This window comes from Myxococcus sp. SDU36, assembly GCF_030168875.1.
GTDB classification, from domain to species: Bacteria; Myxococcota; Myxococcia; order Myxococcales; family Myxococcaceae; genus Myxococcus; species Myxococcus vastator.
This window is the reverse complement of sequence record NZ_CP077414.1, coordinates 8,223,222-8,451,999: the sequence shown is the minus strand read 5'-3', so window position 1 is coordinate 8,451,999 and position 228,778 is coordinate 8,223,222. Positions and strand designations below refer to the sequence as shown.

Here is a 228,778-nt window from a genome sequence, read left to right as displayed (position 1 = left end):
TGGGCTTCTTCCGCGCCGCGCTGGACCAGAAAATCATCGCCGTGCCGGGCGAGTTCTTCGACGTGAACCCCGGCAAGCGCCGCGCGCGGCCCTCGCGCTTCCGCGGCTACGTGCGCCTGTCCTTCGGCCCCTCCATGGAGACGCTGGAGAAGGCCCTGTCGCGGCTGGAGGCCATGGTGCTCCACTACTCGCGCGCGCCGGGCCAGCCGCCGCCGGCGCCCTGACGACGTGAAGCGGCCCGGCCCCTCCACGCGAGGGTGCCGGGCCAGGACGCCTCACGCCGTGCTCAGCGGGGCGCGCCGCGCGTTCCGCGCTCGGGGACGACCCACAGGTAGAGCGTCCGCCCCTCGCTCTCCACCGTCTTGGCTGGCGACCAGTCCCCCATGTCGAAGCTGTGCGACACGATGCGCGTGCCTGGCTTCAGCTCCGAGAGCAGCTTGGACTTGAGCCGCTCGTTGACGGAGGGCAGCAGGTAGAGCGTCACCACCGACGCGTCACCGATGTCCGCGTCGAAGAGGTCTCCCTGGCGGAACTCCACCTTGTTCTTCACGCCCGCCTTGCTCGCGTTCTGGTTGGCCTCGGCGATGCGCTCCGGGTTGATGTCCACGCCCACGGCGTGCTTCGCCCCGTGCTTCCGCACCGCGGAGATGACGATGCGGCCGTCTCCGCTGCCCAAATCATAGACGGTGTCCCCGGGCTTCACGCTGGCCAGGGACAGCATCCCGTCCACGGTCCCTTCCGGCGTGGGGACGAAGGGGACCTCGGGTGCCTGCACCGCGCTGCCCGCCGAGCCACCGACCTGCACCGTCACCGTCTGCTGCGTCGTTGAAACACCCGCGGCGTTCGCGGCCATGCCCACCGTGAAGGTGAGAACCCCCATCATTCGCTTCATGTCGCCTCCTTCGTTCGCTGCAGCTTGGAAGAGCCCCCTCGGGTGCGCGCCGTCTCCACGGCGAGGAGCACACCGCCCGTTCCCAGCACGGCGAGGCCCGCGAGCGCGCCCATGCCGGTGAAGGCCAGACTGGAATAGAGGACATAGGCGCAGATACCGATGAAGAGCAGCGGCGTGAGCGGATACAGCGGCACGCGGAACGGCCGTGGCGCGCCCGGCTCACGCACGCGCAGCACCAGCAGCGACACGCCCGTCAGCAAAAAGAAGAACCAGAAGACAGGCGCGGTGTACTCCACCATCGTCTCGAAGCCCCGGCGTGTCAGCGTCCCCAGCCCCACCAGCACCAGGGAGATGGCCCCCTGCACCAGCAGCGCACGGGACGGGCCATTGGACTTCGCGTGCCACTGCCCCAGGCCGTTGAACAGCACGCTGTCCCGCCCGAAGGCATAGTGGGTCCGCGCGCCGGTGAGCACCGTGGCGTTGGCGGACGTCAGCGCGGAGATGGCGATGAGGACACTCAGCACCAGCGCGCCCCCGCTGCCCACCGCGCGCTGCATCAGGTCCGCTGCCACCGCCTCCGAACGCGCCATGCCCTCCAGCCCCAGGCCGCGCAGGTACGCCACGTTGACCAGCAGGTACAGCGCCGTCACCAGCCCGATGCTCGCCAGCAACGACCAGGCGATGGTGCGCCGCGGGCCCCGCACCTCCGAGGACAGGTAGGCCACCTCGTTCCAGCCGCCATACGTCAGCAGCACGAACACCATGGCCAGGCCCCAGGCCGTGCCCGACGACGCGGCCGGCGCGGGCGCGGCCTCCGCGGCGCCCAGGGCGGGGGTGAACAGCAGCCCCACGATGATGACGGCGCCCACGCCCAGGACCTCCAGGGCCGTGAGCAGGTTCTGCGTGCGGGTCCCCTGCCGGAGCCCGGCGATGTTCACCGCCGTCAGCCCCACCACCAGCGCGGCCGCGTAGACAGGCGACGAATACGGCCCCAGGGGGAAGAGCTGCGTGGCGTAGTCCCCGAAGACGAAGGCCAGCAACGCGATGGAGCCGGTGGGGATGACAGTCAGCCGCGCCCACGCGAAGAGGAAGGCGGGCCCCTTGCCCAGCGCGCGGAACAGGTAGTGGTACTCCCCGCCCGGGTGCGGCCAGGCGCTGGCCAGCTCCGCGTAACACAGCGCGCCCACCAGCGACGCGACGCCGCCCAGCAACCACGCGAGCAGCATGGCCCCGCCGCTGGCGGACTGCGCGGCCACCAGCGAGGGCGCCTTGAAGATGCCTGCCCCCAGGACGATGCCCACCGTCAAGGCCATCACATCCGGCACGCGCAGCGACGGCGACGGCGTGGCCTCACCACGCTCCACGACTTCCAATCCTGCTTGCGGCTCTTGCATGGTGATGTGCTCCACGCGCCTCGGCAGCCCCTCCGCCGTCCGGCGCAACTTGAGGCCGGGGCCCGGCCGTGGGGAGGATGAGCCTAGAGAGCGCCCCCTCTCCGTCCATGAGACGGAGGGCTCCTCCGCACTGACGTGGACAGGGCTCCACATCCAGACGGGCGAGCGGGCACCTCCTCGTCCCCGACGCGGTGGCTCTATGCTGGGCGTCAATGAGACTCCCGTCGTCCCGGCTGGCCCTGCTGTGTCTGCTCTACTTCGTGCAGGGCCTGCCCTTCGGCTTCCAGGCCACCGCCCTGCCGGTGTACCTGCGCTCGCAGGGCGTATCGCTGACCACCATTGGACTGCTCGGCGCGCTGTGGCTGCCCTGGGCCCTCAAGGCGCTCTGGGCGCCCCTGGTGGACCGGTATGGCTCGGCGCGCATCGGCCGGCGCAAGTCGTGGATTCTGCCCATGCAGGCGGGGCTCGCGGCCAGCTGCGCCGCGGCGGCCGTCGCGGCTTCGCGGGACGCGCTGCCCGTCCTGCTGGCGCTCATCTTCCTGATGAACCTGTTCGCCGCCACGCAGGACATCGCGGTGGATGGCTTCGCCGTGGACACCCTGCGCCCCAGTGAGCTGGGCCTGGGCAACACCGCGCAGGTGGTGGGCTACAAGCTGGGGATGCTGACGGGCGGCGGGCTGCTGGTGTGGGCCAGCGCGCGCATCGGCTGGTCCGGCCTCTTCGTCGCCATGGCGCTGCTGTGTCTGGCCGTCTTCACGGTGATGCTCTTCGCCCGGGAGGCCCCACCCGAGCCCCACGCCACGCCCGGCGCCCGGCGGGAGCCGGACTTTCGCGAGCTGTTCCAGCGGCTCAAGCAGGCGCTCCTGCTACCGGGCGCGGGCTGGCTGCTGCTCTTCATCGCCACGTACAAGCTGGGCGAGAGCATGTCCGACGTGCTCTTCAAGCCGTTCCTCGTCGACGCGGGCTTCCCCCCCGCGCGGATTGGCCTGTGGGTGGGCACGTGGGGCACGGGCGCGTCCATCGCCGGCTCACTGGCCGGAGGCCTGCTGGCCTCGCGCATGCCGCTGCTGGGCGCCGTGGGGCTCACCGCGTCCCTGCGGGTGGTGCCCCTGGTGGGACGGTGGCTGCTTGCCTCGGGCGTCGTCACCGACGCGGGCGTCATCGGCGTCACCCTGGCCGAGGAGTTCTTCGGCGGCGCCCTCACCACGGTGATGTTCGCCTTCATGATGTCCCGCGTGGACCGCCGCATCGGCGCCACGCACTACACGCTGCTCGCCAGTCTGGAGGTCTGGGGCAAGGCGCCCGCGGGCCCACTCGCGGGCTGGCTCGCGGACGCGAGGCACGGGCTCGGCCTGGGCTACGCGCCCGTCTTCCTGTTGGGTATCGTCCTGTCCGCGGCCTTCCTGGTGCTGCTGGTGCCCATGCGGCGTCAGCAGCCCGCTCCGAGCACCGCGCTCAACACCGCTTGAGTCGAGGCCACGCGGCGGACGAAGCCTGGAGCGCCGTCAGCCCTCCACGGGAGGCGTGTCGGGGAGCTCCGCCGAGCGCCACATGTACCAGCTGGCCACCGAGCGCCAGGGCCTCCAGCGCTCGCCAAAGGCGAACAGCGCCTTGGGCTTGGGCATCTCCGGCAGGCCATAGGCCTTCATGAAGCCCTTGCGCACGCCGTAGTCGTCCACGGGCAGCACGTCCGGCCGCTCGAGCTGGAACATGAGCAGCATCTCCACCGTCCACTGGCCAATGCCGCGCACCTGGGTGAAGTGCTCGATGAGCTCGGCGTCGTCCATGCGCCGCACCTTGGCCAGCGGCGGCACGGTGCCGTCCAGCGTCTTGCGCGCCAGGTCCTGGAGCGCGGCCAGCTTGTTGGCGGACAGGCCCGCTTCGCGCAGCGACGTGTCCGGAACCGCCAGCAGCGCCTGGGGCGTGAACTTCCGTCCCGAGCCCACGCGCTCACACACGCGGCCGAAGATGGTCGCGGCCGCCTTGCCGTGGAGCTGCTGGTAGACGATGGACTCCGCCAGGGCCCCGAACGGGCTGTGCAGCGGACGCACCTGGAGGCGGAAGGGGCCGACCTGCTTCATCAACGCGCCCAGCGTCGGGTCCGCGCGCGACAGGGCACGGCGAACCGAGGGCGTGTAGTAGCTGGGGTATCGAATGACGTCGGGAGGAGGACGTGGCATGGGCGGCGACCATGATGCCGCCGCCCAGCCCCCTTCACGCAACCCGATTCTCGCGGCAAGACGCCGCGGCTCAAATCGGCGCGGCGTGCTCCGTCTCGGACGGGACCTGGGTGCGAGGCTCGCCTTCCATCAACTCCTCGAACTCCTGTTGCATCTGGACGCCCAGGTCCACGAGCTGCTCCTTGGACAGGAGCTTGCGGACCTTCTTGAAGAGCTCGCCCTCCTCCTCTTCGACGTGGTGCTCAATCTGCTCCTGGAGCACCTGCATCTTCGCGTCGAACTCCTCGTCCGACGGCTCCAGGTCCAGCAGGTCGGCGATGAGGCGCTTGGCGGACAGGTGCTCCTCGGCGGCCTCGCGCAGCAGGTCCTCCGTGTCCTGGGCCTTGGCCGCGGGATAGAAGTACTGCTCCTCGATGGAGGCGTGCGCGCTCAAGCGGTCGGAGATCATCTCGAAGAGCTCCTGGCGCTTCACCTCCGCCCCCTCCGAGAGCTTCTCGTACTTCTTGAACAGCTTCTTCACCTCGTCGTGCTGCTGCGTCAACATCTCGATAGCGTCCATGTTCGCCCTCTCCCGTGTGGATGATGTGTCGTGTTGAGGTGTGAAGACGTGTGGCTCAGGTCGGCAGCTTCTTCGTCGGCAGGTCCTTCACGGCGGGGCCGTTGAGCACCTTGCCGGTGGGACTGAAACGCCCCCCGTGACAGGGACAGTCCCAGGAGCGCTCCGCGCCGTTCCAGTGCACGTGGCAGCCCAGGTGCGTACACACCGGGGACACCGCGTGCGGGGTGCCGTCCTCCGCGCGGTACACCGCGACCTTCTGTCCCGCCACCTCCAGGACCTTGCCCTCGCCGGGCGCCACGTCCGCCAGCCGGTGCCCGTCAGGCCGTGACAGGCGGTCCGCGACGAAGTGGAAGGCGACCTCCGCGTTCTCCTGGATGAAGTCCTTCGCGCCCGCGTGCGGCTTCACCCGCGTCGCCGAGTAGAGCGCGGCGAAGGGGTTCTGCTTGTCGAGGATGGCGTCGGAGAGAATCATCCCCGCCAGCGTGCCGAACGTCATGCCCGTGCCGGAGAAGCCGGTGGCCACGTACACGTGGCGGCTGGCCGTGTTGCGGCCGATGTACGCCAGCCCATCCGCGGGCTCGATGACCTGGCCAGACCAGCGGTGGGTGATGTCCGTCACCGGGAAGCGCCGCAGCGTGTACGCCTCCAGCGCGGCGTAGCGCCGGGGGGTGTCCTCGTCGGTGCCGACCTTGTGGTCCTCGCCGCCCACGATGACGTAGGCGCGCCCGTTCACCTGCTGCGTGCGGATGTAGTGATAGGGCTCCTGGCTGTCTTGGTACTGGCCCGGCTCCAGCGGTCCGTTGAGCGGCCCCGCCACCGCGTAGGTGCGGTAGGGGTAGAGCTTGGTGTGCATGGCCACGCGATTGAGCGGCGTGGTGGTGGCCTCCACCACGGCCGCGGCGGTGACGGTGCCCCGGTCGGTGACGACGCGACAGGGCGCGCCGCCATGGACCTCCGTCACCCGCGTGTTCTCGAAGAGGTGGCTGCCGTCGCCGGGAATCCGGTCCGCCAGTGCCAGCAGGTACTTGCGAGGATGGAAGAGCGCCTGGTCCTCCACCCGCAGGGCCCCCTTCACGGGATACGGCAGCGGCACGTCCTGGGTGAAGGTGGCCAGCAAGCCGGCCTCGCGCGCGGCGGTGACCTCGTGGTGCAGGTCGGCCAGCTCGCGCTCCGTCTCCGCGTAGCGGTACATGGGCACGCGCTGGAAGTCACAGTCGATGCCGAGCTCGTCGACCAGCGCGGCGATCTGCTCGATGGCCGCGCGGCTGGAGGACGCCGCGAGCTGGGCCCCCTTCTCACCGAAGTCGCGCCGCAACGTGGTGTAGGGCGTGTCGAGCACCTCGGTGAGGTGCGCGGTCGTCTGGCCCGTCTGCCCCGACAGGATGCGGTGCATGTCCAACACCGCCACGCGCTTGCCAGCGCGCTTCAGGAGCCACGCCGTGGTCAGCCCCGCCATTCCCGCACCAATGATGGCCACGTCCACCGTCACGTCACCCGGCAGCGCCGGGAAGTCGCGCGGGGGGGCCGTCACCGTCCAAAGCGACCTGTGCGCCCGCTGCTCGTCATCCATGGCCCAAGGCTAGGAACGGGGCCCCGGAGCGATAAGCCATGGGAGCGGGCCACGCGGCTGCCTGCCTACCCAGCTTCGAAGCGCGGCAGATGTACACGGGCGAACATTGTCAGCCCGCTCGTGTTCGCAAATCACGGTGCGGGCAAGCCTGTCCTGGGGTGGCTCGCCGCCGCGCGCTACAAGACCTGGCTCCAGGAGCCAAGGAGCTTCGACGATGCCCGTGGAAAGATTGGCTGGGAGCGCCAGCCTCGTCGACGTCCTGGACCGGGTGCTGGACCGGGGGCTGCGCTGGGACGCGAACGTCCGCGGGCAGGCGCTCCGGGACTGGCCACCCGCGTCCACACACCCCATCGTGGTGAAGTTCGTGGAGGTGCGAACGCCCACCCCTCCTTCCCGCGGAGGCTGACGCAGTGGCCCCTCCCGCCGCACTGCCCAACCCAACGCCCGGGCCAGACGTCGAAGCACGGCTCGCCCTGGCCGAGCGCCTGCTCGCCTGCGACGAGCCACGGCTGTGCGCGCGGCACGTGGTGGACTGGCTCACCCGCGAGCGGCCGTCGGACGTCGCCGCCTGCTTCGCGCGCGACAGCAGCACGGGAGGGTGGGTGTGCCTCGCGGCCCGGAACCTCTCCGACGCTCAGTGCGCCGCGCTGGCGTTCCAGCCCGGTGAGGCCGCCCATCCCCTGGCGGAGACGCTGGCGCAGGGGACGCCTCGCTTCTTCGCCGCTCCCCGGGCCCCGCTGCCGTCCGTGGGGTGCATCGCGGTCCCCCTGGGCCGGCCCGGAGCGCCCGCGGTGGGCTTGCTGCTGCTGTCCGCGGACGGCCCCATGCTGACGCCGGACGCAGAGTGGGTGAGCGCGCACGTCGGCCCCCGGCTGGCCGCCATGCTGCCCACGGAGCGCCGCGAGGTGGCGGGCGGCGAGCTGCTCCGTCGCATCATCGACACCGTGGCGGACCCCGTGCTGCTGACGGACCTGGAGGGGCGGCCCCACATCGCCAACGCCCGCGCGGAGGTGCTGCTGGTGGCGGGGCCGGAGGCGAGCGAAGGCCGCCGCCGGGCGACCGAGCTCAACCGGCAGGTGTTCTCCTCCGCGCTGGCCAGCTTCGCCAGCGGAGACACCGCGACCGTGCGCCGCCGGGAAGTGCCCCTGGTGGACCCGGTGGAGGGAATCGACCTGCTCTTCGAGGTCGTCAGCACGCCCGTCCTCGAGCCGGATGGCCGCGAGGCCCTGGTGAGCGTGCTGCGCAACGTGACGGACCTGGGCCGCGCCACCCAGGCGCTGGGTGAGAGCTACCGGCGCCTGCGCGCCACGGAGCAGGAGGCCCGCAGCGAGCGTCACCGGCTGGACCGCGTGCTGGACTCCGTGCCGGACCCCCTCATCCTGTCTGACCCGGCGGGCGGCATGGTGATGATGAACGGCCCGGCGGAGAAGCTCTTCGCCACGCACCCCGACAGTGGAGAGGCCGCGCTGCGCCGGCTGCACTCCAACAACGCGGGCTTCGCGTCGTTCCTCGCCAACCTGATGGACGCGGAGGGCCGGCCCCGCTGGCGTGGGCAGCTCGGGCTGGTGGACCCCGCCACGGGCGCCACGCTCCCCATGGAGGCGGTGGCCAGCAAGGTCCTGGGCGACTCCGGCGAGCTGACGGGCATCGTCACGCTCTTCCACGACCGCAGCGAGGCGATGGAGAAGGCGCGGCTGCTGGAGCGGGTGAAGGAGGGCTCCGTCCACCTGGAGGCGCGCGTGCAGGCCGCCACCGCGGAGCTGGCCGAACAGAACGAGATGCTGCGCCGGCAGGCCATCCAGGTGGAGCAGGCCAGCGCGGCCAAGTCCCAGTTCCTGGCCAACATGTCCCACGAGTTCCGCACGCCGCTCAACGCCATCCTCGGCTACACGAACATGCTGCTGCAGGGCGTGTCCGGCGAGCTGAACCCGGCGCAGAAACGGAACCTCACGCGCATCGACTCCAACGGCAGGCACCTGCTGGAGGTCATCAACGAGATTCTGGACATCACCCGCATCGAGGCGGGCCGCATGCCCTTGAACCTGTCGGACTTCGGCATCCCGGAGCTGTTCCAGGAGGTGATGGCGGAGCTGGACCCCATCATCGCGCGCAGCAAGCTGGCGGTGAGCGCCCACCTCGGCCCGCGCGTGCCGGCGGTGTACAGTGACAGGCAGAAGGTGAAACAAATCGTCCTCAACCTCCTGTCGAATGCGTTGAAGTTCACGCATGAAGGTTCGGTGCGGATGCAGGCGGAGTACGTGGCTGCTACGTCCACGCTCACCATCTCCGTGACGGACACCGGCATCGGCATCGACTCCGCGAACCAGGAAAAAATCTTCGAGGACTTCCAGCAGGTGGACAGCTCTCCGACCCGCGCCTATGGAGGCACGGGGCTGGGGCTCTCCATCTGCCGGCGCCTGGCCGCCATGCTGGGGGGACGCGTCACCCTCCAGAGCACCCAGGGCGAGGGTTCGACATTCACCCTGCACTTCCCCCGACGCGCGAGGCGCGCATGACGAACCCATCTGAGACCCCGAAGCCCCTCGTGCTCGTCGTAGACGACTATCAAGATGCCCGGGAGATGTACGCCGAGTACCTGGAGTTCTCGGGCTTCCGCGTCGCCGAGGCCAAGAATGGCCAGGAGGCGCTGGACAAGGCCTTCGAGCTGCGGCCCGACATCATCCTCATGGACCTGTCGCTGCCCGTCATGGACGGCTGGGAGGCGACGCGGCGGCTGAAGGGCGACGACCGCACGCGCACCATCCCCGTGGTGGCGCTCACGGGCCATGCGATGACGGGGCAGTCCGACGAAGCCAAGGGCGCGGGCTGCGACTCCTTCGTCACCAAGCCCTGCCTGCCCGACGCGCTGGTGGATGAAGTCCGCCGCGTGCTCGCCACCCACGGAGGCGCAACGGCGAGGTGAAGCGCACCATGCCCCGGACGACACGGCCCCGGAAGGGGGCGGCTCGCAGCGACAGGCGCACGTCCCAGGCCGCACCGCCTTCGCCTCCCACGGCGGAGACGGTGGCGCCCGACGGGCCCCGGTATCTCTACGGCATCCTCCGGGCCTCCTCGTCCCCGGACGTCGGGCGCATCGGCGTGGGCGCCGTTCCATCGCAGGTGTACGCGGTGAGCGAGGCCGGCCTCGCCGCCATGGTGTCCGTGGCCCCTGGCCGAGTGGTGGACCCGACGCGGGCGCACCTGCTCGGGCACCAGCGCGTCACCGAAGCCCTGCTCCATGAGCACACCGTGCTCCCCGTGGCCTTCGGCACCGTCATGGCGTCCGAGGCCCAGGTCCGAGCGGTGCTGCGCACGGCCCATGACGCGCTGTCCGGCGTGCTGGACGCGCTGGAGGGCACGGTGGAACTGGGCCTGAAGGTGCTCTGGCACCGCGAGCACCTCGCCCAGCGCCTGGTGCTGGAAGACGCCCGGCTTCACCGGCGCGACGCTGAGCCGGAGGACGAGCACGAGCGCCGCCTGGAGGCCGCCGTGGAGGACCGCGCCGGGCGTGACATGCGGGCGCTGCTGGACGGCCTGCGCCCCCGCGCCGCCGCCACGCGCGCGCATCCCCCCGTGGGTGAGCGGATGCTGCTCAACGCGGCCTTCCTCGTGGAGCGGGCGCGGCTGGAGTCCTTCGAGGCGAAGGTCCGCTCCCTGGCCGCGCGCTCGGACACGTACACGTTCCGCTTCACCGGCCCCTGGGCGCCGTACAGCTTCGTGGACGTGCACCTGGGCCTGCGTGAAGTGGACGCGGTGGGGACCTGAGCCCAGGTCCCCACCGCGTCACTTTCCGGAAGCGGAGGACACGGGCGCCGTTACCCGCGCCGCCTCTTCCGCCAACGCCTCCATCCCGGAGTGGAGCCGGGCCCAGCCCGAGGTGTGCTCGGTCCGGGCGTAGAAGCCACCCTCGCCCTTCGCCACCATGACGTGGCCCACGGGCTGGCCCGCGCGCAGGTAGTCCACGCGGAAGGACTCCCGCGGCTCGCCCCCGGGGAGCGGCTCGTCGCGGCCGAGCAAATCCACCGGCATCATCCGCCACACGCGGTCATGCCAGTTGCGCGCGAAGTCGTCCGGCTGCTCCGGCGCCTCCTCTGGCGCCAGGACGACCGGGCCGGGCGCCTTGCCCGTGGCCCGGAAGGCGCGGGTGGCACCGCCGGCGCTGACTCGCACGGCGTCGAAGTCCCCCAGGTCGAAGGTGTGCAGCCGGCGGTCCACCAGGCGGCTGCTCGCGTTCTCCAGGTCCGGCAGCATCGCCGGGCCCAGCAGGTACACGCGGCCATCCTCCTCGCTGCGCAGGTACGGCGTCCCCCAGCCGCCCGGAGGCGACGCCAGGGCGAACACCCGCGCCTTGCCGCCCACCGTCAGCGTCAGCTTGCGTGGGGACGTGGCCAGGCCGACCTCCTCCAGCTTCTTCGCGTCAAGCTCCCCCAGCGCCCGCATGGCGCGCATGGGCGCGAAGCGGGAGAAGAGCTTGTCCGCCACCTCGTTGGCGCGCAGCTCGCGCGGCGGGGGCGGCGCCTCACGCGTGGCCACGGGCGGCTGTCCCGCCGCGGCGTTGGAGCCCGCGTCCGTGCCCACCGCCGCGGTGACCACGCCCGCGTCCGTCGCCTGCGGAGCCACGCCCGCGTCGGTGGCGCCCGCCTTCGCGTCGCCGGAGGCCGCCCTGGAGGCCTTGTCGCCCAGGCGCACCCAGAGCCGGTCGCGCTCACTGGCATCGCGAAACACGTCCACGAAGCGAGAGTCGTCCTCGTAGCGGATGCTGTCCAGCGCGCGCACCGGGACATCCACCACCGTGACTTCACCCGGGCCCGCGGAGGGCTCGCGCTGCCAGACGACGAACGCCGCGACCAGCGCGGCCGCCGCCAGGGCCCCTTGCAGGGCCAGGTCCCGAACCTTCATCGCTCACCTCCCGCCACCGCGGGGCGCGGCGCGCGGCGTCCCCGCCGGCGCGTCATCACGAAGCCCACCACCAGCACCAGGGCCGGCCCCAGGAACACCGTCGCGTAGAACCAGAGGACGTCCTGCTCCCGCGTGTGCTGGATGGGCGTGTCTTCCTCCGAGGACACGGCGCCGGAGATGGACTCCTCCCCGGTGAGCCACCGCAGCGTGTCCACCGCGAGGTACGCATTGCCCATGTTGCCCAGCAACAAATCACCCACCGCGTCCGCGTCCGCCATCACCACGGCGCGCATCGCCTCCTGGCCGGCCGGCGCGGGCCTCTCCACCGCGATGACCAGGGGCCAGGGCCGCCGCTGCTCGCCCGCGTCCAGCGTGAAATTGCCATTGGCGTCCGCGAAGGTGGCGCCGTGCGCGCGCACCGACACGTCCTGCGCCAGACCGCCCGGCAACGGCTGGAGCTGCTCCAGGGCGCCCGCGCTCACGAAGACGGCCGGCGCCTGTCCCGCCAATGACGACAGCGACGTGACGGACGGGTGCGAGGAGAACGTCGCCGTGCCCAGGTTGCCGCGGTCGCTCTGCTGCCGCGACGTGCGGAAGTACACCTGGTCATTGGCCAGCGGCGTCTTGAGGTACTTCAGGCCCAGGGGCTCCAGCAGCGGCTGGAAGTCCGGTCCCTCCGGCTCCAGCGCCAGCCACAGCCGGCCGCCGCGCGCGGAGTACTCGCGCAGGGCATTCAGCTCCTCGGGGAGGAACGCCTGCGTCGGGCCCGCCACCACCACCACGGAGGCATCACGCGGCACCTCCGTGCCCAGGCCCTCGGAGACACCGAGCGACCGCACGTCCACGTTCTGCGCGCGCAGCAGCTCCTTCAGCTTCTCCACGGACGGGCGCATCGTCTCACCCGGCACCGCTCGCGACTCGGCGCGCTCACCGTGGCCGGACGTGAAGTAGACGACCCGGCGAGGCCGGGCCACCGTCAGCAGGCGGCGCTGGACCTCCTGGTCCAACCGCTGGAGCTGGCCGCGCGCCCGCTCGATCTCCAGGCCCACCGTGAGCGGCTCCTTCCGGTCGCCTCGCGCCAGGACGACGGTGCCGTTGTTGTGGACCCCCAGCGACTTCGCCCGGGCCGGCTCCACCGCCTGGTCCAGCCGCTCCACGTTGAGCAGGCCCGGACTCTCCACCGCCAGGTCGCGGAAGTACTGCCCCACCGCTTCGCCCACCTCGTTCGCGGGTGGGAAGAAGAGCGTCACCTGGAGCGGCTCGTTGAGCCCGCGAACCACCTTGCGGGTGCCGTCGCCGGGCTTCGCGGTGCGGAAGTAGGACAGGTCCCACGTCACGTCGGCCTGGGTGACGACGAACATGGACGCGAAGGCGAAGACGAGCACGAAGGCCAGCCCCAGCCCGGAGTACAGCGCGCCGCGGACCCGGCCCGTCTCCAGCACCGGCGCGCGCGTCATCGCCGCGGCGGCGACCTCCACCATCGCCAGCGGCAGCAGGCAGCACGCGAGCAACGCCGGGAAGAGCGCCGCCAGCGACACCGCCACCCGAGGCGCCTTCTGGGACAAGGGGCCGCCGAAGAGGCCGGTGCCCACGTCCGACTGGACGAAGTAGAGCGCCAGGGCCAGAAGGGCCACGCTGTACAGGCCCGACACCCACGCCTCGACGGCGCGCCGGTCCGCGCTGGCCGACCGCATGCGCGCGACGCGCCAGCCCAGCGCGCCCACCGCCACCGCGACGCCCAGGCCCGACAGGAGGGTGCGGCCCGTGCCGATGCCGAAGAGCCGCTCACCGAGGAAGACCGCCAGCAGGCCCGAGACGAAGGCCAGCGTCACGGGGAGCCCCCCGCGCGAAGGACGTGTGCTCATCGCCACCTCCGTGCCTCGATCACCCGCGTGGCCGCGAACAGCGCCACGTAGGTGACCACGAGGTAGTAGACGACGTCACGGATGTGGATGAGCCCCGCCTGGAACGGCGGGAAGTGCTGATTCCACAGTGACATCGCGCTGAAGACATCCGCCAGCGGCTGCTCGGTGATTCGCGCCAGCAGCCAGCACAGGATGAGGGCCACCAGCATCACCGCGGACGTAATCGCCGCGAGCAACTGGTTGCGCGCCAACGCCGAGCCGAACGTCCCCACCGCCAGCGATGCGCTGCCCAGCAGCAGCAGGCCGAGGTACCCCGCCGCCACGTGCCCGAAGGACACCTTGCCGTTCACCATCACCAGCAGCGGCATGTAGACGGTGCACAGGAGGTACAACGCGAGGAAGGCCAATCCCGCGAGGAACTTGCCCAGGACGATGTCACGGTCGCGCAGCGGTGACGAGTACAGCAGCGGCAGCGTGCCCGTCTGGCGCTCCTCGGCCAGCAGGCGCATGGAGATGAACACCGAGGCGACGACGGTGAAGCCGCTCGAATAATAGAAGAACTGGGACAGCACCTCGGCGGAGCGCTTGCTGGCGCCGCCCAGGGCATACGCGTTGAAGAACAAGCCGTTCAACGCGAGGATGACGGCGATGATGACGTAGCCGCTGAGCGTGCGCAGGTACGCGGACAGCTCGCGGCGGGCGATGAGCAGCGCTTTCACGCGCGCACCTCCTGGCCATGGGTCAGCCGCAGGAAGATGGATTCAAGCTGACCGGCGCCCTGGTCCAGCCGCAACAAGTCCAGGCCCGCGCCCACCACCGCCTGCGCCACCTGGGGCCGCTGGTCGGGCGAGGCCCGCACCGTCAGCGCCACCAGGCCGTCCGACGCGCGGTCCACCTCCACCGCGCCAAAGCGCTGGAGCACCTCCACCGCGCGCGCCTTGTCGCCGCGCACCTCCAGCTCGATGGTGCCCCGGCCGCCCATCTGCGCCCCCAGCTCCTCCTCCGTGCCCTGCGCCACCAACATCCCCTTGTGGATGATGAGCAGCCGGTCACACGTCTGGGAGATTTCCGGGAGGATGTGGCTGGAGACGAGCACCGTGTGCGCGCCCTTCAAGCCGCGGATGACGTCGCGCATCTCGACAATCTGCCGGGGGTCGAGCCCGCTGGTGGGCTCGTCGAGGATGAGCAGCGCGGGCTTGTGCACCAGCGCCTGCGCCACGCCCACGCGCTGGCGGTAGCCGTGGCTGAGCGTGGAGATGAGCTCGCCGTGGACGTCTCGCAGGCCCGTCTTCTCCTCGGCCTCGCCCACGCGGCTGGCGGTGTCCCGGGACGTGACGCCGCGAAGCTGCGCGACGTAGGTCAGGTACTCACCCACGGTCATCTCTTCGTACAGCGGAGGCACGTCTGGCAGGTAGCCGATGCGCTGGCGGACCTCGTGGGCATTGCTCACCACGTCATGGCCGTCGATGACGACGCGCCCCGAGGTCGGCAGCAGCACGCACCCCAGGACCTTCAGCGTCGTGGATTTTCCAGCACCATTGAGGCCCAGGAAGCCAATGACTTCTCCCTGGCTGATGGTGAAGGCCAGGTCCCGGATCGCCGCGTGCTCACCGTAGTATTTGGTCAGCCCTTCGACCTGAATCATCAGGAGTCCTCTCCCCTTCGAATGCGTCGTTCCTTCTGTCGCAGCGGAGGGGATTGTCAAGCGCCGGACTCGCTAGGAGTGGCGGTATTCAGGGCCCTCCGTCGTGCGCCCCAGCGTGAAGCGCAGCGCGCCTTCCAGGTCGGGGAGGAGGAAGGCGAACCCCAGCCGCTGGGCCGCCTGGGGCACGATTCGCGCGCCCTCCAGCAGCGCCTCCTGCCCCATCTGTCCGAAGAGGGTCCGCACGACGGGCGCGGGGACCGGGAAGACGGCCGGACGCCGCAGCACCTTGCCCAGCGTCCGGGCGAAGTCCGCCTGCCGCACCGCCCCGGGCGCCACGGCGTTGAGCGCGCCGCGCGCGGCGTCGGTGAAGATGGAGAAGTGGATGAGCCCGAGCACATCCTCCAGCGACACCCAGCTCATCCACTGCTGCCCGGAGCCGATGGGCCCGCCGCCTCCCGCGAGGAACGCCGGCAGCATCTTCGCCAGGGCGCCCTCGCTTGCGTCCAGCACGGGGCCGATGCGCAGGTGCACCACGCGGATGCCCGCGGCCTCGGCTGGCGCGGCGGCGGCCTCCCATTCCCGTGACACCTGGGAGAGGAAGCCCTTCCCGTCCGTGCTGCTCTCCTCGGTGAGGACCTCGTCGCCGCGGTCTCCGTAGATGCTGCTGCCGCCCGCGGAGACGAGCACCTTCGGCTTGCGCTTCATGCGCGCCAGGGCCTCGGCCAGGGTGTGGGTGCCCTGGGTGCGGCTCTTGAGGATGGCGTCCTTGTACTCGGGAGTCCACCGCTGGCCGGCCACGTTGACGCCCGCGAGGTGCACCACGGCGTCCACGCCTTCGAGCGCGTCGGTGTCCACCTCGCCCTTGTCGGGCGCCCAGGCGACCTCGTTCCGCGCCGGGTCCGCCTTGCCGCGCACCAGGCGCTTCACCGTGTGGCCGCCGGTGGTGAGGAAGGGCACCAGCGACGAGCCCACCAACCCCGAGGCGCCGGTGACGGCGATGGTGAGCGGCCCCTGCCCCGCGAAGGCGGCGTGACGCTTGAGGTCCTCGAGCGTGACGCGGTGGCGGTACGCGAACATCCGCTCCAGGGTGCGCCGGGCGAAGCCTCCGCCGAAGAGGCTGCCCAGCGGGCCCACGGGGAGGACGTACTCCACTTCGTCCTCCAGGATGGAGGTGCCCGTGGTGGGCTCGGACCACATCCGGTGGGTGTGGACCCACTTCGAGAAGGGGCCGGACACCTGCGTGTCCTGGAACATGGCGCCTTCGGTGTAGGCGGTGTGCTCGGCCACCAGGCGTTGGGGGATGGGGCCCACGCGCATCTGGACGACGACGCGGGCGCCGGTGCGGATGCCATCGCCGGTGCGCTCCAGGACCTCCAGGCGCTCCCAGGGAGGTGACAGGCGCTCGAACGCCCCTTCCCGGGCATGCCAGGCGAAGAGCTCAACGGCGGGGACTGGCATCCGACTGCGAGCATCGAAGACGTGCGACTTGCCCATGTTCCCTCCTGGGGCGACAGTGCGGCGGCGCATGATTGCTCCAGAGTCCCTTGAACGCGCGGTGGAATTGCTGCGGCACGGGGGTGTCGTCGCCCTGCCGACGGAAACCGTCTACGGTCTGTCCGCCAACGCGGAGGACGAACTGGCCGTGCGCCGCGTCTTCGCCATCAAGGGCCGCCCCGCGACGCACCCGCTCATCGTCCACATCCCGGGCGTCGAGCACCTGGGAGCGTGGGCACGTGTGGTCCCGGAGGCCGCGCGGAGGCTTGCGGAGGCCTTCTGGCCGGGGCCGTTGACGCTGGTCCTTCCGCGCACGGCGAGGGCCACGGATGCCGTCACGGGTGGGCAGGACACGGTGGCCCTGCGCGTGCCGAATCACCCCGTGGCGCTCGCGGTGCTGAAGAAGCTGGATGGAGGGCTGGCAGCGCCGAGCGCGAACCGGTTCGGGAAGGTGAGCCCCACCACGGCAGAGCATGTGCGAGAGGACCTGGGCGGAGACGTGGACCTCGTCCTGGATGGGGGCCCGTGTACGGTGGGGGTGGAGTCGACCATCGTGGACCTGAGCGGGGATGAGCCCGCGATTCTGCGGCCCGGCGGTCTGGCGGCGGAGGACGTGGAGCGAGTGCTGGGGCGCAAGGTGCCGGTGAGGACTTCGTCCAAGGTTCGTGTGTCGGGCTCGCTGGAGTCACATTACGCGCCGCGTGCCGGCGTGGTGCTGGCGGAGCCCGGGCAGGTGGTGGCGCGCGTCCAGGAACTCCGAGGACAGGGATTGCGCGTGGGTGTGCTGGGGCCGGCGAGCCTTGCGTTGCCGCCCGATGTGCCGCGCTTCGATGTACCGGATGAGCCCGCTGGGGCCGCGCGCGTGCTGTACGCCCGGCTGCGCGAGGCGGATGCGCAGGGGCATGATGTGCTGGTGGCGTGCCTCCCGGCGGAGAGCGGGCTGGGCATCGCGGTCCGGGACCGGCTGTCGCGCGCCGCCGCGCCACGGGGGTAGCGATTACCCCAAGCAGACTGGGTCTGCCTTTGAAAGTAGCGCTTGGGGTAGCCTCCGACTGACGCCTGCATGACGTGAGTCCGGAAAGGCCCATACTCTTGCGCACGATCGCTTCACCTCTGCGGTTGATGGTGTTGAGTTGTTTGCTCGTCGCCTGCGCAGCCTCTCCGCCCACATCTGAGCCGCCGCGTGGCATCGCGGAAATGGAATCTGGGCAGTTTTGCGATGCCACGGAAGCCGCACCATGTGTCTCCCTGGCCTGTGACGAGGGCTGGTGCGCCTTCTTTCTCTGCGAAGACGTGGCGCCGCGGGTCGAGCCTGCGCTCATGCCCGTTGCTCGGCCACCGCTGCGCAGAGGCTGGGGCGTGCGCCTGGGCATACGCAATGGAGCTCAGCCGGTCATCACCTTCCCATGGCACCCGCACGTCCAGGTCCGGCCGGTCTATCAACTCCCGGCTGGCCGGTACGTCAGGCACCACATCTTTCCTCAAGCTCCCGACCTCGCGCTCTACTTCCAACGAGCCGGCATCAAGATTCATGACTTCACGTTGGTGATTCCCGAGCATGTCCACCGGTACATTCACGGTGGCGGTCCACGCGGAGGACGATGGAATGACGCATGGGCACAGTTCATCAAGGCCCATCCCCATCCTCCGCGCCCCGAGGTCATCTACCGCCACGCCGGCGACCTGATCTTCCGCTTTGAACTGACCGGGAAGGTCATGCCCTACTACAAACGCTGAGACTGGCCACCTGAGGAGGCAGGGCTCTTGAAGTTCTATGTGGTCGAAGAAGATAGGAACGCTGGGTTCACCGGAAACCTACGAGCCCTCCCCCCCTGGGGGTTTCCCGGCGTTACCCCATGCGATGCATGTGGAGCCGCGGGCGGCTGGGCTGGCCTCCAGTACCCGTGTGTTGACTTGTCGGACCTTCAGGAGCGCAAGGCACTCGAAAACCCAGGCCGACAGGTCAACTTCGAGGAGTTCTCCCGATTGAGGGAACTGGTCCGTCCATTCGCGCCCGACTGGGCCCGACTGGAACCAGGCGCCGACTTTGGCCCGCCCACGGGTACGGGCAGCGGCACCTTTGGCGACCTTTTCATGCAGAACCCATGGTCGCTCTACATCCGCCGTGAAGCCCTGGAGCGGCTTCAGGACGCGGGCATTCAAGGCCTCTCAGGCTGCCCGCTGAACGTGCGGTTCCTTGGAAAGAACCCACCCGCGTTGCTCGCCATGCAGTTGGAGCTTCATGGCCGACTGCACATCGATCGCGTGCCTCCAGGAGACCGCCCTGCCTGCCCGACATGCGGGATGCTTCGACACGAGCTACCCCATCCGCTGATTCTCGACGTTCAATCGATGCCCGTTCCTCTAGATCTTTTCCGAATCTACGACTTGCCCACATTCATCGTGGCGACCGAACGGATGGTGGACTCCGTGAAGCAGTTCTCCTTGCGCGGCATTCGCTTCAGCGAACTCGCGACCCGCCAAGGATCGTCCGTCTCCGTCACCTAGCCGATGTCCTACTGCGTGTGCAGACGAACCCCAACTCGTGCATCGACGAACTGTTATCACACGAGTGGAAGCGTCGGAGAGCTACCGCCCCACCCAAGTCACGCCTCCAGCCCATCTCCTGAACATCTCGCTCGGCGCGGTGCGCGTCGAACACGGTCCTCGTCCGCCATCAACGGCTCTCGTCACTTGCCGGACGGTACTCGAACAACTGGGGCGTTACTAATGAATCTTTGAGCGCGCTAACCTAGATAAACAAAATCCGCCGACTTTGAGTGCGCGCCCACGCAAGGGCGACATCTACTTCCGCGTCCTTGACTGCTACCTTATACTTCCGCATCGCTCCTGTCCCAACGGTTGTCAGAGGCTGCAAGAGAGGACAAGTCAACCATGGAGCATGATACCCTCAAAACCTCATGATCAAGCAACTTTACATTATCCCTGAACTAGCAACGCAGCGTGGTCTCGTCGGAGGGTCGCTTGATCGGCTCGGCAAGGTCGTGATTCTCGCGGGCCCCAATGGCTCAGGCAAATCCAGATACCTGCAACTCATCCAGTCCATAGTGCAATACAACCAGAGAGGTGCGGCCACAAACATTTCTCGCAGCCAAAACAATGCATCACACCTTGCCTTTAGATTAGAAAATACGAAGGACGAAGAACGTCAACTCTCCATCCAACAAGAGCTCTCGGAACTCGAATCGAAAATCAAAGAATCAAAACAAACTCTCGAGCTACACCAAAAAACCATCTTCTCTCCGCCATACACATACGCCCCACCATCCACTGTTGTGCTGGACTATCCTGCCGCGAATTCTGTCGCAACCGACGCTCGAAACATGAGCCCGGCCCAACTCAAGACAAGTGCCGGATCAACAATCACCCCGGGCCTCACATTTGCCTTCGCTGGAATGCACGCCTATTGCACTCACGTGGCCCAGTCAATGTATCACGCAAGGCACCCGATGATGGCCGGGAGCAATGCGGTGATTCAACAACAACAAGACGCCGACACTTTCAACCGAATCGTCCAATCCCTCCTAGGAGGCAAACTGGACTTTACCTTGGATGAGACAGAGGTTCTTCCGACATTCAGAGAACGCCCACTCGTCATTCGTGAACTCTCAACCGGCGAACGCATCCTCCTCGCGTGGGCAATCAGTCTCCATCGGCAACAGCGAGCCCTATCCAACGCAATAGTCTTCATTGACGAGCCTGAAAGTCACCTCCACCACGACGCGTGCATCCGAGCACTATCGAAGCTCCGAGATGAGGTTTTGGGACCTGACGGCCAGATTTGGCTCGCCACCCATTCAGTCCCACTCCTAGCTTGGGGCGGCCTTGATGCGGTTCATTTCGTGAAAGATGGTTCGATTAGATTCGCGGGGAACACGGTGACATCTGTCGTCGAGTCGCTCCTTGGGGGAAAAGACGGGAAAGACCGGCTCTCGACCTTCCTTGCCGACGCAGACGAAATCGCATTCATGGAGTTCGCAGTGCAGTGCATACTGCCTGCGGGAGTGGCCGACGCAAAGACGGGAGACAAGCAGCAGGTTCAATTCACGGAAGTCCTCAACCAACGCTTGGCAAGCAATCAGCACGTCCGGATCTTGGACTACTCGGCCGGAAAGGGGCGTTTCGCAAGCGCACTCCGCGAAAGGTTCGCGAACACGACGGGAAACGAAGCACTCCGAGAGCGTCTCAACTACTTTGCCTATAACGATCCGCGCTTTATCGAACCGGACGAGAAAGACGCATGCAAGGCACGAGTCGCGGCACTTGAACAACCAGGCCCCATCGAAGAATACTACTGGGAAAGCATGGCTCAACTGCAGGCTACGCATCGACATGAAATCGATATCATCGTCCTGTGTAACGTTCTGCACGAGATCGAGCCGGACGACTGGATCCGAACCTTCCGAGACATCGATGAACTTCTGGCTCCAGATGGCGTCTTGGTTGTAATGGAAGACTTGCTTCCTCCCGTGGGTGAACTTCCAAACAAACGAGGGTACCTACTGCTGGATGAGTTTGGCCTAGGCCTCCTGTTTGATGCGCCCAAGAGCGTCAAGGTGCTGCAGAAGCGAGAGAACCGACTGCTTGCGGCGGCGATCCCAAAGGCACTTCTCTCCCGCGTGACGCCCGAGACTCGTAGTTCAGCCCTGGAACACCTCATGAGCTTTTCGAGAGAACGGGTGGAACAAATCCGAGCAGAGGTTTCAAATTCCCCTTCACATCGGCTTGGCCGCGAGCACGCACACTACGCAATGCTCTACACGAACGCGAGCATTGCGCTGACGTCGCTGAGATAGCGTAACTATCGATCCACCAAAACGAGCGAATCATACGGATTGATCCTGTACCACACGAATCAACGAGTCTACAGGCTGGCTGAATCATTTCCGTCTGCATCTACTTCATCCCGACAGGGTTGAGACCATCGTGTTGACGCGCACCCTGGTTGAGAGAGCGAGGCCCGAGTTCGAGCCGGCTGCGTGATGGGGCCACAACGCCCCCCATAGTCGGCGCGAAACTGAAGCGCCGCGCCCACCGATGTAGCAGGCGGTCAGGAGGACGGTGTCAGGCGACAGGAACTTTTGACCCCCTTACGTCACTAAAACTGCCCCCTCCCCGGGCCCAGTTGGACTGCGCCGTGATGCTACGTCGTTTCCCTGCGTGCGTCCGCCGGAGCGCGCCCTCGCTGCTTCGTGTCCCTTCGGCAAGCGTGCGTGAGCGTGCCGGCGGGGGCCAGTAGAATGGGGGCAGGCGCGGAGCGCGGCTGCGCCTGCGTTGAGGGTCACCCGGACGCGCGGATTTCTGGGCATGGGCGGCCCGGCGTTCGCGACAGGGGCCGGGTGAGTCAGTTCCCGGACGGCGGCGCATCCGCCGCGGACAGTGCCTGCTGGTAGTTCCAGGGCATCCACTCGTCCGGGGCTTGCGCCAGCGCCTCCGAGTGGCGAAGCAGCGCCACCAGGTAGTTGAAGGGGTTGCCCTCGCACAACTCCACGGTGTGGATGAGACTCATGAAGACGTCTCCCACGTGAGCGCCATTCAGCGTCTGGTAGAAGAGGGCATTCTTGCGGTGAAGAATGACTTTCTTCAGGGCCCGCTCGCATACGTTGTTGTCCAGTGGCGCACCCTCCTCGCGCAGGAAGAGGGTCAGTTCCTCCCAGTGCTTGCGCAGGTAGGCAATGGCCTGGCCCAACCCGGAGTTGGGCTCCACCTTGCGCTGGGTGACTTGCTCCTCCAGCCACGCCTTGAGGCCGTCCAGGACGGGAAGGCTTTCTTGCTGGTGCAGCGCCAGTCGCTGCGCGGGCGTGAAGCCCTCCTTCCGGGCAACGGCATCCACCCGGTACACCTCCCGGAAGGCCTCCAGGACGTGCGTGCATTCAGCCGGGAAGTCGGCGGCCACGTCGACAAAGCCCCGCCGCGCATGCGTCAGGCAGTTGGCCCACAGCGTGGCGAACTCCCCGGGCACATTCGCCGTCTGCGCGTCGCTCATCTGAATGGGCGCCGAGAGTTCAGCGGCGCGCTGCCGCAGGACGTCGGCGAGATTCTCTCCGGCGTGCTGGCGTCCGGTGAAGAAGAGGGCAATGGGGTGCTGCTGGCCCACGGCGAGCAGGCCCGAGGTGTGCACGCCGGTGCGCTTCAGCGGGGCACCCGCGGCGGCCGCCTGCACCTGCTCGCGCGTCAGCGCCAGCACCTTCATGACGGTGTCGTCATTGTGGAGCACCGGAGCCTGGGCCGCCTGGTTGAGAAGCGCGTCGAAGGCGGGCTGCAGCTTGCTGGCGGCGGCCTCGACGAGCTCCCATTGGGTGGTGGCCGGCAGAGGAATGCCCAGGCCCGCCTGGAGCTTCTCAATCCGGTGGAAGGGCAGCCCCGTGCCGTACTTGAGAAGCCCCGTCATGGCCACGGCCGTCTCGTCGTACTTCTCCTCGCCCACGCCCTCGGGCGCCTGGGCGGTGTACACCTCCCCGCACAGGTTGCAGCGCAGCCGCGCGCACTCCCACACGGTGGCCACCAGCGGGGCCACGCCCTTCACCCGCACCCGCATGGCCGGCTCCTTCAGCGGGTACACCTTGCCCTTCAAGCAGCCCTGGCACACCTCCCCACCGTGCAGCGAGGCGTGCGCCACCTTCTCCCGGCTGGCGCCCGTGTAGGCCGCCGCCGCGGTGCGTCCGTGCCCCGGGGCGGGGGCCTTCTTTTCCTCCTGGTGCTGGACGCGCCCAGCCGGCTGTCCCGCCTTGCGCAGCACCGCGTCCGTCTTCTCGGTGGGCGCGCCGAAGAGAAGCCTGCGCAGCCGCTCGAGACTCGTCCCCTTCGCCTGCAACTCCGCCGTGACGAAGGCCAGCGTGTCCATGGCGGCCTTCAGCTTCACGTAGTCGTCCTGGCTGAGTGCCCCGCGCGTCCGCTCGACAATGACTGCCAACTCCGCCGGATTCACCTCCAGCCGCTGGCGCTGCTTCTTGCCCATGCCCGCTACAACCGGTTTGTGGCGCGCAAGCCTGCCTGGGGCGTGGGAGTCCGGGCTCGCTCCCATGGAGGGCGACGCGGCCTACGTGCCCACCTGGCGCCACTCAGGGGCGGCCTGCGTGGCCGAAGCGTCGCCCGCGCACAGCAGCACCTGCAACTCGTGGGCGCGCAGCGGGCCGCCGCCTCACTCGCCGTGGGCCACCAGCGAAACCGCCCCTGGGAGAGGCGCTTGTGACACAGCCAGAAGCCCTGCCCGTCGTAGACGAGCAACTTCACCGCCGTCCGCTGCCGGTTACGGAAGACGAATACCGTTCCGCTGAAAGGGTTTTCCGCGAGGGCCGCACGGCACTGTTGCGCCAGCCCATCAACGCCCCGGCGGAAGTCCACCGGCTCAATGGCCACCAGCACTCTCATTTGAGGAGTGATTTGAATCATGGGCCCCGCAGCGCGGCCACCAGGGCCAGCACGTCGAAGCCCTGGCACGAGGCGGGCACGGTGAGCGTCAGTCGGCTGCCCTCCCGAGCCACGTACTCAATGACGAGGTTGGCGGCGGGGCCGGCCCCAGCAGTTGCGCGGCGCTCACCTCAAGGAAGCCGTCCGGCCCGCTCGCCGCGCCGGCCTGACGCTTCGGCGGGTGCGCCGCCGACGTCCGGGCCTTCAGCCCGGCGTGGCCCACCCCCAACGCGCGCGCGACATGGGACACCCCGTAGCGCTGCGCCGCCGAAACCGCCTCCCTCCACAGCGCCTCTGGCATCCGTCCCTGCTGGCTACGCGTCAGCCGCCACTGCTGCACCCGCCCGCGCAACGCCTCCAACTCTTCCGCTGCTATACTGCCTCTCGCCACCGTGTCTCTCCCGGTCCGCTCCAATGGGCCGTGGACGGTACCGGGGGGCACCAGGGCCCTTCACGCACGTCTGCCGGAAGGACACGAAGTAGTTGAGCTTGTCCTTGAGGGCCCCTTCGCTCTCGGCCTTGGCCAGCGCCGCCAGCAGCGCCGTCGCGCTGGTGAAGAGGACCGAGTGCCCGGCCTCCACTGCCGCCCGTCCCAGTCCAATCGCCAGGTGCGTCTTGCCCACGCCCGGCGGGCCGAAGAGCAGCACGTTCTCGGCCTGCGCGATGAAGCGTCCAGTGGCCAGCTCCCGCACCAGCTTGCTGTCCACCGAGGGCTGTGCCTTGAAGTCGAAGTCCTCCAGCGTCTTCACCGCGGGGAAGTGGGCGATGGTGATTCCCATGCTCACGCGCTTCTTCTGCTTGGCGCCTATCTCCTCGCGCAGCAGCGCGTCGAGGAAGTCCAGGTAGGTGGGCTCGGTGCGGGCCGCCTCCGACAGCAGCGCGTCGAGCCGCTCGGCCAGGTGGCCCAGGCGCAGCCGGCCCAGGTGCTCCCGTACGCGCGCGTGGACCAGGTCGTGGCTCATGCGGCACCTCGCTTCGAGTCCTGCTCCACGACGGCGGCGTAGTCCTCCAGCGAGCGCCCGAGGCCTGTCAGCGACGAGTCCTTCTCGGAGCGTTCCTCGTCACGCGGACGCCACAGCCCCTCCCAATGCGCCGGGTCGACGACGCGCGCGTGCGGCTGCCGATGGCGAGCGTGCGTGGCCACCAGCGCACCGGCGTGGAAGATGCGCACCTCGTCGTCCCCACCTGCACCTCGACATTCTCACGCACCAGCCGGTGCGGCACGCTGTAGCGCACTGTGTCCACGTCCACGAGCGCGTCGTTGGCCACCTTGCGCTTGAGCCGCTGGTGACGGCGCGGCAGCACTCGCAGGGGCAGCGGGCGCAGGGCGGCCTTCTCCTCGCGCTCGAAGCGCTCCAGGGGCGGCTCGTGCGTGGTGCCGTGCACGCGCTCATCCGCCTCGCCCATCCACTGCGCCAGGTGGGCCTCCATCGCACCGAAGGCCTCGAAGTCCCGGCCCGCCAGCGCGTTGCGCTTGACGTACTTGACGCCCGACTCCGTCTTGCCCTTGGTACGAGCGCGGTAGGGCCCGCACGCCTTGGGCGTCACGTCCCAGTCCCGGCAGAACTGCACCCAGGCCGGGTGGAAGCGCACGGTGCCCGCCTGCCGGTTGTTCTCTTCCACCAGGGGCCGGGCGTTGTCCGAGAGCACCTCCAGCGGCACGCCCCCGAAGTGCACGAAGGCCGCGGCCACGCCCTCGCGCCAGTCGTCCCCACGCTGGTTGAGGAAGGCTCGCACGAACAAGCGCCTGGAGAAAGAGAGCACCGCCACCAGCAGGAAGACCTTCACCACCTGCCCGCCCAGCCGCACCTTCTTCTCGCCGAAGTCCACCTGCATCTGCTGCCCTGGCTTCGTCTCGAACCGCACCGTCGCCGTCTGAGCTGCGTGCACCTGGCGCCGCCTCTTCTCCACCGCGCGTTGCACGGTGCGCACGCTGGCCTCCACTCCCTCCTGCGCCAGCAGCGCCTTGACGACAACGGCGTTACCTTCAGCAGCCGAATCCCAGAGTTCCACCGCGCGCTGCTGCTCGCTCTCGGTGAGCCGCCGGGCCTTCGGTCGGACCTGCGTGTCGGCCGCACTCCCCGCACGCAGGTAGCGCCGCACCGTGTTGCGCGCCACGCCCACCTCTCGCGCGATGCGCTTGGCGCCCCAGCCCGCCTCCGCCAGCACGCGCACCTGCCGCACCACTTCCTGCTCGACCATCGACTCCTCCGCTGTCGAGCGGAGGGCTACTACTGCTGTCCCTTCCATTGCTGCCTACCTCCCTGGTTTGCAGGCCCGGAGAGGGGGTCAGTTTTAGTGGCACGAGGGGGTCAATTTTGCTGTCGCTCTACAGACGGTGAGGATGGTGCGCCGGGGGTGCCAACAACACCCTCATGCGCGAGCCCCGGAAACCACTGCGAGAAGAGCACCAGGACATCTGAGGAAGTCGTCCGTCCCGATGGCGACGTCAAAGAACTGGCCGCCATCAGTGGACAAGGGATGGCCAAAGCATTGCTCGGCAATTCGACTCTGGAGCCCGGCGGGATGACACCATCGGGAAGAAGGCCGCTGATGCGATTGAATGACTGACGTGGAGCAAGTCGTCGTGACCCGCACTGAATCAGCGCTGGTTCCGGGGCACATCCGAAGCACGGAGGGAGCGTAGTGTCAGTCATGCCTCGCTTCCGTCAGGACTCGTCATCCAGTGCAGCAAGATTCGCACGCAGGATGTCCTGGTAGTGCGGCACCACCTCCACGACGAGCACGTCGTTCAGTAACTGGCGAGCGCCGTCGACGTCTCCGGCGTCCCGGCAGCGATCCACTTCAGCCAAGGTGCGAGACAGACGCCTCGAACCATTGCTGATGCGTCGCGACACCTCCGCCAACAACTCCTCAGCGGTGGCCTCAGACTGTAGCGCTCGCTCAACATCACTGAGGGCGATCCCCACTTGAGGAGCCGTCCTGCGCAGTATCGAGCGAGTCGACTCCACGAGCGCAAATGGCGCCCCGTGGGCAACACGGCGGGCGAGGTCTCGAACATCGTTCCAGTTCAAGCCGTCCATGTCATTCCCTATCGTTGGCAGCAGAGTTGGTAAGGCTACTCACGCTGCCCTTCGCAATCTCTCCCCACCATGCCTTCGGACACAATGATCAAGCCAGCAGCAATGCCCTCAGTCGCTCAACCATCGGCTTTTGCTCATCCATGGTCGACACCGCCTCATACAGCGCCTCGAGCCAATCGTCCCCTTCTCCAAGAGCATAGGACAAGGCGGAAAATGCTCGGGCCTTCGAGAACTTCACCATGGCCGCGGCGTCCACCCTCCCCACATCTTCACTCCGGGAGAAATACTCCTCATCGTACTGAGCGACCATCTCATCCAGTTCCTTTCTCAGGGCGTCCGTTCCTGAACAGCCACTCCGAATGAGTTCCAGGACCTTGCTGGCAACAGGCTCCACCACTCCGGCATTTATCAGCCCCGCAGCACAGGCCGCCGCCAAGGTCGCCCGTTGGCGCGTCAATGACGCACGCAGGAACTCGTCCGCAAACCCTTGAGCGACAGAATCAATCCGATAACTCTCCCTCACCTTCTCGTTCCTTTCTGAGGCGTGGCCGTGCGAACTCCCGAGAGAGCCTTCTTCGACTGCCGACGCTACGCTGGCAAGACGTCACCCTGATTAGAGCCAACAGCACCACGTCCCCGGCAGCTCAGTGCCGAGTCCGAGGCCCCTCCTCCTCCCCAGGAGAAGCCAACCGCTGGGACAGCAGCCCCAGCAACTCCTGAGTCGACAGCCGTCCCGCCGCGTCCTTCCCTTCCAGCACCCCCGCCACCAGCGCGCGCTTGTGCTCGTGCAGCGACAGCATCTGCTCCTCGATGGTCCCCCGCGTCACCAATCGGTACACCGTCACCGGCCGCTCCTGCCCAATCCGGTGCGCGCGGTCGGACGCCTGGTCCTCCACGGCGGGGTTCCACCACGGGTCCAAATGAATCACCGTGGTCGCCGCCGTGAGATTCAGCCCGAAGCCACCGGCCTTGAGCGAAATCAGGAACAGCGGCACGTCTCCCTCCTGGAACGCGCGCACCCGCTCGGCCCGAGCCCCCGCGGGCGTCTGCCCATCCAGGTACTCGTAATCAATCCCCTCCGCGTCCAGCACCTCGCGCACCAGCGCCAGGTGGGAGGTGAACTGGCTGAACACGAGCGCGCGATGCCCCTCCGCGCGGAGCTCCCGCACCAGCTCCATGAACCGCTCCAGCTTGGCCGACTCCAGCTTCGACCCCGCGTCATACAGCCGCGGATGTGACGCCAGGAGCCGCAGCCGCGTGAGCGCCGCCAGAATCTCGATGCGCCGCTCCTGCTCCTTCATCTTCGGCTTGCGCGTCTCCAAATCCGAGAGCGCCGCCAGCCGCGCGTCCTCGTAGAGCGCCCACTCCTCCGACGAGAGGACAATGGGCACCCGGATGTCCGTCCGAGGCGGGAGCTGCGCCTCCACCTGCGCCTTCGTCCGGCGCAGCAGGAAGGGCTGGAGCACCCGAGCCAGCGCGGGCGCGGCCGTCGGGTCCACGCCCCGCTCAATCGGCGCGGCGAAGCGCGAGCGAAACGCCTCCCAGCTCCCGAGCAGTCCCGAGAAGACGACGGCGAAGAGGCTCCACAGCTCGCCCAGGTGGTTCTCCAGCGGCGTGCCCGACAGCGCGAACTTGAAGTCCCCCTGGAGCGCCCGCGCCGCGCGGAAGCGGTGCGTCGTCGCGTTCTTCAACGTCTGCGCTTCGTCGAAGATGATGGTGGAGAAGCGCAGCTTCGACAGCCGCTCGATGTCCCGCGTGAGCAGGCCATAGCTCAGCACCAGCACGTCCTTGGGCCCCAGCCGCTCCAACGTCCGCCCACGGTCCGTCGCCTCCGAGAACAACGTCAGCCGCAGCGACGGCGCGAAGCGCTTCGCCTCGTCCACCCAGTTGAAGGCCACCGACGTCGGCGCCAACACCAGCGCGGGCCCCAGCTTGCTCCGCTCCAGGAGCACCGTCAGCGCCTGCACCGTCTTCCCCAGCCCCATGTCGTCCGCGAGCACCCCACCCGCGCCCCACGACGCCAGCCGCGTCAGCCAGCGGAAGCCCTCCAACTGGTAGTCCCGCAGCGCCGTCTTCAAGCCCGTGGGCACCCGGGGCTTCAGCTCCTTCGCCGCGAAGATGCGCTCCACCAGCGACTGCCACGTCTTGTCCGCCTCCACCTCGGCGCCCGCGTCCTGGAGCGCCGTGAGCGTCTCCACCGCGGAAGGCCCCACCTCCAGGCCATGGCGCGTGGCATGCGCATGGTCCGCCAGCCGCTCCAGGTGCTCCCGCAGCGCCCCTTCAATCTCCACGTAGGACGTCGAGTCCACCTGGACGAAGCGTTCCTTCCGCCGCGCCGCATCGAGCAGCCGCGCCAACTCCACCCGCTCGCCCTCCACCGCGAGCCCGCCTAGCACGCCAAACCAGTCCCGCTTCCGCTCCAGGATGACCTTCAGCGCCGGAGGCGCGGCGGCGTGGAACAGCCGCACCGGCGCCCCCACCCACTCCAGCTCCGGCTTCGGCTCCAACTCCACGCAGGCCGAGAGCACCGCGAGGCCGCCCTGCGCGCTGGTGAAGCGGAAGGTGAAGGGCAGCTCCTCGGGCTCCGCCGTTTCGAGCGGCAACCGGGCCTGGAGCAGCTCCGCCGCGTCGCGCTCCTGAACGAAGTCACGCACCGCGTGCGCGGCCCCCGTCCCCCGCCGGACGTGGACGTCGCGCGTGCCCTCGCCCGGAATGAACGCGGGGCTGTCCGGCAACGGGCGCGTGCGCAGCTCCACGCGGACCGCCCCGCTCGCGTGCGCCTCCATGCGCACCACGGGCGCGTAGCGCAGCGGCACCGACTCCCCCAGGACGCTCCGCGGCAGCGCCACCGGCACGCGCAGGGACAGCTTCGACAACTGGTCCAGCAGCGCGACGTGGCTCTCCGGCGGAAACGCGTTGCCGTGGCGGTTCAGCGCCGTCATCAGCGCGCGGACCTCGGGCCCCGCGTCCAACACCGTGAGCACCCGCTGGCTGTCATCCCAGACGTAGAGCCCCTCCTCCGGCTGCGCCCTGCGCACCCGCTCCAGCATCGCCGTGGGCAGCATCGCGCCATCCACGCCCGCGCTCACGATGACCACGCCGTCCCGGTCCTCGGCGACGAGCCCGACCTTCGCGCGCTCGATGCGCACCAGCAGGTCCGGATTCTCATCCAGGTGGATGCGGGGGTGCCCCACCAGCTCGAAGAGCAGCGCGCGAGACGCGGGTGCCTCCGACTCCGGCAGCAACGCCGCCAGGCGCGCGTCCGCCGCCGACAGTTGCGAGCCATGGTCCTGCAGCAGCTTGCGCCGGCTCACCTTCGCGCCCGTGCTGCGCTGGCCCTTCTTGTTGCGCTTGTGTACGTAGGCCGCGAGCTCCACGCCGTACCCGTTGATGACGTCCAGCCGCCAGGAGACCTCGCCACCTCCGGGCCCACCGGGACTGTCGTCGACGGCCCGCTCCAGCGCCCGCAGCGCGCGCTCCCAGCCGGGACGGACCAGCTCCTCCAGCTCCTCGCCAAAGGTCTCCGTCCACGGCTGCCGCAGCCACAGCAACGCCGTGTCGATGGCCGCCAGCAGGTGGACGCAGAACGTCGCGCCACAGGAGCAGTCCCCCGTCACCTCGGTGGGCGCGAAAATCAACCGGGCCTCGGGGAGGATGAAGCCCGCCTGCGCCCCCACCGGCAGCTCGGAGATGCGCGTCTCGCGGAGCCGGAAGCCCGGGAGCGGCGCGTCGAACTGCATCAGGTCCGGCACCAGCGCGTGCATCGGCCGGGGTGCGACGGACGCCGGAACGCGCGCGCGCAGCGCCAGCAGCAGGCCATGGACGCGGTGCGTGCGGGGCTCGGCGGGCGGCGCGAGTCGCTCCTCGAGCGACGCCCGTGACGCCTCCGCGCCCAGCCGCTCCGCCTCCACGAAGCGCCAGGCGAGCGTGGGCAGCAGCTCCTTCATCCGGGGGGCCGGCATCGCCTCCGTCATCCAGCGCGCCAGCGAGTCCGTGCTCAGCAACTCCACGAGCCTGCGGCGGGCGAGCACGGGACGCGCCTGGGGCAGCCAGGCGGCCTCCACCAGCGGCATCAACACCGCCAGGCTCAGCCGCGACAAGTGCTCGAGCCCCTGCTCCCGCAGCCACGCCAGCGCATCACGACTCGTATCGAACAAGGGAGTCACGGGCTTCTCGAGCGGCGCGGACATGCACCCGCTTCTTCGCAAAGCACGCACGAAACGCAAGCGGCCCCGTGACGCGGGGACTTCGAGCCCGGCCCAGACTTCGCCGGACGCGTCAAGACGCAGGTCGACGTGTCCCTCCCCCGTTCATCCTCGAAGCGGCCGGGTGACGTACTTGAATGACCTCGCCTGCTTCGATATCCCACCAAGGCTGCCAAGGAGCGTCCCCGCGTGAAGCAAAGCGTGTTTGGTCTGGTCGTCGCCCTGTCACTGACCGCGTGCAAGGAGGAGCCCCGTGGGAAGATGGAGCCCATTCCCCGCCCGCCGGGGATGAAGGACGCTCCGCCTCCCGCGGAGGCCGCTCCCGTCGTCGACGCGGAGCCGCCCGTGGACCCCTCCAAGGTGGTCCTCCGGTGGAAGATTGCCCAGGGCGCGCCCACTTCGTACCGGCTCGACATCGAGCGCACCGGCGGCGCGTCCGCCAGCACCGAGGAAGACGCGCCCCCCAAGAGCGCCAAGGGCAAGGGCAAGGGCAAGGAGAAGCCCGCGCCGGTCGCCGCGGCCCTGCCCGGCCCCGTCACCTACTTCATGGAGCGGACCGACTCGGGTGACTACCGCCTCCGCGTCGTCCCCGTGGGCGGCAACGCCGACGCGGACACGGCCACGCTGAGCGAGCGAGGCTTCGTGCTCGACGGCCTGCAGGGCGCCACCCGCAACATCGCCACCCTGGTGCTGGAGCTGCCCAGAGATGCAGTCGGCACCGGTGACGCGTGGTCGCTCGGCACCGAGCTCATCCGCACGGAGGCGTTGGGGCCCCAGTTCCAGGCCGGCCAGCCCGAGCGGATCAACCGCGTGAAGCTCGCCAGCCTGACGCCCGCCGACGGGGGCGAGCAGGTGGCCACGCTGGAGTACGACATCTCCGAGAACCTGGCCGGCAAGGTCCTCGCGAAGGACGCGCCCCCCACCTCGCCCGCGCGCGCCGCGGAGGAGGACGCGGAGGCGGACGACTCGGAGCGCCCCCGGCCCCGGGCCACGCCCGAGTCCAGCGCCAGCGCCGAGGTGCGCATCACCGGCCGCGGCGAGTTCCTGGTGAAGGCCGGGCGGTGGCGCTCCTGGGAAGGCACCGTCACCTCGGTGACGAAGGGCGGCTTCCCCACCGCCGCGCTCCAGGTGCCCACCGGCGCCCTGAAGCTGCGCCTCACCGCGGTGGAGTCGGCGCCGACGCCGACGGCCCAGCCACAGCAGTAGGCGGCCCGTCCGACTCGCGCACCATGCGCACCACGGCGTCCACCCAGGCCGGGTGGGCGTTGAGGGAGGGGACCAGCGTCAGCGACTCCCCTCCCGCCTCCAGGAACTGCTCCCGCGCGCGGAGGCCAATCTCCTCCAGCGTCTCCAGGCAGTCCGCCACGAAGGCCGGGCACATCACCGCCAGGCGCTTCACGCCCTGCTTCGCCAGCTCCGGCAACACCACGTCCGTGTACGGCTTCACCCACGGCGTGCGGCCCAGCCGCGACTGGAAGGACACGCTCCACCCGCCCGCCGGCAGTCCCAGCCGCTGGGCCAGCCCCCGCGCCGTCGCGTAGCTCTGCGCGCGGTAACAGTGGCGGTTGGCGTCCGTCATGGCGTCGCAGCACGACGCGGTGGACAGGCAGTGCGTCCCCGTGGGGTCGCTCTTGCGCATGTGCCGCTCCGGCAGGCCGTGGAAGCTGAAGAGGACGTAGTCGGCGCGCGCCTCGTCAATCACCGGCCGCGCCACGGCGGTGAAGGCGTCCAGGAAGCCCGGGTGCTCGAAGAAGGCCGGCACCGCGCGCACGAAGGGCACGTCCCAGGACTGGGCCAGCACCTCGTAGGTGCGCGCCAGCGAGGACGCGGTGGAGGACGCGGCCTCCTGCGGGTACAGCGGCAGCACGGTGAACTCCGACACGCCGCGCGCCTTGAGCGCCGCGATGCCGTCGGGGATGGAGGGCGAGCCATACCGCATGGCCAGCACCACCTCGTACTCCCCCGCCAGCCGCTCGGCCACCTGGGCCGCCAGCGCCTGGCTGTACACGAGCAGCGGCGAGCCCTCCTTCATCCAGATTTTGCGGTACGCCTCCGCGCTCTTCGCCGGACGCACCGGGAGGATGATGAGGTTGAGCAGCGCCCAGCGGCCCAGCGGGTGGATGTCGATGACGCGCGCGTCACTGAGGAACTCGCGCAGGTAGCGGCGCACCGGCCCCGAATGAGGCGCATCCGGCGTCCCCAGGTTGACGAGCAGCAGCCCTCGCTTCGAGGTGGGCGTTGGCATCAGTGCAGGGAGTTGGGGAGGGTGAGCGCGAACTCGGCGATGCGCGCTTCGAAGTGCGTGCCGTCCGGCCGCACCATGTCATAGGTGCCGCGCATGGTGCCGAAGGGCGTGCGCAGCATGGCCCAGCTCGTGTACTCGAACCGCTCTCCGGGCCCCAGGTGGGGCTGGCGGCCCACCACGCCCTCGCCCTTCACCTCTTCCACCTTGCCCGTGGCATCGGTGATGACCCAATGCCGCGCCTTGAGCTGTGCCGGCGCGTCGCCCTCGTTGGCGATCTCCACCGTGTACATGAAGGCGAACTGCCCGGACTCTGGAGCGCTGCGCTCCGGCCAGTAGGCGGGCTTCACGGTGATGCGGATGCCGTCAGTGGTGGCGCTGGAGGACATGCCCCCAGATTTGGCGGTAACGGCGGCCACTTGCAAGGAAAACGCCGGGTTGGCGGCCCGGCGCCCCGCCTACGTCTTGGCGCTCTCGCGGTCCTGTCCGGGCTCCGGCTGCTTCGGCCACACCAGCGAGGCGATGATGGCCGCCACCAGCACGCCGGCAATCACGCCCAGGGAGATGCCGATGGGGACGTGGATGTCGAAGAAGGTGATGAGCATCTTCACGCCCACGAAGCCCAGGATGGCGCTCAGGCCCACCTTCAGGAAGTGGAACTTGTCCATCAGGCTGGAGACGACGAAGAACAGCGAGCGCAGGCCCAGAATCGCGCACACGTTGGACGTGTAGATGATGAAGGCGTCCTGGCTGATGCCCAGCACCGCGGGGATGGAGTCCAGCGCGAAGAGCAGGTCCGTGGCCTCCACCACCAGCAGCACGATGAACAGCGGCGTGAACTTGCGCCGGCCATCCTCCGTCACCCGGAAGCGGCTGCCGTCACCCAGCCGCGCCACCGGCAGCACCCGGCGCGCGAACTTCACGATGCCCTTCTGCTCCGGGTCAATCTCCTCGTCCTTGGACACCAGCATCTTCACCGCGGTGAAGACGAGGAACGCGCCGAACAGGTAGATGAGCCAGTGGAACTGCTTCACCAGCGCCGTGCCGGCGATGATGAGGGCAGCGCGCATGACGAACGCGCCCAGGATGCCCCAGAAGAGCACCCGGTGCTGGTGCTCGGGCGCCACCCGGAAGTAGCTGAACACCATCAGGAAGACGAAGAGGTTGTCGACGGAGAGCGCGTACTCCACCACGTACGCCGTCAACCACTGGAGCCCCACGGTGGGCCCCTGGTAGTGCCAGATGCCCGCGCAGAAAATCAGGCTGAGGGTAATCCACACCAGCGTCCAGAGGCCCGCCTCCTTCGGCGTCACCGCATGGTCCTTGCGGTGGAACAGCCCGAGGTCCATCGCGAGCATCGCGAGGACGAAGACGTTGAAACCCACCCAGAGCGCGACTTGCGTGTTCACGTAGCAATCCTGTTGCAGGGGACGGCGGGGCGCACCCTACCGGCGGGATGCCCGGGCGTCGACCCCCCGCGTGAACCCGCTGGACCTCCTGCTTTCGTCCAGCGGGCCCCCTGCGGCCCCTCGGAGGGCTATTCCGTGGCCGGGCGGCGCAGCACCGCCAGGGAGCGGCCCGCCACCTGCACGGTGCCCCCCGCCGGCGTGTGCGTGCGCGGCGACTCCCCCGCCAACGCGGTGTCCACCACCAGCTCCCAGTCCGCGCCCCATTCGACGGCGGGCAGCATGAAGGTGATGGGCTCATGGTGGGCGTTCATCAGCACCAGGACGGTGTCCCCCACAATCCGGTTTCCTTCGTCGTCCGGCGCGGCGATGGCGTCACCACCCAGCAGGAATCCCAGGGAGCGCACGTAGGGCTTCTCCCAGTCGTCCTTGCGCATCTCCTTGCCGTCGGGCCGGAACCACGCCAGGTCCTTCAGCTCGCTGTCCCACATATGGGCGCCGCGGAAGAAGCGCCGCTTGTGCAGCACCGGCTGTTCGCGCCGCAGCTTCGTCAGGGCGCAGGTGAAGTCCAGCAGCGCGCGCTGCGTGTCGTTCAGCTCCCAGTCCACCCACGACAGCGCGTTGTCCTGGCAGTAGGCGTTGTTGTTGCCCTTCTGCGTGCGGCCCATCTCGTCGCCGGCCACCAGCATGGGCACGCCCTGGGACAGGAAGAGCGTGGCCAGGAAGTTGCGCTTCTGCTGTTCGCGCAGGGCGTTGATTTTCGCGTCCGCCGTCTCGCCCTCCACCCCACAGTTCCAGGAGTGGTTGTCGTTGGCGCCGTCGCGGTTCTCCTCGCCGTTCGCCTCGTTGTGCTTGTCGTTGTACGTGACGAGGTCGTGCAGCGTGAAGCCGTCGTGCGCGGTGACGAAGTTCACGCTCGCGGTGGGCTTGCGGCCGGACAGTGAGAAGAGGTCCGAGCTGCCAGTGAGGCGATAGCCAATCTCCGCCGCCTGCCGGTCATCGCCCTTCCAGTAGCGGCGGATGGTGTCGCGGTACTTGCCGTTCCACTCGCTCCACAGCACCGGGAAGTTGCCCACCTGGTAGCCGAAGTCGCCCACGTCCCAGGGCTCGGAGATGAGCTTCACCCGGCTGAGCACCGGGTCCTGGTGGATGATTTGGAAGAAGGCCGCGCGGGTGTCGTAGCCGTGCCTGTCTCTCCCCAGCGTGGTGGCCAGGTCGAAGCGGAACCCGTCCACGTGCAGCTCCTCCACCCAGTAGCGCAGGGAGTCGGTGATGAGCTTCAGCGCGTACGGGTGCGTGGCGTTCCACGAATTTCCGCACCCGGTGAAGTCCAGGTAGTAGCGCGGGTCCTTCTCCGTGAGCCGGTAGTACGCCGCGTTGTCCACGCCCTTGAAGGACAGCGTGGGGCCCAGGTGGTTGCCTTCGCAGGTGTGGTTGTAGACGACGTCGAGCAGCACCTCGATGCCAGCGCGGTGCAGCTGCTTCACCATGCGCTTGAACTCGTCCACCTGCCCGCCCAGCGACCCCGAGCCGCTGTAGCGCGCGTCCGGCGCGAAGTACCCCAGCGTGTTGTAGCCCCAGTAATTGACCTTCTCGCGCTGGATGAGGAAGGGCTCGTCGACGATGTGCTGGATGGGCAGGAGCTCCACCGCGGTGACGCCCACCCTCTTCAGGTGTTCGATGCTGGCCGGGTGCGCCAGCCCCGCGTAGGTGCCCCGCTGCGCCTCCGGGACGCGAGGGTGCAGCCTGGTGAAGCCCTTCACGTGGACTTCGTAGATGAGCGTGTCGTGCCACGGCACGCGGGGCGGAGCGTCTCCCTCCCAGTCGAAGGTGTCCGCGCCCAGCACCACGCCCTTGGGCACGCCGGCCGCGTCATCGCGCGTGTCGAGCGCGAGGTCGTCCTCCTTGGCGCCCGGCGTGTAGGCGTAGATGGGGGCCTGGTAGTCCACCTGGCCGTGGATGGCCCGGGCATACGGGTCCACCAGCAGCTTGTGGGGGTTGAAGCGCAGCCCCTTCTTCGGCTCGTAGGGCCCGTGCACGCGCAGCCCGTAGAGGGCTCCGGCGCCCACCCCAGGCACGTAGCCGTGCCACACCTGGTGGGTGTTCTCCAGCAGGGGAAAGCGGCGCGTCTCCTTCGCGGGGTCCTCCGGGTCGAAGAGGCAGACCTCGACCTTCTTGGCGTGCTCGCTGAATACGGCGAAGTTGACCCCGTGCCCGTCGAACGTGGCGCCCAGGGGATACGGCTTCCCTGGAAGCACCTCGGCCCTCCTCATCCGGCGCTCCTCTCCAGCAGAATCACCGGAAACGCCGCCAGGAGCGGCCCCAGGGGCAGCACCGCGCCACCCGGTCCACGCTCGGGCCGCACCTGACGTCCGGTGAACACATCGCGGAACATCATGCCCGCATATGCCTCCGGAAGGTCCAGGAACGTGCTGCCGTAGGCGCCCGCCAGCCCTTCGGGGGCCTGCAGGGCGGACAGGGTGTAACGCGGCGCGCAGGCCACCACCACGGCGTCGCCGTGCTCACGGGCGAAGGCCACCGCCGCCTTCGCCCGGGCCCCGGTCAGCTCCAGCGCCCGGTAGCCGCTCTCCCGGAAGAGGGCCGCCTGCCGCTGACGCAGCCGCAGGGCCTCCGTCAGGACGTAGAGCTTCACCTGGCCGTCCTCGAGGTTCGCCGCCAGCCGCCCGCTCAGCGCGGCCCGGTCCTGCTCCGCCTCGGCGTCCAGCGCCTCCAGCAGCCGCGCGCGCAGCGCGAAGTCCACCGGCCGCCGGTTGTCCGGGTCCACCAGCGACAAGTCCCACAGCTCACAGCCCTGGTAGGTGTCCACCACGCCGGGCGAGGCCAGCTTCAGCAGCAGCTGCCCCAGCGCGTTGTGCTGGCCCGCGCGCTCGATGGAGCGCTTGAAGTCCCGCGCGTCCGCCAGGAAGGCGCCCGTCACCTTTGAATCGAAGCAGGCGTCCACGTAGCGCGCCACCGCGTCGTCATAGGCGCCGTCGGGGTTGGTCCACGAGGTGCGGACCTTGGCCTCCTTGATGGCCTTGCCCATGTACTCGCGCACCCGGCGCTGGAAGTCCGCCAGCGCCTCCGCGGAGAGGGCGTCGCCCATGGGCCACGCCCCCACCACCGTCTGGAAGAAGAGGTACATGTCATTGGCCGTGGGCGCCGGGCCGGACGGCAGCTGGGACACCGCCTTCTCCGTCTGGCGGGCCCACTTCCTCACCCGCTTGCGCCACTCCTCCGGCACCTCGGTCAGCACGTTGATGCGCGCGCGCACGTCCTCGCTGCGCTTGGTGTCATGGGTGCTGGAGGTGAGCTGGCTGGCCGGCCACCGCTCCGCGCGCTCCTGGTTGCGCAGGTGGAAGGTGTTGGCGTGGACGCCGAAGCGCTCCGGCTCGCCGCCCACCTCGTTGAGGCTCACCAGCCGGTTGTAGATGTAGAAGACGGTGTCCTCCAGGCCCTTGGCCATGACGGGCCCCGTCACCTGCTGCAGCTTCATGGCGAAGCGCAGCATGTCCGCCCGCTCGCGCGCGTCGGTGTGCTCCGGGTAGCGGCGCAGGAGGACGTCGCGCAGGAAGTCGAAGATGGACGCGTTGGTGGTGGCGTTGCGCACCTTGGCGCGCTGGATGGTCCACTCGATGTACTGCACGTCCCGCCCGTCCAGCTCCGGGCGCCAGCCGTCCACGTAGGTGCGGTACACGGGGAACAGGGCGATGAACTCCACCAGCGCCCGCCGCAGCGAGTTGAGCGTGAAGTCGCGCGTGCGCCGGTTCATCTCCGAGATGCGGTTGAGCTCGTGCGCCAGCACGTTGATTTCGCTGGCCATGGACACGCGCATGATGAGCAGCTTCTTCTGGTAGACGAGCTCGGCGAAGTCCGCCTGCCCTCCCACGAAGCGCGCGTACGTCTCCGTCAGCGCCTTCTCCGCGTCCGGATGGACGAACAGGCCGCTCACCGCGTTGGCGAAGCGGTAGCCCGTGGTGCCGTGCACGGCCCAGGACTCAGGCATGCGCTCACGGCCGCCCTGAATCTTCTCCACCACCACGTACAGCGCCTTGCGCAGCGGGCTGTCCGGCTGCTCCGTCACCTCCGCGCGCCACCGCTCGCGCAAGCTGGACTCCACCGCCGACCAGCGCGTGTCCTCCTCCGCATGCGTCTGGAGGAACAGCGCATGGGCCCGCTCCACGAAGTACGCCTCCTGCAGGTCCAGGAAGTAGGCGGTCGGGTCGAAGAGGCCGTCCGGGTGGTCGATGCGCAGCCCCGTGACGAGCCCCTCGCGCAGCCAACGGAAGATGAGCGCGTGCGCCTCCTGGAAGACGTCCGGGTCCTCCTCGCGCAGCGCGGCCAGGCCGTTGATGTCGAAGAAGCGCCGGTAGTTGATTTCCTCGCCCGCCACCCGCCAGTGCGCCAGCCGGTAGCTGCACGCCGTCAGCACCGAGTCCAGCAAGTCATACGAGCGCGGGTTGCCCGGCTCGCCATTGAAGACGCGGACGTTGTCCTCGATGTAGGCCAGCACCTCCGGGAACTCCGCCGTCACCGCGGCCAACCGGCGCTTGATGACCTCCTTCTCCCGGTGGCGCTCCACCACCTTCGGCCGCTCCACCTCCGTGCGCGAGGGCAGGTAGTCGATGGCGGTGAGGATGGACAGGAACTCCAGCATGCCGGGGTGCTCCCCCCCCAGCCGCGACTCCAGCCGCTCCAGGCCATGGCGCAGGATGCGAGCGTACTGACGCGGCGCCACCGGCAGCAGGTGCTCGTAGTAATGGAGGAAGAAGGCGCCCTCGCGGAAGGACAGCTTCAGCTCCCCGCGCTCCAGGACGATGCCGTACTGGTCCCCCAGAATCGGCAGCAGCACCCTGTCACGCAGCTCCTCCTTCACCGGCGCCCAGTCGATGTCGAAGAACTTCGCGTAGACGGAGGACGGGCCGTTCTCCAGCACGTCGAACCACAGGCGGTTGTCCCGCTCGATGCCCATGTGGTTGGGCACCACGTCCAGCACCTGCCCCATGCCCTGCGCATGCAGCGCCGCGCAGAGCGCCGCGTGCGCTTCGGCCGTTCCGACCTCGGGGTTCAATTGTTGGTGGTCCACGCAGTCATAGCCGTGCGTGCTTCCGGGCGTGGCCTTCAGGTAGGGGGAGGCATAGAGGTCGCTCACCCCCAGGCGGGCCAGGTACGGCACCACCTGCCGCGCGTCCTCGAAGGTGAAGCCCTGGTGGAACTGCACGCGGTACGTGGACAGGGGCGTGTGCGGGCGCGACGCCAGGTCCGTCTGGACGCGTGCGTAGAGCCCTTCGGCCAGGGCCTCCGCTGTCATCGTGGCACCACCCGCCCCATTCGAGGCGGACCCCTCTTCTTCCAAGGCGTCGAGCAACATGGGGCCCAGAGGTAGGCCGTCCGCGCTCCGACCGCCAGCAAACAGAAACACGTCCGCCCTCTATCCAACGCTCCGCGCCGACACGCCAACCCTCAGGTAATGCAAAGGGCCCGCCGCTTGTCGCGGCGAGCCCCGAGTACGGCCACCGGGAGACCCCGGCCAATGCTCAGCTCAGCTGCTTGTTCACCAGCGCCGTCATCTCGAACATGGTGACGCTCTTCTTGCCACCAAAGATGGGCTTGAGCTTGTCGTCGGCGTTGATCTGCCGCTTGTTCTTCGCGTCCTGCAGGCCCTGCTTCTTGATGTAGGCCCAGAGCTTCTTGACAACCTCGGTGCGCGGCAGCGGCTTCGCGCCGACGATCTCAGCGAGCGCGGCAGACGGCGTCATCTCCTTCATGAACGACGCGTTCGGCGTGCGCTTCTTCGCGGCGGGAGCCTTCTTCGCGGCGGGAGCCTTCTTCGCAGCAGCTTTCTTGGCGGCCATTCGTCTTGAGTCTCCTCCCCTCCGAAGGGGACGTTGTACGGCTTTGCTTATGTGAAGCGACAGCCGATGCGGCGTAGAAGTAGCACGCCCAAGCCCGAAAAACAGCCCTCTCCTGCGTTTTTCCCTCTGAGCGCCCCTCGGGGAACGCGGCTGGAGCCCGACAATCAGCCTCCGGAGCGCGCTCTGCCCTCGGGAAACCCCTTGTCGGCGTGGATCAGCACCCAAACGGCCGCCGGATTCTCCTTGCGGTCGTGGTGTGTTTTTTTGGATGAAACCCCTTCATGAGAGCCCTCATCACTGGTGCAGGCGGCTTCCTGGGGACGTGGCTGGCCAGGGCCCTGGCCGCGCGCGGAGACAGCGTCACATGCCTGTTGCGCCCGGGAGGTGACGCCTCGGGGCTCGCGGGAGTGACGTACACGCGGGTGGACGGCGACGTGACGGTGCCCTCCACGCTGGCGGCCGCGGTGGCGGGGCAGGACGTCGTCTTCCACCTGGCGGGCGCTCGCCGCGGCGCGACACGAGACGACTTCATGCGCGTCAACGCGGAGGGCACCCGCCACCTGTGCGAGGCCATGGTGGCCGCGGGCCACCGCCCCCGGCTGGTGCTCACGGGCTCGCTGGCCGCCTGCGGTCCGTCCACGCCCACCCGGCCGCACGTGGAGGAAGACGCCTTCCACCCCCACGAATGGTACGGGGAGAGCAAGGCAGAGGCCGAGCGCATCGCCTTCTCCTATGGAGACCGGCTGCCCGTCACGGTGTCCCGGCCGCCGCGCATCCTGGGGCCCGGGGACAGGGAGAACCTCCCCTTCTTCAAGATGGCCCAGCGCGGCATCCGGCTGGAGCTGTCCGGCGGCCCCCGCCCGCTGACCATGGTGGACGTGGAGGACGTGGTGGACGTCCTCTTGCTGCAGGCCACCCACCCCGCAGCCCTTGGTGAAGCCTTCTTCTGCGCGGGCCCCGGCGAGCCCCTGTCACTGGAAAAGGTGCAGGACCTGGGTGCGCAAGCCCTGGGACTCACGCCCCGCACGGTGCGCGTGCCCCCCGCGGTGCTCCAGGCCCTGGCCACGGCGGCGGACGGGGTGTCTCAGTTGACGGGCCGCAAGCTGGCTTTGAGCCGGAAGCTGGCGAAGCAGCTCCTGGCGCCTGCCTGGACGTGCTCCGGGGCCAAGGCCGAGCGGCTGCTGGGCTTTCACCCCCGGCGTGACCTGGCGGACTCCATCCGTCGCAGCGTGCGGTGGTACCAGGAGCAGGGCTGGCTATAGCCCTTCTTCCCCGAGCCGCCGGGAGGCGCGCCAAACTCCCGGCATCGTTGACCTCCACCCCCTCGAAGTGTCAGGAAGCCCGCAGCCCCATGCCCTCGAAAGCCGCCTTCTTCGATGTCGACGGGACGCTCGTGAAGACGAACGTCGTCCACGTCTACGCGTACTACGCGATGAACCGCGGCTCCGTCCTGGGCATCGCGGGGCGGACCCTGAGCACCGCCCTCAGCGTGCCGCTCTTCGGTGTCATGGACGCGGTGGACCGCAAGACGTTCAACGAGTTCTTCTACCGCTACTATGCGGGCCTGAGCGAAGACCGCCTGGTCACCATCGCCGAGGACATGTTCGAGGACGTGCTGCAGCCCGCCCTCTTCGAGCAGACGCAGGACCTCATCGACCAGGCCCGCCGCAGCGGCTGCAAGATTGTGCTCGTCACCGGCGCGCTGGACTTCACCATGCGCCCGCTGGCGCGCCACCTGGGCGCCGACGACCTGATCGCCAACAAGATGCAGTTCGTGGGCGGCAAGGCGACGGGCAAGGTGATTCCGCCCATCATCGAAGGCGCGAACAAGGCGAACGCCATCCGCGCCTACTGCACCAAGGAAGGCCTGTCGCTGGACAAGTGCCACGGCTACTCCGACAGCGCCTCTGACTACGCGATGCTCGCGGTGGTGGGCCGTCCCACCGCGGTGAACCCGGACCTGCGGCTGCGCTCCATCGCGCGCGCCTACAACTGGCCCATCCTCGACCTCAAGTAAGAGCCCCACGCCATGCGCCCGTTCAAGACGCTCCAGAAGCTGTACGACGAGGAAAGCCAGGTCGTCATCACCGAGAAGGGCAGCCCCCCGCGCGTGCTGTTCCACGGTGAGAACTTCCTGCAGGAGGATTTGCCGGTCGGCACGCGCGTCATCTTCCCGCGCCCGCCCCTGGCCGGCGTGCCCAACGTCAAGGCCGCCATCCGCTACGCCATCAACCACCCGGAGGGCATGGAGCCGCTGCACGCGCTGCTCAAGCCGGGCATGCGCCTGACGTGCGTCATCGACGACATCAGCGTGCCGCTGCCGCCCATGGTGACGCCGGACGTGCGGCAGACCATCCTGGAAATCGTCCTGGAGCTGGCCGCCGACAGCGGCGTGGACGACGTGCACCTCATCATCGCCAACGCCCTGCACCGCCGGATGACGGAAGGCGAGATGAAGCGCATGGTGGGCGAGAAGATTTTCGACGCCTACTACCCGGACCGCTACTACAACCACGACGCCGAGGACCCGGACGGGATGGTCGCGCTGGAGCGCACGTCCCACGGTGAAGAGGTGTCGGTGAACCGCCGCGTGGCGGAGAGCGACCTCATCGTCTACGTGAATGTGAACTTCGTGCCCATGAACGGCGGGCACAAGTCCATGGGCACCGGCGTGTCCAACTACGCGTCGCTGCGCCACCACCACAACCCGAAGACCATCCGCGCCTCCGATAGCTACATGGAGCCGAAGACGAGCGCGCTCTACAAGAGCAACGAGCGCATCGGGCGCAACATCGACAAGCACCTGAAGGTCTTCCACATCGAGACGGCGCTGAACAACCGCATGTTCGGCGGCCCCACCGACTTCCTGGCGAAGAAGGAAGAGGACTACACGGAGGCGGACCGGCTGAAGTTCCAGGCCATGCGCTTCGCGCTGTCCAAGGTGCCGCGCGCCGCCGCGCGCAAGGTGCTCAACTCCATCCCCGCGCCCTACGACGTCACGGGCGTCTATGCCGGCGCGACGGAGCCCACGCACCAGAAGACGCTGGAGACGAGCTACAAGCAGTACGTGGTGCCGGTGGAGGGACAGAGCGACATCGTCATCTTCCCCATCCCGTTCATCTCCCCGTACAGCGTCAACTCCATCCTCAACCCGCTGCTGGTGCAGGTGATGGGGCTGGGCTACTTCTACAACCTGAACCGCGGCGTGCCGCTGGTGAAGAAGGGCGGCGTGCTCATCCTCCTGCACCCGGCCTACGACGAGTTCGACCCGGAGCACCACCCCAGCTACATCGAGTTCTTCCACCGGCTGCTGCCGGAGACGCGCGACTCCATGAAGCTGGAGCACAAGTACGAGCGCGAGTTCGCGGAGAACCCCAGCTACGTGCACCTGTACCGCAAGGGCAACGCCTACCACGGCGTGCACCCCTTCTACATGTGGTACTGGGGCGAGAACGGCCGCCAGCACGTGGGCAAGGTCATCGTCGCGGGCGCGGAGAACAACCACGTCCCCGCCTTGATGGGCTGGGAGCGCACCGACACGCTCACCGAGGCCATTGAAGAGGCCCGCGGGTTCATGGGCCGCTCGGCCTCCATCAGCCTGCTGCGCATCGCGCCCACGGTGATGGTGGACGTGAAGTGAGGACGCCCATGGCCGCCCTTCCCGAGCTGAACGTCACCCAGACCTTCACCGGCAAGCGCCTGCTCTTCGCGGGCGCCACCGGCTTCGTGGGCAAGGTGACGCTGTCCATGCTGCTGACCCGCTACGGGCAGGACCTGGACAAGGTGTACGTGCTGGTCCGCAAGGGCAGCGCCGCGTCCGCCGAGCGCCGCTTCTTCGACAAGGTGGCCACCAGCGAGCCCTTCCAGCCGCTGCGCGACACCCTGGGGGATGAAGGCGCGCTGGCCTTCATCCGCCAGAAGGTGGAGGTGCTGGACGGCGACATCACCGACCCGTGGATGGGCCTGGAAGAGCCCCAGGTGGAGGCGCTCACCGGCAAGGTGCACGCGTTCATCAACTGCGCGGGGCTGGTGTCCTTCAACCCGTCGCTGGAGGTGGGCCTCAACGTCAACACCCACGGCCTGAAGTTCGCCGCGGCGCTGGCGCTGCGCTGGTCCGTCCCGTTGATTCACATGTCCACGGCCTTCGTGGCCGGCAACCGCAGCGGGCTCGTCTTTGAAGACGAGGAGGTTCGCGGCTACTTCCCCAAGCGGGAGGAGATGGACGGCCGCGACTTCAGCCTGGAGCAGGAGCTGCAGGACGCGGCGCGCATCGTCGCGCGGCTGCGCGAGCAGGCCGATGACCGGGCCCTGACGTCCACCTTCCGCAAGAAGGCGCTGGACCGGCTGGAAGAAGAAGGCCGCGACCCCAACGACGAGAAGACGCTGCGGCTGGCGGTGGGCCGTGAGCGCAAGCTGTGGCTCAGCGGCGAGCTGGTGCGCGCCGGCATGGAGCGCGCCGCCCACTGGGGCTGGCCCAACACGTACACGTACACCAAGTCCCTGGGCGAGCAGGTGCTCGCGGCCACGCCGGGCCTGCGCTACTCCATCGTCCGGCCCTCCATCGTGGAGAGCGCGCGGCACTTCCCCTTCCCCGGCTGGAACGAGGGCTTCACCACCTCCGCGCCCCTGGCCTTCGCGGGCATCAAGGGCCCCGGCGGCATCCCCGCGGGCGAAAACACCATCCTGGACATCATCCCGGTGGACCAGGTGGCGGGCGCCACCATCGGCATCACCGCGCATGCGATGGACGTGGAGGAGCGGCGCATCTACCAGCTCGCCTCCGGCGACGAGAACCCCTTCTACGCCGGCCGCTCCGTGGAGCTGGTGGGCCTTTACCGGCGGCGCTACTACCGCAACCGCGAGTCCGGCAACGCGCTGCTGAACAAGCTGCGCTCGCGCGTCGAGCCGCAGCCGGTCAGCAAGAGGGAGTTCGAGCTGTTCAGCGCGCCCATGCTGCTGCGCGGCGCGCGCTTCCTGAAGAAGACCATCGACGAGGTGCGTCCCGCCTGGGGCGCTCCCGCCGTCCAGGCCATGCTGGACAAGGCGAAGGTGTCGCTGGACGAGGTGGACGGCAACGCCCAGGGCATCATCGCCCTGACGGAGCTGTTCCTCCCCTTCCTCTACGAGAACCGCTACGTCTTCCGCTGCGACAACACGCGCTCCGTCTACGCGCGCATGGCGCACGCGGACCGGCTCAAGGTGCCCTGGGACCCGGAGCACATCGACTGGCGCGAGTACTTCCTGGGGACCCACCTCCCCGGCCTGGAGAAGTGGGTGTTCCCGGGCATGGAGTCGGAGCGCGAGAAGCGCACCGTCATCCCCGCGCACCGCGACCTGCTGGAGCTGATGGAAGCCACGGTGCACGCGTACCGGCACCGCGTGGCCTTCCGCATGGTGGCGGGTGAGAAGGAGGAGCGCTTCACCTACGGCGAGGTGCACCGCTACGCCGCGCGCGTGGGCAGCTTCCTGCTGGCCGCGGGCATCAAGCACGGCGACCGCGTGCTGCTGGTGTCGGAGAACCGGCCCGAGTGGGGCATCAGCTACTTCGGCATCCTGCGCGCGGGCGCCACCGTCGTTCCGGTGGACCCGGGCTTGAGCGAGGCGGAGCTGGTCAACATCGCCCGCCGGGCGGACGCGCGCGCGTGCCTCGTCTCCGAGGACGCGGCCCGGGACTTCCCCGGCCTCTTCACCGCGCTGGGTGACGGCGTCACCGTGGCCAGCCTCGCGGAGGCGATGACGGGCGACCCGGCGCACCCGGACCGCATCGGGCCGGTGCGCAAGTCCGCCGCGGCGGACGACCTGGCCAGCATCATCTTCACCTCCGGCACCACGGGCACGCCCAAGGGCGTCATGCTCACCCACCGCAACTTCGCCGCGCTGGTGGCGAAGCTGGCGGGGACCTTCGACATCGGCGTGGGCGACGGTGTGCTGTCCGTGCTGCCGCTGCACCACACCTTCGAGTTCGCCTCCGGCTTCCTCACCCCGTTCTGGCGCGGGGCGGAAATCACGTACATCGACGAGCTGACGTCGGACCGGCTGGGTGAAGTGTTCGAGACGGGCCGCATCACCGCCATGGTGGGCGTGCCGGCGCTGTGGCAGCTCCTGCACCGCAAGATTACGCAGGAGTTCGCCAGCCGCCCGCCGTTCATCGAACAGGCGCTCAAGGCGCTGATGGCCACCCACGGCGAGCTGCGCAACCGCAACAACATCAACCTGGGCAAGCTGCTGTTCTGGCCGGTGCACCGCAAGTTCGGCGGGCGCATCAAGGTCATCGTGTCGGGCGGCTCGGCGCTGCCGGACGACGTGCACAAGGCCTTCCACGAGCTGGGCTTCAACATCACGGAGGGCTACGGCCTGACGGAGGCCGCGCCGGTGCTGGCGGTGACGAAGCCCGGCAACAAGCGCCAGCCTGGAACGGTGGGCCGCGCGCTGCCCGGCATCGAGCTGCGCATCCTCAACCCGGACAGCGACGGGCTGGGTGAGGTGCTGGCCAAGGGCCCCAACGTCATGCCCGGCTACTTCGGCGACCGCGAGGCCACCGAGGCGGTGCTCAAGGACGGCTGGCTGCACACGGGCGACCTGGGACGTCTGGACGCGGAGGGCCACCTGTACCTGGCGGGCCGCGCGAAGGACGTCATCATCGACCACAACGGGAAGAACATCTACCCGGACGAGCTGGAGGAGCTGTACCAGGACCACGCGCACATCCAGGAGCTGTCCATCGTCGGCCTGCCCGACGACGCGGGCGGCGAGAAGGTGGCGTGCCTGTGCGTGCCTGACTACGCGAACCGCCCGCGCGAGGAGGTGCGCCGCGAGCTGGAGGAGCACTTCCGCAAGGTGAGCGCGGGCATGCCCTTCTACCGGCGCGTGAAGGTGCTGCGCCTGTGGGACGGCGAGCTGCCCCGCACCGCCAAGCGCAGCGTGAAGCGCAAGCAGGTGGTGGAGGAGCTCAAGCGCCAGGAGCGCATGGCGGCCAGCGCCAGCAAGGCGCGCGAGAAGGCGGCCAACCCCGCCACGGGCGGCGTCGCGGACTGGCTCTTCCCGCTCATCGCGGAGGTCAGCCACCGGCCGGTGTCCGACGTGCGTCCGGACGCGCTGCTCAGCGGGGACCTCGGCTTCGACTCGTTGATGCTCACCGAGCTGTCCTCCGCGCTGGAGGCGGCCGGCGTGCCGCTGCCCGCCGTGGAGGACCTGACGCAGGTGCAGACGGTGGAGGACCTGCGCAAGGTGGTGGCATCCTCCGGCAAGCGCCCCTCGGCGGAGACGCGGGCGAAGGAAATCTCCAAGGAGAACGCGCGCGCGGAAGAGGTGGAGATTCCGGTGCCTGACGTGGTGGCGGACGTGGGCCGGCAGCTGATGTCCTTCGGGCAGAAGGTGCTCTACGGCGGCGTGTTCGACGTGAAGGTGACGGGCAAGCCCTTCATCCCGCGCAACCGCAACTTCCTCGTCATCGCCAACCACTCCAGCCACCTGGACGCGGGCCTGGTCCGCACGGCGCTGGGTGACCAGGGCGAGCGGCTGGTGTCCCTGGCGGCGCGCGACTACTTCTTCAACACGCCGCTCAAGCGCGCCTGGTTCGAGAACTTCACCAACCTGGTGCCCATTGAACGGCAGGGCTCGCTGCGTGAGTCGCTGCGCATGGCGGGCGAGGCGCTGCGACAGGGCTTCAACGTCCTCATCTTCCCGGAGGGCACGCGCTCCACCACCGGGGAGTTGATGGAGTTCAAGTCCACGCTGGGCTACCTGGCGCTCACCTTCAACATGGACGTGCTGCCGCTGTACATCGGCGGCGCCTTCGACGCGCTGCCCAAGGGCAGCGTGCTGCCCAAGACGAAGACGCCCCTGCGGGTGAACATCGGTCCGGTGCTGGGCCACGCGGACCTGCGCGCGCGGGTGCAGGGCATGGCGCGCTCGGAGGGCTACCGCTACGTCACGCGCATCGCCGAGGACTCGATGCGGGCGCTGCGCGACGGCCGGGTGCTGAGCCTGGAGCGCGTGGACCCGCCTCAGGCCGGGGCCACGCCTCGCGCGACCACGTCCACGGAAGGGAAGGACTCGTGAAGCTGCTGGTGACGGGAGGCACGGGTTTTCTGGGCACGCACCTGGTGCCCAGGCTGGTGGCGGCGGGCCACGAGGTGCGGCTCATCGGCCGCTCGCGGCCTTCGGGCGCGCCCTACGCGGGCACGGAGTACGTCCCCGGTGACTTGAAGGACCGGGACGTGGTGCGCCGCGCGCTGGAGGGCGTGGACGCCGTCTACCACCTGGCGGGGCTCGTCTCCTTCCAGCCGAAGGACGCGCGGAAGATGTTCGAGCTGCACGTGGACAGCACCCGCGAGCTGCTGCGGGACGTGCGCGAGGCCGGCGTGAAGCGCGTGGTGCTGGCCTCCACCTCCGGCACCATCGCGGTGTCGAAGGAGGCGCAGGTCCACGACGAGCGCGCCGACTATCCGATTCCGGTGGTGGGCCAGTGGCCCTACTACCTGTCGAAAATCTACGAGGAGAAGCTGGCGCTCGCGTACTGCCGCAAGCACGACATTCCCCTGGTGGTGCTCAACCCCAGCCTGCTGATGGGGCCCGGGGATGACCGGCTGTCCTCCACGTGGACGGTGGTGAAGTTCCTCAACCGCGAGCTGCCAGCCATGCCGGGCGGCGGCATCTCCTTCGTGGACGCGCGCGACGCGGCGGACGCCTTCGTCCAGGCGCTCACCCGGGGCGAGGTGTACGGCCGTCACCTCATGGGCGTGAATCTGTCCATGAAGGACTTCTTCCAGCGGCTGGAGCGCCTGTCCGGCGTGCCCGCGCCGAAGCTGAAGCTGCCCTCCAAGGTCAACGTGCTCGGCGGGAAGCTGCTGGAGCGCTGGGCCAAGGTGCGCGGCACCACGCCGACGCTGGACCCGCAGGAAATCGACATCGGCGAGCACTGGTTCTGGCTGGACGCGTCCAAGGCGGAGGCCGAGCTCGGCTTCCGCGCGCGCGACATCCAGGAGACGCTCTCCGAGACGGTGCAGCACATCTACGGGAAGATGCCGCCCCAGAGCCTGCCAGGCACCAAGGGCCGGCTGGCGGAGCTGCGCGAGAACACCTGAGCGGGACGCTGGCGGGAGCCTCCGGACTCCCGCCCTTCACCGCTAACGCCGCGGCACGCCCACCGTGCGCTGGGCGTTGTCCACCAGGCGCGCGGCCCAGGGCTCCGAGCGGTGGCTCCACACCCAGGCCGCGCCGAGGAAGACGCAGCCCAGGAGCACGAGCACCAACCGCGAGAGGAAGGACGGCCCCGCTTCGCTTGCGCTGGTGGCCACGGCCTAGCCCACCACGCGGTTGCGGCCCGACTTCTTCGCCTTGTACAGGTTGGCGTCCGCCACCTTGATGAAGTGCGTGGGCTCCAGCATGTCCGACGTCTGCTCGGCCACGCCAATGGAGATGGTGACGGGGATTTCCTTCTCGTCGTAGACGAAGGACTTCTCCGCGATGAGCCGGCGAATCTTCTCCGCGAACAGGCGCGCCTTGTCCAGACCGTCCTCGGGGAGGACGACGGCGAACTCCTCGCCGCCATAGCGGGCGAAGCACTGCTCGCGGCGCACCAGGCGCTTGATGGACTGGGCCAGCTCCCGCAGCACGTAGTCCCCGGCGAGGTGGCCGTGGACGTCGTTGATCTGCTTGAAGTGGTCGATGTCGAACATCATCAGCGTGAGGGTGCGCTGATAACGCGAGGACCGGCCCATCTCCTTCTCGAGGTACTCCAGGAAGTATCTCTTGTTGTTGATGCCGGTGAGGCCGTCCGCGATGGTCAGCGTGTAGATGGTCTCGTGGTACTGGGTCTCGATGTTGTCGCCATCGAGGAACTTGAAGATGGAGCCTCCGACCTTGACCAGGTCCCCGCTGCGCAGCGGCGAGGCCTGAAGCACTTCCTGGTCATTGAGGAAGGTGCCGTTGGTGGAGCCCAGGTCTTCAACGAGCATCTTCCCCCCACGCCCCAGAATCCGGGCGTGGCGGCGGGACACGTTGTCCAGGTCCACTACGATGTGGTTGTGCTGATCCCGCCCGATGGTGAGCTCGGCATCCTCGATGAGGTACTTCTTGCCGAGCTCCGGGCCGTGAATCTGCACGAGACAACACTCCGTGCTGCGGTCGGCATGCACGTTGAGCGTTGAGATCTTGGTGACGCGGGTTTCGTCGCCGGCCATCGGAAACGAGGCTAGCACGATAGCCTCGGCAGACGCCATGCAACGCAGCCGGGGCCGGTTCTTCGGCCCTTGGCGGCGTTTCTCCCACATGCGGCCCGGGACGGCGGCCGGGCGCGGTGAGGCCCGACGACCCGAGGCGTCGGGACGTCCAGGGCCGGTCAGGACACCTGAACAGGCGGTTCGGCACTCAACGATGGCGTGCAGGCAGGCACACGTGCCCTTGCCAGCCTTCCGGGGACGGCTAACGTCCGGAGCACCTATGTCCAAAGTCCTGGCGATGATTCTGGCTGGAGGCGCTGGCACGCGCCTGGAGCCCCTGACGCGCGAGCGCGCGAAGCCCGCTGTCCCCTTCGGCGGCCGCTACCGCATCATCGATTTCGTCCTCTCGAACTTCGCCAACTCCGGCGTGTACCGGATGAAGGTGCTGACGCAGTACAAGAGCGACTCGCTCAACAACCACCTGTCCCGCGCCTGGCGGATGACGGCGTTCCTGGGCCACTACGTGGAGCCCGTGCCCGCGCAGATGCGCACCGGGCTGGACTGGTACAAGGGCAGCGCGGACGCCATCTACCAGAACCTCAACATCATCACCGACGAGGAGCCGGACTACATCTTCGTCTTCGGCGCGGACCACGTGTACCGGATGGACACGCGGCAGATGCTGGACTTCCACTGCGCGAAGAAGGCCGCGTGCACGGTGGCGGCGATTCCCGTCCCGATTGAGCAGGGCCGCGAGTTCGGCATCATCGACGTGGGGCCGGACGGGCGGATGCTGCAGTTCCTGGAGAAGCCCAAGGACCCGCCGCCCATGCCGGGCAACCCGAAGATGTGCCTGGCCTCCATGGGCAACTACCTCTTCTCCACCGACGTGCTGGTGCAGGAGGTGGTGCGGGACGCGGCGAACGAGACGAGCGCGCACGATTTCGGCAAGTCCATCATCAGCGAGCTGTACAAGCGCGCGCCGGTGTACGTGTACGACTTCGCCCAGAACGAGGTCCCCGGCCAGGAGGCCAAGGAGCGCGGCTACTGGCGGGACGTGGGGAACATCGACGTCTACTACCAGTCCAACATGGACCTGGTGGACGTGGACCCGACGTTCAACCTCTACAACGACCGCTGGCCCATCCACACCCAGCCCAACAACTACCCGCCGGCGAAGTTCGTCTTCGCGGACGAGCAGAACCGCCGCGTGGGCCACGCCATGGACACGCTGGTGGCGGAGGGCTGCATCATCTCCGGCGGCAGCGTGCGGCGCTCGGTGCTGTCGCCGAAGGTGCGCGTCAACTCGTACTCGGAGGTGGAGGACTCCCTCCTGTTCGAGAACGTCACCATTGGCCGGCGCTGCCGCATCCGCCGGGCCATCATCGACAAGAACGTGGAGATTCCGCCGGGGATGACCATCGGGTTCGACCCGGTGGAGGACCGGCGGCGCTTCCACGTCACGCCCGGGGGCGTCGTGGTGATTCCCAAGGGCATGAAGGTGACCTGAGGCGACCATGGGCGCGGACGGACTCCTCCTGAGGCCCGCGAAGGAGTCCGACCGCCGCACGCTGTGGCGCATCCACACCCTGGCCGTGGAAGCCCTGTGCCCGCGCGCGTACGCGCCGCACGAGGTGCTCACCTGGGTGCGGCTCTTGACACCGGAGGGCTACCTGCGGCCGGAGCGGCCGCGCACGGTGCTGGTGGCGGAGCGCGGCCGGCGCGCGGTGGGCTTCGGCCAGGTGGACGCGGCGCTGGGTGAGTTGGAGGCGCTCTACGTGGTGCCGGACGAGGCGGGCCGCGGTGTGGGCCCTGCCCTGCTGTCCGCCCTGGAGTCCGCTGTCTGGCGGGGCAGCGCGGCGCTGCTGGGGCTGGATGCCAGCCTGAACGCCGAACACTTCTACCAGCGGCACGGCTATGCCTCCGTCCACTCCGCCCGTCGTCCGCTCACGGTCGACGTCGAGTTGGCGTGCGTGCGGATGCAGAAGCAGCGGCCGGCCACGGCCCTGGGGCGGTGGCCGGCCTGGCGCCGCGGCTAGGTGAAGGCCGCCTTCACCTCGGGCTTGTTGAGCACCACCAGGGCCCAGATGCCCACGGGGATGCCCAGACAGGCGCAGGGTCCGCAGCAGGGGATGACGGAGATGATGGCGGCGGCCATCGCCAGCCCGTAGCTCTGCAGGTTCTTCATCTTCAGCGCGCCGAAGAAGACAATGCTGTTGAGCACCAGCGTGGGCAGCGCGAGCAGCAGCTTGCCGCTCGTGGTCGTCATCCCCGCGAGCAGCTGCCGGGCGCCCTCTGGCAGGTTGGGGTCCTCGAGCATCTGCTCAACGGCGGGGTCCGCTCCACCAAAGGCCTGGAGCACGTTGACGAGCCCCAGCAGCACGGTGATGGCGGACAGGACCATCAGCAGGATGGCCGGCAGCGACACGGCCTCCTTCGCGCCCGCGCCGCCGGGCGAGTTCATCGTTCCGTAGGTGTTCTCCATGGTCCCCAGTTCCCCTCGATGCCGCGTGAAATGCCGTGCGGGCAGTGGGCCCGCCGCGCGGCCATTCCACTCGGAGACGGGGGAGCACGCCAAGTGAAATGACGTGCCCCCCGTCCCTCCCCGCTCAGGCCTTGAAGGTGAGCAGGGGGAAGAGCCGGGCCACCTCCCGGACGATGCCGGCCTCCACCTGGGCCTCCACCACCGGGCGGATGGGCTTGTACGCCACGGGCGCCTCCTCGACGCGGCGCTCCGCGCGAAGGGCGATGCAGTCCACGCCCGTCAGTCCCAGGGCGGCCTCGCTCTGGTCCGCGCCGCGCCGCGACAGGGAGAAGCGGGAGCGCGCGCGCCCCGCCCCATGCGACGCGGACTCCAGCGCCCGCGCATCCCCACACCCCACCATGAGGAAGGACGTGGCGCCCATGGAGCCGGGGATGATGACGGGCTGCTCCGCCCCCGCCGGGCATGCGCCCTTGCGAGCCAGCCAGCCGCCCTCGTAGGGCAGCGTCAGGTTGTGAGGCACGTCGTAGACGAGCGGCGCCTCCACGTCCCCGAAGAGCTCCCGGAGCGTCTGGCGCAGCAACTCCGCCAGCAGCAGGCGGTTGAGGAAGGCGTAGTTGGCCGCCGTCGCCTCCGCCTCCAGGTATTCAGCGACGAGCCGCGTGTCGCTCAAGGGGAGGATGCCGCTGGCCGGGAGCGGCGTGCCCGCGGGCCACGCCTGGCGAGCGCGGTCCTGCCAGGCCACGCCCACGTGCTTGCCCACGTCCCGGCTGCCGGAGTGAATCATGAACGCGAGCTGCCCCTCGCGCACGCCCCAGTCCCACGCTCGCGCCCGGTCCTCCACGGCCTCCACGCGCTGCACCTCCACGAAGTGGTTGCCGCCACCAATGGTGGCCAGCCCCGCGTCGCGCACCCGCCCTTCGCGCGTGAAGGACTCGGGAGCCCAGCGCGGATGGCCCTTCAGCCCGCCGCCCAGGTGGATGCGCGACACCTCCGCGTCGAGCTGCGCCAGGTCGGCCCGGCCCGCGCACCCCAGCGGCTGCTCCAGCGTCTCCAGGAGCCACCCCTGTACGCCGTCGTGCAGCAGCGCCTCGGAGGCCCGCGAGCCCATGGTGACGTCGCGCGTGCCGAAGAAGTAGTGGCCCTTCATCCGCTCGACGAAGGCCGACCGCTTCGCCAGGAAGTCCTCCACGGAGAGGTCAGCGACGTGCAATCGCATGCCGCAGTTGATGTCGGTACCAATGGCGCCGGGCACGACCAGCCCGCGCGTATGGAGCACCGAGCCAATGGCCACCCCGGAGTCTCCCGGGTGGAAGTCGGGTGTGGCGCGTACCCCCAGCACCTCGCCACCACCGGGGTGTCTCAGGGCCGCGAGCTGGGCGAGTTGTTGGAAGGCCTTGCCCTCCACGGGCAGGTCCGGTGGGAGGAGGACTTCGGCGGGCGGCGCGTGGGCGTCACCCAAGAGGCGGACGGAATAGAGGCGGCCGTCATAGGCCACCTCGAGCCCCTCGCGGGCAAGCGCCCGGAGAAGCCGGTTCAGTTTCGGCTGCATGACCCAACTCAGGAATGCCCCGGGGTCCGAGTGTGGACCTGCCAGGGGGACGTGACGGAGAGATGAGGGACCCGGGGTCAGCAGCCGCGGTCGCCAGACGGCGCGAAGCCGTCTTCACCGTCCACACACGGGCACCCTGCCCGCTCCTGACGAAATGAAATCAAACGGCCGCGGACAGGCCTCCATCCACGTTGATGGCCGCGCCGGTGATGTAGCCACCGCGAGGCGATAGCAAGAAGGCCACGGTGTCCGCGAACTCCTCCGCCTTCCCCACTCGGCCCAGCGGAATGCCGGCGTGACGCGCCATCTCCTGCTGGAACGACTCCACGGGCTTGCCTGCCTCCTTGGCACGGCGCGCCCACTGGCCACTCTCGATGATGCCCACCAGCACCGCGTTCACCCGGATGGCGTGAGGGCCCAGCTCCTTGGACAGCGCCTTCGTCAACGCGAGCCCCGCCGCGCGAGACACCGACGACGGCGTGGAGTTGGCGCCCGGCGTCTTCGCCGCGATGGCCAGCACGTTGACGATGGCGCCGCTCCCCGACTCCTTCAGGAAGGGCAGCGCCTGCCGCGAGGCGCGAATCGCAGCGAAGACCTTGAGCTGGAGGTCCGCCTCCCACTCCGCGTCACTCACCGAGGCGAAGGGCCGGCCCGCCGCGGTGCCCGCGTTGTTCACCAGCCCGTCGATGCGCCCGAAGCGCGCGTGGGCGGCATCCACGAAGTGCTCCACTTCCCACGCGCGCGACACGTCGGCCTGGACGGTGAGCACGTCTCCACCCTCGGCGCGCAGGGCCGCGGCGGTGGCCTCCAGCCGCTCCGCCCCGCGGGCACAGAGCGCCACCTTCGCGCCCTCCCGAACGAGCCGCCGGGCCACCGCGGCCCCCAGCCCCTCCGAGCCCCCCGTCACCAGCACCACCTTGCCACCCAGCTCCAGGTCCACGTGCCACCTCCTCACGGCCAGCGCCGGCCCCGCGAGGCGACTGCACCTCGCAGGGGCCAGGACGCGGGACGTCACGTCCTCAAGCAGGCTGCTTCATCAGGTGCCGCTTCTGGTCGAAGGCCGCCAGCGTCTGGGTGATCTCCTCGTTCACCGCCCGCAGCATGTCCTGCTTCTCCCGGAACGGGAGGAAGGCGCTCTTGAAGCCGGAGACGAGGATGGTGGCCAGGTCCTCCAGCGACAGGCCCAGCTCGGAGTGCGCCGTCCACAGCTCCTTGGTCACCGTGGTGTCGGTGATGAGGCGGTTGTCCGTGTTGATGGTCACCCGCAGGCCGTAGTCGAAGTAGAACTTCAGCGGGTGCGCCGCCAGGCTCGTCACGGCGCCCGTCTGCACGTTGGAGGTGGGGCACACCTCCATCGGGATGCGGTGGTCGTTGACGTAGTTGAGCAGGTCCCCGTCCTCGCGCAGCCGCGTGCCGTGGCCGATGCGGTGCGCGCCCAGGTTGTGGATGGCCTGGGAGATGGACTCGGGGCCGTAGGCCTCGCCCGCGTGCGCGGTGCAGTTGACGTTGTTCTTGAGGATGAGCTGGAAGGCGTCCCGGTGGTCCTTCGCCGGGAAGCTCGCCTCCGCGCCGGCCAGGTCGAAGCCGATGACGCCGCGGTTCTTGTAGGCCACCGCCAGCTCCGCCAGCCGCATGGACGTCTGCGGGTTGATGTGGCGGATGCCGCAGACGATGACGCCGCACTTGATGCCCGTCTCCTTCTTCGCCGCGCGCAGGCCCTCCAGCACCGAGTCGATGACGGTGGTCATCTTCAGGCCCTTCTGCAGGTGCAGCGCGGGTGAGTAGCGGACCTCCAGCCAGCGCACGTTCTCCGCGGCGGCGTCCACGGCCAGCTCGTAGGCGGCGCGGTAGAGGGCGTCGGCCGTCTGGAGCACGGAGAGCGTCACGTCGAAGGCGACGAGGTACTCCTCCAGGCTCTCGCACACCTCGCCCATGTGGATGGCCTTGGCCAACCCGTCCTCGGTGTCGGCGAGCAGCTTGATTTTCTGCTGCTCGGCCAGCTCCAGGATGGTCTTCAGGCGCATGGACCCATCCAGGTGGCAGTGGAGGTCCGTCTTGGGCAGCGCGCGCAGCAGCTCTTCCGTCACCGCCAGGGTGGGCGGCGGCACGAAGTCCGTCCGCCGGGCGGACGAGGGAATGCCGGTGGCGCTGGGAATCTCGTCATCACGAATGGTAGGCATGGTCCAAGTTCCTTCCTTGCGCCATCCTCCAAACCATGTCGTCTCGCGCCTGTCCATGCACGCCCTTGCTGCCCGCCCTGGCGCTGACACTGGTGGCCGTCATGGGGTGCCGGGAGCCCGCGACGAGCGACTTCCGCTATTCCACGGACGCCTCGTCCCGCGCCGGCCTGGTGGCGCTGAAGGACGGCGTCCTCACCGCCAATGAGGCGGGCGCCGTTGTCCGCCTGGAGCGGAGCGGCCGGGTCGCCTGGCGGGCCGCCCTGGACAGGGAGGTGGCCACACGCCCCGCGCTGCTGAGAGACAGCGTCATCGCCGGGACCGCGGGCGGAGACCTGGTCCGGCTGACCCTCGCGGATGGCGCGGTGCAGTGGCGCCTCACCGGAGAGCCCCCCGTCCTTACCGCACCCGTGGCGGATGCGGAGGGAAAATTCGTCTTCCTCGTCGCGCCGGATGGCGCCGTCCGCTCCCTCTTCACGGACACGGGAAAGACGGACTGGGAGCGCCCCCCACCCGGAAAGCCCGAGCCAACGGCCGCGCCCCGTGGCTTTCCCGTGCCGGTGCTCCAGGACGGCGTGCTGGTGGTGGCGCTCGGTGACGCCGGGCTGATGGCCCTGGCCACCCAGGATGGGGCGAAGCGCTGGCAGCGGGACGTCCGGGACGTGCTGGGGATGACGTTGTGGCGGGACACGCTCTACGTGAGCACCCGCCAGGGCCACGTCCTGGCGCTGCGGCTCGGGGACGGTTCCTCCCTGTGGGAGCAGGCCCCCTCGAAGGCCCTGAGCAGTCCCCCCTCGATTGCGCTCGGAACGGTGTGGGTCGGCACGGCTGGGGAAGCCTCCGCGCTCGTCGGCCTGTCCCCTTCGGACGGCAAGGAGGTGACGCGCATCACGCTGCCCGACCCGCTCGTCTCGGAGGTGACGCCGGTGCGGGAGGACCTGCTGCTGGTGCCCACCAGCGGGCGTCAGGGACGGCTCATCGCGTTGAACACGGCGACCTGGGCACAGGCCTTCTCGGTCCGCGCGGATACGCCGCTGCGAACCCGCCCCGTGGTGCTGGGCGACCAGGTCATCGTCCTGGGCCTGGACGGGCGCGTGCTGTCGTGGCGGCTGCGCAAGACCGAGCCTTGAGTTGCGCCGCGGCCCTCACCACGTCCGCAGCGTCGACAGTGAGCGCTCCACGCAGGCGGACAGCGCGCCGTAGTCACGCTCGGGCGCGGAGAAGGAGACGAGCACGAAGCCGTCCTTGCTGGGCACGAAGTACACCAGCGTGCGCGCCCCGCCCGTCTGTGAGAATTCGTAGCGCGCCACGGGCCCCGCCGGGAGCGTGCCCTCCGTGTCCTGGAGCAGCTTCCCGGGCACCTTCAACCCCGCCGCCCCCAGCACTGCCTCCGGTCCCGCATCCAGGACTGCGGGACCGGGTCGTACCGGCTCGATATGCGGCGCCTATTGCGGTTGCAGACGCTCGGCCATGAAGTCGACGAACGCCCTCAGTTTGGGCGTGAGCTGACGACTGGCCGGCCAGAGAACATTGAACTGATCGGTTTCGGCCACCCACTCGTCCAGGATGGACACGAGACGGCCGTCAGCGATTTCGCTACGGATCGCAAAGGGAGGCAGACAGGCAATTCCCATTCCCTCTATCGCCAACGCGATGAGCGGATCGACTGCCGTCGCGCTCATCCGTTCGGGCAGGACGATCTTCCCCTGCCTTTCCGCACGAGCAAACGGCCATGGTCGTATCTTGCCGGTGCTTGGCGAACGCTGGTGAAGACACTGATGAAGCGCCAGATCGTCAGGGGTGTCTGGCACGCCGCATCTTGCCAGGTAGGCGGGTGAGGCGACAATTTTCAGTCGAAACCGTCCGACATTGCGGCTCATCAACCGGCTGTCCGATGGTTGCCCGGTGCGCACGACCGCATCGAACCCTTCCTCCACAACGTCCACCAGCCGGTCTGTGAAATCCAGGTCGAGTTGTACCTCAGGCCAGGCGCGCATGAAATCAGCCATCACGGGTGTCAGTAGCATGCCGACCAGCGGCAGGCTCACGCGCAGCCGACCTCTTGGCGTTCGATTGGACCGAGCAAGCTCGGCTTCCGCTGCCTCGACCTCCTCAAAGATGCGGCGGCAGCGTTCGAGGAACATCCGCCCTTCTTCTGTCAGGGTCATATTGCGCGTGTTGCGATGAAACAGGCGCACATCCAGCCGTTGTTCAAGCCGCACCACCGCCTTGCCAACCGCAGAGGCGGAAAGACCGAGCTTGCGGCCGGCCGCAACGAAGCTGCCCGTTTCAGCCGATTGCACAAAGGCATCAAGGGCCGCGAGTTTATTCATCTCCACCAGATAGCGGAATCTTTCTCCGCAGTCATCGGAATAGCTGCATGTTTTTCCGATAAAATCCGTCAGCTATCTCTGGGTCTCCGTAACCAAGGAGACGCACATGATCCCCGCCTTCACTATCCAGCCCGCCCCAACGACCTTCATCGTCAACGTGATTCATGTTCACCCTGGCAAGCAGGAGGAAGCGTTCCAGTTGATCCAGGATGTCGTCCACTATGTCGCCGAGCGGAAGCCGGGCTTTCTGTGGAGCAACCTCGCCAAGAGTACCGATGGGCTGACCGTCGTGAATATCGAGGCGATCTCCGATCCCGGAGATGTCGAGATCTTCTTTTCCGATCCCATATTCCTGGAGAAATTCGGCAGGCTCGACACCGTCGCGTCCAGCGAGTTTCACACCTACACCGTGGGCGATCTGGTGCTGCCGAGGACCTCGGCGTGACGGCCCAAGTCGATCGGCTGCCGGTGGCGGGACTATGCGCGCTGGCGGTTGCCGGCTTCGTCACGATCCTGACAGAGGCCCTGCCGGCCGGCCTGCTCCCGCAGATCGGAGATTCGCTGGGTGTGAGCGAGGCCATGGCCGGACAGTGGATCAGTATCTATGCGCTGGGGTCGCTGCTCGCCGCGATCCCTTTGACGGCAGCGACGCGAAGCTGGCGCAGACGACCGCTCCTGCTCGGCGCCATCATCGGTTTCGCCATCGCCAATCTGATTACGGCCCTGACGGCGAGCTTCATCACCGCACTGGTGGCGCGTTTCATCGGCGGTGTATCGGCAGGCCTGTTATGGGCGTTGCTAGCCGGTTATGCGGTTCGCATGGCGCCGTCCCGTCTCGCGGGTCGGGCCATGGCCATCGCGATGGCGGGGACGCCCTTGGCGCTCTCCATTGGCATCCCGGCCGGCACGTTTCTGGGCATCCTTGCCGGTTGGCGACTGACCTTCGGGTTGCTCAGCGTCATCGCGCTGCTGCTGGTCGGCTGGATCATCGCGAAGGTGCCGGATTTCGCCGGCGAGCCTGAAACGCAACGTCCGTCATTGGCCCAGGTCTTTGCGGTGCCAGGCGTGCGGCCGGTGTTGGCGGTGACGCTCTGCTTCGTGCTGGCCCACAACCTCCTCTACACCTACATCGCGCCGTTGCTGACCAGCCACGGCATGGCCGACCAGATTGACGGTGTCCTGCTGGTCTTTGGTGGGGCCGGACTTGTCAGTGTCGGTCTGACGGGTGCCCTGATCGACAAATGGCTGCGACCGTTGACCTTCGCCGGCATCAATCTGTTCCTCGCAGCGGCGTTCATACTCGCGTGGACGACCGGCGCGCCGTTGGCAATCTATGGGGCCGCGCTTATCTGGGGGCTGTCATTTGGCGGGGCGGCGACGCTCTTTCAGACCGCGTCGGCGCGCGCGGCTGGCCCAGCGTCCGATGTGGCCCAGGCGATGATCGTCACGGCATGGAATATCGCGATTGCCAGCGGGGCCATCATGGGCGGCGCCATTCTCGGCACTGCTGGAACAGGCGGATTACCGTGGGTAGGTATCGCCCTGCTTACCGGCGCCGCTGGATCAGCACTCTGCATGAAGCGCAGCCCCAGCGAGTTGCAGCTGGCAAACCCGAGATAGCGGCAGCTATCGGTGATGCTCTGCGGCAAAGCTGACTGATTGGAGGCAGCAGAAGGGCGGTTTCAGCCGGTCATCGCAACGCTTTGAGCGAATACCTCGGCGGGCACCGCCCGCCATGTGATGGGGTAGCCAAGTGGTCGACGGCATCAGCCTCCAAGCTGACAAGTCTCCAACCCGGCTTGTCCACTCGGGTGACCCCTTCTCAGCCCGGTATCAGGAAACGGGCGATGATGCGTTTGAGGCCCACGTCTCCGCCGAACTCCACCGTCACCTTCGCGTTGGGGCCGTTGCCGTCCGCGGACACCACGCGGCCCACGCCGAACTGCTCGTGGCGCACGCGCATGCCGCGCACGTCCCCGCTCACGCCGTCCATGTCCGACGCCTGGGAGTACGAGCGGTCGATGCGTGGGCCGTCGTCCTCGTCCCAGGTCCGCTTGCGCGGCGTCGAGGGCACCATGGGCTTGGGTGCTTCGGGGACCTGCTGCGCGCTGATGCCGAACAGCGCCGGAGGCACGTCCCGCAGGAAGCGGCTGGGCGCGTTGTAGCGGAGCTCACCGAACAGCGAGCGGCACTGCGCCAGGCTCACGAAGAGCCGCTTTCGCGCACGCGTGAAGCCCACGTAGCAGAGGCGCCGCTCCTCGGCCATCTCCTCCGAGGGCTCCCCCTCCGCCGAGGCGACCTCGTTCAGGAACGTGGACTCCGACTTCACCGCGCGCGAGTGCGGGAAGACGTTCTCCTCCATGCCCGTGAGGAAGACGGCGTCGAACTCCAGGCCCTTGGCCGCGTGCAACGTCATCAGCGCCACCCGGCCGTCGCCCACCTCCGCGTCCGCCTCGCCCACCAGCGAAATCTGCTCCAGGAAGGCCTGCAGCGCCGGCACGTCCGCCGTCAGCGGGGCCGCGTCCACCTCGGGAGGGACTTCGCTGGGAGGATTCGCCGCGGCCGCCACCGCCGCGGCGGCCCGATTCAAATCGAACTCCTGCGCCGCGCCCAGGAACTCGCGGAGGTTCTCCGCGCGCGTCTGCGACTCGTCGCTGCCCTCGGCCTGAAGCGTCTCCACCAGCTTCGTCTCGCGCAGCATCTGGTCCACCGCGCCCGCCGCCTCCTCGTTCGTCTGGGCGAAGGCCGTCAGTGACTCCAGCAGGTTGCGGAAGCCCTTGAGCCGCTTCACCGCGGCGCTATTGAGCGCGGGAATCAGCTCCGGCTGAGACAAGGCCTCGTAGAGGCTCACGCCGCGCGTGTTGGCGAAGTCCGTCACCCGCTCCACCGTGGTGTCGCCAATGCCACGCGCAGGAATGTTGATGATGCGCAGCAGGTCCGCGTCCGAGCGCGGGTTCACCATCAGCCGCAGGTACGCGGAGGCATCCCGCACTTCCGCCCGGTCATAGAAGCTGCGCCCGCTCACCAGGGTGTACGGGACACGCGCCAGACGCAGCGCCTCTTCCAGCACGCGGCTCTGCGCGTTGGCGCGGTAGAACACCGCCATGCTGGAGAGCTTGATGAAGCCCTCCCGCTGGAGCGCCAGAATCTGCCGCGCCACCTCCTGCCCCTCGGCCCGCTCGTCGCGGTTGAGCATCAGGTTGAGCGTCTGGCCCCGCTGGCGCTCGGACCAGAGCTTCTTCTCCATGCGCCGCGTGTTCTTCCGGATGACCTCGTGCGCCGCGTCCAGGATGTTCTGGTCGGAGCGGTAGTTCTGCTCCAGCTTCACCACCCTCGCGCCGGGGTACTGGCGCGGGAAGCCCAGGATGTTGTCCACGTCCGCGCCACGCCACCGGTAGATGGACTGGTCATCGTCACCCACCACCACCAGGTTGGCGGAAGGGGGCGGTGCCAGTTGCTTCAGCAGCGCGTACTGCACCGGGTTGGTGTCCTGGAACTCATCCACCAGCACGTGGTGGAAGCGGCGCCGGTAGTTCTCCAGCACGTCCGGCCGGGTGCGGAACAGCGTCACCAGCAGCAGCAGCAGGTCTCCGAAGTCCACCGCGTTGGCCGCGCGCAGCCGGTCCTGGTAGGCCGCGTACACCTTGCGCACCAGTTGGCCCCGCTCGTCGCCGGGCGCGACCTGCATGTGCTCCGGCAGCCGGGCCGCGTTCTTCTCCTGGTCGATGCGGTGGAGGATTTCGCGCGGCTGCAAGGACTCGATGCCCGCCTCGCGCATGGCCCGCTTCACCACGTTGAGCTGGTCCGAATCGTCGTAGATGACGAAGGAGCGCGTGAGCCCCACGTGCTCCGCCTCGCGGCGGAGAATCTGCGCCGCCGCCGAGTGGAAGGTGCTCACCACCAGCTCGTTCGCCTGGGCCCCCAGCAGTTGCACCAGGCGCTCGCGCATCTCTCGCGCCGCCTTGTTGGTGAAGGTGACGGCCAGGATGCGCCACGGGTAGACGGCGTGGACCTTCACCAGGTACGCCACGCGCCGGGTGATGACGCGCGTCTTGCCGCTGCCCGCGCCTGACAGGACGAGCAGGGGGCCGTCACCATGCAACACGGCCTCGCGCTGAGGCGCATTGAGGTCTTCGAGGAGGGCGGATTCGTGTGGGTTCGCGGGAGACATTCGGGAGGCAGCCCATGCTTCTAACGTCTTTCCTCCACCAATGGGCACCCTTCCGCGGTCCCCGCCCGGCCGCCCGGCCCCCCAAGCATGCGGCGGGCTTATATAATGGTGCGCCTCCATGTCCGACTCCACGTCCGGCGCCCCTTCGAGGCCTTCCCAGGCCGACCTGGACCGTTACGCCGAGCAGTTCTCTCAGAGCCTCACCCTGCGCCTCTTCGGCGCGCAGCTCAGCTTCCCGGAGGGCCGGAAGGTGGTCGTCACCCTCCCCGAACTGCGCCCCGAACACCGGGGCGGCGCCGGCAGCGCCAGCGCCGTCAACGGAGGCATCCTCGCCGCCCTCTTCGACTACGCCGTGGGCTGCACCGGCGCCCTGGTGGACCCGGGCCGGCGCTGCGCCACCGTGCAGCTCTCCATGAGCTTCGAGCGCGCCGTCACCGGCGACAGCCTGCGCGTGGAGTCCGAAATCGACAGCCAGACGGTGTCCCTCGTCTTCGCCACCGCCCGGGTGTACGACGGTGAAGGCCGGGTGTGCGGCCGCTGCCAGGGCGTGGTGAAGCTCTCCAACCTCCGCTGGCCGGCGGGAGACAGCCCCGCCGTCAACTGACCCTTGCCCACCCCGCCCCACATCTTCCCAGCCTCCGTCGATATGTCCGCGCCGGACACACGTTCTGGGGGCACTGGGGAGCAGGCGTGCTCTCCGGACGCCTCTGAGCGACGGGAAGACGGCATGAGTGCAGCCGTGCAGGGCCTGCGGATGACGACGCTGCGATTGTCACAGGAAGCCGACGAGCCGGCCGAGGCGACGGCGCCCGGGAAGGACGAAGCCCTCCTCGCGCGGCGCGCCCTGACGGGGGACCGGGCGGCCTGGGACGCGCTGGTTGCACGCCATCACCGGCGGGTCGTGGTATCGCTGCTCGCACGTGGCGTCCGGGTGGACCGGGCGCAAGAGCTGGCCCAGGAGACCTGGGCACGGCTCATCCAGCAACAGCAGCGCGGGCTGCTGACGGAGCTGCGCCTGCCCAACCTCGCCCTCACCCAGGCTGCCTTCCTGGCCGCGGACGACGCACGACGGACCCGTCGCGAGTCCATTGCCGGGGCGGTGGATGAGCTGCCGGAGCGTCACCACCCGGTGGACCCTTCGGTGTCCGCGGAGCGGCGCCTGCTGTCCGAGGAGCAGCTCTCCCGTGCCCATGCCGCGCTGGCGCAGGTGTCCCCCAGCGCACGAAACGTCTTCCTCCTGGCCTGTGACGGCCAGGAACTCCCCCATGCTGAAGTCGCCTCGCGCGTTGGCCTGTCGGTCCAGCGCGTGCGGCAAATCCTGTGCGAGGTCCGCAAGAAGCTGCGCACCGCGCTCGAGGAGGAAACCCATGCTTAAGCCCCACCTCACCCGCGACGCCGCGGAGCAGTACATCCTGGGGGCGCTGGCACCGGAGAAGGCCGCGAGCCTCGAGGCGCACACGCTGGAATGTGAGCCGTGCGCCCGCCTGCTCCAGGAAGAAGCCCTGCTGTCGGAGCAGCTCCACGAAGTCGCCAGCACCCACGCGCCCGCCGTCCACGTCATCCGCCCGGCCCGATGGGAGACTCGACGTCTCACGGCGGGCCTCGCGGGTGCCGCACTGGCCGCGGCGGCGGCATGGGCCTTCGTCGTGCTGCCCGGCGGACGGCCACCGCCCGCCGCGCCCAGCACATTGGCCCTTCACGTCGAGCCGCCCTCGACGGGATTGGAGACGGAGGTCGCCGAGCCGCAGGCCATCGTCGTGGCGTGCCCGGACCTGGCCACACAGGCATCCTGCACCCAGGCGGCCGAGGAGCGTGGGCTGCTCGTCCAATATCCCTGGGGCACGGGTGAAGTCCCGCGCTACGAGGCCCGCACCGGCCTCCCCGAGGGTGCGCTGAGCGCGCGCCGCCCTGTATCGCTGTGAGGGTTCCCGTCATGGACTTCCGGAAGAAACTCGCCGCCCTGCTGCTCGCGCTGGCCTCCACCGGGGCGGGTGCGCAGCCGTCGGACGGTGCCCAGAAGCTGCCAGTCGGCTGGTATGTGACGGAGAGCGCCCCCAAGCGCTACGAGGCCGGCGTGGACAGCCGCGCCACGTGCGAAGGCAACCGCAGCGCCTACCTCCGCTCGCTGTCGCCGGACGAGAATGGCTACGGCACCTTCATGCAGGCCTTCGGCGCGCACGACTTCCGGGGCAAGCGGCTGCGCTTCTCCGGCGCGCTGCGCATCAAGGACGTGGAGGGCTGGGCGGGCCTGTGGATGCGCGTGGAAGGGCCCGACCCGAAGCAGCCCCTGGCCTTCGACAACATGCAGTCGCGCGCGCTGGTGGGCACCGCGGGCTGCAAGCGCTACGACGTGGTGCTGGACGTCCCGAAGGAAGCCACCACCATCATGGCCGGCCTCATCATCAGCGGCACGGGCCAGGCCTGGCTGGACGGCGTTCGTTTCGAGGTCGTCGACGCGTCCGTGCCGGTGACGGACCTGCTGGGCTCGCGGCCGGTGGTGGCCGCGGCCGGTCCCTCGGGCCTGGAGGACGACACGCCCGCGCCGGTGACGAAGAACGACCCGCTGCCCCTGGGCCGCGTGGGCGACGTCTGGTTCAACCATGGCCGCGTCGCCGCGGACAAGCCGTACACCCGGCGCAAGGACGGCGTCTGGGTGAGCATCCTCGGCGAAGAGGTCTATGAGCACGGCATCGCGGTGACGGGCACCCTGGGGCAGCGCGCGCTCGACCTGAAGCTGAAGGCCGGTGGACGGAGCACCCTCGTCGAGGGGACGTGGGGTGAGGAGCCCGTCAACATCCAGCTCACGCCAGAGAGGCTCACCATGCGCTGGGGCCGCAACACGCGCGAGCTGGCGAGGCACCTGGACCCTCAGGTGGACACCACGTGCAACCGCTACCAGCGCACCGAAGGCCCCCGGGTACTGGACCAACTGGACGTCTGCGGCGCGGCGCTGGGCACCCGTCCGCCCAGCGCGCAGCTCGTGATGTCCCTTCTGGCGAATGGCTTCAGCCCCACGCTGCCGGCGGCGAGCCTCCCCATTCCGCAGCCCCCCGTGCGCAGCCGCCAGGCGCTCGACACGGAGCGGACCGCGGTCCCCATGTCGCCCTGAGCGCGGGGAGCCCATGCGCATGGGCCCCGGCGTGAGACGGCGGACGTCCCGTCAGAAGGCGAAGTCGCGCTCCAGGGTTTCGCTCCCCGCCTGCACGGACAGGTGAGCAGAGCGCGCGCCGGTGGACGACGCGGACGTCAAATCAAAGGCAATGCCCTCCGGCCCATGGGCCGGCTTGAGCGAGGGACGCCCAGGACTCAGGAACACCGCCGCCGTCACCGTCCGTCCAGACAGGGGCTGCACCAGCAGGCGCACGCGCTGACGCTCACGCACCAGCACCACGCGAAAGTCGCGGCGCTCATCCAGCACCTCGCGCTGCTCCGGCAGGCGGGCGGCGTGAGCGCGGTGGGAGACAGGCGCGCGCGAGGTGCGCGCGGAGCGGGCCACCGTCCCGTCCTCGTCCAGGTCCAGCGCCTCTTCGATGGCCGCCTCGCCTTCGTCCAGCGCCAACACGGCCTGGGCACACTCACCACAGCGCGCCGTGTGCGCATCCAGCCGGGTCCGCTCGTCCTCGGACAGCAGCCCCATGTCGAGGCGCCAGAGGTCGTCCGCGGTGAGGTGCCGGCGGGGGGGCATGTCCACAGGGGCGGCATCCGCCATGTCCGCGCGGCACGCGTCGCATTCCTGAAGGTGGGCCGTCAGCGTCTGGGGATTGGCCGTCCAGGTGGCGACCAGGTCGTCGCAGCCGGCGCGCGCGGAGAACCACCAGGCGGCGTCCTGCTCGGCGAGCTCGAGGAGGTCGCGCTCCTGCCGGCGCTGCGGATTGAGTGGGATGAACCAACGCGCTCGGGGACGGAGTGCTGAGTCCAGGCCCTGGAGCGCGGCGAGAAAGCGGTCTCGAAGCTGCGCGGACTCGCCGTCGAGGGCTCCGTGAAAGCCCTCCCAGACGGCCAGGGCGTGTGCGGCGGAGGCGGCCCTGTCCCGGGCGGAAAGTCCCTCCAGCGCGGAGGCCCGCCACATGTCCGCCTCTTCACCGCCGTCGAGCGCCACCTCGACGGCTTCTTCCGCGGCCCTCAGCAGCACCGGCTGCAGCGACTGCGGTTTCTGCGACTTCAACCAGGCTTCCACCTGAGGTCGACCCAGGCCCCGCAGGGCGGCGTCCACACCTTCGGTCTCCAACCGGGAGCGCCGGCGCAGCAGGTCACCCGCCGCCTCGAGCACTTCACCGGGAGAAGCCGTGCCCGACAGGAGCTGCGCGCGGCGGGCGGAATAGCGGGACAGCGTATCTCCAACAATCATGGGTTCATTCCTCCTGGGTACCCCGGGTGTGGCGGGGAAGGAGGCGGCTCACGCTTCCTCCCCATGCGACTCGCGATGAAGGTCCAGCAGGTAGAGCTTGAGGTAGGCCTGGGCCCGGCTGACGCGCTTGTAGCTGTTCACCACGGTGATGCTCAGGCGCCGGGCACATTCTTCGTGATCCTCGACGTCTTCGTGGTGGTAGAGGTCCCAAGCCGAGGCTTCCTTCGGGTGCTCCTGCTGGAGGCGGGCAAATGCCGCCCAGTACAGCTCCTGGGCTTCGGCGCGCTCTTCACGCCGCTTCCCGAGCTCGACGGCGCGAGCCACCTCGGAGGGTGGCTCTTCCATGGCGTCATCGGGGTCCGACGGAGGCGCCGCGAGTTCCTCGCGGTGCTTCCGGTAGAAGTCGATGGCCACGTGCTTGACGATGCGCAGGAAGAACGTCTTGGGAGACGCGCTCCGGCCGGGCATCTGCTCCGACACGCCGCGGAACTGGTCCAGACCCCGGTCGATGAACTTCCCGACCGCGTCCTGGAAGAGCTCGTCCGCGTCCGCTGGGGAACCACGACCGTAGCTCGCCTGAATCTTGCTGATGACGTACCGCGAGGGCCGGGCCCACCGCTGCACCAACGCTCCAAGCGGGCCGCCAACAGGCTCGCCAGTCGCGCGGCGGCGGGCCACCTCCGCGAACAATTCATCATCCGTGAGCTGCTCGTACACCGGAAGGACCTGGGGGCTGCGCCGGGGAAGACGCCCCGGGATGTTGGGTTACGGGGATGTGGCGCGGCAAGGTACCACGTTGGCATCCGCAGGCAGCCTCCGAGACAAGCAGGGAGCGCCAACCCGGCGGAATCACCGGACAATTGGCACCCGCGAGGTCGGACGAAAGCCGCGTGGCGTTCCTGACGGGATTTATAGAGCGGCCGTTCGGAAATCGGACCCGGAAAATCCCCCTGTCAGGAACAGCGAGTGCCCGCGTCTTCGCCCCCATCGCTTTCGAGCGCCCAGCCGAAGCGGCCCTACAAGCCGTGGTTCGAATCCACACAGATGCCCAACAGGCATGTGACGACGGATGGTCCGTCACTGATCTTGGAATCAGCCAACTGGCTTCTTCACTCGGGCGCTCAACCTTTCCCTTCTTGAGGATTCGCGTCATGTCCCGCCGCACCATCGTCATCGGAGACCTTCACGGCTGCTACGACGAAGCCGTGGAGCTGCTCGGCAAGGTGGGCGCGACCTCCAGCGACCGGATCATCTTCGCGGGGGACCTGGTGGACCGCGGCCCGAAGCGCCGCGAGTGCGTGGAGCTGGCCATGCGGCACGAGGCCATCCTCGGCAACCACGAGGAGAAGCACCTCCAGCAGCGCCACCGGGCGGACGAGCGGCTGCTCCCCGACCACCTCGAGACACGCCGGGTGCTCGAACCCGGGCACTACGACTGGATGGCCCGGCTGCCTCACTACCTGCGGCTGCCGGAGCACAACGCCATCGTGGTGCATGCCGGAATGCTCCCGGACCTGCCCGTCGAGAAACAGGACCCGTACCACCTGCTCCATGCCCAGTGCATCCGGCCTCCGGCGGCCAAGAGCTACTGGCCGTCCAAGGCGCCTGAAGGCTGGAACTTCTGGACGCACCACTGGAAGGGCCCGGAGCGGGTCATCTTCGGCCACACCGTCTTCGACGCGCCGCTCGTCACCGAGCACGCGGTGGGTATCGACACCGGGTGCGTCTACGGACGCTCCCTGACGGCGGTGGTGCTCCCAACCTGGGAGTTTGTCTCGGTGCCGACCCGGAGTACGTACCGGGGCGGCAAGGCCGTGGCCCGGATTGCGGTCCACGGCGACGTGTCCGTCTTCTCATAATCAATTTCGCGCCCGGCCGACGGGGTCCAACACGCCATACAGCTACGCGGGTTCGAATCCCGCCGGAGCCCTTCGGGGCTCCGTGGCTCAGCGGTCGAGCACTGGGACCTTTAATCCAGAAACCGGCCTCGTCACTCGGGCGCACCCTTTCCTCCCCCATCCTCACTTCGTACGGGCCGCCTTCGCTGACGCGCAAGGCACCCGTGCGTCCACGCGCGGTGCACTCCGCTCGCCTCGTCGCGAGGGGTCCGCCCCGCGCCTGACCCGCGGCACGCCCCAAGGGGACACCATGACGACCCAGACGCAGAACCCGAACGCGCTGCTTCCCGAGTCGCAGCGCGGTCCCGCCGAGCGGCTCCTGGACCTGGTGCTCGGAGGCTCCGCCCACCTGTGGCACAACCGGCCTGGCCTGGATGTGAATGGCACCTGGTACGCGGCGGCGCATGCCACGCCGTTCCAGCGTGAAAAGGGGCGTCCGGTGAAGCCGGGCCTCTTCGTTCCCGCCGCGGTGAAGCTCTACCGGCAGCTCCTGGACATCTACCGGCTCAACGCGGAGCTGATGGCCCACTTCGCGTCGTACGCGCTGACCCAGACGGACTGGCGCGACCTCAAGGTCGCGACGTGCGCGCTCATGCTGGTGCAGGAGCACGCGGGTCAGCCCGTGCGCGACGAACAGGGCGGCGTGGCCTTCCACGACGACGACTGGCGCGCCATTGGCGAGGCGATGGTGCTCCACTACGAGCGCAAGTCGACGCGCATGCTCACGCCCAAGGCGGTGCTGCGCGTGGCGGAGCTGCTGGAGCACCCGGAGATTGCCCGACTCAACCGCGAGGCGGGCTTTGGTGACCCGGCGTCCCGGAAGGCGCCGCTGGGCCGCTGGAAGCGCGTGGCGTCGAAGTGGCTGGCGGCGCGTGAGGCCAACATGCCCATGCTCCAGGGGCTGGTGAAGGCGGGCTACAAGGAGACGCTGAAGAAGCTGGCGCGCAAGGCGGGTTACAAGCCGCGCGCGCAGGGCTTCTTCGAGGTGCTCGGCTGGAAGCAGAAGCAGTCCGCGCAGGGCCACCGCGAGGTGGGCCTGAACGGGCTGACGCTGGTCAAGCGCGAGCGCTTCGACGGCCTGTCGGAGGCGGAGATCTGCGAGTGGATCGACCTGGAGCGCCTCTCCTACAAGGAAGTCGTAGGACGGCTGCCGAAGGACGTGGGCCTCACGCCGGCCATCATGGCGGCACTGCTGCCCTCGCTGTCGGACAGGGACTTGCGGCTGATGACGCCCACGCTCGAGGAGCTGGGTCTGCTGACGGACCCGGCCATCCGCGCGCGGTGGGAGCAGGCGGTGCACACGGCCACCGACCAGCGGGCGCTGAACATCGCGAAGAACGTCCGCAGCGAGGTGCTGCGGCGCAAGTTGGAGGAGGCCAGCGACAACGCGGCACGGCAGGCGGTGGCGGAGGCGACGGCGGAGACCGACGTGCGGGTGATGTTCCTCATCGACAAGTCGGGCTCCATGGAGGGAGCCATCGAGAGCTCGAAGGAGGCGCTGTCGCGCATCCTCGCGGGCTTCCCGATGGACAAGCTGCACATCGCCGCGTTCGACACCCTGGGCACGGTGCTGCGTCCGAAGGCCGCCAATCGCATCGCCGTCCAGCACATGCTGGCGGGGCTGCGGGCATCGGGTGGAACGGCGCACGCATCCGCGCTGTACGCGCTGCACCGTGACGGCGTTCGCGTGCCGGAGGACGCGAAGCTGGTGGTCATCGTGGTGGGAGACGAGGCCGGAGAGGCAGGCGACCAGTTCGCCCGGGCATTCCGTGACCTCCGCATCCCGGTGTCGGCGATGGCCCTGATGGTGTCGGTGGCACATGCGCGGGGCTCGACGGTCCGAACCTGCGCCACGCAGCTGCGAGTGCCCTTCAGCGAGGTGAACGTGGACCAGTTCGAGGACCCGTACCAGGTCACCCGGGTGCTCAAGGCGCTGCTGGATGCGCCCACAGTGCCTGGAACCGCCCAGTCCGCCTGGGTGGAACGGGTGATGCGCACGCCGCTGCTGAAGGTGGCGTGAGGTCAACGCGGTGAGGAAGGAGGAGGCGTCGTGGACTACCGGAAGTTCCTCGGGAAGGTGGAGTCGGTGGTGCTGCCGTATCTTGGCGGCGGCACCGTGGACTCCGCCTCGCGACGCCTCCGTGTCACCACCCCGGTCACCCCAGGGTGGTGGCGCTTCGAGGTGAAGGGACGAGACGCCACGCCGCGTGAGCTCTCCGAGCCCGAGTGCCTGGAGGCGCTGCCGCGCGTGCGGGGCCATGCCTGGGGACGCCGGCTGGTGCGCGAGTGCGCCGTGGCGGAGCCCCTTGAGTTGATGCCGGAGGAGGAGCCGCCGCGCCTGGCGCCCGTGAGCGCGCGCCGCTGGTTTGATGGCTCCCTGCTCTTCGAAGGCGTGGACTTTGAAAGCGAAGCCGAGGGCGCGGCACGCCTCGCCCTGGAGCAGCACCAACCCCTCGCCCACATTCGGGGCGTGAGCGCCCCCCTGCGGGCCGCGTTTGGCTACACCCTGCTGGAGCGTGTCTCGCGCGACATGGGCATCCGCTTCGCACCCGCCGAGGTCCGGGGCCGGATACTCGCGGTGGCGGAGGGCGGCCGCGCTCCGGCGGAAGAATGCCTGCGCCGCCTGCACGACGAACGTGAGGCCCAGGCGGCACGGACACGGCAGGAGCGGGAGGACGCCGAGCGAAGAGCCCGGTCCGCGGAGCTGCTTGCGGAAGCCCAGCGGCGCATCGCCCGTCTGGAGACGCGGGGCGTCCGCGGGCATGGGCGGGAGGATGGCATGCAGCGCGCCCAGCAGGCGCTGTTGAACGCGGGCGCGCGTCCACTGGACCTGCGGCGGCTGGCGGGCCAGCGGCTGGAGGTGACGTATGCCTTCATGGGGGAGCGCTTCGTCTCCATCGTCGCGGCGGACTCGCTCCAGGTCCTGGACGCGGGCATCTGCCTTGACGGTGCGGACGGGGAGGTCACGTTGGAGAGCCTGCCGTCCGTCATCCGCGAGGCCATTGAAATGGATGTCCTGGTGGTGACCCGGCATGCCTGAGGAGACGGCCATGTCCACCCGAGAGGTCTGCCTGCTCATCGGCCACGGCGGCGAAGTGCTGTGGTGCGACGCGTCCGACAGCCCGAATCAACTGCCCGACTCACGCGCCCGCTGGGAAGCCATCTGGCGGCTTCGTGACGTCCTCGAAGAGGTGGCGCACAGCCACCCCGACGGTCCGCTCGGCTTCTCCGCCGAGGATGAGAGCACCATGGCCGCGCTCACCTCCGCGCTCGGCAAGCCCCTGCGCTTCTCCGTCGTGGCCCCCGAGGGCATGGTGGCGCGGCTGCGCGACAGGGACGTCCTGGTCGCGTCCGAGCCCTGGTGGGCGGAGGCGCTGCGCAGCGCCTCCGGCATCCGCCATGCCCCCAGCGGACTCGCGTGAGGCTTCAGACGGTGCGCGTCCAGAGGTCGCGGATGTCCGGCGGGAGCTGGCCCATGACGTCCTCGGACTCCCCTTCGGTAATCTGGTGGCGGACGGCATCCATCACCGCGCGCACCACCGGCTCCACCGCGTCTGGCTGAAGGCTCAGGTCCTCCCCGACTCGACGCAGCAGGTGCTCGCGGTGGAACTTGGGCGGCAGCTCCTCCTCGTGCTTCTCACAGCGGTGCAGCAGCAGGGTCAGCTTGCGAGGAAGCTGGTCCTCCAGGTCGCTTGCCTCCTCACTGAGGATGCGCTGCTCCAGGGCGCAGAGGACGGACACCGCGGCCTTTTCGGCCACGGCGGGCGACATGCCGCCGCGCTCGCACAGGTGCTTGATGAAGGCCGAGTACGTCTGGCTCGTGCGTGACTCGTGCCGCAACCTCCTGCGGACCTCGATGGGCGTATCCCGGCGGCTGGTCTGACGCTCGCTGCCCTGCGGAGCGCCCTTTCCCTGCTCACGGTCATCGGGCATGGGCTGTCCTTCCTTCATGAAATGGCGTGTGCGCCTCACGGTGCCCACGCCATCCAGCAGGAGCATGACCCAGCGGCACGAAGGCCGTGCCGCCGCCTCCCCGCTCGCTACGCGGCCTTGCTGCGCACGTACGCCTCGAAGAGCGCACCGAAGAAGAACCGTCCGAAGCGGGCGAGCGCGGCCAGCCGCTGCACCGTGCCCTGGGCATGGAGCACCCGCAAGGTGGAGAGCTGCACGGCGAAGTCCTTGGCGTTGAGCCGCAGGTAGCCCCGGGCGATGCAGGGCCCCGAGGCGTCCTCGCCACGGTAGATGGACACCAGGAGCCGCGTGGTGTCCACCCACAGGTCCGGCCCCTCGTCGTCGTGGACGTCCTTGTAGCCGTCAACGAAGAAGCGCTCGCCGGACTCGGAGACCAGCGGGAGCTGATAGCGCATCCGCCGTCCGCCAGGACGAGCGCCATCGTGGGTCATCAGGTGCAGCACGCCCTGCTCCACCGTCATCGGCCGGGAGGACAGCACGGGCGCCACCACGCAGCCCGACAACTGCATGGGATGCAGCGGATGCGCGAGTGTCTCCTCCAGGTCCCGTGAGTCCACCGTGACGATGAAGCGGAAGGGTGACGTCTCCCTGCGCGCGGGGTCCCCGGCTCGCAGGAAGTCCTCGTCGGCGCCCGCGGAGACGTAGCCGTACATCGTCTCGGTGAACTGCACGGCCAGGGGCTGCGCGGGTCGAGGTCCCGGGGCCTCCGGCACCGGCGCGTAGTCCACGCTCCAACCGTGCCGCCGGGCCATCAGCGCCACGGTGCGCTCGGCCACGGCGGAGATGGTGAGCAGCGGGTTGATGCCCAGCGGCCTCGGAATCACGGAGCCGTCGCTGACGTAGAGCCCCTCGTGGACCTCCGTGCCCTCGGCTCCCGCGAAGACGCGGCCCTCGTGGTCCACCACGCCTTCTTCCGCGCGCTCGCCCATGGCGCACCCGCCCAGCGGATGGGTGCACAGCAGCTCGTGGCCGGTGAGCTTGTTCCAGAGCGGGTTGCGCACGAAGGTTCCGCCCAGCGCCTCCGTGGCGCGGCGCAGGCGTTCGTCCACCCGCGTGAAGACGGCCTGCCGCCCTGCTTCCGGCCAGTGGACGCGGACCCGGTCGCCCGAAAGCCGCAGCTCGCCCGCGCCGTCATCATGGGACATCACGAGGAACGTCTGCGTGTTGCGCATGGCCCCGTGGTACGGCCCGCGCACGGCGCTGTCCGCGATGCGCGCCAGTTCCCCGACGCGGTCGATGACGCCCCGGTCCGTGTCCTGCCCGGCGATGGCTGACGCCGCGGCGAGCAGCGCCGTCACGGGACGCGCGAGCGCGGCGGGAATCGCGCCGTTCTCGATGATCATCCCGTCTTCCTGCCGCAGCGTGGCCCGGTCGTCGATGATGCCGCTGATGGTGGGGCCCACGGGCTCGCGCCCCGCGGAGGGCGCCTCGCCCAGGCCCACGCCGTGGACAGGAATGTCCGTGTTGTAGCCAAAGGCCATCACGTCCCCGTTGTTGCTGAAACGCTGGCCCAGACGTCCAGAGAGGGGCAGCCCCAGCGCCCTCGAGCGCAGCAGGAGCTCCGCGGTGCCCAGGGTCCCCGCCGCGAGGATGACGCGGTCGGCGGTCAACCACAGATCTGGCGCATCGAAGCGCTCGCGGCCGGCGTTCATCGGCCGGTAGTACACGCGCCACCGGGCGCCATCGCGCGCCAGGTAGCGCACGCCCACCTCGGTGAAGAGCTTCGCCCCATGGCGGTGCGCGTCCGGCAGGTAGTTCATCAGCACGGAGTTTTTCGCGCCGAAGTTGCAGCCCGTCATGCAGTCACCGCACAACGTGCAAGCGCCCTGACGCACCCCCGCGGCGTTGACGCCCTCCTCGAAGGTGACGGCCAGGGGCGGCCGGCGAAAGGTGCCGCCCAGCTTCTCCGCCGATTTCGCCAGCGCCGACAGCGTGGCCAGCGGCGGCGCGGACTCCGGATAGGGCAACGGCCGCAGCATGTGCTCGGCCCAGGCGAAGCCGTCCTCCAGCAAGCCGTCCACGTCGGCGCGGAACGCGTCCGGCCAACGCGCGTCCAGGAACACCCGCGGGTCCGGCCGCATGGCCACGTTGGCATTGATGAGCGACGTCCCACCCAGGCCGCAACCCGTGACGACGGAGACGTCCCCGCCCCGGTGGAGTTCGAACAAGGCCGTCGGACTGCCCACGTCGGCGGCGGCCTCGGGGTCGAAGTGAACCTGGAACTCGGACATGAACTCGGCGTCCGTGCGCGGGTAGTCACCGGGCAGGAGCTCCCGGCCTCGCTCCAGGACACAGACCTGCTGGCCCGCGCGCGCCAACCGGCTCGCGGTGATGGCCCCTCCGTATCCCGAGCCCACCACCACCACGGCGTAATGCGACGCCAGCTCACTCCAAGGTGACGACAACCTCCGCATTGGCGCTCCCAATGACATCTCCCGCCCTGGCCCAGCCCCTCTTCGCGGCCTGGGGTGCTACCGCCATTCCTTGAGGCCCCAAGCGCTGGAGCCACCTGCGGACATAGAGGCGGTTGGGACGGCGGTCAAACTCAGAGGCCGGGTACCTACTCCAGCTCGGCGGCCTCTCCGTCCGCGCGACGGAGCGCGTTGACCAGCCGGTGCGCATGCCGTGTGGTCTCCGGCTCGCGGTACTTCGGGCTCACCTTGAGCACCCACTCCACCGCCGTGGGGAGGTCCATCCGGTGACCCGGGGACACGTAGACGGGCTGCACGCCCTTGCGCGTGCGCACCGCCATGCCCACGACCTCGCCTTTGTGCATGAGGGGCGCGGTGGAGCCTCTCGCCTCGCCCAGCGGCCCGAAAGTCCCCACCAGCAGGGACTTGGCGCAGCCGATGGAGGGCACACCGAACAGCAGCCCTCCGTGACACGCAATCCCCATGCGCCGGGGGTGGGCGGTGCCGTGTCCATCGAAGATGACCACATCGGGGCGCGCCGTGAGCCGCTCCCACGCAGCGGCGATGATGGGCAGTTCGCGGAAGGACAGCAGGCCCGGCACGTAGGGAAAGTGCAACGTCACCGCTGCCCCAGCCTGTGCCACCGGCGCCAGTGTCTCCACGTCCAGGACGACGAGCCCACCAAAGCCCGTGTCGTTCCCCTTCTCCGTGGAGATGTCCGCGCCCGCGATGCGCTCCACCTTCAGCCCAGGGGGCGGCCGGAGCACCAACTGCTCACGCAGCCGGCGCTGCAGCTCCACCGCCTCCGAAGGCGTGACGTCCCACCTGCCCACCTCGGGCTGAAGCTCCATGCACGCGCAACCTCCGCTGCCAATCTGAAGCGTCTGACTTCAAGGGCAACCCATGACGTCCTCTCAGCGTGGACTGGTGAACGGGCGGTGCCGCCCCTGGAGTTCGCGACGCTCCACGCGCGAGAAGGAACCGCTGAGCCTGCCCTGACGACCGGCGAGCCCACCGGATGGCGTTGGCTGGGCGCGTGCGTGCTCAACTCCCCGCGCATGCCACGAACCACCCTCGCCCGCTTCCGCCGGACAGGCCTTCCCCTCCTGGCGCTCTGTGCAGGCCTGGCTACCAGCGCGAGCGCGGAGGGCCCGGTGGGCAACGACTCCGCACCGCCGCGGCCTCCTTCCACATCGAAGGGAAACGGACAGCGCTCCGCATCCGCGCTGGACGCACTGGAGCAGCGCATCCTCGGCAAGGGGTGCGAACCGAAGTTGCTCGGCGATGCGAAGCGCCGCTTCGTCGAGTCACAGCTCCTCTGCGATGGCCACCTGTCCTTCATCCTGGTTCAGGCTGCGCTGGACGGCCAGCCCCTGCCGGAAACGCGGCGACGACTCCAGGCGCTCCTCGCGGACGCGCTGGGACGGGCCCGGGGCCCCTTCATGCGCGGTGGGACGGACGTCGTCCTGGGCCATGCGCTGCCGCGGAGCATCCTCTACCGGGGCTATGTGCTGCTGATGCTCGCGGGCATCGAACGCGCGGGCCTGCAGGACGCTGCGACCACGGCGCTCTTCGATGCCCTGGCTGCCCAGGTCGTGGCGGCGCTCGAACACCAACTGCTGCTGCCCAGCTTCAGCACCTCCATCTGGCCGTGTGACAGTGCGCCGGCCGCCGCGGCCCTGCTGCTCCATGGCCGGCTGCGAGACCATGCGCCCTCCGAGGCCGCGGCAGAGCGGCTCATCGCGCGACTGGTGGAACTGTCCGCCCTGCCCTCGGGCTTTCCCACCCAGGTCGACGCGAAGGGACGCGTCGTGGAGCGTACGCAACGGGCCACCACGCTCGCGTGGACAGGAGCCTTCCTCGCCATGGCCGCGCACCCCGCCGCGGATTCCTTCACCACCCCCCTGGTGCGCGACTACTGCGCCCGGCCCGCGGGCGCGCTTCTGCCGCTGGCCGCCTGCCGGGAGTGGCCTCGCGGCGTGAAGAGGCAGGAGGATTCCGCCAGCGGTCCGCTCGTCTTTGGCGGCTACTCCATGGGCGCGAGCGCGCTGGCCATCGCCGCGACGCGACTCTCCGGCACGCATCGCGCGTGGCATTCTCACCTGGTGAACGCGGCACGAGAGATGGGCATCAACGACCTCCTGTCACGACCTGGGAAACGTCCGCTGGAAGCCGCCTTGTACGGATGGGGAACCACCATTCGTCCGTGGTAGGTCATAGCCAGACATCGCGCCTTGGAGCGCCATGGCGTGTTCAATCACGGACCGCAGTCTCATCCCTCCGGGTTGATTCAAGAATAAGCCGTTTTTGATGTACAACCGTTTTACCCATCACAACCAATTCCTCAGGGTAAAACATGAATCGACACACACTGAAGCTGTTCGTCTCCGTGGGCATGATGTTGCTGATGGGGGCGTGCGCATCGCGGCAGGTGCCATGCAAGGACCGCACGGCCAGCAGGCCCATGCTGGGCCAGAAGCAGACCGGCAAGTTCATCACCGTCCGAAAGAAGATTCCGGGTGAATACATTGTCGTCCTGAAGTCACCCGCCCAAAGCCTGGAACAGGTCGAGGTCCAGCAGGCCACGACGAGCCTCACCACGGCTTACGGCGGCACCGCATTCGCGATGTATGAGAATGCGTTGCGTGGTTTCGCGGCCAAGATGACTGAAGCCCAGGCGCGGGCCATGGCGAACGACCCCGCAGTGGACTACGTGCAAGAGAATGGCGTGGTCAAAATCGCCGAGAGCCAGCAGGGCCCCACGTGGGGCATCGACCGGATGGACCAACGCAAGCTCCCGCTGGACAAGGTCTACACCTTCACCGCGACGGGCCAGGGCGTGCACATCTACATCCTGGACACCGGTGTGCGCTTCTCGCACCGGGAGTTCGGTGGCCGGGCCTCCATCGGCTACGACGCCATTGGCGACAGCATGCGGGGCAATGACTGCAACGGCCACGGGACCCACGTCGCGGGCACCGCGGCGGGCGCATCCTACGGCCTGGCCCGCAACGCGACTGTCCATTCCGTCCGAGTGCTGGGCTGTGACGGCTCCGGCGCCACCTCTGGCGTCATCGAGGGCATCGACTGGGTGACCCGGAATCACGTCTCGCCCGCCGTCGCGAACATGAGCCTGGGCAGTGATGTGGACCCGGCGCTCGACGACGCGGTCCGCCGCTCCATCGCCGCGGGAATCACCTATGTCGTCGCCGCGGGCAACGAAGACAGCGACGCCTGCAAGCACTCGCCCGCCCGCGCGCCGGAGGCCATCACCGTGGCCGCCACCGACAGCAAGGACAAGCGCGCCACCTTCTCCAACTGGGGTGACTGCGTGGACGTCTTCGCGCCGGGGAACAAAATCCAGTCCTCCTGGCACTACGGCGACCGGGAGAGCCGGGAGCTGAGCGGCACCTCCATGGCCACTCCGCACGTGACGGGGCTGGCCGCGCTGTTCCTCGAGGTGAACCCCACGGCGACGCCCGAGGCGGTGGCCAACGCGGTGTTCACCAACGCCACCGAGAACACGGTGTCCAACCCGGGCTGGTGCTCGCCCAACCTGATGGCGTACTCGGGCTTCATCACCGCGCTCCCGGGGCTGCCCATCGTGCAGCTCAAGGACTTCCTGCCCAAGCCCGCCGTCGTCAGCAGCAGCGAGCCGCGGTAGGTGTCCGCTCCGGCAGCCCGGCTTCCTGGACGGGGGGAGCCGGGCCCGGGCTGGCAACGCCGCTGGCCGGTATCGTCAGGAGCACGCCCCCATCGCCGTCCCGGCGTGAGCCCCACCGGGCGCACCCTCGCGCTCCGCCGGGCGCGTGAGGAGGCGCATACGACGATGGCCACGCTCAACATCACCTACGACGGCATGTCCGCGGACGTCCCGGTAGAGATGGACGGCCCCGTGCCGGACACCGACATCCGCCGCATCGCGACGGAGTTGGTTCGTTCGGGCGGAGTCCCCGGCCTCCACCTGAGCCAGCTTCGCGACGACGCGTTCGCCCACTTCGTCGTCGACCGGTTCCGCGGCGCCCGGGGCGAGGAGCGCATCTACCTGCGTCCCAAGGTCCCCTTCGGGGCCCGGTGAGGCTCCGCCATGCGCATCCTCTTCTGTGGTGTAGGAGCCATCGGCTCCACCGCGGCGGTGCTGTGCCGCAACCTGGAGGCCACCCTCGTCTTCATCGACTTCGACCGGGTCGAATCCAAGAACCTCCTCGCCCAGGCCTATGTGAAGCCCTCCGTCGGAAAGAACAAGGCCGAGGCGCTCAAGCTCCAGCTCCTCAACCTGCACGGGGTGAAGGCGGAGTCCCACGGCGTGCGGCTCACCCAGGACAATGTCGCGGCCCTGTGCGGTGGGGCGGACCTCCTGGTGGACTGCATGGACAACCGCGCCAGCCGGCAGGTGCTCAGTGACTACGCGCGACAGGCGGGAAAGCCGCTGGTCCACGGTGCCGTGAGCGCGGACAGCACCTTCGGCCTGGTGCGCTGGGATGAGCGCTTTGTCCCGGATGCGGAAGACACGCCGGGGCAGGCCACCTGCGAAGGAGGCGCACACCTTCCCTTGCTGGGGTTGCTCTCCGCGACACTGGCCCGCGCCATTCAGGACTTCGTGAAGCACGGCACCCGCCGTGATTCGCTGGTGAACCTGAGTTCGGTCCTGGCCCAGTGACACACCTGCACGCGCCCGCGCAGCGCCTCCACCTCTCCCGCTGCTGCGATACTTCGTCGCGCCACCGTGTCGTTCCCGGTCCACTCCAATGGGCCGAAGACGGTACCGGGGGCGCCAGGGCCCTTCACGCACGTCTGCCGCAAGGACACGTACAGGCAGGGAGCCCTTCAGCAAGTTCCCATGAACCTCCCGAGCGCCCCAAGGCGGCCTGCCGAGCCCGTGGCCGGCCGCCACCCCAGGGCGCCCACGTTGGCTCGTGACGTGCCCAGAGCGCGAGATGGGACGCCTGGCGCGGCCCGCGGACAAAGGGCGCCCGGGCGCGCCGTCCGCGAAGCAGGAGCGCGAGGGTACAGCAACTTGCCGCGCCCCTTCTTCCCGCGCGTCTGGGCAGGCTTCTTGAGCTGCTTCGCTGTCACCTCGAAGGCGGCGTCGATCATGCGCGGTTTCGCGTCCTGGAGCGCCTGGTAGCGCTCGTACTCGTACTCGCGCTCGACCTTCGCCTTCGCGACTTCAGCCGAGCTTGTCGCCCCAGTCGCGCATCGTCATCGGCTTCCGCTCGAGCGCCTGCAGCTCGGCGAACTCGATGTAGAGGTTCACGATGCGATGGAGGACCTGCAGCTCGGGCTCGGTCAGGTAGTTCTTCGCGATCGCGGCGTCGGCCTTGCGGACCACGCCTCCCGGCCGCGTCATTTGCAGGCCCATAAGCCCTTGACCAGGTACTCCGACAGACGAGCGTTGGCCCACTTGCGGAATTGAGTGCCGCGATGACTGCGGACGCGGAAGCCGACGGCGAGGATCACCTCGAGGTTATAGTGCTCGATCTCGCGCGCGACGGTGCGTTGCCCCTCGGTTCGAACTATTCAATGGCGTCGAATAGTTGCCTCCGGCGCCAGCTCCCCCTCGGCGAAAATCTCCTTCAGGTGGTGGTTCACAGTCCCGACGCCGATGTCGAAGAGCTGAGCCATGAGCGCCTGCGTGAGCCAGACCGACTCGTCCTCCAAGCGGCACTCGATGCGCGCGCCCGTCCTCGGCTTGGTAGAGGAGCAACTCGCCCTTGGGCGTGCCCTCATCGCGCAGCGCAGATGAACTGAGCGACGGCGCCGCCGCAGTGGGCGTGTCCTCCGCGGCGTGTCGTCCATGGGCTGCGCGAGCGCCAGGCAGGGCAGGAGGAGCGACAGCAGGACGGAGCGCTTCGCGTGGGAGTGCATGCGCGCGGGGCACCTCGTCATCGCACGGCGCGCGCGCGAATGCCATGCCATCACCTCCGTGCCGGACTTCATGCTGAACGGACCACGCGGCCACCCCAGGGGCCCCCTCGCGGCGGGGGGCCGGAGTCACTCCCGTAGCTCGCTGTTCGGAAATATCGGGGGTTTTGACGCCACAAAAGTCCCGACATTTCCGAACAGCTGTCCACCGGGCTGCGCGCCCGACCCACAGGAATGAAACGCGGTAGCCTGCTCGTGGCGTAGGCACAGAGGTCGGCGCGTCATGGCTGTAGGTGAGCCCGTCGAACAGTTGGACCCGGAGCCTGGTGAGCACCCCGAATCGTCGCCATCGCGCACCCAGCGGTGCGCCAAGAGCACGCACTGGGCCACAGCCTCCGGCTGCTCGCTTCATCCGCACGCCGCTATCAGTCGACTTCGTCACGGGCGGCTCCCAGCGTCGTGCTTCTTCACGAGGTACGTGACGACCGCAGCGCAGACTGTCGTGACCGGCTCGGCTTCCTCGGCCGACGGCTCTCGGCCCTCCTGAAGGTGTCTGCCGACCTCGAAGGCGTAGCCCCACACTGGGCTTGCCCCGATTTCGTCGCTCTCCCGCACTTTGGGTGGCGCATGGAACAGGGCGGGTTCACGAGAGGTGCTGTTCAGGTGCGAGGACTCCGAGGGAGCGAGCCTGTCCGTCGTCAAAGACTGGAGAGAGAGTCCGGCTCGAAACCCGAGCCCCCGGGGCGATTGCCTCCAATGGCGCCCTGCTGCGTCTGCCTGCTCTTCCGAGGGAGAGCACACAAAGTGCGGGAGAGCCACGGAATCGGGGCAGGCTCACCTCACCGAGTTCATGAGGCAGTTCCTCACGATGACCGGCGAGAAGGTCGCGAAGTCGGCGATCTACAGCGTCCTCAAGAAGCGTTATCTGGCCGCGCCCCGAGTGATGGCGTGGGTCGCGGGCGTCGATGAGAGGGACACGACCAGGGGCCGCCACCCACCACTGGCACATGAAGCGCAGCCGTGAGGCTCAAATAATTGAGACTTGTCAGGAACGAAAGTCACCCGCCGTAGAGTCCCGCTGAAAGGAGCGGCGACCATGACGACATTGACGATGCGGACGAACCCGATGAAGCGCAACAATCTCTGGCCCCAGCTCGACGCCGCCTCCTGCTCCCTCGAAAGCTTCGACTCGAAGTACCTCGCGGAATGTGACCGGATTGGTGGCCATCCGCCCGTACCCTGCTGAAGCTCGCGCTCCGTCACCGGCGTGCCAAGCAACGCAGAGGCCGGGCTCCCATCAGGGACCCGGCCTTTTGTCGTTCCGGCCCCGCCGGGCTCGACTCCCAGCGTCCCGAATCACAGCCAACTTCATTATCTGGGTGTAGCTCAGTCTGGCCAGAGCGCACGGTTCGGATCCGTGAGGCCGCAGGTTCAAATCCTGCCACCCAGACACCACGCCTCCGTAGCTCATCGGTAGAGCACCCGCCTCTTAAGCGGGTGGCGAGGGTTCGAATCCCTCCGGAGGTATCGCATTCCCCGGTAGCTCAACTGGCAGAGCACGCGGCTGTTAACCGCGGGGTCGAGGGTTCGAATCCCTCCTGGGGAGCAGTTCATCATAGGCCGCGCTTTGGGAGCAGCTTGAACTCCAAATCCAGGCATGCAGGGTTCGATTCCCTGGCGGCTTGCTCGTTCACCTACGCCGGAGTAGCCCAATTGGCAGAGGCACCAGGTCCAGAGCCTGGAGGTTGCGGGTTCGACTCCCGCTTCCGGCACAACCCACGAGGCTCCGTGTCATGGAGACGCTGGTCCTGAGTCAGTCGTTCGAACCTGTCGCGCGTGTTCCCTGGCAACGCGCGGTGATGCTCATCTTCCAGGGCAAGGTCGAGGTGGTCGAGGAGTACGAGGACCGCGTCGTGCGCTCGGTGACGGTGGAGATTCGCATGCCCTCCGTCATCCGCTTCATCCGCGGCCTGCGCCGACGCCCCAAGGGCGTGAAGTTCAGCCGGGAGAACGTCTACCTGCGGGACAACTGCCGCTGCCAGTACTGCGGCATCAAGGTGTCGCGGCCCGAAGCCACGTATGACCACGTCCTGCCGCGCGCACAAGGCGGCAAGACGAGCTGGGAGAACATCGTCATTGCGTGCGTGCCCTGCAATCAGAAGAAGGGCAACCGGACGCCGGAGCAGGCCCGCATGGCCCTGCGCACCACGCCCGCGAAGCCGAAGAAGCTGCCCGCGGCGATGCACCTGACGTTCATGTTCGAGAAGGGCATGCCCATGTCCTGGTCGAAGTTCCTCAGGGACGTCGCCTACTGGCACGTGGAGCTGGAGGAGTAAGGCCGTGGGGGAAAGGGGAGCCACCCGAGGTGGCTTCCGCCTCCTGGGTGTTTCCGCCCCCGCGGTGGAGGCACTCAGGAGGTCCGGGAGTCCGCCAGAGGCGGCTCCCACCCCGACAGCCGCCCGCGCGCCAGCAGGCGGGAAGTCGCTGCTGGCGGTTTTCCTGCAAGGCGCTCGCAGCCGGCACCCGCCCGTGGCCTGCATTTGACCGGGATTGCGCGCTCACCCTCGCGGTTCAAGGGGGTTAGAGTGCGCTCCCGGCGAGGGGGCGCAGACAAGGCATGGCGACGAGGAAAAGCGAGGACCAGGAGCGGCTCATCGACCGCGACCTCACCGCGCTGGCGCGGGAGGGAAAGCTACCGGCCGCACACGGCGTGGACGCCGCGGTGACAGAGGTGCTGGGCCTGCTCACGCGGGGCGGCAAGCATCCCCTGCTGGCCGGCGAGCCCGGCGTGGGCAAGAGCGCCCTGGTGCAGGAGGTGGCCCGGCGCATCGCCGAAGGCCGCGTGGACGCCGAGCTGGCGAACGCACGGGTGGTGGAGGTGTCCGTCGCCAACATCCTGGCGCGCAGCACCCAGCGCCAGGCGGCGGAGAGCTTCGAGGAGCTGCTGGCCTACCTCTCCCGGCACCCCTGCCCCATCGTCTACATCCGGGACCTGCCCGCGGCCCTCGGCGGCCCGCTGGCGCCCGTCGCCGTGCGCGGATTGCGCACCGGCAGCCTGCGCTTCATCTTCGAGACAGAGCCCAAGCGCGTGCAGGAGCTGCTTCGCTCCGACGAGGCGCTGGCCGAGCGGCTCCACCTGCTGCTCCTGCATGAGCCTCCAACGGAGAAGGCCCGCTGGGTGCTGGGCCGCGTGGCGGAGGAGCTGGAGCGCGAGCTGCGGCTGCCCATCGACCCGGCGGCGTGCGACCTGGCGCTGCGCCTGTCGTCCAAGTTCCTGCTCGCGCAGCGCATGCCGCGCAAGGCCATTGAGCTGCTGAAAGAGACGGCGGCGGAGGCGGCGAGCGCGGCCAAGGACCATGTGGGTCCCGAGGACGTGCTCACCCGCTTCTGCGCGGCCACGCGGCTGCCTCGCTTCGTCGTCGACGACGCGATGCCTTTGGACCTAGAGGAGACGGAGCGCTTCTTCGGCGAGCGGCTGCTCGGACAGACGGACGCGGTGGGCGCGGTGCTGCGCTCGGTGGCGCTGCTCAAGGCCGGCCTCAACGACCCGCGCCGTCCCCTGGGCGTGTTCCTCTTCGCGGGCCCCACGGGCGTGGGAAAGACGCAGCTCGCCAAGCTGCTGGCGGAGTACCTGTTCGGCTCCGCGGACAGGCTGGTGCGCCTCAACATGGCGGACTACCCCAACGACGGTGACGAGAGCGTCCCCTTCGGCGCCACCTGGGCCCCGGCACTGGAGACGCGGCGGGGAGAGCTGAGCGCGCTGCTGGACGGCAAGGTGTTCACCGTGCTGCTCCTCGACGAGTTCGAGAAGGCGGCGCGCAGCGTCCACGACCGCTTCCTCCAGCTCTTCGACGAGGGCACCTTCGTCAACGGGGCCGGCGAGACGGTGTCGTGCAACAACACGCTCATCGTCGCCACATCCAATGTGGGCGCGGAGGTGTACCGCGAGTCCGGCATGGGCTTCACGGGCACGCGCCGCACGGAGGAGATGGTCCCCGAGGTGGACCGGCGCATCGGAGAGGCCTTCCGTCCGGAGTTCCTCAACCGCTTCGACGCCATCTGCCACTTCCGTCCCCTGTCCAAGGTGGACATCCGGAAGATCGCGCAGCGCGAGGTCGGCCGCGTGCTGGAGCGCGAGGGCATCCGCGCGCGCGCCCTGGACGTGGAGGTGACGCCCGCCGTGGTGGACCTGCTCGTGGAGCGGGGTTACTCGCCCCAGTTCGGCGCGCGCTACCTGCAGCGTGAAATCGAGAAGACGCTCACCGCCGCGCTGGCCGTGGAGATTGCGCGCAGGCCGCTACCTCCAGGCACTCCCGTCCGCGTCGAGGCCCGCCTGGGCGGCCGCGTCACCGCCGTGGCGGAGCCCGCCGCGCCGCCGCCCTCCCCCACCGCGCAGTTGCTGCTGCCGTCCGCTCGCGCGGCACCGGTGAAGCGGCGGCTGGACCGCAAGTCGCTCCTGTTCGAGATGGACCGCCTGGTAGGCAAGGCGCGCACCCTGGCGGACTCCGCCGGCCGGCCGCAGCTGGAGCAGCGCCGCGCGGAGCTGCTGGCGGAGACGCAGGCGCCCAACCTCTGGGACGACCCCACGCGTGCCGCCGAGGTCATCCGCGCCTTCCGCACCGTGGAGGCGCAGCTCAACGAACTGGAGCGGCTGGAAGCCGCGGGCCTGTTCGCGCGGCGGCTGGTGCGGGAGGCGAAGAACGAGGTGCAGCTCGGCTCCGCGGCGCGACAGGTGGAGGACGTGGCGCGCGAGGTCCAGATGGCGGAGGCCCTGCACGCCTCCGGGGCCACCACCCAGGACACCGAGGCGCTGGTGGACATCTGCGCCAGTGACTCGGCGGAGGCCCAGGCGACCTGGGTGCAGGAGCTGGCCTCCATGTACCTGGGCTGGGCCCAGCGGCGCGGCTACGAAGCGGTCGCGATCGCCGAGGCGGAGGAGCCCTCGCGCGTCGTCGTGCGCATCGCCGGACCGGGCGCCTATGGCTTCCTCGCGGGCGAGGCGGGCATGCACCGGCGGCTGGAGGACGAGAAGCGCCAGCGGGCCTACGTGCGCGTCCACCGCGGCGGCTCGCTCTCCGAGGAGGAGCTGGCGTACCTGGAGGTCCAGGGCCGGCCCATGAAGAGCCACGAGGGCGCCTACCTCCAGCGCGTCCGCACCGAGGTGACGGTGAAGGACGAGTCCTCCGGACGCGTGCTCACGCTCACGGGCGCCACGGAGCTTGACGAGCTGAAGGACATCGCCGCGCGTGTCGTCTACGGCCAGGGCAGCAACACGGACGAGGCACGGCGCTACTACCTGGGACGGGGCGCCCGGGTGGAGGACCCGCGCACCGGCGCCGGCACTCCCCGCGTGAAGGACGTCCTGCGCGGCGAACTGGACGTCTTCATCGCCGCGTGGATTACACGGCCACCCACCGAGCCCCAAGCGCCCGGCGGCTGAGCGAGGCCCCAAGGCCTCAGCGGGACATGTCCACGACTCGGAGCGTCGAATGGCCCTCCGAGGCCGTGGCCATCGACTGGCCCAGCTTGCGGGCGCTCTCAGGGAAAGGGCCCCGCGCCAGCTCCCGACCCGACGGGCTCAACACCTTTGCGACGGCCTGGCCGAACCCCTTCTTCAGCCCCATGGCCTGGTGCGGCTCGCCCTTGCCGTCCGCCACCATGAAGAGCGACGACTCCAGCTCGGGAGGCGGCGCCTCGCCGTGCTGGCGGAAGATGTTCCGCATGTGCTCGATGGACTCGCGGTGGCTCTTCTTGATTTCGCCCCGCGCCATGCCCTTGAAGAGGCCGGGGACGTCCCGCAGGTCCACGTGAATCAGGACGATGGGCCGCTCCTCGCGCAGGTCATAGATGAACGAGTAGGCGTGCTGACGCAGCTCGTCCCGAGAGCCCCGGTTGGCGTACAGCACCAGGGTGGGCCGCCCCTTGCCGATGGGGACCTCACGGCCGAATACGTCCTTCAGCTCGGCGGCCTGAGCGGGAATCGCTCCCAGCAAGGCCAACAGACATGCGAGCGCGGCGACTTTCTTCATGCAGCGACTTCCTTTTCCAAGGGCGTACCGTGGCTCGGACGAACACGGGGCACCGCTATTCGAATCCCTTTTTGCCCAGGGCCCGTCCGGTTGCCTGATGTCAGCTCCGTCTGGTATCGGATTCATCATGCCGCGCGAGGCTGACTCGCTGTGGAGGGGGAAACCATGTCCAGCCCGCACGGGGTGTTCCGAAGGTTCGTCACGCTGCTCCTCCTGTCGCTGGCGGCGCCCGCCTTCGCCGCGACGCCCTTCACCGAGGGGATGGTCACCATCACCCTGGACGACGGCTGGGCCACGCAGTTCTCGCTGGCCCGCCCCGAGCTCAACGCGCGGAACATCCCCGCCACCTACGCTCTCGTCACCCTGGCCATCCACGAAGGCTGGGGTGGCTACATGTCGCTGGCGCAAGCCCAGACGCTCGTCTCCGAGGGCAATGACATCGCCAGCCACACGCTGACCCACCCGGACCTGACGTCACTGTCCCCGACCCAGCTCGTGGCCGAGCTGCAGGACTCACGGGCCTGGCTGGAGAGCGCGCTGGGTCTGCCCGCCGTCCCCAACCTCGTGGTGCCGTATGGACTGCAGAACGGCCCGGTGCTCGACGTCATCCGCCAGCACTACGCCAGCAGCCGCACGGTGAACGCGGGCCGAAACTTCCTCGACACCGTCGTCTACGAGCTGCGCGCCAACGACGTGGCCCGCACCGTCCCGGTCAGCACCGTCCAGGGCTGGGTGGACCAGGCCATCGCGGAGAAGAGCTGGCTCATCCTCGTCTTCCACGAGTTCGTCAACGGCACGCCGACCCGTGACACCGAGTACATGACGTCCCACTTCGCGGACATCCTCGACTACGTGCAGACGCACGGCGTGCGCACCGTGACGCTGACCGAAGGACTGGCCCTGACGGAGGGGCGCACCGAACCCGACCTGACGGCGGGCCTGTTCGTCTACACCGACGCGCTGCAGAACGGCTTCGCCAACTGGAGCTGGGCGGCCCACTCGCTCGACGAGACGGGGGTGGTCCATGCGGGCTCGGCCGCCATCCGCTTCGAGCCGGACACATGGAATGGCCTGCTCTTCCACCACCATGGGCTGGACCTGGCGCAGTACCAGTCCATCCGCTTCTGGGTCCACGGCGGCAGCGCGGGAGGCCAGGTGGTGCGGCTGGTGCTCCACGATGGCACGCAGATGCTTGGCACCACCCGCCTGGACACCGCGCTGGGGGCACCCATCGCTCCCGGGGTCTGGCAGCAGGTGACGATTCCCCTCTCCAGCATCGGGGCCACCACGGGCACGCTGCGGGACATCTACTTCCAGGACGACTCCGGCACGGACCAGCCGGTGCTGTACCTGGATGACGTGGTGCTCGTGCCGCAGTGACGTCCTCGCTCTCCCGGCAGGCGTATCGTCACCGCGCCGTCGGCGCCGCGCCCGGTGACAGACGGCCCAGCAGGTGGGGCTGCCCGTCCTCCGCCATCACCCGGTAGGCGACGATGCCCTCTGGCTGCGGCGCCGTCTGAAAGATGACCCGGGAGGGCAGCAGGAGCGGACGGCGGAACTCCGAGGACAGCGTGAGCGCGGGGGCCTCGGCGGCCTCACCCATCTCCGCCACGCAGCGGCCCACGGTCCACATCCCATGGACGATGGCGCGGGGAAAGCCGAAGGGGCGCGCGGTGAAGCCATACAGATGGATGGGGTTGTAGTCGCCCGAGGCCCGGGCGTAGCGGCGGCCCGCGTTCTCCGGGACGGACCAACGGGCTGGACGGCTGTCGGCGAAGACTTGCGCCTCGTCCGAGGAGGGAGGACGCCCCGCCTCCCGGGGCCGCTCCCCCATTCCAGGCAGGCGGCGGAGCATGGTGGTGACGGCGCTCCATACCTGCGCGCCGTCCGACTCCACCACGGTGTGCAAATCCAGCTCGCGCCCCTGCCGCGCCTCACGCTGGCCTTCGACCCAGGCATGCACGGAGAGCCGGGCCCCCGCGTGCAGGCGGCGCTGCTGCTGGATGTGATTGCGCACGTGCACCATGCCCAGCAGCCGGTAGGGGAACGCCGGGTGGTTGAGCAGCGTGAGGTGCAGCGACGTCGCGAGCACCTGAGGAAACGGCAGCGGCAAGGAGTCATCCTCGGGAAACCCACACACCTCCCGGTAGCGGGACAGTTGACTGGCGTCCGGGGTGAAGCCTTTCACCCGCACCTCCAGGCGGGGCACCTCTCCGGGCCGCGAGGGCCGGCGTGCCACGGCGGCGCGCAGCAACTCCTTGGCGAGCAGCGGAGGCTGGGAGAGTTCGAGCGAGGTCGAAGCGTGGGACACGTTGGGACTCCAGGATGACGCAGCCGGACGTACCGCATGGCAGCACGCGCGGCCCCCGGCGTGAAGCAGAGAGTCCAGGAAAGGACAGTTTGGACTGTAAAGCCCCCCTTTCTCGGGGACACAGGGCGTGGGAGAACGCTGCCTCCGTGTCCTGCTTTGATGAAATCACCGCGCGTGCGCTCGCCGCTGGACAGCTTCATGCTTCGGAATCCAATCCATTGCGGAGACATGCGGAAGGCTGCCGCAAGTGCGCCCAACTGCTGGCGCGGGTGACGCCGCCTGGCGCGGCATCGCAGCGCACCGCCGTGGCGCAGGAAATCTCGACGGACACGTCCACCCTGACGGCGGGCAGCGCTGACGACGACACGCTCCCCACCGAGCCCATCCGGGTGGGGAACCGGCCCACGGCCCGTGCGCCATCGCCGTCATCGCCATCGGGCCCCAAGCCCTCCGAACGCCCCTCCCGCCCCGCGGCCCGTCAGACCGGGCACGCCCCCCACCTGGACAGGCCGCCCGAGGCGGCGCTGCCGACCGCCGTGGCCAGCCCTCCGGAGCCGGCCGCCCCCCACCGTCCCGCCGCGCCGGTGCCGATTCCGGCCCCCACGGGGCTCTCCGCGCCGGCCGCCCCGCCTCCGCCGGCCGTCCTCTCCATTCCGCCACCCGCGCCGCCTCAGGACCTGAGCGCGCGCATCCTGCCCAACGCACACGCCGCGCCTGCACCCAGCGCGAGCCCCAAGAACTTCGCGGGTGCCCATGTGCTCCCACATGGCGGCCGGCTGCTGTCCGCCCCGGACGCGGCGACGGGACGCGGCTCCCGGGTCACCCTGTCCATGCCCCTGGCGCCCTCGCCGGCCCGGCCGCCCCTGGCGAGCCCCGGAGGTGGAAAGTCGGGTCGCCCACCCGCGCGCAAGGACGGCGAGGACACCGAGCCCCGGGACTCAGCCCAGGTCCGCGTGGGCCGCTACCACATCCTGGACACCCTGGGCGCGGGAGGCATGGGCGCTGTCTACAGCGCCTATGACCCGGAGCTGCACCGGCGCGTGGCCATCAAGCTGCTGCATCCGGATGCCAACCCGGCGGCGCGCTCGGACGGCTCGTCCCGGCTGCTCCGCGAAGCCCAGGCGATGGCGCGGCTGTCCCACCCGAACGTGGTCTCCGTCTACGACGCGGGCACGTTCGCGGGCCGCGTCTTCATCGCCATGGAGCGGGTGGACGGCCTGTCCCTGCGCCACTGGCTCCGCGCCGAGCACCGCACCTGGCGCGAGGTGCTCGACATCTTCCGCCAGGCGGGCCGAGGGCTCGCCGCCGCACACGCCGCCGGACTGGTCCACCGGGACTTCAAGCCCGCCAACGTCCTGGTGAGCAAGGACGGCCGGGCCCAGGTGACGGACTTCGGGCTGGCCCGCACCACCGCGGACCTCGAAGCGGCCGAGGCGGGCCGGGGCACCTCGCCCGCGCTGCCGCGCCTGGCTCCGGAAGACCTGCTCCAGACGGCGCTCACCGAGGCCGGGCTCGTCATGGGCACGCCCGCGTACATGCCGCCCGAGCAGCACGAGGATGGGCGCATCGACGCGCGCGGTGACCAGTTCAGCTTCTGCGCGTCCCTCTACGAAGCCCTCTACGGACAGCTCCCCTTCAACGGCAAGCGCCCGGACGAGTACCTGGAGGAAGCCAGCGCGGGCCGCGTGCGCCCGCCGCCTCGGGGAAGCCGCGTCCCCGCGTGGGTGCTGCGCGCCGTCACGCGGGGCCTGTCCCCGGCCCCCGAAGCGCGCTTCCCGTCCATGGGCGTGCTGCTGGATGCACTGGGCGCGGATCCGCTGGCGGCCTGGCGCCGCCGGGGCGCGGTGGCCGCCGCGTCCCTGCTGCTCAACAGCGTGGTCGCCGTCACCTGGCTGCTGGTGGGCTCGCAGCGCGGCGGCCCGTGTCCGGATGCCGAGGCCCGGCTCACCGGCGTCTGGGACACGGCGCGCCGGGCGGAAATCCAGCAGGCCTTCGCCGCCACGGGCAAGGTCCACGCCTCCGCCGCATTCGAGCGCGTGGCGACGACCCTGGATGGCTTCGCGCACGACTGGACGCGCATGCACCGCGAGGCCTGCGAGGCCACCCGGGTGCGGGGCCACCAGTCGGACCACGCGCTCGCGCTGCGCATGGCGTGCCTGGACCGGCGCCACTCGGCCCTGGTGGCCTTGACGGGCGTGCTCGCGCAGACGGATGCGGTGGCGCTGAACGCCGCACCGGACGCGGCCCAGCGCCTGCCTCCCATCGCCGCCTGCGCGGACGTGGACGCGCTCCGGCGGGGCCTGTCGGAGCCCGCGGGGCAGCGGCAGCAGGTGGAGGCCCTGCGCGCCCGGGTGGACCGGGCCACGGCCCTGGTGGACGCCGGCCGCTCCCCCCAGGCGCAGGAAGAGGCGAAGGCGGTGCTGACCGAGGCGCGGCAGCTCGGCTACGGCCCGGTGCTCGCGGAGGCGCTGGAGCTGGAGGGAAGGCTCGGGCTGGTCGCGGGGGACGAAGCTCGCGCCGCCGCGGCCCTGCGTGAATCCCTCTTCACCGCGCAGGCGCACCGCCATGACCACCTGGCGGCGCGCGCGTCGGCGCGACTGGTGACCGCCGTCTCCTCCGACGCCACCTTGGAGTCCTGGACGGTGGAGCAGGCGCGCTCGTCCATCCAGCGCGCGGGTGGGGCCTCTGATTTGGAGGCCCTGTTCCAGACGAGCCTGGGCCGCAACGCCTTCCTCCGAGGCCAGTACGCCCAGGCAGCGGAGTCCTTTGGCCGCTCCGCGACGCTGCGCGAGCAGGAGCTGGGCCCCGAGCACCTGCTCACGTTGGAGTCGCTCCGCAACCAGGCCGCGGCCCTGTCCCGCACGCTCGAAACGGAGCGCGCCATGGGGCTGCTTCACCGCGTGCTGGAGACGACGGAGCGCGTGCTCGGCCCGGACCACCCCCAGACGGCCATGGCGGCCAACGCCATGGGCTACCACCTGGTCATCGTCCGCCGCTTCGAGGAAGCCGTCCCCTACCTCCAGCGCGCCATCCACCTGGAGGAGGAGTCGCTGGGGCGCGACAGCGCCACGCTGAGCTATCCGCTCAACAACCTCGCCGAGGCCCTGGAGGCGCTGGGCCGCAACGCGGAGGCCCGCCCCCTGCGCGAGCGCGCGCTCGCGGTGGACCTGAAGGCCTACGGCCCCGAGCACCCGGAGACCGCCACTGACCTGGCCCTGCTCGGCGCGCTCGCCCTGCGCGAGGGCAAGCCACGCGACGCGGTCGACTACGCCCGCCGGAGCATCGCGGCCTACGGGGCCTTCCAGAACGACCACCCGGACACGGCCGCCCCGCTCACCACGCTGGGCCGGGCCCTGCACGCCCTGGGCAAGAGCCACGAGGCCCGCGCCATGCTGGAGCGCGCCCTGGCGCTTCGCACCGCCCATCCCGGCCCGGCCGAGGACCTCGCGAGCACCCGCTTCGCCCTGGCCCAGGCGCTGGTGAAGCAGGACGGGCCCCGCGCCCGGGGGCTGGCCAATCAGGCCCTGCACTTCTACACGGCCGAGGAGCCCACCTACGCCACGGAGGCCCGCCTCGTCCGCGACTGGCTCCAGGACCTCCGGCGCCGCAAGCGCTGAGCCACAGCCAGGGGCCATATCCACCGAAATCGCACCTCCGCGCACACCTTTCCCAGCGGAGGTACGGCGTCCCCCTCCGCATCTGCTGAAGTCACCCCGAGGGCCCGCCAGACAGGCGGACGCGGCTCACGCGTTGTTCTCGGGGGCCTCCGTCACTTTCCGCCGTTAGACTGCACCCAATGCTTCACGTCATTCCCCTGGGCGGCCTGGGCGAAATCGGCCTCAACTCCATGGTCATCGCCTGCCGTGGGGAGATGCTGCTCATCGACGCCGGGCTGATGTTCCCCTCTTCGGGGATGCCCGGCGTGGACATCATCATCCCGGACTTCAGCCACCTGAAGCAGAACGCCGCGCAGCTCAAGGGCGTGCTGCTCACCCACGGCCATGAAGACCACCTGGGCGCCCTGCCCTACCTGCTCAACGAGGTGCCTGTCCCCGTCTACGGCACGCGCTTCACGCTGGCCATGGCGCGCCACCGGCTGGAGGAGCTGGGCATCGAGGCGGACCTGCGCGAAATCGAGCCGCGCGAGCCCTTCCCCGTGGGCACGGCCTTCCGCGTGGAGGCCAGCCGCGTCACGCACACCGTGCCGGACGCGGTGGGCTACATCCTGCGCACGCCCGAAGGCACCCTCGTCCACACTGGCGACTTCAAGCTGGACCCGGACCCCATCGACGGGCTGCGCACGGACCTGGAGCGCTGGGGCGAGGCCGGCGAGGAAGGCGTGTTGTGCCTCCTCTCCGACTCCACCAACGCCGAGGTGACGGAGGAGACGGGCAGCGAGCGCGTGGTGGAGCAGACCTTCGAGCGCCTCTTCCAGGGCGCCACCGGACGCATCATCGTCGCGCTGTTCTCCTCCAACCTGCACCGCGTCCGGCACCTGCTGGCGCTGGCGGAGCGGCTGGGGCGCAAGGTGGCCCTGCAGGGCCGCAGCATGATTCGCAACGTGGAGATGGCGCGGGAGCTGGGCTACCTGGATGTGCCCGACTCGCTCTTCGTCCACCTGGACACGGTGCCGGCGCTGCCCGCGCAGCGGGTGCTGGTGTTGACCACCGGCGCCCAGGGCGAGCCGCGGGCCGGGCTGTCCCAGCTCGCGGCGGGGGAGGGCCCCCTGCGGCTGAGCCCAGGCGACCTGGTGGTGCTCAGCTCGCGGGCCATCCCTGGCAACGAGCGCTCCGTGGGCGCGCTCATCGACGCGCTCCAGTGGCGCGGGGCCAAGGTCGCCTACGCCCAGGTGGAGCCGGGCATCCACGTCTCCGGCCACGCCAGCCAGCCCCAGCAGCGGCGCGTGCTGGACCTGGTGCGTCCGGCCCACTTCATCCCCGTCCACGGCGAGGGCCGCCACCTGCACAAGCACCTGCTCACCGCGCGCGAGGCCGGCCTGGAGCCCGCACAGTGCCTGCTGGCGCAGGACGGCGACGTCGTCACCTTCGAGGAGGGCCGGGGGCGCTTCACCGGCAGCGTCCCAGCCGGCCGCATCCTCAAGGACCGGTTCGGCCCCGGCCGGGTGAACCCCGACACGCTCCAGGAGCGCATCCGGCTGTCGGAGACGGGACTGGTGGCCGCGGTGGTGGTCATCCAACGCGACTCCCTGAAGCTGGTGGCGGGGCCCCAGTTGTCCGGACAGGGGCTGTCCGCGGACGAACAGGTCCAGCTCCCCCGGGTGGCCCAGGAAGCGCGGGCGCTCTTCGAGGAACTGTCCCCCGCACTCAGGGGTGATGACGCCCTGGTGAGAGAGGAGCTCACCCGGGCCGTCCGCCGGGCCTTCAAGGCCTACACGTCCAAGCGCCCCCTGGTGGTGCCCTTGGTCGTCCGGGTGTAGGTATGGTAAGGGCCGCTGCCCATGCCATCCTTCGACGTCGTCTCGAAAATCGACCTCGCTGAGCTCGACAACGCGGTCAACCAGACCAAGAAGGAGCTCAGCACACGGTACGACTTCCAGGGCGCCCATGCCGACGTGGTGCTGGCCCCGGACCATACCGCCATCACCGTGAAGGCCAACAGCGAAGACCGCGTCCAGGCCGCCAAGGAAGTCCTCCTGATGAAGCTGGCCAAGCGGAACATCAGCCTGTTCGCGCTGGAGTACGGCGACATCGAGAAGACGGGCCTTCACAACGTGAAGCAGGCCATCAAGCTCCAGCAGGGCATCCCGGTGGAGAAGTCCAAGGAGCTGGTGAAGCTGCTGAAGGAGTCCAAGATGAAGGTCCAGGGCTCCATCCAGGCCGACCAGCTCCGCGTCACGGGCAAGAACCGGGACGACCTCCAGGCCGCCATGGCCCTGTTCCGCAAGGAGCAGGACCGGCTGAAGCTGGACATGCAGTTCACCAACTTCCGCGATTGAAGAGGCCCATGCGCGCGACCGCCCTGTCCTTCTGCCTTCTGCTCTGCGCCCCGGGCGTGGCGTCCGCCCAGGCGGACCGTCCTTCCAAGCCGGTTCCCTCCCTCACCAAGCCCCCGCGCATCCAGGGTGGGCTCAAGACCTTCGCGTCGCCGCTGGTGCTCAAGCCCGTCGCCGTGGAGGGCGCCACCGCCTCCTTCACCGCCAAGGTGGGCGCGCGCAAGGACACGCTGTACGTCGGCGTGGAGGCCACCGACGACCAGCTCCAGGCGGGTGATTTGCTCACGCTGTCCCTCTACTTCCCGGGCACCGGCCCCACCGCCACCGGCCACACGTGGCGCTTCGCCTTCGACGGCAAGCGCGCGTCCGGGGCGGAGAGCGGCACGCCGCAGTTCGCGCAGGACCTGGTGACGGCCGCCGTGCAGCGCCAGGGCAACACGCTGCTGCTGATGGCGTCGGTGCCGGTGCGCGCCTTCCCTCGCCTCCCCGCCGTGGACCCGCTGGTGATGGACCTGTGCCTCACCTACGAGGACCGGGACAGCGCGGACGGCAAGGTCACCTCCATCTCCAACTGCCAGAGCGGTACCATGGAGGGTGACGCGCTGCGCCTGTCGGAGGAGCCTCGCAAGGGCCTCAAGCTGAAGCCGCCGGAGAACGTCACCGCGCTCGAGCCCCGGGAGGACGGGTGGCTGGGCTGGGACTACATGAGCTACCCGGCCTGGGCTCAGGCGGACGACGCGCTGACCCCTGCCTCGCTGCGCGGCCTGGTGGCACCGGACGCCGTCGCTCCCTCGTCCGTGGACCTGAACGTGCCGGACACGCTCACCCTGGAAGACGGCGAACGCGTCGTCACGGTGGTGAGCGGGAAGAATCCGTATGCCGTCGCCGGTCAATGTGACGCCGATGACGAGCTGCGGCTGGGCCTCTACCTGGTGACCGGGAAGACAGCGCGGCGGGTGCTCGAGTGGCCGGCCGCTACCTGCGCGCTGGGGCGCGCGTCGTCGGTGGAGCTGGATGAAGAGGGCGTGCTGTCCATCCGTTACTCGAACGGCACGTCCATGAACTTCGCCTGGAGTGGGACCCACTTCTCGCGAACCGAACTCGGAAAGCGGTAGACGCAGTGGAAACCACCAAGAGCCTGTACATGATGACGCTCGGCTGCCCGAAGAACCGGGTGGACTCCGAGGTGATGCTGGGCACGCTGCGCCACCGCGGCTACACGCTGGTGCAGGAGGCGTCCGACGCCCAGGTCATCGTCGTCAACACGTGCGCCTTCATCGGCCCCGCCAAGCAGGAGTCGGTGGACTCCATCCTGGAGATGGCCGAGCTGAAGAAGTCCGGCGCCTGCAAGACGCTGGTGGTGACGGGCTGCCTGTCCCAGCGCTACGGCGAGGAGCTGTCGAAGGAGATGCCGGAGGTCGACCACTTCCTGGGCACCAGCGCCTACGCCCAGATTGGGGACCTGCTGGCCGCCGAGGCCTCGCCGCGTCAGGTGATTCCGGATCCGGACTACATCCACGACGCCAATACGCCGCGCATCAACTCGATGCCGAAGTACACGGCGTACCTCAAGATTTCGGAAGGGTGCGACAACGCCTGCGCCTTCTGCATCATCCCCACGCTGCGCGGCGGGCAGCGCTCCCGGCCCATCGACGACATCGTCGCCGAGGCGAAGCAGTTGGCGGACAGCGGCGTGCAGGAGCTGAACCTCGTCGCGCAGGACTTGACGGCGTATGGGCATGACCTGCCGGGCCGCCCGAAGCTGCATGATTTGCTCAAGGCGCTGGTGCAGGTGGACGTGAAGTGGATTCGCCTCCACTACGCCTACCCGCGCATCTTCCCGGACGAGCTCATCGAGGTGATGGCCGCGGAGCCGAAGATTGCCCGCTACCTGGACATGCCCGTGCAGCACGTCAGCGACAAGCTGCTCTTGTCCATGAAGCGCGGGCGCAACTCGGAGTTCCTCAAGGGACTGCTGACGAAGCTGCGTGAGCGCGTGCCCGGACTGGTGATGCGCACCTCGCTCATCGTCGGCCTGCCGGGTGAGACGGAAGAGGACTTCGAGATGCTGAAGGAGTTCGTGAAGACGCAGCGCTTCGAGCGCCTGGGCGTCTTCCAGTACTCCGACGAAGAGGGCACCGCCGCCTACGACTTGCCGGACAAGGTGCCGCAGAAGCTCATCGAGCGCCGCTGGCGCGAGGTCATGGCCATCCAGAAGCGCATCAACCGCGAGCAGAACAAGAAGCTCGTGGGCAAGCGCCTGGAGGTGCTGGTGGAAGGCCCCGCGCCGGAGACGGAGCACCTGCTGGTGGGCCGCCACCAGGGCCAGGCGCCGGACATCGACGGCATGGTCTACATCAACGACGGCCTGGCGTACCCGGGGGAGCTCGTCACCGTGGAGGTGACGGAGGCGCACGACTACGACCTGGTCGCCCGCGTGGTGGAGCGCCCGGACCCGAAGCAGCGCGAGCACACCGCGCGCGACGCGCACCCGGCCCCGCTGCCGGTCTCGGTGCTGCAGCGTCCGGCCCCTCGCGCGGAGTAGGCGCGAAGGTCCCGGACGCCGCGGGAGCCCTCAGCGCGAGGGCTCCTCCAGCACCAGGGTGCGTCCCGGGCTGACGGCGCGCAGGCGCTCGCGCAGCTTCTCCCGGTCCGCCTTCGCCGCCTTCGGCGTCGCCGCCAGCTTCTCGTGGAGCTCGCGCGCCGTGGTGTCATACCAGTCCTCGCGCACGGGCCCCCCCTCGGCCAGGTGCCGCGTCACCCCCGCGAGCAGCCGGCAGCAGTCCTCCCAGCCCGCGTCCTGCTGCGGCCCGCCCTGCTCCCGGGTGAAGGTGATGGCGTCGTCCAGCGTCCTCCCATCCTGCAGGTAGACGTTGATGAGCGCCCGGGCCGCGCGGTTGCCCGCGTCCCGCATGCTGAGCCACAGGAACCACGCCTTGCCTTCCGGCGCGGGCGACTCCACGGCGTAGATTTCGGTGATGGGCGCGGGCGCGCCATCCGGACCGAGGCCCACGAGCCCCGCCTCGGGCGACACGAGCAGCACGAACGCGTCCACGGGCAGCTTCAGCGTCTCCGCCAGCGCCGTTCCCGGCGTCTCCTTCACCAGGCGGCGGGCCAGGTCCGCCGCCACCTCGTAGCGCTGCCGGCCCCGCTCCTCGTGCACCACCAGGTGCCAGTCACGCAGCACGGCCTGGAGGTTGGTGTGGGCCCACTGCTGGCGGAACTCGAAGGTGTCCACGCCCTTGCGCCGGCAGATGTCGTCCAGCGTGGAGCGGAGCGCGGCCAGCAGCTCCTCGTCCTTCAACATGTCGACGTAGCGCGTGTGGCCCACCCGCTTCGCGACACGTTCAATGACGGCCAGCAAGCCGAAGCGGATGGCGCCACTCGCGTCCTGCACGGACAACCGGCCCCGCTCCACTTCCTTGGCGAGGGCGTCATACATCCGCGAGACGCCCTCCTTTTCCAGGTAGCGGCGGGCCAGCTCGATGGAGCGGCGCTGTTCGGTGTACTGACGGTCGAACTCGGTGGGAGACGGGCGCATGTGCGCCAGAGGAGAGCGCAGCACCCCCGCCCCTGTCCAGGCACCGCTAACGGGGGTCTTCCGGCTCCAGCTCCCGCTCCTCAGGCGGGGGCTCACGCGAGGGGGCGCCGCGCGCCGGCATGGCCACGCCCTCGCCCAGCGGCGTGGGCTGGCACTCACACACGGTGCGGCGAGAGGCCGTCTCCGTGACGAAGGCACAGGCCGTGGGGCACTCGGGCTGCCGGCCCTCCTCGAACAGGCCCAGCGTGAAGCCGCGCGCGGCGGACAGCGCCGCATGGCAGGCAGGCAGCGTCTGCGCCAGGGTGCGCCAGGGCACGCGGTGCTGCGTCGTCAGGCCCCTGCTGGTGGCGGGGAAGCTCAGCCCCACGCCGCAGCCGCTCAGCAGCTTCTGCCCATCCGGCCCCTGCGGCTCCAGGTGAAGCCGCCCGCCTTCCGGCAGGTCCCGGTACACGGCGCCGCTGATGGAGACGCTGCCATCCGGCTCACCCCGCACGTGCAGGCCGTAACAAGCCTCCTCACGGAAGGTGCCATCGGGCGCGGCGCAAGAGCTGGTGGCGGAGCCTTCTGACGGACGGACCCGGGGACGCCGCAGCACCAGCGCCCCGCCCTTCGCGTCGAGCGTCGCGGTGAAGCGGCCCCAGACATCCGGCCCCAGGCGGCCCAGGCTGCTCGGCGAATCCCAGCGCCCGGCGGCCTCCACCACCAGCGAGCGGACGCCCAGGCCCTCGGCCACCTCCACGGCATCCATCGCGAAGGTTCGTGGCGGCAGGTTGGCGGCCGTCTCGAGCGGCTGAAGGCCCTGTGCCTCGGCGAGCCTCACGGACACCCGAGAGAAGGGCTCGCGCGAGCCCAGGACGAAGGGGCCCGTGAGCTCCGCTTCACCCTGCGTCATCCGCGCGGCCAGCAGGGGCCAGTCGCCCAGCGGCTCGCGACTGAGGTCCACCACGTGCACCTCGCGCGAGACCGCCGTGGCCGCCGCTTCCGCGACGTAGTCCGCGCGCGGGCGAGAGGTGGTGAACGTCACCTCCCGCCGCAGCGGGTCCACGGTGAGCGCGTAGAACTCCAGGACGTCCGCGCCCAGCGTCACGGCGCAGACCTTCTCGCCGGACAACCCCGCGGTGCGCACGGGGGAGCGCACCGGACCCACGGAGAAGACGGGCAACGGCACCACGGGCCAGGAGCGGAAACCTCCCGCGGGCTCGGGCGCGCGGATGGTGCCTTCGGGGGCGGGAAGCGCGCCGTCGAAGCAGCCTCGCGACACGAGCGAGAGTGGCCGCGCCACATCCAGCACCACCGGCACCGGCCGCGTCCCCAGTTGGCCCGCCACGGTGAGCCGCAGCGCGGGCGAGGCCAGCAGCGGCAGCGTCTGCCCATGGAAGCCTTGCGGACGTTCGACGCTGGCGGCCGGTTCCCGGTGGCACCCGGTCCCGGCCAGCCCCATCCACCCCATCAACAGGAACGCGCGACGCACGCTCCGCAGGTTACTGCTTCTTCGTCTTCGTGAAGTCATCCACGCGGGTGTCGTCCGGCACGTCCAGCTTGAAGCTGTCCGCGTCGATGCCCACGTTCGTCTTCAGGTTGAGGAAGGAGATGGCGTTCTCGCTGCCGTCCGGGTCCACCACCGTGCTCTTCAGCACCTGGGCCGTGGACGGGTCCACCTCCAGGCGCACCTGGCGGAAGCGCAGCTCGTTCTTCAGCGGATCCAACACCAGCAGCGTGCCCTTGCAGTCCTTGCAGGCGCCCTGGGTGATGTTGAACTCGTCCGCGAGCTTTCCCTGGCCGAAGAGGAACGTCACCGACGCGGAGAGCTGGCTGGTGTCCACGTTGGCCACGGTGAGGCTCTGCGCCGCCGGGTCGTACGCGTACACCTTGCTGCCCGCCAGCACGAAGGTGCGCGGCGAGGGCTTCTGGTACTCCCAGCGCATCAGGCCGGGCTTCTTGTACGTGACGGTGCCCTCGGACGTCTGCGTGCGCCGGAAGGTCTTGTACTTGTAGTCCTGGCGGAAGCCCGCGCGAAAGTCACCGGTCTTCTCGTAGAAGGCCTGCATCCGGTCCACCAGGGACTTCACTTCCGGCGTCATGGGCTTCGCGGCGGAAGGGGCCGCGGGCGCGCTGGCCGCGGGCGCGGCCTGGACCGTCGGAGCGGGCTTCGCCGGGGCGGCCGCGGGGGTCGCAGGGGCGGACAGGAGCGTAGCGAGCAGCGCTTCGAAGAACATGGCGAGCCTCCAATTTATCTAAACAATCCCGACGGGGCCTTGGCCCCGGCATTCACGGGGCCTTCTTGAACAGGCGCTTCCTCTGTTTGATGGCCAGCACGTAGAAGCGCTCGCGCAGGGCCTGGGCATCCTCGGGAGACAGGTCTCCCGACTGGCCCAGGTGCTCGTCCCGCCAGGCAATCGCCCGGCTGATGCAGGCGGACGCCGCGGCGGAGATGTTCAGGCTCTGGCTGAAGCCCTTCATGGGGACCCAGAACGTGCCGTCCACGCCGGCCAGCACGTCCTCGCTCACACCGCGCCGCTCGTTGCCAAACACCAGCGCCATCTTCCCGTCGAAGCGCAGGGTGTAGAGGCTGGTGGCCCCCTCCTGGATGGCGGAGGCGTACAGCGAGAAGCCGCGGGACTTCAGGTGGTCGCGACACTCGGCGAACGTCTTGTACAGCTTCACGTCCAGCCACTTGTCGCAGCCCTGGGCCACCCTCGAGTTGGGAACGAAGGGCGCTTCCGGGTTGATGACGATGTGGACTTCCTGCACGCCCATGGACTCGCAGGTGCGCAGCACCGCGGCCATGTTGAAGCTGTCCTCCAGCCGGTCCAGGACCACCGTGAAGTTGCGCGTCCGGTGACTGACGACGCGATCAATCTTCTCCTTGCGCACGTCGAGCAGGAACTGCTCCGGCTCGAACTGCTCCCGCTCGTAGCGCTCGTAGCGCTCACCACCACCCGACATGGACTCAGCTCCTCCCGCGGCCCGACTTGCGCGCCGGAGCACGCTTCGTGGCCGCGGATGCCTTCTTCGCGACGGCCTTGCCCGACAAGCCGCGCTTGCTCGCGGATGCCTTCTTCGCGGCGGACTTCTTCACCGCCGCGGTGCCCGACTTGCGAGTGGGGGCCTTCTTGAGAGCGACCTTCTTCACGGTCGCAGTACCCGACTTGCGGGCCGACGCCTTCTTCGTTGCGGCCTTCTTCGCCGAAGCAGCGCCCGGCTTGCGTGCCTGGGCCTTTTTCGTCGCGGCCTTCTTCGCAGCGGCAGACGTCTTCGCGGCAGCAGCTCCCGCCTTGCGAGCCGGAGCCTTCTTCGCCGCGGCTGACCTCGTCGCCGAAGCAGGGCCCCCCTTGCGAGCCGGAGCCTTCTTCGCCGCGCCCTTCGTGGTCGCAGCCCCCGCCTTGGAAGCCGGCGCCTTCTTCTCGGCCCCCTTCGCCTTGGCCTTCCCCGCCCGAGCCGCCTTGGCGGGAAGCTCCACGTGGAGCTTCTCGGTCCGCCCGGTGAACAGCACCTCCGCCACGGAGTCCATCAGCGGCTGCATGCCCTCGCCGGTGGCGCAGGACACGGGATACACACGGATGCCGCGCGCACGCAGCGCCTCCGTGAAGCCCTCCAGCCGGGCCTGCGCGTCGGGCAGGTCCAACTTGTTGGCAGCCACCACCTGCGGCTTGGACGCCAGCTCCGGGCTGTACCTGGCCAGCTCCGTGTTGAGCACGTCGAAGTCATGCAGTGGCGCGCGGCCCTCGCCCTCCGCCCCCATGTCGATGAGGTGGATCAGCACCTTGCACCGCTCCACGTGGCGAAGGAACTGGTGGCCCAGCCCCACGCCCTCGCTGGCGCCTTCGATGATGCCGGGGATGTCCGCCATCACGAAGGACAGGCCGTCCTTGTACTGGACCATGCCCAGGTTGGGGACCAGCGTGGTGAAGGGGTAGTCGGCGACCTTGGGCCGCGCCCGGCTCACGCGGGAGATGAACGTGCTCTTGCCCGCGTTGGGGAAGCCCAGCAGCCCCACGTCCGCCAGCAGCTTCAGCTCCAGCCGGAGCGTCAGCTCCTCGCCCTTCGTCCCATCCTGGGCGAAGCGCGGCGCCTGCCGGGTGGAGGTGGCGAAGTTCATGTTGCCCAGGCCGCCGCGCCCGCCCTTCGCCGCCACCCAGCGATGGCCCGCCTCGCTCAGGTCGACCAGCAGCTCCTCGGTGTGGGCGTCCTTCACCAGCGTGCCCACGGGCACCTTGAGCACCATGTCCTCGGCGGCGCGACCGTTACAGTCGCTGCCCATGCCGTGCTCGCCATTCTTGGCGCGGTGGTGCTGCTGGTAGCGGTAGTCCAGCAGCGTCGTGAGCTGAGGGTCCGCCACGAAGATGACGGAGCCGCCATTGCCGCCGTCCCCGCCATTGGGGCCACCGCGATCGATGTACTTCTCCCGCCGGAACGAGACAGCGCCGTTGCCGCCATCCCCCGCCTTCACGAAGATGCGGACCTCGTCGACGAACTTCATCTGGGACTCCTGGATAAACGAAGAGCGGGCCGCCCTCGCATCCCGCTGCCGGAAGGGCGCGTGGACTGGAGAAGCGACCCGCTCGTGGGTGCCGCACGGTTGCCGGCCTCAAGGGCCGGCCAGCCGTCAGGCGCTCGCCTGCTCAGCGGCGGCCGGGTAGACCGAAACCTTCTTCCGGTCGCGGCCCAGGCGCTCGTACTTCACCACGCCGTCCACCACCGAATAGAGGGTGAAGTCGCGGCCGAGCTTCACGTTGGCGCCCGCGTGGATGACCGTGCCCAGCTGGCGAACGAGGATGCTGCCCGCCGACACCGTCTCACCGCCGTACACCTTCACGCCACGATACTGCGGGTTGGAATCGCGGCCGTTGCGCGAAGAACCCTGTCCTTTTTTATGAGCCATGACACCTTGCTCCTGAAGTTTGAGGTGAAACCGCCCGGACTAACCGGCGATGGAGGTGACCTTCACCTCGGTGTACGGCTGACGGTGACCGCGGCGGCGGGTCCAGCCCTCCTTCTCCTTCCGGAAGTGGAGGACGCGGCGGTGCTTGTCCTGAGCCAGGACCTTGCCCACGACCTTCGCGCCAGCGACGGTCGGCTGGCCCACCTTCGGGCTGTCCGAACCACCGACCAGCAGGATCTCCGTGAAGGTCACCTCGGCGCCGACGTCGCCCGCGATCTTCTCGATCCGGACCACATCGCCCTCGGCGACGCGATACTGCTTCCCGCCCGTGCGAATCACTGCGTACATCGTCAAACCCCTGTCATCTGTCGGGTTGGGTCAACCCGTGGAATCGACCGCGCATTTCGGACGGGTGGACCATCCAATTGCGCCAAAGGCGGCGGGATTTACGGGAGATACCCTGGGGAGTCAAGGTGGTTGAAGGATCAGAGCGCCACTCCCTGGCCGTTTACTCGACCCCCAGGCCGATGCTAACTCGGAAACCGGGCTTCCGGCCGCCCTTTCGCGAGCCGGCCCGACAACCTCGTCCTGAGGGGGAACTACCATGAAGAAGCTTCTGATCGGCCTCGTGGCCACCAGCTCTCTTGTTTTCGGCACCGGCTGCGGCGGTGACGGCGATCTGTGCGAAGACACGGCGGACGCCTATAACTCCCTCGCCGACAAGGTCGAGGATTGTCCGGAAATCGCGCAGTTCATCGGGATGCTTGAGCTGGGCGATGAGGAGATCAGGGAGTGCAAGGAGTCGCTCGACAGCTGCTCCGACTCCGACAAGGACAAGATTCGCAGCCTGGTCGACTGCCTCAATGACATGCCGCGGTGCCGCAGCTCCAACGAGGAGGCCTGGGTGGCCGAGCTCCAGGCGTGCGGCGAGGAGTCCGGGGAAGTCAGCGAGGCCTGCGGCGGCTAGCCGACGCGGCGTGAGCCCGTCTCACGCCATCGCGTAGTCCAGGGCCCGGCTCCTCGTTCAAGGAGACCGGGCTCTGTCATGTCCGACTGGCGCCGTCGCCCGCCCGCCCAGCACCCGGCGGAGCCTCCGGTAGCGTTGGAGCATGTCCACCTCCAGCGGCGCGAGCTTCAGCCCGCGTTCGTACTGCTCCAGCGCCTGGGGGAGCTGGCCGTCGCGCTCCAGCGCGCCACCGGACTGGAAGTGGATCCGCGCCGTGCCCATGGCCTGGGGCCTGCGCGCCAGGAACTCGCGCCGCAGGGACGCCAGTTGCTCGGCCGTGAGCCCCGCCTCCAGGCACTTCGCCACCCCACGATGATTGCCGCGCCAGGCATCGTAGAGGGCACGCTGCACCGTGGCCCCCAACGCCTCGGCCGCCTCGCGCACGCGCACGCGCAACGCATCCACCTGCGCGCGTTGGGCAGGCGTCAGCGAGTGCTGCTCCAGGGACTCCAGCGAGCGCCAGGCCTCGCGGGTCCGCAGGCGCACCATGCCCATGTCCGAGTCCGGCTCCAGCGCCAGCACCGCATACGCGTCTCCCGCCGAGCGCTGGCGCCAGGCCTCCAGCAGGCGCGCCAGCACCGGGTCTTCCGTGGGCGGGACTCGCGGGACAGCACGGACCGGCTCGCCCTGGAGGAGCGCATCCACCGCGGCCTTGAGCACGGCGGTGGCCTCCACGAACTGGACGCCGAAGCCGGTGGGCATCCCCCAGACGCGCGCTTGTGAGGGCGGAACGAGCCGCACCACTTCACACAGGACCGACAGGGGCCCGGACGCCAGCTCCAGCACCACGGGCAGCCGCGAACATAGCGGCGGCAGGACGCGCCCACCGTGGAGGAACAAGCCCCCCCGGGACAGGCCGCTTCCTCTGAGCCGCACCGGACCTTCCCCCGGGCGCAGGACGACCTGCACCGGCACTTCCACGGTAGAGCCCCGTGCGGCTGGGGCCAGACGCCTCGGGGACGTGCTCGCGTGCGAGGAAGGCACCTGCCCCGCACTCGCGTCCGCGGGAAGCCGCTCCCGCGCCTGGCCCTCGGTGGACATCCCTGTCGCCGCGGACGCACGCTCAGGCACCGCCAGTCCTCCGGGATTCGTCTTCCGCGCCGACGCGCGCACGTGCTCGGCGAGCGACACCTGCAACGCGTTCCGGAACGCCGCGATGGAGGGGTATCGGTCCTCGGGCTTCTTGGCCAGGGTGCGCAGGATGACGTGCTCCAACGCGGCGGACACGGCCGGGTACACGGAGCTGGGCGGCGGCGGCGGCCGCAGCTGATGGGCCACCAACTGCGCGGCCAAACCCTCGTCGTTGAAGGGGAGCCGGCCCGTGAGGAGCTGGTAGGCGATGACGCCCAGCGCGTACAGGTCCGCGCGGCCATCCACGCCGCGCCCCAGGGACTGCTCGGGGGCCATGTACTCGGGCGTCCCCACGATGATGCCCGCGTGCGTCTGGGGCATGTGCGCGTCCGTCAGCTTGGCGATGCCGAAGTCCAGCACCTTCACGAAGGGCGCGTCGCGCTTGCGCCGGACCAGGAAGATGTTGTCCGGCTTCAGGTCGCGGTGGACGATGCCTCGCGCGTGCGCGGCCTGGAGCGCGTCGCACACCTGCGACAGCACCGAGACGACCGCGCCAGCGGCCAGGGGCGTCCCCACCCACGCGGACAACGGCGACCCATCCAGGAACTCCATGATGAGGTAGGGGCGCGGCGGCGCGGCATCCATGTCGAAGATGCTGACGATGTTCTCGTGGCCGATGAGGTTCACCGCCCGCGCCTCCGCATGGAAGCGTTGGACCAGCTCCGGGTACATCGTCAGGTGCGCGTGCAGCACCTTCACCGCGACCCGGCTGCCAATGGAGACGTGCTCGCCCAGATAGACAGACCCCATGCCGCCCCGGCCCAGGCGCCGCACCAGCCGGAAGCTGCCGCACCGGGTGCCCACCAAGGGGTCCTGCGCCTCCACCCCGGGGGAACACCTGGGCCGCGCCGCTCCACCGGCCCCCACGTCCGCGCGCACCAGCGTCGAACACGAGGCCTCCGCCCCATGACGCCGACCACACACTCCACACCCACCACCGCTGCTCACCTCGGGCATCCGCCTCCCCCCAACCTGCCCACCCAACATGGAATCCGGGAGCACTGACTTCCACTGCGAATGAGGGCGGATGTCCGCTGGTGCCGCACCCCCGAAGCCCCAGTCGGAGAACAGGGTCCTTTGGCGGACGCTGTGCGTGCCGACAATCCACCACGGTGGGTAGAGTGCGGCGCCATGTCGCCAACCCAGCGCCGCATCCCCGTCGTCGACCTGTCCCATTACCGCACGGGCACACCTCAGGAGCGCGCCCGCTTCGTGCAGGTGTTCGGCGACGGCATCAAGGAGTTCGGCTTCGTCACGGTGGAAGGCCACGGCATCGACGACGGCCTCATCCGCCGCACGTACACGGACGTGGAGCGCTTCTTCGCCCTGCCCGAGGCCACCAAGGCCCGGTACGCCCAGGCGGGGCACGGCGGCCAGCGCGGATACATCGGCTATGGCCAGGAGCACGCGAAGAACCGCCAGGTGGGGGACCTGAAGGAGTTCTGGCACGTGGGCCGCGAGCTGCCGTCTGAGCACAAGTACCACGCGCTCTACGGCCCCAACGTGTGGCCCACCGAGGTGTCCACCCTCCGCGAGCACACGCTGTCGCTCTTCAACGCGTTGGATGGCACGGCGGGCGTCATGCTCCAGGCGCTGGCCGAGTACTTCGGCGTGGCGCCCGGCACCTTCAGCGGCATGGCCACGGACGGCAACTCCGTGCTGCGGCTCATCCACTACCCGCCGCTGAAGGAGCGCTTCATCCCCGGGGGCGTGCGCGCCGCCGAGCACGAGGACATCAACCTCATCACCCTGCTCTGCGAGGGCACCGCGTCCGGCCTGGAGCTGCTCACCCGCGACGGGGAATGGCTGCCAGTGGACACGCTTCGTGGGCAGATTGTCGTCGACTCGGGCGACATGCTCAGCCGCGTGACGAACGAAATCATCCCCGCCACCACGCACCGGGTGGTGAACCCGCGCAGCAAGGACGAGGACACGGTGCGCTACTCGATGCCCTTCTTCGTCCACCCCTACGCGGACTGCGTGCTCCAGGCCCTGCCCTGCACCCAGACGTCGGACACCCCGGCGCGGCATGCGCCCATCACCGCGGATGCCTTCCTCAAGCAGCGGCTGCGCGAGAATGGCCTGCTGAAGTAACGCGCCTTGGACACGACCACCGACCTCGTCGAACTGTTCGCCCTCCAGCCCCGCGTCTCGCTGGAGGACTACGCCTCTCCGGCAGCCTTCGCCGCGCGACACCGGGCGCTGGCGGCGAAGGTGGACGCCCTGCGCGCCCGGGATGCATCAGGCCAGCCGCGCTCCCCCGCCCTCGTGGTGTGGCCGGAGTCGGTGGGGGCACCGCTGCTCTTCCTGGACCACGTGCCCCGCGTGCGCCGAAGCACCTCTCTCCAGGGTGCACTGAAGCGCGTGGTCCGCGCCGAGGCCTGGGGCGTATGGAAGGCCTGGGGCGACTTCCGGCCGCCGTCGCTGACGGAGTGTCTCTACGCCGCGCGGGCGCCCCTCGTGCACCGGGCACTGTGGGACACCTTCTCCGGCATCGCGCGGGACTTCGGTCTGTGGGTGGTGGCCGGTAGCGCGCTGCTGCCCGCCGGTCGCCGGGGAGAAGGCTCGCCGCACTTCGAGCCCTTCAGCGCGCGCACCTACAACACCAGCTACACCTTCTCCCCCGAGGGCAACCGCGTCGCGACTGCGCGCAAGGCCAACCTGGTGCCTTCCTGGGAGAACGGGCTGCACCTCAGCCCTGGCCGCCCGGAGGACCTGCCCGTGCTCCAGACGCCCTTCGGCAAGCTTGCGACCCTCATCGGCTATGACGGCTTCGCCCAGCCGCATACCCGCGACGAGCCCTGGTTCGTCCCCTGCGCGCAGTATCTCGACGCCATGCGAGTGGACATCCTCGCCCATCCCGACATTCATACCGGGCCGGGGGCGCCCCCTCCCCAAGGCGAGGTCCGACCTGACGCCGAGCGCTGGCAACAGGAAGGCCTGCCCGCGCAGCTCCGCACCCTCCAGAACGTGCGCTACGTGGTGAGCGCGCAGCAGGTGGGCAGCCTGTTCGGCGACACCTTCACGGCCACCTCGCACATCCTGGAGCGCACGGCCTCCGGCGACGTGCGAGTGCTCGCCCAGGCCCAGACGACGCAGGAGGAGGACGTGGTGCACGCCACCGTCCCCATCCCGGAGCAAGGCACGCCTTAGTCGCCGAGCTTCTTCTTCAGCAGCTCGTTGACGAGGGCGGGGTTTCCCTTGCCCTTCATGGCCCGCATCACCTGGCCCACGAAGAAGCCGAACACCTGCTTCTTGCCGGCGCGGTACTTCTCAATCTCCCCCGCGTTCTTCGCGAGGATGTCGTCCACCACCGCCTCGATGGCGTCGGTGTCGCTCACCTGGGCCAGGCCCTTCTCCGCGATGATGTCCGCGGGCGCCTTGCCCGTGCGGAACATCTCCCCGAGCACGTCCTTGCCCGCGTTGGCGGACACCGTGCCCTGGTCCACGGCGCCCAGCAGCTCCCCCAGCTGCGCCGGCGTGAAGCGCAGCGCGGACAGCGGCGCGCCCTCTTCCTTCAAGAGGCGCATCAGCTCGCCCAGGAACCAGTTGGAGAGCTTCTTGTAGTCCTTGTAGTGCCCGGCGCAGGCCTCGAAGTAATCGGCCAGCGGGCGCTCGGCGGTGAGGATGCGGGCGTCATACGCGGGCAGTCCGTACTGGCTGGTGAAGCGCTGGAGCTTCGCGCGAGGCAGCTCCGGCAGCGCCTGGGCCGCGGCGTCGATGGCCTCCGCGCTCACGCGCAGCGGCGGCAGGTCCGGCTCCGGGAAGTACCGGTAGTCGTGCGCCTCCTCCTTGCTGCGCATGGAGCGGGTGACGCCCTTGCTCACGTCCCACAGGCGCGTCTCCTGCATCACCTTGCCGCCCGACTCGATGACGTCCACCTGCCGGGCAATCTCGTACTCGATGGCCTGCTTGAGGAAGCGGAACGAGTTGAGGTTCTTCAGCTCGCAGCGCTGGCCGAACGTGGTGGAGCCCTTGGGCATCACCGACACGTTGGCGTCGCAGCGGAAGCTGCCCTCCTCCAGGTTGCCGTCATTGACGCCCAGGTAGACGAGCACGTCCCGCATCGCCTTGAGGTACTCCACCGCCTCGTCCGCGTCGCGCAGGTCCGGCTCGCTGACGATTTCGAGCAGCGGCACGCCCGCGCGGTTGAGGTCCACCAGGCTCTGCCCCCCGCCCGCGTCATGCACGCTCTTGCCCGCGTCCTCCTCCATGTGGATGCGGAGGATGCGGATGGCCTTCTCGCCCCGCGGCGTGTCGATGACGAGCCGCCCGTGCTCGCAGATGGGCTGGTCGAACTGCGTAATCTGGTAGCCCTTGGGCAGGTCCGGATAGAAGTAGTTCTTCCGGCTCCACACGCTCGTCGGGCGGATGGTGCACTCCAGCGCCAGGCCCGTGCGCACGGCGAACTCCGCGACGCGCTGGTTGAGCACCGGCAGCACGCCGGGCATGCCCAGGCACACCGGACAGGTGTTGCGGTTGGGCTCGGCGCCGAACACGGTGGAGCAGCCACAGAAAATCTTGGACTGCGTGAGGAGCTGCGCGTGGACCTCGAGGCCGATGACGGGCTGGAAATCGCTCACGGGCATGGCGGTGTCACCAGGGCGGACGCTCAGCGCTCCCCTACAGGGGCGCGGAGCGGCGGAAGAAGTCGTGCTCGCGCTCGTAGGCGCGGGCGATGCGCAGCAGGCCAGCCTCGTCGAAGGGCCGTCCCAGAACCTGCAGGCCCACGGGCAGGCCCGCCTTCGTGAAGCCGCAGGGCACCGACAGGCCGGGCAGGCCCGCCAGGTTGCAAGGCAGCGTGTAGATGTCCATGAGGTACATGGACAGCGGGTCCTCCACCTTCTCACCCAGCTTGAAGGCCGGTACTGGCGAGGTGGGCGACAGCAGCGCGTCCACCTGCTGGAACGCCCGCGTGAAGTCCTCGCGGATGAGCGTGCGGACCTTCTGCGCGCGCAGGTAGTGCGCGTCGTAGTAGCCAGAGGACAGCGCGAAGGTGCCCAGCATGATGCGGCGCTTCACCTCCGCGCCGAAGCCCTGCTCCCGCGTCAGCGCGTACACGTCCCGCAGGCTGCGTGCGTCCTTCGCCCGCAGGCCGAAGCGCACGCCGTCGTAGCGAGCCAGGTTGCTGGACGCCTCCGCGGGCGCGATGAGGTAGTACGTCGCCAGCGCGTACTTCGTGTGGGGCAGCGACACGTCCACCAGCGTCGCGCCCAGGCGCTCGTACTCGCGCAGGGCCTCGCGCACCGCGGCCTCCACCTCCGGGTCCATGCCCTCGGTGAAATACTCGCGCGGCACGCCCAGCTTCAGGCCCCGCACGCCGGCTTCCAGGTCCACCGAATAGTCCGGCACGGACGCGTCCGCGGACGTGGCGTCCCGTGCGTCCGGCCGCGCAATCACCTGGAGCAGCGCCGCCGCGTCCGCCACCGTGCGCGTCATGGGGCCCGGCTGGTCCAGCGACGAGGCGAAGGCGATGACGCCAAAGCGCGACACCCGGCCGTAGGTGGGCTTCAGCCCCACGGTGTTGGTGAGCGCCGCGGGCTGGCGGATGGAGCCCCCCGTGTCCGTCCCCAGCGCGCCGAACACCTCGCGCGCGGCCACCGCCGCCGCCGAGCCACCGGACGAGCCCCCCGGCGTGCGCGACACGTCCCACGGGTTGTGGCTGGGGAAGAAGGCGCTGGACTCGTTGGACGAACCCATCGCGAACTCGTCCATGTTCAGCTTGCCCACCAGCGGCAGGCCCGCCTCCTTCAGCAGGCGCACCACCGTGGCGTCATAGGGCGGAACGAAGCCCTCCAGGATGCGCGAGCCGGCGGTGGTCTCCACGCCCTCGGTGAGGAAGATGTCCTTGAGCCCTAGCGGCACGCCGTCCAGGGCGCTGGCGGGGCCGCCCGCCTTGCGGCGCGCGTCACTGGCGCGAGCGGCGGCCAGGGCGCCTGCTTCGTCCACGCGCAGGAAGGCGCGCACCTTCGGGTCCACCTGCTGGATGCGCGCCAGGCTCGCGCGGGTGGCCTCCTCGGAGGAGACCGCTCCCGAGGCCAGCTTCGCGGCCAGCTCCAGCATCGTGAGGTCCGTGAGCTGCATGGCGTGGAGTCTCCGGGACTACTCGATGATTTTCGGCACGGCGAAGGACGTGTCGGACTTCGCCGGCGCGTTGGCCAGGGACTTCTCTGGCGGCAGGGACGGCCGCGTCACGTCCTCACGCAGCCGTGAGGACGTGAGCGTGGCATGACACGTGGGCGCCACGGCCTCCACGTCGAGCGCCTGGAGCTGCTCCACCGCGTCCAGCACCGCGGACAACTGGGTGGTGAAGCGCTGCTCCTCTTCCGGAGTCAGCGACAGCCGCGCCAGTGTGGCCACATGGCGCACCTGCTCGAGCGTGAGCGCCACGGCGTCCTACTTCTTCTTGAAGAGGTTGAGGATGGCGCCCATCACCTTGCCGCTGCCCTCGTGGCCGTGCTGCTCCACCAGTTGGTCCAGCTCACCGGCGTCCAGGAAGATGCCGTGGCAGTTGAAGCAGGTCTCGATTTCGACCTTGCCCTGCTTCAGCGTCTGCAGGTCCAGGCCACACTTGGGGCACTTCATCCAGTGGAGCTTCTTGAGCTCCTCGCGCTGCTGCGCCGCGTTCGAAGCGGCCTGCTCCAGGGCCAGCTTGCGCTTCTTCTCAATCTCCTCCCGGGCGAAGTACTCCTCCTCGGTGGATGACGGCTTGTCGGTACGGGCGTCGGCCATGTGATGTTCCTCCACGAAGTCCCGCCGCCGCGCGGCATGCGCGCCCGGGCGGCGATGTTGGGCGGCACCATACCCCCTCTGGGGAGGGGTGCAGCCGAAATGTAGGTCCCCCGTCCGGAGCTGGAAAATTGACCGCTCCCCCGCTCTCCCTACACTCGCCACGGGCATTGCTACAGCCCGCTACGCGGCTGAGACGCGCAGAGGGAAGACGGACATGACGGCGAAGAAGGGTCGGGCGGAGAAGGCGGTCTTGTCCCGGCAGGAAATCGCGACGCGCCGCAGGGCGCTGGCGGACAAGCGGATCAAGGCCGGCAAGGGCGGCGACGTCGCCACCCGAGCCATCATCGGTGTGTTCCTGCTGGCGGCGTCGTTGATTGCCTTGCTGGCGGTGGCCACTTTCGACGCGAAGGACCGGGTGGGACCGGGCTTCAACAACGCGGTGGGCCCCATGGGGCACCTCATCGCGGAGTCGCTGCGCGGCCTGCTGGGCGTGTGCGCCTACCTCATCCCGGCGGGCGGCATCTACACGGCCATGGTGCTCTTCGTGGGCAACCGGGACCGGAAGCGGGGACCGCAAATCATCAGCCTGGCGCTGCTGACGGTCAGCGTGTCCGTGCTGACGCAGCTGATGTTCGCTGGAAACAAGGGCTGGGCTCACCCGCCGGGTGGCGCGCTGGGCGCCGGCCTGGGCGGCATCATGTCCAGCCTGTTCTCCACGGTGGGCACCGTCATCCTGGTGACCGCCATCAGCGCGGCCGCCCTCATCGTGGGCACCCAGTACACCTTCCTCAAGGTGTGCTCGCTGGCCTGGGCCGGGCTGTGCGTGCTGGGCCGCCGCGTCCAGGCATCCGCCAGCGTGTTCTGGGAAGCGCAGAAGGTGGCCTACCAGGAGCGCCAGGAGCGCGCCGCCGAGGAGAAGCTGGAGGAGGCCGCCTTCCTCGCGCAGCTCGAGGCCGACGAGGAAGAGCTCGCCGACGCCGAGCGCCTGGCGGAAGAGGCCGAGGCCGCCGAGGCCGAGGCCATGGCGGAAGAGGCCTTCCGGCTGTCGAAGCAGCAGGAGAAGGAGCAGGCCGCCGCCGCGAAGCTGGCGCTCAAGGAGTCCCGCGACCGCGAGAAGCTGGAGAAGAAGCTGCTTCCGGCCCGCGAGGCCGATTCGCTGCCGCCCGCCCCCGCGCCCGTGCTGGCCCTTCCGGAGAAGGCGCCGGCGAAGGCGGAGAAGCGCCCGGCCCTCGGGGCCGACCCGGCCTGGGCCGCGTCCTTCCTGCCGCCCTCGCCCAACCTCATTCCCGCCGACGGCGCCGACGCCACCGAAGCGCCGCGCGCCCGCCGCAAGCCGAACATCGTCACCGGCCCGGCGCCGGTGCCCATGGCCGACGTGGAAGCCGAGCCCGCAGCGCCCGCTGCCGCCGTGGCGCCGGTGGCCCACGCGCCCGCCCCCGCCGCGCCGGCCGACATCGTCCCGGCGCCGCCGTCCGCGCTGGCGCGCACGCCGCTCATCGTGGAGCCCAAGGCCCCGCCCAAGCCCACCGTCAAGAAGAGCCAGGACCAGTTCGAGTTCGTCGGGGACCGCAAGAGCTTCTCGCTGCCGCCGCTCGACGTGCTCGAGTGCGACAAGACGGAGCGCTCCGCGCTGGACAAGGACGTGTACCTGTCCACGGCGGAGAAGCTGCGCGCGAAGCTGGCGGACTTCGGCATCGTCGGCGAGGTGGTGGAGATTCGCCCCGGCCCCGTCGTCACCATGTACGAGTTCCTCCCGGGCCCCGGCATCAAGGTGAGCAAGATTGCCGCGCTCGCGGACGACCTCGCCATGGCCATGGAGGCCATGCGCGTGCGCATCGTCGCGCCCATCCCCGGCAAGGGCGTGGTGGGCATCGAGGTGCCGAACAGGGACCGCGAAACCGTCTACCTCAAGGAGATTGCCGAGCAGGACGCCTTCAACAAGGGCGCCAGCAAGCTGACCATGTGCGTGGGCAAGGACATCGAGGGCATGCCGTACGTCCTCGACTTGGCCAAGGCGCCCCACCTGCTCATCGCCGGCACCACCGGCTCCGGCAAGTCGGTGGCGGTGAACTCCATGATCATGAGCATCCTCCTCAAGGCCACGCCCGAGGAGGTCCGCTTCATCATGGTGGACCCGAAGATGCTGGAGCTCTCCGTCTACGAGGGCATCCCCCACCTGCTGCTGCCGGTGGTGACGGACCCGAAGAAGGCGGCGCTCGCGCTGCGCTGGGCCGTGGAGGAGATGGAGCGCCGCTACCAGCTGCTGTCCGAGGCGGGCGTGCGCAACATCGCCGGCTTCAACAAGCTGGTGGAGAGCACCGCGGTGGAGGTGAAGCCGGCCACCGAGTCCGCGCCGAAGAAGAGGGCGAAGCCGAAGAACGTGCTCGTGCTCGACGGCGAGAGCCCCAAGTCCTCCATGCCCGCGGGCGGCGAGAGCCTGGGCGTCGCCGCGCCCCGGGATGACGATGACGACGTGTTCGAGGCGCAAGCGTCCGAGGAAGAGGCCGAGGCCCCGGAGCTGGAGGCCGAGCCCGAGGACACCGAGGCGCTGGAGGCGAGCGAGTCCACCGAGCCGGAGAAGAAGCAGCTCAAGAAGCTGCCCTACATCGTGGTCATCATCGACGAGCTCGCCGACCTGATGATGGTGGCCAGCCGCGAGGTGGAGACGTACGTCGCCCGCCTGGCGCAGATGGCCCGCGCCTCCGGCATCCACCTGATGGTCGCCACGCAGCGCCCGTCCACGGACGTCGTCACCGGTATCATCAAGGCCAACTTCCCCACGCGCGTCAGCTTCATGCTGCGCTCGAAGCCGGACTCGATGACGATTCTGGGCACGGTGGGCGCCGAGTCCCTGCTGGGCATGGGCGACATGCTCATCATGCCGCCCACCAGCGCGCACCTGCAGCGCGTGCACGGCGCCTTCGTTTCGGAGAACGAAATCAAGAAGGCGGTGGACCACCTCAAGGCCCAGGGCAAGCCCGTCTACGACGACTCCATCCTCAAGCCGCGCGACGAGGACGTGGAAGGTGGCGGCGAGGAGGACGAGCTGTCCGACGAGCTGTACGACCAGGCGCTCGCCACGGTCAGCGAGATGCGCGCCGTCTCCATCTCCATGCTCCAGCGCAAGATGCGCATCGGCTACAACCGCGCGGCCCGCATGATTGAGCGGATGGAGCGCGACGGCGTGGTGGGCGCGGCGGATGGCGCCAAGCCCCGCGAGGTGCTCATCCGGGGCCTGGGCGACATGCCCGGCGCCGGGGCCATGTAAGGCCCACGTGGCCGCCGGCTCCCGGATGGGATGGGAGGCGGTGGCCCCGACGGTTCCACTTCACAAAGGGCGTCCTGGCTCGGCCCGGACGCCCTCGCTGTTTTCCACCGGGACGTGCCCATGATTGTCGCCATCTCCCGCTTCCGGCCGGCCTCCGAGGAAGCGGACCGCCTGGTCGCCCGCTTCCAGGCGCGGACGCGGGCGGTGGACGGCTACCCCGGCTTCCTGGGGCTGGAGGTGCTGCGCTCCTTCGAGCGGCCGCCGGAGCTGATGCTGGTGACGCGCTGGCGGGACAAGGCCTCCATGCGGGCCTATTTCCAGTCCGAGGACTTCCAGCGGGCCCGGGAGGCGAGCGCCCAGCAGGAGGACGCCACCTTCACCCTGTACGAGGTGGTGGGCACATGAAACGCGATGCCGGTTCCCAAGCGGCCCGGCGTCGTCTATGGGCGGAACCCCATGGCTGAACGCATTGCCCTTTTCGCCACCGCCGCCCGCGGCACCGAAGACCTCCTGGCCGACGAGCTGAAGGAGCTTGGCGCCCGCCGCATCCGCCAGGACCGCGGCGGCGTCCGCTTCATGGCCACGCTCGACGAGGCGCTCATGGTGGCGCTCTGGTCCCGCATCGCCATGCGCGTGCTCTACCCGCTGGGCGCCTTCGAGGCCCGGGGCGCGGAAGGCCTGTACGAAGCCGCCGCCAGCATCCCCTGGGAGGAGCACCTCACCCCCGACCATACGTTCGCGGTGGATGCCACGCTGAAGGACAGCGAGCACAGCCACTCCGGCTTCGTGGCCCTCAAGGTGAAGGACGCCATCGTCGACCGGATGCGCGACAAGAAAGGCGCCCGGCCGGACGTGAATACGCGCGACCCGGACATCCGCGTGGTGGCGCACCTCGCCCGCGAAACGCTGTCCCTGTCCCTGGATTTGTGCGGCGAGCCGCTGCACCGCCGGGGCTACCGCGTGCGCCCCACGCCCGCCCCGCTGAAGGAGACGCTGGCCGCGGCGGTGCTGCGCGCGGCGAACTACACCGGGACGGAGGGCCTGGTGGACCCGATGTGCGGCTCCGGCACGTTGATTATCGAGGCAGGCCTCATCGCCCGCCGACGCGCGCCCGGGCTCAACCGGGACTTCGCGGTGGAGCGCTGGCCGGAGCTGGGCGCCCGCGCCCGCGAGCTGCTCGCGGACATGCGCGCGGATGCCCGCCGCAACGAGCGGAAGGTGGAAGTGCCGCTGCTCGGCTTCGACAAGGACCCGGAGGCGCTGGAGGCCGCCAGTCGCAACGTGCGCGCCGCTCGCCTGACGGAGGAAATCCAATTGGCCGAAGGTGACGCGACCCGGCTTCCGCCGCTGCCGGAGACAGGCGGATTGCTCGTCACCAACCCGCCCTACGGCGACCGGCTCGGCACGGGCGGCCAGAAGGGCATGAAGAGCTTCTACTTCAAGCTGGGGGAGTCGCTGCGCGTGCCGGGCTGGCGCGTCTGGGTCATCTGCGGCAACCCCGGCTTCGAGAGCGCCTTCCACGCGCGCCCCTCCGCGAAGCGGGACCTCTGGAACGGCCCCATCGCCTGCTCACTGCTGGGCTACCGTCCGCCAGACGGTGGCAGCGCGCGGGGGGACGCCGGGGATGGCTCAGAAGCGCCGCTCGGTGCGCCGCGCCAGCCGGAGGATGTTGCCCCGGTGCGTCCACAGCATGAGGGCGAAGAGGAGGGCTGAGAGGCCCGCGTACTCAACGGCCCGCGCGGTGAGTGCCGACGTGCCCACCGCCGTGGCCCCCGCCGCCAGCGAGCCCAGTGAGCTCACGCGCGACACGGCGAAGACGGTGACGTACACCAGCGCGGCCGCCAGCGCCGCCTGGGGCACCAGCAACAGCAACACACCCAATGCCGTGGCCACGCCCTTGCCGCCCTGGAGCTTCAGCCACACCGGGTAGATGTGGCCCAGCACCGCGGCCAGCCCCACCGCCACGTGGACGGTGGGCGCATCCGGCAGCAGGCGCACCGCGAGGACCACGGGCAGCGCGCCCTTGACTGCGTCCAGCAGCAACACCACCGCGCCCAGCTTCTTGCCCGCCACGCGCGTGACGTTGGTGGCGCCGATGTTCCCACTGCCCCCCTTGCGCACGTCCACGCCGCGCAGCCACCGCGTCAGCAACACACCGAAGGGAATGGAGCCGGCGAAGTAGCCCAGCAGGACGAGCGCGGAGGTCACGAAGCGGAAGGCTACAGCAGCAGGTGGGGGAAGCGCGTCTTCACCACCACGTAGGCGTAATTGACCAGGATGATGATGGGCGCCAGGACGCCCAGGACGCTCCACTCACGGGGGGAGAGCTCCACCTGGGGGATGGGCATCGCGAACACCAGGTGCAGCACCATGACCACCGCCGCCAGGGCGAACAGGATGGCCGCCACCGTCCCCAGGGGGTTGGCCTCCCAGGCGCCGGCGAAGTTGAGGTGCGACACCCGGTCGGCCACGCGCGTCAGACCGCAGCCGAGGCAGGGCCACCCTGTCTGCTCCCTGAGCACACAGCCCCAGAAGGGGATGATGCGGGCCACTGGGATGTAGCGCGCCACGAGCAGCCCCGCCACGCCGGCGAGGCCCATGGCGTCCACGGTGTTGAAACGGCGGTTGCGGGGAGGGATGACGACCTTCAAGCGCACCTCGTCAGCGTGTGCGAGTGGATGGACTTTAGTACGGGGGTCGCCTTGCCGGAGCAAAGACTTTTGGCTAAGCGGACGGGGTATGAACACGCTCCGCACGTCCCTGATGCTGCTGGTTGCCGTTCCCCTGGTTGCCCTCGCGGGTGACAAGTCCTCCGCCAAGGCGGGCAAGGCCGCCGAGGCCGACTGCCACCACCCGCCCGCCCCGCAGGCGAAGACGGCTCCCAAGGCCGAAGCCGCGAACAATGGCTGGAAGCTCACCCGCGGCGAGCCGCTCAAGGGTGCCAAGGCGGTGAAGCTCGCGGACGTGCTGGCCAGGCCCCAGGCCCACGACGGCAAGACGGTGCTGCTCGAGGGCCAGGTGCGCAAGGCGTGTGAGCGCAAGGGCTGCTGGATGGAGCTGGCGGCGACCGGCCAGGACAAGGGCCCCGGCGTGCGCGTGACGTTCAAGGACTACGGCTTCTTCGTCCCCCTGGACTCCGCGGGCTCGCAGGCGCGCGTGGAAGGCGTGCTAAAGGTGGCCGAGCTGACCGACAGCCGCGCCCAGCACTACGAGTCGGAGGGCGCCATCGTCCCCCGCGGCGCCGATGGCAAGCCGCGCGAGGTGCAGTTGGTGGCCACGGGCGTCGAGCTGCGCCGCTGAGACGACATGGCACGAAGCTTCAGCATGCGCGGCGTGCAGAGCGCGGCGGACCGCGCCGTGCAGCACGCCCGCGCATGGATGTTGGAGACGGAGCCGGGCTCGCGCGTGCATGACGTGCAGTTGGACCCGCGCTTCCAGCACCGGGGGGTGGACCTGCTCTGGGAGCTCCCCTCGGGAGAGGTGCGCGGCATCGAGGTGAAGGGCGACCGCAACGCCACCCGCCGCCGCTACTTCTTCGAGCTGGTGTCCAACCTGGAGAAGGACACCCCGGGCTGCTTCCTCTACAGCGGCGCGGACCTGCTGGTGTACGTCTTCCTCTCGCAGGGAGAGCTGCACGTCGTGCCCATGAAGGCGGCGCGCGAGTGGTTCCTCCCCCGAGCGAAGGAGTACCCGCTCAAGCACGCCTTCACGCAGACGGGCGCCATTCGCTACACCACCGTGGGCGCCGTGGTCCCCGTGCGGGACGTGGCGGAAGGTGTCCCCGGCGTGCTTCGCGTTCCGCTGAAGCGCAGGGGCGGCGCGAAGGACGCGCCGGAAGAGGTGCCGCCCGCCTCCGAATCTCCTCAGAGGCAGGAGACAACCGGTTAGGACAGAGGGGCGCAGGCGCGGCTCCCTGGCACCCGCTGTCCTCGGTGGAGCCGCTGACGGGCGCCTGCGCCCACGCGTCGTGACAGGAGGCCACGCAGGCCCGCTGTCACGCGCGTGCCTCAGCGGCCGTGACGGTGGCGGCGGTGGCCGGGGTGAATCTTGTCGTGGGCCGCCTCCAGGCGCTCGGAGATACCCATCAACTCCAGCAGCGACTCGCGGTCGTTCTGCGCCTTGTAGACGTGCTCCAGGCGGGGAACGAGGTCCAGCGCGAGGTGCAAATCACCGCCCTGCTCCGCCGCTGTCAGCAGCGTGCGGGCCGCCGCCGCCGCCTGGCCGTGCGCCTTGATGTGGATGAGGCCGTCCACCGCCAGCAGGCGGGCAATGGGCGAGCGCTCGGTGTCCCCGGTGAGCTTCACCATGTCCTCGGTGGCGGGCGCCAGCTCGCCCTTCGCCGCGCGGACGATGGCGCGGGAGATTCCACGGCGGTCCGGCAGGAGGAACTCCTCCAGGTCCGCGAAGGACTCCGCCTGGCCCACGTGGCCCGACGACGCCAGCGCCTCGGCGAGGCTGTCGAAGATTTCGGCCTGCTTCTCCGTGAAGGGCGCCAGCGCCTCGCGCATGAAGCGCTCCTGCGGCGCACCCTTCTCGTCGAGCGGCATCTTCGCGCGCACGGCGTTCATCTTCTCGAAGGCGGCGTCCACCGCCGCGTCCTGCCGCCCATCCAGCAGGAACGCCAACTGCTGCATCAGGTTCGCCAGCGTGTCAGCCATCTCCATGGGCGACACGCGGTCCGGCAGCCAGCGGCTCCACAGCTCCACCGCCGCCGCCACCGCGAAGTCCTTGAAGGGCCCGGTGCCCTTCCACTTCGGCTGCCACTGCTGGGCAATACCAATCGGGAAGGTCGACTCCGCCAGCTTGCGGAAGTCGTCCTCGCCCACGGCAATGCCGTAGTGGCCGAGCGTCCCGAGCAGGGCCTCCGTCGAGTACTCCTTCAGGCCCTTCTGCTGCCACGACTTGTCCACTCGCTGCGTGCTCACCTGGTTCTCCGCTGCCCTGGACGCCGGCCATCGGCGCGCCAAGCGGACTTCTAGCGGAAGCCGGGGCGGACGTGCACCACCACGTGCACGTCCCCGTCAGGCGGCGGACGCCGGGGGCGCTGTCCTCGGCACGGTGGGCCACAGGACGGGGTTGCGCCGGCCGTCCTCCACCCGCCGGGCCAGGTACGGCTCACAGCCCCGGCCATTGAAGGCCCGCTTCCACGCCGCGAAGTTGCCGCCGGCCTTCCAGGCATCCATGGCCGCCAGCCCCGCCTCCGGGCCGCACTGGGCCAGCATGTACTCCACCCAGGCCCAGCGCGCGGACGTCGGGCGCACCTCGGCGCGTCCCCGTAGGCCCTTGCGCAGGCGCTCCAGCCGCCCCTCCACCTCGCGAATGCCCGTGAAGGGAGCGCCGTCCATGGGGGTGTTGCGCTTGGCCACGAAGGGCGCCACGCCCAGCGCCACCGGGAGGATGCGCGACAGCTCGCTGGTGAAGCGGATGAGCTCGTCGATGTCCGCGTCCTCTTCGGTCGGCAGACCCACGACGTTGTACACCTTGAGCTGCTTCATCCCCGCCGTGCGAGCGAAGGTCGCGGCCCGGACAATCTGCTCCTCCGAGTGCTTCCGGTCCACCATGTCCCGCAGGCGCTGTGACGGTCCGTCCGCCGCCACCGTGAGGTTGGTGGCTCCTCCCCGGCGGAGCTGATCCACCAACTCCTGGGTCAGCCGGTCCGCGCGCAGCGAAGACACCCCCACCTCACGGCCGGACTCCACGAGGGTCCGGAGCAGCTCGACGATGCGCGGATGGTCCGTCACCGCCGCGCCCACCAGCCCGACCCGGCGGACATGCTCCGGAATCAGGGACAGGAGCCGCTCCGGCGGCACCGTGCGCATGCCCCCGTTCGTGGTGCGCCGCATGACGCAGTAATGGCAGCCCCGGGAGCAGCCCCGCTCCGGCTCGATGAGGAACATCGAGCGCAGCTCGGTGTGTGGGGTCACGATTTGCGACCGGGCAGGGAGCCGGGCGTCGGTAGCCTTGGCCACATGGTAGCGCGCCCCGCCCCGCCCGGGCACGCGGAAGCCCGGGATGCGCGCCAGGTGCGCCAGGAGGGCGTCGCGCTCCATCGTCGCCGCGGCCTCCACCAGCAGGTGGATCAAATCCTCCGCCTCGCCCTGGACGAGCACGTCCACGAAGGGCTCCAGCGGATCCGGGTTGGAGAACGTCAACGGCCCGCCGCCCACCACGAGCGGATAGCGGCCATCCTGGCGCTCCTCCGCCAGGAGCGGGATGCCCGTCAGCTCCAACATGGAGAAGAGCCCCGTCAGCTCCAGCTCGTAGGCCACGGAGAAGGCCAGCATGTCGAAGTTCGCGACAGGGGCCTGCGACTCCCAGGTGAAGAGCGGCGTCCGGGTGCGCTTGAAGACCTCCACGTCATCAGGGAGGAAGACGCGCTCGGCCGTCGCTCCGGAGTGCTCGTGGATTTCACGGTAGATGGCCTGGTAGCCGAGCGAGCTCATGCCCACGTGGTAGGGGCTGGGGTAGCAGAGCGCCACCCGGTAGGGCGCCGCCTTGTGCAGCGTGCCCTGTTCGTCCGCCAGCAAGCCGCGGACGCGCTCGATGAGTGAGTAACGGCCCTCCATGTGCCTCCAGTACAGGTCCAGCCTTTTAAACACCGCGGCCCCGGTCAGCCACTCCCATGTGGGGAGAGACCGCCGGGGCCGAGGTGCGCCACCCAGGTGGGGTGGAGCGGTTCAGCAGACGACTTGTCCGACTACTTGAACGACGGGACCTGGTTCGTCGGGACGCAGCAGTTCTTTTCACCCGCGAAGATGGCGCACTGCGCGGTGGTGATGCACGTCGCCGCGAAGTCCGGGTTCAGACCGGAGCCAGGACCGCAGTTGTCCGCCGGCGCATCGGACTCGGGGTCGCAACCGACCGCCGGCCAGATGGCGTTGATGACGTACTTCGAGGTGCAGCCGTTGTTCGTGTAGGTGAGCTCACCCGTCAGCTGGGTGCCCGGAGCCGAAGGCGCCGAGTACACGCGGACATTGGCGTATTGGTACACGATCTGGTTCGCCGGAGAGGCCACGTTGACGCGAGCCTCCGGGAAGCTGGGCGCGCCGCAGAAGTCGTCTGCGTCGCGGTCAGTGGCCAGGTCGCCCAGTGCGGTCTGCTCGCTCTGGTCCGTGGTTTGGTCCGCAGGGCCGCGGCTCGCCAGCCCCTGAGGACGGAGCGCGAGCTTCGCGGTGCCGTTCTCCAGGTCGATGTAGCGGTAGACTCCCAGCATCTCCGCGGGGGGAGCGACGGTGTCGCACGCATCGCCAGCGGCATTCCGGGGCGCCTCCACCTGGTCGTACTTCACGGCCCAGTGAGGAGACTCCTGCACGAAGCAGCCGGGGTCAGGCTGCTCGACGTCGCAGCCCGTCAGCAGGCTTCCCGTGCCCAGGAGCACCAACGCAGTGTTTACGATGTTCTTGGTCATGTGACTGTTGTTCCGATTCCGTGATGGGGCCTGGGATTAGAACGTGTACCGGATGCCAAAGCGGACCTGACGGGGCGCCTGGTACGAGGTCGGGTTCTTGAAGTTCGGGTTCACGTCACCATCAACGGTGCCGAACGGCTCGTCACGCGGAGCCTGCTCCTGGAACTCCACGCGGCCCGGGAGGTTCTCCAGGTCGGCAGGCGTTCCACCCGGGATGGGCTTGATGTCGATGTTGGTGTACGTCTGGTCGACCGCGTTCACGCCCTGGAAGTTGAAGAGGTTGAACACGTCCAGGGTGAACGACACCACGCTGTCCTTGCTGACGCGGTAGTTCACGCCAATGTTGGAGTCGATGGTGTTGATCCACGGCGTACGGCCGCCAGCGCCACGGGGGAGGACGAAGGACTCGTCCGCGCCGTAGGCCCAGTGGTGCCCCCAGTAGTTGATCGGCGTACCAGAGTTACCGCGGTAGGAGACACCCAGGCTCGCCGACAGGGCGTTCGAGATGTTGAACTCCTTCGCACCGAAGATCTTGATCTGGTGCGTGCGGTCGAACGGCAGCAGACCCGTGCGGTTCTCCAGGAGCTCGATGAGGTCGAAGTCCGAGAGGATGTTCGGGTCGAGCTGGCCCGTCTCAGGCCGGAACAGACCGGGGTAGTTACCGTACAGGCGCGACCAGGTGTAGTTGGCCTGGGCGAGCCAGCCGTCGGAGAACGTGCGGTTCAGGTAGACGGTGACGTTGTCGTAGTTACGAACCGGCGTCGGGAACTCACCGGCGAAGCCGCTGCCGGGGTTACCGAGGAAGTACGTGTTGCCGTCGTCGCGGCTCATGTCCTCGATGACCGAGTTCATGTCCTTGTGCGTGTAGCTCGCACCCAGGCGGGTGTTCGCCAGCACTTCGTACTCGCCGCCGACCACGATTTCGTCGGACGACTGGGGCTTCAGGTCCGGGTCCACCGGCGTGCCGCCAGCCGTGCCGCCCGTGTAGAAGCGGTTCACGTTGCGGCTGCTCTCCGGGATGGCGAGCAGGTTGCCGTCACCGCGGCAGGTGGCCTGCTGGCTCTCGAAGCTGGACGGGTCGCACGAGGTCGCGGAGCCCTCGCCGGGCTCTGCGAGCGAGCGACGTGCGCTGATGCGGTTTTCACCCGGGAACGCGCGGTCCATCAGGTTGAGCGGAACCTGCTCGTAGTAACGAGCGTAGTTCACGAACAACTTCGCGCGGCCATTGGCGAACGGGTCGACGATGGCGCCGAGGCGCGGCGACCACTGGTTGCCGAGCAGCAGCGCGAGGTCGCCGGTGCCGCCGTAGAGCGCCTGCACGTCGTAGCGGACGCCCAGGTTCAGGGTCACCCGGTTCGCGATGGACCAGGAGTCCTGAAGGAAACCACCGACCGTGGTGCTGGTCGTCTTGGCGATCTGGGTCAACTGCGTAACAGCGGAATCCGGCCCCGTCTGGTAGCCGTAGCGACGAGCGTCGCTCAGCGCCGGGCCCTGCGCCGCAGTCCAACCCGACGTAGCCTCCTGGTAGTACACCCCGCCGCCGTACGCCTTGATCTGGTCGAACGAGAGGAGCTCCACGTCGACGCCGGCCTTGAGCACGTGCGTGCCCAGGGCGTTCAGCAGGTAGGTGGCCTTCGCGTTGGCCTGGTAGCGGTCGAGCGTCTGGTCGCTCATGAAGGCAGGACCACCCACCGAGTAACCCTGCACCGGGCAGCGGAGCAACTGCTCCTCAGGCGTGCTGCCGCAGGCGCCCTCCTGCCCGGCGGGCAGGTTCTCGAACAGCGTCAGCGCACGCGGATACGTGTACGCCATGCGCGAGTAGCCGGCCAGACCCGTGGTGTCGCCCAGGTTGCTGCCGTCACCCGGCAGGGTGGACGCGGTCTGGTGGAACCAGCCGACGTTGGCGTCGACGAGGACCTTCTTGTCCGCGAACGCACCGGCGTACTTCAAGGCCAGCGACGTGGTGTTCGCGCTCGTCTCCGTGAGACCGAAGTCTCCCGGACGGGACGCGAGCACACCCGGAAGACCACCCGAGCGGGGGTCGATGGACAGCTTGCCCAGACCACCCGTCGAGGACGGCGTGCCGTTCATGGCGAACGACACGTTGTGGTCCTGGTTGATGAGGTACGTCAACTTACCCATGTACTGGATGGTACGGGAGTCGGCGAAGTAGTTCGTCGCGGAGCCGGGGATTGCGTCCGCCAGCTGGAAGCCGCTGCTGTCCGTTACCGGGTTGCCCGCGCCGTCCACGCGCAGCGTGTTGAGCGTGCGGGTGTGCTGGTAGCGGGTGAACGACGGCGCGAAGCCGGCGAAGAACCACAGCTTGTCCTTGAGGATCGGACCACCGAGGGTGGCGCCGAAGTCGCCCAGGTTCTGCAGCTCGTTCAGGCCGGTGATGACCGTGCCCGCCCGAGCGACCTGCTTGCGGGTGCCCTCGAAGGTGCCCGGCGTCCAGTTCGCGAACACGGAGCCGTGGAACTCGTTGGAGCCCGACCGGGTGACCGCGTTGATGACGCCGCCGGTGGACCGGCCGAACTCCGGCATGTAACCGCCGGTGATGATGTTCACGTCCTGCACGAACTCGATGCTCAGCGGGCTGGCGTTCACGCCGAAGGCCGGGTCGTTGGTGGACAGACCGTCCACCACGTAGCCGTTCTCAGGCGAGGTCGAGCCGTTGATGGAAACGCCGTAGTTGTCGTTCTGGGCGCCAGGCGCGAGCTCGGCCAGGGACTCGAAGGAGCGGGTCGCGCCGCCCTTGCCACCCGGACGCGCAACGGCGATGCGCTTGATGAACTCCTGGTCGACGTTCACGCCCATCGTCGTGGAACCCACGTCGATGGTCGGGGGCGCGCCGACGATCTCCACGACCTCACCGAGCGCCTCAGGAAGGAGCTCGACGTTGACGCGGATGGTGCGGTTCAGGCGCAACTGGATGGCTGAACGAGCGTACGGCTTGAACTGCTCCTTCTCGAACCGCAGGGTATAGTCGCCGGGGGGCAACTGGGGAATGCGGTAGTTACCCTGTGCGTCGGTGACAACCGTCTGCTCGCCCTGAAGGTTGGGCGAAGTAGCGGTCACAACGACGTCAGCGGCAGCCTGCCGACTTTGAGCGTCGATCACAGTACCGATGATCACGCTCGACTGGGCGAAAGCCGCGGATCCGTACAGCAGACCTGCGGCAACAACAACTCCGGTTTCCCGGAGCACTCGGTTCAAGTGCATACCAGACCCCTCCAAGGTGGGCTGCAAGTGAAAATGACCCGGGAAAATATCCGAGGTCGAGCAGTTGTCAATAGACCGTTGCTTTTTGGTAACCAGTGGGGCAATTGCCCGATCACGCCACGCCCATCGACCTTGCTTGCTTGAACCCGGAACGCGTTTCTGTATGGTAGCGCGCCCTTTCATCTGGGCGGGGCGTCGTCGATGGGTGTCCACTGGTGAAGAGGAGTCTAGTGCATGTTCGATTCAGTCCTTGACCGTGGTCAGGGGCCCAAGTCGCGATTCGGCGTCGGGGCTACTGTCTCGGTTATCCTCCATGTGGCGCTGTTCGGCCTCTCCATCTGGCTGTCGACGCGGCCGCCGGTCGAGGAGGAGAAGGAGATTGAGGTCACGCTGAAGGCGACCATGGCTCCGCCTCCTCCGCCTCCGCCTCCGCCTCCGCCTCCTGCCTCTTCGACCAAGCCGAAGACGCAACAGAAGAAGCCCAAGAAGCCGGACACCATCGTCCAGCCGAAGGAGATTCCGAAGGAGGCTCCCAAGGAAGTGGAGCCCTCCGAAGAGCCTCCCTCCGAAGAAGAGGCGAGCGAAGAAGTCGTCGAGGGCGGCGTGGAAGGTGGCGTGGTCGGCGGCGTCGTCGGTGGCGTCGTCGGTGGTGTGATTGGCGGCGTGGTCGGCGGCCAGTTGGGCGGGACGGGAACCGACGTCCTTCCGTTCGGCGCGGGCATGACGCGTCCGGAGAAGCTGTCCGGTCCTCAGCCCGAGTACTCTCGTGAGGCGCTCGAGGCTCGCGTCCAGGGAACGATGATCGTGAAGTGCATCGTCACCGTGGAAGGTCGAGTGGAGAACTGCCGGATCATCAAGCCCCTGCCCCACATGGACCGGGCCGTCCTGGACGCGCTGGCGTCGTCGCGCTACAAGCCGGTCACGTTCCAGGGCCGCCCTGTGCAGGTGGACTACACCTTCACCCTGAACTTCAAGCTGCCGCGCTGAGTCCGGGCGCGTCGTTTAGAGCTAGAGCGGTATCGCCGACTACCCCGCGCTCGTGAGGAGGAGCGCTCAACCCAACCATGCAATTCACTCTCGCAGAAATCTGGGCGCATACGGGCCTCTTCGCCCGTTCGGTCATCTTCACCCTGGGCATCATGTCCATCGCCTCGCTGGTCGTGATGGCGGAGCGCATGATCGTCTTCCGCAAGACGCGGGCTGACAGCCGCAACTTCGCCGCGAAGATGGGTGCCATCCTGGCCAAGGGCGACCTGAACACGGCCGCCAACACCAACCTGGGCAAGGACGTGGGCCACCTGGGCCGGGTCATCAACTCCGGACTGACGGCGTACCGGATCAGCCCGAACAACAAGGATGTGGCGGTGGAGTCGGTGGCGCGCGCGCTGGAGCGTCAGGCGCAGCGTGAGGTCCAGAGCATGAAGCGCGGTCTGGGCCTGCTGGCCACGGTCGGCTCCACGGCGCCGTTCGTCGGTCTGCTCGGCACCACGATGGGTATCGTCAACGCCTTCCAGCTGATGGCGCAGGCGGGCTCCGGCGGTCTCGGCACCATCTCTGCCGGTATCGCCGAGGCGCTCATCACCACGGCCTTCGGTCTGCTCGTGGCCATCCCCGCGGTGATGGCGTACAACTTCCTGCAGGGCTGGGTGGACGCGCGCTCGGTGGACATCTCCGAGTCGTCCAACGAGTTCCTGGACGTGGTTGCCCGCCACCTGGGTGGTGGTGCGCAGTCCTCGCACGCCGCCTGAGACGTCCCGGGCGAGCCGGGGACGACCCGATGCCCTTCACGGTGACTCTGTCTCCAGCTCTTCTTCGGGGAGCTGGAGACCCACCGTGAAGGCGGGCACCTCCTTACCAGGAAACAGGTAAAGACATGGGAATGTCAGCAGGCCCCAAGGGGGGCGTCAAGAGCGACATCAACGTCACGCCGTTGGTCGACGTGGTGCTGGTGCTCCTCATCATCTTCATGGTCGTCACCCCGATGCTCCAGCGTGGCAAGTCCGTGGAGCTCCCGAAGGCCACCGAGATCGAGAAGGAAGGAAAAGGGAAGGAAGCCGACCCGATCATCCTCTCCATCACCCCGGACAAGAAGGTGTTCGTGGAGAATGACCAGGTGGATGAGAAGGGGCTCCAGGAGAAGCTCACCGAGGAGATATTGAAGGATCCAGGCAGGAAGATCCTGCTCAAGGGCGACAACGCGCTCAGCGTCGGTGACGTGCGCAAGGTGCTGGACGTGGCCCGCAAGTCCAAGGCCAAGCAGATCTCCCTGGGCGTCGAGGAGAAGAAGTAATGGCCGGCCGCAAGCAACGACAGTGGGTCAAGCCCCAGGCGCAGCCGAACTCGGAGATCAACGTCACGCCGTTGGTCGACGTGGTGCTGGTGCTCCTCATCATCTTCATGGTCGTCACGCCGCTCCTCGAGAAGGACATCGTGGTGCGCGTGCCGGACACCGAGGTCGAACAGGAGCCGACGCCTCCCGACCCGGACGACCAGCAGTTGGTGGTCCAGCTCGACAAGGACGGTGGCTACTCCATCAACACGGAGAAGATTGCCCCCGCCGACTACGTGACGCGGCTCAAGCGCATGCTGGCGGCCAAGAAGGCGGACGACAAGGTCGTCTTCTTCATGGCGGATGACGCCACCAACTACGGGCGGCTCATCACCGCGCTGGACGGCGCGAAGGCCGCTGGCGCGAAGGTGCTGGGCATGGCCACGGAGCTGCCGCAGAACGCCATCATCCAGGGCACCTCTGTCGATACGCCGACCCCGCCCCCCGCACCCACGCCCTGAGACTCCTCTTCCGAAGCCTACGCTCCGGGTGGGTACGTGGTTCACATCGAGAAGCTCGTCGGCTAGAGTTCACTCCTCATGGCCGACGAGCTTCTCATTTTCGAGCAGACCATCGAAGCCCTGTACCTGCGAGCACTGCACGGGCGCCTGACGCCTGAGTGCAAGGCGCGCCTGCGGCAGGCAGGGCTTGATGTGGACCAGAAGCTCCGGCCGGCCTACGCCTTCGACGCGTGGATGACGTTCCTCCGCATCACCTCGGAGGAGCTCTTTCCCCAACTCCCGCTCGAGCAGGGCACCTGGAAGCTGGGCGAATCCTATATCGAAGGCTTCCGCGAGACGATGCTGGGACGCGCCGTGCTCTCATTGCTTCGCGTGCTGGGGCCCCGCAGGACGCTGATGCGAGCCACGCAGAACTTCCGGGCTGGCAACAACTACACGGAATCCAAGCTGCGTGAGCTGGGGCCCACCCAGTTCGAGCTCTGGATGAACGAGGTAGGCCCCTACCCGGCCTTCACCGCGGGCATCATCCACGCGGGGCTGCGGGTGGCCGGCGCGCAGGACATCGTCATCGAGATGTCCGGCTACGACGGCCACGCCTGCGTCTACCGAATCAACTGGAGCGAGGCCTCGGTCTCTTCCGGCGTGGCGGGCAGCGGAGACTCCAAGGCCGCCAGCAGGTCGGGGTCCATCAGCTCCCTGTAGATGAACTCCGCCAGCAAGCCCGTCACCATCCAGATGGGCAGGATGTAGAGCGAGGTCATCTGCCAGAGAATGGCGCCGGCATCCGCGTAGTACCAGATGCGGTACCCCGTGAGCCGCTCCAGCATGACGCCGGAGAAGCCCTCGAAGAGCAGGATGACCACTCCGTACACCGAGGCTCGCAAGCCCGTGTGCTGGTACAGCATCCAGCGGTAGAGCGGCTCAATGAAGCAGAAGCACGCCACGCCGTAAATGACGAACATCCACAGTGAGCACTGCCCGTACGCCGTGGCGATGGGCGTGTCCCAGATGGCGTTGAGCCCCAACCGGTCGTCCACGCGCCATTGGAAGCGGAAGAGCGCCTCCAGCAGCGGTACGTGCTGGGCAATCCGCACCAGATTGTAGAAGAAGATTTCGGCGCTGAGCCCCACCATGCCGTAGAGGCAGAAGCGGAACACGCCGAACGCCACCTTCATGCGTTGGCCCCGCTTGATGTCCGCCCTGCGGATACGGACCTGCCGGCGCTGACGAACGACCCCCGATTCCACTGCAGCCTCTGCCCCCATTGCGTCCCCCAAGGTGGGTGAAACGCTACCGGACTCGTCAGGGCATGGCTAGCCCTGGCTTCACAAATACCACGGGACTGAAACTCCACCTCCCGAGGCTGGGATGGTCATCCGCTGCCGTGGATTGGCGTGCGCGGGCCTACGCCAGGGGTGGGGCTCGGTACGTGCATTGCTGAAGGACTCCGCGCGGCACGGCGAGAGGACGGGACATGCTGGCGAGGGTGCGGTCGGGGGCGTTGATGGGTATCGACGTGGTGGTGGTGGAGTGTGAGGTCGACATGGCGCTCGGCCTCCCCTACTTCAACGTCGTGGGGCAGGCGGAGGGAGCGGTCCGGGAGTCGAAAGTCCGCGTCATCTCCGCGCTGAAGAACACGGGCTTCGAGCTTCCCCAGAAGCGAATCACCGTGAATCTGGCGCCCGCGGACTTGAAGAAGGAAGGCGCGGCGTTCGAGCTGCCCATTGCATTGGGCGTCCTGGCCGCCGCGAAGCTGATGGATGAAGCCCCGCTGGGACGGCTGCTCTTCGGAGGCGAACTGTCCCTGGACGGAGCGCTCCGCCCCATCAAAGGGGTGCTTCCGCTGGCGGTGGCGGCGCTCAACGGCGGCTTTGAAGGCGTCATGGTGCCCTGGGCCAACGCGGCCGAGGCGGCGCTCGTCGAAGGCCTGCACGTCTTTCCCGTGAAGACCCTGCGGGAGGCGGTGGAACACCTGACGGGGGTTTGCAGCATCACGCCCTATACGCGGCAGCGTGAACCCAGGCTTCTGGCACCCACGGGGCAAGCGCCTGACATGTCCGATGTGCGCGGACAGGCAGACCTGAAAATCGCCCTCGAAATCGCCGCGGCGGGGGGCCACAACGTCCTGATGTCCGGGCCACCGGGCTCGGGGAAGACGATGCTGGCGCGGCGCCTGCCCGGCATCCTGCCGGAGATGACGTTCACCGAGGCCATGGAGGTGACGAAGGTCTACTCGGTGCTGGGGTTGCTGGGCGAAGACCACGCCTTGATGCGCGAGCGCCCCTTCCGCGCGCCGCACCACACCCTCTCCGACGCGGGGCTGGTGGGAGGTGGCCTGTCGGCGAGGCCCGGCGAACTCTCGTTGGCGCACAATGGCGTGCTCTTCCTCGATGAGCTTCCGGAGTTCCGGAAGAACGTGCTGGAAGTGCTGCGCCAGCCCATGGAGGAAGGCGTCATCCACCTGGCACGCGCCAACCAGAACATCACCTATCCCTGCCGGGTGATGTTGGTGGCCGCGATGAACCCCTGCCCCTGCGGCTACTACAACGTCCCCAACCGCCCCTGCACGTGCGGCGAGCAGCGCGTCTTCGACTACATGACGCGCGTCAGCGGGCCCCTGTTGGACCGCATCGACATCAGCCTGCAGACGCGCCCGGTGGAGTATCACCACATGGCCCGCTCGACGGTCCAAGAGCCCTCGAGCCGCTATTACCGCGAGCGCGCCCAAATCGCGCGCGAGCGTCAACGCGCCCGCTATCGCGATGAGCCGGGAATCCACTGCAACGCCCAGCTTCCCGCGCACCTGCTGCGCCGGTACTGCGACATGAGCGAACGGGCCGAGCACATGCTGCAGCAGGCGGTGCGGATGTTCGGCCTGTCCGCGCGAGCCCATGACCGCCTCATGAAGCTGGCGCTCACGCGGGCAGACCTCGAGGGACACGAACGCATCGAGCAGTCCGACATGCAGCTCGCCATCAACTGCCGCATGCTGGACCGGCGCGGGGCGATGCAAGGCAAGCTTCACGGTGCCCGCCCTGCCCCTCCGCCAGCCGACGCCGCCTGGCGGAACACCGGCCCCTCCGGCAGGGCCAGCCCGGTGGAGGACCTGGAGGGCTGAGGACTGCCGCGCGCGGCAGGGCATCACTGCGTCGCGGGCTCCGCGTGAGACGCTGTCGTCTGGAAGCGGGGCTCCTCCGGGATGGACGGGGCCTCTCCGCCCACCGGCAGGGCGTGGGTGGACTGGAGCCGATCCAAGCGAGGCGAAGGGCCCGTGATGATGCGCGCCGACTTGCCAAACGTCAGGTACGAGTAGGCCCAGTTGAGCAGCACCGCCAGCCTGCTGCGGAAGCCAATGAGGAAGGTGATGTGGATGAACAGCCAGGCCATCCAGGCACCGAAGCCCGCCTGCTTGAAGCGACGGAAGGCGATGCCCACGGCGTGGCCACGGCCAATCACCGCGTAGGAGCCACGGTCCCAGTAGGAGAAGGGCTCCATCGGCTTGCCCTGCAACTGGCAGCGGATGTTGTGGGCGGCGTGCTTGCCTTCCTGCATGGCCGCGGGAGCAAGGCCCGGCACCGGCTTGCCCTCCGAATCATTGAGTGAGGCCAGGTCGCCAACGACGAAGACCTCCTCGTGGCCTGGCACCGTCAGTTCGGGCGTCACGCGCACGCGCCCGGCCCGGTCGAGCTCGACGCCCAGCGACCTGGCCACCGGCGATGCCGCCACGCCCGCGGCCCACAACACCGTCCGCGCGGGGATGAACTCCTTGCCAATGAAGACGCCTTGCTCGGTGATGTTGGTGACCCGCGCCCCCGTGCGAACCTCCACGCCCAGCTTCTCGAGCGTGCGGCAGGCCTTCTGTGACAGGTCATCCGGATAGACAGGCAGGACCCTGTCCACACCCTCGATGAGGATGATGCGCGCATCGCGCGGGTCAATGTTCCGGAAGTCACCTGAAAGCGAATGCCGGCTGATTTCCGCCAACGAGCCCGCGAGTTCCACCCCCGTGGGGCCGGCGCCGATGATGACGAAGTTGAGCAGCGAGCGACGAATCTCCGGGTCCGTCTCCCGCTCCGCCAGTTCGAAGGCCACCAGGATCCGCCGGCGAATCTCCACCGCGTCCTCAATGGACTTCAGCCCGGGGGCGAACTGAGCCCAGGCGTCATTGCCGAAGTAGGAGTGCGTGGCTCCCGTGGCGATGACGAGGTAGTCGTACCTCAGCTCTCCATCGGTGAGCAGCACGCGCTTGCCGGCGGTATCCACGCCCGTCACTTCCGCCAGCACCACCGCCACCCGATGGTGCCCCAGCACCGCCCGGAGCGGCGCCGCGATTTCACTGGGACTCAGCGTCGCCGTGGCCACCTGATAGAGCAGGGGCTGGAACAGGTGATGATTCTGCCGGTCCACCATCGTGACACGCACGGATGCCTTGTAGAGATGGCGGGCGGCATAGAGGCCGGCAAAACCACCGCCGAGGATGACCACATGGGGCAGGTCTTCGCGCTTTGATTTCGGGCTCACGCAGGAAAGGTCATGCCTGCCCAGCCCATCTTCAACGCAAAGCGCCATCCGCCATGGCGCCAGGCGTGGGCTCCCATACTTGTTTCTCATGCGACTGCCGGAACGGCGCGCGCACACTCCACGCTACCGGACACACAGCCGCGCACCTGGACGCCTCTACGCCCATCTCTCAGGGGGAGGAGTGGGCGGCACGGGGGTTGCTTCCCTGCCTGCCCGCTGCGCTGGCGGCGCCATGACGGCGTCCCTGGACGCGGCATCCAACACAGCAAGGGCGGCGAGGGAGTGGCAGACGCGATGAGCAAGCTGGCGGAGAAGCTGAAGGCGGTGGCGGCGGCGGTGGCGAGCATTGAGAAGCAGTTCGGACGAGGCTCGGTGATGACGTTGGGCGGAGAGGCGCGCGAACAGAAGGTGGCCGTCATCCCCTCCGGCTCGGTGGGAGTGGACCGCGCGCTGGGCGTGGGCGGCTACCCGCGGGGCCGTGTGGTGGAGGTCTTCGGGAACGAGTCCTCGGGCAAGACGACGCTCACCCTCCATGCGATTGCCCAGGTGCAGGCGGCGGGAGGCGTGGCGGCCTTCATCGACGCGGAGCACGCATTGGACGTGTCCTACGCGCGAAAGCTGGGCGTCCGCGTGGAGGAGCTGCTCGTATCGCAGCCCGACACCGGCGAACAGGCGCTGGAAATCACGGAGCACCTGGTGCGCTCCGGCGCGGTGGACCTCATCGTCGTCGACTCCGTGGCGGCCCTGGTGCCACGGGCCGAAATCGAAGGGGAGATGGGGGACGCGCACATGGGCGTCCAGGCGAGGCTGATGAGTCAGGCGCTGCGCAAGTTGACGGGCGCGGTGAGCCGGTCGGGCACGTGCATCATCTTCATCAACCAGATTCGCATGAAGATTGGCGTGATGTTCGGCAATCCGGAGACCACCACCGGCGGCAATGCGCTGAAGTTCTACGCCTCCGTGCGCATGGAGATTCGCCGCACGGGCAACATCAAGGACGGAGACGCCGTGGTGGGCTCGAAGGCGCGAGTGAAGGTGGTGAAGAACAAGGTCGCCCCGCCCTTCCAGGAAGCCGAGTTCGACCTCATGTACGGCAGCGGCATCCACCGCGTGGGGGAAGTGCTCGACCTCGGCGTGGCCACGGGCCTCATCGAGAAGTCGGGCAGCCACTTCAGCCTGCGGGGAGAGCGCATCGGCCAGGGCCGGGAGCGCGCCGCCGAGTGGCTGCGCGAACACCCCGACGTGCTGGAAGCGCTGGGCAAGGAGCTCACGGGGACCTCCGCCCTGCCCTCCCCGCCTGCACCAGCGGAGGTCGCGGCCGCCTAGACGGAGGACGCCAACGCGTCCAGCGCGACAGGGACGGCGAGCTTGCGCTGACCGACACTCAGCACGAGCCCGCCGTCGGGCCCCTCCTCCAGGAGCAGGCCGAGCTGGTACTGCGCGTCGCGGGAGAGACGCGCCTGGGCCCGCCCCTGCTTCACCCGGCAGGACAGCACGCCGTCCGCGTCCAGATGCAGGCTGGCGACGTCTAGCGCCTCGGCGGTGCGGTCACTCAGGCGCACGGACACCCGCTCGTCGGGGGTGACGTCCACGGTCCGGACCTCGTAGGCGGCGCCTTCCACCTGGATGAAGCACCAGTCGTCGCCAATGCGGAGCTGGTAGCGGCCCGTTTCGTCCAGCACGAGCGAGGCGTTGAAGAGCTCGATGATCTTGGGATGGAGGATAGGCTCGTCGTCGTGCCACCAGCGCATCCTCGCGTCGAGGCGGATGCCGCTGTCCTCGCGGGTGTGCCAGCGCTTGCCGGGAGGCGGCTGTCCAGTGGGTGGTTGCATGACGTCTCTCATCTGCGCGTGGAGCGCGAAGGATTCAAGCCCATGAAACGTGGGGCGCTACCAGTTCCGGACAAGTTCCGTGTAGCCGCGGAAGGCCACGGCTCCCCAGAAGTTCACCAGCACGCCAAGCGCCACCGCGGCCAGCACCGCCCGATTCCGCAGGGACCAGCCACCCAATGCGAAGAGCAGGAGCAGGTAGGGCGTGTAGTCGAGGCTGAACCGGAAGCCGAACTGCATGTAACCGGTGTTCTGGTAGAAGAGCCCGGGCAGCGCGCACACCGCCACGGTGAGCCACACCGGCCAATGCAGGCGCGGGCGCGTCTTCGGCACCAACAGGAAGACGAGCAGCGGCAGCGTCAGCAGCAACGTCAGCCCGTGCGGGTCATATCCCAGCTTCAGCGGCGACAAGGACACCGAGGGCAGCTTGAAGAAGGCCGCCTCCAGGTTTCGTGGCAGGTACTCCCAATTGAAGAGCCCCGTGCGGTCGATGTCCACGTTGACGCGGTTGTTGAAGAGGTACGCGTGCCCGAACTCGCTCAGCCGGCCGTAGCGGTAGACATTGTACGCGGCCGCGAGCCCCGCCAACGGCGCGGCGCCCAACGTGAAGAGGCCCAGCTTCCTCGCGGCGGGCTTCCAGTCCCGCGCCAGGGCCTTGAGCTGCGCCAGGCGAGGCTCCGGCCCGGGACACAGCGCCTCCAGCACGAAGAAGAGCCCCGTGAAGAGCAAGGGCGTCCGCGTGAGCGTCGCCATGGAGAAGAACAGGCCCGCCAGCAGCGGGCGATGCGCCCGGACGGCGTTGCGCACGTAGAGACAGGTGAGCGCCACGCCCATCACCTCGGCGCTGAACCAGACCTCTCCTCGGATGGCGCAGTAGAAGAACAGGGTGCCGAAGGCGAGGATGAGCGCCAGGGCCACGTTCTCGTTGCGGTTGCGCTCCGTCTCCCCTTCCTTCGCCAGGAAGCGCAGCAGCGAGAAGAAGAGCGCCACCGCCAACGCACCGACGATGACGCCGAACGAGGTGTCGTTGAACTGGTAGCCGTGCAGTGCGACGAAGGGCAACATCGCCACCGCGGGGAAGGACGGGAAGCTCACGAACCAGCGGTCCGTTGGAAGCGGGCGCCCGGTGCAACGGACCTTGTCGCCGTTCACCATGCGGACACAGGCCCAATCCTCCATGTTGGGCAGCACCTGCGGGTCCACGTCCAGCCGCCCCTCCATCCATGCCTGCGCCTGGTAGACGAAGTGAGGCGCGGCGCTCTGGCGCAGGAAGCGCTGGGAGCTGAAGCTGGCGAGCACCACGAAGGCGACCACGAACAGAAGCACCTCCACGCGGTAGGCGGACAGCCACACGCGCGCGACGTTCAGCGGCAGGCCTCCCGACACGGGCGTACCCGGTGAGGACGCGGGCTCGGGTGACACCGAAGGCGAGGCGGCTTCAGGCTCGGCGGAAGGGACTGGCGCGCTGGCGGCCGCTCCTGACACAGCCGGTTCGGAAGCTCCCGGTTCGGAGGAGGACGGACGGGGGCGCTTGGACTTGGAACGGCTCATGGGGTCGCGGGCGCGGCGAGCAGGTGCTGCCGCAGCATTTCAAGCGTGTGGGAAGCGGCGAACAGGCGCACGCGGTCGCGGTCGCCGGTGACAGAGATGCGCTCACAGCGGGTGGGCATGCCAGGCGCCGACAGCGCGCAGTACACAGTGCCGACCGGATCCTCCGGCGTGCCGCCACCCGGGCCCGCGTATCCCGTCACCGACAAGCCATAGGTCGCGCCGCAGGCATCGCGCACGCCCTCCGCCATGGCCTCGGCCGTCTCGCGCGAGACAGCCGTGTGTCGTGCGAGCACGCCGGGAGGGACGCCCACCCATGCGGACTTCATCTTCTCCGAATACACCACCGCGCCGCCGATGAAGACCTCGCTGGAGCCCGGCACGGCCGTGAGCTGCTGGGCGATGAGGCCACCGGTGCAGCTCTCCGCCACCGCCAGCGTGGCACCCGCCCGACGAAGCGCTTCGAGGACCACCGCGGCGTACGCCTCCGAGTCCACACCGAAGAGCTTCGTGCCCAGCAGCTGACGGCACTCCACCTCCACGGCGGCGAGCGCGGCATCCGCCTCCGCTTGAGAGGGGGCCTCCGCCATCAGCTTCAGGTGGTTTTCAGGTGCGTGGGTCCGGAAGCCGAACACGATGCGGGGATGCCGGGAGCCCATGGGCGCGACCGACAGGTCGAGCTCCGACTCCGGGATGCCCACGGTGCGCAGCAGCCGGAACGCCCGGTAGGTGCGTCCGGGGCGGGCGTCGAGCGTCGCGCGGACCCGCGGCAGCACCTCGCCTTCCAGGAGCGCCTTGAACTCACGGGGCACCCCCGGAAGGAAGAACACCTGGGCGCCTCCCAGCTTCATCAAGACGAGCGGCGCGGAGCCCTCGGGGTTCCTCACGGGCTTGGAGCCCCGAGGGACGCGGGCCATGCGCAGGGCGCTTGGGTTGGGCGACAGGCCTCGCGCGGCGTAGCGCTGGTGCAGCCAGTCGAGGACCTGGGCATCCTCCTCCAGCGGCACCCCCGCGGCCTCCGCGGCGCATTCGAGGGTGAAGTCGTCCGACGTGGGACCCAGTCCTCCCGACACCACCACCACGTCCGCGCGCGAAGCGGCTTCCTTCAGCGCCTGGGTGATGTCCGGCCGCACGTCTCCCACCAGGACCACGCGCTCCACCTTGACGCCAAGGTCAAAGAGGCGGGCCTCCAGGTACGTGCTGTTCGTGTCCGTAATGAGGCCGGTGACGAGCTCGTCACCGGTGCACAGCAGCTCGACGCGCATGGGCCGCGCATCCTAGCGGCAGCCGGACGACTGGGCACGGACCGAAGCGCTCCCCAGCCGCAACGCCCCCTGGTCTGGAAGGGGGTCGGTCAGAGGTACGCGGGCCCGTCGTTGCCCTGGGTGGACTCCCCGTCCTCTTCTTCCTCGTCGTCGATGACCGTGGCCACCGCGACCGCGGCCACCGCGCAGGGGTCCGCCACCTTGCGAGCGACCAGCCGGCCGCGAACCAGCACCGCCGACTCCACCAGCCCCAGCGCGAGGTAGGCGCCACAGCACGCCACCAGCACCCAGGCCGGGTGCAACTGGGTGGCGATCACCGTGCCGCCCACCACCACGAGCATGAAGGCCAGCGCGCTCTTCCGGTTGGGCCGCGTGTCCTTGAAGGTGCGGTAGCGCACCGTCGACACCATCAGCAGGGAGAGGCCCGCCACCGCCACCGCCATGGGCACCACGGCGCCGTCGGCCAGGGGCTCCCCCTGCGTCGCCGCGTGGTGGGAGATGATGACGGAGACCAGCATGCCGGCCGCAACGGGGATGGGCAGGCCCACGAAGAAGCTGCCACCGCCTCCGTGCGGGTTGCGCGCCGCCAACACGTTGAAGCGCGCCAGACGCAATGCGCCACAGGCCGCGAAGGAGAACGCGATGAACAGCCCCACGAAGCCCAGGGGCTCGAGCGCCCACTTGTACACCAGGAGGGAGGGCGCCGCCCCGAAGGAGAGGACGTCCGCCAGGCTGTCGAGCTGCACGCCGAAGTCGCTCTGCGTCTTCGTCAACCGGGCCACCCGGCCATCAAAGCCGTCGAAGAACATGGCGAAGAAGATGGCCAGGGCCGCCTGGTACAGCTGCACCGGTTCGGCGTCCCCTGTGCACAAGGTGATGGCGTAGAAGCCGCAGAAAATGGACGTGACGGTGAAGAGATTCGGCAGCACGAACATCAGTTTCCGCAACTTCATCATTCCCTCGACTTCCTCTGATGGCCGTGACTTCCCGGCGGCAGGACGGCGGGTGAACCGACCTTAGCAGGGTTTTATTTTTGAGAAGGAGGATGCATGGACGCTTCGCGGTGGGTGGTGTGGGTACTGGTCGCTGGAATCGCCCTCGTGCTGTGGAACGTCCTTTGGGTCGTGGCCGTGCGGCGATGGTACCGGCCCAGGGCGGAGTTGCCCCAGGTCCTCCGCGCCCGCTGCGAGGACGGTTGGGAGCTGGTGATTCACGCGCGGCGCGCGACCGTGCGCCGCTTCGAGGAGCCCGTGCTGCTGTGCCACGGGCTCGCGGCGAACCGCTTCACCTTCGACTTCGAGCCTCCCTACTCCGTCGCGCACTACCTGACCGAAGCGGGGTTCGACTGCTTCAGCGTCGAGTGGCGCGGCACCGGGCACTCACGCCAGCCGCCTCGCGGCCGGAGGTACACGGACTTCACCATCGACGACCACATCCTCCAGGACGGCCCCGCGCTGTTGGAGCTGGCGTTGAAGGAGACGGGTGCGAAACGCGCCTTCTGGCTCGGCCATTCCCTGGGCGGGCTGGTGGGCTACGGCGTCGGCCAAGGCCCGCACGGGGAGAAGCTCGCGGGGTTGCTCACGCTGGGCGCGCCCGTGCACTTCAAGTCGGAGCCCTTCCTGCGCACACTCGTCTCCATGGGCGTCCGTGCCGCATGGCCCGCACGCTTCCGGCAGGAGTGGATGAGCGCAAGCCTCGCGCCCTTCCTGGGCTACGTCACCCTGCCCCTGTCGGACCTGCTGGTGAACCCCGAGCACATCCCCCCCCGCATCCAGCGGCAGGTCTACGCGAACATGATGTCGTCGATGAGCCGCAAGGTGCTGCTCCAGTTCCAGGACTGGATTGAGCACGACGTGTTCCGCTCCTTCGACCACGCGAAGGACTGGCGCGCCGGCATCGCGCAGCTCCAGCTTCCGCTGCTCGTCATGGGTGGCAGCTCGGACCGGCTGGCCACGCCGGCCAACGTGGAGTCGCAGTACGCGCTCGCCACCGCGCCCGACCGCACGCTGCACATCTTCGGCACGGACCACGGTGACAAGATGGACTACGGGCACGGGGACCTCATCTTCGGCACCGGCGCGCCGTCGGAGGTCTACCCCGTCATCCGCGAGTGGCTGGAGCGACATGCCTCCGCCCTGCCCGCCGCCATCACCGACCCCGCCCCCGACCAAGTGGAAGAGGAGCCTCGCGAGCCGGAGCGCTCCGTCCCCTGAGCATCCGGTGGGCGGGAGCAACGGTTGTTGCCGTGCCGGCTCACTTCGGACTGGCGTGGACACACCGCGCCGACAGGCCTCGCGTGTCCTCGGAGCGGAATTCCTTCAGGTGCACCTGCGTGGTGCCCTCGCACTCCGCATGGATGAACCCCGACTCCAGGCCAGTCGCGGAGAGGGACTCCACGCGCAGCTCGCCGTTGCCCAGCGCGCCCAGCGCCGTCGCCGCCCCTTGAATGTCCACGTTGGCCGCGTTCATGCGCGCCAGGGTGTCCGTCAGCAGGCCCACGTACCCGCATTTCTCCAGCTTCGCGTCCCGCAGTGACACGCGGGCATTCTGAGCCGCGAGGACACACGCGCCCTGCGCGTCGCGCACCACCACGCCCTCCACGTCCGCTTCGACCTGACGCAGGTGCAGGCCATCCCCGGTGACACCGTCGGCCGTGTGCACCCGGCGGATGTCCACGTCGCGGAGCCGCAGCTTCCCGCGCAGCGCCATCACCCCGTACTCGGCGGCGCCGTCCACCCGAACGCCCTGGACGTCCAGGTCCCCGCCCGAGAACTGAAGCCCGCCATAGGCGCCGCTGTCCCGAATCACGATGTCTCGAAGCCGGGCGCGTGACACCAACAGTCCCATTCCAGCCCGAGTGGCCCGCACCGACGTGAAGCGGTGCACGTCAAGCCTGCGTGCCCGCATGGAGGACACGCCGTACTCGTGCCCCGTCACGGAGACCTCATCCAGGAGGAGGGTGCCGTCCATCACCGAGAAGGCCGCCGCCTGCCCACCTTCCGCGGTGGAGCGCCGCACTTCGGCGTACGCACCATCCACGCCCACTGCTGTCGCGGCACCCGTGAACTGGAGGTCCTCCAACGTGGCCCGCACGTCCGCGCCGCGCAGCCGCACGGCGCGACGGTAGGGGCCGGTGAAGGTGCTCGCGCGGAGGTGGGCCTCTACGGTGCCTCCGGACTGCCTCGGGCCCTTCTGCCGCGCTCCCGCGCCCGTGGCAGCTTCGCTGTCGTGGTGGGCGCGCTCGGCTCGGTCCGTGTTCGACAGCACCTCCGGCTTGGACGAGGCGTCGCGCGGAGACGGGGCTCGTCCGCTTTCGACCAGCACCCCGACCGTGGCCGCTGGCGCCGCCTCGAACCGACTGCCCTCCACGTCCAGCCGCCCCGCCGCCACGCGCACCGCTCCCGTCACCTGCCCGCGGAAGCCCACCCGAGCCAGCCGGACATGACCGCCGTCCATGAGCTCCAGCCCCCAAAGCCCACCCTGAACGACCAAGTCCGACAGATACACATCTTTACTCACCTGGAGCGCCGCGCGAGTGGAGTCCTCCGCTTGCAGAACCACCTCTGGCCCCTGCCCCTCCACCCGGACTCCGGGTGGGATCAGGAAAGGCCCCGAGTAGCGTCCGGGGGCTACCCGCACGGTCAGGACCCCGGGCCGCGCCAGTGCCTCGCCAAGCCTGCGCAGCGGGCGCTCACGCGAGCCGTCGCCAGGCTCCGCTCCAGCCGCATCCACCCAGAGGGTGCCGGGGGCAGAGGACGACGCAGGCGGTGGCGTCCCGAGAGGCGCCGGGCTCCGGCAGGCGCTGGCGAGCAGCAGGATCAAGGACAGGAAGGTTCGAAAACGCACGCAAGCGAGCATCCTAGCGCCTTCCGGCCGGAACTCACCCGAAGGCGATCAGACCCCCTTCGCAAGCGATCAATATTCCAAAGACTTTCTTGAAAACACGATCACACACGGCTTTTTCCAATTCACCGCGAATGGGTGGCGATGATGTATCGGAAAGCGACGCGCCACACTCTTCCTACGTCCGGTGTTTCAGAGGGCCAACTTTTCGTCTGGAGGCCGATTTTCCGGCTCCAAACCGCGGTCGGCATTGACAGGGAAAAGAGCGATTTGTTACCACCAGCCGGGTTAAAGCACTTCAAGGCCAGACAACGGACGGAGGGGCGTAATGACCAAGGCAGAGCTCGTCGAGGTGGTGGCGGCGCAGACACGTCTCACCAAGAAGTCGGCGGCGCAGATCCTCGACATCGTCTTCACCAACATCGGTAAGGCGGTGAAGAAGGACGCCCGCTTCAGCTACCCCGGCTTTGGAACCTGGTCGGTCCGGTCGCGCAAGGCGCGCAAGATTCGCAACCCCCAGACCAACGAGATGATGAAGCTCAAGGCGTCGAAGACCATCGGTTTCCGGCCCGCCAAGGAGCTGAAGAACTCCCTCTAGGACACGGCCCAGGGACTTCGCTCAGGGGCGCTCACCCGAAAGGGGGCGCCCCTGTTGCATTGCGGGGTATCGCCCGCCGGGCCCCCGGGCCACGGACGGCATGGGCTCCGGAGGCGGCTCCGCGTCACCCAGCGCCTCCAGCGGGTCCATGGGCTGGCCGTCGCGCCACAGCTCGAAGTGGAGGTGGACGCCGGTGGCCAGCCCCGTCTCCCCCGCCAGTCCCACGGCGTTGCCTCGCTCCAGCACCTCGCCAGGGGCCACCAGCACGCGGGACAGGTGACTGTAGCGCGTCACCCAGCGGCCCTCGTGCTGGACCGCCACCTGGAGGCCGTGGTCGCCGTTGTGGCTCGCACGCAGCACCACGCCCTTGTCCGCCGCGTAGATGGGCTGGCCCTGCGTCGCGGCCAGGTCGACGCCCAGGTGGCGCCGGTGCACGCCCGTCACGGGGTGCCAGCGGTAGCCGAAGAGGCTGGTGATGGACACCGGCTCCACCGGCCAGGTGAAGCGCGGAAGCGCATCCTCGGCGGGCTCGGGCGGCTGCTCCAGGCGGCGCAGCTCGGCGGTGCGCAGCGCCAGTCGGCCCACTCGCAACACCACCGCCTCGGCCAGGGGTGCCGGCATGTCGCCGTAGGTGAAGCCGTCCCGCTCCAGCTCGGCCTCCAGGACGCTCTGGGCCTGCAGCAAATCACCCGAGCCGACGCGCGGCGCCGCTCGACGCGACAGGAAGCCGTCCAACGCGAAGGTCACCTGCTCCCAGTTCTCCACCTGGGCGGCGGGCATCGTCCCGCCTCGCGCCACCTGCTGACGGAGGCCCTGCGCCCGCGACGCGAAGGCGGCGAGCACGGCATGCAGCTCCGGAGCAGTCTCAGGCGCGGGCGGGCGCGCAGGGAGGAGCGCTGGCGCTGCATCCGGCGCGCGCGGCCGTGAAGCCGAGGTGGCGTAGAGCTCCTCGAAGCTCATCTTCGGCTCCGCGCCACGGGTAGCGCAGGCACAAGCACTAACGAAGGCGAGGAGGCTGAGGCGGCGCACGGCGGTGCGAGCCTACCATGCCCGGTCTGGAGCGCTCCTTCCCCACCCCGCGTGCAAAGCCAGGGTGTCCACGGGCGCGCGTTTCACCCCAGGGCTGTGCTCAGCCCACGGCGCGGCGGATGCGCTGCAGGGCTTCGCCGATGTCGGCGGCGGACACATCCAGGTGGGTGACGAGGCGCAGCGTCCGCGGAGCACCCGCGGGGTTCGTCAGGACCCCGTGCTGCTCCAGTCGCGCCACCATCTCCAGGGCGGGCCGGGAGAACTCCGCGAAGACCATGTTGGTCTCCACCCATGAAGCGTCGACCTTCACGCCAGGAAGCTCCGCCAGCCCCGTGGCCAGCCGGCGGGCGTTCGCATGGTCGTCCGCCAGCCGCTCCACATGGTGCTCCAGTGCATGCAGCGCCGCCGCCGCCAGGATGCCCGCCTGCCGCATGCCACCGCCCAGCCGCTTGCGCAGCCGGCGCGCCTCGCGAATGACGTCCGCGCGCCCCGCCAGGGCCGAGCCCACCGGAGCGCCCAGGCCCTTCGAGAAGCACACGGACGTCGTGTCCGTCAGCGCGGCCCAGGCGGACACCGGCACGCCCAGGGCGACACTGGCGTTGAAGAGCCGGGCCCCATCCAGGTGGACGGCCAGCCCCGCCTTGCGCGCCGCTTCCACGACGGCCCGGAAGCGCTCCACCGGCCACACCGAGCCGCCACCCCGGTTGTGCGTGTTCTCCAGCGACAGCAGGCGCGTGCGCGGGTTGTGGATGTTGTCCTCGCGCACGGCCGCGCTCACGTCCTCCGGCGACAGCAGGCCACGCTGTCCTGGCAGCGGCTGCGGCTGCACGCCCCACAAGGCAGGCACCGCGCCTCCTTCGTAGTGGAGGATGTGGCTGCCTGCCTCGGTGAGCACCTCGTCTCCCGGCCGGCAATGCGCGCCGATGGCCAGCTGGTTGGCCTGCGTCCCCGAGGGCACGAAGACCGCGGCCTCCAGGCCGAGCCGCTCGGCCACCAGGGCCTCCAGGCGGAGCACGGTGGGGTCTTCGCCATAGACGTCATCCCCCACTTCGGCTTCGGCGATGGCGCGCCGCATGGCGGCCGTGGGCTGGGTGACAGTGTCGGAACGGAAGTCGATGCGCTTCATGAATCTCCCCGAATGGGTGCGTCCAACCGGTGCTTGGGCTCGCAGCCGGTGTGACATACAACGGCGCCGTGCCTGGACGTGAGACCGTCACCGAGAAGCGAAAGCGCGCGCTGCGGGTGATGGACCGCCTGGCCGCGGACATGCCGGATGCCCGCATCGAGCTGGACTACCAGACGCCCCTCGAGTTGCTGGTGGCCGTCATCCTCTCCGCGCAGTGCACGGACAAGCGCGTCAACCTGGTGACGCCGGCCCTCTTCCAGCGCTTCTCCGACGCCCAGGCCTACGCGGAAGCAGAACCGTCGGACGTGGAGCCCTTCATCCGCACCTGCGGCCTGTACCGCGCCAAGGCGAAGAACATCGTCGCGGCCGCCCGGGCGCTGGTGCGGGAGCACGCCGGGCAGATTCCCTTGCAGCGGGACGCGCTGGAGAAGCTGCCAGGCGTGGGCCACAAGACGGCGGGCGTGGTGTGCATCCACCTGGGAGGCGACGCGGCCTTCCCCGTGGACACACACGTGAAGCGGCTCGCCTTCCGGCTCGGGTTCACCACGAAGGCGGACCCGGACAAGGTGGAAGCCGACATGCAGGCCGTGCTGCCGTCGGAGCGGTGGACCCTGGGCCACCAGCTCCTGGTGTGGCACGGGCGGCGGACCTGCTTTGCCCGCTCGCCCGCGTGTGAGCGCTGCGTCGTCGCGGACCTGTGCCCGAAGAAGGGCGTGAAGGTCCAGAAGGACGCCGGCGCTACGGAGACGCCGGCGCGCTCACCTCGCGCTCGCGCGAAGTCTTGAGGCGCTTCATCCGCTTGCGGATGAACTCGCGCTTCAGCGACGAGATGTGGTCCACGAAGACGGTGCCGTCGAGGTGGTCCGTCTCGTGCTGCACCGCGATGGACAGCAGCCCGTCACAGCGCAGCGTCTGCTCCTGACCGTCCGGGTCCAGGAACTTCACGGTGACCACGGCGGCCCGGTCCACATCCGCGGCCTCGCCGGGGATGGACAGACAGCCCTCGTTGTAGGTCGTGTCGCCTTCCATGGCGATGATCTCCGGATTGATCATCGCCAGGGGCTTCAGCTCCGGCTGGCTGTGCGTGGTGTCCAGCACGATGACGCGCTGGAGCACGCCGATTTGCGGGGCGGCCAGGCCCACGCCTTCAGCGGAGTACATCGTTTCGAACATGTCCTTCACCAGCGCGCGGGTGGAGTCATCCACCTTCGCCACCGGCTTGGCCTTCTGCTTCAGGACAGGGTCGGGCCAGATGAGGATCTCGCGGACCATGGACGCCGTCTTAATCTCCCCGGAGCGGACGGGCAACCGCTCCGGGTGAGCCGCCCTGCACTCCCGGGAGGCCGTCCGTCCAACGGGCGTCAGTCGAGCAGGCTCCGGGCGTACTCCGCGCGCAGCCGGTCGTCTCCCAGGGCCTGGGCGGCCTCGGCGAGCACGGTGCGAATCTGCTGCGCGCGGTGCTGGAGCGCCGGGTCGGGGTGCCCCGCGAAGCGCAGGGGGTTGAACTCGGCGGCCAGCAGCGCGTAGGCGCGCTTGACCTCCTCGCCCCCCGCCGAGCGTGCCAGCCCCAACACCGTGAAGTAGTCCGCGTCCTGGATCTCCTCGAACTTGGATTCCAGCCGCCGGACGTCCAGCTCCGGCGGCAGGTCGCCCGCGTCCGCGGCCGTGGCGGGCTCCAGCGAGACGAGCCCCAGTGTCCGCGCCACCGCGAGCGACTTCAGGGCCGTGTCCTGCGGCAGCCCCGCCCCCAGGAGCAGCGCCTCCAGCGTGTGCGCTCCGTCCACCTGGGACAGGAGCTGGAGGTCCCGCGAAGGCAGGCCGAAGTCACCCGGGACCAGGTGGATATCGCCGCGGGTGACGCGCGCGCGCAGGCTCCCCGCGGCCTCCAGCAGGGATTCGGAGGTGAGGGTGTTGCGCAGGGCCTCGGCCAGCAGGTGCAGCGGCGGACGTGTGGCGGCGGCGAGCGCCACCTCGTGCGGCGCCGGCTCTGGCACCAGGCGGTAGAGCGTCGAGGGCTCCGCCAGCGCGTCCAGGAAGACCTGCTCGGTGTAGCGCTGGACCAGGGGCACGGCTTCGGATTCCCGCAGGTAGCCCCGGCCCCGCAGCGCGTCCAGCAGCGCGGCCGTGGTGGCGCTGCGCACCAGCCGCAGCTCCCCTTCCTGCCGAGCGTCGATGAGCCCGTCCGCGCGGGCCCGGTCGACCAACGACTCCCCTGGCGCGGAGGAGACGGCGCCCACGAGCGCCCCGTCCCTCAGCCAGAGGACGCGCAGGGCGTTCATCACCTTCAGCTCCAGCCGCATCTCCATGCGGGCCTCGCAGAGCCGGAGCACCAGCTTCGTCAGGCCATCCTGGGTGACACTGCCACTGCGGGCCACGGCCAGCTCGGGTCTGCCGGGAGGCGCTTCCAGGGGCAGCATGGAGGCTCGGGCCTGAGCGGCGGCTTCCTCCGCGTCTCGGAGCGCGCGCTCCTCCAATTCCAGGCGCTCGCGCTCGGCGCGGGCGCGCTGTTCGGCGGACTCGGTGCGCAGTGTCTCCAGGGCCTGCTCGAGGGACTCGCGTGCTTCGCGCTCTTTCGCCAGGTTCTCTCGGGACTGCTGGTGCTCCAGGCGGAGCTCGGCGAGCTCCTCGGAGATTCTGGCGTTCTCCGCGAGGAGCCGGGACTCGGACTCGTTGCGGGCGCGGGACTCTTCTTCGAGCCGGGACTCCAGCGTCGTGCGCTGCTTCGCCTCGGCGTCCAGGCGGACTTCGAGGGCCGTGCGGTGGCGGCCTTCGGCCTTCGCGCGGGCGGTCGCTTCGGCTTCGGCCTGGGCGGATTGGTGGACGCGGGCTTCAGCCTCGGCACGGCGCTTCGCCTCGGCTTCGGCGCGGGACTCCGCCTCCTCGGCGGACTTCAGGGCGGCTCGCCTGGCCTGTGCTTCTGCTTCGGCGCGCTGCTGGGCCTCCTGCTCGGCGCGGGCTTCTGCTTCGGCGCGGGCCTTCGCTTCGACTTCCGCGCGGGCTTCTGCTTCGGCGCGGGCTTGTGCGTCACGTTCGGCACGGGCTTCGGCTTCCGCGCGACGCTCCGTCTCCGCGAGGGCCTGGGCTTCCGCCTCCGCGCGGGCCAGGGTCTCCGCCTTCGCTAGCACCTCGGCTTCGGCGCGCAACGCTGCCTCGTGCTCGGCACGCGCCTCGGCGGCGGCTCGCGCCTCGGACTCACGGGAAGCACGCGTGTCCGCATCAGTTCGAGAGGACGCCTCGCTCTCCGCACGGAGCTCGATTGCCGCACGCAACTTCGCCTCGCGCTCGGCGCGGGCCTCGATTTCGGACCGTGCGGCCACCTCGGCTTCTGCTCGTGCATCGGCTGCGGCTCGCGCCTCGGCCTCGATTTCCGCGCGGGCCTCCGCGGCTTGCCGTGCGGCGGTCTCTGCCTCGGCTCGGGCCTCCGCGACTTGCCGGGCAGTTGCTTCACTCTCGGCTTGGGCCTTGGCCTCTTTCAGCGCGGTTGCCGAACTCTCAGCTCGGGCCTCGGCGTCTTTCAGCGCCGCTGCCGCAATCTCGGCTTGGGCCTCGGCAGCTTTCAGCGCGGCTGCCGCAATCTCGGCTTGGGCCTCGGCCTCTTTCAGCGCCGCTGTCGCGCGCTCAGCACGGGCTTCGGCCTCAAGTCGTGTAGCGGCTTCTTGCTCCGCACGGGCTTCGGCCTCCGTCCGGGCCGCAGCCTCGCTGTCAGCCTGGGCCTCTGCGTTTGCACGCAGCTCCGCTTCCTTCTGCGCCCGGGACTCCGCCTTCTTCGCGCGGGCCTCTGCGTTCGCGCGGGCCTCCGCTTCCTGCCCGGTGCGTGCATCAGACGCGGAGGTGGCGCGGGATTCCGCGTCCTCCCGTGCTCGTGCCTCGGCTTCGGCTCGGGCTTCCGCTGCCTGGCGAGCCAACGCCTCGGCTTCAGCACGCGCCTCGGCATCGACGCGCGCCGTTGCCTCAATCTCGGCTCGGGCTTCTGCCTCGGCACGCGCCGTTGCTTCAATCTCAGCTCGGGCCTCGGCCTCGGCACGCGCCGTGTCGATGGAGTCCAGACGCGCTTCGGCGTCCACGCGAGCCGCGGACTCAATCTCCGCCCGGGCCTCCGCCTCAGCCAGCACCGTCGCGACCGATTCCACCCGGCCGTCGGCTTCGGCGCGCGACGTGGCCTCAATCTCCGCTCGCGCCGAGGCTTCGGCAAGCGCCGCCTCCGCGGACGCCAACCGTGCTTCGGCGTCCACCCGAGCCGCGGATTCAATCTCCGCCCGGGCCTCCGCCTCCGCCAACGCACGCGCCGCCAGCTCCGCGCGCGCCTCCGCCTCCGCCTGCGCACGCGCCGCCAGCTCCGCGCGCGCCTCTACTTCCTCGAGGGCTCTCGACAGGCTCTGCGCACGCGTGTCCGCTTCGAGCCGGGCCTGTGCCTCCACATCGGCGCGGGCCTCCGCGGCCTCGCGGGCACGGGACTCCGCGTCAATGCGCGCTTCCGACACCGAGGTCAGGTCCTCGGCGGACTCGACCCGGCGCTCCGCGGCCTGACGGGCCTGGGACTCCGACTCGGCGCGGGCCTCTGAAACGACGCGCCCCGCGGCCTCCGACTCCAGGCGCGCTTCGAGCGCCTGCAACGCCTGGGTGCTCGACTCGGCGCGAAGCTCCGCCGCCTCACGGGCCTGTGCCTCGGCCTCCGCGCGGGCCTCCGCGTCGACAGCTCGAAGCTCCGCCTCCGCGCAGGCATCCTCGAACCGGCGGACCTGGGCCTCGACCTCGGCGGTGAGCGACTCCGCTTCCTCACGGAGCCGGACTTGCGCTTCCAGCTCCTCGCGCAGCGCCGAGAGGTCGCCCGTCTCCTGCGCGTCACGCGCCAGGGCGGCCCTGGCGGCGGCGTCCATGGACGCATGCGACTCCCGCTGACGGAGCCCTTCCAGCTCCGCTTCGGCTTCCGCCCGCAGCAAGGACTCTCGCGAGTGCTCCTCTTCTTCCGCCGCGAGCCGCTCCCGGAGCCCCTGAACCTGCTGCTCGAGCTCGCGGCGCAGCGCGGCCTCCCGCTCCAGCGCCTCCGTGACGGAGCTCACACGCGCGTGGGCCTCCTCGAGCTGGCGCTCCGACTCCTCCTGCTGGGCCTGCCACTGCGCCATCAGCGCGGGGACCGCGAAGCCACCGGCGCCCGGGGCAGGCGTCTCGACGACGGGTGGCGCCTCGGGCGCGGGGCTCGACGTCTCCGCATCCGAGTCGAACCAGTCATCCCCTACGCTCGACGACCGCGACTCCGTGTCATCGTCAGACGGGGCCGACGCGGATTGCAGCTCCGCCTCCAGCAACTCCCAGTTGGACGCGGAGACCGCCGCCGCATCCGGGTCCTCAGCGGCCTGGTCCGGCTCCGGCGCGTCCGCGGACGCACCCAGCGCCGCCTCCGTGCCCCACGCGTCATCTGTCTCCGACGACGGCGATTCCGGCTCGGCGTCCGCCGCCTGCTCGGGCTCGGGCCCGGCCGGAGGGACCTCATCGGGCGCATCGCCCGCCCCATCCAACTCCGAGTCCGCGCGCGCGGCGTGCTCCAGCTCAGGGTCCGGGGGCAGCTCCGTCCAGGACGAGCCATCCGTGGCCAAGGACGCGAAGGAGGCCTCCTCACGCATGGCGGACAGCTCCGCCTCCGCCGCGGAGAGCGCAGCTCCTGCCGGGGCCTCCGGCGTGTCGACGTCGAAGAACCCCTCATCGCCCAACCGAGGCGCCAGGGCCGCCGTACGCAGCGAGGACTGAGAGACGGCCTCCTCCGTCCAGGCCAACTGCCCCACCGGCGGCGCATCCTCGGCCGGCGAGGCCTCTTCACCCTCGAGCCCCGCGGCCGCCTCGTGCGCGTCGTCTCCGGGCGCGGCGGCCGGCTCACCGTCCACCGCCGAGCCCCAGTCCTGCCCCTGCGAGGGCTCGCCCCACCCATCCGCGGCATCCGGAGCAAGCGCCGAGTCGATGGAGGCCATCGCCTGAGCCTCCACTTCCAGGTGCGCCCGCTCCATGGCGGTGTCCAGGTCGCGCGTGCTCTGACGCTCGCGGTGCCGCGCCGCCTCGTGGGCGGAGCGCTCCGCGTCCGTCATGGCCGCCAGCTCCCAGTCCGTCTGGTGCAGCGGCGCCAGGTCCCCGAAGAGCGCGTTCTCCAGCGCGGGGTCGCCCGCCACCGAGGGCGGCGGCGTCGCATGCCAGGACTCCGCCTCCGCGCCCGTGGCCGCCGAGTCACCCCCACCAGACGGAGGCAGCTCCCGGTTCTCCACCACGTGCCAGGCGTCCGCATCCGCGGGGGCCTTGACCAGCGAATCCACCAGCGCGACGAAGGCCGCCCCTTCCAGGGGCAGTTGGGCCACGGGAGCGCTGAAGCCGGGGATGGCTTCGCCCAGGAGCAGCACCCGGGCCGACTTGCCGTCCGGGTGCTGGAGCAACTCCTCCAGCACGAGGTGGCCCCGGCCGCTCTCCACGCCGGGCGCGAGCACGAGCAGCACGGGCAGGTGGTGCCCGTACGCAATGAGGGCATCCGCGGCGGAGGTGGCGAGGATGACCTCGTACCCTTCACGCGTGAGCAGGCGCCGCACGGCGGCGATATTGGCGATGTCGTCGTGGACGAGAAGAACCGGTGCGCCCATGGGGGGGCACCGAGTCTACAGCATGGCTCCCGGATCCACGTCGATCACGACCTTCACCGCGGAAGGAACATCCACCAGGGCCGCTTCCACCCTGGCGAGCAGCGGGGCGAGCGCCGTATGCGTTGGCCCCTTCAAGAGGAGCTGCCAGCGCGTCTTGCCCCGGATGCGGGAGATGGGCGCCAGGGCCGGCCCCAGCATGCGGACCCCGGCGGACGCGGGGGGCATGTGCCGGGAGACGATGTTCCCCAGGGAGCGCGCCACGCTGGCCGTCTGTTCGGGGTGCTCCCCCTCCAGGCGGACGGCGGCCATGCGCGAGTAGGGAGGGTAGGCCAGCGCCTTGCGCCACTCCAGTTCTTGACTGGCGAAGCCGTCGAAGTCGTGGGCCAGCACGCGCCGCACCGGCTCCGCGTCCGGGTTGTAGGTCTGCACCAGCACGCGCCCCGGGTCCTTGCCCCGGCCCGCGCGGCCGGACACCTGGGTGAGCAGGTGGAAGGTGCGCTCGGCGGCCCGAAAGTCCGGGATGGACAGCGACGTGTCCGCCATGACGACACACACCAGCGTCACGCCCGGGAAGTCGTGCCCCTTGGCCACCATCTGCGTGCCCACCAGGACATCCAGCTCCCGGCGCGCGAACGAGGCCAGCATTTCCGTCAGCCGCTCGGCGCTGCTGGCCGAGTCCCGGTCCAACCGGGCGACGCGCGCGGTGGGGATGCGCTCCAGGACCTCCGCCTCCACGCGCTCGGTGCCGATGCCCAGCTTGAGCAGGGGGCCGGTGCACTCCAGGCACTGCTCCGGCACCGGCATGGCCAGGCCGCAGTAGTGGCACACCACCCGGTTCTGCGAGCGGTGGTGCGTGAGGCACACGTCACACTCGCTGCACTTGAGCGACAGGCCGCACACCTCGCACAGGAGGACGGTGCTGTGGCCCCGGCGGTTGAGGAAGAGGATGACCTGCTGGCCGCGGCCAATCGTCTCCGCCATCGCCTCCAGCAGCGGCGGGCTGAGGATGGGCGCCTCCTCCGTCACCACGCCCTCGCGCGGACGCTCCACGCGCAGGTCCACCAGCTCGATGGTGGGCATGGGCCGGTCATCCACGCGGCGCTTCAGCTCCAGGAGCTGGTAGCGCCCACGCTTCACGTTCTCCAGCGTCTCCAGCGCGGGCGTGGCCGAGCCCAGCACCACCACCGCGCCGGCCTGCTTCCCGCGCACGACGGCCAGGTCGCGCGCCTGGTAGCGCAGCTTCTCTTCCTGCTTGAAGGACGGGTCGTGCTCCTCGTCCACGACGATGAGCCCCAGGTTGTCCACCGGCGCGAACACCGCCGAGCGCACGCCCACGGCGATCTTCACGTCGCCCCGGCGCAGCGCCTGCCAGTGGAAGAGCCGCTCCCGGTCCTTCAACGCCGAGTGCAGCACCGCCACCTCCGAGCCGAAGCGGCTGCGGAAGCGGCCCACCAACTGCGGCGTCAACGCGATTTCCGGCACCAGGATGAGGCTGCCCTTCCCCAGCGACAGCGCATGCTCCGCCGCGCGCAGGTACACCTCCGTCTTCCCGCTGCCGGTGACGCCGTGCAGGAGGAAGGGCTGGAAGGCGGCCGCGTCCAGGGCCGCGCGCAGCACCACGCCCGCCGCGTCCTGCTCCGGCGTGAGGTGGTCCGGGCGGCCCTGAATCAGGCCCTCCTTCACGCTGGCCTCCACCGTCTTCTCCTCCAGACGGGCGAAGCCGCGCGTGGCCAGCTTCTTCAGCGTCTCCCGCGCGCCCGGAATCGCGTGGGCGACCTCCTCCAGCGGCGCGCGGCCTCCCACGGCCAGCAGGTACGCGAGCGCGGCGGACTGGGCGGGCGCGCGCGCCAGCTCCGGCGGCACCTCGTTGACGAGCGCCACCGCGAAGTGCTGCACGTCCGGCCTGGCTTCCTTCTCATCCACGGCCTTCGACAGGCCGGGCGGCAGCGCGCCGCGAATCACCTCACCCAGCGGATGGCGGTAGTGCACGGCCGCGAAGCGCAAGAGCGCGATGAGGTCCTTGGGCAAGGACGGCGAGTCCTCCAGCACGCGCTGGACGGCCTTGAGCCGCACCTTCTCGTCCGTCGGCGGAGACGCGGGCCCCAGGTAGAAGCCCAGCGCCGTGCCCCGGCCGAAGGGCACCAGCACGCGCTGCCCCGGCTCCAGGCGGCCCGCCAGCTCATCCGGGAGGGAGTAGGTGAACTCGCCCCGGACGGGGCGGCCAACGGCGATGGAGGCCAGGACGGGAGTGCTCACTTCGGCGCGCACTGTAGCGGCGGCGACGGGCCCGGACAGTTCCCGGCGGCTTTTCACACCGGAGGTGCGCACCGCCCCGCTCCACAAGGGTCGCTGTTCCATGTCACTCCCTTCAACCACCACCCCGGCCCCATCCGTCCTGCTACCGGGGTCCACAGTGCGCGAAGGGTCTGACATTCCCCGCCGGGTCCCGCCGTGAGACGGAACCCGGGGTGTCAGCAGGCCACTTCCGAGGCTCAGGCCCCGGTGACCTTCTTCCACGAGGCACGGCTGCGGACGCGCTCCCACCAGGCCGCCACGTTCGGGTGCTTGCCGACGAGCTCGCCACCGCCCGCGGCGACCAGGAACTCCATGTAGGGCATCCACGTCACCTCGGCGAGCGAGAAGCCGTCTCCCGCCAGGTACGGCTGCTTGCCCAGCACCGGCTCAATGATGCCGAAGACGCGCTCGACGCCCTGCAGGCCCTCGTCGATGCGGGCCTGGTCCGGCGCGCCGCCACCCAGCATCCCCTTGAAGAGGCGCTCCCAGATGACCTTCATCGCGTTGGGCGTGAAGTAGCACTGCTCCACGCTGATGTACTGCTCCATGCGCGCGTACGCCTGCACGTCGGACGGCGTGAGCGCGGCGCCCGGCAGCTTGCGGTCCAGGTAGCGGATGATGGCGCGCGACTCGTAGAGCCGGAAGCCGTCAGAATCCTCGAACGCGGGGATGACGCCGAAGGGGTGGCGCTCCACATGCCCGAGGCTCTTCTGCTCTCCCTTCGTGAGGTCGACGAGGACGAGCTCCGCCTCCTGGCCCTTCTCCGCCAGGGTGGCGAGGACCATGCGCGTGGCGGTGCTCATCGGGTGGCCGTACACCTTCATGGGACATTCCTCTGCGTGGCGGGCCGGGGAGAGTCCCGGCCAGGCGGGGCCAGACTCTTCATGGCCGCCGCCAACGCCGCAAGGAATTCAGGAAAGTGCCGGTATTGACTACAGGGTGAAGAGCGAGTCGGGCAGGCTGGCCCGGTTGTCCCCCTTCAAGGCGGTGAAGCGCAGGTTGCGCTGTCCGCCGCGCCACACCTCGATGGTGCGGGGCATCCACTCCCCCGTGGCGGGCGAGTTGTAGTCCAGGAAGCGGACGTCCCAGGCCGTCCCCGACGCGTCCGAGTACCGCAGCCGGGCCGGGCGGAAGGAGTCCTTGTAGACCCAGAACTGCGGGCGGCCCTCGGCCATGTCGCCGAGGACGTAGGCCACCTCGCCGCCGAAGCGCGCCAGTCCGGTGCGCCCCGTCTCGATGCCCAGGCTCTGGAGGTGGCGGAGCACCGCCTCCTTCAGCTCCTGCACGTTGCCGCTGCCCGTGGCGAGCAGCGGGCACACCTGCGCGACGAGCGCCGACATGGAGGGAATCTCGGTCCCCTGCACGCGGCGGCGGCCGCCCGACTGGACCACCGCGGACTGGGCGGTGCCGCCGGGCACGGAGGCCTCGAAGCGGCAGCGTCCGGGAACGCGGAGGGACAGCACGCCGTCACCCTGCACCTCCGGGCGGTCCGTGGGCGTCCCCAGCGCGGCGCCGGACTCCTTGACGGCCGGACCTCCGAAGCTGAGGGAGCCCTCCACGCGCAACGTGGACAGCCTCAGCTCGGCGCGCTCCGCCGACATGCGGCGGATGATGGAGCTGCCGGGCAGCACATAGGCGGCCGCGGCGAAGGAGACCAGGACAGCGAGGAGTGCAACGGTGCGCTTCACGGCTTCTCCGTCTTCACGACTTCACGCATGTAGGCAAGCAGCCCGTCCCGCAGGTCCGGGCGCTTGAGCGCGTAGGCGATGTTGGCCTTCAGGTACCCCACCTTGTCGCCCGCGTCATAGCGCTGACCCTTGAAGCGGTAGCCGAGCAGCCCCTTCGTCTGCTGGAGCGCGGCCAGACCATCCGTGAGCTGGATTTCACCGCCCACGCCCGGCGTCTGGTTCTCCAGGATGGGGAAGATGTCGGGCGGCAGCACGTAGCGGCCGATGACGGCGAGGTTGGAGGGCGCGGTGCCCTTCTTCGGCTTCTCCACGATGCGGTCGATGCGCATCACGCCGTCCCCCAGGTCCGTGCCCGCGGCGATGCCGTACATGTGCGTCTCACTGTCCGGCACTTCCATGAGCGCGATGACCGCCTGGTTGTACTGGCGGTACACGCGAGCGAGCTGGCGGATTCCCGGCTCCTCGGCGTCAATCATGTCGTCGCCCAGCAGCACGCCGAAGGGCTCGTCGCCGATGACGCTCTTGGCGCACAGCACCGCGTGGCCCAGTCCCTTGGGCTCCTTCTGGCGGATGCTGACGACGCGCACGAGGTCCGCGATGGCGCGCAGCTTGTCGGCCTCCGCCTCCTTGCCGCGCGCGCGCAGCGTCGACTCCAGTTCGAAGCCGATGTCGAAGTGGTCCTCGATGGCGCTCTTGCCGCGGCCATTGATGAGGACGACATCCTCGATGCCAGCGGAGACCGCCTCTTCCACGATGTACTGGAGCGTCGGGGTATCGACGATGGGCAGCATCTCCTTGGGAACCGCCTTGGTCGCCGGCAGGAAGCGCGTGCCCAGGCCGGCTGCCGGGATGACACACTTGCGGATGAGGGGCTCTACCTTCGAGGTTTTGGAGGCCATGAGGGCTGGGAATCTATTGATGGCCTCTGACCCCATCAAGCCGGATAGGATGGACTTGTCATGTTGCTCCGCGCCCTGGTGCTGATTGCCCTTTGTGTGTCCACTACCGCCCTGGCGCAGCCCGCCGAGGACCTTCGCGATGTCATGAGCGCGCGCGCCTATGGCATGGGCGGCGCCTACCGGGCCCTGGGGCTGGGCACGGATGCCATCCTGGGCAATCCCGCGGCGATGGTCCTCTACCCGTCCTACCGGGTCGAAGGCACCGGCGCGTGGGATACGCGGCGGAAGGAAGGGTTGCTGGGCGTCTCCGTCATCGACGCGGCCACGAGCCGCCTGGGGATGGGGGTGGACTACCACTGGGTGAGCGTGGGGCGCGGCGGCGCGCGCGCCAGCGCTCACCTCAGCTCGATGGGCGTGGGACTGCCCGTCAGTCAGGCGCTCATGCTCGGCGCCACGGTGCGTTATCTGCGCATGAGCGGCCAGTCGCGGTTCGCCAACTCCGTCACCGGCGACGCGGGCCTGATGCTCCGGCTGTCGCCGTCACTGATGGCGGGCTTCTCCGCGCACAACATCGTGGACACTGGCAATGAGGAGCTGACGCGCTACTACTCGGCGCATGTCGGGGTGATGACGGGGTTGCTGACGCTCGCCGGCGACGTGCGCGCGGACTTCACGACCAACGACGTCACGACGTTCACCTACCACGGCGGTCTGGAGTACATCCTGGGAGAGCTGTTCCCGGTGCGCGCGGGCTACTCCTACGACGGCTTCACGCGGACGTCGCAAGTCAGCACGGGGCTCGGCTTCATGTCCGAGGGCGGCGGCGGCCTGGACTTCGGCTACCGCCACGACCTGGGCGGCCCCAAGGGGCGCATGCTGGCGCTCACCATCAAGCTGAACACGAACTGACGTCAGCGCGGCGCCCGGAGCGGCAGGTAGCGCTCCGACGCGGCGAAGCGCAGCAGCTCCACCAGCTCCGCCTCGTTGCCCCGGCGGGTCCGCAGGACGGACAGCGCGGGGCCAATGCTCCCGCAGGCCACCAGGCCCGCGCGGTTGGCGGAGTCCCGCGCGGCGTCCGCGAGCGCCGACGCCTTGAAGTGCTGGGTGCCGGGCTCCAGCAAGGCCATGGCGCGCTCCAGGGCGCGCGGAGACAGGGACTCGCGCACCACGCGGGCCTCGGCGCCAGTGGCACGCGGGTCCTTCAGCACCGTGGCCAGCAGCGCCAGGGCGCGGAGGAGCTGGCCGCCCTTGAGGGCGCGGAGCGCGAGCAGGTCCGGCGACAGGGACAGCAAGGCGCGGCCCACGTGGAAGCGCAGCTCCGGGAGCGGCATGGGCTCACGCAGCAGGAGCCGGCCCACGAGGAGGCGCGGGTGGCCCGCGTGCACGGCGGTGAAGGGCGGACCGTCGTCCTCGGCGAGCACGAGCTCGGGCAGGTGGACGTCCAGCATCCGCGCGGCGGTGTGCAGCGCGTCGAGCACGGCGGGCGCACAGGGCCCCGCGGTGGCGCGCAGCAGCTCCGAGGAACCGGCGGCGCGGCCCTCCGCCGGGAACAGCCGGCAGAGCGCGATTCCGGTGCAGGCCAGCAGCTCTCCCGAGGGCGTGCGCAGACCGGGGTGACGCAGGCCGGCGCGCTCGTCGGAGGTCAGCGGCGGACGTTGGCCGCGCGGCGCGGAGGTTTCGAGCCCGTCGAGCGCGTCGGCGATTTCGCGCATGAGCGAGGCCCGCGCCGGGTCTCCGCGTTGGTCGAAGTACTCGGCGAGGAGTCGATAGGGCTTCGCGTCGAGCGGGCGCTCGCGGATGTGCCGGAAGGCGTCGGGCTCGGTGTCCGGCGACGGCGCGTAGGCGGGCGCGGGAGATTCGCGCGGGTCCATGACGCCGGGGACAGGCCGAGGCGGCTCGGGGGCCGCGGGTGGCTTCGCGATGAACGTGCGGCCCGGCGCCGGGGCGGAGACCGTGCCCTCCGGGCGCGCGCGGACGACGCGGCGCACCGGGTCCATCCGGCCTGGCGGCGCTTCCCAGGAGATGACGCGCGTTTCGGGGACAGGAGCGTCTCCGAGGTCCATGACCTCGCCCGTGAGGAGGTCGGTGGCCCGGGGACGACGGGCTCGGGCCTCCGCGTCGCGAGCAGCGGGCGCTGGCTCCGCTTCGCCTCCGGACGCGGCGGCGCGTGGCGCGGCCTTGTCTCCGCGGGCGGACGCGGAGGAACGCTGGGCGGCCGGCGCCTTGGGGATGGCGGCGTCAGCGGGAACGCGGGGCTGCGGGGCCGCGGTGTTGCCCGGTGATGAGGGCGGGTTGCGGCCTCCGCCCTTGGGTGGCGCTGCGGCGAAGCCCTCCACCGGAACGCGCGGCGCACCTTGCGCTGGCGAGGCGGTGTCGCGTGCCTCGCCTTTGGACTGAGGGGCGGCGGCAGCGGCGCGCGCTTCACCCTTGGGGAGCGCGTCGGCGGAGGCTGCGGCGGTGCGGGCCTCGCCCCTGGACTGAGGGGCGGCGGCAGCGGCGCGGGTCGCCGCCTTGGACTGGGCCGCAGCGGCAGCGTTGGAACGAGCCTCCCGCTTCCCCTTGCGCCCCGAAGGGCCGGGCTCCGGCGAGGCCTTGCGGCCCTGCTCCACCGCGGCGCCCGGAGAGGCGCTCCCGACTTCAGCGTGGGCCGGCTCCACGCTTTCGGACGCGGATGGCGCAACCCCCATGTCCGTGGTGGACGTCTCCTCGTTGGCCAGGCTCGCGAGGTTCGCGGACGCCTGCGTCAGCACCGGGGGCGCCGCGACGAGCGGCGCACGGGGACCGCTCGACTCACGGCGAGGGACCGCGGAGCGCGGCGGCTCGGGCGGTGGCACTTCACGCGCTGCGCGTGCCTGCCGGATTCCCTCCGCCCGGCGGGCGTAGACCTGTGCGCGCTCGGGATTGCCCATCACCTCGTGCCACAGGCGCGCGAGCCGGTCCCAGGTGCGCTCCCGCTCCGCATCGTCCTCCATGGCGGTGGCCGCGTGCTCCAGGGCCCACGCCGCCTCGCCCAGGTGGTCGCGCGCGAGGAGACGCTCCACGAGCAGCAGCCACGCTTCCTTGTGGCCCGGCTCGTAGCGCACGGCCTGACGCAATTCATTGAGCGCGGCATCGGCGTCGCCCTGGGCCTCCAACGTGGCGACCAGCTCCAGCCGGGCCTCACGCGCGGCGGGCCCTCGGGATTCGCGGGCGAGCTGCGCACGCAAAAGCCGGCTGAGCACCGTCGTGTCGCCGAGCTTTCGCGTCAGCGTCGTGAGCTGCACGCGAGCCTGCTCACTGTCGGGACTCTCCGTGAGCACCTCGCTCCAGGCCCACTGCGCGAGCCGCAAATCGCTCAGCGACTCCTCCGCGACCTGGGCCAGGACGCGCAGCGCTTCCACGCGGTCCGGCGCGCGACGAGGTGCCGCCGCCAGCGCCACCCGGAGCCGCTCCGCGATGGCGGGACGTGCCGCGTCCGACACGCAGCGAAGCAGCCCCGCGAGCACGGGGAGCAGTCCCGGCGCGGAGGACTCCGCCGCCTCGAAGTCCGCGCGAGCCTTCTTCAGCTCGCCCATGTGGAGCCAGCGCTCGCCCCGCGTGAGCAGCGCGCCCGCGCGTGCACGGCCAGCGGGCGCGCGTCGGATGGCCTCGTCCAGCGCACGGCGCACGAGGGACGCGTCGCCTCTCGCGGCGAGCAACCGCACCTGCTCTCGAAGCGCGGCGCGGTCCCCCGTCAGCTCCACGATTTCCCGGTACATGCGCGCGGCGCCCGCGGGGTCGTGGAGTTCGTTCTCCATCACCTCCGCGAGGCGCGCCAACGCATCGGCGCGCAGAGGCGCGTCCTTCGCCTGGTCCGCCCGCTTGAGGTAGAGCTGGGCCAGTTCGGCCCAGGCCCGTCGAGCGATGAGCTGGGCCTCCACCTTCTGCGAGCGGGTCAGCTCCTCGGTGTCTTCTTCACGAGGGCCCACGCTCGCCTCGGAAGCGCGGCCCTTCTTGTTCGGTGCATCGCCGGAAGCCGCGGCGAGCGCGGCCTCCAACTCCGCCAACGACACCTCCATGGTGCCCGCGCGAGCATCCGGCTCGGATGCGGCGCGGGACGTGGCCGGAGGTGGCGACGCCTCGGACGGGGGTGGGGTCTTCCGCCGCTCGCCCTTCGAGGAGACAGGTGTCTGCTGGCGCGGTGTGGGAATCGATGTGTCAGCGCCGACGAGGAAGGGCTGCGCCTCCGAGGTGACTTCACTTTCGCCGGCATCGTCGAAGGTGGCGCGGGCGGGACGCGGCGCCGGCGGTACTTCGCGGGCGACCGGCGCGGGCTCGACCGCGTCGTCGTCTGGGGCATCGACCCACGGCACGGACAGGGGCGCGCGCGCCGGAACGAACGTCTTGGCCACACCTGAAGCCGGGGGCACGGCGACGTCCCCCAGCGCGGGCAGCTCCACTTCTGTCTTGCGCGCCTCGAAGTCAACTGCCGACGGTGGCACGACCACCGCCGGCATCTCCACGACGGTCCTGGGTGCATCGGGAGCAGCGGCATCCCGAGGAGTCACCGCGGGCAACTCCACCGCTGGCATCTCCAACACCGTCTTGAGCGAGGCAGACTCCGCTCGCGAACCTTCCGCTGCTGGCAGCTCCGCCGCGCTCTTGCGCCGAATCGCGGAGGGCACCGCGAGCGAAGAGCCCACCGCGGGCAACTCCACCGCACTCTTGCGCCGACTCGCGGAGGGCACCGCGAGCGAAGACTCCACCGCGGGCAATTCCACCGCACTCTTGCGTGAGCTCGCGGCGGGTGCCGCTGGCGGCGACTCCGACGCGGGCCGCTCTGTCGGCCCCTCGACAGGCGTCGCGGGCGACGATTCGGCAACGTCCTCGGAAGGTCTCGTGTTGAGCGCAGCAGGCACCTCTGCCGCCACAGACGTGCTCGGCACGCTCGCGACCGAGGCGGGCGCGGTCTCCGGCTGTTCCGAAACGGGAGACACCTGCACCGGCGGACCTCCCGGTCCACCCTCGTGAGACGTGGCAACAGGTCCGCTGGAAGGAACCACGCCACCCGCCCCCGGAAGCTGCGACGCCGAGGCCGTCCTCGCGGAGAGCGGCGGCCCCACCACCGTCTCGATGAGGTAGACCCCCTCGTCGTTCTCCCAAGAGGTCGCGACCGACGCGCCTTCCTTCCGTGCTGGGAGCTTCGCCAGCACACCCTGCTCGTCCCCTTCAACCCTCGGCGCGCTCACACCCGCGTCGACCCCCCCCTTGCCCTCGATGCGCGCGCGCAGCACCTGGAGCACGCGCTGGGCACGCCCGTCGTCAGGCCAATCCACCAGGAGGGCCTCGAGCGCGGCGGCGGCACGCGGCAGTTGGTCCACCCGTCGCAACACCCGCGCGAGCTGACGCCGGACCGCGCGCCGACTGGAGCCCACCGTGGGCGCCACTTCCAGCAAGGTGATGGCCGCCGGCTCGGTGCCCGCCAGCAGCGCCATTCGCACAATCCCGGCGGCCAGGCGCGGCGTCATCGGCAGGGTCCGGCTGGCGCGCGCAAGCTCTCCAAACGCGCGCGCGGCGGAGCCCTCGCGCAACTGCCGGGCCGCGGACCGGAAGAGCCGGTCCACCACGTCGCTGACATCCTCCGCGGGATTGACATCGGACGCGCCGGGCTGCAGCGCCTCCTGTCGGACCGCTGCGGGCTCCGGCGTGCCGGCGTTCTTGCCGTTTCTCACGCCACCCATGGGTGCGGCAGTCTACACACAACGATGCCCGTTCCGGCTGTTACTGTCCTCCTCCCCGCGCGAAACGCCGAAGCCACCGTGGCCCGCGCCGTCCGCAGCCTCTTGACGGGCACCGTCCGCGACCTCCGTGTGCTCACGGTGGATGACGGCTCCACGGACGGTACGCGCGGCGTGCTGACCGACCTTGCGGCGAGCGACTCACGCGTGGAAGTCCTTGACGGCCGGGGCCGAGGCCTGGTGGCGGCGCTGAACCTGGCGCTGCGTGAAGCCACCTCCCCCTATGTGGCCCGGATGGACGCGGATGACGAAGCCCTCCCTCAACGCCTGGAGGCGAGCCTCACCGCACTGGAGGCGGAGCCCAGGCTGGCGGGCGTGGGCACGGCCGTGGAGCTGTTCCGGGATGACCAACCCGTGAGCCCCTCGCTCCAGGCCTATGCCACGTGGATCAACGGGCTGACCTCCGCCGAGCGACTCGACCGGGAGCGCTTCATCGAAAGCCCCCTGTGCCACCCCTCCGTCTGCCTGCGCCGGGACGCCCTGGTGGCGGCGGGAGGCTGGCAGGACGGCGACTTCCCGGAAGACTACGCGCTGTGGCTGGAGTTGCTGGACCGGGGCTTCGCCCTGCGCAACCTGCCCCAGGTCTTGCTCCGCTGGCGCGACAGCGACGGACGGATGACGCGCACGGACCCGCGCTATGCCCTCAAGCGCTTCATGTGGATGAAGGCGCGCTACCTGACGCGAGGCCGAGGCCCCCTGGCGGATGGCCGCCCGTGCACGGTGTGGGGCGCGGGCCCGAGCGGCAAGACGCTGACGTACTTCCTCCACCAGGAGGGCGCCCGCGTGCGGCGCTACGTGGAGGTCCACCCTCGCAAGGTGGGCACGCACATCCATGGCATCCCCGTCATCTCCCCCCAGGAGCTCGGCGCCCCAGGGGACGGACACCTGCTGATTTGCGTGGGCGTGCGCTGGGCCCGCGCGGAGATTCGCGAGGACCTCATCGGCTGGGGCTGGGTGGAGGGCCGCGACTTCACCTGCGCCGCGTGAGGGCTCACGCCGCCCCGGAGCCCGCGCCGCGAATGGCCCCCGAGGGGGCCGGGACGCCGGCGGCCAGGAAGAACCGCATCAAGTCCGCCGGCACCGGCGCCTCGATGCGCAGCAGCTTGCCCGTGCGCGGATGTCCCAGCTCCAGCGCCTGCGCATGCAGCAAGCACCGCGCGGCCCCCACGCCTTCCGCCCGGGCCGCGCCGCCGTAACGCGCGTCTCCCAGAATCGGAGCGCCCAGCGCCGTCAGGTGCGCGCGGAGCTGATGCGTGCGGCCCGTGTGAGGCAGCAGCTCGACGACACAGAACGCCGGCCCCGAAGACAGCGTGTGGAAGTCCGTCAGAGCGGGCACGCCATTGGCCGCCCGGGTCGCCCGCCAGCGCCCGGGGCGCGACGGGTCCTTGGACAGCGGCAGGTCCACCGTGCCCGACGGAGGCAAACCCGGCCCGGCGGCCGCGACGTAGCGCTTTCGCGCCCGTCCCTCCCGGAACTCGGCCGCCAGCGCCGACGTGGCCTCCGCCGTCTTCCCGAACACCGTCACACCGGAGGTCTCCCGGTCCAGGCGGTGCACCAGCCCCGCGGGGCGCCCCAGCTTCGCCCCCACCCGGTCCACCAGGCTGTCCCCCACGCGCCCCTCGGTGGGCTGCGCGGACACGCCGGCCGGCTTGTCCACGGCGATGACGTCCGAGTCCTCGTACAGCACGCGCAGCTCGGGCGCGGGGGGCGCCTCGGACAAGGGGCTCTGCCCGCCCTCCTCCAGCACCACCGTCACCACCTGCCCGGCCGTCAGCCGCGCGTTCGCATCCCGGCTCCGCTTGCCCGCCACGTAGACGGCGCCCACCTCCACCAGCCTCCGTGCCCCCGGCTCGGGCAGTCCCAGCGCATCCGCGACCGCGAGGGCCACGGCCTTCCCCACCAGCGCCCCTTCCACCCGGAACGTCCGGCGCTTCATGCCGCCACCTCGCCCACCGGGCGGACAGCCCTAGCGCGATGCGCCCCTCGCTCCGGCACGTCGGCCCCCAGCCCTGTGTCCACCGCGGATGTCATGCGGCGGCATTCTACGCGCGCATCGCCCTTTCGCGCCGCCCGCTTCCTGCTACCTTCCGCGCCCCCATGGACCGTCCCCTGCACTCCGTCCGTACGCGGCTGGACGACTTCCTCGCCGAGCTCGCCACGCTGCACTACCGGCAAGGCGCCGGGCTCGCGCTGGAGGTCTCCCCCAGCCAGCTCCACGCCTCCTTCCCCGAGCTGTCGTCTCCGGACACCTTCGCCGCCGCCAACGAGGCGCTCGCCAAGGCCCAGTCGAAGAACGAGCCCCTCACCGTCCGCCGCATCCGACTGGTGCGCGAGCTGGTGGCCTCGCACGTCGAGGACGCGCTCGCCGCCCGGCACGTGGAGGCCATTGCCTCGCTGGAGGCCCAGGCCCGGCTGACGGTGGACGACCAGACCTACGCCTTCGGCGAGGCGCTGGGCCGCATTCCCCACGAGCCCGCCCGAGGCCGCCGCGCCCTGCTGGAGCGCGCCACCGGCGAGTTCCTCTGGCAGCACCGCACCCGCTACGGCGACCGGCGCGACGCGGCCCTGCACACCGCGGAGCAGCTGGGCGCGAAGAGCTACCCCGCCCTGCGCCAGGACGTCACCGGCATCGACTTCGCCAAGCTGGCCGAGTCCGCCGCGAAGATGCTCGCGCGCACGGAGGACGCCTATCGCGACGTGCTCGCCTACGTCCTCAAGAAGGTGGACCCGCTGCTGCGTCCACTGCCCGGCGGAGAGGCCCGCAGGCATGACTTGCAGGCCGCGCTCCAGGCCCCCTGGATGGACGGCTTCTTCCGGCGCGAGGACGCCTTCCCCGCCGTGGCGCGCTGGCTGGGCGAGTGGGGCCTGACGCCCAACGCCGGAGGCCGCATCCGCATCGACGACGAGGCCCGGCCCGGCAAGTCACCGCGCCCCTTCGTCGCCGGGGTGCGCGTGCCGGACGACATCCGCCTGGTGCTCCAGCCTCGCGGCGGAATCGACGGGCTGGCCGGCCTGCTCCATGAGATGGGCCACGCGCAGCACCGCGCCCACGTCTCCGACACGCTGCCCATGGAGCTGCGCCGGCTGGGCGACGCGTCCGTGACGGAGGCCCACGCCGCCGTCTTCGAGCGGCTGCTCCTGTCCCCCGAATGGCTCAAGCGCTACCTGGGGCTGCCCACCGTGGCCGCGCGGGACACGGTGCGGCTGGCCGCCTTCCAGGCCCTCACGCTGCTGCGGCGTCACGCGGCCAGGCTGACCTACGAGCTATCCCTGACGCAGCGGGGCGCCTCCACGGAACGCGCGGACGAATACGCCGACGGGCAGCGCCACGCGCTCTTCATCGAGCCCCACCCGGGCTTCTTCCTCCACGACGTGGACCCGCAGCTCTACGTGGCGCACTACCTGCGGTCCTGGGCCCTGGAGACCCGGCTCACCGCGCGCCTCACGGAGCGGTTCAACGAGGACTACTGGCGCAACCCCATGGCAGCCGCCTGGTTGAAGGGGCTGTACGCGCGTGGAGGCACAGACGATGCGGAAGGACTGGCCACGGAGACGTCAGGCACGCCGTTGGCGTTGCCCGAGGCCGGGGAGCGCCTCGTGGCCATCCTCAACCGCTAGGGGGCACCCGCGAGACGACTACTTCTTCTTGCGGAGCGCCCGGACAATCTTGTCCTTGGTGGGGTTGGCGGCGACGGGCTTGCTGGCGGTGGCCGCGGGCTTCGCACCCGCGCGCGCGCGCATTGCCTTCATCAGCTGCATCTCGATGAGGAGCAGCTCGTCGCCCAGCTCCTGGTTGTCACCGGCGGCACGGGGCAGCGGTGCACGGGTGCTGGAAGCGCCAGCACCGTGGCGCATGCGCAGAACCTTCTCCTCTTCGGCCGACAGCGTACGCGTCTTCTCCAGCGCCGCTTTGACCTCCTTGGCCGTCACCGTGCTACTTCCGACCTTGCGCTCCATCGCCGCTCCCTTGCTGTGAAGCCCCGCTGAACATCCGAGCATGTCAGACGCGTCCGGGCCGCAACCGTCGAGGATTCTAGAGGACGCAAGGGTCAGCGCAAATTTTCTTCCAACATCTCGCTGCCGGGATGTAGCACCGCCCCCTCCACCCCCGTCCGGGATACCCCGGAGTCCCGGCCAGCCGTTCACCGGGAAACGGCGCCCGAAAGGACGCCGGAACCCCGTCAGGTGCCCTCTTCGTCCTCGGGCTCCGGGGCCGCCGCCGGGCTGGCCTCGTCCGAGTCCGTGGGCTTCTTGCGTTGGATGCCGAAGCTGTCGAGCGCGTCCGCGATGCCCTGGGGCTTGTCCGCGTCCGGGAGGAAGTCCTCGGGCGGCTGGAGCCGTGGGTCCTTGCCTACCTCGGAGAGCGCGGCCTCCAGCGTCAGGCGCAGCTCCGCCGCCTCGGGCGTCTTGTCCCCGGGCACGCCCATGCGCCCGTCCAGCCGGGCCTTGAGGACCACGGAGGTGGCGGAATCCACCAGCACCTCGCCGTCCAGCGAGCGCGGCAGGCGGTGGGCGAAGAAGTTGGCCCGGCGGACCGTCGTCTCGTCCACGCCGCCCTTCTTGGCCTGAGGCATGGGCGGCAGGGGCCGGGACGCGTCCGCCTGGGCGGCGGGGGCCAGCGTCACCACGTAGCGCCAGGCCGTGCGGCCCTCATGCGTGACGGTGCCCTCGGGCGTCAGCTTGATGCGCCCCTGGAAGAGGCTGTCGAAGTCGCGGATGGCGCCCGTCAGCTCCGCGCGGGTGCGCTCGGCCATGCCGCGGTCGCGCAGGCGCTGACGGAAGGAGCCGTACCGGTTGCGGGCGTACACCTGCCCCCCCACCCGCATCACCTCCAGGCCCTGGTCCCGGGAGTTCTCCAGCACGCCGTGGAAGTCCCCGCTGACCCCGCCCGGACCGGCGTGGAAGGTGCGCGTCTCGGTGAGCTTCACGGGGATGGAGGCCTCGGAGGTCCACTCGTACCCCAGCGTCGCCTGGTAGCGGTGGGGGCCCAGACGCTCGGTCACCTCGGCGGCGTCCATGCCCAGGATGCGGCGCGCCACCTGGGGGTTGTCCGCCACGTCCTCGGGGGGCAGCTTCTCCTTCGCGGACGCCACCACCTTGGGCGGGTCCTCCGGCGAGAAGATGCGTGCCTTGGCCGCCTTGTCGACCGGGTCCGAGCAGCCGGCGGCGGCCAGCGCCACGGCGAGGGTGAAGGCGGACTTCTTCAGACGGCTCACGACTCCTCCGGAAGGGTACGACAGGGCCGGCAAGTTACGTGGGGCATACACGAGCGGCAAGCAGTGGCTTGCGTGCGGCCGTGCAAGGGATAGAACGCCCAACTCATGCAGAACCTGCGCGACAAGCTATTGAAGGCGGGCCTCGTCACCGAGGCAGAGGCCAAGAAGGTGGAGACGAAGCCCAGCCAGGCGGAAGCCCGGCGGCCCGGACCCCAGGAGGGCGGCCGTTCAGGCGTGTCCCTCCGCCCGAGCGCACCCGGCAGGCCCTTGAAGTCTGAGCGGAGAGAGTGTTGGGCGGGCCGCCAGCGGCGCGTCGTCAGTCGTCAGAGCACCGACTCGAGCGCGTCCGAGAGGGCCAGCAGCAAGGCCAGCTTCCGCTTCTGGCGGCGGTCGGCGTGGTTTGCATCACCGGCAACCCAGCCGGCGAGGCTCTCGAAGTCATCACGGGTGCCGCTCAATTCGTAGTCCAAGCCCTCGTCTTCGAGCCCTTCGACTCGCTTCGCCGAGGCGAGCACTTCCTCGGAGCATGGGTAGTCGAGGTGCTTGAGCAGCGCGAGCGCGTCGGCGGAGATGTAGATGCGGAGCTTCCTCTGGTTCTTCGGCATGCCGTCCTCCGCCGAGGACCATACGAGAGGGCCACGCCTGCCTGCGAGGCGCGAGGCGCCCCTGGCGCTCAGCGCGCGGCTGCCGCCTTGCCGCGCACGGCTTCGGGATGCGAGCGCTTCCATTCCGCGGGCAGCAGCGCGGGCATGTCGCGGAGGCACAGCTTCTTGGTGGCCAGCCGGGGCAGGACGTCCGCCAGGTATGCGACGGGGTCTACCTCAGCCAGCTTGCAGCACCCCAGGAGGGTGTACGCAATGGCGGCGCGTTCGCCACCTGCGTCACTGCCGGCGAAGAGGAAGTTCTTCCTCGTCAGCGCGGTGCGGATGTGCAGGCGCTCCACGACGGTGTTGTCGATGGGGATGACGCCGTCTTCGAGGTAGCGTCGCAACGCCTGTTGGTGGTTGAGCAAGTACCGGATGGCCCGGCCCAGCGGGGAGGAGGGCGGCTCATTGGGTTGGTGGGCAATCGCCCAGGCAATGAGGTCGTCGTAGACGGGTTTGCTGCGCTCCTGCCGCCCTCGCCGCCGCTCGTCAATGGTACAGGCCTGGAGCCTTCGCTCGATGGCGAAGAGTCGCTTGAAGGCCGCCAGCGGCAGCGCGGCTCGCTTGTCGCCGCCGTCCAGGGCCTTCCGGAAGTAGCGCCTCGCGTGCGTGTTGCAGCCACATTCCAGCAGGCCCGCCCGCTTGAAGGACGCGTCGAAGAGGCCGGCCGCATCGGCCACCGTGAGGCCCACTCGCATCGCCAGCATCTGCGCGGGGCCTATCTCCCCTCGCGCTGGCCCTCCCGCTTGCCCGTCGAGTTGTACAGACACAGCGCGGTGTGCTGCGTGCCGCAGTCTTTCACGTCGGCGCCCACATAGCCCCAGATGGCGCCCAGGCGAATGCCCTTCGCATTCTTCGAGTCCAGCACCGGCAGCGACGTCGCATCCAGGTGCATCACCGTGGCGCCCAGTACCTTGGACATGGCCGCGCGCCACACGGGCCGGAGCGCCTCGGTTGCCCAGGCCACCTGGTCGGCGAGGGTGGAGAGGGCCACCTCGAGTCCCAGCCGCTCAAAGCGCTCCACCTGCCGGCTCAGCGGCAGCCCGTCGTAGTACTTCTCCACGAGAAGCTGGGCCACCAGCCTGGCGCCCATCCTCCCGCCGCTCACCACCTTCTCGCCCAGCGGGGCGCGGACCACCTCCGCCTCGCACAGGTGGCACGCGAGCTTCTCCCGCTTGTCCTGCCGGACGATGACCTCCGCCGGAATCAGGTCGATGACCTCCGTCACCTCGTGCCCGACGCACTTCCGCACCTCGCCGCACCGAGGGCACGGACGCTGCTGTGCAGGCACCGGGATGACGTTCTCCACCCGGCGCAGATTCGTCGGAATGGGGCGGCGGGCGGGACGCGTCCGCTTCGGCCGCGCTTGTTCCTTTTGCGGAGGCTCCTCGTCAATGCCGGACGAGCGGCGAAGTCTTGCATCCACTTCCGCCACGTCACCATCGGAGTTCGCCGGCAGTCCGCCCAGGAGCAGCTTCAGCTGCGTGGTGGACACGCCCTCGCTCTTCTTGCCCTTCGTCTTGGCGTCCTGAAGCAGCCGCTCCAGCTCCGAGTTTCTCGACACCAGCCTGGCCACCAACGCCACCACCTCTTCGGTGCGGCCCTCGGCGAGGAGCGCTTTGAGCACCTCCAGCACCGGGCCTCGGCGCGGCTTCTTCGTCGTCTCGGAGGTGGGCGCGGTACCTGGCAAGGCGCGGGAAAGGTAACCAGCCGCCGTGCCCGCGCCACACCCTCGAAGGAGATTTTCTTCAGGCCGAGCGCAAGTGCCCCGGGGGCTCCCAGCGCTGCGACGTCCGCGCGCGCTGCACGTCGATGCCCTCGAGCAGCATCGCCAACTCATGCACGTCGAGTTCAATGCTGGTGGCGCCCAGGGCCACCTGGCTCGGAAAGGTGAAGGTGCCACGCTCGAGGCGCTTGTGTACGAGGGTGAAGCCGCCGCGCGTCCACAGCAGAAGCTTCACCTGGTTCTTCCGGCGGTTGAGGAAGACGAAGACGTGGCCGCTCAGTGGGTCCTTGGCCAGCACCTCGCGGACTTCGTTGCTCAAGCCATCGAAGCTGCGCCGCAGGTTGCACGGCGCCATCGCCACGTACACCTTCACCGCCCGGGGCAAGAGCAGCATCTACCCGCCCCCCGCAGCCAGCGCACCCACCAACTCTGCGACCCAGGCAGGGGGGATTGCGGCCGCGTCCAACAACTCCAGCACACAGCCGCCCGGCAGCCTCACCACCACCGCGGCACTCCCTTCCGCGGGCAGCGTCGGCGCAGCGCTCATCCCCCTCAGCACGGCCGGTACCCACCGCGCTGGGCCGTTAACGGGCGCCGCCTCCTCCCACTCCCCGAGGCGCTCCCGCCACCAGCGCAGTCGCTGGTCCGAGACGCCGCGCTGCCGCGCGTACGTGGCCAGCGGCAACCCGCTCCTCTGCAACGCCGCCAACTCCCTGCGTGCCTCGTCAGGCGTCCACTGCCGCCAACCGCCCCGCTTCTTCGTCGTCCTGAGTCCGTGCATGGCTCGCTACCTCCGCGGCCAGCCTCAGCATACCTCCTGGCGGAGCGCAGCCGCCCACCCGGTGCGCTCTGGCGGAGGGACACGTTCAGGCGGCAACCGTCCGCCCCCCCGCCGTGATGACAACCGGACACAAGGCGGCCCGCCCCGAGGCGAGGGTGGAGGCCGTCCGAGCGGCGGCCGTGACGCCGGCCGTCGAGAGGGCGGCGGACGTCCCGGCGGCGGCTTCGGGGGTGCCCCCCGGCACGGCGGAGGTCCCCAGCACGGGCGGCCGTCCGCGGCGGCGCCGGAGCGGGCCATCCCCAAGCTGCCTCCCATGCCGGGCTCCAAGGCCTACCAGCGCGCCGAGTCCAAGCGGCAGGTGGAGCTGGACCGCGCCCTGCGCGAGCTGGTGCTGGGCTCCCAGGTGCCCGTCGAGGCGGGTGAGACGACGTTCTACTTCATGACCCGCAAGGGCAAGCTGCGCCGGCTGGAGCTGAGCCCGGCGCAGGCGAAGCAGCTCGAGGAGGGCGAGCTGGGCGTGGTGGAGCGCCCCGAGCCCGCGCAAATCGAGCACTCGCTGGTGCCGGCGTCGGCGGCCGAGCAGATGTTCGCGCTGTCGAAGAAGTCGGTGCGCTTCTTCAACCGCAAGGACAACCCCGTCGGCTTCATGAACGACGAGGAGATCAAGGCTCAGCAGGCCGCCGAGGCGGCGGGCACCGCGCCCGAGCTGTCCGACGAGCCCGAAGGCGCGTCCGACGAGGCTCCCGCCGAGCCGGAAGGCGCGTCCGAGGCTCCGGCCGAGGGCGAGGCGGCTCCGGCCGAGCCGAAGGCCAGCGGCGACGAAGCCCAGAACGACTGAGCCGGACACCCGCGTCTTCCCACCCTCCCCTCCCCTTCCCTCGTGGACCTGGGGAGGGTGGCGATGTGGCCCGTGGCGTTGAGCGCCACGTTGCCCTGGCACGTCTTGCTGCCAGCATGAGGGCCCGGCGCTAGGCTGGCCTCATGACGACAACCCCCAAGACGGTGGTGGTAACGGGCGCGAGCCGAGGCATTGGCCGCGCGGTGGCGCTCGCTTTCGCGAAGGCGGGCCATGACGTGTGGGCCCTGGCGCGTTCGACGGAGGCGCTGGAGTCGCTCCGGCAGGATGGCGGCGAGCGCATCCGGCCGCTCGCGGTGGACGTGGCCGACGAAGCGGCGCTGGTCGCCGCGAGCCAGCGAATCCTCGCCGAGGGGCCTCCTCGCGTGCTCGTGAACAACGCGGGCATCACCGTCTCCGCGCCCCTGACGAAGACGCGCACCGAGGACCTGGCCCGCGTCATGGCCGTCAACGTGACGGCGCCCTTCCTCCTCTGCCGCGAGCTGATGCCAGCCATGGCCCAGGCGGGCGGCGGACGCGTCATCAACATCGGCTCCATGGCCGCGGTGCGGGGCGTGAAGTACACGTCCGCGTACTGCGCGTCGAAGCATGCGCTGCTGGGCCTGACGCGCGCGCTCGCGGTGGAGTACGCGAAGAAGCAGGTCACGGTGAACATCGTGAATCCGGGCTGGGTGGAGACGGACATGTTCGCTGGCGCGACCTCGGCCATCAGCGCCTCCACGGGCCGCAGCGAGGAGCAGGCGCGCGAGGCCCTGGCGTCCATGAACGCCATGGGCCGCATCATCACCCCGGAGGAAGTCGCCGCCCTGTGCCTCTTCCTCGCCTCGGACGCGGCGGGCGGCATCACCGGCACGGCGTACGCCATCGACGGCGGCGAGCCAGGCTGAGACTTCACTCCCATTCCGCCTGACTGCCTGCCCGGCCGCCACCCGTGGCCGGGTGTGTTGCGCAGCGGGAATCCCATCCCCACTGTGGCTGGCCACCTCGGCGACAAGCCGCGCGGTGGCCAGCAATCGGGAGGCGGGCGTGAGTGGACTGCGAAGCATGGTGCTGGGCGCGTGTCTGTGGGTGGGCTGTTCGTCGTCCGTGGAGGACCGAGCGGCGCCCACCGTGGAGCCCCCCACGGAGGTGACGCCGACGCCCACCCCCGGTGGTGAGACGCCCGCTCCGCAGGCGCCCACACCGGAGCCGCAGGTGCCGCCCCCGGCGACCTCCGCGGCGTGCTCCGGACCGGAGGGCACGGCGCGACTCGCGTGGAGCTACGACGCCGCGTGGAACCTCACGGTGGACTTCCGGGGGACCATGGACTCGGACGGGCACACCTACTGGACGGAGTGCGAGAGCAGCTATTGGGTGGACAAGGACCCGAGCCAGCTGGCGTGTCAGCTCGTCTCCGTCACGGCTGAAGGGACTGAGCGCTACCGGAGAGGCCTTCCGCCCCCGGGCGCCTGGGGCGTTCACACGGTGGCGCAGGGACAGCTCTTCGTCACGGGCCGCCTCGCCCTGCTCTCCGCGCGGGACAGCGCCACCGGACAAGAGCGCTGGAGCGTGTCGCTGGGGGCCGTGAAGGACGAAGACCCGCGGGCGCACCATGCGCTTCGCATCGAATCGCTCGTGCACAGTCCGCCCTATCTGATCGCGCTGGTGCACGACACGTTTGGAGACGTGGGCGCCGAGGACCTGCTCGTCGCGGTGCACGCGGAGACCGGCGCGGTGGCGTGGAAGGCGCCCGTGCCGCCCGTCCATGCGCCGCTGGTGGTGGATACGGAGGGCAACGTCTATGGCGGCGCCTCCAATGCCCTGGAGCAGCGGACGGAGCTCTTCTCGTACGCGGCGGATGGGCAGCTCCGCTGGCGGACGGAGCGCGCGGGCGTGCTCGAGCCCACGGCCGTGGACGGCGGAACGTTGATGTTGGGCCGCGCGGAGCTGGCGGACGCGACCACGGGAGCGCCCATCGCCACGCTGGCGACTGCTTCCGCGCAGTCCTTCTATTACTCGCTGGGCCGCTCCAGCTCGACCTTCGGCCGTACGGCGATGCAGGCGGACCGGCTCCTCGTCCTGCCAGACATGCGGTGCACCAGCGAGGGCTGCCCCACCACCACGCATCCGGGTGGCACGTTCCTCTATGGGCTGGACCCCTCGAGCGGAGCGGTGCGCTGGCACCGGGCCGTGGGCACCTGGCCGATGTCTCCGCTCCTCACCCAGCGTGGCTCGCTGCTGCTGGTGGACCGGCCGGTGGACGAGACGTGCGGCGAGCACGCCTGCACCGGTGATGACGCCGCGTTCGGTTCGTTCCTGCGGGAGCTGGACCCGGATGGGAACGAGCTGTCCGCCTGCGCGCTGCTGGGAAAAGCGCCGTACATCACCCCGCCCGCGCTGCACCGGGGACGCGTGGTGCTGGGGGCCTGGACGAACTGGAGTGCGAGCAATGACTGGACGCAGCGGATGAGCATCCGCGCCTTCGACCTGACGGCGCCCGACGAGCCTGCCTCCAGCGGCTGGGTGAGCGCGGGTGGCGGCAATGCGCGCTCGGGCCAGACGAAGCCCACTGGCGCGGCGGCTCAGGCGCGGGCCACCGGCCCATCAGCGCGCTAGAGCTGGTACCGGCCGACGATGGCGCTCAGCTCGGCGGACGCCGCGGAGAGCTGGATGGCGGACTGCTCGCTCGCGGCCATCCGGTCGACAATCTGGTCCGCCAGGTCGGCCATCGAGCTGAGCGCGGCGAACAGCTCCGCGATGCCCGCGTCCTGCTGGCTCACGGCATCGGCGATGCTGCGCACCGTCTTGCCGTTGCTCTGGATGATGCCCGCCAGCGAGCGGAGGCTCTCGCCCGCCGCGCGCACCTGCTCCAGGCCACCTTCCACCTCGCGCGCCCCGCCCTCACTCGTGCTCACCGTCTGCGAGATGGCCCGGCCGATATCACTCAGGATGGACTGCACGCGCGTGGTCGCCCCCGCGGACTGGTCCGCCAGCGACCGCATCTGCCGTGCCACCACCGCGAAGGAGCGGCCCGAGTCACCGCTGCGCGCCGCCTCGATGGAGGCATTGAGCGCCAGCACGTTCGACTGGTCCGCCAGGTCCTTCACCGTGCGGGTGATGTCGCCCACCTGCCGCGTGCGCTGGTGCAGCTCCGCGACGGTGCGGCCAATCTGCTCCACGTGCGACCGGATGTGCGTGAGCCCGCCCACGCTTCCGGACACCGCGGCCTCGCCCGCCTCGCCAAAGCCACTGGCCTTGTCCGCCTCCTTCAGGATGACATCCACGCGCCGCGCCGCCGCGCGCGAGGCCTCCTGGAGCTGCTGCGCCGCCAGCTGCGTCTCATGCAGCGCCACCGCCTGCTGCGACACCGCCTCGTTCTGGACGGACGCGGACTCGGTGAGGTGCGTGGACGCCGTCTCGAGCTGCTCGGCCGAATGGCGCAGCGCCATCAACAGCTCGCGCAGCTGCGACATCAACTCCGAGAACGAACCAGCGAGCTGGCCAATCTCATCCTTCGAGCGCACCTCCAGCGCGCCCCGGAAGTCGCCCTCCGACACCACCCGCGTGGTGGCCACGGTCAGCTCGCGCAGCGGCTCCATCATCCGCCGCACCAGCAGGAAGATGGCCGTGCCCGCCGCCGCCGTGACGATGATGCCCAGCAGCACCACGAGCAGCATCGACGCGCGGAACTGCTCCGCTTCCTTCCCGCCATCACGCGTGAGCAGCAGCTCCACGCCCGGCCCCATCTCCACCCGGCGCAGCTGCAACGACACGCTATTCACCGACACCTCGTCCGGCCGGCCCTTCCCCTCCAGTGCCGCGAGCAAGGCCTCGTCAGGCACCGCGCTCAGCGCGTGCGCCACCGGCTTCCCGCCCACGGTCAACACGCCCTCCACGCCGCGCTCGTCACGCAGCGCCTGGAGCTCCACCTCGCCCAGGGCCCGCCCCACCACCACGTACCCCACGGTGCGGCCCTCGGTCGTCATCACGGGCTGCGCGACGGCCTGATAGGGCACCGCATCCACCAGGAGGATGCGCGCGCCGCCCTCCTTCACCAGGGCCTCCATCCCCGACAGCGCACCGGGTGGCGTGCCCACGCGCACGCCCGCCTCGGTGTCCACCGCGAGCAGCAGGTCCACGCCCAGGAGCGACTGCTGCCCACGCAGCGAGGGCTCGAGGTGCTCCCCGCCCACGGAGCCGCTCGACAGCACGGTCCGCAAGGACGTGCTCGCCGCGGCGACGCGGGCCAGGGCCGTCAGCGATTTCACCTCCTGGGACAGGACGCGGCTCCACGCGGCTTCGTCTTGCGCCAGACGGGACGTGACGGCCTCGTGAGACCACGTCCGCAGCGACACGCCCGTGAGCGCGACGCTCAACGTGGAGAGACAGAGGATGACAAGGGAGAGCGCTGCGGTCAGGCGCGCGGCAAGGCTGTGCGTCATTCGCTGCAAGGCCAGGGGATGGGCGGGGGGACCCAGTGGGGGGACGACCAGCCTACCGCGATAACGCCCTGCTGTTGAGCGAGTAACAACAGGTGGCAGGAATGACCCGGAGGCCAAAGACACTCACCCTGGCGTTGCATTGACGGGCGAGGAAGCGGCGCGGTTGCGTGCAGACATGCGCTCGCCCTCCATTCCAGCGGCACTGGCCCTGCTTGCCCTCACGCCTGGCGGACTTCGCGCGGAGGAGGCCGCCGGCGAGGCACGCGCGAAGGCCGAGCCACCTCGCGCGGCGCGCAACTTCGGCAACCTGCGCGTGGGGGGCTCCACTGCGAATGGCAATGGCCGGCCGGAGCTGTGCCTGGAGTTGTCCCCCGTGGCCTTCCTGTCCCTGGAGAGCTGTGGCACCGGCAGTGGGTTCCTGCACGGTGACCCCGAGCCGGAGGTGGCGCACTTCCGCGCCAAGCTGCGGCTGGCCAGCATCGACGTGGAGCGCTGGGGCACCTTCCAGCCCTTCCTCGCCGGGGGCTTCGCGGAGGCGCAGGTGGGCCGCGACGACCCAGGGTTCCAATTCAAGGGGACCGACCGGCGCCGCGTGGCCACGACAGGGCCCGAGGGGGGACTCGGGCTGCGCTTCCTCCACCCGCTGGCCGCGGGCTTCGAGCTGGTGGGTGACTTCAACTTCAGCCTGGCGTGGCTGCCCCACGCTCCCGAGCTCATCCAGCCCGGGAACACGTGGCTGCCCTCCGCCAGCCTCTCCTTCGGCGTGGGCTTCTGACGCGCCTCACGCCTCCGCGACGCGCAGCACCACCGCGGTGATGTTGTCCTTGCCGCCCGCCTCGTAGGCGTCCGCGACCAGCGCGTCGCAGACCTCACGCGCGGAGGACATCGTCAGGCGCTTCATCAAGCCCTCCGTCCCCAGCGGCTCGTAGAGCCCGTCCGAGCACAGCAGGAACACGTCGCCCGGCGCCGCCTGCAGCCGCTGCACGGTGGGCTCCGCGTTCTCCGTGCCCAGCGCGCGGGTGATGAGGTGACGCAGGTTGCCCGAGCCTTTCGGCGGCTCCATGCCCGCGTCCCGCAGCTCCTCGATGAGCGAGTGGTCGCGCGTGAGCGGCTCCAGCTTGCCGGCACGCAGCCGGTACAGGCGGCTGTCGCCCACGTGCGCCACGGCCGCGCCGTGCTCGCTCACCGCCAACGCCACCACGGTGGACGCCATCTCCCGCAGCCGGCCCACGCGCTGCGCCTGGAGGTTGCGCTGCGCCAGCGCCGAGCACGCCGCCAGCAGGTTCTCTTCACGGCTGCGGCGCGGGTCCGGCTCCGCGGGCCACGTCGAATCCCGGTCCTGTCCCAGGCGCAGGCCAAAGCCCACGAAGGTGTCCACGACACACCGGCTGGCGACTTCGCCCCCCTCTTGTCCGCCCAGCCCATCCGCCACGACGAACAGCCCCAGCTCCGGCGCGACGCAGAACGCATCCTCGTTGTGCAACCGTCGACCGATGTGGGTCTGTCCCGCGCTGTCCATTCTCATGACTGCCTCCTCGGGCCTTCCACCAGCAAGTGGGAGGCCAGCGCCCTTCCCCCGACGGACGCATGGAACGGATACTCCGGTTCTGGGGATTCCTGGGAAGGGAGTGCCACGGGCCCCTGACAACCACCCCTCACCCGTCCACTGGCAGACGCTGCAAGTGCCCTCCACCCGTCAACAGCCCCCAAAGCGTGGGGTCGCGACCCCACACCTCCGTCCGGCCCCCGGGCCCGTTCCCTGGCAACTTCTCCGGTGATGAGGCGACAATTCCGATGCGGCCCGGAGTGTGCGCCGCAGGGAGCCCTTGATGTCGTCCATCCGCCGCATCACCGCGAGCATCTCCAGCGCCATCTCCCGCGCCCGGCTCGACACGAATGTGGAGTCGGTGTCGCCGCTCACGCCCCGCGAGCCGCTGCAGCCGGTTCCCGCGGTGCGGCGTGGCTATGCCGACGAGAGCGAGTTCCAGGCGGAGGTGGATGACCTGGACACGTCGCTCGCCGCGCACGCGCCGAGGCTGGCGGAGGTGGACGTGGCCGCGATGGACGCGGAGGCGCCCGAGCACCTGCGCGTGTTCGCTGGCGAGAGCTCCTTCGAAGCGTCCCCGCCGCGGTATTCGCAGCTGCTGGGCTCGCAGCTCCCCACCGCGCTCGGCGCGCCCCGTGAGTCCGTGAGTGGCGCGGCACACCGGCCTTCCTTCCGAGGTGCCACCACCCAGGACATGGGCAGCGACCTGCTCTCGCCGGAAGCCGCCGCGTGGGAGCTGCAGAACCGGGACACCTCCACCGCGCCCACGCCCATGGAAGCGGAGGACGTGCTGTTCATGCTGAATGGCCCCGGCGCCGCGGCCGACCTGGAGCCGCCGCTGGAGCTGGGACTCGAGGACATCTTCGAGGAGGCCCCGCGACTGCACGCCGCGGAAGACGCCCTCTTCACGGCTGGCGCCGATGACGCTTCAGCGGTCAGCTCCGGCGCCACGGAGTCCCAGCAGTCCGCGCTCCCGGCCGCTCGCGCCGGCGCGCCGGTGAACTTCGCGACCGCGGCCGCGGGCATCAACGCCGTTCCCCTCGACCTGGCGACAGCCGCGGCCGGTGACGCGCGCGTGGATGATGCGCCCGCGGGCTACGCGCTGGGCAACGCCTACGCGGCCACCTACGGGCAGCAGTTCGCCGTGCGGCAGGCGCTGGACCCGGCCATCAGCCCCGCGGGCCCGGACGAGTTCCTCGCGGACCCGAATGACTTGAGCCTGCTGCCGCCAGAGGAGCCGTCCCTGGACGATGCCGCCGTGGCGGCCAGCGCGCCGGTGGCCGCCACCTTCGCCGCACAGGGTGTGGAAGGGGTCGCCGAGGCGTTGGAGCCGGAGCTACGGCCCGAGGCGAACCCCGGCGCCACCGAGGCGCCCGCGCCCGAGAACCCGCGCGACTGAGCCACTCACGGCCTGGGCGGCGCTTCTTCCATGTCGATGGCGTCGAGGTGCGTCTGCGCATCGATGACGTCCCGGTTCAGCTCGTCCAGATAGCGCCGCCGCTCCTCGCTCTGCCACTCCGCGGTGGAGAAGGACGCTGCGGGATAGTCATTCGTGGTGTGTACGTACCCGCGCAAGCTCGTCATCAGCTCCCGGTCCGGGTCCCCCCGCTCCTTGAGGAGGAAGCCCTCCACGTCGCGCAGCTTCAGGGGGAAGGTGGGCACTTCGTCCAGCACCAGGTTGCCGGCGATGGTGAGCTTCACCTCCTGCTCTCCGGGCTTCAGCTCCTCGTTGAAGGACACGTGCGCGAAGGGCATGCCGCTCTCGTCATCCACGCGCCCCGCCACCACGTACCGTCCGGCCTTCTGGACCTGAATCCCCAGGTAGAGCTGAAGCGAGCCTTGCTCCAGCACCTCCCGCACCCGGCCGGTGAAGAGCGCCGGAGGCGACGGCGTGTACATGATGTCGAAGAACGCGGTGCCCTCCGCGCCCCCCGAGCGCACCTGCACGTCCACGCGCAGCGTGCCTGAATAGAGGGGGAACCCCTGCTTCGACGGCTGGAAGCGTCCGGTGAAGGTGCCGTCTCCGGAGAGCGCGTCGCCCGCGGCGCCGTCGTCGGAGAAGGGGAGAGGGACCGCCGGCATGCCCCCCGCGCCGGGCATGTGCTCGGCCTCGTGCGCGGAGGCGGACACCACCTGGCAGGGCCTGGGCATGCGGTGCGCGTCCTCGCAGCCAACGAAGAAGTGCACCACCTCGTCGCCGACGACGAAGACGCGGTCCTGCTTCAGCCGGAGCTGGATGTCGGAGCCGTCCTTGTTCAGCGGGCGCGTGCGCTCCGGCTCCGCCATCTCCATCTGGTCCGGGTGCTCACTGGCGGGACGCGACTCCGGCGGATAGCGCGTCGCCTTCATGTACGACTCCAGCGTCTGCTTCGCGCGCGCCAGCCGCTGCTCCCACAACTGGCGCCGCGCGTCCCGCTCCGCTTCCTCCGGCCCGCGAGCCGGCTCCTGCACGGCCACGCCCGGCACACTCCCCGCCGGCCTGCCGCCCATGCCGCCTCCCGACTTCCGCGGCGCGGGGCCGGGCATCGCGGGCGGCGAGGACGCCTCCCATGCGCCGTCCTCGCCGGAGGGCTCCGAGCTGGCACCTGCCTCCATCCACCACCACCCCATGCCCCCCAGCACCAGCGGGATGAGGGGAACGGCCCACAGGGCGCGGCGCATGCGGGACGCGGGAACGGAGACGGTGCCAGTCGGAGTCATGTCGCTTCTTGCGGTGGAGGGGGCTCAGTACGCGTAGGTGACCACGTCCTGGCGAACCGGAGCGATGATGCCACCCCAGTTGCCTCCGGCGTAGTGGTTGTACGCCTCCCGGTCATCGCGCAGCTCCAGCGTGTGGAAGCTCCACTTCGCGCGCCCGTCGCTGCTCGCGGCAGTGCCCAGGTTCAGGGTGGCGCCGCAGAACCAGTCGCCGCCGTTGCACTGCGAGCTGCCCGCGCTGCCCGACACGCCGCCCGTCGAGTGGTACGCCACCGCCTCATCGTCCTGGCCCGGGAGCACGAAGGAGTACAGCGTGCCCTTGGCGCCCGCGAACATGTAGAACCACACGTTGCGCGTGGTGTTGTGGTTGTACATGGAGCGCGCGGTGGTGGTGCGCAAGTCACTCACCAACGGCTCGCTCACCGCCCACTCGCCGATGTCGGCCAGCTCGCTGCCGCCACCCGCGCCCGAGGCGACGTTCACCCAGCGGATGTTCCAGCCCGTCTGCGTCGCGCCGCCGCTGGCGTTGCCACACACGCCGCTGGCGTTGGGCGACGCGTTCTTCACCTGACGCACCGAGCCGCCGTACATGGACAGCGCGTAGCCAATCTGGAGGTTCCCCGCGCTGTGCGCGGCGACGTAGCACCAGTTGCCGCCAGTGCAGAAGCAGTCCAGCGCGTCGCGGATGCGGTAGTTCTGCGAGCCGATGCGCTCACGGCCGTCCCAGTTGACGGCCTTCTTGTTCACGCCCGCCGCGACGCTCGCCGAACCCCAATAGCTGAAGTCGTTGTAGTTGCCGGCCTGCGTCGTGCCGCCGTTGCGGCCATGAATCCACAGCGTGTAGTTGGCCGCGGCTGCCTCCGTGCCCGCCAGCATCGTCGCGGCGACAATGACCGTACCGATGAGATTCTTCATGTTGAGCGCCTCCAGCGCTGCGTAGGGGGGTGCCCACCCGGCGGGGGACCAGGCGGCGGGGCGTACTGTAGAGGCGCGGTGTGTAAAAGGTCGAGGTCACGGAAATCTAGAAGTGCGCGCGAGAACTAACGCAACGCATCACTCCCCGTGGATTCCCGCAGGTAGGTGACACTCGAGGCGGCCGCGTCAACGCGATGTGTCGACCACGTAGCGCTCCAGTCGTTCCAGGGCGTCGGGCAGGTTCGTTCGGCCCAGGCCCAGGCGGAAGTGGTTGCCGGGGAAGTCGTAGACGTCCCCGGGCAGCAGCAGCACGCCTTCGCGCTCGCGCAAGTCCTCGGTGAAGCGGGCCACGGGCGTCTCGCGAAGCAACTTGGGAAACGCCACGCTGCCCGCGCGCGGGCGCACCCACTGGAAGGTGTCCGGGTGCCGCGCGAAGAAGCCATCCAACAGGGTGAGGTTCGCCGCGAGCAGCGCCCGGCTGCGCGCCAGCACCCGCGCCTGCGCGCGCAGCGCGATGAGTGACAGCACCTCGCTGGGCGCGCTGTTGCAGATGGTGGTGTAGTCCTTGTAGGCCGCGCAGCGCCGCAAGAGCGCCACGTCACGGCAGGCCAGCCACCCCACGCGCAGCCCCGCAAGTCCAAAGGCCTTGGACATCACCCCCAGGCTGATGCCGTGCGGCGTGTGGCTGGCCGCGGGCGGCAGCGTGTCCCGTGGGTCGTACTCCAGCAGCCGGTACACCTCGTCGGACAGCAGGTGGATGCCACGCTCGCGCGACAGCTCGCACAGCGCGTCGAAGGTGGCCCGGTCCAACGACGCGCCCGTGGGGTTGTGGGGGAAGTTCACCACCAGCAGCCGCGTCTGGGGCGTCAGCGCGCGGCGCAGCGCATCCAAATCCAACGCCCAGCCGTCCTCCTCGCGCAGGCGCAGCAGCGTCACGTCCGCGCCGGTGGCGCGCGCCACCTCGTGCAGGGACTGGTAGCCCGGCCAGGTGACGACGGCGTGGTCCCCGGGGCCCAGCAACACGTTGACCAGGACGAAGAGCGCCTCCTCCGCGCCAGCGAAGGTGAGCACCTGCTCCGCAGAGAGCCCCGGGTACAGCGCGGCAAGCGCCTCGCGCAGCGCGGGCAGGCCGGTGGACTCGGTGTAGCCCAGCGTCAGCCCCTCCCAGCGGGCCCGCTCGTCCGGGCCGGCGAGCGCCAGCAAGTCGCCCATCCGCCAGCCCTCGATGTCCGAGGAACACAGCAGGTACGGCGCCGCGAACTCCCAGCGCGCGAAGTACCGCTCCAGCTTGAAGTCGGGGATGCGCATGCCGTGAGTGTCTGCCTGCTTCGCGGCCTGCCGTCCAGCGCCGCCCGGAGGCGGCCACGCGTGCCTAGCTTGAGTCGCGTCTTCTCCGAACCCAGGCCTCGTTGGAGCCCCCATGCCCACGCTCGACATTCCCATCACCCTGCTGGACCCGGATGGTGGGTGGATCAACATGCCCGTCCATGTCTCGGAGCTGGATGAGCTCCCCGTCCTCCTCCACTTCTTCACCGTCAGGCAGCGCGGCGTTGACGAGGACATCGACGCGGTGAAGCGCACCCTCGCGGAGCACGGTTCGCGCGGGCTGAAGGTCATCAGCGTGGACGTCACCCACTCCGACAGGGAGCTGCGAGACACCAACGCGGTGGAGGCCTTCGCGCGAAAGCACGGGCTCTACCACTCCATCGCCGTGGACGACGGCTCCATGGCGCGGGCCTATGACGTGACGGACACGCCCGCGTGGCTGGTGTTCGACGCGGACTCCGGCCGGCTGCGCCACCACTTCTCCGGCCGGAACGCGTCCCACCACGCGCGGCAGGTGCTGGAGCGCTTCGTCCAGGCCAGCGCCGCGGCCCCCTCTCCCGCCCCCTGACTCCAGGAGCCCACCATGCCAGCTCGCCGCAAGGATTCTGACTCGTCCCGTTTCTCGCTCGGCACCATGGCCGCGGCCAGCATCGGCGCGGCGCTGGGTCTGCGCCGCATCCTCCGCTCCCGCATCCAGTTCAAGGACTGCACCGTCCTCATCACCGGCGGCTCGCGCGGCCTGGGGCTGGTGCTGGCGCGTCAGCTCGTGAAGGAAGAAGCCCGGGTGGCCATCTGCGGCCGGGACGAGCAGACGCTGGCGCGGGCCCGCGAGGAGCTGGAGCGCGCCGGCGGCGACGTCTACGCCATCCCCTGCGACGTGAGAGACCCCGTGCAGGTGGAGGCCATGGTCTCCGCCATCCACGGGCGCTGGGGCACCGTGGACGTGCTCATCAACAACGCCGGCGTCATCCAGGTGGGGCCGCTGGAGTCCATGACGCTGGAGGACTTCGAGGAGGCCATGGACACGCACCTGTGGGCGGCGCTGTACACCACGCTGGCCGTGCTGCCGGAGATGAAGCGGCGGGGGAAGGGGCGCATCGTCAACATCGCCTCCGTGGGCGGCAAGGTGAGCATCCCCCACCTGGTGCCGTATTCGGCCAGCAAGTTCGCGCTGGTGGGCCTGTCGGACGGCCTTCGCGCGGAGCTGCGCCAGGACGGCATCCTCGTCACCACGGTGTGCCCGGGACTGATGCGCACGGGCAGCCCGCGCAACGCCTACTTCAAGGGCAACCACGAGGCGGAGTACGCGTGGTTCGCCACCGGGGACTCACTGCCCATCGCCTCGATGAGCGCCGAGCAGTCCGCGCGCGCGATTCTGGACGCGTGTCGGCGGGGCGACGCCGAGGCGGTGCTGGGCGCACCGGCGAAGCTGGCCGCCGTGGGCCGCGCGCTGGCGCCCAACCTGACGGCCGCCCTCACCGCCTGGGCCAACCGCTTCATGCCCCAGGACAGCAGCCAGGACCGCTACACCGGCAACCAGAGCGAGACGCCGCTGACCCAGTCCTGGCTCACCGAGCTGACGCGGCGCGCGGCCGAGCGCAACAACGAGACCGGGGTGCCGCTGCACTGAGCCTCAGTCCCGCGCCAGCTCCATGGCCCAGTGGCCGCGGTGCTCGTAGGCCAGGGCCAGTTGCTCGCGCAGGGCGGCCAGCATCCGCGTGTTGCCGTCCTGCTCGTAGCCCTGGAGCGCCTGCTGGCAGCGGGGCACGCGCGTCAGGAACTCCTTCACCGCGTCCACCGTCAGCGCCTTCACGTACATGCCGTACCCGAGCTGCTCCAGGTACAGCGCGTTGATGACCTGCTCGAACTGGCCCACCAGCGGCACGCTGAGCACGGGCTTGCGCAGGTACACCGCCTCGCTCATCAGCGTGTAGCCGCCGCTGGCCACCACGCCGCGCGCGGTGCGCAAGTCATCGATGAAGCCCTGCTCACTGAAGGGCCGGTACGTGAGGTTGCCATCCACCAGGTCCTCGGTGAGGTCGCGGCGCAGCCCGTACACGCGGCAGGGGATGCCCGCGGCCTTGAGGATGTCCGGCAGCGCCGTGTTCGTCGTCGACGTCTGGTACACGAGCAGGTGCTCGCCGGGCTCGGACTTCGCCTCCAGGATTTCGGGGCGCAGAATCGACGGGGCCAGCGTGGTGCGCCGCTTGCGGAGCTCCGGGTAGAAGAACGTCGTGACGAGGTAGTGGAAGGCCCCCGGCAGCTTCGCCTTCACGATGGCGCGCGACGTCTCGTAGCTGTCCTCGTGGCCCGCCAGCAGCGCCGGCTCGTGCTTGCACCGGTTGATGACCTGCATGTTGTCCACGCTGATGACGGGCAGCCGGTGGTTGCGGGCGAACATGTAGCTGAACGACTCGAAGTCGCTCACCACCACGTCCGGGCGGAAGTCGTCCACCAGTTCGAAGTACTGGCGGATGTTCTGCGGCCAGCCCTTCACGGCGCCCGTGAGGTTCTGCAGCACCGTCTGCCACTTCTTCACCGAGTTGCCCTCGTACGCGAGCGTCAGCCCCCAGATGCCGTGCACGTTCTGGAAGCGTTTGGCCAGGTAGTCCTGGGCCCGGCCGGAGACGACGATGTGGACCTCGTGCTCCTTCGTCAGCTCCTCGAGGAGGACGCGGGAGCGCGTCGCATGGCCCATGCCTTCGCCGACGACACCGTAGAGGATTCGCATGCCCGGCAGCATACGCGCCCGCCACGCCCCCGTTGAGCCCGCCCCACCCTCGCGGCTATAGCTGCCCGCATGCCCTCCCCTCCGGAGCCCCCTTCCCCCCAGCGGCCGTCCCTGGGCCGCTCCGCGGCGACGGGCCTGCTGGGCGGCTTCCTCCTGGGCGGCCTGGGCCTGCTCGCCGTGGGCCTGAGCAACAGCTTCTCCGCCCCGGGCTGCGCGGGCCTCACCAGCGCCGAATGCCAGCTGCTGACGGACGCCACCCGGGAGGTCGGGCGCACGCAGCTGCTCGCCGGAGGCGCCCTCACCGCGCTCGCCGCCTCCCTCTTCGTCCTGCTCCGCCCGCGTCCCCCCACCCCGCCCGAGGGGCCAGAGGCCTCCTGAGCCCCCCGCGCAATCCCCCTGTCGTCCGATGAGCGGCCGGTGGGAGCCCTGGCGGGTTAGGTAGTTTGCCGGCGAAGGAAAGACATTCTAATTAACTCTGGCCTAATCATTGGGTTTGGGGGTAGGAGACGGCCTTATGCAGCTCGAATCCTTGAAGATGTTTTGCGACGTGGTCGAGACAGGCTCGTTCTCCCGCGCCGCGCAGCTCAACCACGTCACGCAATCGGCGGTGAGCCAGCAGATTCGCGCGCTGGAGAATCGGTACGAGCAGAAGCTGCTGTCGCGCAGCGCGCGGCAGGTGACGCCGACGCCGGCCGGGGAGCGGCTGTTCCGTGGGTGCAAGGAAATCCTCGCCCGCTTCTCCGAGGTGGAGCAGGAGATTCGCGAGCAGGCCACCGAGGTGGCGGGCACCACCACGGTCTCCACCATCTATTCGGTGGGGCTGCACGAGCTGAACGCCGTGCAGAAGCAGCTGCTCAAGTCGCACCCCAAGGTGAACATGCGCCTGAACTACCGGCGCAACGACCAGGTGTACGACGACGTGATTCTGGGCGCGGCGGAGATTGGCATCGTCGCCTATCCGCAGCCCCGCGCCGGCGTGGACATCCTCTCCTTCCGCGACGACAAGCTGGCCGTCGTGTGTGCCCCCGGTCACCCCTTCGCCACGAAGCAGAAGGTGAGCCTCACCGCGCTGACGGGCGTGCCCTTCATCGCGTTCGACCGCGAGGCGCCCACGCGCAAGGCGTTGGATCGGCTCTTCCGCGAGAAGAACATCGACATCACCCCGGTGATGGAGATGGACAACGTGGAGACCATCAAGCGGGCGGTGGAGATGGGCCTGGGCGTGGCCATCCTCCCCATGGCCACGGCCCTGGGCGAGGTGAAGGGCGGCTCCCTGGTGGCCAAGCCCTTCGCGGAGGGGCCGGTGTCGCGCCCCATTGGCCTGCTCATCCGCAAGGGCAAGTACCTGGACCGCGCGTCCGCCGCGGTGTTGGAGGCGTTCAAGGCCGCCGCCAACCTGCCGCACGCCGACGACGACTGAGCGTCAGTAGAGCTTCCGGAGGCGCGCGGCGAAGAACCCGTCGAAGCCCTCCACGCCCGGCAGCGTGCGCAGGTACGCCTGGGACAGCGGCAGCTTGAGGCCGGGCAGCACGGGCGGCTCGGCCGTCCACTCCGGGTGGCTGCGCAGGAACATCTCCACCTGGTCCTGCCCCTCCTGCGGCTCCATGGTGCACACCGCGTACACCAGCAGGCCCCCGGGCGGCACCGCCTCCTGGCAGTTCTCCAGGATGCGCCGCTGGAGCGTGGCCAGCCGGGAGATGTCCTCCTCCTTGCGGCGGTAGCGCAGCTCCGGGTGGCGGCGCAGCGTGCCCAGCCCCGAACACGGCGCGTCCACCAGGACCGCGTGGAACTCCCCCCACGCCTCCGGGAAGGGCTCCGCGGCGTCGTGCGCGTAGGCCGTCAGGCGCGGCTGCACGCCCAGGCGCCGGGCCTCCGCTTCAATCTTCCGCAGCTTGTGCGCGTGGAGGTCCACCGCCACCACGTCGTGTGACTGCGCCTGGTGGCAGGACTTGCCGCCCGGCGCGGCGCACGCGTCCAGCACGCGCGCCGTCTCCGGAATCGCGCCGTAGACGCCCACGAGCTGCGCGGCCTCGTCCTGCACCTGCCACAGCCCCTCCGCGTAGCCGTACACGTCCTCCACGCGGCCCACGGACGGCAAGGTGATGCCCACCGGCGATATCGTGGTGGCCTTCGCCTCCACGCCCATCTCCTGGAGCTGGGCGAGCAGCGCGTCGCGCGTCACCTTCGCGGTGTTGGCGCGCACCACCACCGCGGGGGACTGGTTGTCGGCCACCAGCATGGCCTCGGCGCGCTCGCGGCCGAACTGGCGCAGCCAACGCTCCACCAGCCACTGGGGATGGCTCTCCCGCACGGACAGGTGCAGCGCCACGTCGGACGCGGAGGGCAGCGGCGGCGCGGGCAGGGCCGCCAGCTTGCGGAGGATGGCGTTGGTGAAGCCCGCCGCGCGCGACAGCCCCACTTCCTTCAGGGCCTGCACCGTCTCCGCCACCGCGGCGCGCGCGGGCACGCGGGTGTGGAATATCTGGTAGGCGCCGATGCGCAAGGCCGCCAGCACCTTGTCCTCCAGCGCGTCCAGCTTGCGGTCGGCGAAGCGGGTAATCGCGTAGTCCAGCGCGAGCTGCCGCCGGGTGGCGCCGTAGGTCAGCTCGGTGACGAGCGCCGCGTCGCGCGGGTCCTTCGGCGGTGATTCGGACAGCTGCGTGTCCAGCACGAGGTTGAGGTAGGCGTCCGTCGCGCGGACACGCGAGAGGACCTGGATGGCGAGTGCGCGGGCGTTCATCCTTCGTCGAGCCGGGTCAAGAGGTCCACGAGCTGCTCATCCGAGAGCCGCGTCGCGGGCAGGTTGGAGAGGGTGAGGCTCTGGAGGCTCTCCTCCAGCAGCGCACGGTGGCCATGCTCCGCCGGAGCGCCACGCTGCACCGCCTGATACTGGGAACGCGCCCAGGCGGCCAGCTCCGTGGCGGAGAGCCTTCCCGAAAGCCGGTCTGAAATCTTCTGACGCACCAGCGCGCGCGTGAGCAGGTCCGCCGCGGGGGTGAGCCCCTTGCCGCCGCCGCGCCCCAGCGTCTTGGCCTGACGGGCCGCGCGCAGGTCCTCCACGGGCGCCAGCTTGCGACCCAGCGTCTTCGTGGGCCCCGCCGTCTTCACCGCGCGGGCCAGGGACTTCGCCGTCTCCGACGAGCCGTCCTTGCGCGCGGCGCGCTTGAGCACGGTGATGGGCGTCACTTTCGCGCCCTTGGTGGGGCTCCCCTTCTTCTTTCCCAGGGGCTTCTTCGACTCCGGCTTCTCCGTCGTGAAGACGCCGCTGCCAAAGGTCTCCAGGGCCTGCAGGTAGGGCTCGAAGCCGGGCCCGCCGTGAATCTGAAGCACGCAGGCCTCACCCACCACGGATTCGCGGGCCGGGGGCTTGAGCAGCACCTCGATGGCGGGCAGCCCGGCGGCCTCCAGCCCCTCCTTGAGGCAGTAGGAGCCGAACAGCCCGGCCGGGTTGATGATGATGCCGTCCACCTCCTCCAGCTCCGCGCCGAGCGTGTCCAGCAGGTCGCCTTCGTGGTTGGACTGCACCACCGTCAGCTCCTGCCCCAGCGCCTCCGCCCGCGCGTGCATCGCCGCGTCCAGGTCTTCCAGCCGCTCCCCGGACGAGCCATCCCGCACGCCCAGCAGGTTCAGGTTGGGTCCGTGCAGTACCAGCAGTCTCATGGCCATCACCCATTCTCCCGTCAGCCCGCGACGAAGGGCTGGCTGCCCGGCGCCAGCTTGTGCCCCTGCAGGAAGTCCGCGGCGCGCATCACCCGCTTGCCTTCCGGCTGGAGGTCCAGCAGCACCAGCGAGCCCTCGCCGCATGCCACCTCGATGCCGTCCGGGCCGGACGCCAGCACCGTGCCGGGAGCCCCACTACCACCCCTGGCCTGCGCGCGGTGGACCTTCAGCAGCTTTCCGCCCAGCGTGGTGAAGGCCCCGGGCCACGGCGTGAAGGCCCGCAGGCGCCGCTCCAGCTCCATCGCGGGCTTCGTGAAGTCCAACCGGCCCTGGTCCTTCTCGATGATGGGGGCCAGCACCATGCCCTCGGAAGGCTGCGGCACCGGCTTCAGCTCCCCGCTCAGGTAGGCCGGCAGGAACTCGCGCAGCACCTCACCGCCCAGCGAGGCCAGCTTCGGGTACAGCGAGGCGCTCGTCTCGTCCGGGGCGATGGCCAGGCGCTTCATCGCCAGCACCGGACCGGTGTCCAGGCCTTCATCCATCACCATCAGCGACACGCCCGTCTCCGTGTCGCCATGGGCAATGGCCCACTGGATGGGCGCGGCGCCCCGGAAGCGCGGCAGCAGCGAGCCGTGCACGTTGACGCAGCCGTGGGTGGGCAGCGCCAGCAAGTCCTTGGGGAGGATGCGGCCATAGGCCGTCACCACGCAGACGTCGGGCGCGTACTGGCGCAGCTCCTCCGCGAAGGGCGGCGTGCGCAGCTTGGCGGGCTGGAGCACGGGGACGCCGCGCGACAGGGCCAGCTCCTTCACCGGCGGCGCCGTCACCGTGTTGCCGCGGCCCTTCGGCTTGTCGGGCTGGGTGACGACGGCCACCACGTCTCCCAGTTCGAAGCAGGCGGCCAGTGAGGACACCGCGAACTCGGGGGTGCCCATGAAAACGATGCGGGGTCTGCTCATGGTGTCGCGCTTCTCCTGCGCCGGGCGACTCAGGCCACGGACTTGAAGGTGCTCCCGGTGGGAGTGTCCACCGCCTGACGCTTGCGTGTGTGCAGGGCGCTCAGGGTGCCCAGCGCCTCCAGGGCCTCGGGCGTGGTGGCCACCGGCCGCAGGGCTTCCAGCACGGTCTCCAGCGCGTAGGCCTCATCCGCCTCACGCTCCCGGATGCGCGTCACCGCTTCAGTGAAGCGGTCGAAGAACTGCTTGAGCTCGTCCCCGCGCCGCAGCGGTCGCATCCGGGGATAGCGGCCCGCCGCCAGCGACGCCACGTACAGACTCATGACGTGGACGGGGCCCGCCACCCGATGGGTGAAGACGAGGCCGAAGAGGCCCATCGCCACCGCCGTGCCCAGCGTGCCCACCGCCGTCAGCCACAGCAGCGTCTGCCCGCCGTCCAGCCCCTGGGCCATGGACGACACGTGGACGCGGTGCGCCAACAGCCCGAACACGAGGATGCTGCCGGCGCCAATCCCCGCCAGCAGCAGGATGTATTTGAGCTGGAAGGGCCGGTCCAGGATGTACGTCCGGCGGACGTGGCTCGGGCGCACCGTCTTTTGATTCCCATCGGACATGTCGTTGACCAGCGTACCCCAGGTGCCGGGGGCGGTTTGCTTCCTTCCTCGCGTGAGGTCTACACGGAAGACAGGACAACCTCGCAGACGCAATGGAGACCGCATGACCCGCTCTCTCACCGCGTTGTGTGTTGCGCTCTCTTTCCTGGTGTTGGCTGGGTGCAAGGGGGACCCGGCGACCCCGGAGTACTGGGAATCAGGCATTCAGCAGAGCCGCCGGGCGGAGGACCGCATCCGCATGGTGGAGGCCATGCGTTCGTCCGGGAAGATGGACGAGCGCTTCCTGCCCATGCTCCACGGACAGCTCGACACGGAGCGCAAGCCGGAGGTGCGCGCCGCGCTGGCCCGCGCGTTGGGAGACTTGAAGCATGCCTCGTCGGTGGAGCCGCTGACGAAGGCCCTGGACCCGGCGGCCAGCGACATGCCCGCGCACCTGGCGAACAAGGCCATTGTCGCGACGCTGGGGGCCATTGGTGACCGGCGCGCCATCCCCGCGCTGGTGCCGCTGCTGCGCGCGAAGGACAACTACACGCGCATCGAGGCGGTGCAGGTGCTGGGCGACTTGAAGGCGAAGGAAGCGGTGGAGTCGCTCATCACCCTGGCCACGGACGACACCGTGGAGCCCTTCCTCAACAAGAAGGCCATTGAAGCCCTGGGGGACATCGGTGACGGCCGCGCGGCGCCCGCGCTGGTGCGGATGCTGACCAAGGAGCGCAAGGGCAAGTCCTTCTACGTGGAGAGCTCCTTCGCGCTGTACCAGTTGGGCGCGCCCGCGGCGGACGCGCTGCTGCCGGCGCTGGAGGGCCAGGACAAGGAGCTGCTGAAGTGGGCTCGGTCGAACGGCGTCAACCCCGCCAGCTACGCGATGAAGGCGGCGACGGTGCTGGGAGACCTGCGGGAGAAGCGCGCGGTGGCCGCGCTGATGAAGCAGCTGGCCTTCACCCACGCGGACCCGCAGGTGCAGGCGCTGGTGCGGATGCAGGCCGCGGACGCGCTGGCGCGCATGCGCGCGCAGGAGGCGGTGACGCCGCTGGCCGGGCTCGTGTCGGAGACGGACGCCACCGTGAGGGATGCCTACGTGAGCGCCCTGGTGCGCCTGGGCGGACGCGATGCGCTGCCCGCGCTGGAGAAGGCCGCGGGCACCGGCGACTGGTACGCGCGGGAGTCGGCGGTGAAGGGCATCGCCATGCTGGGCGACGCGCGCGAGCTGCCCGTGCTGCAGAAGCTGGCCGCGGCCGAGCCGGCGCGGACGGCGGCGGACTGCAAGCAGGCGGAGGATGACGGCTGCGACGACGCGGCCGCGCTGGGCAAGCGGCGCGCGGACCAGATTTCGGGCCAGTCCAAGCTGCTGGAGGCCGCGCAGGCGTGCGCGGGCAACGCGGGCTGCTGGGTGCAACGCATGGAGAAGGCGGAGCCGCGGATGTTGGAGCGCGCGGCGCTGGAGGTCGGCCGCTCGGGCGCGGCCGAGCACGCGGGCGCGCTGGCCTCGCGGCTGGGAGAGCGCGACACCGAGGCCCGGCTCGCGCTCGTCCTCGCGGTGGGCTGGCTGGTGGAAGGCTCGAAGGACGCCGCGAAGAAGCTGCGCGAGGCCGCCCTGCCCACGCTGCGCAAGCAGCTCGCGGACGAGCAGGGCAACACCCGGCTCGTCAACGTCAACGAGGACCTGCGGCGGCTGGTGGCGACGCTGGACCGGACCTGACGCCCTCCTTGAGCCGCAGCGGCGGGACGCGCTCCGCCGCGGAGTGCAGCACGGTGAGCTGCCGCACGAGCCGCTCCACGTGCGCGCGCGACAGCGCATCCACCCCACCCGCCGGAGCCGTGGCGGGCATGGGCGCGGGCCGGCGTTGCTGCTCCATGGCCGTCGCCAGCTCGTCCAGCACGCCCCCGGCGAAGCGCACCACCTCGGAGAGCTCCCGGGGGGACGCCGGGTCCGCGCGGCTGGCCGCCAGCGTCGTCACCGCCGACGTGAAGCGCCGCGCATAGACGAGCAGCGCCATCAACGGCTCCAGGTCCCTGGCGGGTCCGCGCCACTCTCCCAGCAGCCGCTGGAAGGACGCCTCCGCCGCCAGCAACGCCAGGCCCATCTTCCGCCGGGCCTCGCGCACCGCGGGCTCCGCGTCCGAGTGCGCGGCGGCCACCGACTTCAGGTAGTCGCGGTCCGCGCGCAGCGCGAAGGCCACCTGCTCCGGCAGGCGCAGGTGCTCCGGGCTGGGCCACAACAGCCGCGTCACCGTCAGCGCAATCAGTCCGCCGAGCAGCGTGTTGATGATGCGCACCCCGGCCAGCTCCCAGTCGCCCGACTGGAGCTCCGCGAGCAGCACCAGGGCCGGCGTCAGCAGCACCTGGAACGCGGACAGGCTGAGCGGCTGGACGCTCATCGCCACCGCGAACAGCACCACGATGGCCAGCAGGATGATGGCCGGCTCCCGCACCAACGCCACCAGCCCCGCGGCCAGCGCCGCGCCCAGCAGCGTGCCCGCGATTCGCTGCAGGCTCCGCTGGAACGTGAGGCCCGCGTAGGGCTGCAGGACGACGGTGACGGTGATGATGACCCAGTAGCCGTGATTGAGCCCCAGCGCCCAGACGAGCGCGGTGGCCAGCGCGGCCGCGACGCCCAGCCGCAGCGCGTGGCGGAAGATGACGGAGCGGACATTGAGGTTCTCCCGCAGCGGCTCCAGGAGGGCCTGCCGCGGCGCCGGCTCCGCCCTTCTCACGGGTAGCGCCAGGGCGTCTGGCACGGGCGCGCTGCCCTCCAGTCGCGCCGCCACCTCCACCGTCGCGTGGGCATAGTCCCGCAGGCGGTCCAGCAGCGCGTACACGTACTGATAGCCGGCGCGCACCGGCTCGGGCACCTCACCCGCCGTCTCCAGCGCCTCCAGGGCCCGCTTCACCCGCTCGGCGTCCCACACCGGCTGGGGGTCCACCGCCGTCCCCTTCTCCAGGGCCAACGTGACGCGGCGCAGGTCCGCGGCCAGCGCCGCCAGCGCGCGCCGCACCTCCGCGCGGAGCGGGTGATAGCGCGGCTCGGCGGGCGCCACCTCCAGCATCTCCGTCAGCGCGATGAGCGTCACCATCATCGAGTCCACGCCTTCGACCAGCACCAGCAGGTGTTCGCCCCGGCCGCTCTCCCCCGCCCGGCCCATGCGCGTGGAGGCCAGCACGGTGCGCGCCTGTTCGATGAGCTGACGCATGCGGGCCTGCCAGGGCGCCACCACCGGCAGGACGCCCGCGGCGGCGGGCGGCCCCCCTTCGAGCGGCCAGCGCCCCACCTCTTCCGCGTGGTCCGCCAGCGCGTCGAAACACCGCGCGATGGCCAGGCGCGCGGGCCTGTAGGGCACCAGCGGCCACAGCATCAACGCGAGGAACATGGCCCACGCGCCGCCCACCAGGAACAAGCCGGAGCGCAGCAAGGCGTCAGCCACGTCCCTGGCAGGGAGCGCGAGCGACACCACGAAGTAGTTGGCGAGCACCACGCCTAGCAGCCCGGGCGTGTCCCCATACGAGCGGGCGAAGCCACACGCCGTCACCCAGAGCAGCGTGACGATGACGGCGGCCCACGCGGGCAGGTGCAGCGCCGCGACCAGGCCCACCCCCGCGCCCAGGAGCGTCATGGCCCCCATGGTGAGCGCGCGGTCCCGGTAGGGCCCGCCCCGGTCCACCAGCGCGACGAAGAGGGCGGCCAAACCGACCCACGTGGCGGCGGGGAGGTGCAGCAGGGCCGCGACGGCCATGGGGCCGCCCACCGCGAGCGCGGCGCGCAGCCCCGCGCCATACGCCGGACGGCCCGGCTCCACCCGGAGGAACGCCTGGAGGTGATGACGAAGCGGACTCATCGCGGGTGAAGGTGCCGCGCGTCAGCCGGCCTCGCGCTCCGGGCCCACGTCCTCGAAGTCCTCCTCGACGGGTGTGGCCTCCTGGAAGGCGCTGGGCAGCAGACTGAAGGGCAGCACCTTCGCCAGCGCCGCGAGCAGCAGGATGCCGCCGGGCGCCGCGAAGATGGCCAGCGCGGGAATCGCCTTGGCCACGTCGATGAGCTGCGCGCGCATGCGCCGACGCTCGTCGCCCGTGAGCGCCTGACGCCGGGCGGCCTTCGTCAGCAGCACCGCCAGGTCGCCTGTCTCGCGGACCTCCTGCATCAGCCGGTAGAAGTTCCTCTCCAGCGTCTCCTGGATGCCGGCCACCAGGTCGTCGCCCATGGCGCCCGCGGCGTCCGACACGGTGAAGACGTCCACGATGGCGCGGTGGCGGGCATAGAACTCCGCCATCTCCAGCTCCAGCCGGTGCAGCTCCGCATCCGGGACGTGGAGCGCCTCCGCCAGCTCGCGGATGAAGACGCGCTCGCGCCGCGTCTTGCGGCCGTCCACCAGCGCCGCCAGCAACGTCTGCTCCAGCAGGAAGTGGCGCACGTCCACGCTGCGCACCTGGCGCACCACGTCCCGCACCGGGCGGCGCCGCGCGAAGGACTGCTTCACCGCGGCCTTGAGCTCGGACGTCATCGCCGCCGGCAGCCGCAGGGACTCCACCTGCCGCAGGATGGCGCGGCGCGCGGGCAGCCCCGGCACCCGGTCCACACACGCCAGCCCCGTCAGCACGTCCACCAGCAGCGCCTTCTGCCGCGCCGCGAAATCCATCCGCCGCCGCGCCCGCTCGCGGTGCAGCGTGCCGCGAGAGAAGTAGTCAATGGCCTGCCGACAGAACAACTGCGCGTCCGCGTACTGCGCGCCATTGTGCAGCACCAGCCCGTACACCGGGTCCCCCGCCAGCACGGGCGAGCGCGTCCCCAGCGACGCCTCCACCTTCGCCGCCAGCCGCCGGGACACCGGACGCCCCGAGGCAATCACCGCGTCCACAGTCTCCGCCAGCTCCAGCTCTCCGGTGAGCACCGCGAACAGGACCAGGAGCTGCTCGGTGCGGACGGCCGTCGGGGCCCCCACGAGCCGGCCCAGCTCCAGCGCCATCAGCGCCAGGGTCCGCACCACCGCGTGGAAGAGCTGGTCCTCCAGCACACGCGTCTGGAGCTCGGTGGGCTGCGCCACGTCCGCAGCGGCGGGCGCGTCCGCGGGCGTGCCGTATAGCAGGCCACTGGCGCGCAGCGTCCGGCGCAGGTACGCGCGGGCGCGGGCACGTCCGGAGCCCAGCGGCGGCGCGGACGGAGCCAGCGCGCCCGCTTCGAAGGCGACCGTCTCCGTCAAGAGTGGCAGGAGCCACCCCGCCTTGGTGAAGTCCAACACCGGAACACCCCTGGGCCGCTGGAAGAAACCCTCGCGCCGCGAAAGGAGCGGGATGTAACCCAGGGGCCTCCCGGTTGCCACTCGGCCACGGGACAGGGTCAAGGCCCGGAAGTCAGCGGGGATAGAACCGCCACTTCTACCGGGCCCAACCATCTGCTCCCGATGCCCTACAGCGCGGTCGTGGCGCCGGGCTCCGGGGCCACCACCTTGGCCGTGCCGCGCAGCTTCTTCAGCTCGCCGGTCAGCGCGTCCGGGGTGCCCTGGAGCAGGGGGAAGGTGCCGTAGTGCATGGGAATCACGCTCTTGACCTTCAAGAGCCGCACCGCCTGGGCCGCCTCCGCGGGGCCCATGGTGAAGTGGCCGCCAATGGGGAGCAGGGCCACGGTGGGCTTGAACTGGGTGGCGATGAGCGACATGCCCTCGAAGGGGCCGGTGTCACCCGCGTGGTATAGCGTGGGGCCCTTGTCGATTTTCAGCACGTAGCCCAGGGGCGCGCCCGCGTACTGCGCTGGCGACTTCGGGTCCGCCGCGTAGCTGCTGGAGTGGACCGCTTCCACCAGGTGGAGCGTGACGTCCTTCACCTGGAAGGTGCCGCCCGCGTTGGCGCCCACCGCCTGGGCCTCCGGAAGCCCCAGCAGGTTGATGAGCTCGAAGGAGCCGAAAACCTTGGCGCCCGTCTTCTCGGCCAGCGCCTTGGCCTCGCCCACATGGTCGAAGTGGCCGTGGGTGAGGAGGATGGCGTCCAGCGCCTCCGGCTGCGCGGCGCCCTGTGGGGCCTTGGGGTTGGTGAGCCAGGGGTCGATGGCAATCACCGCGCCGCCCGGGCTGCGAATCACGAAGGCCGCGTGCCCCCACCACGTCACCTCCGTCTTGCCGCGGGTGGCCGCCACCGGGGCCTTCTGGGTGGCCCCGACCTTGGCGGGCGCCGGAGTGCCCTGCGCCGCCGCCGTTCCGCTGAAGGCCAGTGCCGCGCCCGCCACCACTGCCATGAGCTTCGTCCGCATATCCATCCACTCCTGTCGCGAGGTGAAGACCCGCCGCCACCTGACACCGACCGGGCGGCCATTCAAGGGCCCGCCATGGATGCCCAAGTACGCGCCGCGTCTCAAGCTCGATTCGGCTGTCGATACGACGGGGGGCGTGCGCTAACGTCGGCGGCACGTGGACCACCGATTTCAAGTCAGCCTCCGCGGGGTCATCGACCTCCTGTCTCACCACCTGTACAGCTCCCCGGGCGTCTACGTACGCGAGCTGCTCCAGAACGCGACCGACGCCATCCGCGCCCGCCAGCTCCTGGAGCCCGGCCACGCGGGCACTGTCCGGCTGGAGCTGATGGAGAAGCAGGACGGCAGCCCGCCCACCCTGCTCTTCTCCGACGACGGCGTGGGGCTGACCGAGGACGAAATCCACCGCTTCCTGGCCACCATCGGTGAGTCCTCCAAGCGCGAGGCCCTGGAGGCCCGCCGCAACGACTTCATCGGCCAGTTCGGCATCGGCCTGCTGTCCTGCTTCATGGTGTGTGACGAGCTGCTGGTGGTGACGCGCTCCGCGCGCGGCGACGGGCGCACGCTGGAGTGGCGGGGCCGGCACGACGGCACGTATGCCGTGCGGCCCTCCGAGCACCCGCTCGCCCAGCCCGGCACCCAGGTGTTCCTGGTGGCCCGCCCGGACATGGTGCAGTGGTTCACCGCCCAGCGGCTGCGAAACCTCGCCAGCCACTACGGCGGCCTGCTGCCCTTCCCTGTCCACCTCACCACGGACCAGGGCACCGAGCGGCTGGACACCTCCGGCGTCCCCTGGCGCCGCGAATACGACAGCGCGTCGGAGCGGCGCAAGGCGCTGCTCGCCTACGGGCGCGAGCTGTTCGACACGGACTTCGTCGACTGCATCCCGCTGCGCTCCACCGCCGGAGACGTGGACGGGGTGGCCTACGTGCTGCCCGCGTCGCCGCACTTCAACTCGCGGCAGAAGCACCGCGTGTACCTCAAGCACATGCTGCTGTCGGAGAGCGCGGAGAACCTGCTGCCGGACTGGGCCTTCTTCGTGAAGTGCGTGGTGAACGCCAACGCGCTGCGGCCCACCGCCAGCCGGGAGTCCTTCTACGAGGACGAAGCGCTCGCCGCGGCGCGCGAGTCCCTGGGGCAGTCCCTGCGCGGCTACCTGATGGAGCTGGCGCGCGAGGACCCGCGCGCGCTCCAGCGGCTGATTGCCCTGCACGGGCTGAGCGTGAAGGCGCTGGCGCTGGATGACGACGACTTCTACCGCCTCATCATCCACTGGCTCCCCTTCGAGACGTCGATGGGGATGATGACGCTGGCGGACTACCGGCGCGCGCACCCGGTGGTGCGCTACACGTCCACGCTGGACGGCTTCCGGCAGATTGCCCAGGTGGCCAGCGCCCAGGGCCTGTGCATCATCAACGCGGCGTACACGCACGACACGTCGCTGCTGGAGAAGCTGCCGCACGCGGTGCCGGACGTGCAGGTGGAGCCCTTCTCCTCCGCGGACCTGCCGCAGAGCTTCGAGGAGCTCACCCTGGACGAGCGCGAGGCCACCTTCCCGCTGCTGCGCATGGCGGAGGGCGTGCTGGCGCCGTTCCGCTGCGGCGCGGTGGTGAAGAAGTTCTACCCGGCGGAGGTGCCCACGCTCTACAGCGCGGACGCGGAGGGCGCGTTCCGGCGCGACGCCGAGCGGGCCCGCGAGGAGTCGGATGACCTGTACGCCGGCGTGCTGGACAGCGTCATGGCGGCCTCGGGCAGCGAGCCGGCGCAGCTGTGCTTCAACCTCCACAACCCGGTGGTGCGGCGGCTGGCGGCGGTGGCGGACCGGGACATGCTGAAGCTGTCGGTGGAGATGCTCTACGTGCAAGCCCTGCTCCTGGGACACCATCCCTTGAACGCCCAGGAGATGGTGCTGCTGAACCAGGGCCTGCTGGGCCTCATCTCCGCGCACCTGGGCGGGGATGGCGGACGCGGCGGCGAAGAAGGCAGCGGCGGCGCGGGTCCCCGGGGGCTGCACTGATGAGCGGTGACTGGCGCGAGCAGGCGGAGTCGCTCTTCGAACAGGCGGGCGGCCTGGCGGAAGGCGAAGGCAAGGTGCGGCTCCTGGAAGAGGCGGTGCGCCTGGCGGACACGCACAAGGACGTGGGCCTGGGCTACCGGATGCGGGACGCCCTCATCGACGCGGCAACGTTCGGCGGCTTCCCGGACAAGGCGCTGGTGGCCTTCGCGTGGTGCCGGGGCCAGCAGAAGAAGGACCCGAAGCGCTTCGACCCGGAGGAGATGTTCTGGAAGCAGAAGTGGGTGGTGGCGCGCATCAAGGAGTTCCCGCACATCACCCGCAAGCAGATTGTGGACGCGCTGGACGACGTGGAGCAGTGCTTCAAGGCCACCGACTCCGGGGTGCGCGCGGTGCTGAAGATGCGCTACCAGGCCGCGCGGGAGATGGGGGACGCCGCCGAGGAAGTGGAGCGGCTGTGGAACGCGTGGCTGGAGGCGCGCCGCGACCACCTGACCGACTGCCGCGTGTGCGAGCTGGACGACGAGCTGGACCACCACGTCGACAAGGGCGAATGGCAGCAGGCGCTGCGCAAGGCCAGGCCCATCCTGGACGGCCGCAAGTCCTGCGCGGAGATTCCCCACCTGACGCTGGGCACGGTGCTCTACCCGCTGTTCAAGCTGGGCGAGCTGGAGCAGGCGCGCGAAGTCCACCGCCGCGGCTATGCCCTGGTGACGAAGAACCGCGAGTTCCTCTCCACCGTGGGCGAGCACATGGAGTTCCTCGCCCTGACGGACAACCTGGCGCGCGGGCTGACGCTGCTGGAGAAGCACCTGGGCTGGGCGCTGGACCACCCGAGCTACCGGGACCGCTTCACCTTCTACACCGCCGCCGCCTTCCTGCTGGAGCGGGTGCTGGCCGCCGGAGACAGGGACGTGGTGAGCCTGCGGCTGCCCAAGACGTTCCCCAACCACCAGGCGGATGGCGGCTACGACGTCCGGGCCCTGCACGCCTGGGCGTTGGAGCAGGCCCGGGACATCGCGAAGCGCTTCGACACGCGCAACGGGACGGACCGGTTCGCCAGGCTCCTGGCGCGCAACCAGGTGCTGGCGGGGGAGGTCCGTCCCTTCCCCATCGACGCGAAGCCGTGAGGCGACGCCCCGTCAGCGCTTGAGCTTGCTGAACGGGTTGTTGAACGGCTCCGGGCCCTTCTTCTCACCGGGCCCCGAGGGCGGCTTCGGCCCCGGGCCGGAGGCGGGCCGCGCGCCCTGACGAGGCCCGCCGCCGCCGCGCTCCGTCATGCGGCCCTGCCCCGTGGCCCCGCCCACGGAGGGACGGCCCGACGGCTGCGGCGCCCCACCCTCCTGCACCGCGCGCACGGAGAGCGCCAGCCGCTTGCGCGCCAGGTCCACGGTGAGCACGCGCACCGTCAGCCGGTCGCCCACCTTCACCACTTCGGACGGGTCCTTCACGAAGCGCGTGGAGATTTGGGACACGTGGACCAGGCCGTCCTGGTGCACGCCCACGTCCACGAAGGCGCCGAACGCGGTGACGTTCGTCACCACGCCCTGGAGCACCATGCCCTCCTTCACGTCCTCCAGCGAGCGCAAGTCCTCGCGGTGCTGGGGCGCGGTGAAGTCGCCGCGCGGGTCGCGGCTGGGCTTCTCCAGCTCCGCCAGGATGTCCTTGAGCGTCAGCTCACCCAGGTCCGGGCCCAGGTAGCGCTTCGGGTCAATCTTGCGCACCAGCTCGGCGTTGCCCACCAGCGCGCTCACGGCCACGCCCAAATCCTTCGCCATGCGCTCCACCACGCCGTAGCGCTCCGGGTGGACGGCGCTGGCGTCCAGCGGCTCCGTCCCGCGCACACGCAGGAAGCCCGCCGCCTGTTCGAATGTCTTCGGCCCCAGGCCGCTCACCTTCAGCAGCTCGCGCCGCGTGGAGAAGCGGCCCTTCGACGCGCGGTGCGCCACCAGCTTCTTCGCCAGGGACGGCCCCACGCCGGACACGTGCTCCAACAACTGCGGAGACGCGGTGTTGACGTCCACGCCCACCGCGTTGACGCACGAGTCCACCACCTCGCCCAGCTTCTTCTTGAGCAGGCCCTGGTCCACGTCGTGCTGGTACTGCCCCACGCCGATGCTCTTGGGGTCAATCTTCACCAGCTCCGCCAGCGGGTCCTGGAGGCGGCGGCCAATGGACACCGCGCCGCGCAGGCTGACGTCCAGGTCCGGGAACTCGTCCCGGGCCACCTCGGAGGCGGAGTAGATGGACGCGCCCTGCTCGCTCACCGACACCACGGGGACCTGCGAGCCCATCGCCTTCAGCGTGTCGCGCACGAAGTCCTCCGCCTCGCGGCTGCCCGTGCCGTTGCCCACGGCGACCAGCTCCGGCTTGTGCTTCTGCACCACCGCGGCCAGCAGCTTCGCCGCGCGGGCGCGCTCGTCCGCGCCGCGCTCCGAGTAGAGCGTCACCGTCTCCACCACCTTGCCGGTGACGTCCATCATCGCCAGCTTGGTGCCCGTGCGCAGGCCCGGGTCCAGGGCCAGCACCGCGCGGGCGCCCGCGGGCGGCGTGAGCAGCAGGTGGCGCAGGTTCTCCCCGAAGACGCCAATGGCCTGCCGGTCCGCGCGCTCTTTCAGCTCCGCGCGCAGCTCCGCCTCCAGCGACGGCCCCAGCAGCCGGTCCCAACTGTCCTCCACGGCGGCGCGCAGCTCCTGGGAGAAGAGGGCCTGCGGCTTCGTCACCACGCGCCCGGCCAGCAGGCCCTTCACCTCGTCGTCGGGCAGGGAAAGCTTCACCTTCAGCACGCCCTCTTCCTCGCCGCGCAGCAGCGCCAGCACGCGGTGCGAGGGGGCCTGCGACAGGGGCTCCTCGTGGCCGTAGTAGTTCTCGAACTTGGTCGGCTCGCCCTTCTTCGCGGGCACCACGTTCGAGCACAGCGTGCCCCGGCGCGCGCTCACCTCGCGGGCCTCGCGGCGCAGGCCGGCGTCCTCGGCCACGCGCTCGGCGCAGATGTCTCGCGCGCCCGCGAGCGCCGCGGCCTGGTCCGGCACGTCCTTCTCCGGGTTGATGTAGGGGCGCACGCGCGCGGCCACGTCCTCGCCCCGGCGGCCGTCCTGCTTCCACACCAGGTCCGCCAGCGGCTCCAGCCCGCGCTCCCGGGCAATGGCGGCGCGCGTGCGGCGCTTGGGCTTGTAGGGGAGGTAGAGGTCCTCCAGCTCCGTGCGCGCCTTGGCCGCCTTGAGCGCCTTCGCCAGCTCCGGCGTCAGCTTCCCCTGCTCTTCAATCGAGCGGAGGATGGTGTCGCGCCGGGAGTCCAGCTCGGCGCGCTCGGTGGCCCGGTCGAAGAGGGTTTGAATCTGGACCTCGTCCAGACCGCCCGTGACTTCCTTGCGGTAGCGCGCGATGAAGGGAACGGTGGCTCCGTCCTCTTGCAGCGCGAGGGTCCGGTCCACCTGCTCGGGCCTGAGGCCCAGCTCCTGGGAAAGCTCAGCGGCGTAGGGATGCATGGCGCCGCTTCTATAACCCGGGCCCCTCACTGCTCCCAGAGACCGGCCGTCCGAAGCGCTCAGCCAACAACGAACGCGGCGCGCCGGGCGTCCCACTCCGGGCGCAGCAGGCCCCAGATTTGCTGGTCCCTGCGTTGCCCCTGGAACAGGCAGTGCCCGCGCAGGGTGCCTTCCATCGTGAAGCCCAGCTTGCGCGCCACGCCCTGTGAGCCCGCGTTCTCCGCCAGCGTCGTCAGCCACACCCGCTGGAGAGAGGGCAACGTGAAGAGCTGCTCCAGCATCAGCCCCACCGCCCGGGTGCCCAGACCCCGGCCCTGGTGCGCGTCCGCCATCATGTAGCCCAGCTCGATGCGGCCATGCACGCGCGACAAGTCCCGCGCGGACACCGTCCCCACGAGCTGCCCGTCCGCCTCCACGAACCACCGGAAGCTGCGCGCGCGGGGCTCACCCACCGCGCCCGCTTCCAGGATGCGCCGCAGGAGCAGCTCCCGCGTGTCGTCCTCCGTGTCCACGAAGCGCCGCGCGCCGGGAGCCGCCCGCATGGCCAGCCAGAAGTCCACATGCTCCGGCCGGGCGGGAATGAGCTGGACATCGGAAGCGGGAGCACCGGGCGCCATGCCGCGCTTCTAACGCGCCCCACGCCGCGGCGCAGCCCTCAAGGAGGTCCGCGCGAGCCCGGGGCCGGGAACGCCTGCGTCGTGCGCCTTCAGATGCTCATGAAGGGCACGGGCCAGTGCTTGATTTGATAGGGCAAGGCCACCACCCAATCCCCCAGGCGGAGCACCAGGTCCTCCTCCATCAGCACGTCGAGCGCCTCCCGGTCCGTCTCATCCGCGCCAAAGGTGTCCAGGTGCTGCGGCACCGTGAGCCGGGTGAAGACGTCGCGCAGCGGACCCTCCTCCAGCGTGAAGCGTGAGAAGTCCCCGCCCGCGCGCGCGTCCTTGATGAGGACGAAGTCGGGCCCCGCCCGCCAGTAGCAGCGGCCGTAGGCGTACAGCTCCTTCCAGGCACGCAGCGCGTCCTCTCCGTCGGACACGGGCGGCTCCAGGTGGTTGAGCGCGCGCGCCTTCACCGTCCCGGACGCCGTGCCGTTCCAGTGGACGCGCAGGCGCGCGGCGGCGCTGTCGCGCAGGAAGCGGATGAAGTGCACGCTGCGCTCGGGCTGCCGCTCGTCGAGCTGCATCTCCCAGGGCACCCGCACCTCCACCACGCCGCGCTGGAGGAGCCGGTCAATCTCCTCCGACGAAGGCCAGGCGCCCGGCGCGTCCGCGTCCAGCGTCACCGCCAGCGCCGGGCCGCCACGCCGTGTCTCCAGAAGCCGGGTGAGCTCGCTCCATTCATCTGGACGGACACGCACCCGGGCGCGGGGCGTGCCCACCCGCTCCGTGGCGGTGAGCGCCGCCAGCGACAGCTCCGGGACGTCGTCCGGCGCACCCGGCGGCGCGTCGGGCAGCCCTTCGGGGCGCACGGCAGGCAGTGAGGTCTGCTCGCCCACGAGCCGCACGCGCTGGGGCGCGGCGCGGATGGGCAGCGCGATGAAGCGGCCGTCCTCCTGGAACACCAGCCCCAGCTCGAGCCACTCCGCCAGCAACGCGCTGACCTGCTCCGGCGTGCGCTCATGGCCCTGCGGGCGCAGCGCGCCGGCCAGGCTGCCAGGCGTCTGGGGCTTGCGCAGCAGGTGGAACACCGCCACCTCGTGAGGCGCCTCCAGCACGAGGTCCGCGGGCGAGCGGCCCACGCGGCGCTCCCGGATGAAGATGCGCCCGCCCTCCTCGCGGAAGCTGAGCTCGCTCTGCCGGTAGTTATCCCGCCACTCCGAGCAGGCCTTGCTCAGCGTCCGCGCCGTCGCGTTCTTGATGCCCCGCGGCGGCGAGTTGAAGAGGTAGGCCAGGTCCATCAGCTCTTCGCGCGGCAGCTCATACACGAGCGGATAGAAGGTCGCGGGGTCCCGCTCCGCGAAGCCGAGCTTGGGGTTCTCGAAGTTGGGACTGAAGCGCTCCAGGAGGATGCGGTTGGCGCCGCTGGGCGGCTGCAGGTGCACCAGCGACGGCATCTGCCCGGAGATGACGTCGTAGTCGGCGTCCTGCTCTCCCGGGAAGCCGAAGAGGTAGTTCCAGGTGACGGTGAGGCCCTGCTCCTCGCAGTCGCGCAGCGTCTGGATGTTGTGGCAACCGTTGACGCCCTTGTCCATTAGCTTGAGGACGTGGCTGCTCAGGTTCTCGATGCCGGGCTGCACGCTCACCACGCCCGCGCTCTTGAGCGTCTGCACCTGCTCCTGGGTGAGGTTGGATTTCACCTCGTACTGGAGGCGCAGGTTCAGCCCCGACGCGGCGATGTGCGGGAGCAGCGCCTTGAAGTACTTCATGTCGATGATGTTATCGACCATGTAGATGTCCAGGACCTGGTAGCGCGCGACCGTGCGGCGCACCTCCTCCCAGAGCTGCTCGGGCGGCTTGCTGCGAAACGCCATCGACGAGCCATTGAGGCCGCAGAAGGTGCAGTGGTGCTTCTCTCCCCACCAGCAGCCGCGCGCGCCTTCCATCACCAGCTTGGGCTCGATGAGGCTGCGCAGCGGAGACGCGCTGAGCGTCTCGAAGTAGGCGTCGTAGTTGGGCGCGGGAATCAGCGCGGTCGGGTACGACTCCTTCCGCCCCGGATTGGCGACGTGCTGCCCGTCCTTGCGCCAGCACAGGCCCTGGATGCCGTCCAGCGGCTCGCCAGCGTCCACCGCGTCCAGCAGCTCCACGAAGGCGGCCTCGCCCTCGCCGCGCACCACGAAGTCCAGGCACGGGAAGTTCCGGTGCAGCGCCAGGCCCTGGGGCCCGTCGCAGTTGGCGCCGCCCATGGCCGTCAGCACCTCCGGCGCGCGCCGCTTGAGCGCCTGCGCCAGGGACAGCGCGGGCACGTTCTGCATGAAGGTGCTGGTGAAGCCCACCAGGTCCGGCTTCAGCGCGAGCAGCTCGTCCGCCAGTGTTTCAATGAAGTCCGGCGTCCAGCCCTGCACCTGGAACAGCGCTTCCTTGTTCCAATCCGAGCCCGGCAGGACGGCGACGTAGTCCTCCTGCTTCCACGCGGTGGTGCCGTGCAGCGCCGGGGCGAAGAGCCAGTCCCCCATCCCGCTCCAGATGCCACGCTCGGAGATGTTCAGGTAGCTCCGGATGCTGATCTGCCCCTGGGAGCGGGCGTGGAGATAATCCACCCACTTCAGGTTCGCGTAGATGTCGATGACTTCATGCGGACTGCGGCAACGTTTCACGCACTCATGAAGGATGCCCACCGCCAGCGACGGTGTATCCAGCGAATGCCAGGGCATGGCCACGAGGAGGATGCGCATGATGAACGTCCCTGAAACCCGTCCGATGTCTCGGGTGTATCAAGCCCGAGCCACAGCCGATGAGGTGATGTGGACCGGGGAAGAAGGCCGGCAGCCCGGAGGCTGACGGCCCCTGACATGAGAGAGCCAGACGGCTTCTCTGTCGACGTCAGTGCGCGTCGCTGGGAACGAAGACGACGGTGACGGTGACGGTGGTGATGGTGGGGGTCGTACCGCCGACCGCGCCATCGAGCTGCTCCACCTGCGCCGAGTCCAGCGGACGCAGCGTCTCCTTCTTCAGGGACAGCTTCTTCGCGGCTTGTGCACTCATTCTGGGTTCTCCTCTTCCTGGGGTTGAGCGACCACCGCACCGCGGACAGCCAGCGCGGCCCAAGCAGGATAATCCAGCAAAACTTTTCCGTTCAAGCAGTAGGCGTGTTTTCACGGGGAACCGGGTATCTACGGACCCAGCCTGTTCAAACAGCCACCGCGAGGCACAGCAGCCATGAGACTGCCGTGCCCGGACCTGAATGGCCTTTCGGCCTTCCCTGTCACTCCTCGCGGGAGGCGAGGGTCCGGCCGATGGTGTAACCAATCGTGATGGGAACGATGGTGATGGGCGTCGTACCGCCGACCGCGCCCTCCAACTGCTCCATCTGCGCCGTATCAACCTGGCGCAGCGTCTCCTTCTTCAGGGACAGCTTCTTCGAGGCAGGTGCGCTCATTCTGGGTTCTCCTGGGGTTGGGTGCTGGTTCATCGTGGTGACGCCTCTGGCAATGAGCAGGGAATACAACTCACTGCCGGAGCGGGAGACCCTAGCCCAGACACTTTCGAAATCACAAGGAGGCCACGACATGTTTCATGTCTTGAGTTGGCCCCTCTGATGACTGTCACGCCATCCATCGATGGGTGCCTCTGCATCGTTGCTGTATGCTGGCGCCCAGCGGATTCCCACTCCGAGCCACGACGCCAGCCCCATGCTCCCTCGACCTTCAGCCTCGTCCGACGCTCGTGAGACTCCAGCGGGGCGGACGCGCCCCGGGCGCACGTCCCCCTTCGTCGCCGCGGACTTCTTCGTCCTGCGCACCCCGCTGCTGCCCTTCGACGCCCTGACGTCCTGGAGCGAAAACCTGGAGGCCCCCGGCGCCGCGCCCGACGCGCTGGAAGGCGCGCTCCAACGAGACAGGCAACGGTTGAGAGACAGGCTGCGCCAGTGGGTCGTGGAGCCGCTCATCCGCGAGGCCCTCTTCATCGCCTCGCCCGCGCTCGTGGAGAGCCTGCACTACTGGCAGGAGAAGCCCGACTCCGAGGAGGGCCTGAAAGTGGAGCGGACGCTCGTGCGGTACTTCGCGCGCATGTCCGGGCGCAGCACGCCGTTCGGCCTGTTCGCGGGCCTCGCCGTGGGCCGTCCAGGCGCGGTGACGCGGCTGCACCTGGCGCCTCGCGAGGAACTGCGCCGCCACACCCGGCTGGACATGGACTACGTCTGCGCGCTCGTGGAGAAGGTGCAGCAGGAGCCTGGCGTCCGGAGCGCGCTCGAGTACGTCCCCAACTCCAGCCTGTACCTGGCCGCGGGCCGCCTCCGTTACATGGAGATGCGGCACACCGGCAGGGAGCGCTCCTATCACCTGGTGGCCGTGGAGCCCTCGTCCTACCTGGAGGCCACGCTGGCGCGCGCCCGGGGCGGCGCGTCCGTGGAGGCCCTGGCCCTGGCCCTCACCCGGGACGACCCCGACGTCAGCCTGGAGGACGCCCGCGCCTTCATCCTGGAGCTCATCGAGGCCCAGGTCCTGGTCTCCACCTGGGCCCCCACCCTCACCGGCCCCGAGCCCGTTCCCTACCTGCTGGCGCGGTCGGAGGCGCTGCCCGCGCTCCACCCCATGCGGGCGAAGCTGGCCGCCGTCCACGAAGCGCTGGGCCGCATCGACGCCGCGCGCCCTGGCGTCCCCGAGGAGGCCTACCGCGACGTCGCCCGGATGCTCGAAGGGCTGCCGGTGCAGGCCGAGCTGCCGCGCCTCTTCCAGGTGGACATGGTCCGCCCCACGCGGGAGGCCACGCTGTCTCCAGGGGTGGTGGACGCGTGCCAGCGCGCCTTCGACACGCTCCACCGCCTGGCCGTGGCCACCGCCGCGGACTCGCCGATTGCCCGCTTCCAGCAGCGCTTCGTGGCCCGGTACGAGGACCGCGCCGTCCCGCTGCTGGAGGCGCTGGACGAGGACACCGGCATCGGCTTCGCGGCGGATGGCGGCACCGGCAGCGGCACCGGCGCGCTGCTCCAGGGCTTCGCCTTCCCGCTGGGCGAGGGCGACCGGCGCTACCCCGACGGCGCGAAGTGGAAGCACCTGCTGACGAGGCTGGAGTCCTGCTGGCGCGAGCAGGCCCAGGAGCTGGTCCTGACGGAGGACGACCTGCGCGCCATGACGGCGAAGGACGTGCTCCCGCTGCCGGAGTCCTTCTCCGTCGTCGCTACCGTGGTGGGGGCCAGCGCCGAGCACGTGGACCGCGGGGACTTCCGCATCCTCCTGGAGAGCGTCACCGGCCCTTCGGGCGCGGTGATGTTGGGCCGCTTCTGCCACGCGGACGCCGCGCTGGAGGCGGCGACGCGCGCCCACCTGCGCGCGGAGGAGGCCCTGCGGCCGGACGCCGTGTTCGCGGAGGTCGTCCATCTGCCCCAGGGCCGCATGGGCAACGTCATCTGCCGCCCTGCCCTGCGCGAGCATGACCTCGTCTTCCTGGGGCAATCCGGCGTGCCCTCGGAGCAGCAAATCGAGCTGTCCGACTTGTGGCTCTCCGTGGAGCAGGGGCGGCTCGTGCTCCGCTCGCGGAAGCGGGGCCGCGAGGTCATTCCCCGGCTGACGACCGCCCACAACTACATCTCACTGGGGCTCGGGGCCTATCGCTTCCTGGGGCAGCTCCAGCAGCAGGGTGTGCAGAACCTGGCCTTCAGTTGGGGGCCGCTGACGTCCGCCCCCTTCCTGCCCCGCGTGGTGCATGGCCGCACGGTGCTCGCGCTGGCGCGCTGGAACGTGGCGACGGACCGGCTCAAGGCCTGGGGCGCGGCGCGAGGTGGCGCACGCTACGAGGCGCTCCAGCGCTTCCGGCGGGAGGCGCGCCTTCCCCGCTGGGTCTGCCTCCATGACGGCGACAACCAGCTCCCCATCGACCTGGACAACGTGCTGAGCGTGGACACCTTCGTCCAGCTCACGCGCAAGCGCCCCGCGGGCGTGACGCTGGAGGAGCTGTTCCCCACGCCGGACGCGCTCTGCGTGGCGGGCCCGGATGGCCGCTACCAGCACGAGCTGGTGCTCCCCTTCCACCGGCGCGAGCCCCTGGGACAGCCCTCCAGGCCAAGGACCGCGCCCGACGCCTCCGTGCGCCGCGCCTTCCCCCCCGGCTCCGAGTGGCTCTACGCGAAGCTCTACACCGGCACCGCCACCGCGGACCGGCTGCTCACGCTCACGCTGGCGCCCGTGCTGCGGCGGCTCGCCTCGGCGGGCGCCGTCTCCCATGCGTTCTTCCTGCGCTACGGCGACCCGGACTGGCACCTGCGCCTGCGCCTGCATGGCGCGCCGGAGCGGCTGCACTCCGAAGCGCTGCCCGCGCTGATGGCGGCCTGCGCCTGCGCCCTAAACTCCGGCGAGGGCTGGAAGCTCCAGCTCGACACCTACGCGCGCGAGGTGGAGCGCTATGGCGGCCCCGCGGGCATCGCGCTGGCGGAGCAGCTCTTCGCGGCCGACAGTGAGGCGGCGCTCGCGCTGCTGGAGGCCTACCCGGGAGACGCGGGCGCCAACCTCCGGTGGCGGCTGGTGCTGCTGGGCATGGACACGCTGCTGGACGGGCTCGGCTTGTCGCTGCCGGCGAAGCTGGAGGTCGTCACCCGCTGCCGGCGCGGCTTCGGCGCCGAGTTCCACGTCGACGCGCGCTTCGAGGACCAGCTCAGCCAGCGCTTCCGCCAGGAGCGGCGGGAGCTGGAGCAGCTGCTCGCCCTGACGCCCTCCGACGCCGGTGCCTGGAAGGCCGGGCTCGACATCCTCGCGCAGCGGAGCCAGCGGCTGCGGCCCATCGCGGAGCAGCTCCACGCGGCCGAGCGCGAGGGCCGGCTCACCCTCTCCGTGGCGGGACTGGCCCAGAGCTTCCTGCACATGCACGCCAACCGGATGCTCGCCAGCGACCACCGCGCGCAGGAGCTCATCCTCCACGACTTCCTGGCCCGGCTCTATCGCTCGCGGCTGGCGAGGGCGCGCAAGGACGGCGCATGAGGCGGACGCGCCGCGCACGGGGCCCGCACGCCGGGGTGACGGGCAGGCCGCCCTGTTGGTCGCTTCCAGGGCATTCGCTATCCTCCCCTGCCTCCGGTCCGAGGCCGCCATGAGTCAGAACCCGCATCAGTCGTCCCTCTTCCGGCAGGAAGCGCTGGACCACTACGCCAAGCCCGAGGTCCGGGGGAACCTGCTCCGGGTCGACCCCTTCTGGGCGCGCGTCACGTACTGGCTCATCCTCGTGCTGGCGCTCGTGCTGGGCGTGGGCCTCACCGTCGTCGAAATCAACGACTACGCGACGGGGCCCGTGCTCATCCAGGTCCGCGGCCTGGAGGACCTGACGGTGACGTCCGCGGGGCGCGTCAGCAAGGTGCTGGTGGAGCGCGGGCAGTACGTCCAGGCCGGGCAGCCGCTGGTGGAGCTGCACTCCCCGGTGGAGCAGGCCGAGCGCAGCCGGATGACGCAGGAGTTCCGCGCCCAGCTCGCCGCGGGCCTGATGAACCCGCTCGACGCCATGTCCCGCCAGGCGCTCTCCACGCTGCGCAGCCAGGTGGACATGAGCGAGGCGCGGCTGTCGGAGCGCGTGCTCCGGGCCACCGTCAGTGGCCGCGTCTACGACGTCCGCGTGCGGGAGAACCAGTACCTGAACGCGGGGCAGGCGGTGGCCTCCATCCTCCAGGACGGCGCGGAGACGTTCGCGCTGGCGCTCGTGCCCGGCCAGTACCGGCCCATGCTGGAGCCCGGTCAGCAGATTCGCATGGAGGTCGCGGGCTTCCCCTACGCGTACCAGTACTTCCAGGTGACGTCCGTCAGTGACGAGCTGGTGGGCCCCGCCGAGGTGCGACGCTACCTGGGCCCCGGACTGGGAGACGCCCTGCCCCTCCAGGGTCCGCACGTCGCGGTGGAGGGCCGGCTCCCGGGCGCGACCTTCGACGTGGATGGACGCAACTACGCCTATTACACGGGCATGCCCGGCATGGCCTGGGTGCGCGTGCGCGCGCGCAACGGCTGGCTGACCCTCTTCCCCGTGCTCGAGCTCCTCGGAAAACAGCGTGGCTGAAGAAGAAGACACCTCAGGCTCCCTCTTCGACCGCTTCCCCGCCCTGGCTCGCATTGGCGAGCACCTGCGGCGAAGGCGCGTCCCCTTCGTGGCGCAGCTCACGGCCACCGACTGCGGCGCCGCGTGCCTGGCCATGGTGCTGGGCTACTGGGGCCGGCGCATCGACCTGGACGAGGTCCACGCGGCCACCGGCCTGACGCTGCGAGGAGTGAGCGCGCTGGCGCTGCTCGAAGCCAGCCAGCGCTTCGGGCTGGTGGGCCGCGCGGCCCGGGCGGACATCGACGAGCTGCACCTGCTGGAGCCCGCCACCATCCTCCACTGGGAGTTCCGCCACTTCGTCGTCTTCGAGCGGCTGACGTCCAAGGGCGTGGAGCTGGTGGACCCCGGCTTCGGCCGCCGCGTCGTGCCCATGGAGCAGTTCCGCAAGTCCTTCACGGGCGTCGCGCTGCTCTTCGAGCCGTCGGAGTCCTTCGAGAAGGGCGGCACCGTCCCAGGGCCCCGCCGCTACCTGCGGCTCGTCACCGAGCGCGGCACCACGCTGCGGCGCATCGTCGTGATGTCGGTGCTGCTCCAGTTATTCGCGCTCGCGCTGCCGTCACTCACGGGCGCGGTGGTGGACCGGGTGGTGCCCAGCGGCGACACCACGCTGCTGGCCATCCTCTCCGCGGGCATGGGGCTGCTCGTCGTCTTCCAGTTCGTCTCGTCGCTCGTGCGCGCGCACCTGCTGCTGCACCTGCGCACGTACCTGGACGCGCGGATGACCGTGGGCTTCCTGGACCACCTGGTGCGGCTACCCTTCTCCTTCTTGCAGCTGCGCTCGACGGGCGACCTGATGAGCCGGCTCAACAGCAACGCCACGGTGCGTGAGCTGCTGACGTCCGGCGCGCTGTCCGCGGTGCTGGATGGCACGCTCGTCTGCATCTACCTGCTGCTGCTCTTCTACGGGAGCTGGCAGCTGGCCCTGCTCGCGCTGGGGTTGGCGCTGCTCCAGGTGCTCGTCTTCCTGTTCGCGCGCAAGCGTCAGCGCGAGCTGATGTCCCGCAGCCTGGAGGTGAATGCCAGCGCGCAGAACTACGAGGTCGAGCTCTTCAACGGCATGCAGACGCTCAAGGCCATGGGCCTGGAGGACCGGGCAGTGCAGCACTGGTCCAACCTCTACGTGGACGTGCTCAACGTCTCGCTGGACCGGGGCCGGCTGTCCGCGCTGACGGACTCCATCACCGCCACGCTGCGCATGGCCTCGCCGCTGGCGACGCTGGCGGTGGGCACGTGGCTGGTGCTGGACCAGCAGCAGCTGTCGCTGGGGGAGATGCTGGCCATCAACGCCCTGGCGGGGAACTTCCTCACGCCCATCTCCAGCCTGGTGGCCACCGCGTTCCAGCTCCAGTTGGTGGGCAGCTACCTGGACCGCGTGGACGACATCCTGCAGGCGAAGCCGGAGCAGACGGACGACACGCCCCGCCGCGCCCACACGCTCCAGGGCGGCATCCAGGTGGACCACGTCTCCTTCCAGTACGGCAGCCGCGCGACGCCGGTGCTCCAGGACGTCAGCCTGGACGTCAAGCCCGGGCAGTTCGTGGCGATTGTGGGCCGCTCCGGCGCGGGCAAGTCCACGCTGGCCAACCTGCTGCTAGGGCTCTACCTGCCGACGCAGGGGGACATCCGCTACGACGGCATCTCCCTGCGGGAGCTGGACTTGCGGGACGTGCGGCGGCAGATGGGCGCGGTGCTCCAGAACCCCGCGCTCTTCCAGGGCGACATCCGGAAGAACATCGCCTACTCGGACCCCGCGCTGCCGCTGGAGAAGGTGCTCGAGGCGGCCCGGCGCGCGCAGATTCACGATGAAGTCATGGCGATGCCCATGAAGTACGAGACGGTGTTGAGTGACATGGGCCACTCCCTGTCCGGAGGCCAGCGTCAGCGGCTCGCGCTGGCGCGCTCGCTGGTGCATGGCCCGGCCATCCTGCTGCTGGACGAGGCCACCAACGCGCTGGACACGAAGACGGAGCGGGCCGTCCAGGACGCCATCGCGGAGCTCCACTGCACGCGCGTGGTGATTGCCCACCGGCTGACCACCATCCGGGACGCGGACCTCATCCTCGTCATGGAGCAGGGCCGGCTGGTGGAGCAGGGACGGCACGACGAGCTGATGGCCCTCAAGGGGCACTACCACGAGCTGGTGGCGCAGCAGGACCGGGCCGCGCAGCAGAAGCTGGTGGGGTAAGGCGCGCGCCGCCCCTCAGGGCGCGCTCTTCGAGACAGCCGCGGGCGCCAGCTCCACCTCGGCCAGCAGGCCCGTGGCGAGCCGCTCCCGCACCTCCGCGTCGATGAGCAGCTTCGCCTCCGCCTTCTGGTGACGCGAGGAGGGGTCCACCTCTGGCGCGAGGCTGTCCACCTGCCCCTTCAGCGTCAGGCCCAGCGCGGGGAGATGGACTCGAACCGACGTGCCCGAGCGCACCGACGGCGACAGGTGCTCGGGCACGGCGAAGCGCAGCTTCAGCTCCTCGCTCACCAGCCGGAGGATGGGCGTCGCGCGCCCCACGATGACGCCGGGCACCAGGTACAGCTCGGTGACGCGGCCCGCGAACGGCGCGCGAATCCGCGCCTGCTCCACGTTGCGGCGAGCGGCATCGAGCAGCGCCTGCGCCTCCGCGCGGCGCGCCTGCGCCAGCTCCACGTTCACCTTCGCCAGGGCCACTTCCGTCTCCGCCGTCTCCATCACCTCCGCGGCGGTGAACTGACGGATGCGCTGCTCACGCTTCAGCCGCTGCTGCGCCTGGAGCAACAGCAGCTCGGTGCGGCTCACCTCGGCCTGGGCGGCCTGCTGCTGGGCCTGCCGCGCGGCGGCCTCCAACTGGAGCGGCTCCAGCTCCAGCCGGGCCACCACCTGCCCGGAGGTGACGCGCTCGCCCAGCCGCGCCTCCAGCCCCTGCAGCCGGCCATCCTGCTGCGACGTCAAGTCCAGCGTGTAGCGGGCCACCACCACGCCCACCAGGGAGTCCTCGGAGGAAACGCGCTTCGACGCCGGCGCCTCGGAGGTCGGCGCCGCGGCATGCGCCAGGGGGCCGCAGAGCAACGCGGCGCCTACGGCCCACCTTCGGAAGACCGTCCCGCTCACGTGGCGTGCTCTTCGCTGAAGGAGGGCCGGACATCCATGCGGCCTCCACGTTACACCGGGCGCGCGCCACCCTGAAACGGCCGAGGGCCGCGGCCCGGAGCACCTGGCTCCCGGCGCGGCCCTCGCGCCTCACCCGGCGGGTGAGGCCCGTGCCACTCAGGCGGCGGTGATGGCGCCGTCCTTGATGACGAAGTCGCGGCGGAAGGCCTTCGCCGTCAGCTCGGCGGGCGAGCGCAGCGAGTAGTCCCTGGCGATCTCCGTGCTCGGGATGAGGTGGAAGGCCGCCTTCGCCTCGGTGCCGCCGACCTCCAGCACCACGAAGCCGTGGGCGTCACCGTCCACGAACGCCATGCCGGGGTGCGCTTCCTTCAGCGACTTGTCCAGCTCCGTCACGATGTACCGGTACACCGAGCTGCCGGAGGAGAAGCCCGCGCCGATGACAGCCAGGCCCGCCAGCTCCTTGATGGAGCCGGAGGAGATGGCCGGCGCCGTCAGCGCGGGGATGCCGGACTCCACGGACGCGAAGGACGCGTGGATGTCGCCAGAGATGAACAGTGCGTTCTGCACCTGGTTGTCGCGCAGGAACTTCAAGAACTCCTGCTTCTTGGTGGGGAAGCCGTCCCACTGGTCCACGTTGAAGTAGAAGTCCTGGCGCAGCGTGGGGTCCGGGACGTCCGCCTTGTCGCTCAGCTTGAACACCATGGAGGTGAGCGAAATCGAGGAGACGATGATCTTCCACGCGTTGGTGGCCTGCACCGACTCCTGGAGCCACGCCTGCTGCTCGTTGCCGAAGATGCCCTCCGTGGCTCCCGCGGAGCCCATGTACTTGATGGCCGCGACCAGGTCGAAGATGGGCTTCACCACGACGTAGCGCGAGCCCTGGATGCCGAAGAGGCCCGTCTTGCCCATGTGCGCATAGGCCAGACCGCGCGGCGCGCCCGTCGCGGGGAGGAGCGGAACGGCCGACTCGCCCGCCGCCACGCGCGCCTGGTTGACGGCGTTGAGCACCTGGTTGACGTAGAGCAGCGCCTGCCCACCGGAAATCCAGAAGGCCGCCTTCGTGGCCGCCTCTTCCGCCGTGAGCCCGGCCGCGACGGCCTGCTGGACGTACACGCCGGTGAGGATCTGCTTGTAGGGCGTCAGCGCCTCCGCGTCGATGTCCACGTAGGCGAACATGTCCGACTGCAGCTGCGCCTGCGTGGCCTCCGGCAGCGTCGGCAGCACCATGGCCAGCTGCTCGGCCGGCACCGCCACCTTGCCCGGGTACGCGTCCTCGGGGATGAGGTGGTCGGGGCGGTAGGTGCGCGTGTCCGTCACCAGCAGCTTCAGGTTCCGGCCGAACTCGAAGTCGCGGTAGATGCGCGTCGGCTGGGCCACCACGGCGTTGATGTCGATGGCGCCCGCGTTGCTCGCGCCGTGGTCCATGGGGATGTACTCGAAGAAGGCCTGCTCCGCGTTGCGGCGCCGCTCGGTCTGCTTCTCGTTGGTCTTCTCGTCCGTGTACGTCGCGACGTCGCCCCAGCAGTCGTCGGAGAACTCGTGGTCATCCCAGGTGATGATGAACGCGTAGCGCTCATGCACCTGCTGGATGATTTTGTCCGTGCGCAGGTTCTTGTAGAGGTCGCGGTAGTTGGACAGCGAGTTGGCCGCGTAGAACGCCGTCAGGCCCGTGCCCTGGCGGAGCGCCTTCTCCGGCTCGCTGAAGACGATGCCGCGCCCGTCCACGGACTGGAACGACGCGTCGCCCGTCGTCTCGTAGACGTAGTCACCCAGGAACACGACGAAGTCGAGGTCCTCGTTGAGCTGCAGCAGGTGCTGCCACGCGTTGTAGTAGCGGCCGATGTAGTCCTGGCAGCTGGCGAAGACGAACTTCACCGGCACGTCGTCGCCCGCCGCCGGCGCGGTGCGGGTGCGGCCCGTCACCGTGGAGTACTTCTGGCCGTTCGCGTCGATGCTGAAGCGGTAGTAGTACGTCGTGCGCGCCGACAGGTTCGTCACCTTCACCTTCAGCGCATGGTCGAACTGCGCCTGCGCGGTGAAGGACTGGTCCAGCACCAGGCTGCTGAACGACTCGCTGGTGGAGACCTCCAGCCGCACCTGCGTGTTGGCGCCCGCGTTGTCCGGGTCCACCGCCCGCACCCACAACACCACGCTGTCCGGCCGCGGATCCCCCGAGCACACCGACTGCGGGAAGTACTTCTCACCAGCATCCGACGACGTCTCGTCGTCGGAGCATCCGAACGCAGTGGTCGCGGCGACGGCGACGGCGGCCTGGAGGAAACTGCGGCGTTTGAATCGGTCGAACAAGGTGGGACTCCGGATTGCGCGGGTTGGGAAGCAGGGCCGCGAGTCTAGAGCGCCCTTCCGCTCCGCAGGAAACATCCCCACGGAATGAAACGACAACGCGCCGTGTCACCCACGCCCGGTGCGAACCGGCGCGAGCGACACCGGACGCCAAGCAAAAGGGCCGCCCACCTCGCGGCGGACGGCCCTCTGGCTTTCATGGCGAATTGCCACCATCCGGGAAAACGCCCCGGAAACCGGACTACTTCACGGCCTTCACGCGGCCGCGCTTCTCGCTGCCACCTTCGAGCGGCGCGGACTCGTCCGGCACCGCGGCGACGGGCGCGGCACCCGTCTTGCCGATGCCGTACTTCTCCAGCACGCGGCCTTCGATGTCCTTGGCAATCTCCGGGTGCTCGCGCAGGTACTCCTTCACGTTCTCCCGGCCCTGGCCGATGCGCTCACCGTTGAAGGAGAACCAGCTGCCGCTCTTCTCCACGATGTTCTCGTTGGAGGCGAGGTCGATGAGGTCGCCCTCACGGGAGATGCCCGTGCCGTACATGATGTCGAACTCGACTTCCTTGAACGGCGGCGCGACCTTGTTCTTCACCACCTTCACGCGGGTGCGGCTGCCCACCACGTTGTCGCCATTCTTGATGGCGCCGATGCGGCGGATGTCCAGGCGCTGCGACGCGTAGAACTTCAGCGCGTTGCCGCCCGTGGTCGTCTCCGGGTTGCCGAACATCACGCCAATCTTCATGCGAATCTGGTTGATGAAGATGACGCACGTCTGGCTCTTGGAGATGGTGCCCGTCAGCTTGCGGAGCGCCTGGCTCATGAGGCGGGCCTGCACACCCATGTGCGCGTCGCCCATCTCACCCTCGAGCTCCGCCTTCGGCACGAGCGCGGCCACCGAGTCCACCACCAGCACGTCGATGGCGCCCGAGCGCACCAGCATCTCCGCGATTTCCAGCGCCTGCTCACCGGTGTCCGGCTGGCTCAGCAGCAGGTCATCGGTGCGCACGCCCAGCTTGCGCGAGTAGCCCACGTCCAGCGCGTGCTCCGCGTCCACGTAGCCGCAGATGCCGCCGCGCTTCTGCGCTTCTGCGACGATGTGGAGACACAGCGTCGTCTTGCCGGACGACTCCGGCCCGAAGATTTCGATGATGCGGCCCTTGGGCACGCCACCCACGCCCAGGGCGATGTCCAGCGAGATGGAGCCCGTCGGGATGGCCTGAACGTCGCGCATCAGCGGCTCGTCGTTGCCGAGCCGCATGATGGACCCCTTGCCGAACTGGCGCTCCACCGCGGACATCGCCAGTTCGATCGCCTTTTCCTTCTCCTGATTCACGGCCATTGCTCGTAGCTCCTTGTATTGGCGAGCCACCCCGGCCCACCTGAACGCGCTTTTAGTACGCGATGGGTAGACCCTAGTCCACCCCTCTGACATCCGTGTTGCATCCTGCCGGTCAGCCCTCGCGGAGGGCAGCCAGGAGGGCGGCCACCAGCCCCGCCAGTCCCACCCACAGCCCCGTGTGCGCCACGCCGAGGACGGCCAGCAACGCTCCGACCAGGGAGACAACGGTCAGCAGCAGCACCCCCACGCGGTACACGGGCGTCCGGGGCGGAGCAAGCCACAAGGCGGCCATCGCCAGCAGGGAGAGCCCCACCTGGGAGGTGAGCAGGCTGGCGTCCCCCTTGGGGAAGAGCGCTTCATGGACGACTTGTGCCCCAATGCCTCCCACCAACACCGCCATGCACGTACCTGGCTTCAGGCGCTGCGTCTTGCGCTGCAGGGTGTTGGCGCGCAGGTGCTCCAGGTCCTCGGGCTGGACCTCCAGGGCGTAGGGGAAGCCCAGGGACAAAAGGGCCTCCACCGCGGCCGCGCGGCAGGTGCGCCCCTGCGCATCCACCAGTCCGGCGAGCCGCCCGCTCTCCAGCAGCCGCAGGAAGGTGTCCGCCACCAGCCGGTCTCCGCCCGTCCTGGCCATCCGGGACAGTTGGAGGTTCAGCCGCGCCGCCACCAGGGGACGCTCCGCCTCCGGCACCCGCGGGGCCTGCTCCGTCAAGACCAGCACTGGCAGGGGGAGGTCCAACGGCGGCGTGGGCGCGCCCGGGAGCCTCGGGGCCCGCGCGGCTTGCGGCGGCACGGGCTCGGGGGGCGCCTCCCACGGCGCGACGTCGCGCGGCGGCGGCGCGTCCTCCACCTCCAGGGCGCGCTGCGAGGGCGGATGGATGCGAGGCGCGTCGGGCACGGAGGAAACTGTAGCCACGGCCCTGGGGGAGGTTCAAAGCGAAGTGCTCCCGCAACTTTCACCGGGCAACGGGGTTGATGTCGGAGTGGACGACGCGGACTTGGACGCACAGGCGATGCTGAGGGTGGCGGCGGGAGACCGGCGGGCCTTTGCCTGGCTGTTCGACCGCTACCACGCGAGCGTGGCGCGCTTCGCGCTGCGCTTCGTGGGCAACCGGGAGCGGGCCGAGGAGCTGACGCAGGACATCTTCGTGAAGCTCTACCGGAACGCGCGGGCCTACCAGCCCACGGCGCGCTTCAAGACGTTCCTCTTCCGGGTGGCCACCAACCACTGCCTCAACGAGGTGCGGCGCGGCGAGTACCGGACGCCACACGCGCCGGACGCAGACGACACGGAAGGAGGGGAGATGGAAGGTCCCCGGGGCGACAGGCCGGATGCGGCGCTGGAGGGGCGGGAGCTGGAGCGGGCGGTGAGCGAGGCCCTGGCCGGAATGAGCGCCCGGGAGCGCGCGGCCTTCACCATGTGCCGCTTCGAAGGCATGGCGTACCGGGACATCGCGGACGCGCTGGAGGCGAGCGAGTCCGCCGTGAAGAGCCTCATCCACCGCGCCACGCTGGCGGTGGCGCGCAGGATTGAAGCGCTGCAGGCGGGCACCGTGCCCGCGAGGAGCAGGGCATGAGCTGTGATGACGCGGATGATTTGACGGCGTACGTGGACGGCGAGCTGCCACCGGCCCGTGACGCGCGGGTGCGTGCCCACCTGGGCGCCTGCGCGGCCTGCCGCGCCACCGAGGCGCTGCTGCGCACCACCGTGGCGCGGCTGGCGGAGCTGCCCGCCTTCGAGCCCTCGCCGGCCACGCGGCGCGCGGTGCTGGCGAAGCTGGACGCGCTGCCCATGTCCTGGCCGGAGCGGATGAGGACCTGGCTGCGCCCGGCGGTGCTGTGGCCCTCCGCCGGACTGGTGGCGGTGCTGGCCGTGTCCCTGCTGATGCCGCGCCCTGGCCCGGACGCGCCGCTGGCGCTGGAGGACGCGTCCGTCATGGAGCTGGCGGCGAACCTGGAGCTGGCCGAGGACTACGAGCTGCTGGGGCTCGACAGCATGGCGGACCTGGAGGTCGTCGCGGACCTCCACGAGCTGGAGGTGGTGCAATGAGGAACGGGAACCTGGCGGCCACACTGACGCTGGGCGTGGCGCTGCTCACGGGCGCCGCCGCGCGCGCGGAGGCTCCAGCGCCCCGGACGGCGGCCGAGCGCTTCGAGCAACTGACGCCAGAGCAGAAGGAGGCGCTGCGCGCGAAGCTGCGCGAGTTCAAGGCGATGCCGCCCGCCGAACAGGCGCGCATCCGCGCCAACCTCCAGCGCTGGCGCCAGCTGCCGCCCGAGGAGCGCGAGCGCATCCGCGCCAACCTGCGCGAGTTCAAGCGCCTCACGCCCGCGGAAAGACAGGCCCTGCGCGAGCGGGCCCGGGACTTGAGGAAGCTGGACCCGGAGCAGCGCGCCGAGCTGCGCCAGCGCCTGCGGCAATACCTGAAGGAGCACCCGGAGCGCCGCGAGCAGCTGCTGGAGAACGTCCGCCGCTGGCGGCAGCTGTCGCCCGAGCAGCGGCAGGAGGTCCGGGAGCGCCTGCGCGAAAGGCGGCGCCGTTGAGCGGCGCCCTGTCCGCCGTCGTCCTGCTGTGCCTGCTGCCCCTGGGCGCCACCGCCGCCGAGCCCCAAGCCGCCACGCCCGCGCCGCCCCCCAGCACCCCCACGAAGCCGCCCCCGCCCGGCGAGCCTCCGCGCGCCCGCGTCACGCTCTCCGAGGAGGACCAGGAGGTGGTCGAGCACCTGGAGCTGCTGGAGAGCCTGGACGCCGCCGAGGACCTGGACCTGCTGCTCGAGCTGGGCCGGGAGGACTGACGCCCCCGACGCGGAGACGACGAAGCCCGAGCCCCCTTCGTGGGAGCCCGGGCTTCTGGCGCTTCAGGTCCGAAGCCGCGCGACGGCTACTCCACCGTCACGCTCTTGGCCAGGTTGCGCGGCTGGTCCACGTCGTTCCCGCGCAGGTCCGCCACGTGGTAGGCGAGCAACTGCAAGGGGATGGTGGCCACCACCGGCGCCAGCAGCGCGCAGGCCGCGGGAATCCGGATGACGTGGTCGGCCAGCGTGGCCACGTGCTCGTCGTCCTCGTCGATGATGGCAATCACCTTGCCACCGCGCGCGCGGACCTCCTCGATGTTGCCAATGATTTTCTCGTAGGCGACGTGCGGCTGCTTCGGCGCGATGACGACCACCGGCATCTTGTCGTCGATGAGCGCGATGGGGCCGTGCTTCATCTCACCGCCCGCGTAGCCCTCCGCGTGGATGTACGAGATTTCCTTCAGCTTGAGCGCGCCCTCCAGCGCCACCGGGTGCATGGGGCCGCGGCCGAGGAAGAGGAAGTCCTGCGCGTTCATGTACTCGCGCGACACGCGCGTCACGGCCGGCTCGCACTTGAGGACGTCCTCAACCATCTTCGGCACCTGCGTCAGGTGCGTCAGGTGCTCCTGCGCCGCCGGCACGGACAGGGTGCCGCGCATGCGGCCCAGCTTGACGGCCAGCAGGTACAGGGCCACCAGCTGCGTGGTGAACGCCTTGGTGGACGCCACGCCAATCTCCGGGCCCGCGTTGGTGAGCACGGAGAATTCGGCCTCGCGCGTCATCGCGCTGCCAATGACGTTGCAGATGGCCATGGCCGTGGCCCCGCGGGCCTTGGCCTCCTTGAAGGCCGCCAGCGTGTCCGCCGTCTCGCCCGACTGGCTGATGGCGATGGCCAGGTGCGTGCCGTCGACGATGGGGTCGCGGTAGCGGAACTCGCTCGCCAGCTCCACCTCCACCGGCAGGCGCGCCAGCGACTCAATCATGTGCTTGCCCGCGACACCGGAGTGCCACGACGTGCCACACGCGAGGATGGTGACCTTCGTCAATGAGCGGACCTTCTCTGCCGACAGGTTCCAGCCCTCGAAGTGGACGTCGCCTTCCGACAGGAGCATCCGGCCGCGCAGCGTGTCCGCGATGGCGCGGGGCTGCTCCCAGATTTCCTTGTGCATGAAGTGCTTGTGGCCGCCCTTCTCCGCCATCATCGGCGTCCAGTCGATGCGGCGGGTGGGCCGGTTCACCTTCTGGCCCTGGCGGTTGTAGATGTCCACGGCCGCCGCGGTGATGACGGCCAGGTCACCCTCTTCCATGTAGACGAAGTCGCGCGTGTGCTCGAGCAGCGCGGGCACGTCGCTGGCCAGGAAGTTCTGGCCTTCGCCCAGGCCCAGCACCATGGGCGAGGCGTCCTTGGTGCAGACGATGCGGTGGGGCTCACTGGCCGTCAGCACGGCCAGCGCGTAGGTGCCCCTCACCTGGGCAATGGCCGCGCGCACCGCGTCCGGCAGCTCCAGGCCACGCTCCAGCCCTTCGGAGATGAGGTGCGCGAACACCTCCGAGTCCGTCTCCGAGGAGAAGACGTGTCCACGCGCGCGCAGCTGCTCCTTGAGCGCCAGGTGGTTCTCGATGATGCCGTTGTGCACCACCGCCACGTCCTTGTACGTGTGCGGGTGCGCGTTCTCGTCGGAGGGCCGCCCGTGGGTGGCCCAGCGGGTGTGCCCGATGCCGATGTTCCCCGGCGGCTGGTCCGCCACCACCCGGTTCTCCAGGTTGCGCAGCTTGCCCGTGGCCCGCACGACGTTGAGCTTGCGCTGGTTCAGCACCGCCACGCCCGCCGAGTCATAGCCACGGTATTCGAGCCGCTTCAGGCCCGACACCAGGATGGGGGCTGATTCCTTGTCACCGACGTAACCAACAATCCCGCACATAGTTGCACCTCTCTCGCACGCCCACGCCCGCCGGAGCAATCCGCGGGATTCCCCTACATCCCTGCCGCGCAGCACTCTGCCTGGTTCCCAAGCAAGAGCCGCGCCGCCTATCCCGCCCGAGCCTTCGCCTGCCGCGCCTTCTTGGTGGCCACCCAACCCTCCTTGGTCACCTGTGGCGTTCGGGACACAGCGAGGCTCCCTGGAGGCACATTTTTCGTCACGGTGGTGCCCGCGCCGACATACGAGCCGTCGCCCACCTTCACGGGCGCGACGAGCTGGGTGTCGGAGCCGATGAACACCCCATCACCCAGTTCAGTCAGGTGCTTGTTCACCCCGTCATAGTTACAGGTGATGGTGCCCGCCCCCACGTTGCACCCTGAACCAATGACAGCGTCCCCCAGGTACGTGAGGTGGTTGGCCTTCGAACCTTTTCCAATGCGGGCCTTCTTCGTCTCCACGAAGTTGCCCAGATGCACGTCCTCGGCCAGCTCCGTCCCGGGGCGCAGCCGCGAGAAGGGACCGATGACGTTGCGCGCCCCCACCCGGGCCTCTTCCAGCACGGAGTAGGGCTTGATGAGGGTGCCGTCCGCCACGGTGGAGGCATGCAGCACGCTGCCCTGGCCAATGGTGCAGCCCTTGCCCACCACGGTGCCCGCGGCCAGCGTGACGCAGGGGCCGATTTCGGTGTCGGGCCCCACGGTGACGCCTTCCTCGATGTAGGCGGTGGCGGGGTCCTGCAGCGAGACGCCGGCGCGCATGTGCGCCTCGTTGATGCGCTGCTGCAGCACGCGCGCGCGCGCGGCCAGCTCCACCCGGTCATTCACGCCGGCCGTCTCCGTGGCGTCCGCCTCCACCGAGCCCACCGGGCCCAGCTTCGCGGCCATCTCCACCAGGTCGGTGAGGTAGTACTCGCCCTGGGCGTTCTGCGGCTTGATTTCAGCCAGCGCCTTCCAGAGGAACGCCGCGTCCACGGAGTAGATGCCGGCGTTGCACTCGCGCACCGCGCGCTGCTCCGGGGTGCAGTCCTTGTGCTCCACGATGCGCGTCACCTTGCCACCCTCGCGGATGACCCGGCCGTAGCCCGTGGGGTCCTCCAGGGTGGTGGACACCATGGCCAGCGTCCCGCCCGCCTGGTCATGGGCGGCCAGCAGCGCCTCCAGCGTCTCGCGACGCAGCAACGGCACGTCGCCGTAGAGGATGAGGACCCGCCCGGAGTAGCCCTTCAGGGCCTCCTCGGCGGAGCGCACCGCGTCCGCCGTCCCGCGCTGTTCACGCTGGAGCGCGAAGCGCAGGGGGGCCTCCGGGAAGAGGCCTCGGACGGCCTGCTCCACCGCCTCCGCCTGATGGCCCACCACGGGGACCACCGACGTCGCGCCCAGTTCAAGGGCCCGCTTGAGGGGATACGCGCAAAGGGGCCGGCCGAGGATGGGGTGAAGGACCTTCGCCTTCTCCGACTTCATCCGCGTGCCCTTGCCCGCGCACAGCACCACCGCCGCCAGAACGCTCATGCGGCGGAGAATTAGGGACAGCGAATCGAGTCGTCAACCGCCCGAGGATCAGAAGGCGTGACGGTGTCCACCGGCCGTGCCTTCGCACTGACCGAGACGCACAGGGTGTTGCGTTGAATCGTGATGCCGAAGCTGGGCTTCAAGAAGACCGTCACCTCGGCCGCGCCAGGCGCGGCGCCAGGTAGGGTCTTTTTCTCGGGTATGGCTGTCGTGCTCATACGCTCCCCCGGACGCGATTCATGATGGGACCAGGATGCACGTCGTCGGAGAACAATCCAAGAGGAAAAATGTTGCCGGGCTGAAATCCTGGTCCCGGCCACACGGTTCGTGCATACCGAGACACATGTAGTCCGTCTGCTCCCCTGGCGTCGCCGGACTGGAGGGTAGGCTTTTGTCGCCCGGGTAACACACCACCCAGGACAAAAGCCAGCGATGGACTGTTCAGACAACGCGAGGAGGGCTGGACCTGTGAAGGAAACAAGCTTCCGCGGTGCGGTGGTGAAGCGCGGGCTGCTGGCCGCGGTGTTGGTGGCGGCGAGCGTCGCGCAGGCGGCGCGCCCATACCGGGGCGGCGCGGTGGCCACGGCCTACCCCCAGGCGAGCGCGGCGGCGCTGGAGATGCTGGAGAAGGGCGGCAACGCCACGGACGCGGCGGTGGCGGCGGCCTTCGTGGCGGCGGTGGTGGGGCCCTACCACTCCGGCCTTGGCGGTGGCGGCTTCGCGTTGGTGCACGACGCCAGGAGCGGCGACACGAAGGTGCTGGACTTCCGCGAGGTGGCCCCCAAGGCGGCCACGCGCGACATGTACCTGAAGGACGGCAAGGTGGTGCCGGGCCTGTCCACGGACGGCGCGCTGAGCGTGGCGGTGCCGGGCGCCGTCGCGGGCTACCTGGAGCTGCTCAAGGCGCACGGGAAGCTGAAGCCAGCGGTGGTGCTGGCGCCGGCCATCGCCGCGGCGCGCAAGGGCCTGTGGGTGACGCCGCGCTACCGCACCATGGCGGAGGGCCGGCTGGCCTGCCTGAGCCGGGACGCGGAGGCCTCGCGCGTGTTCCTGGTGAAGGACGCACAGGGCCAGTGGGCAGCGCCGCCCGTGGGGCACGTCCTCCGCCAGCCCGACCTGGCGCGCACGCTGGCCTCCATCGCGAAGGGCGGCGCCAAGGCCTTCTATGCGGGGCCGGTGGCGAAGGCCATCGCCACGTCGGTCCAGGCCGGCGGCGGCATCCTCACCCAGGAGGACCTCGCGACCTACAAGACGCGCGGCGCCACGCCCCTGGAGGGCCGCTACCGCGGCCACCGCATCCTCACCATGCCGCCGCCGAGCGCGGGCGGCGTGGCCGTCATCCAGGTGCTGACCGCGATGGAGCAACTGCGTCCCCAGGGCGTGCCGTTCCGCGACGCGGAGGCGCTGCACCTCTACGTGGAGGCCGTGCGGCGGGCCTACGTGGACCGCGCGAAGCACCTGGGAGACCCGGCCTTCGTGGACGTGCCCCTGGCGCGGCTGGTGTCGCCCGGCCACGTCGCGGACCTGGCGGGCGCCATCGACCCGAAGAAGGCCACGCCCAGCGCGTCACTGCTGGCGCCGAAGGAGGGCGTGCGGGGCTCCACGCTGACGGACGAGCCCACCACCCTGACGCCCGAGCCGGAGAAGAAGAACACCACGCACATCTCCGTCATCGACAAGGACGGCAACGCGGTGGCCATGACGACCACGGTGAACTACGGCTTCGGCTCGTGCGTGGTGGCCAAGGGCACCGGCGTGCTGCTCAACGATGAGATGGATGACTTCGCCGCGCAGCCGGGCGTGCCCAACGCCTACGGCCTGGTGACGGGCGAGCCCAACGCGATTGCGCCGGGCAAGGTGCCGCTGTCCTCCATGTCCCCCACGCTGGTGTTCGCCAAGGACGACTCCCGGCGCGTCATGCTCGCGGTGGGCAGCCCGGGCGGCTCCACCATCCCCACCACCGTCATCCAGGTCATCAGCAACGTGGTGGACCACGGCATGGACGTGGCGCGCGCGGTGAACGAGGGCCGCGTGCACCACCAGTACCTGCCCGACGAGGTGTGGGTGGACAAGTGGGGCCTGGAGCCGGCGACGCTGTCCGCGCTGGAGGCCAAGGGCCACAAGGTGCGCCGCGTGGAGCAGTGGGGCGACGCGGAGGCCGTCTACAGCGACCCGGAGACGGGGCTGCGCTTCTCCGCGAGCGACCCGCGCAACGAGGGCGCCGCCCTGGGACAGGACTGAGCAGTGCCCACCCCACCGCCCATCTTCGACGCCCACCTCCACCCGGAGAGCCTGAGCGACCAGGATTTGGAGTCCATGCGCTTCTTCGGCGTGGAGCGGGCGCTGGTGGTGGCGCACCACTTCCCGGAGCCCACGTCCAAGGCGCTGCTGCGGCACTTCGATGACCTGGTGGAGCGCCAGCTTCCCCGGTTGGAGCGCCTGGGCATCCGCGCGTACGCGGCCCTGGGCGTCCACCCGCGCTGCATCCCCCGGCGCGGCTTGAGCGAGGTGCTGTCCGCGCTGCCCGGCTACTTCCAGGGCGGGCGCGTGGTGGCGCTGGGCGAGACGGGCCTGCACACGGGCGGCGAGGAGGAAGAGGAAGCCTTCCTGGAGCAGCTCGCGCTGGCCCGGAGCCTCAAGCTGCGCGTGGTGGTGCACACCCCCACCACCGACAAGGAGCGCCACACGCGGCGCATCCTCACGCTCCTGAGGCAGTCCGGCCTGCTGCCCTCGCGCGCGCTGGTGGACCACGCCAACGCCCGCACGGTGCGCACCATCCTGGAGGTGGGCCACTGGGCCGGGCTGACGCTGCACCCCGAGGCGCTCAAGGCCGAGCGCGCGGTGGTGCTGGTGCGGCGGCTGGGCAGTGAGCGGCTGGTGCTCAACTCCGACGCGGGCGACGGCGCCGGTGACATCCTCGGCCTGGCGCGCGCCGCCAACCTGCTGGCCAAGGCCCGCCTGTCCGAGCGCATCGTCCGCCGCATCACCCACGAGAACGCCGCCCGCTTCTTCCAAGTGGGCGGCTGACGCTCGCGCGGCGCCGCACAGCCACCGTGGCCGGACGGTGTTGACCCGGGTCAACCCTCCTCCACGGCGGAATCTTGCGATGAAACGGCGCGCTCTTCGTCATTCCCATCAGGAGCACGCAGCGGAAATAGGCCGGTCCCCCGCACGTTGCCCCCTCACCCGCGCTGGGAGTGGCATTTGCACCGCTTGGTCGTCTTCGTCGTCAGCCTCGCGCTCGCGGGCTGCACTGGCCCGTCCTCCGCTCAGCGCCCTGCGTCATCCACCGGAACGCCGGTGCATGTCGCGGCGCGCCCCTTGGAGCCTGACGCGGGCCGCCAACTGACCGCCACACCCGGGCGCTTCCTGGCGACCTGCCTGTGCGACGTGCAACGGGCCCTGGCGCGCATCGACGCGCTGCTGTCGCTGCCCGAGCCCCGGGACGTGGACGCGGCCCTCACCGCCTACGACGACGCCATCGCGTTGCTGGACGATGCCAACGGCCGCGCGGGCGTTGGCGCCAACACCCACCCGGACGCCGCGTTCCGCGCGGCGGCGGCCCGCTGCGCCCAGGCCGCGGAGGGCATGCGCACGGACGTGTCGCTCAACCCCCACGTCTACGCGGCCCTGGCCGCGCTGGACCTGAGCGGACAGGACCCCGCCACCCAGCGCTGGGTGGACCTGGTGCTGCGGGGCTTCCGGCGCGCGGGGGTGAACCGGGACGCGGCCACCCGCGCACGGCTGCGCGAGCTGCACGATGCACTCACACGGCTGGGGCAGACGTTCAGCCAGCACATCCGCGAAGACGTCCGGTACGTGGAGGTGGCGCCCGAAGCGCTGGCGGGCCTTCCCGGCGACTACATCCGGGACCATCCGCCGGGCCGCGACGGCCGGGTGCGCATCACCACCGACGCCGCTGACGCCCTGCCCTTCCTGACGTACGCGCTTGATGGCCGCGCCCGCGAGGCGGTGTGGCGCGCGGGCCAGCAGCGC

At 69.8% G+C, this 228,778-nt stretch carries 193 protein-coding genes, 4 tRNA genes and 1 pseudogene (2 of these 198 only partly in view); 90 read left to right on the top strand and 108 right to left on the bottom strand.

Annotated features, from left to right (window positions below; translation table 11 throughout):
• Nucleotides 1-224, top strand: partial view of a pyridoxal phosphate-dependent aminotransferase gene (locus KGD87_RS34565; protein WP_284665172.1) — the final stretch only. The gene continues 1,066 nt to the left of window position 1, outside the view; only the last 224 of its 1,290 coding nucleotides appear in the window; the start codon falls outside the window, past its left edge; its stop codon occupies nt 222-224.
• 62 nt (nt 225-286) lie between these two features.
• Here KGD87_RS34565 and KGD87_RS34560 read toward each other — a convergent pair whose 3' ends face one another.
• Nucleotides 287-892 (bottom strand): SAM-dependent methyltransferase, encoded by a 606-nt coding sequence (locus tag KGD87_RS34560; RefSeq protein ID WP_284665171.1) that lies wholly within the window; start codon nt 890-892, stop codon nt 287-289.
• On the bottom strand, nt 889-2,286 hold the full coding sequence (locus tag KGD87_RS34555; RefSeq protein WP_284665170.1) for an APC family permease: 1,398 nt from the start codon (nt 2,284-2,286) through the stop codon (nt 889-891). Before KGD87_RS34555 ends, KGD87_RS34560 begins: the two co-directional genes overlap by 4 nt.
• 212 nt (nt 2,287-2,498) lie before the next feature.
• Between KGD87_RS34555 and KGD87_RS34550 the strand changes: the two genes are divergently transcribed.
• A complete protein-coding gene (locus tag KGD87_RS34550) occupies nt 2,499-3,755 on the top strand; it encodes an MFS transporter (RefSeq protein ID WP_284665169.1) in 1,257 nt (418 codons plus the stop codon).
• Nucleotides 3,756-3,791: 36 nt separating this feature from the next.
• Here the strand turns inward: KGD87_RS34550 and KGD87_RS34545 are convergent, their stop codons facing one another.
• The 3 genes from KGD87_RS34545 to KGD87_RS34535 all read right to left on the bottom strand — a co-directional run bounded on the left by KGD87_RS34545 (nt 3,792) and on the right by KGD87_RS34535 (nt 6,595).
• Nucleotides 3,792-4,466, bottom strand: a complete 675-nt coding sequence (locus KGD87_RS34545) for a DNA-3-methyladenine glycosylase family protein (protein WP_284665168.1) — start codon at nt 4,464-4,466, stop codon at nt 3,792-3,794.
• A 70-nt stretch (nt 4,467-4,536) separates the two neighbouring features.
• A complete protein-coding gene (locus KGD87_RS34540; protein WP_284665167.1) occupies nt 4,537-5,025 on the bottom strand; it encodes a hemerythrin domain-containing protein in 489 nt (162 codons plus the stop codon).
• Nucleotides 5,026-5,080: 55 nt separating this feature from the next.
• Entirely contained in the window at nt 5,081-6,595 is a 1,515-nt protein-coding gene (locus KGD87_RS34535) for an FAD-dependent oxidoreductase (RefSeq protein ID WP_284665166.1), read from the bottom strand.
• A 214-nt stretch (nt 6,596-6,809) separates the two neighbouring features.
• Between KGD87_RS34535 and KGD87_RS34530 the strand changes: the two genes are divergently transcribed.
• Genes KGD87_RS34530 through KGD87_RS34515 form a run of 4 tightly spaced genes read left to right on the top strand, consistent with a single transcriptional unit; the run spans nt 6,810 to nt 10,360 of the window.
• A complete protein-coding gene (locus KGD87_RS34530) occupies nt 6,810-7,001 on the top strand; it encodes a hypothetical protein (RefSeq protein ID WP_284665165.1) in 192 nt (63 codons plus the stop codon).
• Between the two features lie 4 nt (nt 7,002-7,005).
• Entirely contained in the window at nt 7,006-9,111 is a 2,106-nt protein-coding gene (locus tag KGD87_RS34525; protein ID WP_284665164.1) for a PAS domain-containing sensor histidine kinase, read from the top strand.
• Nucleotides 9,108-9,518: a response regulator gene (locus KGD87_RS34520; protein ID WP_284665163.1), complete on the top strand. Its 411-nt coding sequence runs from the start codon at nt 9,108-9,110 to the stop codon at nt 9,516-9,518. Before KGD87_RS34525 ends, KGD87_RS34520 begins: the two co-directional genes overlap by 4 nt.
• Nucleotides 9,519-9,526: 8 nt before the next feature.
• Nucleotides 9,527-10,360, top strand: a complete 834-nt coding sequence (locus KGD87_RS34515; RefSeq protein ID WP_284665162.1) for a GvpL/GvpF family gas vesicle protein — start codon at nt 9,527-9,529, stop codon at nt 10,358-10,360.
• Between the two features lie 18 nt (nt 10,361-10,378).
• On the opposite strand, the gene KGD87_RS34510 is transcribed toward KGD87_RS34515, so the two are convergent.
• The 5 genes from KGD87_RS34510 to KGD87_RS34490 form a co-directional block, all read right to left on the bottom strand.
• Entirely contained in the window at nt 10,379-11,494 is a 1,116-nt protein-coding gene (locus KGD87_RS34510; RefSeq protein WP_284665161.1) for a hypothetical protein, read from the bottom strand.
• Entirely contained in the window at nt 11,491-13,359 is a 1,869-nt protein-coding gene (locus KGD87_RS34505) for a Gldg family protein (RefSeq protein ID WP_284665160.1), read from the bottom strand. Before KGD87_RS34505 ends, KGD87_RS34510 begins: the two co-directional genes overlap by 4 nt.
• The gene (locus KGD87_RS34500; RefSeq protein WP_284665159.1) at nt 13,356-14,078 is read right to left on the bottom strand and encodes an ABC transporter permease; all 723 of its coding nucleotides are present in this window, start codon (nt 14,076-14,078) and stop codon (nt 13,356-13,358) included. Before KGD87_RS34500 ends, KGD87_RS34505 begins: the two co-directional genes overlap by 4 nt.
• Complete coding sequence (locus tag KGD87_RS34495) at nt 14,075-15,004, bottom strand: ABC transporter ATP-binding protein (protein WP_284665158.1); 930 nt, start codon at nt 15,002-15,004, stop codon at nt 14,075-14,077. The genes KGD87_RS34500 and KGD87_RS34495 overlap by 4 nt, the downstream gene beginning before the upstream one ends.
• A gap of 72 nt (nt 15,005-15,076) precedes the next feature.
• Complete coding sequence (locus KGD87_RS34490; RefSeq protein WP_284665157.1) at nt 15,077-16,498, bottom strand: TIGR01777 family oxidoreductase; 1,422 nt, start codon at nt 16,496-16,498, stop codon at nt 15,077-15,079.
• A 31-nt stretch (nt 16,499-16,529) separates the two neighbouring features.
• On the opposite strand from KGD87_RS34490, the gene KGD87_RS34485 reads away from it, so the two are divergent.
• The 4 genes from KGD87_RS34485 to KGD87_RS34470 all read left to right on the top strand — a co-directional run bounded on the left by KGD87_RS34485 (nt 16,530) and on the right by KGD87_RS34470 (nt 21,315).
• Nucleotides 16,530-17,492: an L-threonylcarbamoyladenylate synthase gene (locus KGD87_RS34485; protein WP_284665156.1), complete on the top strand. Its 963-nt coding sequence runs from the start codon at nt 16,530-16,532 to the stop codon at nt 17,490-17,492.
• 128 nt (nt 17,493-17,620) lie between these two features.
• Nucleotides 17,621-18,235 (top strand): SitA6 family polymorphic toxin lipoprotein, encoded by a 615-nt coding sequence (gene sitA6, locus KGD87_RS34480; protein WP_502888051.1) that lies wholly within the window; start codon nt 17,621-17,623, stop codon nt 18,233-18,235.
• 27 nt (nt 18,236-18,262) lie between these two features.
• Complete coding sequence (gene sitI6, locus KGD87_RS34475; protein ID WP_502887983.1) at nt 18,263-19,006, top strand: SitI6 family double-CXXCG motif immunity protein; 744 nt, start codon at nt 18,263-18,265, stop codon at nt 19,004-19,006.
• Between the two features lie 413 nt (nt 19,007-19,419).
• A complete protein-coding gene (locus KGD87_RS34470; protein ID WP_284665154.1) occupies nt 19,420-21,315 on the top strand; it encodes an AAA family ATPase in 1,896 nt (631 codons plus the stop codon).
• A 548-nt stretch (nt 21,316-21,863) separates the two neighbouring features.
• Here the strand turns inward: KGD87_RS34470 and tnpC are convergent.
• From tnpC to KGD87_RS34440, 7 genes and pseudogenes are all read right to left on the bottom strand, one after another.
• Nucleotides 21,864-23,477: an IS66 family transposase gene (tnpC, locus tag KGD87_RS34465; protein WP_284665153.1), complete on the bottom strand. Its 1,614-nt coding sequence runs from the start codon at nt 23,475-23,477 to the stop codon at nt 21,864-21,866.
• 5 nt (nt 23,478-23,482) lie between these two features.
• The gene (gene tnpB, locus KGD87_RS37005) at nt 23,483-23,890 is read right to left on the bottom strand and encodes an IS66 family insertion sequence element accessory protein TnpB (RefSeq protein WP_350100792.1); all 408 of its coding nucleotides are present in this window, start codon (nt 23,888-23,890) and stop codon (nt 23,483-23,485) included.
• Between the two features lie 353 nt (nt 23,891-24,243).
• The gene (locus tag KGD87_RS34460; RefSeq protein WP_284665152.1) at nt 24,244-24,891 is read right to left on the bottom strand and encodes an ATP-binding protein; all 648 of its coding nucleotides are present in this window, start codon (nt 24,889-24,891) and stop codon (nt 24,244-24,246) included.
• Nucleotides 24,888-26,131 (bottom strand): annotated as a pseudogene (gene istA, locus KGD87_RS34455) (IS21 family transposase). The gene KGD87_RS34460 and the pseudogene istA overlap by 4 nt, the downstream one beginning before the upstream one ends.
• A 467-nt stretch (nt 26,132-26,598) precedes the next feature.
• The gene (locus KGD87_RS34450) at nt 26,599-26,973 is read right to left on the bottom strand and encodes a DUSAM domain-containing protein (protein WP_284665151.1); all 375 of its coding nucleotides are present in this window, start codon (nt 26,971-26,973) and stop codon (nt 26,599-26,601) included.
• 88 nt (nt 26,974-27,061) lie between these two features.
• Nucleotides 27,062-27,496, bottom strand: a complete 435-nt coding sequence (locus tag KGD87_RS34445) for a hypothetical protein (RefSeq protein WP_284665150.1) — start codon at nt 27,494-27,496, stop codon at nt 27,062-27,064.
• 121 nt (nt 27,497-27,617) lie between these two features.
• Nucleotides 27,618-31,163: a DEAD/DEAH box helicase gene (locus KGD87_RS34440; protein ID WP_284665149.1), complete on the bottom strand. Its 3,546-nt coding sequence runs from the start codon at nt 31,161-31,163 to the stop codon at nt 27,618-27,620.
• A gap of 204 nt (nt 31,164-31,367) precedes the next feature.
• Between KGD87_RS34440 and KGD87_RS34435 the strand changes: the two genes are divergently transcribed.
• Nucleotides 31,368-32,384 carry a hypothetical protein gene (locus KGD87_RS34435; protein WP_284665148.1) on the top strand — a complete coding sequence of 339 codons (1,017 nt, stop codon included), beginning with the start codon at nt 31,368-31,370 and terminating at the stop codon, nt 32,382-32,384.
• On the opposite strand, the gene hemH is transcribed toward KGD87_RS34435, so the two are convergent.
• From hemH to KGD87_RS34405, 6 genes are all read right to left on the bottom strand, one after another.
• Entirely contained in the window at nt 32,335-33,423 is a 1,089-nt protein-coding gene (gene hemH / locus KGD87_RS34430; protein ID WP_284665147.1) for a ferrochelatase, read from the bottom strand. The genes KGD87_RS34435 and hemH overlap by 50 nt on opposite strands.
• Nucleotides 33,423-33,809 carry a Co2+/Mg2+ efflux facilitator ApaG/CorD gene (gene apaG / locus KGD87_RS34425; protein WP_284665146.1) on the bottom strand — a complete coding sequence of 129 codons (387 nt, stop codon included), beginning with the start codon at nt 33,807-33,809 and terminating at the stop codon, nt 33,423-33,425. Before apaG ends, hemH begins: the two co-directional genes overlap by 1 nt.
• Before the next feature lie 69 nt (nt 33,810-33,878).
• Nucleotides 33,879-34,829 (bottom strand): TerC family protein, encoded by a 951-nt coding sequence (locus tag KGD87_RS34420; RefSeq protein WP_163778163.1) that lies wholly within the window; start codon nt 34,827-34,829, stop codon nt 33,879-33,881.
• Nucleotides 34,830-34,957: 128 nt separating this feature from the next.
• A complete protein-coding gene (gene glgX / locus KGD87_RS34415) occupies nt 34,958-37,099 on the bottom strand; it encodes a glycogen debranching protein GlgX (protein WP_284665145.1) in 2,142 nt (713 codons plus the stop codon).
• Nucleotides 37,096-40,197, bottom strand: coding sequence for a malto-oligosyltrehalose synthase (treY, locus tag KGD87_RS34410; RefSeq protein WP_502887982.1), 3,102 nt, complete (start codon nt 40,195-40,197; stop codon nt 37,096-37,098). The genes glgX and treY overlap by 4 nt, the downstream gene beginning before the upstream one ends.
• A 166-nt stretch (nt 40,198-40,363) precedes the next feature.
• A complete protein-coding gene (locus KGD87_RS34405; protein ID WP_011551643.1) occupies nt 40,364-40,681 on the bottom strand; it encodes an SWIB/MDM2 domain-containing protein in 318 nt (105 codons plus the stop codon).
• A gap of 281 nt (nt 40,682-40,962) precedes the next feature.
• Here KGD87_RS34405 and KGD87_RS34400 point away from each other — a divergent pair, with 281 nt between their 5' ends.
• The 5 genes from KGD87_RS34400 (at nt 40,963) to KGD87_RS34380 (ending at nt 49,767) form a co-directional block, all read left to right on the top strand.
• Entirely contained in the window at nt 40,963-41,943 is a 981-nt protein-coding gene (locus KGD87_RS34400; RefSeq protein WP_284665143.1) for an NAD-dependent epimerase/dehydratase family protein, read from the top strand.
• An 89-nt stretch (nt 41,944-42,032) separates the two neighbouring features.
• On the top strand, nt 42,033-42,698 hold the full coding sequence (locus KGD87_RS34395; protein WP_176416402.1) for an HAD family hydrolase: 666 nt from the start codon (nt 42,033-42,035) through the stop codon (nt 42,696-42,698).
• 12 nt (nt 42,699-42,710) lie between these two features.
• Nucleotides 42,711-44,321: an NPN-dependent hydroxyacid isomerase, LarAH14/15/16 family gene (gene larAH, locus KGD87_RS34390; protein ID WP_163778151.1), complete on the top strand. Its 1,611-nt coding sequence runs from the start codon at nt 42,711-42,713 to the stop codon at nt 44,319-44,321.
• An 8-nt stretch (nt 44,322-44,329) separates the two neighbouring features.
• A complete protein-coding gene (locus KGD87_RS34385; protein WP_284665142.1) occupies nt 44,330-48,742 on the top strand; it encodes an AMP-binding protein in 4,413 nt (1,470 codons plus the stop codon).
• Nucleotides 48,739-49,767 (top strand): NAD-dependent epimerase/dehydratase family protein, encoded by a 1,029-nt coding sequence (locus KGD87_RS34380; protein WP_284665141.1) that lies wholly within the window; start codon nt 48,739-48,741, stop codon nt 49,765-49,767. Before KGD87_RS34385 ends, KGD87_RS34380 begins: the two co-directional genes overlap by 4 nt.
• A 42-nt stretch (nt 49,768-49,809) precedes the next feature.
• Here KGD87_RS34380 and KGD87_RS34375 read toward each other — a convergent pair whose 3' ends face one another.
• A complete protein-coding gene (locus KGD87_RS34375; RefSeq protein WP_176409140.1) occupies nt 49,810-49,980 on the bottom strand; it encodes a hypothetical protein in 171 nt (56 codons plus the stop codon).
• A 3-nt stretch (nt 49,981-49,983) separates the two neighbouring features.
• Entirely contained in the window at nt 49,984-50,865 is an 882-nt protein-coding gene (locus tag KGD87_RS34370) for a GGDEF domain-containing protein (RefSeq protein WP_176416398.1), read from the bottom strand.
• Nucleotides 50,866-51,124: 259 nt separating this feature from the next.
• Here KGD87_RS34370 and glgC point away from each other — a divergent pair, with 259 nt between their 5' ends.
• Nucleotides 51,125-52,354: a glucose-1-phosphate adenylyltransferase gene (gene glgC, locus KGD87_RS34365; RefSeq protein ID WP_284665140.1), complete on the top strand. Its 1,230-nt coding sequence runs from the start codon at nt 51,125-51,127 to the stop codon at nt 52,352-52,354.
• 7 nt (nt 52,355-52,361) lie between these two features.
• The gene (locus KGD87_RS34360) at nt 52,362-52,883 is read left to right on the top strand and encodes a GNAT family N-acetyltransferase (RefSeq protein ID WP_284665139.1); all 522 of its coding nucleotides are present in this window, start codon (nt 52,362-52,364) and stop codon (nt 52,881-52,883) included.
• On the opposite strand, the gene KGD87_RS34355 is transcribed toward KGD87_RS34360, so the two are convergent.
• The 4 genes from KGD87_RS34355 to add all read right to left on the bottom strand — a co-directional run bounded on the left by KGD87_RS34355 (nt 52,880) and on the right by add (nt 57,058).
• Complete coding sequence (locus KGD87_RS34355; protein ID WP_502887980.1) at nt 52,880-53,422, bottom strand: hypothetical protein; 543 nt, start codon at nt 53,420-53,422, stop codon at nt 52,880-52,882. The genes KGD87_RS34360 and KGD87_RS34355 overlap by 4 nt on opposite strands.
• A gap of 31 nt (nt 53,423-53,453) precedes the next feature.
• The gene (locus tag KGD87_RS34350; protein WP_284665137.1) at nt 53,454-54,878 is read right to left on the bottom strand and encodes an RtcB family protein; all 1,425 of its coding nucleotides are present in this window, start codon (nt 54,876-54,878) and stop codon (nt 53,454-53,456) included.
• Between the two features lie 160 nt (nt 54,879-55,038).
• Nucleotides 55,039-55,818, bottom strand: a complete 780-nt coding sequence (locus KGD87_RS34345) for an SDR family oxidoreductase (protein WP_284665136.1) — start codon at nt 55,816-55,818, stop codon at nt 55,039-55,041.
• 79 nt (nt 55,819-55,897) lie between these two features.
• A complete protein-coding gene (gene add, locus KGD87_RS34340; protein WP_284665135.1) occupies nt 55,898-57,058 on the bottom strand; it encodes an adenosine deaminase in 1,161 nt (386 codons plus the stop codon).
• 35 nt (nt 57,059-57,093) lie between these two features.
• Between add and KGD87_RS34335 the strand changes: the two genes are divergently transcribed.
• Nucleotides 57,094-58,185 (top strand): outer membrane protein assembly factor BamB family protein, encoded by a 1,092-nt coding sequence (locus KGD87_RS34335; protein ID WP_284665134.1) that lies wholly within the window; start codon nt 57,094-57,096, stop codon nt 58,183-58,185.
• A gap of 15 nt (nt 58,186-58,200) precedes the next feature.
• On the opposite strand, the gene KGD87_RS34330 is transcribed toward KGD87_RS34335, so the two are convergent.
• Both KGD87_RS34330 and KGD87_RS34325 read right to left on the bottom strand, forming a co-directional pair.
• Complete coding sequence (locus KGD87_RS34330; RefSeq protein ID WP_284665133.1) at nt 58,201-58,440, bottom strand: hypothetical protein; 240 nt, start codon at nt 58,438-58,440, stop codon at nt 58,201-58,203.
• A gap of 60 nt (nt 58,441-58,500) precedes the next feature.
• The gene (locus KGD87_RS34325; protein WP_284665132.1) at nt 58,501-59,388 is read right to left on the bottom strand and encodes a LysR family transcriptional regulator; all 888 of its coding nucleotides are present in this window, start codon (nt 59,386-59,388) and stop codon (nt 58,501-58,503) included.
• A gap of 106 nt (nt 59,389-59,494) precedes the next feature.
• Between KGD87_RS34325 and KGD87_RS34320 the strand changes: the two genes are divergently transcribed.
• Together KGD87_RS34320 and KGD87_RS34315 are read left to right on the top strand one after the other, a co-directional pair.
• Entirely contained in the window at nt 59,495-59,833 is a 339-nt protein-coding gene (locus KGD87_RS34320) for an antibiotic biosynthesis monooxygenase (RefSeq protein WP_284665131.1), read from the top strand.
• A complete protein-coding gene (locus KGD87_RS34315) occupies nt 59,830-61,008 on the top strand; it encodes an MFS transporter (RefSeq protein ID WP_284665130.1) in 1,179 nt (392 codons plus the stop codon). Before KGD87_RS34320 ends, KGD87_RS34315 begins: the two co-directional genes overlap by 4 nt.
• Nucleotides 61,009-61,210: 202 nt before the next feature.
• Here the strand turns inward: KGD87_RS34315 and KGD87_RS34310 are convergent, their stop codons facing one another.
• Nucleotides 61,211-63,559, bottom strand: a complete 2,349-nt coding sequence (locus KGD87_RS34310; RefSeq protein ID WP_284665129.1) for an ATP-dependent helicase — start codon at nt 63,557-63,559, stop codon at nt 61,211-61,213.
• Between the two features lie 118 nt (nt 63,560-63,677).
• Here KGD87_RS34310 and KGD87_RS34305 point away from each other — a divergent pair, with 118 nt between their 5' ends.
• The 4 genes from KGD87_RS34305 (at nt 63,678) to KGD87_RS34290 (ending at nt 66,668) form a co-directional block, all read left to right on the top strand.
• Complete coding sequence (locus tag KGD87_RS34305; protein ID WP_284665128.1) at nt 63,678-64,163, top strand: PaaI family thioesterase; 486 nt, start codon at nt 63,678-63,680, stop codon at nt 64,161-64,163.
• Nucleotides 64,164-64,298: 135 nt separating this feature from the next.
• Complete coding sequence (locus KGD87_RS34300) at nt 64,299-64,934, top strand: RNA polymerase sigma factor (RefSeq protein WP_350102631.1); 636 nt, start codon at nt 64,299-64,301, stop codon at nt 64,932-64,934.
• The gene (locus KGD87_RS34295; RefSeq protein WP_284665126.1) at nt 64,927-65,481 is read left to right on the top strand and encodes an anti-sigma factor; all 555 of its coding nucleotides are present in this window, start codon (nt 64,927-64,929) and stop codon (nt 65,479-65,481) included. The genes KGD87_RS34300 and KGD87_RS34295 overlap by 8 nt, the downstream gene beginning before the upstream one ends.
• A gap of 11 nt (nt 65,482-65,492) precedes the next feature.
• Nucleotides 65,493-66,668, top strand: coding sequence for an AraC family transcriptional regulator (locus tag KGD87_RS34290; protein ID WP_284665125.1), 1,176 nt, complete (start codon nt 65,493-65,495; stop codon nt 66,666-66,668).
• Between the two features lie 51 nt (nt 66,669-66,719).
• Here KGD87_RS34290 and KGD87_RS34285 read toward each other — a convergent pair whose 3' ends face one another.
• Both KGD87_RS34285 and KGD87_RS34280 read right to left on the bottom strand, forming a co-directional pair.
• A complete protein-coding gene (locus KGD87_RS34285; RefSeq protein WP_284665124.1) occupies nt 66,720-67,907 on the bottom strand; it encodes a hypothetical protein in 1,188 nt (395 codons plus the stop codon).
• A 48-nt stretch (nt 67,908-67,955) separates the two neighbouring features.
• Nucleotides 67,956-68,624 carry an RNA polymerase sigma factor gene (locus tag KGD87_RS34280; protein WP_176416384.1) on the bottom strand — a complete coding sequence of 223 codons (669 nt, stop codon included), beginning with the start codon at nt 68,622-68,624 and terminating at the stop codon, nt 67,956-67,958.
• Between the two features lie 434 nt (nt 68,625-69,058).
• Here KGD87_RS34280 and KGD87_RS34275 point away from each other — a divergent pair, with 434 nt between their 5' ends.
• The 4 genes from KGD87_RS34275 to KGD87_RS34260 all read left to right on the top strand — a co-directional run bounded on the left by KGD87_RS34275 (nt 69,059) and on the right by KGD87_RS34260 (nt 73,227).
• Nucleotides 69,059-69,766, top strand: a complete 708-nt coding sequence (locus KGD87_RS34275) for a metallophosphoesterase (RefSeq protein ID WP_284665123.1) — start codon at nt 69,059-69,061, stop codon at nt 69,764-69,766.
• A gap of 289 nt (nt 69,767-70,055) precedes the next feature.
• Complete coding sequence (locus KGD87_RS34270; protein WP_284665122.1) at nt 70,056-71,825, top strand: vWA domain-containing protein; 1,770 nt, start codon at nt 70,056-70,058, stop codon at nt 71,823-71,825.
• A 30-nt stretch (nt 71,826-71,855) separates the two neighbouring features.
• A complete protein-coding gene (locus KGD87_RS34265; RefSeq protein ID WP_284665121.1) occupies nt 71,856-72,845 on the top strand; it encodes a hypothetical protein in 990 nt (329 codons plus the stop codon).
• 10 nt (nt 72,846-72,855) lie between these two features.
• Nucleotides 72,856-73,227, top strand: a complete 372-nt coding sequence (locus KGD87_RS34260) for an MPN domain-containing protein (RefSeq protein ID WP_284665120.1) — start codon at nt 72,856-72,858, stop codon at nt 73,225-73,227.
• Nucleotides 73,228-73,231: 4 nt separating this feature from the next.
• Here the strand turns inward: KGD87_RS34260 and KGD87_RS34255 are convergent, their stop codons facing one another.
• The 3 genes from KGD87_RS34255 to nfi all read right to left on the bottom strand — a co-directional run bounded on the left by KGD87_RS34255 (nt 73,232) and on the right by nfi (nt 77,039).
• A complete protein-coding gene (locus KGD87_RS34255; protein WP_284665119.1) occupies nt 73,232-73,738 on the bottom strand; it encodes a DUF2267 domain-containing protein in 507 nt (168 codons plus the stop codon).
• 107 nt (nt 73,739-73,845) lie between these two features.
• On the bottom strand, nt 73,846-76,191 hold the full coding sequence (locus tag KGD87_RS34250; protein ID WP_284665118.1) for a GMC family oxidoreductase N-terminal domain-containing protein: 2,346 nt from the start codon (nt 76,189-76,191) through the stop codon (nt 73,846-73,848).
• Between the two features lie 146 nt (nt 76,192-76,337).
• Nucleotides 76,338-77,039: a deoxyribonuclease V gene (nfi, locus tag KGD87_RS34245; RefSeq protein WP_284665117.1), complete on the bottom strand. Its 702-nt coding sequence runs from the start codon at nt 77,037-77,039 to the stop codon at nt 76,338-76,340.
• Nucleotides 77,040-77,342: 303 nt separating this feature from the next.
• Here nfi and KGD87_RS34240 point away from each other — a divergent pair, with 303 nt between their 5' ends.
• The 4 genes from KGD87_RS34240 to KGD87_RS34225 all read left to right on the top strand — a co-directional run bounded on the left by KGD87_RS34240 (nt 77,343) and on the right by KGD87_RS34225 (nt 80,848).
• Complete coding sequence (locus KGD87_RS34240) at nt 77,343-78,401, top strand: hypothetical protein (RefSeq protein WP_284665116.1); 1,059 nt, start codon at nt 77,343-77,345, stop codon at nt 78,399-78,401.
• Nucleotides 78,402-78,544: 143 nt separating this feature from the next.
• Nucleotides 78,545-79,852, top strand: coding sequence for a S8 family peptidase (locus KGD87_RS34235; protein WP_284665115.1), 1,308 nt, complete (start codon nt 78,545-78,547; stop codon nt 79,850-79,852).
• A 165-nt stretch (nt 79,853-80,017) separates the two neighbouring features.
• Entirely contained in the window at nt 80,018-80,266 is a 249-nt protein-coding gene (locus KGD87_RS34230; protein ID WP_284665114.1) for a hypothetical protein, read from the top strand.
• A 9-nt stretch (nt 80,267-80,275) separates the two neighbouring features.
• Complete coding sequence (locus tag KGD87_RS34225) at nt 80,276-80,848, top strand: HesA/MoeB/ThiF family protein (protein ID WP_284665113.1); 573 nt, start codon at nt 80,276-80,278, stop codon at nt 80,846-80,848.
• A 510-nt stretch (nt 80,849-81,358) separates the two neighbouring features.
• Here KGD87_RS34225 and rhuM (KGD87_RS34220) read toward each other — a convergent pair.
• The 3 genes from rhuM (KGD87_RS34220) to KGD87_RS34215 are packed head-to-tail and all read right to left on the bottom strand — an operon-like array spanning nt 81,359 to nt 81,849.
• Entirely contained in the window at nt 81,359-81,550 is a 192-nt protein-coding gene (rhuM, locus tag KGD87_RS34220) for a RhuM family protein (RefSeq protein WP_284665112.1), read from the bottom strand.
• A complete protein-coding gene (gene rhuM, locus KGD87_RS37000; RefSeq protein ID WP_350100759.1) occupies nt 81,535-81,648 on the bottom strand; it encodes a RhuM family protein in 114 nt (37 codons plus the stop codon). The genes rhuM (KGD87_RS34220) and rhuM (KGD87_RS37000) overlap by 16 nt, the downstream gene beginning before the upstream one ends.
• 60 nt (nt 81,649-81,708) lie before the next feature.
• Nucleotides 81,709-81,849 carry a virulence RhuM family protein gene (locus tag KGD87_RS34215; protein ID WP_284665111.1) on the bottom strand — a complete coding sequence of 47 codons (141 nt, stop codon included), beginning with the start codon at nt 81,847-81,849 and terminating at the stop codon, nt 81,709-81,711.
• A gap of 1,072 nt (nt 81,850-82,921) precedes the next feature.
• On the opposite strand from KGD87_RS34215, the gene KGD87_RS34210 reads away from it, so the two are divergent.
• The 8 genes from KGD87_RS34210 to KGD87_RS34175 all read left to right on the top strand — a co-directional run bounded on the left by KGD87_RS34210 (nt 82,922) and on the right by KGD87_RS34175 (nt 87,493).
• Nucleotides 82,922-83,077, top strand: a complete 156-nt coding sequence (locus KGD87_RS34210) for a hypothetical protein (RefSeq protein ID WP_284665110.1) — start codon at nt 82,922-82,924, stop codon at nt 83,075-83,077.
• Between the two features lie 72 nt (nt 83,078-83,149).
• Nucleotides 83,150-83,299 carry a hypothetical protein gene (locus tag KGD87_RS34205; protein ID WP_284665109.1) on the top strand — a complete coding sequence of 50 codons (150 nt, stop codon included), beginning with the start codon at nt 83,150-83,152 and terminating at the stop codon, nt 83,297-83,299.
• Between the two features lie 129 nt (nt 83,300-83,428).
• Nucleotides 83,429-83,503 (top strand) — tRNA-Pro (locus KGD87_RS34200).
• 6 nt (nt 83,504-83,509) lie between these two features.
• A tRNA-Lys gene (locus KGD87_RS34195) sits at nt 83,510-83,580 on the top strand.
• Nucleotides 83,581-83,586: 6 nt separating this feature from the next.
• A tRNA-Asn gene (locus tag KGD87_RS34190) sits at nt 83,587-83,659 on the top strand.
• 92 nt (nt 83,660-83,751) lie between these two features.
• A tRNA-Leu gene (locus KGD87_RS34185) sits at nt 83,752-83,825 on the top strand.
• 21 nt (nt 83,826-83,846) lie between these two features.
• The gene (locus KGD87_RS34180; protein WP_163785990.1) at nt 83,847-84,389 is read left to right on the top strand and encodes an HNH endonuclease; all 543 of its coding nucleotides are present in this window, start codon (nt 83,847-83,849) and stop codon (nt 84,387-84,389) included.
• Between the two features lie 281 nt (nt 84,390-84,670).
• Complete coding sequence (locus KGD87_RS34175; protein WP_284665108.1) at nt 84,671-87,493, top strand: AAA family ATPase; 2,823 nt, start codon at nt 84,671-84,673, stop codon at nt 87,491-87,493.
• 16 nt (nt 87,494-87,509) lie between these two features.
• Here the strand turns inward: KGD87_RS34175 and KGD87_RS34170 are convergent, their stop codons facing one another.
• On the bottom strand, nt 87,510-88,082 hold the full coding sequence (locus KGD87_RS34170) for a hypothetical protein (RefSeq protein WP_284665107.1): 573 nt from the start codon (nt 88,080-88,082) through the stop codon (nt 87,510-87,512).
• Between the two features lie 165 nt (nt 88,083-88,247).
• Here KGD87_RS34170 and KGD87_RS34165 point away from each other — a divergent pair, with 165 nt between their 5' ends.
• Nucleotides 88,248-89,462 (top strand): polysaccharide deacetylase family protein, encoded by a 1,215-nt coding sequence (locus KGD87_RS34165; protein WP_284665106.1) that lies wholly within the window; start codon nt 88,248-88,250, stop codon nt 89,460-89,462.
• Between the two features lie 28 nt (nt 89,463-89,490).
• On the opposite strand, the gene KGD87_RS34160 is transcribed toward KGD87_RS34165, so the two are convergent.
• Nucleotides 89,491-90,393, bottom strand: coding sequence for a MaoC/PaaZ C-terminal domain-containing protein (locus KGD87_RS34160; protein ID WP_284665105.1), 903 nt, complete (start codon nt 90,391-90,393; stop codon nt 89,491-89,493).
• Nucleotides 90,394-90,539: 146 nt separating this feature from the next.
• Between KGD87_RS34160 and KGD87_RS34155 the strand changes: the two genes are divergently transcribed.
• The 5 genes from KGD87_RS34155 to rimO all read left to right on the top strand — a co-directional run bounded on the left by KGD87_RS34155 (nt 90,540) and on the right by rimO (nt 98,891).
• Nucleotides 90,540-94,010, top strand: a complete 3,471-nt coding sequence (locus KGD87_RS34155; protein ID WP_284665104.1) for a serine/threonine-protein kinase — start codon at nt 90,540-90,542, stop codon at nt 94,008-94,010.
• Between the two features lie 179 nt (nt 94,011-94,189).
• Entirely contained in the window at nt 94,190-95,830 is a 1,641-nt protein-coding gene (locus tag KGD87_RS34150; protein WP_284665103.1) for a ribonuclease J, read from the top strand.
• 21 nt (nt 95,831-95,851) lie between these two features.
• A complete protein-coding gene (locus KGD87_RS34145; protein ID WP_284665102.1) occupies nt 95,852-96,349 on the top strand; it encodes a YajQ family cyclic di-GMP-binding protein in 498 nt (165 codons plus the stop codon).
• Between the two features lie 8 nt (nt 96,350-96,357).
• On the top strand, nt 96,358-97,461 hold the full coding sequence (locus tag KGD87_RS34140; protein WP_284665101.1) for a hypothetical protein: 1,104 nt from the start codon (nt 96,358-96,360) through the stop codon (nt 97,459-97,461).
• Between the two features lie 32 nt (nt 97,462-97,493).
• The gene (gene rimO, locus KGD87_RS34135) at nt 97,494-98,891 is read left to right on the top strand and encodes a 30S ribosomal protein S12 methylthiotransferase RimO (protein ID WP_371928591.1); all 1,398 of its coding nucleotides are present in this window, start codon (nt 97,494-97,496) and stop codon (nt 98,889-98,891) included.
• A gap of 30 nt (nt 98,892-98,921) precedes the next feature.
• Here the strand turns inward: rimO and KGD87_RS34130 are convergent, their stop codons facing one another.
• From KGD87_RS34130 to rplU, 7 genes are all read right to left on the bottom strand, one after another.
• Complete coding sequence (locus tag KGD87_RS34130; RefSeq protein ID WP_284665100.1) at nt 98,922-99,911, bottom strand: hypothetical protein; 990 nt, start codon at nt 99,909-99,911, stop codon at nt 98,922-98,924.
• Between the two features lie 22 nt (nt 99,912-99,933).
• Nucleotides 99,934-101,358 (bottom strand): hypothetical protein, encoded by a 1,425-nt coding sequence (locus KGD87_RS34125; RefSeq protein WP_284665099.1) that lies wholly within the window; start codon nt 101,356-101,358, stop codon nt 99,934-99,936.
• A 10-nt stretch (nt 101,359-101,368) separates the two neighbouring features.
• Complete coding sequence (gene lolA, locus KGD87_RS34120; RefSeq protein WP_284665098.1) at nt 101,369-102,103, bottom strand: outer membrane lipoprotein periplasmic chaperone LolA; 735 nt, start codon at nt 102,101-102,103, stop codon at nt 101,369-101,371.
• 52 nt (nt 102,104-102,155) lie between these two features.
• Nucleotides 102,156-102,833 carry a TrmH family RNA methyltransferase gene (locus KGD87_RS34115; RefSeq protein WP_284665097.1) on the bottom strand — a complete coding sequence of 226 codons (678 nt, stop codon included), beginning with the start codon at nt 102,831-102,833 and terminating at the stop codon, nt 102,156-102,158.
• Nucleotides 102,834-102,837: 4 nt separating this feature from the next.
• The gene (obgE, locus tag KGD87_RS34110) at nt 102,838-104,367 is read right to left on the bottom strand and encodes a GTPase ObgE (protein ID WP_284665096.1); all 1,530 of its coding nucleotides are present in this window, start codon (nt 104,365-104,367) and stop codon (nt 102,838-102,840) included.
• Between the two features lie 126 nt (nt 104,368-104,493).
• Nucleotides 104,494-104,769, bottom strand: coding sequence for a 50S ribosomal protein L27 (rpmA, locus tag KGD87_RS34105; protein WP_043708982.1), 276 nt, complete (start codon nt 104,767-104,769; stop codon nt 104,494-104,496).
• A gap of 39 nt (nt 104,770-104,808) precedes the next feature.
• Nucleotides 104,809-105,117 (bottom strand): 50S ribosomal protein L21, encoded by a 309-nt coding sequence (rplU, locus tag KGD87_RS34100; RefSeq protein WP_176409474.1) that lies wholly within the window; start codon nt 105,115-105,117, stop codon nt 104,809-104,811.
• Between the two features lie 256 nt (nt 105,118-105,373).
• Here rplU and KGD87_RS34095 point away from each other — a divergent pair, with 256 nt between their 5' ends.
• The gene (locus KGD87_RS34095) at nt 105,374-105,736 is read left to right on the top strand and encodes a hypothetical protein (protein WP_284665095.1); all 363 of its coding nucleotides are present in this window, start codon (nt 105,374-105,376) and stop codon (nt 105,734-105,736) included.
• Between the two features lie 57 nt (nt 105,737-105,793).
• Here KGD87_RS34095 and KGD87_RS34090 read toward each other — a convergent pair whose 3' ends face one another.
• Nucleotides 105,794-107,863 carry a serine/threonine-protein kinase gene (locus KGD87_RS34090; RefSeq protein WP_284665094.1) on the bottom strand — a complete coding sequence of 690 codons (2,070 nt, stop codon included), beginning with the start codon at nt 107,861-107,863 and terminating at the stop codon, nt 105,794-105,796.
• A gap of 174 nt (nt 107,864-108,037) precedes the next feature.
• Here KGD87_RS34090 and KGD87_RS34085 point away from each other — a divergent pair, with 174 nt between their 5' ends.
• The gene (locus KGD87_RS34085; RefSeq protein ID WP_284665093.1) at nt 108,038-109,000 is read left to right on the top strand and encodes an isopenicillin N synthase family dioxygenase; all 963 of its coding nucleotides are present in this window, start codon (nt 108,038-108,040) and stop codon (nt 108,998-109,000) included.
• A gap of 6 nt (nt 109,001-109,006) precedes the next feature.
• Complete coding sequence (locus tag KGD87_RS34080) at nt 109,007-110,059, top strand: carbon-nitrogen hydrolase family protein (RefSeq protein ID WP_284665092.1); 1,053 nt, start codon at nt 109,007-109,009, stop codon at nt 110,057-110,059.
• Here the strand turns inward: KGD87_RS34080 and gatB are convergent.
• The 4 genes from gatB to KGD87_RS34060 are packed head-to-tail and all read right to left on the bottom strand — an operon-like array spanning nt 110,056 to nt 113,638.
• Nucleotides 110,056-111,495, bottom strand: a complete 1,440-nt coding sequence (gene gatB / locus KGD87_RS34075) for an Asp-tRNA(Asn)/Glu-tRNA(Gln) amidotransferase subunit GatB (protein ID WP_284665091.1) — start codon at nt 111,493-111,495, stop codon at nt 110,056-110,058. The two genes, KGD87_RS34080 and gatB, sit on opposite strands and share 4 nt — an antisense overlap.
• 34 nt (nt 111,496-111,529) lie before the next feature.
• Nucleotides 111,530-112,990 carry an Asp-tRNA(Asn)/Glu-tRNA(Gln) amidotransferase subunit GatA gene (gene gatA, locus KGD87_RS34070; protein ID WP_284665090.1) on the bottom strand — a complete coding sequence of 487 codons (1,461 nt, stop codon included), beginning with the start codon at nt 112,988-112,990 and terminating at the stop codon, nt 111,530-111,532.
• Between the two features lie 18 nt (nt 112,991-113,008).
• Nucleotides 113,009-113,296 (bottom strand): Asp-tRNA(Asn)/Glu-tRNA(Gln) amidotransferase subunit GatC, encoded by a 288-nt coding sequence (gene gatC / locus KGD87_RS34065; protein ID WP_176409481.1) that lies wholly within the window; start codon nt 113,294-113,296, stop codon nt 113,009-113,011.
• 6 nt (nt 113,297-113,302) lie between these two features.
• Nucleotides 113,303-113,638, bottom strand: a complete 336-nt coding sequence (locus tag KGD87_RS34060) for a TFIIB-type zinc ribbon-containing protein (RefSeq protein WP_163786216.1) — start codon at nt 113,636-113,638, stop codon at nt 113,303-113,305.
• Nucleotides 113,639-113,852: 214 nt separating this feature from the next.
• On the opposite strand from KGD87_RS34060, the gene KGD87_RS34055 reads away from it, so the two are divergent.
• The 3 genes from KGD87_RS34055 to KGD87_RS34045 all read left to right on the top strand — a co-directional run bounded on the left by KGD87_RS34055 (nt 113,853) and on the right by KGD87_RS34045 (nt 118,619).
• Entirely contained in the window at nt 113,853-116,906 is a 3,054-nt protein-coding gene (locus KGD87_RS34055; protein ID WP_284665089.1) for an FtsK/SpoIIIE family DNA translocase, read from the top strand.
• A gap of 120 nt (nt 116,907-117,026) precedes the next feature.
• On the top strand, nt 117,027-117,311 hold the full coding sequence (locus KGD87_RS34050; protein WP_176409483.1) for an antibiotic biosynthesis monooxygenase family protein: 285 nt from the start codon (nt 117,027-117,029) through the stop codon (nt 117,309-117,311).
• A 6-nt stretch (nt 117,312-117,317) separates the two neighbouring features.
• Entirely contained in the window at nt 117,318-118,619 is a 1,302-nt protein-coding gene (locus tag KGD87_RS34045) for a THUMP domain-containing class I SAM-dependent RNA methyltransferase (protein ID WP_350100722.1), read from the top strand.
• Here KGD87_RS34045 and plsY read toward each other — a convergent pair.
• Both plsY and KGD87_RS34035 read right to left on the bottom strand, forming a co-directional pair.
• Nucleotides 118,536-119,114: a glycerol-3-phosphate 1-O-acyltransferase PlsY gene (plsY, locus tag KGD87_RS34040; protein ID WP_284665087.1), complete on the bottom strand. Its 579-nt coding sequence runs from the start codon at nt 119,112-119,114 to the stop codon at nt 118,536-118,538. The two genes, KGD87_RS34045 and plsY, sit on opposite strands and share 84 nt — an antisense overlap.
• A gap of 11 nt (nt 119,115-119,125) precedes the next feature.
• On the bottom strand, nt 119,126-119,557 hold the full coding sequence (locus tag KGD87_RS34035; RefSeq protein ID WP_284665086.1) for a DUF2752 domain-containing protein: 432 nt from the start codon (nt 119,555-119,557) through the stop codon (nt 119,126-119,128).
• A gap of 88 nt (nt 119,558-119,645) precedes the next feature.
• On the opposite strand from KGD87_RS34035, the gene KGD87_RS34030 reads away from it, so the two are divergent.
• Together KGD87_RS34030 and KGD87_RS34025 are read left to right on the top strand one after the other, a co-directional pair.
• Nucleotides 119,646-120,206 carry a DUF4920 domain-containing protein gene (locus KGD87_RS34030; RefSeq protein ID WP_284665085.1) on the top strand — a complete coding sequence of 187 codons (561 nt, stop codon included), beginning with the start codon at nt 119,646-119,648 and terminating at the stop codon, nt 120,204-120,206.
• Between the two features lie 6 nt (nt 120,207-120,212).
• Nucleotides 120,213-120,794, top strand: coding sequence for a hypothetical protein (locus KGD87_RS34025; RefSeq protein ID WP_284665084.1), 582 nt, complete (start codon nt 120,213-120,215; stop codon nt 120,792-120,794).
• A gap of 119 nt (nt 120,795-120,913) precedes the next feature.
• Here the strand turns inward: KGD87_RS34025 and KGD87_RS34020 are convergent, their stop codons facing one another.
• The 4 genes from KGD87_RS34020 to KGD87_RS34005 all read right to left on the bottom strand — a co-directional run bounded on the left by KGD87_RS34020 (nt 120,914) and on the right by KGD87_RS34005 (nt 127,536).
• Nucleotides 120,914-121,831: a hypothetical protein gene (locus KGD87_RS34020; RefSeq protein ID WP_284665083.1), complete on the bottom strand. Its 918-nt coding sequence runs from the start codon at nt 121,829-121,831 to the stop codon at nt 120,914-120,916.
• 96 nt (nt 121,832-121,927) lie between these two features.
• A complete protein-coding gene (locus tag KGD87_RS34015) occupies nt 121,928-123,472 on the bottom strand; it encodes a radical SAM protein (RefSeq protein ID WP_284665082.1) in 1,545 nt (514 codons plus the stop codon).
• A 131-nt stretch (nt 123,473-123,603) separates the two neighbouring features.
• Nucleotides 123,604-124,314 (bottom strand): hypothetical protein, encoded by a 711-nt coding sequence (locus KGD87_RS34010; protein ID WP_284665081.1) that lies wholly within the window; start codon nt 124,312-124,314, stop codon nt 123,604-123,606.
• 36 nt (nt 124,315-124,350) lie between these two features.
• Entirely contained in the window at nt 124,351-127,536 is a 3,186-nt protein-coding gene (locus KGD87_RS34005) for a TonB-dependent receptor (protein ID WP_284665080.1), read from the bottom strand.
• Between the two features lie 234 nt (nt 127,537-127,770).
• On the opposite strand from KGD87_RS34005, the gene KGD87_RS34000 reads away from it, so the two are divergent.
• The 5 genes from KGD87_RS34000 to KGD87_RS33980 all read left to right on the top strand — a co-directional run bounded on the left by KGD87_RS34000 (nt 127,771) and on the right by KGD87_RS33980 (nt 131,028).
• A complete protein-coding gene (locus tag KGD87_RS34000; protein WP_284665079.1) occupies nt 127,771-128,523 on the top strand; it encodes an energy transducer TonB in 753 nt (250 codons plus the stop codon).
• Between the two features lie 77 nt (nt 128,524-128,600).
• Complete coding sequence (locus KGD87_RS33995) at nt 128,601-129,284, top strand: MotA/TolQ/ExbB proton channel family protein (protein ID WP_163781013.1); 684 nt, start codon at nt 128,601-128,603, stop codon at nt 129,282-129,284.
• A 125-nt stretch (nt 129,285-129,409) separates the two neighbouring features.
• Nucleotides 129,410-129,826 carry an ExbD/TolR family protein gene (locus KGD87_RS33990; protein WP_284665078.1) on the top strand — a complete coding sequence of 139 codons (417 nt, stop codon included), beginning with the start codon at nt 129,410-129,412 and terminating at the stop codon, nt 129,824-129,826.
• A complete protein-coding gene (locus KGD87_RS33985; protein ID WP_176409491.1) occupies nt 129,826-130,326 on the top strand; it encodes an ExbD/TolR family protein in 501 nt (166 codons plus the stop codon). The genes KGD87_RS33990 and KGD87_RS33985 overlap by 1 nt, the downstream gene beginning before the upstream one ends.
• A gap of 78 nt (nt 130,327-130,404) precedes the next feature.
• Nucleotides 130,405-131,028 (top strand): DUF2378 family protein, encoded by a 624-nt coding sequence (locus KGD87_RS33980; RefSeq protein WP_284665077.1) that lies wholly within the window; start codon nt 130,405-130,407, stop codon nt 131,026-131,028.
• Here KGD87_RS33980 and KGD87_RS33975 read toward each other — a convergent pair.
• On the bottom strand, nt 130,929-131,603 hold the full coding sequence (locus tag KGD87_RS33975; RefSeq protein WP_350100706.1) for a hypothetical protein: 675 nt from the start codon (nt 131,601-131,603) through the stop codon (nt 130,929-130,931). The two genes, KGD87_RS33980 and KGD87_RS33975, sit on opposite strands and share 100 nt — an antisense overlap.
• 197 nt (nt 131,604-131,800) lie before the next feature.
• On the opposite strand from KGD87_RS33975, the gene KGD87_RS33970 reads away from it, so the two are divergent.
• Nucleotides 131,801-133,444, top strand: a complete 1,644-nt coding sequence (locus KGD87_RS33970; RefSeq protein ID WP_284665075.1) for a YifB family Mg chelatase-like AAA ATPase — start codon at nt 131,801-131,803, stop codon at nt 133,442-133,444.
• 23 nt (nt 133,445-133,467) lie between these two features.
• Here the strand turns inward: KGD87_RS33970 and KGD87_RS33965 are convergent, their stop codons facing one another.
• Nucleotides 133,468-134,847 carry an NAD(P)/FAD-dependent oxidoreductase gene (locus tag KGD87_RS33965; protein WP_284665074.1) on the bottom strand — a complete coding sequence of 460 codons (1,380 nt, stop codon included), beginning with the start codon at nt 134,845-134,847 and terminating at the stop codon, nt 133,468-133,470.
• Nucleotides 134,848-135,141: 294 nt separating this feature from the next.
• Here KGD87_RS33965 and recA (KGD87_RS33960) point away from each other — a divergent pair, with 294 nt between their 5' ends.
• Entirely contained in the window at nt 135,142-136,173 is a 1,032-nt protein-coding gene (gene recA / locus KGD87_RS33960) for a recombinase RecA (RefSeq protein WP_284665073.1), read from the top strand.
• Here recA (KGD87_RS33960) and KGD87_RS33955 read toward each other — a convergent pair.
• From KGD87_RS33955 to pssA, 4 genes are all read right to left on the bottom strand, one after another.
• Complete coding sequence (locus KGD87_RS33955) at nt 136,170-136,679, bottom strand: DUF1285 domain-containing protein (RefSeq protein ID WP_284665072.1); 510 nt, start codon at nt 136,677-136,679, stop codon at nt 136,170-136,172. The genes recA (KGD87_RS33960) and KGD87_RS33955 overlap by 4 nt on opposite strands.
• 57 nt (nt 136,680-136,736) lie before the next feature.
• Nucleotides 136,737-138,227 carry a hypothetical protein gene (locus tag KGD87_RS33950; protein WP_284665071.1) on the bottom strand — a complete coding sequence of 497 codons (1,491 nt, stop codon included), beginning with the start codon at nt 138,225-138,227 and terminating at the stop codon, nt 136,737-136,739.
• The gene (locus KGD87_RS33945) at nt 138,224-139,489 is read right to left on the bottom strand and encodes a CinA family nicotinamide mononucleotide deamidase-related protein (protein ID WP_284665070.1); all 1,266 of its coding nucleotides are present in this window, start codon (nt 139,487-139,489) and stop codon (nt 138,224-138,226) included. The genes KGD87_RS33950 and KGD87_RS33945 overlap by 4 nt, the downstream gene beginning before the upstream one ends.
• 89 nt (nt 139,490-139,578) lie before the next feature.
• Nucleotides 139,579-140,445 (bottom strand): CDP-diacylglycerol--serine O-phosphatidyltransferase, encoded by an 867-nt coding sequence (gene pssA / locus KGD87_RS33940; RefSeq protein WP_284665069.1) that lies wholly within the window; start codon nt 140,443-140,445, stop codon nt 139,579-139,581.
• Nucleotides 140,446-140,538: 93 nt separating this feature from the next.
• Between pssA and KGD87_RS33935 the strand changes: the two genes are divergently transcribed.
• Complete coding sequence (locus KGD87_RS33935) at nt 140,539-141,702, top strand: alpha/beta fold hydrolase (protein ID WP_284665068.1); 1,164 nt, start codon at nt 140,539-140,541, stop codon at nt 141,700-141,702.
• A 40-nt stretch (nt 141,703-141,742) separates the two neighbouring features.
• Here the strand turns inward: KGD87_RS33935 and KGD87_RS33930 are convergent, their stop codons facing one another.
• Nucleotides 141,743-143,050 (bottom strand): hypothetical protein, encoded by a 1,308-nt coding sequence (locus tag KGD87_RS33930; RefSeq protein WP_284665067.1) that lies wholly within the window; start codon nt 143,048-143,050, stop codon nt 141,743-141,745.
• A 610-nt stretch (nt 143,051-143,660) separates the two neighbouring features.
• Here KGD87_RS33930 and KGD87_RS33925 point away from each other — a divergent pair.
• Complete coding sequence (locus tag KGD87_RS33925) at nt 143,661-143,930, top strand: HU family DNA-binding protein (RefSeq protein ID WP_002635502.1); 270 nt, start codon at nt 143,661-143,663, stop codon at nt 143,928-143,930.
• Nucleotides 143,931-143,951: 21 nt separating this feature from the next.
• Here KGD87_RS33925 and KGD87_RS33920 read toward each other — a convergent pair whose 3' ends face one another.
• Together KGD87_RS33920 and ltaE are read right to left on the bottom strand one after the other, a co-directional pair.
• Nucleotides 143,952-144,959, bottom strand: coding sequence for a M23 family metallopeptidase (locus KGD87_RS33920; RefSeq protein ID WP_284665066.1), 1,008 nt, complete (start codon nt 144,957-144,959; stop codon nt 143,952-143,954).
• 100 nt (nt 144,960-145,059) lie between these two features.
• On the bottom strand, nt 145,060-146,085 hold the full coding sequence (ltaE, locus tag KGD87_RS33915) for a low-specificity L-threonine aldolase (RefSeq protein ID WP_284665065.1): 1,026 nt from the start codon (nt 146,083-146,085) through the stop codon (nt 145,060-145,062).
• Nucleotides 146,086-146,153: 68 nt separating this feature from the next.
• On the opposite strand from ltaE, the gene nth reads away from it, so the two are divergent.
• A complete protein-coding gene (gene nth, locus KGD87_RS33910) occupies nt 146,154-146,870 on the top strand; it encodes an endonuclease III (RefSeq protein WP_284665064.1) in 717 nt (238 codons plus the stop codon).
• On the opposite strand, the gene def is transcribed toward nth, so the two are convergent.
• The 6 genes from def to galU all read right to left on the bottom strand — a co-directional run bounded on the left by def (nt 146,824) and on the right by galU (nt 157,584).
• Nucleotides 146,824-147,357: a peptide deformylase gene (gene def / locus KGD87_RS33905; RefSeq protein ID WP_163784317.1), complete on the bottom strand. Its 534-nt coding sequence runs from the start codon at nt 147,355-147,357 to the stop codon at nt 146,824-146,826. The two genes, nth and def, sit on opposite strands and share 47 nt — an antisense overlap.
• 89 nt (nt 147,358-147,446) lie before the next feature.
• Nucleotides 147,447-152,702: a response regulator receiver protein gene (locus tag KGD87_RS33900; RefSeq protein ID WP_284665063.1), complete on the bottom strand. Its 5,256-nt coding sequence runs from the start codon at nt 152,700-152,702 to the stop codon at nt 147,447-147,449.
• Between the two features lie 15 nt (nt 152,703-152,717).
• On the bottom strand, nt 152,718-155,060 hold the full coding sequence (gene priA / locus KGD87_RS33895) for a replication restart helicase PriA (protein WP_502887979.1): 2,343 nt from the start codon (nt 155,058-155,060) through the stop codon (nt 152,718-152,720).
• A 134-nt stretch (nt 155,061-155,194) separates the two neighbouring features.
• Nucleotides 155,195-155,821: a glutathione S-transferase family protein gene (locus KGD87_RS33890; RefSeq protein WP_284665062.1), complete on the bottom strand. Its 627-nt coding sequence runs from the start codon at nt 155,819-155,821 to the stop codon at nt 155,195-155,197.
• Between the two features lie 108 nt (nt 155,822-155,929).
• Nucleotides 155,930-156,685, bottom strand: a complete 756-nt coding sequence (locus KGD87_RS33885) for a hypothetical protein (RefSeq protein ID WP_284665061.1) — start codon at nt 156,683-156,685, stop codon at nt 155,930-155,932.
• Complete coding sequence (gene galU / locus KGD87_RS33880; RefSeq protein ID WP_284665060.1) at nt 156,682-157,584, bottom strand: UTP--glucose-1-phosphate uridylyltransferase GalU; 903 nt, start codon at nt 157,582-157,584, stop codon at nt 156,682-156,684. Before galU ends, KGD87_RS33885 begins: the two co-directional genes overlap by 4 nt.
• Before the next feature lie 60 nt (nt 157,585-157,644).
• Between galU and KGD87_RS33875 the strand changes: the two genes are divergently transcribed.
• Entirely contained in the window at nt 157,645-158,493 is an 849-nt protein-coding gene (locus tag KGD87_RS33875; protein ID WP_284665059.1) for a PorV/PorQ family protein, read from the top strand.
• Between the two features lie 2 nt (nt 158,494-158,495).
• Here the strand turns inward: KGD87_RS33875 and KGD87_RS33870 are convergent, their stop codons facing one another.
• Nucleotides 158,496-163,283, bottom strand: a complete 4,788-nt coding sequence (locus tag KGD87_RS33870; RefSeq protein WP_284665058.1) for a hypothetical protein — start codon at nt 163,281-163,283, stop codon at nt 158,496-158,498.
• A 24-nt stretch (nt 163,284-163,307) separates the two neighbouring features.
• Here KGD87_RS33870 and KGD87_RS33865 point away from each other — a divergent pair, with 24 nt between their 5' ends.
• Nucleotides 163,308-164,327 (top strand): glycosyltransferase family 2 protein, encoded by a 1,020-nt coding sequence (locus KGD87_RS33865; RefSeq protein ID WP_284665057.1) that lies wholly within the window; start codon nt 163,308-163,310, stop codon nt 164,325-164,327.
• A 4-nt stretch (nt 164,328-164,331) separates the two neighbouring features.
• On the opposite strand, the gene KGD87_RS33860 is transcribed toward KGD87_RS33865, so the two are convergent.
• Nucleotides 164,332-165,276, bottom strand: a complete 945-nt coding sequence (locus tag KGD87_RS33860; protein ID WP_284665056.1) for an RluA family pseudouridine synthase — start codon at nt 165,274-165,276, stop codon at nt 164,332-164,334.
• A gap of 161 nt (nt 165,277-165,437) precedes the next feature.
• Between KGD87_RS33860 and KGD87_RS33855 the strand changes: the two genes are divergently transcribed.
• Nucleotides 165,438-166,958 (top strand): gluzincin family metallopeptidase, encoded by a 1,521-nt coding sequence (locus KGD87_RS33855; protein WP_284665055.1) that lies wholly within the window; start codon nt 165,438-165,440, stop codon nt 166,956-166,958.
• An 18-nt stretch (nt 166,959-166,976) separates the two neighbouring features.
• Here the strand turns inward: KGD87_RS33855 and KGD87_RS33850 are convergent, their stop codons facing one another.
• The 7 genes from KGD87_RS33850 to tnpA form a co-directional block, all read right to left on the bottom strand.
• Nucleotides 166,977-167,297, bottom strand: coding sequence for a hypothetical protein (locus KGD87_RS33850; protein ID WP_284665054.1), 321 nt, complete (start codon nt 167,295-167,297; stop codon nt 166,977-166,979).
• Between the two features lie 224 nt (nt 167,298-167,521).
• Nucleotides 167,522-168,556: a hypothetical protein gene (locus KGD87_RS33845; RefSeq protein ID WP_284665053.1), complete on the bottom strand. Its 1,035-nt coding sequence runs from the start codon at nt 168,554-168,556 to the stop codon at nt 167,522-167,524.
• 323 nt (nt 168,557-168,879) lie between these two features.
• A complete protein-coding gene (locus tag KGD87_RS33840; protein ID WP_284662566.1) occupies nt 168,880-169,161 on the bottom strand; it encodes a hypothetical protein in 282 nt (93 codons plus the stop codon).
• Nucleotides 169,162-169,229: 68 nt separating this feature from the next.
• Nucleotides 169,230-169,907 (bottom strand): IS66 family transposase, encoded by a 678-nt coding sequence (locus KGD87_RS33835; RefSeq protein ID WP_284663043.1) that lies wholly within the window; start codon nt 169,905-169,907, stop codon nt 169,230-169,232.
• An 11-nt stretch (nt 169,908-169,918) separates the two neighbouring features.
• Complete coding sequence (locus KGD87_RS33830; RefSeq protein ID WP_284663042.1) at nt 169,919-170,890, bottom strand: IS66 family transposase; 972 nt, start codon at nt 170,888-170,890, stop codon at nt 169,919-169,921.
• A gap of 58 nt (nt 170,891-170,948) precedes the next feature.
• On the bottom strand, nt 170,949-171,320 hold the full coding sequence (tnpB, locus tag KGD87_RS33825; protein WP_095959537.1) for an IS66 family insertion sequence element accessory protein TnpB: 372 nt from the start codon (nt 171,318-171,320) through the stop codon (nt 170,949-170,951).
• Nucleotides 171,321-171,707 (bottom strand): IS66 family insertion sequence element accessory protein TnpA, encoded by a 387-nt coding sequence (gene tnpA, locus KGD87_RS33820; RefSeq protein ID WP_284662560.1) that lies wholly within the window; start codon nt 171,705-171,707, stop codon nt 171,321-171,323.
• Here tnpA and KGD87_RS37115 point away from each other — a divergent pair.
• The 3 genes from KGD87_RS37115 (at nt 171,706) to KGD87_RS33805 (ending at nt 175,158) form a co-directional block, all read left to right on the top strand.
• Complete coding sequence (locus KGD87_RS37115; RefSeq protein ID WP_502887978.1) at nt 171,706-172,545, top strand: DUF2058 family protein; 840 nt, start codon at nt 171,706-171,708, stop codon at nt 172,543-172,545. The genes tnpA and KGD87_RS37115 overlap by 2 nt on opposite strands.
• A 143-nt stretch (nt 172,546-172,688) precedes the next feature.
• On the top strand, nt 172,689-173,450 hold the full coding sequence (locus KGD87_RS33810) for an SDR family NAD(P)-dependent oxidoreductase (protein WP_284665051.1): 762 nt from the start codon (nt 172,689-172,691) through the stop codon (nt 173,448-173,450).
• Nucleotides 173,451-173,589: 139 nt separating this feature from the next.
• Nucleotides 173,590-175,158, top strand: a complete 1,569-nt coding sequence (locus tag KGD87_RS33805) for an outer membrane protein assembly factor BamB family protein (protein WP_284665050.1) — start codon at nt 173,590-173,592, stop codon at nt 175,156-175,158.
• Here the strand turns inward: KGD87_RS33805 and KGD87_RS33800 are convergent.
• Nucleotides 175,155-176,984: a methyl-accepting chemotaxis protein gene (locus tag KGD87_RS33800; RefSeq protein ID WP_284665049.1), complete on the bottom strand. Its 1,830-nt coding sequence runs from the start codon at nt 176,982-176,984 to the stop codon at nt 175,155-175,157. The genes KGD87_RS33805 and KGD87_RS33800 overlap by 4 nt on opposite strands.
• Nucleotides 176,985-177,159: 175 nt before the next feature.
• Here KGD87_RS33800 and KGD87_RS33795 point away from each other — a divergent pair, with 175 nt between their 5' ends.
• A complete protein-coding gene (locus KGD87_RS33795; protein ID WP_284665048.1) occupies nt 177,160-177,759 on the top strand; it encodes a hypothetical protein in 600 nt (199 codons plus the stop codon).
• Nucleotides 177,760-177,765: 6 nt separating this feature from the next.
• Here KGD87_RS33795 and KGD87_RS33790 read toward each other — a convergent pair whose 3' ends face one another.
• Nucleotides 177,766-178,509 carry a PP2C family protein-serine/threonine phosphatase gene (locus KGD87_RS33790; RefSeq protein ID WP_284665047.1) on the bottom strand — a complete coding sequence of 248 codons (744 nt, stop codon included), beginning with the start codon at nt 178,507-178,509 and terminating at the stop codon, nt 177,766-177,768.
• Nucleotides 178,510-178,813: 304 nt separating this feature from the next.
• Here KGD87_RS33790 and KGD87_RS33785 point away from each other — a divergent pair, with 304 nt between their 5' ends.
• Nucleotides 178,814-179,929 (top strand): hypothetical protein, encoded by a 1,116-nt coding sequence (locus KGD87_RS33785; protein WP_284665046.1) that lies wholly within the window; start codon nt 178,814-178,816, stop codon nt 179,927-179,929.
• Between the two features lie 5 nt (nt 179,930-179,934).
• On the opposite strand, the gene KGD87_RS33780 is transcribed toward KGD87_RS33785, so the two are convergent.
• The 3 genes from KGD87_RS33780 to KGD87_RS33770 form a co-directional block, all read right to left on the bottom strand.
• Entirely contained in the window at nt 179,935-181,230 is a 1,296-nt protein-coding gene (locus tag KGD87_RS33780) for a choice-of-anchor X domain-containing protein (RefSeq protein ID WP_284665045.1), read from the bottom strand.
• A gap of 24 nt (nt 181,231-181,254) precedes the next feature.
• Nucleotides 181,255-182,142, bottom strand: a complete 888-nt coding sequence (locus tag KGD87_RS33775) for a hypothetical protein (protein WP_284665044.1) — start codon at nt 182,140-182,142, stop codon at nt 181,255-181,257.
• 186 nt (nt 182,143-182,328) lie between these two features.
• Nucleotides 182,329-183,450 carry an aminotransferase class I/II-fold pyridoxal phosphate-dependent enzyme gene (locus KGD87_RS33770; RefSeq protein WP_284665043.1) on the bottom strand — a complete coding sequence of 374 codons (1,122 nt, stop codon included), beginning with the start codon at nt 183,448-183,450 and terminating at the stop codon, nt 182,329-182,331.
• Nucleotides 183,451-183,562: 112 nt separating this feature from the next.
• On the opposite strand from KGD87_RS33770, the gene KGD87_RS33765 reads away from it, so the two are divergent.
• Both KGD87_RS33765 and KGD87_RS33760 read left to right on the top strand, forming a co-directional pair.
• Entirely contained in the window at nt 183,563-184,036 is a 474-nt protein-coding gene (locus KGD87_RS33765; RefSeq protein WP_284665042.1) for a TlpA disulfide reductase family protein, read from the top strand.
• A gap of 15 nt (nt 184,037-184,051) precedes the next feature.
• Nucleotides 184,052-185,098 (top strand): SDR family NAD(P)-dependent oxidoreductase, encoded by a 1,047-nt coding sequence (locus tag KGD87_RS33760; protein WP_284665041.1) that lies wholly within the window; start codon nt 184,052-184,054, stop codon nt 185,096-185,098.
• Nucleotides 185,099-185,101: 3 nt separating this feature from the next.
• On the opposite strand, the gene KGD87_RS33755 is transcribed toward KGD87_RS33760, so the two are convergent.
• Entirely contained in the window at nt 185,102-186,199 is a 1,098-nt protein-coding gene (locus KGD87_RS33755; protein WP_284665040.1) for an MJ1255/VC2487 family glycosyltransferase, read from the bottom strand.
• A 69-nt stretch (nt 186,200-186,268) separates the two neighbouring features.
• Here KGD87_RS33755 and KGD87_RS33750 point away from each other — a divergent pair, with 69 nt between their 5' ends.
• Nucleotides 186,269-186,577 carry a hypothetical protein gene (locus KGD87_RS33750; RefSeq protein ID WP_284665039.1) on the top strand — a complete coding sequence of 103 codons (309 nt, stop codon included), beginning with the start codon at nt 186,269-186,271 and terminating at the stop codon, nt 186,575-186,577.
• Between the two features lie 136 nt (nt 186,578-186,713).
• A complete protein-coding gene (locus KGD87_RS33745; RefSeq protein WP_176409296.1) occupies nt 186,714-187,619 on the top strand; it encodes a LysR family transcriptional regulator in 906 nt (301 codons plus the stop codon).
• 3 nt (nt 187,620-187,622) lie between these two features.
• On the opposite strand, the gene rsmB is transcribed toward KGD87_RS33745, so the two are convergent.
• The 4 genes from rsmB to KGD87_RS33725 are packed head-to-tail and all read right to left on the bottom strand — an operon-like array spanning nt 187,623 to nt 191,429.
• Nucleotides 187,623-188,939 carry a 16S rRNA (cytosine(967)-C(5))-methyltransferase RsmB gene (gene rsmB / locus KGD87_RS33740; protein WP_284665038.1) on the bottom strand — a complete coding sequence of 439 codons (1,317 nt, stop codon included), beginning with the start codon at nt 188,937-188,939 and terminating at the stop codon, nt 187,623-187,625.
• Nucleotides 188,936-189,859, bottom strand: a complete 924-nt coding sequence (locus tag KGD87_RS33735; protein WP_284665037.1) for a type II 3-dehydroquinate dehydratase — start codon at nt 189,857-189,859, stop codon at nt 188,936-188,938. The genes rsmB and KGD87_RS33735 overlap by 4 nt, the downstream gene beginning before the upstream one ends.
• Before the next feature lie 20 nt (nt 189,860-189,879).
• Nucleotides 189,880-190,818 carry a methionyl-tRNA formyltransferase gene (fmt, locus tag KGD87_RS33730; RefSeq protein WP_284665036.1) on the bottom strand — a complete coding sequence of 313 codons (939 nt, stop codon included), beginning with the start codon at nt 190,816-190,818 and terminating at the stop codon, nt 189,880-189,882.
• A gap of 29 nt (nt 190,819-190,847) precedes the next feature.
• Nucleotides 190,848-191,429, bottom strand: coding sequence for a sensor histidine kinase family protein (locus KGD87_RS33725; RefSeq protein WP_284665035.1), 582 nt, complete (start codon nt 191,427-191,429; stop codon nt 190,848-190,850).
• Between the two features lie 103 nt (nt 191,430-191,532).
• Here KGD87_RS33725 and KGD87_RS33720 point away from each other — a divergent pair, with 103 nt between their 5' ends.
• The gene (locus KGD87_RS33720; RefSeq protein ID WP_284665034.1) at nt 191,533-193,128 is read left to right on the top strand and encodes a HEAT repeat domain-containing protein; all 1,596 of its coding nucleotides are present in this window, start codon (nt 191,533-191,535) and stop codon (nt 193,126-193,128) included.
• Here KGD87_RS33720 and KGD87_RS33715 read toward each other — a convergent pair.
• From KGD87_RS33715 to KGD87_RS33705, 3 genes are all read right to left on the bottom strand, one after another.
• Nucleotides 193,082-195,262, bottom strand: a complete 2,181-nt coding sequence (locus tag KGD87_RS33715) for an FUSC family protein (protein ID WP_284665033.1) — start codon at nt 195,260-195,262, stop codon at nt 193,082-193,084. The genes KGD87_RS33720 and KGD87_RS33715 overlap by 47 nt on opposite strands.
• 21 nt (nt 195,263-195,283) lie before the next feature.
• Nucleotides 195,284-196,660 carry an LETM1 domain-containing protein gene (locus KGD87_RS33710; protein WP_284665032.1) on the bottom strand — a complete coding sequence of 459 codons (1,377 nt, stop codon included), beginning with the start codon at nt 196,658-196,660 and terminating at the stop codon, nt 195,284-195,286.
• Nucleotides 196,661-196,827: 167 nt separating this feature from the next.
• Nucleotides 196,828-197,670, bottom strand: coding sequence for a metal-dependent hydrolase (locus KGD87_RS33705; protein ID WP_284665031.1), 843 nt, complete (start codon nt 197,668-197,670; stop codon nt 196,828-196,830).
• A gap of 151 nt (nt 197,671-197,821) precedes the next feature.
• Between KGD87_RS33705 and KGD87_RS33700 the strand changes: the two genes are divergently transcribed.
• Nucleotides 197,822-199,681 (top strand): HSP90 family protein, encoded by a 1,860-nt coding sequence (locus tag KGD87_RS33700; protein ID WP_284665030.1) that lies wholly within the window; start codon nt 197,822-197,824, stop codon nt 199,679-199,681.
• On the top strand, nt 199,681-200,808 hold the full coding sequence (locus KGD87_RS33695) for a hypothetical protein (RefSeq protein ID WP_284665029.1): 1,128 nt from the start codon (nt 199,681-199,683) through the stop codon (nt 200,806-200,808). The genes KGD87_RS33700 and KGD87_RS33695 overlap by 1 nt, the downstream gene beginning before the upstream one ends.
• Before the next feature lie 12 nt (nt 200,809-200,820).
• On the opposite strand, the gene KGD87_RS33690 is transcribed toward KGD87_RS33695, so the two are convergent.
• From KGD87_RS33690 to KGD87_RS33670, 5 genes are all read right to left on the bottom strand, one after another.
• On the bottom strand, nt 200,821-203,166 hold the full coding sequence (locus KGD87_RS33690; protein WP_284665028.1) for a Tex family protein: 2,346 nt from the start codon (nt 203,164-203,166) through the stop codon (nt 200,821-200,823).
• A 59-nt stretch (nt 203,167-203,225) separates the two neighbouring features.
• Nucleotides 203,226-203,783, bottom strand: coding sequence for a GNAT family N-acetyltransferase (locus KGD87_RS33685; RefSeq protein WP_284665027.1), 558 nt, complete (start codon nt 203,781-203,783; stop codon nt 203,226-203,228).
• Between the two features lie 89 nt (nt 203,784-203,872).
• Nucleotides 203,873-206,500: a RiPP maturation radical SAM C-methyltransferase gene (locus KGD87_RS33680; protein ID WP_284665026.1), complete on the bottom strand. Its 2,628-nt coding sequence runs from the start codon at nt 206,498-206,500 to the stop codon at nt 203,873-203,875.
• 148 nt (nt 206,501-206,648) lie between these two features.
• Entirely contained in the window at nt 206,649-206,810 is a 162-nt protein-coding gene (locus KGD87_RS33675) for a class I lanthipeptide (protein WP_284665025.1), read from the bottom strand.
• 220 nt (nt 206,811-207,030) lie between these two features.
• Entirely contained in the window at nt 207,031-207,204 is a 174-nt protein-coding gene (locus KGD87_RS33670; RefSeq protein WP_176409286.1) for a class I lanthipeptide, read from the bottom strand.
• Between the two features lie 253 nt (nt 207,205-207,457).
• Here KGD87_RS33670 and KGD87_RS33665 point away from each other — a divergent pair, with 253 nt between their 5' ends.
• The 3 genes from KGD87_RS33665 to KGD87_RS33655 all read left to right on the top strand — a co-directional run bounded on the left by KGD87_RS33665 (nt 207,458) and on the right by KGD87_RS33655 (nt 214,023).
• Entirely contained in the window at nt 207,458-210,739 is a 3,282-nt protein-coding gene (locus KGD87_RS33665; protein WP_284665024.1) for a lantibiotic dehydratase, read from the top strand.
• A 109-nt stretch (nt 210,740-210,848) separates the two neighbouring features.
• A complete protein-coding gene (locus KGD87_RS33660) occupies nt 210,849-211,799 on the top strand; it encodes an efflux RND transporter periplasmic adaptor subunit (RefSeq protein WP_284665023.1) in 951 nt (316 codons plus the stop codon).
• Nucleotides 211,792-214,023, top strand: a complete 2,232-nt coding sequence (locus tag KGD87_RS33655) for a peptidase domain-containing ABC transporter (RefSeq protein WP_163782875.1) — start codon at nt 211,792-211,794, stop codon at nt 214,021-214,023. Before KGD87_RS33660 ends, KGD87_RS33655 begins: the two co-directional genes overlap by 8 nt.
• A gap of 15 nt (nt 214,024-214,038) precedes the next feature.
• Here KGD87_RS33655 and KGD87_RS33650 read toward each other — a convergent pair whose 3' ends face one another.
• The 4 genes from KGD87_RS33650 to KGD87_RS33635 form a co-directional block, all read right to left on the bottom strand.
• Nucleotides 214,039-214,917: an efflux RND transporter periplasmic adaptor subunit gene (locus KGD87_RS33650; RefSeq protein ID WP_284665022.1), complete on the bottom strand. Its 879-nt coding sequence runs from the start codon at nt 214,915-214,917 to the stop codon at nt 214,039-214,041.
• A 156-nt stretch (nt 214,918-215,073) separates the two neighbouring features.
• The gene (locus KGD87_RS33645; protein ID WP_284668727.1) at nt 215,074-217,299 is read right to left on the bottom strand and encodes an alkaline phosphatase D family protein; all 2,226 of its coding nucleotides are present in this window, start codon (nt 217,297-217,299) and stop codon (nt 215,074-215,076) included.
• A gap of 163 nt (nt 217,300-217,462) precedes the next feature.
• Nucleotides 217,463-218,557, bottom strand: coding sequence for a recombinase RecA (gene recA, locus KGD87_RS33640; protein WP_284665021.1), 1,095 nt, complete (start codon nt 218,555-218,557; stop codon nt 217,463-217,465).
• Nucleotides 218,558-218,669: 112 nt separating this feature from the next.
• Complete coding sequence (locus KGD87_RS33635; protein WP_284665020.1) at nt 218,670-219,473, bottom strand: hypothetical protein; 804 nt, start codon at nt 219,471-219,473, stop codon at nt 218,670-218,672.
• Nucleotides 219,474-219,540: 67 nt separating this feature from the next.
• Here KGD87_RS33635 and KGD87_RS33630 point away from each other — a divergent pair, with 67 nt between their 5' ends.
• From KGD87_RS33630 to KGD87_RS33615, 4 genes are read left to right on the top strand one after another with little or no spacing between them, the layout of a single operon-like run.
• Nucleotides 219,541-220,134, top strand: coding sequence for an RNA polymerase sigma factor (locus tag KGD87_RS33630; RefSeq protein ID WP_284665019.1), 594 nt, complete (start codon nt 219,541-219,543; stop codon nt 220,132-220,134).
• The gene (locus tag KGD87_RS33625) at nt 220,131-220,607 is read left to right on the top strand and encodes an anti-sigma factor family protein (RefSeq protein WP_284665018.1); all 477 of its coding nucleotides are present in this window, start codon (nt 220,131-220,133) and stop codon (nt 220,605-220,607) included. Before KGD87_RS33630 ends, KGD87_RS33625 begins: the two co-directional genes overlap by 4 nt.
• Nucleotides 220,604-221,101 carry a DUF3106 domain-containing protein gene (locus KGD87_RS33620; RefSeq protein ID WP_284665017.1) on the top strand — a complete coding sequence of 166 codons (498 nt, stop codon included), beginning with the start codon at nt 220,604-220,606 and terminating at the stop codon, nt 221,099-221,101. Before KGD87_RS33625 ends, KGD87_RS33620 begins: the two co-directional genes overlap by 4 nt.
• Nucleotides 221,098-221,352: a hypothetical protein gene (locus KGD87_RS33615; protein ID WP_284665016.1), complete on the top strand. Its 255-nt coding sequence runs from the start codon at nt 221,098-221,100 to the stop codon at nt 221,350-221,352. Before KGD87_RS33620 ends, KGD87_RS33615 begins: the two co-directional genes overlap by 4 nt.
• Nucleotides 221,353-221,438: 86 nt before the next feature.
• On the opposite strand, the gene glmS is transcribed toward KGD87_RS33615, so the two are convergent.
• Nucleotides 221,439-223,274 (bottom strand): glutamine--fructose-6-phosphate transaminase (isomerizing), encoded by a 1,836-nt coding sequence (glmS, locus tag KGD87_RS33610; RefSeq protein WP_284665015.1) that lies wholly within the window; start codon nt 223,272-223,274, stop codon nt 221,439-221,441.
• Nucleotides 223,275-223,381: 107 nt separating this feature from the next.
• On the bottom strand, nt 223,382-224,794 hold the full coding sequence (glmU, locus tag KGD87_RS33605) for a bifunctional UDP-N-acetylglucosamine diphosphorylase/glucosamine-1-phosphate N-acetyltransferase GlmU (RefSeq protein ID WP_502888050.1): 1,413 nt from the start codon (nt 224,792-224,794) through the stop codon (nt 223,382-223,384).
• Nucleotides 224,795-225,214: 420 nt separating this feature from the next.
• Between glmU and ggt the strand changes: the two genes are divergently transcribed.
• The 3 genes from ggt to KGD87_RS33590 form a co-directional block, all read left to right on the top strand.
• Nucleotides 225,215-227,023, top strand: coding sequence for a gamma-glutamyltransferase (gene ggt / locus KGD87_RS33600; protein ID WP_284665013.1), 1,809 nt, complete (start codon nt 225,215-225,217; stop codon nt 227,021-227,023).
• A gap of 3 nt (nt 227,024-227,026) precedes the next feature.
• Nucleotides 227,027-227,809: a TatD family hydrolase gene (locus tag KGD87_RS33595; protein ID WP_284665012.1), complete on the top strand. Its 783-nt coding sequence runs from the start codon at nt 227,027-227,029 to the stop codon at nt 227,807-227,809.
• 177 nt (nt 227,810-227,986) lie between these two features.
• Nucleotides 227,987-228,778, top strand: the start of a protein-coding gene (locus tag KGD87_RS33590; RefSeq protein WP_284665011.1) for a M3 family metallopeptidase. 1,266 nt of this gene lie beyond the right edge of the window; 792 of the gene's 2,058 nt are visible here — the first part of the coding sequence; its start codon is at nt 227,987-227,989; the stop codon falls past the right edge of the window.

Bases quoted from the DNA above. Each gene is read 5' to 3' on its own strand.
- KGD87_RS33935 (WP_284665068.1), top strand. From the start codon at position 140,539: ATGGACGCTTCGCGGTGGGTGGTGTGGGTACTGGTCGCTGGAATCGCC.
- KGD87_RS34115 (WP_284665097.1), bottom strand. From the start codon at position 102,833: ATGTCGGGTGGTGGTGAGCGCTACGAGCGCTACGAGCGGGAGCAGTTC.
- KGD87_RS34485 (WP_284665156.1), top strand. From the start codon at position 16,530: ATGATTGCTCCAGAGTCCCTTGAACGCGCGGTGGAATTGCTGCGGCAC.
- KGD87_RS34460 (WP_284665152.1), bottom strand. From the start codon at position 24,891: ATGAGCCACGACCTGGTCCACGCGCGCGTACGGGAGCACCTGGGCCGG.
- lolA (WP_284665098.1), bottom strand. From the start codon at position 102,103: ATGTTCTTCGAAGCGCTGCTCGCTACGCTCCTGTCCGCCCCTGCGACC.
- KGD87_RS34010 (WP_284665081.1), bottom strand. From the start codon at position 124,314: ATGACCAAGAACATCGTAAACACTGCGTTGGTGCTCCTGGGCACGGGA.
- KGD87_RS33870 (WP_284665058.1), bottom strand. From the start codon at position 163,283: ATGGGTGGCGTGAGAAACGGCAAGAACGCCGGCACGCCGGAGCCCGCA.
- KGD87_RS34295 (WP_284665126.1), top strand. From the start codon at position 64,927: ATGCTTAAGCCCCACCTCACCCGCGACGCCGCGGAGCAGTACATCCTG.
- rplU (WP_176409474.1), bottom strand. From the start codon at position 105,117: ATGTACGCAGTGATTCGCACGGGCGGGAAGCAGTATCGCGTCGCCGAG.
- KGD87_RS34060 (WP_163786216.1), bottom strand. From the start codon at position 113,638: ATGGCCGACGCCCGTACCGACAAGCCGTCATCCACCGAGGAGGAGTAC.
- KGD87_RS34255 (WP_284665119.1), bottom strand. From the start codon at position 73,738: ATGCCCGATGACCGTGAGCAGGGAAAGGGCGCTCCGCAGGGCAGCGAG.
- KGD87_RS33995 (WP_163781013.1), top strand. From the start codon at position 128,601: ATGCAATTCACTCTCGCAGAAATCTGGGCGCATACGGGCCTCTTCGCC.
- rimO (WP_371928591.1), top strand. From the start codon at position 97,494: ATGACGCTCGGCTGCCCGAAGAACCGGGTGGACTCCGAGGTGATGCTG.
- KGD87_RS34490 (WP_284665157.1), bottom strand. From the start codon at position 16,498: ATGGGCAAGTCGCACGTCTTCGATGCTCGCAGTCGGATGCCAGTCCCC.
- KGD87_RS34400 (WP_284665143.1), top strand. From the start codon at position 40,963: ATGAGAGCCCTCATCACTGGTGCAGGCGGCTTCCTGGGGACGTGGCTG.
- KGD87_RS33765 (WP_284665042.1), top strand. From the start codon at position 183,563: ATGCCCACGCTCGACATTCCCATCACCCTGCTGGACCCGGATGGTGGG.
- KGD87_RS34045 (WP_350100722.1), top strand. From the start codon at position 117,318: ATGCCGGTTCCCAAGCGGCCCGGCGTCGTCTATGGGCGGAACCCCATG.
- KGD87_RS34180 (WP_163785990.1), top strand. From the start codon at position 83,847: ATGGAGACGCTGGTCCTGAGTCAGTCGTTCGAACCTGTCGCGCGTGTT.
- KGD87_RS34055 (WP_284665089.1), top strand. From the start codon at position 113,853: ATGACGGCGAAGAAGGGTCGGGCGGAGAAGGCGGTCTTGTCCCGGCAG.
- treY (WP_502887982.1), bottom strand. From the start codon at position 40,197: ATGTTGCTCGACGCCTTGGAAGAAGAGGGGTCCGCCTCGAATGGGGCG.
- KGD87_RS33865 (WP_284665057.1), top strand. From the start codon at position 163,308: ATGCCCGTTCCGGCTGTTACTGTCCTCCTCCCCGCGCGAAACGCCGAA.
- KGD87_RS33625 (WP_284665018.1), top strand. From the start codon at position 220,131: ATGAGCTGTGATGACGCGGATGATTTGACGGCGTACGTGGACGGCGAG.
- KGD87_RS33925 (WP_002635502.1), top strand. From the start codon at position 143,661: ATGACCAAGGCAGAGCTCGTCGAGGTGGTGGCGGCGCAGACACGTCTC.
- KGD87_RS34520 (WP_284665163.1), top strand. From the start codon at position 9,108: ATGACGAACCCATCTGAGACCCCGAAGCCCCTCGTGCTCGTCGTAGAC.
- KGD87_RS34370 (WP_176416398.1), bottom strand. From the start codon at position 50,865: ATGGCCGGCGACGAAACCCGCGTCACCAAGATCTCAACGCTCAACGTG.
- KGD87_RS34405 (WP_011551643.1), bottom strand. From the start codon at position 40,681: ATGGCCGCCAAGAAAGCTGCTGCGAAGAAGGCTCCCGCCGCGAAGAAG.
- KGD87_RS33810 (WP_284665051.1), top strand. From the start codon at position 172,689: ATGACGACAACCCCCAAGACGGTGGTGGTAACGGGCGCGAGCCGAGGC.
- tnpB (WP_095959537.1), bottom strand. From the start codon at position 171,320: ATGCTGCTCTTGCCCCGGGCGGTGAAGGTGTACGTGGCGATGGCGCCG.
- KGD87_RS33985 (WP_176409491.1), top strand. From the start codon at position 129,826: ATGGCCGGCCGCAAGCAACGACAGTGGGTCAAGCCCCAGGCGCAGCCG.
- recA (WP_284665021.1), bottom strand. From the start codon at position 218,557: ATGGCCGTGAATCAGGAGAAGGAAAAGGCGATCGAACTGGCGATGTCC.
- KGD87_RS34025 (WP_284665084.1), top strand. From the start codon at position 120,213: ATGGCACGAAGCTTCAGCATGCGCGGCGTGCAGAGCGCGGCGGACCGC.
- KGD87_RS34505 (WP_284665160.1), bottom strand. From the start codon at position 13,359: ATGAGCACACGTCCTTCGCGCGGGGGGCTCCCCGTGACGCTGGCCTTC.
- tnpB (WP_350100792.1), bottom strand. From the start codon at position 23,890: ATGAGAGTGCTGGTGGCCATTGAGCCGGTGGACTTCCGCCGGGGCGTT.
- KGD87_RS33790 (WP_284665047.1), bottom strand. From the start codon at position 178,509: ATGAGAATGGACAGCGCGGGACAGACCCACATCGGTCGACGGTTGCAC.
- KGD87_RS34350 (WP_284665137.1), bottom strand. From the start codon at position 54,878: ATGCAGCCGAAACTGAACCGGCTTCTCCGGGCGCTTGCCCGCGAGGGG.
- KGD87_RS33645 (WP_284668727.1), bottom strand. From the start codon at position 217,299: ATGTTTCCTGCGGAGCGGAAGGGCGCTCTAGACTCGCGGCCCTGCTTC.
- sitA6 (WP_502888051.1), top strand. From the start codon at position 17,621: ATGGTGTTGAGTTGTTTGCTCGTCGCCTGCGCAGCCTCTCCGCCCACA.
- KGD87_RS34005 (WP_284665080.1), bottom strand. From the start codon at position 127,536: ATGCACTTGAACCGAGTGCTCCGGGAAACCGGAGTTGTTGTTGCCGCA.
- KGD87_RS34210 (WP_284665110.1), top strand. From the start codon at position 82,922: ATGACCGGCGAGAAGGTCGCGAAGTCGGCGATCTACAGCGTCCTCAAG.
- KGD87_RS33715 (WP_284665033.1), bottom strand. From the start codon at position 195,262: ATGAGTCCGCTTCGTCATCACCTCCAGGCGTTCCTCCGGGTGGAGCCG.
- KGD87_RS33875 (WP_284665059.1), top strand. From the start codon at position 157,645: ATGTTGCTCCGCGCCCTGGTGCTGATTGCCCTTTGTGTGTCCACTACC.
- KGD87_RS34085 (WP_284665093.1), top strand. From the start codon at position 108,038: ATGTCGCCAACCCAGCGCCGCATCCCCGTCGTCGACCTGTCCCATTAC.
- KGD87_RS34140 (WP_284665101.1), top strand. From the start codon at position 96,358: ATGCGCGCGACCGCCCTGTCCTTCTGCCTTCTGCTCTGCGCCCCGGGC.
- KGD87_RS33660 (WP_284665023.1), top strand. From the start codon at position 210,849: ATGAGTCAGAACCCGCATCAGTCGTCCCTCTTCCGGCAGGAAGCGCTG.
- glgX (WP_284665145.1), bottom strand. From the start codon at position 37,099: ATGAGGAGGGCCGAGGTGCTTCCAGGGAAGCCGTATCCCCTGGGCGCC.
- KGD87_RS33955 (WP_284665072.1), bottom strand. From the start codon at position 136,679: ATGCAACCACCCACTGGACAGCCGCCTCCCGGCAAGCGCTGGCACACC.
- KGD87_RS33620 (WP_284665017.1), top strand. From the start codon at position 220,604: ATGAGGAACGGGAACCTGGCGGCCACACTGACGCTGGGCGTGGCGCTG.
- KGD87_RS34250 (WP_284665118.1), bottom strand. From the start codon at position 76,191: ATGCGGAGGTTGTCGTCACCTTGGAGTGAGCTGGCGTCGCATTACGCC.
- KGD87_RS33680 (WP_284665026.1), bottom strand. From the start codon at position 206,500: ATGCGCATCCTCCTCGTGGCCATGCCCTGGCATTCGCTGGATACACCG.
- KGD87_RS33840 (WP_284662566.1), bottom strand. From the start codon at position 169,161: ATGCCGAAGAACCAGAGGAAGCTCCGCATCTACATCTCCGCCGACGCG.
- add (WP_284665135.1), bottom strand. From the start codon at position 57,058: ATGCCTACCATTCGTGATGACGAGATTCCCAGCGCCACCGGCATTCCC.
- KGD87_RS33770 (WP_284665043.1), bottom strand. From the start codon at position 183,450: ATGCGCATCCCCGACTTCAAGCTGGAGCGGTACTTCGCGCGCTGGGAG.
- larAH (WP_163778151.1), top strand. From the start codon at position 42,711: ATGCGCCCGTTCAAGACGCTCCAGAAGCTGTACGACGAGGAAAGCCAG.
- KGD87_RS33890 (WP_284665062.1), bottom strand. From the start codon at position 155,821: ATGAAGGTGTACGGCCACCCGATGAGCACCGCCACGCGCATGGTCCTC.
- KGD87_RS34555 (WP_284665170.1), bottom strand. From the start codon at position 2,286: ATGCAAGAGCCGCAAGCAGGATTGGAAGTCGTGGAGCGTGGTGAGGCC.
- KGD87_RS33720 (WP_284665034.1), top strand. From the start codon at position 191,533: ATGACCCGCTCTCTCACCGCGTTGTGTGTTGCGCTCTCTTTCCTGGTG.
- KGD87_RS33755 (WP_284665040.1), bottom strand. From the start codon at position 186,199: ATGCGAATCCTCTACGGTGTCGTCGGCGAAGGCATGGGCCATGCGACG.
- KGD87_RS34170 (WP_284665107.1), bottom strand. From the start codon at position 88,082: ATGAAGAAAGTCGCCGCGCTCGCATGTCTGTTGGCCTTGCTGGGAGCG.
- KGD87_RS34165 (WP_284665106.1), top strand. From the start codon at position 88,248: ATGTCCAGCCCGCACGGGGTGTTCCGAAGGTTCGTCACGCTGCTCCTC.
- KGD87_RS33780 (WP_284665045.1), bottom strand. From the start codon at position 181,230: ATGACTCCGACTGGCACCGTCTCCGTTCCCGCGTCCCGCATGCGCCGC.
- KGD87_RS33735 (WP_284665037.1), bottom strand. From the start codon at position 189,859: ATGAGACTGCTGGTACTGCACGGACCCAACCTGAACCTGCTGGGCGTG.
- glmS (WP_284665015.1), bottom strand. From the start codon at position 223,274: ATGTGCGGGATTGTTGGTTACGTCGGTGACAAGGAATCAGCCCCCATC.
- recA (WP_284665073.1), top strand. From the start codon at position 135,142: ATGAGCAAGCTGGCGGAGAAGCTGAAGGCGGTGGCGGCGGCGGTGGCG.
- KGD87_RS34235 (WP_284665115.1), top strand. From the start codon at position 78,545: ATGAATCGACACACACTGAAGCTGTTCGTCTCCGTGGGCATGATGTTG.
- KGD87_RS34395 (WP_176416402.1), top strand. From the start codon at position 42,033: ATGCCCTCGAAAGCCGCCTTCTTCGATGTCGACGGGACGCTCGTGAAG.
- KGD87_RS34095 (WP_284665095.1), top strand. From the start codon at position 105,374: ATGAAGAAGCTTCTGATCGGCCTCGTGGCCACCAGCTCTCTTGTTTTC.
- fmt (WP_284665036.1), bottom strand. From the start codon at position 190,818: ATGAGCAGACCCCGCATCGTTTTCATGGGCACCCCCGAGTTCGCGGTG.
- KGD87_RS34230 (WP_284665114.1), top strand. From the start codon at position 80,018: ATGGCCACGCTCAACATCACCTACGACGGCATGTCCGCGGACGTCCCG.
- KGD87_RS33855 (WP_284665055.1), top strand. From the start codon at position 165,438: ATGGACCGTCCCCTGCACTCCGTCCGTACGCGGCTGGACGACTTCCTC.
- KGD87_RS33705 (WP_284665031.1), bottom strand. From the start codon at position 197,670: ATGGATATGCGGACGAAGCTCATGGCAGTGGTGGCGGGCGCGGCACTG.
- KGD87_RS33690 (WP_284665028.1), bottom strand. From the start codon at position 203,166: ATGCATCCCTACGCCGCTGAGCTTTCCCAGGAGCTGGGCCTCAGGCCC.
- KGD87_RS34530 (WP_284665165.1), top strand. From the start codon at position 6,810: ATGCCCGTGGAAAGATTGGCTGGGAGCGCCAGCCTCGTCGACGTCCTG.
- KGD87_RS33745 (WP_176409296.1), top strand. From the start codon at position 186,714: ATGCAGCTCGAATCCTTGAAGATGTTTTGCGACGTGGTCGAGACAGGC.
- KGD87_RS33950 (WP_284665071.1), bottom strand. From the start codon at position 138,227: ATGAGCCGTTCCAAGTCCAAGCGCCCCCGTCCGTCCTCCTCCGAACCG.
- KGD87_RS34145 (WP_284665102.1), top strand. From the start codon at position 95,852: ATGCCATCCTTCGACGTCGTCTCGAAAATCGACCTCGCTGAGCTCGAC.
- pssA (WP_284665069.1), bottom strand. From the start codon at position 140,445: ATGATGAAGTTGCGGAAACTGATGTTCGTGCTGCCGAATCTCTTCACC.
- KGD87_RS33675 (WP_284665025.1), bottom strand. From the start codon at position 206,810: ATGAGTGCACAAGCCGCGAAGAAGCTGTCCCTGAAGAAGGAGACGCTG.
- tnpC (WP_284665153.1), bottom strand. From the start codon at position 23,477: ATGGGCAAGAAGCAGCGCCAGCGGCTGGAGGTGAATCCGGCGGAGTTG.
- galU (WP_284665060.1), bottom strand. From the start codon at position 157,584: ATGGCCTCCAAAACCTCGAAGGTAGAGCCCCTCATCCGCAAGTGTGTC.
- KGD87_RS34495 (WP_284665158.1), bottom strand. From the start codon at position 15,004: ATGATTCAGGTCGAAGGGCTGACCAAATACTACGGTGAGCACGCGGCG.
- KGD87_RS33665 (WP_284665024.1), top strand. From the start codon at position 207,458: ATGCTCCCTCGACCTTCAGCCTCGTCCGACGCTCGTGAGACTCCAGCG.
- KGD87_RS33980 (WP_284665077.1), top strand. From the start codon at position 130,405: ATGGCCGACGAGCTTCTCATTTTCGAGCAGACCATCGAAGCCCTGTAC.
- KGD87_RS33760 (WP_284665041.1), top strand. From the start codon at position 184,052: ATGCCAGCTCGCCGCAAGGATTCTGACTCGTCCCGTTTCTCGCTCGGC.
- KGD87_RS34515 (WP_284665162.1), top strand. From the start codon at position 9,527: ATGCCCCGGACGACACGGCCCCGGAAGGGGGCGGCTCGCAGCGACAGG.
- KGD87_RS33725 (WP_284665035.1), bottom strand. From the start codon at position 191,429: ATGTCCGATGGGAATCAAAAGACGGTGCGCCCGAGCCACGTCCGCCGG.
- rsmB (WP_284665038.1), bottom strand. From the start codon at position 188,939: ATGAACGCCCGCGCACTCGCCATCCAGGTCCTCTCGCGTGTCCGCGCG.
- KGD87_RS34360 (WP_284665139.1), top strand. From the start codon at position 52,362: ATGGGCGCGGACGGACTCCTCCTGAGGCCCGCGAAGGAGTCCGACCGC.
- KGD87_RS34470 (WP_284665154.1), top strand. From the start codon at position 19,420: ATGATCAAGCAACTTTACATTATCCCTGAACTAGCAACGCAGCGTGGT.
- KGD87_RS33850 (WP_284665054.1), bottom strand. From the start codon at position 167,297: ATGGAGCGCAAGGTCGGAAGTAGCACGGTGACGGCCAAGGAGGTCAAA.
- KGD87_RS34050 (WP_176409483.1), top strand. From the start codon at position 117,027: ATGATTGTCGCCATCTCCCGCTTCCGGCCGGCCTCCGAGGAAGCGGAC.
- apaG (WP_284665146.1), bottom strand. From the start codon at position 33,809: ATGTCCTCCAGCGCCACCACTGACGGCATCCGCATCACCGTGAAGCCC.
- KGD87_RS33800 (WP_284665049.1), bottom strand. From the start codon at position 176,984: ATGACGCACAGCCTTGCCGCGCGCCTGACCGCAGCGCTCTCCCTTGTC.
- obgE (WP_284665096.1), bottom strand. From the start codon at position 104,367: ATGAAGTTCGTCGACGAGGTCCGCATCTTCGTGAAGGCGGGGGATGGC.
- KGD87_RS34290 (WP_284665125.1), top strand. From the start codon at position 65,493: ATGGACTTCCGGAAGAAACTCGCCGCCCTGCTGCTCGCGCTGGCCTCC.
- rpmA (WP_043708982.1), bottom strand. From the start codon at position 104,769: ATGGCTCATAAAAAAGGACAGGGTTCTTCGCGCAACGGCCGCGATTCC.
- KGD87_RS33775 (WP_284665044.1), bottom strand. From the start codon at position 182,142: ATGAAGAATCTCATCGGTACGGTCATTGTCGCCGCGACGATGCTGGCG.
- KGD87_RS33685 (WP_284665027.1), bottom strand. From the start codon at position 203,783: ATGGCGCCCGGTGCTCCCGCTTCCGATGTCCAGCTCATTCCCGCCCGG.
- KGD87_RS33990 (WP_284665078.1), top strand. From the start codon at position 129,410: ATGGGAATGTCAGCAGGCCCCAAGGGGGGCGTCAAGAGCGACATCAAC.
- nfi (WP_284665117.1), bottom strand. From the start codon at position 77,039: ATGGAGCTTCAGCCCGAGGTGGGCAGGTGGGACGTCACGCCTTCGGAG.
- KGD87_RS34175 (WP_284665108.1), top strand. From the start codon at position 84,671: ATGGCGACGAGGAAAAGCGAGGACCAGGAGCGGCTCATCGACCGCGAC.
- KGD87_RS34320 (WP_284665131.1), top strand. From the start codon at position 59,495: ATGATCCCCGCCTTCACTATCCAGCCCGCCCCAACGACCTTCATCGTC.
- ltaE (WP_284665065.1), bottom strand. From the start codon at position 146,085: ATGAAGCGCATCGACTTCCGTTCCGACACTGTCACCCAGCCCACGGCC.
- gatA (WP_284665090.1), bottom strand. From the start codon at position 112,990: ATGCAGCTCACGGACCTCACGATGCTGGAGCTGGCCGCGAAGCTGGCC.
- KGD87_RS33785 (WP_284665046.1), top strand. From the start codon at position 178,814: ATGTCGTCCATCCGCCGCATCACCGCGAGCATCTCCAGCGCCATCTCC.
- priA (WP_502887979.1), bottom strand. From the start codon at position 155,060: ATGGAACAGCGACCCTTGTGGAGCGGGGCGGTGCGCACCTCCGGTGTG.
- KGD87_RS34090 (WP_284665094.1), bottom strand. From the start codon at position 107,863: ATGCCCGAGGTGAGCAGCGGTGGTGGGTGTGGAGTGTGTGGTCGGCGT.
- KGD87_RS34385 (WP_284665142.1), top strand. From the start codon at position 44,330: ATGGCCGCCCTTCCCGAGCTGAACGTCACCCAGACCTTCACCGGCAAG.
- KGD87_RS33670 (WP_176409286.1), bottom strand. From the start codon at position 207,204: ATGAGCGCACCTGCCTCGAAGAAGCTGTCCCTGAAGAAGGAGACGCTG.
- tnpA (WP_284662560.1), bottom strand. From the start codon at position 171,707: ATGCACGGACTCAGGACGACGAAGAAGCGGGGCGGTTGGCGGCAGTGG.
- KGD87_RS37115 (WP_502887978.1), top strand. From the start codon at position 171,706: ATGGCTCGCTACCTCCGCGGCCAGCCTCAGCATACCTCCTGGCGGAGC.
- KGD87_RS34310 (WP_284665129.1), bottom strand. From the start codon at position 63,559: ATGTCTCCCGCGAACCCACACGAATCCGCCCTCCTCGAAGACCTCAAT.
- def (WP_163784317.1), bottom strand. From the start codon at position 147,357: ATGGTCCGCGAGATCCTCATCTGGCCCGACCCTGTCCTGAAGCAGAAG.
- KGD87_RS34225 (WP_284665113.1), top strand. From the start codon at position 80,276: ATGCGCATCCTCTTCTGTGGTGTAGGAGCCATCGGCTCCACCGCGGCG.
- KGD87_RS34205 (WP_284665109.1), top strand. From the start codon at position 83,150: ATGACGACATTGACGATGCGGACGAACCCGATGAAGCGCAACAATCTC.
- KGD87_RS34440 (WP_284665149.1), bottom strand. From the start codon at position 31,163: ATGTCCGCGCCGCTCGAGAAGCCCGTGACTCCCTTGTTCGATACGAGT.
- KGD87_RS33945 (WP_284665070.1), bottom strand. From the start codon at position 139,489: ATGCGCGTCGAGCTGCTGTGCACCGGTGACGAGCTCGTCACCGGCCTC.
- KGD87_RS34270 (WP_284665122.1), top strand. From the start codon at position 70,056: ATGACGACCCAGACGCAGAACCCGAACGCGCTGCTTCCCGAGTCGCAG.
- KGD87_RS34335 (WP_284665134.1), top strand. From the start codon at position 57,094: ATGTCGTCTCGCGCCTGTCCATGCACGCCCTTGCTGCCCGCCCTGGCG.
- KGD87_RS34560 (WP_284665171.1), bottom strand. From the start codon at position 892: ATGAAGCGAATGATGGGGGTTCTCACCTTCACGGTGGGCATGGCCGCG.
- KGD87_RS33860 (WP_284665056.1), bottom strand. From the start codon at position 165,276: ATGAAGCGCCGGACGTTCCGGGTGGAAGGGGCGCTGGTGGGGAAGGCC.
- KGD87_RS34510 (WP_284665161.1), bottom strand. From the start codon at position 11,494: ATGAAGGTTCGGGACCTGGCCCTGCAAGGGGCCCTGGCGGCGGCCGCG.
- KGD87_RS34260 (WP_284665120.1), top strand. From the start codon at position 72,856: ATGTCCACCCGAGAGGTCTGCCTGCTCATCGGCCACGGCGGCGAAGTG.
- hemH (WP_284665147.1), bottom strand. From the start codon at position 33,423: ATGCCAACGCCCACCTCGAAGCGAGGGCTGCTGCTCGTCAACCTGGGG.
- KGD87_RS34305 (WP_284665128.1), top strand. From the start codon at position 63,678: ATGTCCGACTCCACGTCCGGCGCCCCTTCGAGGCCTTCCCAGGCCGAC.
- KGD87_RS33795 (WP_284665048.1), top strand. From the start codon at position 177,160: ATGCGCTCGCCCTCCATTCCAGCGGCACTGGCCCTGCTTGCCCTCACG.
- KGD87_RS34540 (WP_284665167.1), bottom strand. From the start codon at position 5,025: ATGGACGCTATCGAGATGTTGACGCAGCAGCACGACGAGGTGAAGAAG.
- KGD87_RS34275 (WP_284665123.1), top strand. From the start codon at position 69,059: ATGTCCCGCCGCACCATCGTCATCGGAGACCTTCACGGCTGCTACGAC.
- KGD87_RS34545 (WP_284665168.1), bottom strand. From the start codon at position 4,466: ATGCCACGTCCTCCTCCCGACGTCATTCGATACCCCAGCTACTACACG.
- KGD87_RS34450 (WP_284665151.1), bottom strand. From the start codon at position 26,973: ATGGACGGCTTGAACTGGAACGATGTTCGAGACCTCGCCCGCCGTGTT.
- KGD87_RS34325 (WP_284665132.1), bottom strand. From the start codon at position 59,388: ATGAATAAACTCGCGGCCCTTGATGCCTTTGTGCAATCGGCTGAAACG.
- KGD87_RS34550 (WP_284665169.1), top strand. From the start codon at position 2,499: ATGAGACTCCCGTCGTCCCGGCTGGCCCTGCTGTGTCTGCTCTACTTC.
- KGD87_RS34535 (WP_284665166.1), bottom strand. From the start codon at position 6,595: ATGGATGACGAGCAGCGGGCGCACAGGTCGCTTTGGACGGTGACGGCC.
- gatB (WP_284665091.1), bottom strand. From the start codon at position 111,495: ATGCCCGTGAGCGATTTCCAGCCCGTCATCGGCCTCGAGGTCCACGCG.
- KGD87_RS34015 (WP_284665082.1), bottom strand. From the start codon at position 123,472: ATGGAGGGCCGTTACTCACTCATCGAGCGCGTCCGCGGCTTGCTGGCG.
- ggt (WP_284665013.1), top strand. From the start codon at position 225,215: ATGGACTGTTCAGACAACGCGAGGAGGGCTGGACCTGTGAAGGAAACA.
- glgC (WP_284665140.1), top strand. From the start codon at position 51,125: ATGTCCAAAGTCCTGGCGATGATTCTGGCTGGAGGCGCTGGCACGCGC.
- rhuM (WP_284665112.1), bottom strand. From the start codon at position 81,550: ATGGGCCTGCAAATGACGCGGCCGGGAGGCGTGGTCCGCAAGGCCGAC.
- KGD87_RS33970 (WP_284665075.1), top strand. From the start codon at position 131,801: ATGCTGGCGAGGGTGCGGTCGGGGGCGTTGATGGGTATCGACGTGGTG.
- KGD87_RS34150 (WP_284665103.1), top strand. From the start codon at position 94,190: ATGCTTCACGTCATTCCCCTGGGCGGCCTGGGCGAAATCGGCCTCAAC.
- KGD87_RS33695 (WP_284665029.1), top strand. From the start codon at position 199,681: ATGAGCGGTGACTGGCGCGAGCAGGCGGAGTCGCTCTTCGAACAGGCG.
- KGD87_RS33835 (WP_284663043.1), bottom strand. From the start codon at position 169,907: ATGCTGGCGATGCGAGTGGGCCTCACGGTGGCCGATGCGGCCGGCCTC.
- KGD87_RS34285 (WP_284665124.1), bottom strand. From the start codon at position 67,907: ATGATTGTTGGAGATACGCTGTCCCGCTATTCCGCCCGCCGCGCGCAG.
- KGD87_RS34030 (WP_284665085.1), top strand. From the start codon at position 119,646: ATGAACACGCTCCGCACGTCCCTGATGCTGCTGGTTGCCGTTCCCCTG.
- KGD87_RS34000 (WP_284665079.1), top strand. From the start codon at position 127,771: ATGTTCGATTCAGTCCTTGACCGTGGTCAGGGGCCCAAGTCGCGATTC.
- KGD87_RS33900 (WP_284665063.1), bottom strand. From the start codon at position 152,702: ATGGGCGCACCGGTTCTTCTCGTCCACGACGACATCGCCAATATCGCC.
- KGD87_RS33750 (WP_284665039.1), top strand. From the start codon at position 186,269: ATGCCCTCCCCTCCGGAGCCCCCTTCCCCCCAGCGGCCGTCCCTGGGC.